Below are 169,948 nucleotides of genomic sequence, written 5' to 3' on the forward strand. Positions count from 1 at the left end.
AAACAGGGCACGATCAGAGTAAACGGTTTCACCTTTGGCCGTGAAATGGTTAAAGGCCAACACCGCTGGAATAGCTGCGAACAGGCCAATGGCAGTTGCAATCAGGGCTTCAGCAATACCAGGTGCAACCGTCGCCAGCGTCACCTGATCGACATCTGCCAGGCCAATAAAAGCGTTCATGATGCCCCAGACGGTACCGAACAGACCAACATAAGGTGCAACCGAACCAATACTGGCCAAAGCACCGAGTCCTTGCTCCAGATGACCTTGATCACGGCTCAGGCCGACACGCAGAATACGCTCTGTTCCTTCAATGGACTGGGCAGTCGGTGCATGGCGTTTTTTCAGTTTCAGGAACTCACCCAGACCCTGATAGAAAATATCTTCAAGGCCAGTGCGTTTAGAATTGAGCTGGGCATTGTTATACAGGGTATTCAGTTCAGCGCCAGACCAGAAGATTTTCTGGAAATGTTCATCATCGGCCTGGGCTTTTTTATAACTCATATAGAGTCTGGCAATCAGATACCAGCTATATATTGAGGCTAACAGAAGAGAAAGCATCACCAGTTGTACGACAGGGCTTGCTTGTAAAATAAGATCTGAAACTTGAAGAGATGATTCTAACTGAGTCGCCATAGTTGTTACGTGTGCCAATAAATTTTTTAGTCTTGTTCCAATTCTTTTTGAATTAGTTCGCGTATTTCATCCGGGAGTCGACGTGGTCGCATCTCTGCACTGATACATGCCAACTCAACCTCACCCGATGCAAGCATGATTTCACCACGATAAATATTTTGTTGCAATACAAATGATGAAGCTTTACATGAAATCACACGTGCAGTAACAGTAATTAAATCATCCATCAGGATGGGGCGCATATATTTGACATTAATTTTGTGTACCACAAAATTATATTCTGCCTGTTGCCAGTAATGACTGACTCCGGCAGCACGCAGCCATTCGGTACGGGTACGTTCCATATAGCGAATGTGGTTAGCATGGTAGACAATACCACCTAGATCAGTATCTTCAATATATACGCGGATATTGAATTCAAAATGATTCGCCATAGTTTTGTTCCATGCAGATGTTCGAAATTTTTGCTTGTTTTTTGGAGAGAGGAAAATCCTTGAATTTGCCGGATTCCTGTCCAAAGTCAAGCAATTTAGCGGGACAAAGTTTAGCATTTTGAGTTTTGAGACCAATGGCACAAGATGTCAAATCTGGCTAGAAATAGTCAAGAGGAAGCGCAGAGCACCTGATAGCTCATTTATAAAACAGCAGAAGATGATGAAATGCGCGAGCTCATCAACTCGCGCATTTTTATAGCAGGCAATTAACCTTTATTGTTCTGTTTCCAGTTGGCCTGAACCTGTTCAGCCACTTTTGGATAATCCAGAATAAAGCGCACATGACTTTCGACACCGGTTTTTAAGGTCACATCATCGACAATAAAGTTCGGATTATGGTTTGGCGCGGCTTTAGCCGGATCTTGATCGGCCGGCGTGGCACCGACAAAGACAAACAGGGATGGCATGAGCTGGCCATAGTAAGCAAAGTCTTCACTCGCACTGGCATTATTATCCAAGACATGCAATTTATCTTCACCATGGACTTTGGCCAGGGTCGGTTGCATCAGCTTGGTCAAAGTTTTGTCATTGGTGGTGACCGGGGCATAAGGCGCAATTTCGACTTTCACCTTGACATCGTTGGCTGCTGCATTGTGTTCTAGCATCTTCGGTAAGTCTTTTAAAATGCCTTGACGAACGTCTTCACTATTGGAGCGAATAGTCCCGACCATATTGACCTGATCTGGAATCACGTTACCGGTGGTACCACCCTGAATGCTACCAATACTGACCACGCCCATTCCTTTGGTCAGATCCGCTTTACGGCTGATCAAACTTTGCAGATTGGTGACCATCTGGGCAGAGGCATAAATTGGATCTTTTCCTGCCCAAGGCATCGAACCATGAACCTGACTTCCATTGACCTGGATGCGTAAATGATCGGCACTGTTTAAAATGGCACCATCTTTGTAGAAGATATTGCCACTTGGCATACCGGCCATGACATGCATACCGAAAATGACTTCAGGTTTTGGATTTTTCAGGGCGCCGTCCGCAATCATTTTACGCGAACCAATCTGATCGCCTTGGGTAAAGTTATCAATATCTGCACCACCTTCTTCGGCTGGCTGGAACACAAATACCACCGTTCCTGCAATTTTATCTTTGTTGGCGGCCAGAACTTTGGCTGCACCCAGTAACATGGCGGTATGCGCATCATGACCACAGGCATGCATCACATAAGATTCTTTGCCCTGATAAATGGCTTTTTGTTTGCTGGCGAATGATACCGGTGCAGTTTCCTTAATTGGTAATGCATCCATATCTGCACGCAATGCCATGACCGGGCCGGGTTTACCACCTTTTAGTACACCGATCACACCCGTTTTGGCATAACCTTTTCGTACTTCAATCCCATAGGATTTTAATTCTTTTTGAACCAGTTCCGAGGTTTTAAATTCCATATTCCCCAGCTCAGGATATTGATGAATATGCTGGCGTAATTTTATGGTGTGCGCTTCAGCCGTTTGTACAGAATCATCAATCCAGTCGGCCAGACTGAGTTGGCTACAGAAAAGAAGAGGAAGACAAAGGGAAATCTGCTTATACATATTCATACTTGGGGAGAACCTTAAGAAATTGAAATGGTTAAAGTGATTCTCTAGGATTGCATATTGATTTAAATTTGACCAAAACTCTCTAAGTATTATGATAATACCTTTAAAGTATATTGCTTGTTAGACCTTGTTCTAAAAGAGCTTTATGAGTGCTTTTACATTGTAAAATTATGTACCCTTATTTATTTTCTATATGCTAAAGGTATCAAAATTATCAATAAGGCAAAATAAAAACAAATATCGAAAATAGATCAGGATAAGATCCCAGGACAATCATTAACGCAGCCTTTGGGCGAAAATGATGAGTTCTGGATTACTCTAGGTTTAGATGAAGACTTAGACGAAGCCATGCGTAAATCGACACGCGAAGCAATCCGTTTTTTGGTCAATGAATACGGAATTTCAGAAGAAATTGCTTATGCATATTTAAGTGCTGCAACGGATTTTGAAGTATCGCAAGTGGTAGATAAAACCAAAGGTATTCACGCGATGATTCGTAAAGCGGACTTTTAGGAGTTTAAGAAAAAAGAGAAGTAATTTTTTTATTTAGTTTTTTGTTTTGTGCTTTTGCCAACTGATTTAGACATGTCAGTTGGCTTTTTCTTTTGTAATGGTTTGAAAATTTTTAGAATATCAATAATAAAAATTTATTGAAATGAAATGGGGAAATTGTGGCAGAGCAGAATAATAATGCAGTGATGATTCAATTGCCATGGACAGTGCCACAGCAACCTTTTGATCAAACGGCAAGTGTTGTAGAGAATCCAAATAGAAAAATGGAGCTTGATCTCAATCATTCGACAGATACGACAGCAATTTCACCATTTACTTTATCTGTCATTATTGCGCTTATTTTAGGTAGTTTCGCAACTTGGCTTGCTTATTGGTATGGATGTAAGAGTTTTCAACTCACAGAACTATCTTTTAAAGTAGTAAGTGAAGATATTAAAGAAGCAGCAGAATCTCATAGAAATATGACTAAACAACTTATAGAAAGTCAAGAAAAGTTAAAAAGAGTTGAATTACAAGAAGAATTTTATAGAGGTTGGAAACTTAAGTTAATAGACGATCTTGCTGTATTGAAACCATTAGTGCATAAATACATTACATTGTTAGGCTCTGTAGCTTTAGTACTAAATGATGTGAAAGACTGGTTCAAAAATAATGAATACGAAGATATGCGTTCAGAATTAAAGAGTTTAGAAGATGATATATTCCCTTGGCTTTGTTGCATAAAGCCTTTGACGGCAGAGTTTTCCTAAGTTGCTAAAATTTAGGTTACAACTTGGGTATGAGGTCTGCCTAATTCTGTAAATTTATTTAATACGGCTACGCGTGCATGGATCTCATTCACTTGGCTTTGAAAGTTTCTCGCACGGAGTTTATCGCCTAATAACTTGATGCAATGCATCTTAGTTTCAACCAAACTTCGCCGATGATAGCCTGACCAATTTTTCCATATTGTTCTTCCTAAACGTTTAACTGTTCGAAGTAATTCATTTCGCTCTAGCGAGCTGGTCTTTGTATCTTTACAAGGTTTCGCATTTTTTCTTGGCGGAATCACCGCATGTGCTTGTCGGTCTGCAATTACTTGACGGCATTGCTTGGTGTCATAAGCCCCATCAGTATAGACAGAGTCAATCTGCTCATCTTGTGGAATCTGATCGAGTAAATCACCAAGCACTTGTGAATCACTCACATTATTTGTAGTGAGTTGAATAGCGCGTATTTGAAGGGTTTCAGCATCTATACCAATATGAAGTTTACGCCATTGGCGACGATATTCAGGTTGGTGTTTCTTACGCTTCCATTCACCTTCGCCTAGAAACTTTAAGCCAGTAGAATCGACGAGTAGCTGGAGACCATTACTGCTTTTTTGATAGTTAATTGCAATATCAATATGCTTTTGTCTTCTGCAGATGGTGGAATAGTCTGGTGCTGTCCAATCTAATCTACAAAGATGAATGAGACTTTGCACAAAGCCAGTGACCATGCGTAAAGAAAGACGAAATAAGGATTTGATCATTAAACAGCATTGGATGGCTGTATCTGAATAAGTTTGATTTCGACCATGTTTACCTTTGGGTTGAGCGTACCATTGAGTCTTGGGATCAAACCAAATTGAGAGATTTCCTCGATTTATTAATGCACTGTTATAAGAAGACCAATTGGTTGTACGATAGATTTTAGGTGTGGGCTTATTCATTTGAGAATTATATTGTGGAATAAGCCTTTATAGATAGGTTTGTGCAACAAAGCCTATTCCCTTTAATAGCTCGTATTAGTACTCATTTAAAAATGTTAGTAGAGGAAGATCATGAATTAGTATCTGAATGGGACGAATTTGAGCGTTATCTCACTCAGCTACAAATCATGTGTATTACCGCGGTAATTGATAAAGAAGGTATTGCTGATAGTTTCAAAGCTCTAAACATTGTAGTAGATTCTCTTATTCAAAATTTGAAATCTATATTCAATAAAAAAGCAGCCTAAGCTGCTTTTTGAATCACTTTTCTTTTGGCTCAGGTGGTGTCAACCCAAACTGTAAATACGCCATATTGGTGGCAATACGGCCACGTGCAGTACGCATGACATAACCTTGCTGAATCAAATATGGTTCAATCACATCTTCCAGCGTACCAGAATCTTCTGCCATGGCAGCAGCCAACGCTTCAACACCAGCAGGGCCACCATCAAAACGTTCTAATAACATCGATAGATAACGGCGGTCTAAAGTATCTAAACCATCTTTATCGACTTTGAGCATGTCCAAAGCACGTTGTGCCATATCCTGATTAATTTCACCAGTGCCTTTGACCTGAGCATAGTCACGTACACGACGCAATAAGCGGTTGGCAATACGTGGTGTGCCTCGTGAACGACGGGCAATTTCTTTTGCGCCATCACCAGTCATGGGTACATCCATCAAATTGGCTGAACGTTTGACAATGTGGGTCAAATCTTCAACTGAATAAAATTCTAAACGCTGTACGATGCCGAAACGGTCACGCAAAGGAGAGGTAAGCAGACCTGCACGTGTGGTTGCTGCAACCAGGGTAAAGGGTGGCAAATCCAGTTTGATTGATCGTGCAGCAGGCCCTTCGCCAATCATGATGTCGAGCTGGTAGTCTTCCATCGCTGGATAGAGAATTTCTTCAATCACGGGTGAAAGACGATGGATCTCATCAATGAACAGGACATCACCTTCTTCCAGATTGGTCAGCATGGCGGCCAAATCACCGGCACGTTCTAGCACCGGACCTGAAGTCGACTTAAGATTACCGCCCATTTCGCGGGCAATAATATTCGCCAGCGTGGTTTTACCCAGGCCGGGCGGGCCAAAAATCAATGTATGATCCAGCGCTTCTTCACGGCCACGGGCGGCACCAATAAAGATTTCCATTTGCTCTCGAACCACCGGCTGACCAATATAGTCATCGAGTGAGGTTGGACGGATGGCACGATCAAAATGATCTTCTGGTTTTTCAGAACCACTGATGAGACGGTCTTGCATATCTTTTGAGTTAATCTCTATGGTTTATTTGAGGTGAATAAAGTCATAGCCTCAAAATGCTTTAACAATTCGTATGCCATTGTGCAGGCATGCTCTTACTTTTGACAGGGCAAAAGTAACAAAACCCTTTGCAAAAATAATGGCACATCCTATGCCATATTTCTGCGGCAGCATCCATGCTGCCTTCTCATCTTCATTTTGCAGCGAATATTTAAATCAGTATTAACGATTCATCGACTTTAATGCAGCGCGGATAATGTCGCTGGCTTCAGTGTAATCTGCTTTAACCGCATTAATCAGTTTTTGTGCTTCAGCAGGTTTATAACCCAAAGACTGTAATGCAGCTTCTGCTTCAGCCACGGCTGAATTGCCCATAAACTGAATCTGTGGTGTAGTTGAATTGCTTGGCGCAGCACCTGAAGCCATGGCTTTAAAGCGGTCACGTAATTCAATCATTAAACGTTCAGCGGTTTTTTTACCGACACCGGGAACTTTGACCAAGGTATTCACATCTTCATTTTCAACGGTATGAATCAGCATTTCCACACTTAAAGTTGAAAGAATACCCAAGGCCATTTTGGGGCCAACGCCGTTGACTTTTAACAGGGTGCGGAAAATGGTTTTTTCCTGAGCATTGATAAAGCCATACAGCAACTGTGCATCTTCACGCACGGCCAGATGGGTCCAGAGTGTGACTTGTTGTCCTTTTTGCAGCTGGCAGAAAGTCGTCAGCGGCGTATCAATTTCATAACCGACGCCATTTACATTTAACAGTACGGTGGGTGCTTCTAAAGCCAGTACTTCACCAATCAGACATCCAATCATCTTTTATCATCACTAAATTCAGTTTTGCTGCATAGTAGTCAGCATTTTCCGGAAAGGCAAAATCTGCCGCTGTAAAATAGATGATTTTATTACAATCATCCTCCCATACAGCAGAATATTTTATAACAATCCGGCTTTATTGCCTTGTAATTCCTGCGACAGGTTATAAGCCTGATGATCAGAAAATTTCGAAACAATATCCAGCACCTGCATGATATTGTCATAATGGCTGGCACTAAAATTCGCCCCTGAACGTTGCAGAATCGACATCAAGCGCTGTTCTTTAAAACTCAGGTTTTTATGCGGCGTTGTTAAGGGAATAAAGGCATCCAGAATATTTTGCAAACATTGATGCGCGATAATTTCCAGTCCTGCTTTTTGCGGATGCTCAAAAATTTTATCCCGTGCCAGTTCTTTGGCGCGATTAATCCCGATTTCAATGTCCGCAGTACAATATTGCAATAAAGTACCTTGTAACTGACCCGATAAAATCTGGTCATGATGACGGGCAAAAGCCGTTGTCACTTCATCGACCAGACGTTTCATGACCCGACCACGCAAGGCGGCAATTTTTTGCTGCCAGGTGGTATTGCTCATGGCGATTTCAGAAGGAATACCATAATCACCGAGCAGATTTAAAAAGACCGGCTCAACTTCGTCATAACTGAGCATATTCAGGCTAATACCATCTTCAAGGTCAATCAGGGCATAACAGATATCATCAGCCGCTTCGAGCAGATAGGTCAGTGGATGACGGCAGTAATGATATTCAGCTAACTGAATCAGTCCGAGTTGTTCTGCAATCTGCTTTAAAATCTCTTTCTCGGCCTGATAGCAGCCAAACTTGGCCCGATTGCTGGCAGGTAAATCGACTTGAGATGCCATGGTTTTTGACAGCCACGGATATTTTAAATAAGCCCCTAACGTGGCATAAGTCAAACGCATGCCGCCATCATTGGGATGGTAATCGATTTTGGTCAACAGGCGTAGACCTTGGGCATTGCCTTCAAACTGACGTACATCGGCTTCTTGTTCAGGACTGAGATCTTTTAAAAAATCGGTATGCGATGCATCGTCGAACCATTCTCGAATGGCATATTCACCGGCATGGCCAAAAGGGGGATTACCAATATCATGTGCCAGACAGGCAGCCTGAATAATGGCACCGACATCGGCCGGGGAAATCCAGGGCGGTAACTGATCTTTTATTTTCTCTGCGGCCAGCATCCCGAGTGAACGCCCAATACAGGACACTTCGAGTGAATGTGTGAGTCGTGTATGAATACCATCGTGCTGGGTTAAAGGGTGAACCTGAGTTTTACGGTTCAGCTGGCGGAAACTTTGTGAAAAAATAATACGGTCATAATCTTTGTGGAACGGGCTACGTGCCAGTTCAGTACTTTGCTTTTTACTACCAATCCGAACTGTCGAAAGCAGCTCTAACCAACGCATTTGAGTCATTTATCATTATTCAATTCTTTGCTAAGTGCATCATGCCAAAAAAGTAGCAACAGCACTAGAGTGCTGCGACATGAATTGTCGGAACAAACAAAACTCTGTGGAAATTTCAGCTGAACAATCGCTATAAAAAAACAGGTCATATTGACCTGTTTTTATCTCATGATAGAAGTGGACTAAAGCAAATCTTCACCACTGATCTTGGCTTCCTGGATGTCTTTATAGACCCCCATGCAAATGACGAACAAAATCATCGTCGCCACCAATGGCCAAAAAAGTACATATAGGGTCATAAATTGACTACTCATCTGAAATCTCCTTATTTACTTTTCTCAGATACCTGGTGAAATTCAATCACCATCTTATTGATTTGTTTAAAATCAAATCGTTCTTTGCTATTCATTAAAGTCAGTACGGTACAGACAATGGCGCTGCTGCCATAGGCGGTCAGGGAACTCAATAGCGTGCCATAATCACGCAGGAAGCCGATGGTCCATGGAAGGAAGCCGATACTGGCCAGAATACCGACCACCAGGCCGACTTTCTTGCCAAAGAAGCCAAAGCTCATCAGACCCAGTACCACACCAATACCGATGGTGGCCATAAGCTCAAAACTGAGTGCGATCAGACCCTGAATTGGCAGCCATTCAAATCGAACCACCAGAAAGCTTAAAAATGCGATACCGACAGACCAGTTAAAGGCACGGGCATTGACCTTGTCCCAGTACAGGCTGGCAATCACCGGGAATACGATGGCACCCCAGAGTGCACCGACGAAAATCAGCATCGCTAGAATGTCGAATTTAAGCGTGGCAATTAAAATACCGAGCATGGTGGCTACAATCATGGTCATCCGGCCAATAAACAGCATTTTCTTCGGATCAGGACGATTTTTAGCAATCTGTTTGCCATAAATATCGGTCATTACGATGGCAGACAGGGCAGATAAATCCGAATCCGCCGTTGACGAAAGCGCGCCAATCACCATGACAAAGAGTAAGGCCACCATAAATGGAGACAGATACGTTGCTGCCATTTGTGGAATCAGGTTGTTCAGGTTGCCATCAATCGGCTGAATCCCGGCAAATAGTGCCAATAATCCGAGCATTCCCAAACCGACGACAATCGCGGCATAACCGATGGTTGCAGTAATGAAGCTGGGTTTGATCAAGTCTTTACGCACTGCAAACAGGCGTTGGGCGATGGTCTGGTTACCAATTGCATAAGCCAGTACTGCCACAAAAAATGGCGCACCCTGTTCTAAAAATGCGGTTTTCGAAAAGAAATCCAGTTGTTCCGGTTGCAGATTATGCATGCCGGTCTGGAACAGTGAAGGGCCGCCCAGGGTGAAAAATAGCGTCGGAATAATGATCACTGCCGCCACAATCATGGCGACCAGCTGACCAAAATCGGTAAATACCGAGGAGCGGAAACCTGACCATAAAGTATAGGACAGGACGCCAATTCCGGTAATCAAGACCCCATGGATAAAGCTGAGGGGAGACAGAATTTCAACCAGCGCACCTGCTGCGGTAAAGTTTACCATCAGACTGATCACGCTCCCGACAATGTTGGAGCCTGCCAGAATCATCTGGCTCTGGTTACCATGCCGTGCATGCATGATTTCTGCCAAAGTGTGTGCATTGGGTGCCAGGTCGCGGAAACGTTTGCCGAATGGGTAGATAAATAAAATCATCAGTGCACCCCACAAACCATAGTGTAAGGCACCGGAAACACCGTATTTATATCCGGACGAAGCTGCTGCATAAAATGAAGCGGCCCAGATCCAGGTGGCGGTCATACTGGCCGCAGACATTCCAAATCCGATGGAGCCATTCGAGACCATATATCCATCGACATTTTCATTTTTTTGCTTAATGCGTAACGACAATAGAAAGGTGATGCCATAGAAAAGCACCATCAATAGTACAGTTGCTGTACTAGTGAATTGAAACATACATACTCCTTAAGCGGGTCACCTTTTGTTTTTGAAAATTAAATCATTGGCAACAGATTAAGGCTCTAGATTAGACAGAGCAGTGAAGCTACAGAAAATAAAAAAACCAGCGTCTGAATATCAATTGGATATTCATATCTGCAGCAGAAAAGAGGATGATTCATGCGTCCTGAATGTGGACATTTCCTCAGCAATTGGCGTAGAGGTTAACATAAAATCATCAAATTTACTGATGAAGTCATTAATTATGTAGATTCTTTGCTGATATAAGGCTATTTTTGATTTCAACATCTTATAAAATGTAGATCTGTTGGTTATATATTTTTATAGGAATTACAGGTATTTATTGCATGGTTTTTTATTAGAATAAAGATGGATGTCAGTCAGAAAATGAAAAAGTAACAAAATTTTAATATTTCTTATTTTCTTCATTATGAGTAGTGATTTTTTTCATAATAGCCTAAAAAACTTTCATTAATTCATGTCTGATGATGCTTATATATTCTGAATTTTTGCATAAGAATAGAGGCCGAGAATCAGTTTGAATTTAAGCTTTATATTTTCAATTGATTAGCATGTAATTTCGCTCTTTTTAGCGAAGAATTTAAGAAATATTTGAATCAATATTTTTGGTTAATATATCGGTGAAAACAGACTTAATATCCTGGAAATCCATTTGCTAAAGTAGATCTATTGGTTTTAATTCTCACTCTTTATTAGAAACTATGGTGGGGTCTTATATGTGAGATTTAGGTATCTTTGAATAGAGTTCATATATTAAGATGAGTGATCGGAATAATCTGGGCTACCGGATATTACTGGAAGTCGATTGAAGCAGGCGATATAGTTTGCTCATACAGACAGGCTCGAAAAGGGAGAACAGCGGGGCAGAGTCTTAAATCCTGCAATGGAGCCCGGAATGGGGATAGCTGGATACAAAATTATTTCAGTAGTGCAACTCGCCGACAGAGAGATGAGCTAAAAAATGAACTCGACTGTTTCAGTCTATCCCGAGAAGCTTTAGTCTATCCTTAATAAGTTTTTTATAACGGCTCAAGAATAAGTTCTGTACGCATTTTAAGTGGTCTTGCTGTTGAAAAATAATACAATTTTCTTAAGTGAAATTATTGTTAATCGGTTTTGATTTTTCTTTAACAAATTGTGTTAATCTACGCGACTACATTCAATTTTCCTGCCTGAAAATAAACACAATATTTTAAAAATACAGAATATTTCAGCCGTAGTTTTCGTATTTGCCATCTAGCCGATTTCCTTATTTCACAGTAGAATATGCGCTCTCTCAAGTCACATTGTGGCATGGTTGTTCAGACCATCCCGTGGAGCCAAAATCAGCATGTTTATCGTTGCCGGTGCACCCGCACATTCTTCTTTTAAGAAAACTCAACTATTATCGCGTTTGACGTCAATTAGTTCTGTTCAATCAATTGAAAGTCAATGGGTCTACCTCTTTGACCAAGCGCTCAGCGAGCAACAACAGCAATCAGCTTTACAGCTTCTCAACGATGGGCAATCTTTTGAATTGCACCAGGCTGCAAGTGATGAAATCCAAATTTTAGTGACACCGCGTGTCGGCACCATCTCGCCTTGGTCTTCTAAAGCTACAGACATTTTCAAAAACTGTAATACGCCGGTTCATCGTCTTGAGCGCGGCGTTTTATTTACGTTGAAGGGTCTAAAAGACGTATCAAATGAAGTTCAACAGATTTTGCATGACCGTATGACTGAAAGCGTATTCAATGCGATTGAAGAGGCTGCGGTACTGTTTGTTGAAACAGCACCAAAACCACTGAACTCGATTGATATTCTGGGTGAAGGTAAAGAAGCACTGGTTAAGGCCAATAATGAATTTGGTTTTGCATTGTCGATGGAAGAAATTGATTACCTGACTGAAGCGTTTATCAAGCTGGGTCGTAATCCAAATGACATCGAACTGATGATGTTTGCACAGGCAAACTCTGAGCATTGCCGTCATAAAATCTTCGGTTCTGAATGGACCATTGATGGTGAAGTTCAGCCATTGTCATTGTTCCAGATGATCAAGAATACTTATAAAGAATCACCTACAGATGTATTGTCGGCTTATAAAGACAATGCTTCGGTGATTGTCGGTTCGGATACCCAGCGTTTTTATCCAACCAAAGAAGACAATGGCCAGCAGGTTTATAAATATAAGAGTCAAGCCGCGCATATCTTGATGAAAGTGGAAACTCACAACCATCCGACAGCGATTGCACCATTTGCCGGTGCTGCGACAGGTTCGGGCGGTGAAATCCGTGATGAAGGTGCGACCGGTCGTGGTGGTAAGCCTAAAGCAGGTTTAACCGGCTTTACAGTATCTAACCTGAACATTCCGGGCTTTGAACAGCCTTGGGAAGAAAACTATGGCAAGCCATCGCGTATGGCATCGCCGCTACAAATCATGATTGAAGGTCCATTGGGTGGCGCTGCGTTTAACAACGAATTTGGTCGTCCTGCCTTAAATGGTTACTTCCGTACCTTTGAACAAAACATCAATGGCGATGTTAAAGGTTTCCATAAGCCAATCATGATTGCCGGTGGTTATGGCAACATCCGTCCAGATCACGTTGAAAAAGATCCAATCTTGCCGGGCGATTTATTGATCGTGCTCGGTGGCCCTGCCATGCTGATCGGTCTCGGCGGTGGTGCAGCATCTTCTGTAGACAGCGGTAAACTCGGCGAAAACCTGGATTTCGCTTCGGTACAACGTGAAAACCCGGAAATGGAACGCCGTTGTCAGGAAGTGATTGATACTTGCTGGCGCATGGAAGACCAGAACCCGATCGTGTCTGTACATGATGTGGGTGCAGGTGGTGTATCGAATGCCATGCCTGAACTGGTGAATGACCATGAACTCGGTGCGGTGCTGGATCTGCGTAAGATTCCATCGCTTGAGCCGGGCATGTCGCCTATGGAGATCTGGTCAAATGAAGCGCAAGAGCGTTATGTACTGGCGATTCGTCCATCTTCTTTAGAATTATTTGAATCGATCTGTGCGCGTGAACGTTGTCCGTTTGCGGTACTCGGTGAAGCAACTGAAGCGCGTCACTTAACCGTTGAAGATCCGTTATTTGGCAACAAGCCAGTGGATATGCCAATGCAGGTAATGCTTGGTGGTACACCGCGTATGAGCCGTTCATATGAAACCATTGAACGCAAAGGCGATGATTTCGACGCGGCTAAAGTCACAGATCTGAAAGATGCGATTTATCGTGTTTTGAAAAACCCGACAGTGGCTTCTAAATCATTCTTGATCAGTATTGGTGACCGTTCGATTACTGGTATGGTGGCACGTGATCAAATGGTCGGTCGCTGGCAGGTTCCGGTGGCGGATGCTGCGGTAACAACGACAAGCCTAGTAGGCTACACCGGTGAAGCGATGGCGATGGGTGAACGTCCACCAGTCGCATTGCTCAATCCTGCTGCATCGGCACGTTTATCAGTGGCTGAATCAATCTCGAACATCATGTCTGCAAAGATTGAAAAAATCAGCGACATTAAATTGTCTGCAAACTGGATGGCTGCTGCAGGTCAACCGGGCGAAGATCAAGCGCTATTCGAAGGTGTAAAAGCCATCGGTATGGAAATGTGTCCAGCACTGGGTATCGCAATTCCAGTCGGTAAAGACTCATTGTCAATGCGTACCACCTGGAATGACGAAGGCGAAGACAAATCAGTGACTTCTCCAATGTCAGGCGTGATTACTGCATTTGCACCAGTCACTGATGTTCGTAAAACGTTAACACCTGAGCTTAAAAACCTTGAGTCTGTACTGGTTCGTATTGACTTGTCGAAAGGTCAGTTCCGTCTAGGTGGTTCGATTCTGGCGCAGGTGTATAAAGCAATCGGTTCTGTGACGCCTGATGTCGACAGCTTCGATGACTTCAAAGCATTTTTCGCATTGGTTCAAGACTGGAACAACCGTGGTCTGATCAAGGCGTATCATGACATCGGTGATGGTGGTTTATTGGCGACTGTTGCAGAAATGATGTTCGCATCACGTTTGGGTGTAGCACTAGAAGATCAATCAATTGCAAGCTTATTCGCTGAAGAAATTGGTGCAGTGCTTCAAATTAGCAAAGCAGATTGGGCAGCATTAGAAGCTGAAGTTGCAGCATCTACCCTGAAAGATGCAATTGCAGTGGTTGGTACTGTAAATACTACTGACCAATTGTCTGTAAATGGTCTGGTACTTGAACGGGCTGACCTGCAAGTGGCATGGACTGAAGTATCCCACCAAATCCAGCGTCTGCGTGACAACGTAGAAACTGCGGATCAGGAATTTGCTCTTATCACTGACAAATCTCATGCAGGTATCATTGCGAAACCGACATTTGATTTGAATGAAGCGATTGAAGCACCGTATATTAATTTACGTCGTCCGAACATGGCGATTCTGCGTGAGCAGGGTGTCAATGGTCATATCGAAATGGCAGCAGCATTTGATAAAGTCGGCTTCAATACCGTTGACGTACATATGAGTGACTTGCTGGCAGGTCGTATCAGCCTGGATGATTTTGAAGGCTTAGTGACTTGTGGGGGCTTCTCTTACGGTGACGTGATGGGCGCTGGCGGCGGCTGGGCAAAATCAGTATTGTTCAATACTAAACTGCGTGACCAGTTTGAGAAATTCTTTAACCGTCAGGAAACCTTCTCGCTGGGTATCTGTAACGGCTGTCAAATGTTGTCTCAGTTGGCTCCGCTGATTCCGGGTGCTGATGCTTGGCCACGTTTCCACCGCAATACTTCTGAAGTGTTTGAAGCACGTGCGGTGAATGTTCGTGTGGAAAAATCAAACTCTGTATTGCTTCAGGGCATGGAAGGTTCGATTCTGCCGATCGCTGTAGCACATGGTGAAGGTCGTGCGGTTGCAACTGCGGAAAACTTTGCTGCGCTCAACGCATCGAATCAGGTGGTTCTGCGTTATGTAGATAGCTTGGGGAATGCAACACAACATTATCCATTGAACCCGAACGGCTCACCGGAAGGTATTACCGGTGTAACCTCTCAAGACGGTCGTGCAACAATTATGATGCCGCACCCTGAACGTAACTTCCGTGCGATTCAGCATTCTTGGAAACCAGAAGACTGGGATCAAGATGGTGCTTGGTTACGTATGTTCCGTAATGCACGTAAGTTCATTGGTTAATCGGTTTTAGATTAAAAAAGGGTTGCGTCAGCAGCCCTTTTTTTATGTATGTTTCGGAGTTAACATCGTTTAAATAATTCAAATAAGTAACCAGTTTAAATCATGAAAATATTTACATATTTTATCTTTGCATTATTGTGTTTTAGTGCAGATTATAACTTTGCAGATGGTGCATATTTAAAAATAGAAATAACGGCAATAACCATTTTAGGACTCGTTTCCTATAGTCTGGTTTATTTGACTCTCTTCGAAAAAATGTCGGATGAGCTGTATAGTCCACATTTAAAAATCATCTTGTGTTTAGCTTTGCATTTGATCGCTGTTGCGATCTTTTATATGAAATATCGTAAACACTACAGATCTACTAAATCATGAAAATATATTGAGATTCAGGATAGATGTTGAGCTTTTTGACAATGATGATGCATATAAAATAAAGAGGTACCTCATGCCAAGAATATTTATCAGATTCTCAAGGTGCATTTTACTTATTTCACTATTCACATTGGCGGGGTGTGATACATACATGTGGCGAGCTAATATCAAGCATTTAGATGAAATAAAACAAAGTGGTTATTTGCCGAAACTCAATCGTGATCGCGATATCGAAGGCCCTGATGTGAATCAAAACGGAATTCGTGATGATATTGATCTCTATATTGAAAAGAATTTTATAAATATGGAACAAAGACAGGCGGTAAAACAATTGGCTATGGTTCTGCAAGAGAGCTTATTACTCGATACTTCTCAGCAATACCCGCTACGAAAAATTGCATTTGAAAAATCGCGCGCGATAGGCTGCATTTACGAGCGTTTTTCTCAAGATACTTTGTACAAACCATCCAATGTCGTTCAGCATGTCATTGCAGTCACCACAAACACAAAACAGCGCTTTAAGGCGTATTTAGCTTTTAGTAAAGCGATGGATGGTAAAAGTATCACACTTCCAAATGAGAACTTATGTAATGAATAATTCATGCTTACAGCAAAGTCACTTCTCATGTGGAAATATCAGAAAATTACTAATCATTAATTTTCTTAATTTTTAATAAATAACATTTAAAAATACTAACTTAATTATACTTTATGGAAAAATAATTTAAAAATATCTATAATTACTTAATTCGTATCCACCTTGGGGTGGATTTTTGCTTTTTAAGCATTCTGATTTTTTAATTTAACTTCTCCCACTGAACTTGGTTTAGATTTTGCTTTCATATTGTATATAAAGTGCTATGGTATGTTTTATGCACAACTTTATTGCAATATAAAAGAAAGATGGAATAGATCAGTTCAGTATCAATTCTCAAGTATGAGGTGATGACATGGCTAAAACACTTAGAATAATGGATAAGGCAGCAATGCGTCAGAAAGGCTGGATGTTGTTTGCTATTGTCGTAGGACTACAAATATTGTTTGTTGTGGGCAGTTATTTGATGCAGGGTTCTTGATATTTGGCTTTAAAAAAGCCACCGAGAGGTGGTTTTTTAGTTTTGTTTCTATATTTGCTTTTGTTCGGGCATGAGGAACATTGCTCCGAAAGACAAAACCCCTTCGTCAGACTGATAGAATGACTATATCCCACAGGCTGACAGGTGACATCCATGTCGATGGTCAATTAAATATGATTGATGGAATAGTTAGATTATGAGTTGAACTTGCTTCAATACCGCCTTTAACGTATTTTCATAATCAAAAGATGCATTGGTACTGTCCTGATAACGCCAAGCCACATAACCATCTGGACGAACCAGCACCGCACCTGATTCATGAACTTCAGACTTGGCATTCCAAGTACCATAGACATCACGATACTCACGTGAACCAATCTGAATTACATCTAAATAAGGTAAATCTAGAGCCTCGGCAGCCAATCTCCAGCCTTTGCCTGATAAACCTGTCAGTAAGGTAAAACGGCCTTTACCGCTAATATCCAAAGTGGATTGCTTTTGGCCTTTGCTATTGATTAGCCAGGTATGTGGAACTTTGGCACCCGGACGAGTCGTGGCTTGCAGATAAAGCTGTTCATCTTTGTCAAAGATCTCGGGCTCAGCTTCATTCATTACCGCATTTGAGCTATAGCGCTGATTCAGTTCAACACCTTGGGCATTAAATTCAAAATGCTTAATTTCAAGTGCTTCAAATAACTTTTTACGAATTTTGGCACCTTGCTCATCTTCAGCAAAAATACGTTCCAGCATTTGTTTTTGCGTAGTGATGCCTTGGTCAAAACCAAAGACTTCTTTTAAATGCTTATAGTCAAAACGGGACTGGTTGGCACGTGCGACAATCTGCTTGCCTACAGGCGCACGTTCAGACGTATATGAATCGAGGAGGGAAGGTGCGGCCCAACCTTTGATTGCATAGGTGAGTTTCCAGCCAAGGTTAAACGCATCCTGCATACAGGTATTTGAACCTAAACCGCTTGAAGGCGGGTGACGGTGTACAGCATCACCACCACAGAACACGCGGCCTTTAGAGTATTCAGTTGCCCAAGTCTGGTTTACATACCAGTAGGACAGTTTTTGGATTTCGACATCTTCCACTTCAGCGCCAACAAATGTATTCAGACGCGATCGAACCTGTTCTTCAGTCACTTGTGGCTCGCCTTTGGAAATGTCAAAGCCCCAGCCCATAATCCATTCATTCCAAGGCGTAATGGCACGTAGCAAGCCCATACCGAGATCACCAAAGCTGGCTTCAGGATTGACGATCCATTGCAGAATCGCAGGGCGGTGCTGAACATATTTGCTTAGATCGGCTTTAAAAGTCACATAGACTGTACCCGCACGCGCCATCACACCTTCGAGTGGTAGCTCAAGTTGCTCAACCACTTTTGAGCGTGCGCCATCCATACCAATCAGATATTTGGCTCTTAAACTAAATTCTGTGTTGGTAATCCGGTTCAGGAAAGTAGCGGTGACACCATTTTCATCCTGAACATGCGATAAATATTCAGTATTGAAGTTATAGATTGCACCGCGCTCACCGGCATTCTTGACCAGTAAGGCTTCCATTTTCGGCTGAATCAAATCCACCAATGGACATGGACTGCCTTTGATATAGTCGCCATGACGTTCATCACCTGTGCCCCAAGCGCTTAAACGGGCAATTTCTTCACCGACCAGACTGGTGGTAATCAGGCTTTCGCCCATGTGTTCCCACGGTGTCGCAATTTCTTTGACTTGTTCTTCAATGCCTAAATCACGTAATACTTCCATAGCACGCTGATTGGTAATATGTGCACGTGGACTATTGGCCAGCCAGTTAAACTGTGTGAAGAGTTGAACTTTAATTCCATAGTTTGCCAGTGCTAAACCTAAGGTCGATCCTGCAGGTCCTGTGCCAATTACCAATACGTCAGTATCGTAATGCTGTGTCATACATGACTCCATGTGTCTGTCTGAAGAACAAGATTTGAATATATTTACAATCCAGTGTAGTGAAATTCAGGCAATACAATAGGAGTATTCATATAAACTATAGGTCTATTGAGATTCTTACTACTTTCTCGTTTGGCAGCTTAAAATGCCTGAGAATATGCGGCTGAGTTTATGGAACTTCGACATTTACGTGCTTTTTTAACAGTAGCTCAGGAACAGAGTTTTACCAAAGCAGCAGATAAGCTGTTCACGGCGCAGCCTTCTTTAAGTCAGCAGATTAAGGATCTGGAGCAGGAAGTCGGTGTAATGCTGTTTGATCGTTCATCCCGGCAAATCAAACTGACCGATGAGGGGCAAGCTTTTCTGATTCATGCTGAACAGGCGCTTGAAAGTGCCAAACTGGCAGTTGCCGCGGCGCGTCAGGTGGCGCAGCAGAAAAATAACCAGATCCATATTGGCTTTTTAAATGTTGCAGAACTGAAAGTGATGCCAAATATTCTGGCCAAACTGAAGCAGAATATTCCTGATTTAAAAATTCATCTGCATAGTCTGACCTGTATGGAGCAGATTCAACGCCTGAAAAATGCCGAGTTGGATTTGAGCTTTACCCGCTATTGTCTGCAACATCCCGATTTTAACAATATTCATTTAATGAATGAACAGATTTATCTGGTGGCAGCCGAGCATTTACATCCCACAGATCGGCCATTGAAGTTACAAGAACTGAAAAATCATCAGTTGATTATGTGTGAGCAAAATGCCTCGCCAGTCTTTTATGCGCAGTTGAATCACCTGATGTCTTTTGAACAATTGCAGCATGATCAAATGCTGTGGGTTACCAATGTGTTGCAACATATTAACCTGATCAATATGGGCATGGGTTTTAGCTTCGTCCCGGAATATCTGCTGCGTTTTTTAAATGAGCATGTGAAAATCGTGCAAACAGATCAAGTCCTGCCACAATTAGGACTTTATGCAACATTTAACAAGAATTCTGATAATTCTGCATTGAATATTATTACCCAGGCACTGGACAATAGATCTTAAATAAGCCATTGAAAAGGTTGAAGGGAAACATGCTAAAACTCATTTATTATGTACCAGATGAACATCTTGAAGTGACTAAGGAAGCCTTATTTAAAGCGGGTGCAGGCGGCATCGGAGATTATACCCACTGTGCCTGGCAGGTATTGGGAACAGGGCAGTTTAAAGCGCAGCAAGGTGCAGATCCTTATATTGGTGAAGTCGGGGAATTAGAGCAGGTTGAAGAGTGGCGAGTAGAAATGCTGGTTGCTGATGAAAAGGCGGTCGAGGTCGCCAAAGCTCTGAAAGCAAGCCATCCTTATGAAGAGCCTGCTTTTGAGTTTATTCAGCTCCTGAATATTAAAGTCTAAACGTGCAACCTTATTGCTGCTAGAGGTAATGGTGCGCATCGTGTTTTAGCGTACCATCAGCTTATCTGTTTAAAATGATTAACCTCCTTTTATGAGTATAAAATCAGTCATCATCATAAAAATAAAACAGGAAAATAATAATGCAGTGGTCAAAACAGCTCGGCAATATCCTCAAGAATACGCTCAGTAAAACTATCAAACATGGTGCGGGAATCCTGCATAGCCGCATTCCCTATTCTCATGACAATCCCTATCTGGATGGCATATTTGCACCCCAGAGACAGGAGCATTTTGCTACTCAATTGATGGTAGATGGGCAAATTCCTGTAGAACTAGAAGGTGCGCTGATGCGGATTGGCCCGAATCCGATCACGGTAAAGAACCCACGAAATTATCACTGGTTCACCGGTGACGGCATGATTCACGCGCTGAAACTCAAAGCTGGTGAAGCACATTGCTATAAAAGTGCTTATGTCGGATCGGCCAGTGTGCAGAAAAAATTGCATAGACCCCAGATTTTAGGGAAAACGCGTGGAATCGCGGATGCGGTCAATACCAATATCATCCACTTTGCCGGGAAAATCTGGGCACTGGTCGAAGCGGGGGCTTATCCGATCGAAGTAAATCGTGAACTGGAATCAAAACGGCATCAACTTTTTGAAAATGATCAGGATTTACCGTTTACGGCTCATCCGCATATCGACCCGGAAACAGGAGATATTCATGCGGTTTGTTATGATGCCTTGAATCATCATCAGGTTTTTTATTTACATATTGATGCTCAAGGCAAACTGCAACATCATGTCGAAATTCCAGTCAAACATGGCCCGATGGTGCATGACTGTGCCATTACTCAATCTCAGGTGCTGATTCTGGATTTGAATGTCAACTTTTCTATGCGTAGTGCCTTAAAAGGCTCACTATTACCCTATCAATGGAATCCTAAACATCAGGCTCGTATAGGTATGCTGCCTTTTGGTGGCAGTGCGGCAGACATCCGCTGGTATGAGATTGATCCCTGTTTTATTTTTCATACGGTCAATGCTTATGACCTGAACACAGGTGATGTAGTGATGGATGCAGTGGTACATTCCAAGGCACTGGTCAGTTCCATTCAGGGACCAATAGAAGATCAGGAGATTCGGCTGGAAAGATTGATCTTCGAGCAGCAAACAGGAAAAGTCACTCGAACTGTATTATCCAATATCAAGCAGGAATTTCCGCGGATCAATGAAGCCTATACAGGGCGACCTTATCGCTATGCCTATAGTGTTTCCTTTGCCGGCTTTGATGATCCTTATCATGTTAGCAGTAATACACTCTTGTACCATGATCTGGAAACCGGCAGTACAGCAAGCTATTCCTTTGGAGCAAACTGGGTTACAGGTGAGGCAGTTTTTGTCGCCCGAGAAGGTGCTCAAACAGAAAATGATGGCTGGCTGATGTCTTATCTACACGCCTTGGATGGCAGTCCATCGAAAGTGGTGATTTTAGATGCGCAATATATTCAGAAGGGGCCTATTGCCACGATTCATTTACCGGTTCGTGTACCCGTCGGATTTCATTGTAACTGGATGGATGACCGGAAATTGAGAACTTATTATTCTTAGATTTTGATGATGCATAAGCACTTTGGGTGCTGGCACAGTCTCATATCGCGTGAAGATTTAAATCTTTATTTAATAGGTTGATGTTACTTTGAAGGATGAGAAGGGTAGGTCTAAATTAACCGAGATCCCCGGTTAGGCAGAAAATTCATTTCTGAATCTCTGCCTAAGAGTGGTATTCATATCGCCAAGAATATCAAATCAAGGATTTATTCTTTTATTGCTGCTGTTAAACTTTCTGGATAAACAACTCACGATCAAAACGGTATTGCGGGAAGAACACGCCGTCTTTGGCGCGTTCACCTGCACCAATCACCATGACTGGATATTGCTGATCATTTAAGCCCAAGAGATCGCGTACCATCGGTTCATCAAAGCCTTCCATCATGCAGCTGTCAAAACCATAAGCACGTAAGGCCAAGACCAGATTTTCGCAAGCCAGTGCCGTTGTTTTGGTTGCCCAAAGTTTGGCATCACTTGGACTAAAGGCAGAAACAGGCATCTGTTTATCTAAAGTGCGGGCAACTTTGAAAGCCACTTTCTTAAAGTTACCAAAGACATTTAAATAACCGGTTTTATAGTTATATGGAATGTATTTATAGTATTTTTTGATGGCAGCTGGTGCTTCCGGATATGGAAATTCATTGACATTCCGTTTGGCCATTTCATCAATACGGTCGGTACGTGCCACACAGATAATCAGCTCAGAAGCCGTTTTTGCTGCCAGTTGGCTCATGCAGGCTTTGACCAGTCGCTTTTTCTTCGCCGGGTTTTGTACCACATAAAATGTCCAGGGCTGCAAGTTTGACGAATTGGGAGCCAGCAACGCCAGATCCAGACAAGCATCAAGTACATCTTCTGGAATTGGTGTTTTGGTAAATTTACGCACTGAACGACGACTTTCGATCACTTTACGGAAATTATCAACATCAATATCCTGCGGAGCAGGTTCATAATGACGTTTTTTATCAGGATTGGCGCTATCAATGGTTTCAGTAGACTGGGCAATAATGGATGAATTTTCAGTAGACATATTCTTTATTCTTACAGGTAAAGGAATCAATGAGGCAGTCTAAACCAGCTCATTGAGATCCTAAGTTTGAAAATTAGTTGAATTGTGTGAAATCAGGTTTACGTTTTTGCATAAAAGCTTGTACGGCTTCCAGCATTTCCGGAGAGCCAACGCGCTGCATGAAAATTTCTGCTTCATGGTCGATGCAGGCCACAATTTCATCCAGATTATGTTTCATCAAGGCTTTGGTTTGCTTCAAAGACGCCAAAGGTAATGCTGCTAAAGTCTGCGCCTGTTTTTGTGCAGCCGCATAGGCATCTTCTTCAATACTATTCACCAGACCGGCACCGAGTGCTTTTTCGCTATTGAATTTTTGTGCAGTCAGCAATAATTCAGCCGCTTTATGATAGCCCGCCTGCTGAATCAGCAATTTGCTTGAAGCGCCTTCAGGCGATAGGCCCAGACTGACAAATGGAATCTGGAACAGGGCAGTATTGTCACTATAGACCAAGTCACAATGCAATAAGATGGTTACCCCAATCCCGATTGCAACGCCACGTACCGCTGCAATTAAAGGCTTGGAAAACTTGGCAGCCGCTTTGAGTAAAATAAAGGGCGGGCCTTCAGCCGCAGGGGCCTGACCTTTTTTCGCAGCAGATTTCATGAAATCCTGCATATCATTGCCCGCGCTAAAGTCCGTGTCCTGACCGCGTAACACCACCACACGCACCTGATTGTCCTGATCTGCTTCATCGAGCGCTTGAGCAATCCATAAATACAGCTCGCTGTATAAGGCATTTTTCGCTTCCGGGCGATTGATGGCTAAAGTGAGTACGCCATGTTCTAAATTCGCATGCAAATGCTCATGAGGTTGTTGAATACAGCTCAGTGTCATCGTACTATCCTTGCTTTAAAACTTAATTTGATTTTATGAGATTGATTATGTCGCATATTTATTGGGGCGGCACAACTCATGAGTCATAAAAATGATCTGTTATGAACTATACATTTGATTATCTGGTTTTCATTGGCCGTTTTCAGCCTTTTCATCTGGCGCATATGCAAACCATTCAGATTGCTTTGGAACACAGTCAAAATGTGATTTTGGCCCTTGGTTCTGCGCAGAATGAACGCAATATCAAAAATCCATTTCTGGCTTCGGAACGTGAAGCCATGATCCTTGCAAATTTTAGTCCGGAAGATCAGGCGCGGATTCAATTTGTAGAAGTCATTGATGTTTATAATGATGAAAAATGGCAAAAACTGGTGAAATCGCTGATAAATCAGGCCATAGAACCGAATGCCAAAGTCGGACTGATTGGACATTTTAAAGATGATTCTTCATATTATTTAAAATTTTTCCCGGAATGGGAAATGGTCGAACTGGAAAGCCTAGAAGGTGCTTTATCCGCTACGCCGATGCGTGAAGCTTATTATCGCGGTGAAATTCAACGGGATAAATTTCCACAAGGCACGATTGAGTTTCTAGAGCAATTCCAGCATACCGAAACCTATCAGCAACTCAGTCAAAAATTTGTCCAGAAGGATAAAAGCAATCTGGCCTGACTCGATCAGATGGCTAGAGGCTGATTCATGGTGGTCTGAGCATGCTGTTTTAAACATTCACCCAGAATCGCCAGAGCAGGAGACTGCTGTTTCCAGTGATGCCAATACAAGGGGACTTCAATTCGCATTTCACCGGAAAGTTCAATCAATTGTCCTGATTCCAGCAAATGCCGGGTTTGATAATCCGGCAACCAGCCATAACCCAAGCCCATGACAATGGCATCAAAAAATGCATGCGTCGATGGAATAAAAAAGTGAGGATATTGTGCCGGACTCAGGCCAAATTCTTGCTGGATATACTGGGTATGCAACTGGTCTTTTTCATTAAACAGAATCGCCGGTGCGTGGCGTAAGGCATCACGATGTATTCCTTGTTGAAACCAGTTCCGGGCAAATTCAGGCGTGGCAACCAGACGGTAGTGCATTTGTCCAATCCGCTCGGCCAGACAGCCTTTCATGGCTTTGGCTTCAGTGCTCAAACAGGCATTGACCAGTCCGGCTTCCAGTAAATGATGGGTTTGTGATTGGTCATCCAGTTGAAAATGCAGCACAATTTTATGCTGGATCAGTTGGGCTTGTAAGGTCGGCAATAACCAGGTCGCAAGTGAATCGGCATTGGTGGCAATATTCAGACAGTAAAAACCTTCCTGTTGTACCTGTCCGCCCAAATCCTGCATCAAATTCTGTTCTAGCAAACGCTGATGCTGTAAATAATGCAATAAAGTTTGTCCAGATTGAGTCACGCGACAAGGCCGGTCTCTCACCAGCAGCAAGTGTCCCAATTGTTTTTCCAGACTCTGAACACGAAGGGTCACTGCTGAGGCAGTAATATTGAGTTGTTCTGCCGCCAGATCAAAACTTCCAGTTTTTGCAACCGCGTAAAAAGCATCACATTGTTTCGCATTCAGCATCGCTACAATCTAAGAAAAATTTAGTTAAATTGATATTAACTTAGTTTTAATGAATAGCTTCCTTTTTGTTGAATAATTCATGTATTCAAAAAAGGGGAATGTGATGTTCAGTTATATGGTCAGTGGCTTTGCTGTAGGTATGAGCCTGATTGTCAGTATCGGGGCGCAGAATGCCTTTGTACTAAAACAGGGTTTAAAACAGCAGCATATCTTCCTGGTCTGTTTGACGTGTGCCTTGTCTGATACTATTTTGATATTATTAGGTGTTTTTGGTTTTGCTCACATCATTGAACATTATCCAAATGCGGTTATGTTTTCTAAATATATTGGCGCAGGATTCCTGTTTTATTATGGTCTGCAACATGCAATCAATGCATTTAAATCAACAGAAGTTTTGGCTCCAAGTGATCAAGTTACAGCACATTTTTTACAAGTGTTGATGATCTGTCTGGCATTTACTTGGTTAAACCCGCATGTTTATTTAGAAACCGTCATCCTGATTGGTTCAATTTCAACGCAATATAGCCTAGGAAAATGGTGGTTTGCGCTTGGTGCTGTGTGTGCATCCTGGTTTTTCTTTTTTAGCTTGGGCTATGGGGCAAAGATATTGACACCCTGGTTTCAGCATCGCCATGCCTGGAAGGTTCTGGATGCTCTCATTGCTTGTACCATGTGGATCGTCGCAGGGTCATTAATTCTAAGCATTTAATTCAACTGGTAATATAAAAATCCTCAATTGAGGATTTTTATATTTTGAACAAGAGAATGCGAGTAAGGTCTGTAATTGATATTTGTCTAAACATTCTGTTTAAACATTTTTCAAAGAGAATCACAATAGAAAATGGAGTTTGCAGTGCTCGCTGTGTAAGCAAATTTTACTTCAGATTTTGTTGGAATATATGATCATATTTAGGAGATGAATTTTAAAATCAAACTATTAACAGTCTCCATTCGATGAGTATACTTCGATTAAGCCATTTCTTAAAAATAAATACTAACGATTATTTTTTCCATTAGTCACTAAGGGTTTTACAAAAACTTCAGTTAACTGGTATAAAAATAACGAAAACAAAAATTCTAAAACTGAAAAGAAAATTTAATTTCAGCTTGAAGCGTGTATCTAAATCCGATCAATAAGAAATTAAACAAGGTGGATTTAAAATTGAAAACAACAATAAAAACTGGACTGATTGGCCTGGCAATCTGTTTATTTTTCAGCAGTCAGACTTTTGCAAAATCATGGACGCTCACTCCTAAAAGTGATGTCGGCTTTGAGATCAAGTCAATGGGACTGACTGTGGTCAAAGCCAAGTTTAATCAGGTGCAATCCAGCATGCAGTTTGATGCCAAAGCACCGCAAAATGCTTCAACGCATCTGGTCATGGATGTCGAGAGTTTGAGTTTTAATAAACCGTTATTGAAACATATGATTTTGGGTGAAGACCTTTTTTATGTTGAAAAATACAAAACGGTAAGTTTTAAAAGTATCCAGTTTAAAGACCTGGGCAATGGTAAATACAATGTTTTAGGCAATTTGACTTTGCGTGGTGTGACCAAACCGGTGATTTTTGAAACAACCTTTAAGTCGAGTCTGTCTAATGACAACTTGCTCGAAGTCCAGGCATTTGCAGTGATTAACCGCAGTGATTTCGGCATGAGAAAGGGGATCGCAGGCGTAGGGGAGAAAGTGAATCTGCATCTCTCGGGTCATTGTGAAGTTAATTAAGGGTGTTTAAATACAGTCTTTTTTCAGATTAATAGACTGCTGCATGTCTATTGCTTAGCTTTAAAAATTGAAGCATAGAAGACATATAAAATGCTTGTATTACATCAAAGTAATCACAAAAAAAGCCCGATTTTTTCGAGCTTTTATCCTTGCAGGAAATAGTCAATTAAGCACTTTGCAGAGCTTTTAAATCTTCCAGGACTTGTTCGGCATGACCTGCGGCTTTGACTTTACGATATTCTTTGACCAGTTCGCCGTTATGGAAAATAAAAGTCGAACGCTCGATCCCCATGACTTGTTTGCCATACATGTTTTTTTCTTTAATCACATCAAAGTGATTACACAGGATTTCTTCTTTATCACTGATCAGATTAATACTCAGATTCTGCTTTTCAGTAAAGTTTTGATGGGCTTTGACCGAATCACGAGATACGCCAATAATTGTGGTATTTAAAGCATCAAACTGGTCTTTTAAACAAGAAAATCCGACGGCTTGAGTGGTACAACCCGGAGTAGAATCTTTAGGATAAAAATAAATCACTAGCCATTCTGTATCCAGCTGGGTTAAATTGATTTCAGCTGTCGTTGCAGGGAAACTCTGGTCAAGCAAACTGATGGCAGTCATATTAACTCCTGTTTTATTTAAATTTTTCAAAAAAATAAGCCACATTATAGTGGCTTATTTCATCAAAGAATAATGAGATATTATTTCTTCGGCGCAGCTTGAGCTGATTTCATTGCTTCTTCAGTCAAAGTTTTCAGTTTGCCTGTTAACTGTGGACCAAAACATGCTTGCAGGTCTTTATTCTGCTTCTGTACAAAAGCTAAAGTTCCAGGACTTTTCTTCTGATTAATGGTGCTTTGGATTTCCCATTTTTGTGCATTGGTTAGTTTACCATCTGCTTCAACAGCGCAAGTACAATATTTACTGACTTCAGCAGCGGTCAGTTTTTTACCTTTGCCAGTTTCATCTTTACAAACATTGATCAATGCAGATTTTACATTGGTGCTTTTATAAGCTTGTTGTAATTTGTCATCAGCTGCCTGAGCCGTTGTTGCGAACATAGCAGCAGCTGAAACAATTGCTGAAAGCACGATGCTTGATTTTAAATTCTTCATAAACTCTACCTTGTTATTACGGTATATAACGTGTCGGGTCTTCAACACCTGCGTCCGCAAAACCCTGTTTACGTAAACGGCAACTGTCACATTTGCCACAGGCACGTCCTTGGTCATCTGCTTGATAGCATGACACCGTTTGACTGTAGTCTACGCCATGTTCAATACCTAAGCGAATAATATTTGCTTTGGATAAATGTAACAAAGGTGTTTCAAATTTGAGCGCCTGACCCTCTACGCCAACCTTGGTCGCAAGGCGTGCCATGTTGGCAAATGCGTCAATAAATTCCGGTCGGCAATCCGGATAGCCCGAGTAATCAACCGCATTAATTCCGATCACAATTGCTTCGGCTTTAAATACTTCCGCAGCGGCTAAAGCATAAGACAGGAAGATGGTATTACGTGCCGGAACATAGGTAATCGGGATACCGGCTTGTTCATGATCAGGCACCTCAATGCTATGATCGGTAAGGGCTGAGCCACCCAGATTGCCCAGATCAATATTAATCACACGATGTTCCACACCGGCAGCTTGAGTCAGTGCTTTGGCTGCATCTAGCTCTGTGGTTGAACGCTGACCATACTTAAAACTGATCGCGATACATTCGTAGCGTGCCTGTGCCCAAGCCAGACATGTAGTTGAGTCTAATCCGCCAGATAACAGAACAATGGCACGAGGGCGCATAAGCTGATTCTCCAAAAAAGTAACTTTACAAAAAATTAACGACCAGTTTCATCATTCCATAACAACTTGTGCAGCTGTAACTGGAAACGAACAGGGAGATGGTCTTCTAAAATCCACTGAGCCAAATCACGCGCCAGTTGCGGTAAACGAACCGCGCCTTTTTCAACCGCAAATGCAGGCGAGAACCAGACTGTACTGACTTTCTCTTGAAGCTGATACTGTTCAAGCTGCTGCTTTGACCATTCATAGTCTTCACGGTTGCAGATCACAAACTTGATTTGATCATGTGGCGTTAAATGATCCAGATTGGATAACAAATTTCGTGCAACTTCACCTGAAGTTGGGGTTTTTAAATCTAGAACTTTGGAAACGCGCGAGTCTACTTTAGCAACATCTAAAGCGCCACTGGTCTCTAAAGAAACCTCACAACCTAAATCAGCAAGGCGCTGCATTAAAGGCAGGGCATTCGGTTGAGCCAGTGGTTCACCACCGGTCACACAGACATAGGGTGTTTTAAAATCGAGCGTGGTCTGAATAATTTCATCCAGAGACTGACGCTGACCACCTTCAAATGAATAGGTGGTGTCACAGTATGTACAGCGTAACGGGCAGCCGGTTAAGCGGATAAAAACCGTTGGCAAGCCCGCAGCATTGGCTTCACCTTGTAATGAATAGAAGATCTCCGTAATGCGTAAACCCGCAGACGGATCAGAAACTGGAATTGCGGAAGAACGAAGCGTATTCATAACAAAACTAACCACTGAGAAATAAATAACCGGGTATAAAAATAAAAATCCCTACGATCATGACTGATCGTAGAGACGGGGAGCGCTTGAAGCTCCGAGGAACACCAATGTGCCCTCTAAGTTAAGACATATTAGTCTTCGCGTAATAGATCGTTCAGGCTGGTTTTAGAACGAGTTTGCGCATCTACTTTTTTCACGATAATCGCAGCATAAAGGCTGTAAGTACCACATTTAGAAGGCAGACTACCTGCAACAACGACTGAACCTGCTGGTACGCGACCATAGTGAATTTCACCAGTGGCACGGTCATAAATCTTGGTCGATTGACCAATGAATACGCCCATTGAAATTACAGAACCTTCTTCAACGATCACGCCTTCAACGATTTCAGAACGTGCACCGATAAAGCAGTTATCTTCAATAATAGTCGGGTTGGCCTGAAGTGGTTCAAGTACACCACCAATACCAACACCACCAGACAAGTGAACATTTTTACCAATCTGTGCACATGAACCCACAGTTGCCCATGTGTCCACCATCGTACCTTCATCTACATAGGCACCGATGTTGACATAAGAAGGCATCAAGATCACGCCTTTGGCCTGGAATGAACCTTTACGCGCCACCGCGGGAGGGACTACACGTACGCCAGCCGCTTTGAATTGTTCTTCAGTCCAGTCTGAGAATTTAGTATCTACTTTGTCATAGAAACGAAGATCACAAGCTTGCATTGGTTTGTTGTCGTTTAATTTAAATGATAACAATACCGCTTTCTTAATCCATTGATGAACAATCCATTCACCATCGATTTTTTCAGCAACACGTAAAGTACCATTGTCTAGACCAGCAATTACGTCCTCAACTGCTTGACGGATTTCAGCAGGGCAATCTGCAGCTGTGAAATTCGCACGATCTTCAAACGCTTTTTCAATGATTGTTGAAAGCTGCGACATGATCTTCCTTCCAGAAAAAAATTTTCTAGATTTTACACTATATTGCAGGAAAAATAGTTGAGCAGACTGAAAATAGATGAAAAATAGCCAAAAGTGTGGGAGGTTTGAAATAATGAATGTGATAAGTGTTATTTTTCATTATTTTAAAATGTAGTAGAAGTGTTAGAAAAAGCCAGGTTATCAACAAGAAAAACTAATTTGTATCAAAAAATAACAAAAGATCAGCAAAACATGAATAAAAAATATTTTTTAAGTCCTTTATATTGAACCCATCACGAATAACTAATGATCAAAATAAGTTCTTTTGAGGAGAGAAATAATGAAGTCTTTACATAAAATTTTAGCAGTTTCCATTTTGGCTGCAGTAGCTGGCTCTGCTATGGCTGCTGATGAAACAATCGTAACAGATGAAGGTGTGGCATCTTTTTCTTTCTTTAAACCCGCAGCTGTTCGTGCTGAAGTCGGTACTACCGGTTATGGTGGTGCACTTTCATGGAACGTGAACCCATATGTCGGCGTGACTTTAGGCTATAACGGCGGTGATATTTCCTGGTCTGATGACTTGTCAATCAATGGTTCGAAATACGATCTAGATATGGACAATAACCTGACCTATTTAAATGCTGAGATTCGTCCTTGGGCGAACTGGTTCTATATGGCAGCCGGTGTTGCATATATTGATAATGATTATGAAATTGATCGTCGAATCGGTGCTGGCGAAAGCTTTAGTGTTAATGGAACTAATTTCTTAGCAAATAGCCCAGAAGGAGCTCGTATTAATGGCGACCTATCTTACAAAAATAATCTCGCGCCTTATGTAGGGATTGGTTTCTCACCAGCAATTACTAATCGTTGGGGCGTATTTGGTGAAATTGGTGCCTATTATAATGGCAACCCAACAGTTAACTTAACTCCAACAGGATCCGCTACAACTACAATTCCTGGTAGAGATTTTGTGACCGAAGTTGGACGTGAAGAAGAAAATATTCGTAATGACAATGAATACGAATGGCTACCAGTAGCGAAACTGGGTGTCAGCTTCCGCTTCTAAGCTTGAGCTGCATAAAAAACGAGCTTCGGCTCGTTTTTTTTATGCTTTGAACTGAGCAATTTAAAAGTGATAACCCAGTTTTAAGCCCATGATCCAGGCACTATTATCAGAAACAGCGGATAAGCCTGCAATCTGAGGCATAAGTGACTCAGATGTTGAGACCTCAGGTTTTTGAAATTTTAAATAATAGAATCCTGTGGCAATATCCCAAGTATCTTGAATCTTGTAAAGATGACCTAGTCCAATACCCCAATATCCATCACTCGGATTTAATGTCGAAGCTGGATTTCCTGTACCGGAATCCCATAAGAGTTCGATAGAATTTATGCCAAAGGAGGGCCATTGATGCGCCAGACCGATTTTGGCAGACCATTGATCCTCACGATAATCAATCATCCTGAATGATTCTAATTCTGGGAATTCTAAGGCAGCATAGTCAATCACTACACTGAATTTAGGCGGCTGAATGACAAAATTTTGCCAGTTTAACCAGCATAATGTGCCATAAAAGGCATTTTGATAAGGCAATCCTGTTTGAAAATCCAGATGGATGGATTGAGGGGTTTGAATCTGGGTATAGGGGGAGGGATTGGTGCCTACGACAATCGATTCAGCAGTTTTATGATGGTGAGCAATGGCTGAACGGTAAGTCAGTGCAGTTCTAAAAAAATATTCGGGTAGTTGATAACTGAATCCTGCAAGCCAGCCCCAAGCGGGATCTTGCTCAAATGTAGCCCGATAACCATTAAATATATAAAAGGTTTGCCCGGATAAATATAAGCTTCCTTCCAGACTTTGATAACTTAGCCCTGTATAAAAATTCCAGTGATTATCCGGTTGGAAGCCGATTAATGATGTGAGATTGTGGCTATCAAACTGGATAGTCGCGGCTTCAACAGAAAGCGCTTCACCTGCAAAAACAGGATTATAACTATAAGCCACATCTACATGATAAGGCTGATCATAAATCAGTCCCCATGACAGTTGAGGGTGAAGCTGTAATTTTAAGGCAACATTAGAGATAAATTGTGTACTGGCAAGTTGGCCCGTAGAAAAGTCAGTAATACCCAGTTGTTGCAGCTGCTCGGTATGCTGTACCTGACCGCTAATATCAGGGCGAACCCAAGCCAATGAAATTTCAGCATAATGATTTTTTTCAAAAAAAGACTGAATACTTTGATTGGACTGTTCAAAAGCAGCGCTATAACCTGACCCAGAAAAAGCGCAGCCCATACAGAAAAGAGCAAATTTGCTGTCGATCATATTGGTATAATTCAATTTATTATTAATGTGATTATGCTTGATATTTATACAGAGTATCCACTTAAAAATAATAAAGAGGCTCGCTGGCCTCTTTGATTGAAAACTTATATATTTTTATTCGTCTGGATAGGCGACTTTTTTAAGCGCTTTAATATCGGCATCCGGCGAGCACAGGGAAATAAACTCGTAGCCATAACCACGTAGTAAATGTCCTTTACGTACCGCAATCCAGGTGGTATTCATGCCAAAAATATCCGTTTTAATCTGCTTTAAACGGTAATCACGCTCCGGGTCATAAGCGACATCGTTGACAATGCCGACGCCCATATTCATTTCCACATAGGTTTTAATCACATCGGCATCGAGTGCGGACATGACGATATCGACATCAAAGCCGGCTTCTTCAAAGGCGGTATCAATCTTGGAGCGACCGGTAAAACCACCATGATAGGTAATAATCGGGTAATGGGCCAGATCTTCGATCCGGATCTGATCTTTAGTTGCAAGTGGATGATTTTGCGGCGTAATAATACTATGTTGCCAGTTATAATAAGGTACGCTGGCCAGATTGTCTTCAGTCGTCAGTGCTTCGGTTGCAATACCGATATCGGCTTGACCTTGCAGCAGCATTTCCGTGATTTCTACCGGGCTGGCCTGTTGCAGAATCAAATGTACTTTAGGAAATTCTTTTTTAAATTGGCTGACAATCGGCGGTAGCACATAGCGCGCCTGGGTATGCGTGGTGGCAATGGTCAAGGTACCTTCATCAACTTTATTAAAATCATCAGCCAGACGCTTAATATTATCGGCATCGACCAGCATGCGTTCTACAATTCCTAATAGTGCCTGACCCGGCTCGGTTAAACCCAGTAGACGCTTACCCTTACGGATAAACAGCTGTACGCCAAGCTCATCTTCCAGATCTTTAATATGTTTACTTACTCCAGACTGCGAAGTATAAAGTGCAGCTGAGGCTTCAGTTAAATTAAAGTTCTGTCTAACCGTTTCTCGTATAATTCTTAATTGTTGGAAATTCATAATTCTCTTTACCCTAGAAGAGGATGGGGCATTTCGAAGCCCCATCTTTTGGTCTTAAGCGACCTGATTTTCAAATAAATGCAAGTTCACTGCACTTAACCACACGGTTTGATTGGGGCGGAATTGGTGTGCTCTTGCTTCATCAGGTGTCAGTAAGATTTCAATCAAGTTACCTTGACGGTCATTCAGTTCTGCAACGACTTTACCTGCAATCCATAATTCACGTATGAAGGTGGCCTGAATGGCATTGTCTTGTGGCTGTGCATGAATGCGCAGCTCATCAGGACGTGCGAATAAAATCACTTCACCTTGAGCAGCATTTTTTGCGCCATCAAAGTGAATGCGATCTTGCCCGAGCTGAATAATGCCGCCGTTGTTCTGGCCTTCAAAACGATTGGCTTGACCCAAGAAATCAAACACAAATGGGGTTGCCGGCGTTTCATAGACCTCACGTGGCGAACCGATCTGTTCGACATTACCTTTGTTCATCACCACAATCTGATCGGCCACTTCCAGTGCTTCTTCCTGATCGTGGGTCACAAAGATCGAGGTGATGTGCAACTCATCATGCAAGGTACGTAACCAGCGACGTAATTCCTTACGGACTTTGGCATCCAGTGCACCGAAAGGTTCATCTAGCAACAGCACACGCGGTTCAACGGCTAAGGCACGTGCCAATGCAATACGCTGACGCTGGCCACCTGAAAGCTGAGCAGGGTAACGGTCAGCCAGAAAACCCAGCTGAACCAAATCAAGTAAACGCGTAACACGTTTTTTAATTTCCGCTTCAGATGGACGGGTTTTACGTGGGCGAACACGCAGACCAAAAGCAATATTGTCAAATACCGTCATATGACGAAACAGGGCATAATGTTGAAACACGAAGCCGACTTCACGTTCACGTACATGAACATTGGTCGCATCCTGACCTTCCAGAATGACCTGACCGCCATCTGCAGATTCTAGACCTGCAATAATCCGTAGCAGCGTGGTTTTGCCGCAACCTGATGGGCCGAGCAGGGCCACCAGTTGACCATCTGGAAAATCCAGCGAGATATTTTTAAGTGCATGGAATGCACCAAAGTGTTTTTCAATATTTTGTACTTGAATACTCATGTTGGCATTCCTTAAGAAACTGTAGAATCTTGATTACGTTTGTCCTGTTTTTCCTGGCGCAGTTCCACCCATGTTTTTAAAATCAGGGTGACAATTGCGAGGAGAGCCAGAAGCGAAGACACGGCAAACGCAGCACTAAAGGTATATTCGTTATAAAGAATTTCGACGTGTAGCGGTAAAGTATTGGTTTCACCGCGGATATGACCGGATACAACCGATACTGCACCAAACTCACCCATGGCCCGTGCATTACACAGAATCACGCCGTAAATCAGACCCCATTTGATATTTGGCAGGGTCACTTTCCAGAAAGTTTGCCAGCCAGATGCACCGAGCACAATCGCAGCTTCTTCTTCTTCCGTGCCTTGTGCTTCCATTAATGGAATTAACTCACGAGCCACGAAGGGTACAGTAATAAAGATGGTCGCCAGGACAATGGCAGGCACTGCATAAAGGATCTTGATGTCATTGTCCATTAACCAGGACCCCATCCAGCCTTGCGTACCGAAAATCAGTACCAGCATTAAACCGGCAATCACGGGAGAGACCGAAAATGGCATATCAATCAAGGTGGTCAGGAAGGATTTACCCCGAAAGTTAAACTTCGCCACTGACCATGCTGCAGCTACACCAAATACCACGTTCAGCGGTACGGCGATTGCAGCAGTCAAAAGTGTAAGTTTGACCGCAGATAAAGTATCCGGATGCACCAATGCCTGTGTATAGACACCAATTCCCTGTTTAAAGGCTTCCACAAAAACCAGAATCAAAGGCAGGATCAGGCAGCTCAAGAAAAAAATCAGTGCAATAGTGATCAGGGTATAACGTACCCAGGTTGGCTCACGGGTTGCATCACGGGATTGCAGTTTTTCAGCCAGTGCATTGCTGTTGGTATTCAAACTCATCGTGCAGTTCTCCCGGTACGGCGGCTGGCCCAAGCTTGCAGTAAGTTAATCAGGAACAGCAGGACAAATGAAATCAGCAACATCACCACCGCAATTGTGGTTGCACCGGCATAATCATATTCTTCTAAACGGGAAATAATCATCAGTGGGGCAATTTCTGTTTCAAAAGGCTGATTCCCGGCAATGAAGATCACCGAACCATATTCACCAACACCGCGAGCGAAAGCTAACGCAAAGCCAGTGATAAGCGCAGGAAGTAAAATCGGGAAAATGACCTTGGTCACAATTTGCAAGCGATTTGCCCCGAGTGCAGATGCAGCTTCTTCCAGTTCGGTTTCCAGATCACTGAGTACCGGCTGTACGGTACGAACCACAAAAGGCAGGCCAATAAAGATTAGAGCCAGCGTAATACCAATCGGGGTATAAGCAACCTGAATACCAATCGGTTCAAGATACTGACCAATCCAGCCAGTCGGCGCATATAAAGAGGTCAAGGCAATACCGGCCACCGCTGTTGGCAGGGCAAAAGGCAAATCGACCAAGGCATCGACAATACGTTTGCCCGGGAAGCTATAACGTACCAGACACCAGGCCAATAACAGGCCAAACACCACATTCACCAGCGCAGCAATAATGGCTGCACTGAAACTGAGTTGTAGTGATTTTTGAATACGTTCAGAGCTCAGGATTTCCCACAAGCCTTCCCAGCCAATGCCCAGTGATTTAATAAAAACAGCAGACAGCGGGATTAAAACGATTAATGATAAATACGCTAGGGTAAAGCCTAGAGAAAGACCAAATCCTGGCAGCACTCGGGATCGCTGCGACATGATGACTCCTCAAAAGAGAGAAAGCTGGTTAAAACTAACCAGCGAAAATTAAAAAAAGAAATTGGACACAAGCATAATTTGCAACGACTAAAATGCAAATTTGAAATAATACTTGCTGTCATCAGTATTGCTGATATGTTGCATAGTCTTTTCTGAAATCAAATACTGGGCAAGTTCAGGAAAAGGGCCAAATCCTGAAGCGACATTGACATGCCCCACCTGTCCGAGATTAATCGGTTTGAGTTTCCAGGCTTTGGCCAGAAACTGGGCGTCTGCATAGCTTAACCAGGGATCATTTTCACTGATTAATAACGTGGCCGGAACCTGAATCTGCACTTGCTGAAAATAATGGCTGTAATCGGTCTGGCTGTTACGAACAAAACCATTTTCCCCAAAACGTGCCGGATTGGCCGGCGCGACCAGAATCAGCTTTTTAACTTTAGCAGTCAATTCTGGATGTTGTGCCAGTGCTGCGACCGAGGTTAAACAGCCAAAGCTGTGCGCTACAATCTGTACATCATCTTGAATATCTTGCAGGGCTTTGACAAATTCAGTGATCCATTCCTGCAAAACGGGATGATTCCAATCTTTTTGTTGCACACGAGAGCATCGACTGAGCTGATGTTGTAAGCATGTTTGCCAGTGATTGTATTCGCTACCACCTACACCTGGAACAATAAGCGTATGTATCATGTCGATGCTCCTGTCAGATCAGCTGCGAATTACTTCGCGCTGTTTGCCTTCACAATCTGGTCGAAAATACCGCCATTCTCAAAATGCGCTTTTTGCACTTTTGCCCAGCCGCCAAACTCCTGATCAATCGTTACCAGTTTGAGTGGTTTGAACACATGATTATATTTCTTTAAAGCTACTTCACTGCGTGGGCGATAATAATGTTTGCCTGCCAGATCTTGCCCCAGTGGTGAGTACAGGAAGTTTAAATAACCTTGAGCCAGATGCTTATTGCCTTTTCTCGCTGCATTTTTTTCTACAATCGCCACTGGCGGTTCAGCCAGAATAGACAGACTTGGCGTGATAATTTCAAACTTACCTGGTTGCTCACGAATCGCTAAGTACGCTTCATTTTCCCAGGCCAGCAAGACATCACCGATCCCGCGCTCGGCAAAGGTGGTAGTTGCACCACGCGCACCTGAATCCAGGACTTTGGTGTTTTTATAAATTTGGCGAACAAATTCTTGTGCAGTCGTGTCATTGCCACCGGCCTGATGTTTGGCCCATGCCCATGCCGCCAGATAGTTCCAGCGCGCGCCACCTGATGTTTTCGGATTCGGGGTAATAATGCCGACACCCGGTTTCACCAGATCGCCCCAGTCTTTAATCCCTTTGGGGTTGCCTTTACGCACCAAAAATACGATTGTTGAGGTATACGGTGTCGAGTTTTGTGGCAGTTTCTTTTGCCAGTCTGCTGGCAGTAATTTGGCTTTTTCTGCAAGCACATAAATATCGGCTGCGAGGGCCAAAGTCACCACATCTGCATTCAAGCCATCAATAACAGAGCGGGCCTGTTTACCAGAACCACCATGGGATTGCTTGAAGTTAATTTTTTGACCCGTACGGCTTTCCCAATATTTGCCAAAACTCTTGTTGACATCTTCATACAATTCACGTGTCGGATCGTAGGAAACATTCAAAAAATCACGTGCTGAAGCACCCAATGAGGTTGCCGAAATCACAGCAGCCAGAACCCCAAGTTTTATTGTTTTTGAAATACTCATTAGAAACCTCAATTTCTTACACGTTTTGTAACATAGCTGCAGAATAAACCTATTCTTTATGCGTAAAAAATAAATAAAAACGAATTTTATATGAAAAAAAAAGATAAGACAGAGCTGAAGTTATTGAAATGAGAATGGCCTTATCAATAAAGGCCATTGTTTCTGCTGGACTGCCTCATTATTTCGTATGATTTGCCTTTACAATTTGATCAAAGATCCCGCTATTATCGAAATGTGCTTTTTGTACCTTGGTCCAGCCACCAAATTCTTTGTCGATGGTGACTAACTTTAAAGGTTTAAATACGCTGCTATATTTCTTTAATACTTCGCTATTACGTGGACGATAGAAATTCTTCGCAGCCACAGTTTGCCCCGCAGGAGAATACAGATAATTCAAATAAGCTTTGGCCAGGTTTTCATTGCCATCTTTCTTGGCGTTTTTCTCTACAATTGCCACCGGTGGCTCGGCCAAAATTGACAGACTTGGCGTGATGATTTCAAATTTACCCGGCTGTTCACGAGTAGCGAGATGGGCTTCATTTTCCCAAGCCAGTAATACATCACCGATCCCGCGCTCAGCAAAAGTGGTGGTGGCTCCACGTGCGCCTGAGTCCAGCACTTTGGTCTGTTTATAAATTTGACGCACAAAATCTTGTGCTTTGCTGTCATTGCCACCAGGTTGATGTTTGGCCCATGCCCATGCCGCCAGATAGTTCCAGCGTGCACCGCCAGAAGTTTTCGGGTTTGGCGTAATAATTTCTACCCCAGGCTTCACCAGATCGCCCCAATCTTTAATCCCTTTTGGATTGCCTTTTTTGACCAGAAAGACGATGGTGGAGGTATAGGGGGTCGAGTTTTGCGGGAATTGTTTCTGCCAGTCTTTAGGCAGCAGACCTCTCGCTGCAATTTCATCAATGTCGGCCGCTAGCGCGAGGGTCACGACGTCTGCATCCAGACCATCAATCACAGCACGGGCCTGTTTACCTGAACCGCCATGCGACTGTTTATAGTTCACGTCCTGACCCGTGGTTTTTTTCCAGTATGCGCTGAATTCCTTATTAAAATTGTCATATAATTCGCGGGTTGGGTCATAAGACACGTTCAGGAAATCTTTTGCAGACACACTGAAAGCAGTGGCCGAAACCAGTGCAGCCAATACCCCAATTTTTAATTTACCAATATTCATTTTTGCCTCAATTTTTTTAGCTTTTGTTGGATAAGGCAAGAATAGCTGGAGATATTTTGCATAAAAAATAATTAAAAATGCATTTGATGTGAGTAAAAGAGATAAATCGATGGAGCTTATCTCTCAGTACTCAATTGTTGATTTGAGAGGCAATAAAATATGCTCTGTTTGAAAAATGCGAAACATGTCAGTGAGATAGAAGTACTCGATCGGGCCTTTCATTATGGTGATGGCTGTTTTAGCACGGCCCGGATTCGACAGGACCGGGTGGAATTATATGATCGTCATCTGGCACGTTTGCAGCTCAGTAATCAAAAATTAAGTTTGCATGCTGATTTAGCTCTGATTGCAGAAAGTTTGGAACTTTTACGTGAATCAGAAAGTCAGCTGAATGGAACATTAAAGATCGTGCTGAGTCGTGGAGTCGGCGAGCGGGGCTATAGTTTGCCAGAGCATCCGGCGGATCTGTGGGTATTTTATTATCCTCAAGCCCTACATGATTTAAAGTATGAACAGATCCAAAGTGGGGTATTACAGCAGGCACTGGGATTGACCATGCCGGGTCTGGTCGGACTAAAAACCTTGAATCGCCTGGAGCAGGTTTTGCTCAAGCAGGAGGCGGATCAGCGCGGTTGGTCTGAGGCACTGGTGACAGATGTACAGGGCGGGGTTGTCGAAGGGGTGAGCAGTAATTGTTTCATTTGTATAAACAATACATGGATTACGCCGGAACTTCGTTATAATGGCGTCTTTGGGGTGATGCGTGCAGAAATTCTACAACGGATGCAAGATCAGGGAATTGCCTGTCAGCAACGTTACATCGATATGGAGGAAATAGCCCATATTCAGAGTCTGTTTTTTTGTAATGCGCTAAACCCGATGAAAATTGTCACTCAATTTGAGCAGCGATCCCTGGATGGCGATGCTTGTATTGAACTTTTTAACCGTCTTCGATTAAATCAGATGTCTTAATATGTCAGCTTCCAAGTCTAAAGCCAAAAAGAACAATACAGCCAAATTTTCGTCACTTTTCAAAGGAATTGCCTTCGTCCTGATTGGACTTGCCTTGATTTTGGTACTGGTCTTAAAAAGTAGTTTGTGGAAAGACTATCCTGTAGACGGACAAAAACAGCTGCTGGCGATTGGGTCAGGGGAAACCTATTCTGGTTTTATTGACCGTCTGGCCAAAGGAAAACAGGTCAGTTTCCCGATTATTCTCAAGCTTTATCAGCGCATCCTGATTCATGACACCATGAAAGCTGGCGTATATGAAGTGCGCCAGGGCATGAGTATTCGTCAGGTTCTGGATATGATCTCCAATGCTGAAAATGCCCAGATGAACCGGATTTTGGTGATTGAAGGAACCACATTCAAACAGCTGATTGATGCTTTGAAGAAAGATGATCTGGTGACCAAAGAAGTGTCACATTTGCCAACGGCACAACTCCTTAAAGAGCTCAATATTCCATTTTCACATCCTGAAGGTCTGTTTGCACCGGATACATACTTCTTTGCTAAAGGTGAAACTGACCGTAAAATTTTAACCAATCTGTATCAGCGCCAGATGAAGGCACTGGATCAGGCCTGGGAAAAACGCGTGACTGATCTGCCCTATCAGAATAAATATGAAGCGCTGATCATGGCGTCGATCATTGAAAAAGAAACCAGTGTGGATAGTGAGCTAGAACAGGTTTCTGGAGTGTTCGTGCGCCGTTTAAAAATTGGCATGCGTTTACAGACCGATCCTACCGTGATTTATGGAATGGGCGATGCCTATAATGGCAATATTACCCGCAAGGATTTACGTACGCCGACGCCGTATAACACCTATACCATGTCTGGTTTGCCGCCAACGCCAATTGCACTGCCAAGTAAGAAAGCCATTGAAGCAGCCATGCATCCGGATAATTCTGACAACCTTTATTTTGTCGCCACGGGCAATGGCGGACATACGTTTACGACCAATCTGAATGATCACAATAAAGCAGTGCAGGAGTATCTGACCATTTTACGCTCGAAGAATAAGGAATGAGTATGTTTATTAGCTTTGAAGGCACAGAAGGTGTAGGTAAAACCACACTCATTCGTTCGATCTATGACGATTTTATGGCCCAAGGCAAAGATGTGATGCTTACGCGCGAGCCGGGTGGTACGCCGATGGCCGAGCAGATCCGTGCACTACTTCTGGCTGTGAATCATGAAGAAGCGATGGCGCATGATACCGAATTACTATTGATGTATGCGGCGCGTGCCCAGCATTTGGCACAAGTCATTCTGCCAGCCTTAGCAGCCGGAAAAATTGTACTCTGTGACCGTTTTACTGATGCCAGCTTTGCCTATCAATGTGCAGGTCGTGGACTCAGTGAAACAAAGCTGCAGTTATTAAATGATCACTTTGTGGCACGTATGCCGGACATCACCTTCTGGTTAGAAGCACCGATTGAACTGGGAATGAACCGGGCACGCGCGCGTGGCGCACTGGATCGCTTTGAACAAGAGAAAGTCACTTTCTTTGAGAAAGTAAGAGCCGGCTATGAAACGTTGTGGCAGCGTCATCCGGAACGGATCAAACGTCTGGATGCAACCCGTACACCGGAGCAGGTATTCGAGCAGGCTTTAAGTTATTTGAAGTCTGGTTTAAATTGAAATCCTGTTTATTTTAATTTTCACTAGGTGAATGTGTGAAAAATCTTCTATATTGAAGGCAATATAGAAGATTTTTTTAATAAGATGAAAACGACCAAAACCGAAATCCAACAATTTTTACAACAAGAATTTCCACAAAGCCTAGAAAAATGTAGGATCGAAGCCGTTGTTCCACGCGGCGCAACTTTGCTGTATCAGGTTAGCGCACAAGAGTTGCGTCCGGGTGGTACTGTTTCTGGCCCAACCATGATGACCTTGGCCGATCTTGCCTTATATGTCGCTATTCTGGGCGAAATTGGCCTGGTGGGTTTGGCTGTCACCACCAATCTGAATATCAATTTTCTCCGTAAACCTTCAGGTGGCACGGATTTGCGAGGAGAGTGCAAGCTTATTAAAGTCGGTAAAGTTCTGATTGTCGGGGAAGTCTGGATTTATTCAGTAGACCTTGATGAGCCAGTGGCGCATGTTACTGCGACTTATGCCATTCCACCTCAACACTAAACACCTGAAGAATAGAAGTTCAGTGATATAAATAGCCTAAGCTTAATTAAGTAAGTGAGCGCTAAAAGACAGGGAGATATGATTTAAAAATCATATCTCCCCAATAATCTAAATATTGACCAAGGGTGTTTCTACTTCAAAATTCACCGGATTTAGAATGGTCTTGCGTAATTCAGGCAATAATTCCGGATAGTCCAGCGTGAAATGCAGGCCACGAGATTCTTTACGCTGCATGGCACAGCGCACAATCATTTCTGAGACCAGCACCAGATTGCGAAGCTCGATCAGGTTTTTGCTGACCTGATAATCTTGGTAATACTCGGTGATTTCTTTTTTCAGCATTTCAATACGATGCAAGGCGCGTTCCAGACGTTTGGTGCTGCGCACAATACCGACATAGTTCCACATGGTCTGACGTAGCTCATCCCAGTTTTGAAGAATCACCACATCTTCATCCGGATTGGTTACCTGTGAGTCATCCCAGATGGGTACGGGCGGAAAGGCATAGTCAGCATTGAAATGAGATTCGATATGCTTGGCTGCACTCATGCCATACACAAAGCATTCTAAAAGTGAGTTACTGGCCATTCGGTTAGCACCGTGCAGACCAGTATAAGAGGTTTCCCCAATTGCATATAGACCTGCGATATCAGTCTGGCTATGTTCATCGACCACAACGCCACCACAGGTGTAATGGGCTGCAGGTACCACTGGAATCATATCTTTGGTGATATCAATACCCAGTTCCAGCAGGCGGGCATAAAGCGTAGGAAAATGTTCTCTAACAAAGCTTTCATCCTTATGGGTAATATCCAGCCAGACATGCCGAATACCCAAGCGCTTAATTTCATAGTCGATTGCGCGTGCGACAATATCGCGTGGTGCAAGTTCGGCGCGCTCGTCAAAACGCAGCATAAAGCGTTCGCCATCGGGCAGACGCAGATAAGCCCCTTCGCCGCGCATTGCTTCAGTGATGAGGAAGGAGCGCGCTTGTGGATGATAGAGACAGGTCGGATGGAACTGGTTAAATTCCATGTTAGCCACCCGGCAGCCGGCACGATAGGCCATGGCAATGCCGTCACCTGTGGCAATATCCGGATTTGATGTATAAAGATAGGCTTTCATGGCACCGCCACAGGCAAGGGCGGTAAAGGGCGCTAAAAAAGTATGTACTTTTTCATTTTTTTCATCCAGCACATATAAACCTAGCGCGCGGTTTTCACCGTCTAGGCCAAGTTTATGTGAACAGATCAGATCAATCGCAATATAATTTTCAAAAATAGTGATATTTGATTTTTCTTGGGCGCGTTGTACCAAAGTAGTCGAAATTGCACGACCTGTGGCATCTGCGGCATGAATAATCCGGCGCTGTGAATGGCCGCCTTCACGGGTGAGATGCAACTGTTCCTGTTCATCCAGGGTAAATTGCACACCGTGTTTTAGCAGAAAATCAACTGATGGTTTGCCCCCTTCTACCGTCTGTTTGACTGCGTCCATTTCACATAGCTGTGCACCTGCAATCATGGTGTCATCAATATGCTGTTCAATCGAATCCATTTCATCGAGTACTGCAGCAACACCGCCTTGCGCATAAAAGGTGCTGGCATCTGTCAGGGTGGATTTCGCTAAAACTGCAATATTAAAATGGTCCGGGAGCGATAAGGCTAAACTTAAACCGGCACCGCCACTGCCCACAATAATGACGTCAAATTGATGGGTAAGGGATGAATTAGACATGTCCATCAGCTAATTTAAAAAAAAGTTTGGTAATAACAGCGCTTTTTTGTGCAAAAGGCAAGCGTTGAAACGCTCATTTATTAATGAAAAAAATTAATCAAAGCCTTAACTTAGTGTTTTAATGATGAGATATTGTCCAGCGTGAAGCATTGAAACATATTGTTACTTAAACTTTACAATGTTTGTGATAAAACCTATTTACATAAATTTATCAACAATTTGAGTGAATAATTTATATGAAAATTCTAGACTTAAAAAAAGGATTATTTGCAGCGACCCTGACCATGAGTGCTGCACAGTTGCAGGCTGTCACACCGGTTGATTTTTCAAATCTGGTCGAGCAGGTCAGTCCTGCCGTGGTCAGTGTCAATGTCGTTAAAAAAATGAGCGAAGAAGAACTCTTACAACAACAAGTTCCGGAAATTCTGCGTCGCTTCTTTGGCAATCAGGTGATTATCCCGCAGCAGCGCATGCCACAGGAAAAAACCGGCTATGGCAGTGCATTTTTTATCAGTAAAGATGGCTATCTGCTGACCAACCATCATGTGGTTGAGGATGCATCTAAAGTCACCATTACCCTGAATGATCGCCGTGAAATTGATGCCACTGTGGTGGGAAGTGATGCACGTACCGACGTAGCTTTACTTAAGGTCACAGGTTCGAATTTTCCAGAATTGCGTACCGGGGATGTAGGCCGCTTACGTGTCGGTGAGCCTGTGCTCGCGATTGGTTCGCCATTTGGTTTTGATTATTCGGCCTCTGCCGGAATCGTCAGTGCCAAAATGCGCAACATGATGGGTGAAACAGCAGTGCCTTTTATCCAGACAGACGTGGCCCTCAACCCGGGTAACTCTGGTGGGCCTTTATTTAACCAGCATGGTGAAGTAGTCGGGGTGAACTCGCGGATCTTCAGTGGAACCGGCGGTTATATGGGGCTCTCCTTCTCGATTCCGATTGATGTGGCCATGGAAGTGGCAGAGCAGCTGAAAAAGAATGGTAAAGTGACCCGTTCCTATCTGGGGGTCAGCTTGCAGGATATCGACCGTAATCTGGCAGAGTCTTACAACCTTTCTAAGCCTGAAGGCTCCTTAATTACTCAGGTTGCACCAAATTCACCCGCCGCACGTGCCGGTCTACGTGTCAGTGACGTGATTTTAAAATATAACGGCACTGCGATTTCACGCACCAGTGAATTATTAAACTATCTCAACCGTACTGCACCTCAGCAACAGGTACAGCTGGAGGTTTTACGTGATGATAAGCGCCGTAATATTTCAGCAACCTTAAGTACCGCACCGGATGATACCCCTGCAAAAACCGGAGCACAGGCGCAGCCGAGCAAAGGACCTGTAATTGGTGTGGCTATTCGTGATTTAAGTTCGCTAGAAAAGGATCGACTGGAGATCAAAGGCGGGGTCATGATTCAGGATGTTCGTTCAGGTGGCATTGCCGCACAGGCGCGTATCATGCCAAACGATGTGGTGACGCATATTAATAACAAGGCAGTATTGAACGCAGAGCAATTTGTACAAGAAGTTTCTGAGTTGAAGAAGGGCAATGTGGCACGCGTTACGCTCATGCGCCAAGGGCAGCGTGCGATTGTCGGAATGCGTATCTAATTCTATTCAGATTTTTAAATATAAAAAACCGCTTTTGATGGGCGGTTTTTTATTATTTGCAATTTACCCAGCCTATAAATTCAGTAGACTCTATTCAGTTGAAAATAATGGAAAGGATAAGAGAAAAGTGACAGCTATTTTTGATCTTGCGTTAAAGGTGCAAGCTGAACATATCGATGGCTTGGGCCATGTCAATAATGTGGTCTATGTACAGTGGATGCAGGAGGTCGCCACAGCCCATATTGAAAAATTGGGATTGGGGTTAAAGGAATATGTGGAACTGAAACATGCCATGGTGGCAGTTGAGCATCAGGTGCAATATCGTAAGGCTGCTTTCGAGGGCGATGAAATTATTTTGCGAACCTGGTTGAACGATATCAATGCACTGTATTCATTTCGCCAATATGCATTTTATCGACCACAGGATCAAAACCTGTTATTTACAGGTAGTACGCAGTGGGCCTGTATTGAAATGGCCACTGGGCGTCCTAAACGCATGTCGCCTACCTTTACCCAAGCCTATCAACCTCTTTCTGATCAGATCAATCCTTATGATTTTTCAATAGTGTATCTAGATCAATAAGCGCTCACTTCTTTGGCACAGAGTTAGATATTTCAATCAGGTTTAGCAAAAACATGGTGTGATTTTCAAATTTTCATTGCAGTGATTGAGCTTGAGATCGCTGGACAGGTATTTTGGCAGAGTGGACAAAGCTAAAAATATAATTCTTTTTCTAGATCACCATTCTGCTATAATCCTTCGCAATTTCTATTCGGCTTTTGTTATGTAATATTTTTAAATTACATAGCGCGTTTTTTCTCAAGGTAACCCATGGCGCAAGCTAAAAAATCTGTTGATATTAAAAACATTCGTAACTTCTCGATTATTGCGCATATTGACCACGGTAAATCGACCCTCGCAGATCGCTTTATTCAGACCTGTGGCGGTTTGCAAGATCGTGAAATGCAGGCTCAAGTCCTCGATTCTATGGAGCTTGAGCGCGAACGTGGGATTACCATTAAAGCCACTTCGGTGACGCTAAACTATACCCATCCAAATGGTGAAGTTTATCAGCTGAACTTTATTGATACGCCGGGACACGTTGACTTCTCGTATGAAGTGTCGCGCTCGCTCGCAGCCTGTGAAGGTGCTTTATTAGTCGTTGATGCGGCGCAAGGTGTGGAAGCACAGTCTGTCGCCAACTGCTATACCGCGATTGAGCAAGGTCTGGAAGTACTGCCCGTACTGAACAAGATCGATTTGCCGCAAGCTGAACCTGAGCGTGTGATTCACGAGATTGAAGAAATTATCGGCATTGAAGCGACAGAAGCACCGACATGTTCAGCCAAAACCGGTCTGGGCATTGAAAATGTTTTAGAAACCCTGGTGAATGTGATTCCGGCACCGGTCGGTGATCGCGAAGCGCCGTTGCAAGCCCTGATTGTAGATTCATGGTTTGACAACTACCTTGGGGTAGTTTCTCTGGTACGTGTAAAGCAGGGTCGTGTGCGTAAAGGCGACAAGATGTTGATGAAATCAACAGGTCAAACGCACATCATTACTTCTGTGGGGATCTTTAACCCGAAACATACTGAAACAGGTATGTTGGAAGCAGGCGAAGTCGGCTTTGTGATTGCCGGTATTAAAGATATTTTCGGTGCGCCGGTGGGTGATACCATTACCTTGGCAACCACACCTGAAGTTGCAACCCTACCGGGCTTTAAAAAAGTAAAACCGCAGGTTTATGCCGGTTTATTCCCGATTGATGCCAGTGACTTTGAACCGTTTCGTGAAGCTTTACATAAACTGCAAATTAATGACTCGGCCTTGTTCTTTGAACCGGAAAGTTCGGATGCACTCGGTTTTGGTTTCCGCTGTGGCTTCTTGGGCATGCTACACATGGAGATTGTACAAGAGCGTTTAGAGCGCGAGTATGATCTTGATCTGATTTCTTCTGCGCCCACCGTAATTTATGAAGCGGTGATGAAAAATGGCCAGACGATTTATATCGACAGCCCGTCTAAAATGCCGGATGGTTCAACCGTAGAAGATTTACGTGAACCGATTGCCGAATGTCATATTTTAGTACCGCAAGAATATCTGGGTAATGTCATGACCTTGTGTATCGAGCGCCGTGGCATACAAAAAGACATGAAATTCCTCGGCAATCAGGTGTCGATTACTTTTGAAATTCCAATGGCAGAAGTGGTCATGGATTTCTTCGATAAATTGAAGTCTTGTTCACGTGGTTTTGCATCCCTCGACTATAACTTTGTCCGTTTCGAAAGCTCTTCATTGGTAAAAGTGGATGTGCTGATCAATGGGGAAAAAGTCGATGCTCTGGCAATGATCTGTCACCGTAATGACGCGCGTCATCGTGGTATTGCGCTGGTGGAAAAAATGAAAGACCTGATTCCGCGTCAAATGTTTGATGTGGCAATTCAGGCGGCAATTGGTGCGCAAATCATTGCACGTTCCACTGTAAAAGCCATGCGTAAAAACGTATTGGCTAAATGTTATGGTGGTGACGTGTCACGTAAGAAAAAACTTCTGTCTAAACAGAAAGAAGGTAAGAAACGCATGAAGCAGGTGGGTAGTGTCGAAATCCCGCAAGAAGCGTTCCTCGCTGTGTTAAAAGTCGAACGCTAGAAGAATAAGGATATAAGCCCATGGATTTTGATTTTAATTTGATTCTTGTTCCTGCGACGCTGTTTTTTGTCGCACTGTGGTTGCTTGACAAGTTTGTCCTGAAACAAAGACAAACTCGCGGCAAGGGCAATGAAAATTTTATCATTACCTGGGCTTATGACTTTTGGCCAGTACTGACGATTGTACTGGTGCTGCGTTCGTTCTTGTTTGAACCGTTTAATATTCCATCGGATTCAATGGTGCCAACCCTGGAAACTGGGGATTTTATTCTGGTGAATAAATTTGACTATGGCGTGAAACTGCCTATGGTCAACACTAAAATTATTGATACTGGCAGTCCAGAGCGTGGCGATGTGGCAGTATTCCGTTATCCACCACAACCGACCATTAGTTATATCAAGCGTATTATTGGTTTACCCGGTGATCATATTGTCTATGATCATGGTCAGTTGAGCATCAATGGTGAACAAGTAGCGAAAGTTCCAGTGGAATTTAGCCGTGAAAAAGATCGTCTGGATACACCCAATGCCATTTATCATAAAGAAACTTTAGGTCAGCATAGCTTTACCATGCGTGAGCTGGAAGGGGTTAATGTCGCACGTCAGGCGCCTTATATTAACTTTGTGGAAAATGGTAAATATTCAAGTGAAAATGGTTTATATTGGGAAGTAAAGGTGCCAGAAGGTCATTACTTTGCGATGGGGGATAATCGCGATCAGAGTGCTGACAGCCGTTTCTGGGGGCTTGTTCCGGAAGAAAACTTAACAGGTCGTGCATTCTATATCTGGATGCATAAAGAACCTGGCTTTAAATTGCCATCGTTTGGTCGCAACGGGACAATCGATTAATTGTTTCAATCAGGAAAATAAAAAATGAGACATCAACAAGGTGCTTCGTATATTGGGATTTTATTTGCAATCGTGGGGTTTGCATTTCTAGCCAAAGTAGCGATTGCAGTGTGGGGACCCTACTTTGATGATCGTATGGTCGATGGTGAGATTGAGGCGCTGTTAAAAAGTGCGCCAGCCAATATAACACCAGAAAAATTCCGTCAGCAGATGAATCAGCGTTTATCAATGAATAATATTCGCGATCTGAAGTTTGATGAAATTGCCAAAGTTACCCATACCGATGGTTTGCAGGTACACAAGAATTATGAAATTCGTAAAAATTTCATAATGAATATCGATTTAGTGATGAAGTTTGAGAAAAATTTTGATCAAAGCGCAGTCAAAACTCAATGATGAACGTCTTGCCAGACGGATCGGTTATCAGTTTAAACAAGCTGAACTGCTCAAGCTGGCACTGACCCATCGTTCAGTCAGTCATAAACAAAACTATGAACGCCTAGAATTTCTAGGCGATTCTCTTTTAGGGATGATCATTGCGAATTATCTCTTCACTGCCTACCCAAGCGAAAACGAAGGCCGGCTGACGCGTATGCGTGCCACCTTGGTTCGACAGGAAGCATTGGGGAAAATCGCCAATGATTTAAAACTCAGTCAGAATTTAATTCTCAGTACCGGTGAATTGAAATCTGGCGGTCATCATCGCGAGTCTATACTGGCAGATACTGTAGAAGCCATTATTGGCGCAATCTATGTGGATTGCGCTGATCTCACTGTGTTAGAACCGATTGTGTTAAAATGGTATGAACCGTATTTGGATCATATTGAGCCGACCGATCAGCTTAAAGACCCTAAATCACGTTTACAAGAGTATCTACAAGCACGTAAGAAACCTCTCCCAGTTTACGAGGTTGTAGATATTCAAGGTGATGCCCCTAATCAGCATTTTAAAGTGGAATGTGAGATTGAGGGATTACCGACCATGCAAGGTGAAGGCGCCAGCCGACGTTTTGCTGAACAAGCCGTTGCGGCAGATATTTTAAAACTTTTGGAGCATAAGTCTTAATGACTACTCATTCCGATCACATTGATGCTGATCACGAGTCGCAAAGCGACAGTCACGACCTGGTAAATCAATTTTTTAGCGCACAAGGCACCGAAATTCCGTCGGATTATCGCAGTGGTTTTGTCGCTATTGTAGGTCGCCCGAATGTGGGTAAATCTACCTTAATGAACCATATTTTGGGTCAGAAACTCTCAATTACCTCACGTAAACCGCAAACTACACGGCATAAAATTGTCGGGATTGATTCGCGTGAAAAGTCTCAGGCGGTATTCGTGGATACGCCGGGGATGCATAAAAAGGAAGTACGTGCCATCAATAAAATGATGAACCGTGCTGCCCATTCGGCTTTACGTGATGTGAATCTGGTTTTGTTTGTGGTGGATGCACAGAAGTGGACGCCGAATGATGATCTGGTACTGGAAAAGCTGAAAAACGCTGAAATGCCGGTGATTCTGGTGATCAACAAATTAGATACTTTTGAGAACAAGAACGAAGCTTTACCACTGATTCGTGAGCGCGAAAAGCTGATGAACTTTGCGGAAATCGTACCTGTTTCTGCACTTCGTGGTGCCAATCTTGAGCATTTACGTGACACGATTGCCAAGTATCTGCCGTTCCAGCCGCCATTGTACTCCCTGGATCAACTAACTGACCGTTCAGAGCGTTTCCTGGCTTCTGAAATTATTCGTGAAAAGATTATGCGTCAGCTGGGTGAAGAACTGCCATATGATTTAACCGTGCAGATTGAATCATTCAAAACTGAACAGCCAGTGATGAATGAAAAGACTGGTCGTATGAAGCCGGCCTGTACCTATATTGATGCTACGATTTTTGTCGATCGTCCAAGCCAAAAAGCCATTGTGATTGGTGAGAAAGGCGTTAAGCTGAAAAAAATCGGTATGGATGCACGTCTCGACATGGAAAAAATGTTCGAACAGAAAATCATGCTGACCCTTTGGGTGAAAGTCAAAGGCGGCTGGTCTGATGATGAACGTGCATTGAAAAGCTTAGGTTATAGCGATATCTAAGTTATAAAATTAATAAGCCCCTTTAAGGAATTTCGTGATGATGAAAGTGTTGGCAGTGCTTGCATGTGTTTTATTCTTGCAAGGCTGTATCCATAAAGTGGTCACGGTTCCTGTCAAGGTGGCTTATAAAACCACAAAAGTCGCAGTCAAAGGCACTGCGGCTGTTGTGGGCGCAGTCATCCCGGATGGAGATGACGACGATGATAAAAAATCAAAAAAAGATAAGGATTAAAGTGTCCGCTTATGCGTAACGAAGTACTGCATGGTTATTTGATTCATCATCGTAAGTACCGTGAGCGCAGCCATATTGTGCATTTATTTACTCAGGAATACGGTCGTATGGATGGCATTCTCCGGCAAACACCGCCGCCGCAATATCAGCCCATCAGTTTGCAAGCCACCGGAAAATCAGAACTCAAAAACTTTACCAAGCTGGAAATTGTCAATCAGCCGATTTTCTTTTTTGGCGATGCCTTTTTTTCAGGCTTTTACCTGAATGAAGTTCTGTTACGTTTGTGCCCTCTAGAAGTGGAAATGCCGCAAACCTTTGCCAAATATGCAGAGACATTAACTGCATTGCAGCAATTATCAGAACAATCTAATCCTAATTTATACTTAAAACAGATTTTGCGGCAATTTGAACATATCTTGCTGGAAGAACTCGGTTATGGTCTGGATTTTTCCCTAGATGCCAATCAGGCGCAGATTGATCCGTTACAACACTATTATTTTCAGCTCAATGCCGGTTTTATGCCATCGGCCAAAGCATTACGCTCTACCATGTCAGGTCAGCAGATTTTAAGTATGCTAGATCATGAAAATGGTGGGGATTTTAATCCGGAACAGTTACAATTGTTGACGAAACTGTATCGACAGGTGATCACGGCCTTATTGGGTGATCGACCATTAAAAAGTCGGCAACTCTGGATTCAAAACTCTCAATCTCAAACGTAGTTAGGAAAAGATTATGGCTGCATTACTTGGTGTCAATATTGACCATGTCGCAACATTAAGACAAGCACGTGGTACAACGTACCCAGACCCAGTCAATGCTGCATTGATCTGTGAGCAGGCCGGGGCAGAGGGCATTACCTTGCACTTGCGTGAAGACCGTCGTCACATTCAGGATGAAGATGTGCGTCGTATGCGTCCTGCACTGAAAACCCGTATGAACCTCGAGCTGGCGGTGACAGATGAGATGGTCGCTTTTGCCAAGGAAATTAAACCGCATCATGTCTGTTTTGTCCCTGAAAAACGTCAGGAAGTCACCACTGAAGGTGGTCTGGATGTGGTGACTCATTTCGAATCAGTCAAAGCAGCTACGCAAGAACTGGCAGCGATTGGTTGTGATGTGTCTTTGTTTATTGATGCTGATTTTGCCCAAATTGATGCAGCAGTTGCTTGTGGTGCACCGACCATCGAGATTCATACCGGTGCTTATGCCGATGCAGAAACGCCTGAAGCCCAGCAGGCTGAGCTTGAGCGCATTATTAAAGGCGCTGAATATGCCGCATCGAAAGGTCTGGTAGTGAATGCAGGCCATGGTTTGAACCTGGATAATGTAACGCCAATTGCGGCGATTCCACAAATTCATGAACTTAATATTGGTCACTCATTAATTGCAGATGCTGTATTTGTAGGTCTGGCACAAGCCGTTCAGCAAATGAAAGCTGTGATTAAGTCAGCACGTTAAGATCAGAATCGTTATGTCGAATATTAATTATGATGAACTGATGCAGCCGGTGATTGCTTTCTTGGGGTGTGAAACGCCCAAGGCATGGCTGGATGTGGCGGTCGAAAATCTTGAAATCTTGATGCAAGATCATGCCAACTGTGAAAAAAAAGCAGCCAGCACGGCCATGAATCTGATGTTTCGCTATAGTTACTTTGTTGATTTACAGGTGAAGCTTGCGCAGTTAGTGCGTGAAGAAATGCTGCATTATGAACAAGTGCTTGAACTGATGAACAAACGTGGACAGGCCTGGCAGAACTTAAGTGCGGGACGTTATGCCGGTGGCTTGCGCAAAGAAATCCGGACTTTTGAACCTGAAGCCTTGATTGATGTCTTGGTGATTGGTGCTTTTGTGGAAGCACGCTCTTGTGAGCGTTTCTACGCGCTGGCTTCGCGTGTGGATGATGAGTTGGCACGTTATTACCGTTACTTGCTTAAGTCTGAATCTCGTCACTTTGAGGACTATCTGGCTTTGGCGATGGATGTGGCGACCACGGCAAAATTGAAAAATCCGCAAGAGGATATTCAAAGCCGGATTGATCATATTCGTAACGTTGAAAAGCAGCTGATTCTGACACCAGATGACACTTTCCGTTTCCATAGCGGTGTTCCGGCTCAAGCGGCTTAATTGCAGTGAACATTTAAAAATCCTCCGTTCATGGGGGATTTTTTATATCCAGAGCAAATATATAAATGAGAATTATTTACATCTACAGACTTAATCCATAAAATACAGCAGATTTCTTAATAACGATGATGAAATAATGAATAAGCTGGTAAAAGTCATGCCTTTTTTGATCTTTGGAGTGATCAGCAGTACAGCCTTTGCACACTATCCTTATGTTGCCCCACTAAGTTATCAAACTTTTAACAATCACACTGCGATTGTATCTGGCTTTTATGACAATCCATTTGCCTCGGAAGTGGCGATTAAAAACTTTAAGTTTCATTATCATACGCCTACAGGCCAAAAGATTTATCTTGCAGATGATGCATGGACCAAAACACAAACCCTAAGTAGTTATAGTCTGGAAAATAAACAAGAGGGTACCTATCGGATTCGTGGCGAGAAACAGGGGAATAGCCTAAAGTATGCACAGGTTGCTCAAAAATGGAAAATGGTTCTAAGTGCTGTTCCAAAAGCCAATCAAGCCGCCAATCAAAATGTGATTTATCAGCAAGCGCTGAAGAAAAACATGCCACAGAAAACTGTGCAGACTATCGATATTATTGAAACCTTTGTCTCACGGCGTGTGACGTCGAATCAGGTCATTCAGCATATCCATGCTGGCTTTGATGTTCAATTTATCACGCATCCAAATGCATTTAAAAAATCTCAAGCGATTCAATTAAAAGTACTGGATGATAAAAAAGGAGTTGCGAATTTAAACGTTGAGATTTTGGCACAAACGACAGATTTTAGTCGTGATAAAAAAATCTATAAAGCGCTCACAACAGATGCGCAAGGGTTACTCAACTTTAATATGCAGGAAAAAGGCCTGTACTTAATGAAAATTGATTATCAGCAGCCTTTCGAAATAAAAAAGAATGATTTAAAGCGTTATAAATATACCTTGGCTTTTAATGTAATGGATTAAGCCAAAACGAGCCTGAAATCATTCAGGCTTGTTTTATAAAATATTAAACGAAAAAAAGCCCACTTCGTTATGAGTGGGCTTTTTAGTATTTGGCTCTCCAACCTGGGCTCGAACCAGGGACCTGCGGATTAACAGTCCGTCGCTCTACCGACTGAGCTATTGGAGAATCTGAAAGCGATTATAGAGGGATTTTGACAGGGGTCAAGCAAAAACTGTCATATTTATAACAAATTCAGCCTGTCTGTTTTTAATTTAGACAATTGCATAAATTTTACGAAAAATACTTGTCAGAATAAATTTCACTTGCTAGATTAAAACCATAAAGTCGTTTGACCAAATGGTCAAACAGTGTGGATTTAAACCTACTTGCCAGCACAAAAATGGCTAAACCGGAGACAGCGAATGAATACGCTCAGCATCCCTCAAATTTTCTCTCAACTCACTTATTATCAAGAAAACTATCTGCAGATTATTGCAGATCCAGCACAGTATTATATTCCTGTTACAGATGCTCATATCAAGCTATGGCCCTTGGCGCAAAAATCCTTGTATCTAGGTGATTTGCTGCAATTGTGGTTTGCAGAAAAATGGTTGGTAGAAACTGAACGTCAATTTAGCTTTGAAGTGTTTTTGAATGCCGATTATCTGAAAGAGCAAAGCAAAGAATTATATATCTATGCCATTTCAGGTAATCTTTTGACCGGTACCAATCAATCCAAAGCTTGGCAGGCATCGACAGCGCAAATACAAGATGTAGAGCTGGCCAATGTGTCCAAGCATTATTTTGAGTTTCAGGGCTTAAGCCGACCACAGATCGCCTGTGTTCAAGCCGGACAGACGAAGGGCAATATTGCTTAGGTCATCGATTGAATGCTGGCCATAGGTTCTCTTGGTTATTCAGGGCGAATAATCATACAGGTCGCAGTGGCATGGGCATATAAACGGCCTTCTTCATCCAGAATCCGACCTTCAGCAATACCCAGATTTTTACTGAGGTTAATTGATTGTCCGGTCGCTTTAAGCTGCTGATCTCGAGGAATTGGTCGGCACATTTTAACATTCAGATCAATCGTGCCATAACCGACCTCTGCTTCGAGTAAAGTATGAATCGCACAGCCTGTCACCGTGTCTAAAACAGTTGCTGCAAAACCACCATGCACGCCACCAAGCGGATTTAAATGCCGGTGATCGGCTTTGACTTTAAATTCTACGTATCCGCTTTGGATAACGGCAGGTTGCATCGACATGGTTTCGCTAATGCTTGGAGCGGGAATTTTCCCATCTCGCATCGCTTGTAATAAGGCCAAACCGTTCATTTCTTTTGGATTCATTCTGCTTTTCCTGTGATTATTCTTTAGCTGTTTCGATTTTATTTAAAAGTGAAACATCAATAATAGCAAGTGACATATTTTTTAATGAGATGTTGCCGAAGGTAATTGTTATCTTGGAGGGTTAAAAGTTATTTTGTTTAAAATAATTACTTTTAATACGATATGTAGGATAAGAATTTGGCTGCGATCATTTGTTTGATCTGCTTAAAATACGTTATCAAAAGCATCTTGGAATGGTATAAAAAAACCCGCGATCAACGCGGGTTTTTAAATCAAGCGAATTGATTATTGTGCAGCTTTTTCAGCTTCGATTGAAGCAATTGCGGCGTCAACGCCTTCGATTGAATCAGCAGCTTTCTTGATGCGCGCAAGTGCATCAACCAACACTTCATCCGCAGTTGCATAAGAAATACGCATGAAACCGCCTAGACCGAATGCATCGCCAGGAACAACGGCAACGCCAGTTTCTTCCAGTAACCAAGCAGAGAATTCTGTGCAAGATTTCAAACCTTTGGCACGAATCAACGGCTTGATGTTTGCGTATGCATAGAATGCACCATCCGCAGGTAAGCAAGAAATACCATTGATGTCATTCAAGCCTTTCACAACCAGGTCATGACGACGTTTGAATGCTTCAATCATTGGCTCAAGAACATCTTGAGGACCATTCAATGCAGCTTCGGCAGCAACTTGTGAAATAGAAGTTGGGTTAGAAGTAGATTGTGACTGGATTTTTTTCATCGCACCGATCAGTTTGGCAGGGCCCGCTGCATAGCCAATACGCCAGCCAGTCATTGCATAGGCTTTAGATACACCGTTTAACACGATCGTGCGGTCATACAGGTCTGGTGCAACAGTGGCGATGTTATAGAACTCATCTTCCCAACGAATCGGTTCATACATGTCATCAGACGCGATGAATACTTCAGGGTATTTACGCAGTACCTCAGCCAAAGCAAGAAGTTCTTCTTTGGTGTAGATCATGCCAGTCGGGTTAGATGGACTGTTCAATACCACTAAACGCGTTTTGTCGGTGATGGCAGCTTCTAGTTGTTCAGGTGTGATTTTGAAACGCTGTTCTTCACCACATTTCACAATCACAGGTACGCCTTCAGCGATGATCACCATATCCGGGTAGCTAACCCAGAAAGGTGCAGGAATGATGACTTCATCACCTTTGTTCAACAAAGCCAAAGACAGGTTAAAGAATGATTGTTTACCACCACAAGAAACCAGAATCTGGTTTGCTGCGTAGTCTAGGTGATTGTCACGTTTCAATTTAGCAATAATGGCTTTTTTAAGACCTGGCGTACCGTCAACAGCGGTGTATTTGGTGAAACCGTTGTTAATCGCTGCAATTGCTGCATCTTTGATGTGTTGCGGTGTATCAAAATCTGGCTCACCTGCGCCCAAACCAATAACATTATGACCTGCAGCTTTTAATTCAGCAGCTTTGTTGGTCACAGCAAGCGTTGGGGACGGTTTGATGGCATTTACACGATCAGAGAGACGTACGTCCACGGCAGTATTCCTTCTTATAGGGATTAAAAAATAAAAAGCACATTATCTTAGCTTAAAATGCGAGGCATGGGGCAAAAGAATTTGGAAAACTTTGAGGAAAAAATGGTGTACTTGCAGAGCTTTATCTTGAACTCCGATGCCAAGGGACAACAGTTAAAAGGCTTGAGTTATCCAGTAAACCTCCATAAGCCAGTCAATATAAACTAAAAATGGCCACTTTATAGTGACCATTTTGTGGTGTTGTCTTGGTACTTATTTATTAAAGCGTGACAGATCTTCATCCGGACGCGCGGTTAAGATTTCAACCCCTGTTTTAGTGACGAGCAGGGTATGTTCATACTGTGCTGACAATGAATGGTCTTTGGTGACCACCGTCCATTTATCACCCAGTAATTTGGTTTTCCAGTCGCCACCATTCACCATAGGCTCAATGGTAAAAGTCATGCCTTCTTCTAAAATCATCCCGGTATCTGGCTGGCCGTAATGCAATACTTGCGGTTCGTCATGGAAAGTCGTGCCAATTCCATGACCACAATATTCACGTACCACACCAAAACGTTCAGATTCGACATATTTTTGAATCACGTGGCCAATATCACCAATGGTTGACCCTGGTTTTACAGTTTCAATACCCCGGTACATGGCTTCTTGCGCTACTTTACATAGACGGTTAGCAAGAATAGACGTTTCACCACCGACGATGTACATCATGTTGGTATCGCCATGATAGCCATCTTTAATCACAGTGACATCGATATTCAGAATGTCACCTTTTTTCAATTTTTTGCTATCCGATGGAATGCCGTGACACACCACATGATTCACAGAAGTGCAAATCACATGCTGGAAAGCAGGCCGACCTGGTGCTGCACCATAACCTAAGCAGGCTGGAATGGCTTGTTGTTGGTTAACAATATAGTCATGACAAATCGTATCAAGTTCTAGCGTAGTAACACCTGGAACAATATGCGGTTTGATCATATCCAATACTTCTGCCGCCAGTCGCCCTGCCACACGCATTTTTTCAATTTCGTCAGGGGTTTTGATAAGTCGACGTGGCGCTTGGTAAGTGTTGTTCATGATCTCTAAAAACTTTTGGAAATTTGTGTGTGACTATGGTATAAATAGCCGCCCATTTTATCAAATGCTTTTTCGTGAATAAATTTCACGGGCTTTGTGCGATGGGACAAAAAATCCGCACATATATCGACACATTACTCTGGGTGCTTCTAGGGATTGTTGTCACTTTATATGTGAGTTGCGTTGTCAGCTAAAATTTCGTCATGCGAGGCATGAAACGATGGTAATGGTATTCCCTTATCGAGTTTCATAACGAAGTATGAGGGGATTTTAGCTACAACCCTTAGGGACAGGGACGTTTTTTGACGCTACTGCGTTATGAATAGTTTATTTAGAATGTTAAATCTCACTATTCATGCCTTGTATCGCTAAAAAATGTCCTCTGTCGCAACCACTGATAAAATGACAGCAATCCCTTGGGTGGAGAATGCGGGTATATGGAGGCCTAACCCAAACTTTAAGGTAAAGAAAATGGCAGATTACAACGTAGGCATGCGCGACCTTCTACAAGCAGGCGCACACTTTGGTCACCAAACACGTTTTTGGAACCCAAAAATGCGCGATTACATCTTTGGTGCGCGTAACAAAATTCACATCATCAACCTTGAGCACACTGTTCCTGCGTTAAATGATGCTTTGAACTTTGCTAACAACTTGGCGAGCAAAAAGAACAAAGTTTTGTTTGTTGGTACTAAGCGCGCAGCTTCTGCAATCATCCGTGAACAAGCGCAACGTGCTGGTCAACCATATGTTGATCACCGCTGGTTAGGTGGTATGTTGACGAACTGGAAAACACTTCGCCAATCTATCAACCGTCTAAAAGACCTTCAAACTCAATCTCAAGACGGTACTTTCCTTAAGCTAACTAAACGTGAAGCTTTAGAACGTACTCGTGAGATGGAAAAACTTGAACGCGGTCTTGGCGGCGTGAAAAACATGGGTGGTTTACCTGACGCATTATTCGTAATCGACGTTGATCACGAAGCAATTGCAATCAAAGAAGCAAAGAACCTTGGTATTCCTGTAATCGGTATCGTTGATACAAACTCTAACCCAGACAACGTAGATTACGTTATTCCGGGTAACGATGATGCGATCCGTGCAGTAACACTGTATGCTTCTGCTATGGCTGATGCGATTCTTGCTGGTAAAGAATATGCTCAATCACAAGCGAATGCACAAGCTAAAGCAGAAGAAGCTCCAGCTTCTGAGGCTTAATGCGTTTGACGCAAGCTTGTCATTTTTGCGACATGTGATGGTGGCAAAGTAAGCGTTATGTATGCAGGCGGCCCATGAGAACTCCTCTGGGCCGTTTCTGTTCTAAAAAGAATTCATTTTCTACCGAATTTAGGAGATAAACATGACTGCAGTTACAGCAAGCATGGTTAAAGAATTGCGCGATCGTACTGGTCTTGCAATGATGGAATGTAAAAAAGCTTTGACAGAGGCGGGCGGCGACGTTGAATTAGCGATCGATAACCTACGTAAATCTGGTCAAGCGAAAGCTGCTAAAAAAGCGGGTAACATCGCTGCTGATGGCGCGATCACGATTGCTCAAGAAGGCAACAAAGCACTTCTTTTAGAAGTAAACTGCCAGACTGACTTCGTTGCAAAAGATGAAAACTTTGCTGGTTTCTCTGCGAAAGTTGCGGCTGCTGCACTTGCTGCAAACGTAACTGATCCTGCTCAAATCGCTGAATTGAAACTAGAAGATGGTGCAACTGTAGAAGAAGCGCGTATCGCTCTTGTTCAAAAAATCGGTGAAAACATCCAAGTACGTCGTGCGAAAATTGTTGAAGGTGCTAACCTTGCAGTTTACAAACACGGTCTTCGTATCGGTGTTGTTGTTTCTTATACTGGTGATGAAGCAACTGGTAAAGGCTTGGCAATGCACGTTGCTGCGTTCAACCCAGTCGCTGTAAATGCTGAAGGCGTTTCTGCTGAGCTTATCGCGAAAGAGAAAGAAATTGCTGAAGCGAAAGCACTTGAATCTGGCAAGCCAGCAAACATCGTTGAGAAGATGGTTGTGGGTTCTGTTGAGAAATACTTGAACGAAGTTGTTCTTGAGCGTCAAATGTACGTAATCGACAACGACAAGAAAGTTGCTGACGTTCTTAAAGCAACAGGTACTACTGTAGCTGAATTCGTTCGTTTCGAAGTTGGTGAAGGTATCGAGAAGAAAGCTGAAATGAGTTTCGCAGAAGAAGTTGCTGCTGCTCAGGCTGCTGCTCAATAATTCGGTAACGAATTATAAAGAAGCTCCACTTTGTGGGGCTTTTTTTATATCTGCATAAAAATACAATAAGTCGAAAGCGGTAGTTTTTCTTGGAAAATGCGAGTTTGCTTAGAAAGTACGCGTGATAAAATCAACGAAATTTAAAGAATTGAAAATCATTAATAGCGCATATAAAACCGACATGGGTATTGGGGTGATGATTGCTTATTGATTGCTGTATATCTGTGTTGATACCTAGCAAAACCAGTTTGAGTGGAGCTCCTTAACACAAAGTCAGCCAAGTCGCCACACCGACACTCATTTTGAAGCTATGTCTCAAGATGATCTCAATAAAATTTAGACTGCTTTTCAACATCATCAGGGTGCTATTGGGGTTCGATCTTATCGAACAATGATTGCAACGTTAGGTGATGATCATAAAGGATCACGCTATTAAGAGTTCATGCTTGAATGATCAAATTGTATTGGTGACATATAATATCGATTCCGCACCCGGCATTGGTTCGATTCAAAAAGATGATATTGTCGAATTTTATAGTGAATATAAATAGCGAGAAGGGGGATGTGGCGCACTGGATGCATCATGATTGTGCCCGAAAACATGTGTATGGCCGGTTAAAACATCAAGGAAGAACCTATCAAGAAGGTTCTTCTCATTAGAAAAAATGAAGAATGCTGCTAAATGCTCTTCATGTCTCGTATCTGGCGACTTTTCCAGGAAGGTGCTACTTTAGCTAAATAAGCATCCATGCACCAAATCGGGCCAATAAGAAGGAATTGAAGGTCTTTAAAGAAAGATGGCTTTTTGCCTTCCACTTTGTGGCCATAAAACTGACCAATCCAGGCAAAAACAAATAGGCCAATATAAAAACCGGCACCGACTGGCAGAATCCAGATTAGCCAGGCCATGATCAATGTTAAAGCAGCCATTGCAACTGCCAAAACAATATCTAGTCGGGCATAGAAAATAAAAGCCAGAGCCAGCAGAAGGGCGGTCAGTAAAGCACTAAAGTGCGCAATAATGCCAATAATCGAAAAATAGATAGTCGGTACGCAGACCCAGTGAATCAGCTTATTGGTTTTGTTTTGATGACTGTCACTATATTCATCCAGCCATTCAGATATTGTTTTCATTATTCGCTCCATTCCATGAATACGTTGTGCTTGCCTGAAAATATAAAGCAGAATCTAGGTTTGGTCAAAAGTTAATCGTGCCAAAACGTGAATTTTATTTGGCGAATTTGCAACATTCAAGCTGTAATGGACAGGTAGCTGGAGATAAGAGGAACTATAGATTGATTGTCATTTTTCTATAACTTGAAGTTAATAAAAAAGCCACATTACTGTGGCTTTTGGTTAAATGTATTGCAAGCTAAATCTTAAGAATTTGGACCAGCGACACGCTCAATACTGACATTGCCAACACCGGCATTGGTAATGCCGAGTTTCTTCGCTGCGCCATAAGATAAATCGACGACACGGTTACCATGGAATGGGCCGCGGTCATTGACTTTAACCACTACGCTTTTACCATTATTTCTATTGGTCACACGAATATAACAGTTCAATGGTAGGCTACGATGAGCAGCAGTCATTGCATTCATGTCAAAGGTTTCACCGCTTGCAGTTTTACGGCCGTGGAACTGGCGACCATACCAAGAGGCTGTACCTGTCTGACTGAACTTGCGTACAGTATTAGAAGCCACGGTATTCAGTTTTTCAATCACTGAAGGCTCTTCTGCAGGAATTTCAATTTTCGCTGCAATGGTTTCACGGCGAACTTTATCGCCAGAACGCTCAGTGATTGAAAGGCTGTTCAAATTGGTGAAATTTGAATTGAAGCTTTGAGCTTCTTTATTTAATACACGCGTTGCAAGGCGCGAATTGTCATTTTCGTGATTAAACGAAGATGACGGAACCATATCTGCCTGCGATTGCGTCAGTGTGACTATCGTGGCAATGGCCATAAAATACTTCAAAATTGAAGAATGCATCGAATCAACTCCTAACAGCATATCGCATGGATTTGTTCATAAGTAACTGAAAAACCATGTAAACACGCCTGATATTTAACTTATGCAACTACATTTAACGAAATGGATAATATTCATGCCTGCAATATCCTGTCTAGTGTTTAATTAAAATAGTTTAAAAAAGAACTTAAAATAAACAATGAGTGATTAAAATATGATCAATATTGTAACATGATATTAAAATTGATCAATATTTGCTCATAATCACTCATAAAAATGTTGACTTTAATAATTTGTATTAAATTCTCATGTTAACGGCTGGTAATTTCTGTACCTAATAACCACAATGCAGTGGCATACATTCGGCTGCGATTATAAGTAGTAATCACTTGAAAATTTGGATAAGTAATATAGTAAATATGCCCATAATTTTCTTGTAATTGAATTACATTGACCAAGTCTAGATCGTCAATTTGAACAATAGGATTCATTGGGCTAATCCCTTGTGTTTTTAACACACCATATGGGCTAGGTTGAGTCAGATCTTTGGCAATTACCGCATCCGGGTTCGAGCCACTATAACGGGCCGGAAAAGCAATCGGTTGATTACGCTGCCAGCCATGCTGGGCTAAATAGTTGGCAATCGAGCCAATCGCATCTACTGCTGAATTACGCAGGTCAATATGTCCGTTACCATCGTAGTCCACGCCGAATTTTGGAATATTACTTGGCATGAATTGTGGATAACCGACCGCACCTGCATAAGAGCCGACGATAGAAGAAGCTGAAACGCCATCTTTATAAGACCAGGCAATTAATGCCGCCAGTTCATCTTGAAAATACTGGGCACGACGCTCATAACCAAAACCTAAGGTGGCCAGCGCATCACGGGTGACAAAAGAACCCTTATTGGTTCCAAAGCCGGTTTCTACCCCTAAAATTCCGAGAATGATTGACTGTGGTACACCAAACTGCTGTTCAGCGCGATTCAGCGTTTCCGCATATTGCTGTTTAAAGCGCACACCGCGTTGAATGGTCGACTCAGCCAGAAAGTTGGTTTTATAAGAATACCAAGGCTTGCTTTCACCTGGACGATTCATAATATTGATGATATTGGGCAGGTTGCGCGCCCCGTTCATGGCTGAATCGACTTGCTGGGCACTCAGCCCATAATTTTGCATGGCAGTCTGTTTAAAACTGGCATAAGAGGGATAAGATTGGAAATCGTTGGCCAGACTGAAACTGCTGAGACCGAATGCGGTCAATGCGATTGAAAGCTGTTTAAATTTTTTATAAAAATTCGATTTCAACATCTTGGTACGATTTCCAATTTTTGATAAGTTGCGGGCAATGTTATTTGAATCATGCCATGAAAAAGATTGAGAAATTTTTTCAATCATGAGGCTGTAAAAACCAGATTAAAGATAACATTCGGATGATTAAGAGACCTAGATGCATATACAAAAATAGTGAAAGACTGGCTATTTTTACGTCAGTTTGCCTTGTGGAGCTGCTTATCTGTAACAAGCTATTTCATTGAACATAAAAAAGCCTGACCGAAGTCAGGCTAATTTTAAAAAATCACTCTTAGATGATTCTATGCAAACCTATTCTGTATAGAACAAGGTGTCATGATATTCAGCCATGGCGCGAAGCTCATCCTTGTTCAGATTGAGAATGATTTTATCTGCAGCCATATTGATGGCCTTAATCACAGCAGAAGCACCAATATCTGCTGCCTTGCGTTTGATCATGCCAAGATCCAAGGTCTTATTAAAATCGACCATAAAGTGACGTACCGTCGCTTCACCAAACTGCTTATATAGATTGCTAAACGTTTGTTTGTCGATACTCTGACCGGCTTTTAGTTCCGCATAATGATGTTTTAAATTGGTCACCAGATTGGCATCCAGCGACTCACCAATACGGATCTGTCCTTCAGGGTCTTTAAACAGACTGCGTTCAGAGAAAGCAATAGATTGCTTCACCACATCATTCGGCGCTTTGCTCAATAACTGTTTCAGCAATACCGCCACAGTTGACTTGATATAGCCCGCCAGTTTTTCCGCAGTATCGCGCTTATCACTTGCAGGAAAACGACGCACCAGTTCCGTGAGAATCGCATCAATAATTTCATCATTAATCATCAATGCGGTTTTATCACGAAGTGGGTAAAGCGGCTCATTTGAATTTTTATTTTGTTGTGCAGTCTGAATTGTATTTAAAAGCTCTGCAGAAGGAATAAAACCAAAAAATGGCATTGTTAAACCTCAATGTTTTTATTGTCGCGCTAATCGAATAGGGCGAGGCATCCATGTTAAATCCGATACACGGCAAGGGTTGATATCCAATCCACCGCGGCGTGTATAGGTTGCGTAGACCATCAGCTTTTCCGGTTTCAGTTGTTGCCAGAGATCGGCAAACATCTGCTCCACGCATTGTTCGTGAAAACCGTTATGCTGACGATAAGAAATAATATAAGCCAAAATACTCTTATAACAAGGTTTTTTGCCCTGATAGCGTATAAATACTGTACCCCAATCCGGTTGTCCAGTGACTGGGCAGTTACTTCTTAATAAATGTGAATACAGCTGGATTTCAACTTCTTCGGTATGGTTCGCATCCAGAGCCAAAAGACTCGCATCAGGATGATTTTCCAGACGTTCCGGAATTAGTTCATCAATGCAGATGCCTTCAGGTTTGGCAACTTCCAAGTCATCAACCTGAAATAAATCTAACGTAATCTCTGCGCCAGCCGCAGCAGATAAATCTTTTTCCACCGTGGTGATAAAGTCAGCTTGAGATTCAAATTTGGCAAAATTCAAACTATTAAAGTAGAGCTTGAGTGATTTGGATTCAATCAGATTCGGCGAAGAAGCAGGCAGGCTGATCCGTCCAATTGCGACTTGCGGCACACCGGCTGAATTTAACCAGGAAATTTCAAAAACATGCCACCAGTCGGTGCCTTGCTGAATCGCGTCGACATGCGCGTATTGTTCACGAGCAGGTGCGCGCGAAATCGGAAACAGAACATCCGGCTGATATTCTGTCGGGTAATTGGTGTCTTTACCAAGAAGAGATTGTTCTACACTCATTATTCACGCATTCCTGAACCACGGGAGAGTAAATGATAGGCCAATGCATAGAGCAGGCCGCAACATAAGGTGACCACTGCAAGTGAAACAGTTACATTGACATCGCTATGTCCTAAAATGCCATAGCGGAAGGCATTGACCATATACACCACAGGGTTGATCAAAGATAAATTTTGCCAGAATGGACTTAAGGCAGAAATTGCATAAAACACACCGCCTAAATAAGTCAGTGGCGTTAAAACAAAGGTCGGGATAATCGAAATATCATCAAAAGATTTGGCATAGACGGCATTGATAAAACCACCCAAAGAAAACAGCAGGGAGGTAATCAATACGGTATAAATCGTCACAAACCAGTTGGTAATGTATAGATCTGCAAAAAACAAACTCACGGCACTAACAATAATCGCCACCAGTACTCCACGAATCACACCGCCCAGCACATGTCCCCAAAGAATGGCATGCATCGGTACCGGACTCATGACCAGCTCTTCAATACTCTTTTGAAATTTTGAACTGAAAAAACTGGAAGAGACGTTGGCATAGCTGTTGGTAATCACGGCCATCATGATCAGACCGGGCACAATGAACTCCATATAGCTATAGCCGCCCATGTCTCCAATCCGCGAACCGATCAGATTGCCGAAAATCACGAAATACAAGCTCATGGTGATGGCAGGTGGTAACAAGGTTTGCGGCCAGATCCGCATAAAACGGCGGACTTCTTTATATACAATGGTATATAAAGCTACGCTGAGTTGATTAATGTTCATTGCGCAGCTCCATCCAGATTTTTTTCGACCATTTTGACAAAAAGCTCTTCCAGACGATTGGATTTGTTACGCATACTGCGTACCTGAATATTCTGTGATTCCAATAGCTGGAACAGATCATTCATGCTATGTGCCTTGTCCATGGTAATTTCTAAGGTCATCGGGTCGATTAAATTAAAACGTACCCCGATAATCTCCAGATGCAAAGGTTCAATCGGTGCTGCAAGATCAAAAATAAAGGATTCTTCATTCAGCTGACTTAGGAAGCTCTTCATGCTGGTGTCTTCTTTAATCACACCACGATCGATAATCGCAATGCGGCGACACAGCATTTCGGCTTCTTCTAAATAGTGGGTGGTGAGAATGATGGATGTCCCTTGCTCATTCATCTCGTTCAAAAACTCCCACATTGAACGACGTAATTCGATGTCGACACCCGCAGTTGGCTCATCCAGAATCAAAAGTTTCGGTTCATGCATCATGGCACGTGCAATCATCAAGCGACGTTTCATACCGCCCGACAGCATACGCGCCTGCGTTGCACGTTTTTCCCATAGGCCCAGCTTGGTCAGATAGAGTTCAGCCCGTTGCTGTGCAATTTTTTTAGGAATACCGTAATAGCCGGCTTGCGTCACCAGAATGTCGAAAGTTTTTTCAAACTGGGCGAAGTTAAATTCCTGAGGAACCACACCTAAACACTGTTTGGCTTGGGAGGGGTGGGTATCCAGGTTGTGACCGAAAATTTCGACTATGCCGGCGGTTTTTTTTGTTAATGAACTGATAATACCGATGGTGGTGGATTTTCCGGCGCCATTTGGCCCCAGAAGTGCATAAAACTCACCTTCTGGTACATTTAAGTTGATTCCTTTTAATGCCTGAAAGCCATTGCGATAGGTCTTTGACACATCTCTTAAGATCAGTGCATCAGTCATGAATATCTCAAATGGTGAAAAGTTGAGATATTGTGAGTGATCTTGGAAAATAAGCCAAGTGATTCACATGGAATTCTGTGTTGCTGTTTTGGAACATTGTATAAAGTCTAAGCATAAAATGACGAAGTTATAGATAGTTGCTTTACCTTATGATTTTTTTTGTTATGATGTGCATCGCGCGCTCATAGCTCAACTGGATAGAGTACAGGTCTCCGAAGCCTGTGGCGTGGGTTCGAGTCCCGCTGAGCGCACCATTTTCTTATTTCTTACAACATAAAAATCTCTTTAAATTAAATCTTTATACCAGATCGCTTTTCATAAAACTTTTTATTCAGTGCCACCATATAGATTGCATTGCTTAAATCGAATCTCAAACTCTGTCTTTTCACTTTATTCGATACTGCTCAAAAATAATCTTAAAAGTTTTCAGACAAACAAATGACATGCTCATTTTCTTTTACTTATTCTGATTCTATATTTTGAGTTGATACGCTAATTCACAACAGCTTTAGGTGTTTTAAATACGAGAACTGATTGCAATGCAGAGTACGATTCTTGAATATCTTGAGGATGAAATAACTCAAATGTTTTTAATAAACCGATTTTTGAACAGATTATTTGTTGAGTAAAATTCATTAAAATAATTTAAAAGTGAAAATATTGAAGTGAGCATCCTGAAATAGATTATGCTATTCACCAAGCTTGAGTAGCTGATTTCTGTATTTTTTTGGGTAAGCCATATGATAGAACTACGACATTTAAAAACACTGACAGCGCTAAGAGAACATGGATCACTGGTTGCAGCGGCAGGAGATCTCTGTTTAACACCTTCAGCTTTGTCTCACCAATTGCGCGAACTCGATCAATGGTTCGGGGTTGAAGTGGTCAATCGCCGTAGTCGCCCTGTGAGTTTTTCTAATGTAGGTTTACGTTTGTTGAAACTGGCTGATGATGTGCTACCACAAGTACAGATAGCGCAAAGTGATATCACACGTATTGTGCATGGACAGACAGGCCGTATTATATTCTCGTCAGAGTGTCATAGTTGTTTTGACTGGCTAATGCCACTTTTGAATCAGTATCGTATCCAATATCCAGATGTTGATTTGGATTTTGCTTCGGGCTTTGAAGCCAATCCGCATGAATTGTTACAAACGGGCGAGTTTGACTTACTGATTACTGCCGATCCGATTGCACTCAAAGGTGTGGAATATTTCCCGGTATTTGAATATGAATCACGTTTGGTGTTGTCTAATACACATCCTTTAGTACGTGCCCAAGAGATTACGGTGCAGGAACTGGCAGAAGAAACATTAGTAACTTATCCGGTAGATAAGCATCGTCTGGATATCATGTCACGCTTGTTTATTCCTGCGAATATTTTGCCAAAACAGATTCGGACGACCGATCTGACTCAAATGCTGATTCAGCTTGTTGCCAGTGGTCGTGGGATTGCGGCATTGCCAGATTGGGTGGTAAATGAATATGAACAGAAGGGCTGGGTGACTTCGCGCCGTCTGGATTGTGTAGCCCCTGAAGGCTTACGCCGTACTTTATATGCAGGTTATCGAACTGAAGAAAAACAGAAAGATTACTTTGAGGGATTCTTAAAGCAGCTTGACCGATTCTCTAAAAAGCGGGCACAGTATTACACTTGATCCTAATCTCAAAGGAGCAGGCTCAATAATATGAATATTAAGGATTCTGTTCCTCTTCATCCTGATGTTGTTGACGGATTTGGTCTCTTTTTACCTGAGGGTCTTTATCTACGCCCAGCTGGCCGCGCTGCATCTCTCGATCCTGTTTTTCTTGTGGGTCCAATTCCTCTTCTGGAAATTCTTCATTAATTTTTTCATCTGGATGAGTCATCGCAATATACCTTTTCTAGAAATATAAATTTGTTTTGATCGATTTAATATCGGGTTTGAGTACATTTGTTTATTGTATATGAGCGACTTTATTACACTGTTGTTTTATAACTGATTTGATTTTACAAATTGTGATGCTTATAAGTGTGTTTATACAGTACATTTTAAATAAAAATTAGTGCTTTATGTTCAAAATAACAATGGATTATATCTATAAGAAAATTACTTTTAATTCGGCTAATTACAGCGGTTCCTGTAGAGGTTCGCTAATTTCTGAGTAGCGCTTATTATTCTCAATAATTTAAAAAAATAAATTTTAAAAAACTGAATAAATTAATAAAGGATGATGTGAACACATATTGAGCTAAATTAACTTAAATTAAAATTTTATAGAAATCATATATTTATTCTAAAAATATTTTCTTCTAAAAAGAATAATATTTGGAAATTAATAAGCCTGAAATATCATAATTTAGTTTTGAAAAATGACAATTTAAATCTTGTATGAGTCTTCTTTTAGAAGTGTAAAGAGGGCTTGTAGGTCTGAAAAATGTTGCTATATTGAATTCATGGTAGGTCGTAAAACCAATAAGACGCTACCGATAAGTTGGACGGATCAATGACAGTTAGTTGAGTTTGATGTTGATCACCAAACAATAAATCTAGCACTAGCCATCCAACACAGAGCTCGCAGCAATGCGAGCTTTTTTAATGTCTGTTATAAAGCTTTGTTTAATGATTCCAGATAATTTCTTTTCTAATTGATTCATATAAAAAAGTTTACATTGCCAAATTCGCTAACATCTTGACGTTAAATAAGCGATTTAAGTGTGATATAAAAAATGGAAACTTAGAAAATAGAAAGGAGAGGAAAATGTCAAAGATTATTGATATAAAGGTGAAAGACCAATTTAGCAAGGTCATTGAGGCGAAAGCTTTATTACGTTCATTTGTAGAGCAACATCAGCATGATGCAATTGATCTGGTAAAAAAAATTGAACATATTGTAGTAGATGGCGAAACTATTTTACCGAGTATTGAACTGTTATTTGAAAGTCAAAAGTCTTCAAATATTTATAAAGTCGTAGAATAACTGGATCAATACGTTATACAAAGGTGAAAAAATTGAGTCCATCTATCCGATATTACAGGTTTAGCCATTAAAAACTCACCTTCCTGGTGAGTTTTTAATGAATGCAGAAAAGCAAAATTTAACCCCTATTAATAAAAAAGCCCACCGAGGTGAGCCAGAAATCAGATGTACTTAAGTTGTACATTCACATCATATTTTTCAAATTCTTGCAGAATCTGTTTTAAGGTTTGCTGAGCGGTGATATGTTCGGGGCTTAAAGAAATTTCCTGACGAGTATTACTGTCAAAACATTCAATGGCTTGAATCAGCCAATAGTATTCGATAGGGCTTTTTTGAATCACTACACGTCGCGGTTGTAAACTGTCACTGAGCTGGCGGGGCAGTACATAGGTAATTGCCAGTTGCACAAGTTCCAGTTCTTCAGCCGGACTTAAAAAGGTAATGACCCAATTGCCCACCTTGCTCAGTTGCATGGGGTTATCAAACGCATCGAATTCTAAATAATGTGGCATATAGCAACCAAGCGGATTTTAATGATCACTATATGGCGAGATTTTCAGGTTTTTTCTATCCCGCTTAAGTCTGACATTTCAGGATTTAAATTTAGAGATAATATAAATATAGTGTAAAATCAATTGTCTATATTTGAAATCTAAATCTGCTTGATTGCTAAAGTCACTCATTTAAGAGTTTAAAAGACTAAGACATGCTTATTCATGAGCTTGATTTTGCTGTAATTGTGCCAAAGAAAAATTGATCTGTTTTAGAATGTAATTCAATTCTTGCGGAGGAAGTCGGCTTTCCTGCAGTGAGGTGATCCACTGTATTTGGCACATTTTTAAACTGCGCACATCCTGTACCTGTAAAATATGCTGAATTTGCTGTTTGGCCATCAAGCCACAATATTTTTGTAAGCTTTCCATCATCATATATTTGAGGTCTTCAAAAGATAAAGCTTGCGGTTCGGGTAGATGGGGTTGATTGTCTGGATTTGTTTCAATAGATGAGTTTTCTTGCAGCTCTTCGATAGGAACTAGGAGGTTTTTGCGGTTCTCGGTTACAGAAGGGACGGGCAGAGGTGAATTTAAGGGACGGTAAATCTCGGAATGCGCCAAATTGATTTTGGTATCGACTTCTGTGCCGGTCTGATGTGGACTGTTTGATATTATGCTGGTGTGAGCCGGAACAATTAAATCCATTTCACAAAGTTGCTCTAAAAGCTCGGCGGGAGCTAGTTGCTGCTTTAATCTCTCATGTAACAGATCAAAATCTTTGCTGCCGATTAGCACCAATAAGCGGCGTTGGCGTGCGGTCAAGGGGATAGAGCGATTCTGTAGCACCTCGACCCCACGTGGAGTTTTATAAAAATGCATCATAGCTGAATGAGTTGTTCACTAAATTCAGCTAGAGCATAGTCTGGGATAATTACAATAATATGAAGAATATATTAAAAAACAGATACTTGTTTTAAGGGGTTTAAAGCGTACTAATCGCGGTATTTTCGAGAGCCTTGCGCAAATAAGGATCCAGTTCATCTTGGCGCAATAGCCATTGCACATAGTCGGCAGGAAGCTCTGCAATTGCGCTACCGCGATGTTTACCAAAGTTAATTGTGCGTGGAATTCGGGCATCTTCAGAAGCATCGAACAGTTCCTGCATACTGTTGATTTTCAGGTGGTGTACGATATGCATCAGGATGTTGGCAGTTAAAATAATATCCATATCGGCACGATGCGCTTTACGGATCATTTCGCGCGCTCGTTCACTGCCTTTGGTAATCATATAAATCAGTGCAGAAATATTATGTGCTTCTGCATCGGGCCAGACCCGACGTGCTAAAGCCAGTGTACAAATCGCTTTAATTTTCGAGGTATCTACCCCACATTTTTCGACAGCACGAACGTCATAATCAATATTATGACCAATCATATAAATCGTTTCATCTGGCAGGCGAAAGGTACTGTAATGTGGCTGACCTTCCAGGTCAGACTCCAGAATATGATGCACCGCCATGGCGGCAAAAGAAATGGGTTCGTCACATGAATAGAGCTGATCAAACAGGCGGCTTTTATCCATACTGATTTTATGGTCTACAATTGCGACAGGCGCATAGGCAATTTCAATGGGTTGACCATTTAAAGTATGCGTTTCGGTATCAAGAATAATGGCCTGCATGCGTTGAGCACCATAAAAGAAGAGACAGACTCATATTAACGATAAATTGGGAAAAAGATTAGGCTGAATATTAAAAAATATACTTTTTAGCGCAAAGAATGCTGTTAATAAATCCAATCTTGCTGCAGGTTAAGGCTCAGAACTCTCATGCAGGAAAAGATTTAGCGGTACACCTGAAATGTTCTAAGGGTTAACACGCAGTTGCTGTTCTAGATTTATAGAGGATAAAAAGGTAAGCGGAACTTAGCTTGAATCTCATTTTAAAATGCTTGCAGAGCGCTCGAGAAAACCAGTCTTTTCACATTTCAAGCAAGACTAGATAGTGAAGGAATAAAAAATGCTCAAAATTTTAAAAGTTAAAAACTTTAACGCCAATTCAATAATTTGATTTTACTTAAATTGGTCATGATTTCTAAAGGCTGGAGCAATATTTATAAAAAACTGCAGAAAGTTCATGATCGAAAATGCAAAACTTCATGCTACAATACGCGCCAATCTTAGCACGGCTTAAAAGCCCTAAATCAATAGGACCTCGCTAATGTTTGCCAATATCTCTATTGCTGAATTTGATCCAGAATTAGCTCAAGCAATCTCGAATGAAGATGCTCGTCAAGAAGCTCATATTGAGCTAATCGCTTCTGAAAACTACTGCTCACCAGCAGTCATGGAAGCTCAAGGTTCAAAACTCACTAACAAATATGCGGAAGGCTACCCAGGTAAACGCTACTATGGCGGTTGCGAATACGTAGACGTGATCGAACAATTGGCGATTGACCGTGCTAAAGAACTCTTTGGTGCTGATTATGCTAACGTTCAGCCACATGCTGGTTCACAAGCAAACTCAGCGGTTTACTTAGCGCTTCTTAACCCTGGCGATACAGTTTTGGGTATGAGCCTTGCTCACGGTGGTCACTTGACTCACGGTGCAAAAGTAAGCTTCTCTGGTAAAACATATAACGCGATTCAATATGGTTTAAACCCAGAAACTGGCGAAATCGACTATGAAGAAGTTGAACGTTTAGCGGTGGAACACAAGCCACGTATGATCGTTGCAGGTTTCTCTGCATACAGCCAAATCGTAGACTGGCAGCGTTTCCGTGACATCGCGGACAAAGTGGGTGCTTACCTGTTTGTTGATATGGCGCACGTTGCAGGTCTGGTTGCTGCTGGCGTTTACCCAAGCCCAGTGCAAATTGCTGACGTAACAACGACCACGACTCACAAAACACTTCGTGGTCCACGTTCTGGTTTAATCCTTGCGAAAGCAAACGAAGAAATCGAGAAAAAATTACAGTCTGCTGTATTCCCGGGTAACCAAGGTGGTCCTTTGGTTCACGCGATTGCAGCGAAAGCGATCTGCTTTAAAGAAGCGATGGCGCCTGAATACAAAGAATATCAAAAGCAAGTTGTGGTGAATGCAAAAGCCATGGCTGAAGTGCTAATCGCTCGTGGTTATGATATTGTGTCTGGCGGTACTGAGAACCACTTGTTCTTGTTGTCGTTAATCAAACAAGATATCACAGGTAAAGAAGCGGATGCCTGGTTAGGTGCTGCGCACATTACTGTGAACAAAAACTCTGTACCAAACGATCCACGTTCTCCGTTCGTGACTTCAGGTATCCGTATCGGCACACCTGCAGTAACAACCCGTGGTTTCGGTGAAGCTGAAGTACGTGACCTTGCAGGCTGGATTGCTGACATTCTGGATGCGAAAGGTGATGAAACGGTCATTAACGCGGTGAAAGCGAAGGTTGAAACTGTATGTGCTAAATTCCCAGTTTATGCATAATCGGTTTTAATCGGAAAGGAGCTCCCAACCGGGAGCTTTTTTTATAGCTGTTAAAATGACGAGACAAAAATCAGGATTTGGTTTAGCGCAATTCGAGTTGAACTATATCTATATCGCACCATGATTCAGGCTTAATATTTAATAGCTGATGTTGATAGGGCAAGAAAATGAGTCATCAACAAAATCATATTGCGTTTTTCTGAATCTGGCTTAAAGTCTTTTATACACCAATCTCATTTTTAAATATTTAAAAGAACAGATTTATTCATTGCCAGCTTTTTAGATCCACCCTGTACATTCTGCTTAGTACCTGAAAATTTTTATGCAAATTTCAGACGAGCTCAGGTGTTGGTGCAATAAGCGCTGTGAGTGAGATCATTTTCTTTAAATCTGAACATTGTATTTATAGGAATCATTCAAATATGGGCACAACCTGTATTTGGTGTTCCTGTTGGCTGTTGATTCATTAATTTTTTATTTAGGTATCTAACAAAGGTAATCAGGATGAATAAAACCACTATTATTTTATCTCAGCAGGATTTAGATCGTCTGGAAACCATGCTTGAGCATCAGACCAAGCTGAGCGAAACCATGATTCGTCTGGAAGATGAACTGGCACGTGCTGAAATAGTTGGCCCCGCGGAGATCGCAAGTAATATTGTCACCATGCATTCGCGTGTGTTACTGACTATTGCACCGTCTCCAGAGCCTGTGGAAGTCACACTGGTTTACCCACATGAGTTTAAAGGTGATAAAGGTCAGGTAAATGTGATTGCACCGATAGGCGCAGCCATTCTGGGCTTAGCCGAAGGTCAAACCATTGAATGGCCACAACCAGATGGCCACACCATGAAAGTGACCATTGAAAAAGTGCTTTATCAGCCAGAGAGTACCGGGGATTATCTCTGATATTGTCTTGAACGCATGCTCAAAAGCCATAGTAATATGGCTTTTTTCATCTATGATTTATGATTGATGTTCAAGAGTTTCATCAGACTAAGCTAGCAGTACAGCAAAATTTATCAAACACATTTGCTTTCATTGCAAAAAATATAATTAAAATAAAGATAAAACATGGATTTAGTTAAAGTGATGTAACGAATTTCTGGATAAATATACACAACGTGGTCTGTTTTTTTGCTACATTCGAGGATATTCAAGATTTTTATTTAATCTCTCTAAAAGGATACAGTCTTCGTCATGTCGCGATTTGAAGCTTTACCCGCCTTGACTGACATGTCTTTTGATCGTGAAGAAATACTGGCGATCAAACGTAATGAACTTGTGCCTGTACTGAGCCATCAATATGGACTGAATCATTATGCGGATTCTCTGATTCAGGCACAATCGGTGTTATTAAATGGGGTCGATCCGCATTTGACCCAACAGCTGAGCCAGACCATTGAGCAATTGATTCAGGCTTTGGCAGAATCTAAAAAATATCTGAAAAAACGTAAATTTAATGCACTACAAAAATGGCTTGGGATCGATCTGGATTATGGTTCGAGTCAGGTTGAATATTATCAGCGACTGGACCGTTTACTCGATCAAGCAGATCACCTAAGTCGTAAGTTACAGATTGAAATCCAGAAATCTCAGGCCCGTTTTCAGCAGCTTTTGGGTCTACGTGAGCAGATGGCCAAGCATATTGTCGCGGCAGACGAGTTTTTATCAGAATATCCGCTGTTCATCAAAAACCAGCATCCACTGGATAATTTTTCTGAGCGGCTTTCCAAGAAAATCAATACACTGCGTACCTTGCAAAGCAGTAATGACATTGCCATTACCCAGATGCAGCTTTCACAGCAGCTGTCCTTTAGCTTATTAGACCGCTTTAAAGAAGCGCAACAGGTCTTGATTCCGGCTTGGCAATATCATGTCCAACAAAGCCAGAGCAAGCACTCGACAAGTGATCTGGAAAAACTTGATAATAGCCGTGAAAGTCTGATTAAAACGTTAAAAAAATCCCTCGAGAAACCCTCGAAAACATAACAATATAAGGTGAACCATGACCAAGTCTGATTTAGTAAATTTACCTGTTGAAAGCTCGAATGAACTGGTCGAACAAAAATTTCAGCAAATGGATCTGAAAGAACTGGGCTTGCAACCTGCTGACTTTCAGGAAGTACTGGCAGCACGTAAAGAATTGCAGGATATGAGTCATAACAGCGTGGCTGAGTATGGTAAAAATATTGCGACCAAAACCTCGACCTATACTGATGAATTACTGAATCTGGTCCAAAATAGAGATCTGGATGCGACAGGGCAGAAACTGAATCAGGTGGTGCAGGTGGCCCAGCAACTGAATACCAGCAGCATTTTAAGTCAAAAGAAAAGTTCAGGTTTTTTTGGCAATCTCCTTAGCAAGTTCAAAGGTGCAAAAGGTAACTTTGATGCACATTTCAATACCACCAAAGAGCAGCTCGATGTGCTGGTCAAAGAAATTGAAACCTCGCAGTCCGGTTTGAAAGCGCGTGTAGATACCCTGGATAAAATGTTTGACGGGGTACAGGATGAATATAAACAGTTAGGCGTACATATTGCAGCCGGCCGTTTACGTGAGCAGGAGCTACAGCAGGAAATCTCCGCTTTAACCGCTTTGCCGCAAGATCAAACCACAACACAGAAAATTTATGATCTGAACCATCTGGCCAATAATCTGGAAAAACGGGTCAGCGATTTGCAGGTTTTGCAGCAATCTGCCATGCAAACCTTGCCGATGATCCGGATTATCCAGTCCAACAACCTGATGCTGGTCGACAAGTTTTATGCCATTAAAAATATTACTTTACCGGCATGGAAAAACCAGATCAGTCTGGCCATTTCTCTGAGCGAACAAAAAAACAGTGTCCAGCTGGCCAATACCATTGATGATGCCACCAATGAACTGCTGCGCCGTAATGCAGATCTATTGCATCAGAACTCTGTCGATACCGCAAAAGCCAATCAGCGCTCCGTAATTGATATCGAAACGCTTGAACATGTGCAAAACACCCTCATTAAAACAGTCAATGATGTGATACAGATTCAGAAAGAAGGTGTACAAAAACGCACAGAAGCAACCGTGCGTTTAAAGGCTTTACAGGATAATCTGAATCACTTGGTGATTGAGTCAAGTACGAGCGGATCAAAGCCCAACTAAATATTGTGGTTGAAGATCTAAAAGGAGTAAAGATTGCCTCCCTTAGATGAATATGCGGTGTCTCCTGGTGAGATCAAGCAAGGCGTGGTTGCGCTCAAGAAGCGTCAACGCAATTTGATGTTATTGGGTATCACCAGTTCTACGGTATTTATTGCCTCCATCATTGGTCTGTTTTTTCAGCAGGAACTGGTCTATGGCTTTTTTGGCCTGAGTACCGAAGTGCAGCAGTTACATTTACCGGTCAGTGTAGATGCCACGCTGGCCAGCATTGGTGATAGTCCGGATTATTTTTTTAGTTTGCTGAGCTGGTTTGGCTGGCTGATTATTAAAATTTTTGCTTCTTTTATCGGTGCATTTTTTATCATTGGCCTATTAAAGAAACTGCGTTTCTTTTATGTGCGCTTTCAGTCTTTTGTGCTGAAATTTGTCGCCTGGCTAATTGCCTTTATCGTGATCTGGTCGGGATTAACTTACTGGCAGCATGATTTACGGAATGACCGGGATGATGCTTATCAGCAGGTGGTGTATTACGATAGCAATATCAATGACAGTGAAATTGCACGATACCTCGCCGATTCAGAGATTGCCGCACCGGTAAAATCTTATTTACTGGCACAAACAGCACTTTTGCATAAACCGCAAGATTTATCGGCTGCAAAACCTTATGTATTCAATCTGGTAGAAGCAGAAAAGCAGGATGCAAAATTTGAGCAATATGGCTTTAAGCCAGAACAACTCTGGACCATGCAGCAACAGATCTATGGTCAAGCCATGACACCGGTTGCCAAGAGTGTAAATACGCAAGTACAACAGGCAAACCAGTTGAGTCAGATCACCTATCTGGTGATTATTGGAGTGGCCATTTTATCGGCATTTCTGAGTTTGGTTCTGTTCTTCTTGGCCAATTCAATCAAAGGCCGTTCCTTGCGTATCGAGCAACGGATAAATTAATATTTTAGAAATGCTCCTGTTTAGGAGCATTTTTTATCTGCTGATGAAACAGTATAAAAATTAAAAGTTGAAATACCAAAAATAATTATTAAACTAGTGATCTAAAAAAACGATTTATAATATAAAAACAAACTGTTTTACCTATTTTGATTTATGCACTAATATCGCTTTATCAAATAAATATTTATTCCTTTGGAGACGTTAGCCATGTTAGACCAAAATACTTCAGCTCAATTAAAAACACTACTCGAACGTCTAGAAAGCCCGATTGAACTGGTGGCGACTTTAAATGATTCCGACAAATCTGCAAAAATCAAAGAACTTGTAGAAGAAGTGGCTGCATTATCTGATTTAGTCACTGCACGCTTTGACGGTACAAACCAACGTGCACCAAGTTTCGGTATTGCCAAAGCAGGTGAAGAACCACGGGTCTACTTCGCAGGTCTGCCAATGGGGCATGAATTCACCTCACTGATTCTGGCTTTACTGCAAAGCTCTGGTTATGCACCGAAAGTATCTGCTGAAGTTTTAGAGTCGATTAAAGGCTTAGGGATCAAATCTGATTTCGATGTATTCGTATCACTCAGCTGCCATAACTGTCCGGATGTGGTTCAAGCCTTAAACCTGATTGCAATTTACAACCCGGGTACAACAGCCACCATGATTGATGGGGCCTTCTTTCAGGATGAAGTGGAAGAACGCAAAATCATGGCGGTGCCGATGGTGTTCCAGGACAACCAGCATATCGGTCAGGGTCGTATGACTTTGGAAGAAATCGTGGCAAAACTGGACACCAACTCTGCAGCAAAAGAGGCTGAAAAGCTCAATGCCAAAGATGCTTTTGATGTACTGGTGATTGGTGGTGGCCCCGCCGGGAATACCTCTGCAATCTACGCAGCGCGTAAAGGCATTAAAACCGGGATCGTGGCTGAACGCATGGGTGGTCAGGTCATGGACACCATGGACATCGAAAACTATACCTCGATTCAAAAAACCCAAGGACCTAAGTTTGCTGCTGAAATGGAAGCACATGTACGTGAATACGGCGTAGACATCATGAACCTGCAACGTGTATCCAACATCAAAGGTGCTTCTGAGACTGCAAATGGCTTGGTTGAAGTCACTTTAGAGAATGGTGCCAAACTTGAATCAAAAACCGTGATTCTGTCTACAGGTGCGCGCTGGAGAGAAATGAACGTTCCGGGTGAACAGGAATACAAAACCCGTGGTGTGGCCTACTGCCCACACTGTGATGGTCCTCTGTTTAAAGGCAAACGTGTTGCGGTAATCGGTGGGGGTAACTCAGGTGTAGAAGCTGCAATTGATCTTGCAGGGATTGTAGAGCATGTGACTTTGGTTGAGTTTGATAGCAAGCTTCGTGCGGATCAGGTATTGCAAGACAAATTAACAAGCTTGCCAAACACCACGGTGATTAAAAATGCCTTGTCGACTGAAGTGGTGGGTGACGGTTCACAAGTGACTGCACTGAAATACAAAGACCGTGTAACAGATGAAGAGCACACTGTTGAATTGGCTGGTATCTTCGTACAGATTGGTTTGTTGCCGAATACCGATTTCTTAAAAGCAACAGCGGTTGAATTGTCAAATCGTGGTGAGATCCTGATTAACGAACGCAACGAAACCAATGTGAAAGGTGTATTTGCTGCGGGTGACTGTACTACTGTTCCGTATAAGCAGATCATCATTGCCACAGGTGAAGGCGCGAAAGCATCACTGTCTGCATTTGATTACATCATCCGTTCAGGTCAGTAAAAAATAACACCAAGGTTCCCCAAAACCTTGGTGTTCGATCTCGATTATCTTTGTTATACCTTTTTATAGGAACTCCGGACGCTAACACCAGAGTTCCTTTTTTTATTGTTATATTTGCTTCCTTTTTTAGATCAGCCAGAAGCATCCCCAATTGCTTCTGGCTGTCTCTTTCCTCTGTACTGTTTTTGTTCTGACTCTTATTATTCAGCCTTCCCCAAGGTTGTCTTTATTCAATGCAATATTTATTCCAATGTTTGATCAGTACTTAAGACTGGAACAAATTCAAGACTTTAAATTTTTCTAACAGTTGTTCTTGCGTCTCTACATGCTCAGGATGTGGCACAATGCACTCAATTGGGCATACATCTACACAGGTTTGGCGCTCATAAAAGCCGACACATTCCGTACAACGGTTCACATCAATCTCATAGACTTTCGCACCCTCATAAATCGCATCATTTGGACATTCTGCTAAACACATATCGCAATTGATGCATTTGTCGGTAATCAGCAGCGCCATGTTTAACTCCCCTGATAAGCCAGTGACGATGCCGAAATATCTATAGTCGATGTCGGCAGATTGCGGATGAGCAGTGCATATCGCATATCTACATCTGCTGGAACCGGAATCTCGACGATATGACCTGAGCCTTTAGCCTCAGAAATCAGATTGCCTTTTTTGTCTTTCATTTCGGTTAAAACAAAGCTGATATTGCCTTGAGTCGTCATCAGCTCTAAGGAATCACCCACGACAAAACGGTTTTTTACATCAATTTTGATGGAGTTACCGTTACGTTCTAAGACTTCACCGCAGAACTGTTGATGGTCAAAACTTGAAGAGCCATTTTCATAATTGTGATATTCACTGTGCACATGACGGCGCAGGAAACCTTCGGTATACCCACGATTGGCCAGACCTTCTAATTGCGTCATCAATGCTGGGTCAAATGGTTGGCCCGCAAGCGCATCATCAATGGCCTTACGATAGATTTGTGCGGTACGGGCACAGTAAAAATAGGATTTGGTCCGGCCTTCAATCTTCAAGGAATGTACCCCGACCTTGATCAGACGATCGACATGTTGTACCGCACGTAAGTCTTTAGAGTTCATGAAATAAGTGCCGTGTTCATCTTCTTCGGCAGCAAACATGTCTTCATCATTACGTTGTAATAATACCGGTTCATCAAATTGATGCTGTGCTTGCATATGTGCTTCGTCGGCATCTTGAGAGCAGCAGCCTGAATCCAGATTTTTCACTGGAATCACATCACCAGTTTCATCTTCTTTCGCATCCAGAACTTTGTATTCCCAGCGGCAGGCATTGGTACACGCACCCTGATTGGCATCACGTTTATTCATATAACCAGACAGCATGCAACGGCCGGAATAAGCCATGCACAGCGCACCATGTACGAAAACCTCAATCTCCATATCCGGTACTTGCTGTTTAATCTCAGCAATTTCTTCAATCGATAATTCACGTGACAGAATCACGCGCGTGAGTCCCATATTTTTCCAGAATTTTACCGTTGCCCAATTCACTGCATTGGCTTGCACAGACAGATGAATATCCATTTCTGGAAAATGTTCACGCACCATCATGATCAGGCCCGGATCAGACATGATCAGCGCATCCGGCTGCATCGCCACCACAGGTTCCAGATCACGAATAAAATTTTTCAGTTTGGAATTATGCGGCTGGATATTGACGACCACATAGAACTTTTTACCTAGCTCATGGGCTTCTTGAATGCCAATCGCCAGATTGTCATGATCAAATTCATTATTACGAACGCGCAAACTATAACGCGGCTGACCTGCATAGACTGCATCTGCACCATAGGCAAAGGCATAGCGCATATTTTTCAGTGAACCGGCAGGTGAGAGGAGTTCAGTAACGGTCGTCAGGCTCATGATGGAATCGAAAGACATATAAAAAGTACGGTTTTATTCTAACCATCTAAAATTTGGATTCAACCCAGTAAATTACTCGGAAATAAGCAATTTAGAATAAAAAGAATGTTTTATTTTGAGTGAAATGAAGCACTAAAATTATTCAATATTCAATTATTTTCAGTCTGTTCGAGCATTTTTAAAATCTGGCAATGATCAATGGTGGTCGGGATATTACAACTTTTTCGAAGTGCAATCAGTTGTTGTTCGAATAGCTGTAATTCCCTAATTTTTCTGGAGATATCTTCTAAATGCTGGTCAATGAGCTGATTCACTGCACTGCATTCCTGCTGCGGATTCTGTTCGAGTTTAATCAGGGCTTCAATCTCTTTTAAGGACATGTCCAAAGCACGACAGCGTTTGATAAAAAGCAGCCTTTTCAGGGCTTCTTCACCATAATAACGATAGCGATTACTTGCTCGAAAATTCGGCTGTATCAAGCCTTTCTTCTCATAAAAGCGAATGCTATCTGTGCTTAAAGCAGTCTTTTTGGCTATTTCTGAAATTAAATAGACTGACATTGCTCGCTCCTGCTTGACCTTGGAGTTAGTCCATAGTTTCTAATTATTTTAACTCATTTTTTGCACGAAAGTATGGAAGATCAACATGGCCTGTAGCTGTAGTCATGAACCTGCTCCACCCAAACCTGACAGTAAGTTTAGAACAGCGTTATGGATTGCCTTGGTGGTGAACCTGACTTTATTTGTGGTAGAACTGATTGGTGGGGCCTATGCACATTCATCGGCTTTGTGGGCAGATGCCTTGGACTTCTTTGGTGATGCCGTCAATTATGGCGTCTCTTTGGCGGTCATCGGTGCAAGTCTGTACTGGCGCGCAACAGTCGCCTTGCTCAAGGGAATGACCATGGCCTTATTTGGCTTGGTGATCATCGGTAAAGTCATTTATGCCTATCTGCAAGGCATTCCGCCAGAGGCACTGACCATGGGCTTGATTGGTGTGCTGGCATTGCTGGCAAATGTATTTACGGCAGTCATTCTCTATGCCTTTCGTGAAGGTGATTCCAATATGCGGTCAGTCTGGCTGTGTAGCCGAAATGATGCAATTGGCAATGCCGCCGTGATTCTGGCAGCAGTCGGGGTTTTTGGTACAGGCAGTCTGTGGCCAGATATAATAGTGGCGATGATTATGGCGAGTCTTGGTTTAACTGCGGGTTATCAGATTGTGAAGCAGGCACTGGCAGAACGGGCATTAGGACATGAGTCAGCCTGATTCTGAATATTTAAGTTTAATCCTAAAAAAGCTGCTTAACGGGCAGCTTTTTTATGGCCTGTATATTTTAAATAGATGAAAAATAAAGCTTTACAAATCCACTAATTTTAGAAAGAATCATCCGCGAAATTTATAGAATAGCAATATAACTTAACCATTTAATTTTTATTGTTTTTGAGGGGGGATAATGAACTTCATAAAACTACTTTCACTTGCGGCCATGGTGCTGATGACGGGCTGTAGCTCTATGGTCATCACTTATGATGCCACCGGTCAGGTGATTGGATCATGTAAAGCAACCCGCGGTCTGCTTTCAACTGCAAGTGCCCATTGTGGTGGTTCAGGTAATGCGATGGGTGTGAATTACAATAGCGTGGATGCCAAGACGGGTTTGTTGCCAGCACTGCCAAGTCAAAACCAGATTAATTTAAAGCCATAAAGAATACAGGGGAATATCATGAAATTATCAGCACTTATTGCACTGGCACTGGTATTAACAGGCTGTGCATCGACAGTGACTACATTTGACTCGCATGGCCGTATGATCGGTTCATGTAAGGCAGAAAGCGGTTTTATCATTGGTGGTGGCGCAGGCTGTTCAGGTTCTGCCAATCAGGAAGGTCGTGATCGTTAATTTTTTAACGCCGATTCAAATAAAAAACCGAAGCTTGAAGCTTCGGTTTTTTTAATTCTGATCATCTAAAATCAGATTTTATTTTTCCACGAATGCACGTTCAATCACGTAATCGCCTAGAACACCCATTTTAGGTGACTCTTTTAGACCGTGTTGGTCTAGAAGTGCAGCCACATCGTCGAGGAAGGCCGGGCTACCACACAGCATAGCGCGATCCGTTTCCGGGTTAAAACGTGGCAGACCAATTTTTTCAAACAGTTCGCCGGTTTCAATTGCAGTCGTAACGCGACCTTGGTTCGGATATTCTTCACGCGTCACAGTCGGGTAGTACACTAATTTTTCTTTCGCGCCGAGTTCAGAGAAGAATTCGTGATTTGGTACTTCATTCAAAATTAAATCTTGATAAGCCAGTTCAGAAATGAAACGGGTACCATGCACGATAATGATTTTTTCAAAACGTTCATAAGTTTCAGGATCACGGATGGTCGCTAAGAATGGTGCAAGGCCAGTGCCTGAAGACAGAAGATACAAGTTTTTGCCTGGGTTCAGGTCATCTAGCACCAAAGTACCTGTCGGTTTTTTAGAAATCAGGATGTCATCGCCGACTTTTACTTTTTGTAGAATGGAAGTCAGTGGGCCATCCGGCACTTTAATTGAGAAAAACTCTAACTCTTCTTCGTAGTTGGCACTTGCAATTGAATATGCACGCATTAAGGGCTTGCCATTGACTTCAAGGCCGATCATTACAAACTGACCGTTTTTAAAACGTAAAGCAGTGTCACGAGTCGTTTTAAAAGAGAATAAAGTATCATTCCAGTGGTGGACGTGAGTAATCTTTTCGACGTTAAAAGCAGCCATTAAAGGTCTCAATAAGTTATCAAATTAGAACAACTTGCTATTCTAAACTAAATCCATTCTCTATAAACTGAATATATTTAATTGAGCTTATCAAAAAAAGTGATGATGACTGAAATTAAGTTGCCGATTATTGGTTATATGCAATCACCCTACAAAGAAAAATTTGGTATTCCACGGCAGCCCAATCTGGTGCAGGTCGAAAGTTATATCGAAATGGTCGGCCCCTATAATGATTTGCTGGCATTTGAAGGAATTGAGGCTTTTAGTCATCTTTGGCTGATCTGGCAATTTCATGACAATAAAAACCAGGACAATAGCCAGTTTCGTCCACAAGTGCGTCCGCCACGTTTGGGCGGTAACAAGAAAATAGGCGTGTTTGCTACACGCAGCATGTATCGTCCATCACCGATTGGTTTATCTGTGGTCAAACTCAAAGAAGTGAGAAAGGTTGGCAAGCATGTTCAGGTGTATGTCACGGGGAGTGATTTGCTGGATGGCACGCCAATTATGGATATCAAACCTTATATTCAATATTCGGATGCTATCATCGAAGCACAAAGCGGTTATGCACAGGATGAACCATCACGTAAAACCGTCATCTGGTGTGATGAAGCGGAGCAGCAAAAGCAACAATTACTAGGAAATGGAAAAATTTCTGTGCAGACGATTCAGGAACTAGAAGCTGTCTTATCTTTAGATCCAAGACCAGCGTATCAGGAAGATGAAGAACGGGTATATGGGATGAGGTTTGCAAACGTTGATATTCATTTCAAAATTTATGCTCAGCAAGTGGTAATTGTTGCTATCCAGCATATTCCTTTCTAGATTATAGGTTCCACCACAATAAGCCGATCAACGCCGCCATATGCAAAATCTGCACAGGCGCAAAATAAAGGACAAACTTCCAGCCACCGGTCAAAGCGGCATTGGCTGACTTGGCCAGGGCATGAGCACCTAGACCTAAAAGCAGGGCGTAAATCAAACGGAGATTGGAGGGATCACCTTGAACGACGACACTGGCCATTGCGGCATGAATCTCGAACAGAGAGGCGAGTAAGGTCCCGACCAGTAGGCCGGCATCCCCGAGCCAGACCTCCAGTCCGTAAACTCCAGCCTGAATCAATGTTAATGTGACTGCAATAATCACAGCTTCTTTTAAGCTGAACATCTGGCTGTCTGATGATTCCATGCTCGGCGCAGGTTTTGCCTTGCGCAATAATAAAAATGCACAGGCTGCCAGAAGGATTACGGCAACTAAAGAGGGCAAAAGCAGGATTTTCAGCCAGTTCCATGATACCCCTCCAACCACAATCAATAGCAGTACAATGGTCGAGATACAGGACATCAGCGCGGCACCGGCATTCGATCGTGCATCCATTTCACCTTTACGGACCTGTAAACCTAACTGAGCGATGGTCGCCGTACTGGAAACAAAACCGGAAGCAATGGAGGACAGCATCAGGGCATTTTTAGTCGAAAAAAAGCGTTTCGCAATATGCGCCAGAGCTTGTACCACTAAAATTAAGGTCAGTAATTTTAAGATAATATAAGGGTTAAGCACTTCTCCCCAAAAAGGGCGATCAGGGGTCAGCGGCAGACCAATCAAAATCAAGGCCAGTAATAATAGTCCATCCCTGAATTCGGCTTCTTTAATCCATTTTCCGGCAATATTGTGCATGGTATGTTTGGCCATCAAAATACCGGTTAAGAGCACAGAAAGACCGGCTGCCAGAGGAATATTCCATAAACACATGGCGCCAATAAAATAGGTCATCACAAATGCAAGCTCTGTGGTAATGCCCGGATCATCTGGTTGATTTTTGATAGATAAAATGACCATGCCACCCACGATCAAAGCACCTATTACAGCAATCACGATTCCAAACAGGAAACACAGTGCACCCAATAAAGCACAGATTGCAAAGGAACGTAAGCCGGCAAAACTCGGTTGCTGTTCGCGTTGCTTATGCCGTTCCCGCTCCAGACCAATCAATAGGCCGCAGCCTAATGCCGAGGTGAGTATCGTGAGCAGTTCATGAAAAGAATGCGCATGCAGGGGAACCGCAGTCAAATCCATCTGTGACCTCAGCAAGCTAAGAGTTGATTATTTAAAAATATATGCGACGAGATAGAGTTTGCATAGATCAAAAATGTTGCGGTAGTAATTAAATCCATTATTTACTTTCTTTTTGAGATTGAAATAGAAACGTACATTCAACAGGTGGGGAGCATGCGAAAAACTGCAAAAACTTGTTATAGTGGAGGCAAGTTTGGGGACTGATAATAATGAAATTTGACTTTGAAATTGATACGGCATGGTGTCTAGACCAACTCTTTAAAGACGGTAAAATCAGTGAACGCGACCGAATGCTGGTACAAACCACTCATCGGCAACGTGAACAATTAAAATGGCACCCTTTACAGTGGATTGCCAATTTTAATCTGGTCGATCAATCTCATCCTCAAACAACGCTGACCCTGAACCGTTTATGTCAATGGCTGGCAGAAAAAACCGGATTAATGTTCTATATCATCGATCCTTTAAAAGCGGACGTACAGGCATTGACCCATGTCATGTCACAGGAATATGCACTACGCAACCATATTCTGGCCGTTGAGATTCAGGCCGATAAAGTCCTGATCGCGACCGATCAGCCGTATAAGACTGAATGGGTCTCTAATCTTGAACAGAATATTTCCCCGAAAAAAATCCAACGGGTGCTGCTGAATCCGGAACAGTTACAACGATATATTGTCGAATATTATCAGGTTAGCCGTGCCGTCAGTGGCTCACAAAAATCCTCGGCCTATGACCGGGAAAATAAAGGCGTCGAAGCCTTGCTACAACTGGGCGATTCGCAAAATCCGGATGCCAATGACCAGCATATTGTCAAACTGGTGGACTGGGTGCTGCAATTTGCCTTTGAACAGGGTGCAAGTGATATTCATATGGAACCGCGCAAAGGTACGGGCAAGATTCGCTTTCGAATCGATGGGGTGTTGCATACCATTTATAACATGCCGGCCAATACGCTGACAGCGGTGATTTCCCGGATCAAGATTCTGGGCCGGATGAATGTGGCAGAAAAGCGTAAACCACAAGATGGCCGTCTGAAAACCCGAACGCCGAAAGGACAGGAAACCGAATTGCGTCTGTCGACCTTGCCGACCGCATTTGGCGAAAAACTGGTGATGCGTATTTTTGATCCGGAAGTTCTGGTCAGAAGTTTTCAGCAACTCGGTTTTGAAGGGCATTTACTCAATGACTGGAATAATCTGACCAGTCACAGTCACGGCATCATTCTGGTCACCGGGCCAACTGGTTCTGGTAAAACCACAACGCTGTATTCGACCTTGAAGCAGCTGGCGACGGAACAGGTCAATGTCTGTACCATTGAAGATCCGATCGAGATGCTGGAACCGAGTTTCAACCAGATGCAGGTCAATAACGGTATTGAACTGGGCTTCGCCGATGGCGTGCGCGCGCTGATGCGTCAGGATCCGGACATTATCATGGTCGGTGAGATTCGTGATCAGGATACGGCCAATATGGCGATCCAGGCGGCACTCACCGGGCATCTGGTCTTATCTACCCTACATACCAATGATGCGCCGTCGAGTCTGACCCGTTTGCATGATCTGGGCGTGCAACCTTTTCTGACCGCAGCCACCATTCTCGGGGTATTGGCGCAGCGTCTGGTGCGTAAACTCTGCCCACACTGCAAGCAGGAAAGCTTCCTGAATGAACAGGAATGGCAGCATCTGGCGGCAGACTATCCTTTACCGCGTCCGGAATTTGTTTTTAAAGCCGTAGGTTGTGAGGAATGCCGTCATACCGGTTATAAAGGCCGGATTGGTATTTACGAATTTATGCCCCTGAGTCTGGAAACCAAGCAGATGATTGGGGCCGACGCTAACTTAAACCAGCTACGCCAGCAGGCAAAAAAAGAAGGGGTAGAACCGCTGCGTATCGCGGGTGCGCGTAAGGTCGTAGAAGGAATGACCACACTGGAAGAAGTATTGAGAGTGGTTCCTTTAAATTAATTTTTAAAGATGAAGCAATCTTAAGTTTCAATTCATCTTCGGCTGTTTTAATAGCATTATCGAAACAAAGCACAGATACACAAAGAGGTATACGCCATGAAAATGATGATGAATACAGTTTTAGCAGCCGCACTGATGGGTTCAATTGCGACAGCCGCAGTTGCAAGTAATGAAGCCGTGAATCAACCCGTGGTAAATCAGGCTGCTTTTGCGAAAACGATGACAGTGCAACAGGCCTTGGGCATGAAAGATGATAGCAAGGTTCAGCTTAAAGGCTATGTGGTTAAAGCGGTTGGTGATGAAAAATATCAGTTCCGTGACAGCACAGGCAGCATTACCGTAGAAATTGATGATGAACTGTGGCAAGGCAAACCGATTTCAGCCAAAACGCCAGTGACCATTATCGGTGAAGTGGATATTGACTATAAACCGGCAAAACGAGTTGAAATTGATGTCGAGCAGCTTCGTTTCTAATTCTAATATGAACAGTTGAATTGAATCTGAAGCTTGCTCCGGATTCAAGGATTATAAAAAACCACATGCAAATCATACAAAAAAGCATGTGGTTTTTTTGAGTCTGGACATTTTTCAGGGCAAGATAGAGAGATTGGCAAAGCGGAGCACAGCATGCGTATTCTTTTGGCAGAAGATGATCAGTCTCAGGCAGAAAGTATTCAGACCTGGCTGGAAATGGACGGCTATGTGATTGACTGGGTCGAGCGTGGCGATCATGCCATTTTGGCCATCGAACAGCATCAATATGACTGCGTATTACTGGATCGCGGACTACCACATGCGACTGGAGATGACATTCTAAAAAGCTTACGCAGCACACAGAAAGATACACCGGTGATTTTTATTACTGCCCGGGACAGTATTGATGACCGGGTTGAAGGTCTGGATTTGGGTGCCAATGATTATCTGGTCAAACCTTTTAGTCTGGAAGAGCTTTCTGCCAGGGTGCGCGCGCAGTTAAGACTGAAACAGCAAACGCCAAATCATATTCTGAAATGGCAGGATTTAAGTCTAGATACCCAGGCCAAGGCCCTGAACAAGGCTGGACAGCCGATTGATCTGACTGCGAAAGAATTTCAGATTTTATATAAACTGATGCAGCAGCCGGAACATGTCATTACCCGCGAGCAACTGGAGGAATCGCTATATGCCTGGGGGGATGAAATTGAAAGTAATGCCATTGAAGTGTTTATTTACCAGTTACGTAAAAAAATTGGCAGCCAGATGATTAAAACCATCCGTGGTTTGGGTTATCGCATGCATAAACCCGAGGCATAAATATGTCTGCACCAGTCTCCCTGCAAACTCGCCTGATCAAGAATGCCATGCTGAGCTCCATGCTGGCAGGATTGTTGGCGTGGTTGCTGTTACTCGGGGTTTCAAGTTATCAGGCTAGTCAGCTGCATGATGAATTAATGGAGCAGATTTCTGAGTTGCTGCTTGGCGATGTCACCCAGACCAAAGATGCCCAGGTGGATGAACTCAGTGAACAGTTTGATATCCAGTATGCCTTGTTGCTGGGTCAGCAGGTACTGACTACTTCGATTGATGATGAATTAATTAATACCATTCCAAAAGCACAGAACAACGGCTTCCAGTTTGCTTATGAGAATGGCCATTTTATCCGTATTCTGACTGCGGAAGATGACGACCTTCAGGTCAAAATCGTACAGCCACTTTCAGTACGCTTCGATGAGCTCTGGCAAACCACATTGGGCTTTGCCGGGATCTTATTCATTTTATGGCTAGTGCAATGGCTGATTTTGCGTGTTGCGATCAGACGCCAGTTACAGCCATTAAACAAGATTTCCCGGGAAATCGGTTCTAAAACTGCTCAGGATCTAAGTCCTATTAAAACACCTGACCCTGAAATCACTGAACTGCAACCGATTGTACGTCAACTGAATGCCATGCTCGGCCGGCTGGAAAAGTCACTGGCTGCCGAACAGCGTTTTACTGCAGATGCTTCACATGAGCTGCGTTCGCCACTGTCTGCGATTCAAATGCGTCTACAGGTTCTAAAACGCAAATATCAAGATGATGCACAGCTCCCTCAGGCATTGCAGTTGATCCAGAATGATGTCAACCGCGGTACGCAGGTGCTGGAAAATTTACTCTTGCTGGCACGACTCGATCCGGAGCGCACAGAGCAATTACCAACGCAAACGATTAATCTTAAAAATCTGGTTCAGGAGGCTTTGCAGGCATTGCAGCCTTTTGCAGAAGAAAAAGATATTCATTGGAACCTAAACCTTGAGGGTGCTGTGATTGAAGCGAATCCAGAACTGATTTTTAGTTGTATTCGCAATCTGGTCGACAATGCTATTCGTTATACGCCGCCGCAGGGACAGGTCGAGATCCGAACGGTTGTTGAGCAGCATCAGATACAGTTACTGATTGAAAACTCAGGAGAGGGGATTGCTAATGATGTACTGGAACGTTTAGGTGAACGTTTTTATCGGGCTTTGGGTACGCGAACTCAGGGTTCAGGTTTAGGCTTGTCCATTTGCCAGAAAATTATGGCACTGCATGCAGCTAAAATTGATTATGCGCCGTCAGATTTGGGGGGGCTTAAAGTATCATTGAGTTTTAAACATGAATCCTAATCAGAGATTAAAAAACTAAAAAGCAGTATGCGCTGATTCATACTGCTGCTTCCCACGTTTGTTATTATTAGAACTGATTTAATTATTTGGTCAGAATGAGACGGTTGTTGCGGGTCAGGCGCAAGCGGTATTCTTCACCGGCATGCATGATCCGGATTTCACGACCCAGTGCAAACAGATTGTTGGAGTGCAGCATTGGCAAGGCATGGTGAGTATCATTGTTACGAGTAAATAGGCTAAATGGGGCGTTCATTCCGTCGACTCCGTGGTGTGTTTTGGATTGATTTAAATGATAATCATTATCGAATAGGTCTGTCAACGAAATATTGAGCAATTTATAAAAAACTCTAATTTGCTTACAATCTGTAAAACTTTAACGGTTCTGTACATCATGACTAAAGCTACGATTCATGTCGCAATTGCGCTTTTATTTTATCAAAATCAGGTTCTAGTCGGCTGGCGTGAAGCCAAGCAGCATCAGGGCAATAAATATGAATTTCCAGGCGGAAAAGTTGAACAGGGCGAATTACCAGTCGAAGCCTGCCGCCGTGAAGTAATTGAAGAGGTCGGTGTGGATATTGAACGCTGGCATGCTTCTGATTTTATCTCCCATGAATATGAAGATCTCATCGTCAATTTGCATATTTTCCATGCTTCAATACAGCCTGCTCAATTGGCTGAAATTAAACAGCCTTGGCGCTGGTACAGCCGGGAAGAACTTAGTCAGCTGAATTTTCCGAAAGCCAATCAGTCAATGATTCAAAAGCTACAATGGCCGCAGCGCATCAAGATTGCTGAAGATCTGGATATCTTATCAAGTCTGGATACAGATCAAATGTTGTATTGGCGCGTGGAAGCGACGCCTGAGCGGATCATGCAATTACAGCAATATCCGGTAGATCTGCTCTCCAAGTTAATCATTAATCAGCAGCTTTGGTCCCAACTGAATGAATTGCAGCAGCAGACGATTCGCACGATTCATCTAAAACAGAATCAACTGATGAACCTGAAACAAGGTGAATTGAAATCTGGTTATCGCTATCTGGCAGCTTGCCATGACCTGAGCGCTTTAATGCATGCAGAACAAATCGGTTGTGAAGCCGCTTTACTGAGTCCGGTACTGACGACTACAACGCATCCGGACACACCTGCGCTAGGCTGGGAGCAATTCAAGCAAATGGCAGAGCAGGTACAGATTCCGGTTTTTGCTTTGGGCGGAATGAAAGCTGAAGAACTCGATTATGCAAAAAGCCAGCATGCTTATGGCATTGCCGGCATTCGCTATATCTAAACGCTATATCTAGAAAATAAGCTTTCTATTAGTAAGTGTGTTTCTGTAGGGAATGACTTTAAAGCTTTTTCAGTGCCTGTTGAGCTTGCTGAATCGCTTTAGCATTTTTCCGCAACTGAGCAGATTTAAGGCGCACTTGCCAAAGCTGTTTTTTCATGGCATTGGATTGGGCATAGCTCAGGCCGCGTAAGGCAAAAGCATCGGCGCTTGCTGGCTGATTTTTACGGTTGGCAATCATGCCCAGGTATAAATAGGTTTCCGGTGCCTGAGGTGCCAGTCGCTGTGCCTGAGTTGCAGAAGCTTCAGCTTGAGCAAACTGCTGCTTGGTATAGGCCTGCTGGGTTTGCTGCATCAGACTCTTGAAAGCCGGCAGATTACGTCCATCATCAAACTTTTGGCTTTTCGGCTTCTGTTCAGGAATGACAATTTTCTGACGTTTGATGTCAGGACGGTCATAAGGCGTAATCACGACGCCGTCTGGGGTCTGTGGTTTAGGCTTTTCTGTTGCAGGTTTGGCTGGAGCAGCTGGCTCTGGCTCAGGAAAGCTTTGGCAGCCCACCAAACTGAGGATGAGCAGGCCAGGGATGATTTTTTGTAACATACACATAGACTCAATTAATGGCTATAACTTCCACTGGCGATAATACGGGTTTCGCTCTCAAGATCGCGTTCTATTTCTGTTTCACTTTCTTGTATGTAGCGACTCATATCATCCAGTTCCTCGTCAGAGGGTGCAGGTTCTGAGTTAATATCATAAGGTTCAGTCTGATAATGCGAGATCCCGCAAGCAGTCGCCTGATTTGGCAGGGAGTGACGCGAAATCGGGATATACATGGCACCTTCACAGCCTTGTGCAGACAATAATCCCGTATGACGATCTAACCAATGCCATTGAATTTCATTGGGCTGTGGCAGATTCACCGGTTTCTGGCGTAGCTGTTTCATGACATTGGTCCAAACCGGAAGGGCACCTGAAGAACCGGTTAAGCCAGTAACCTTGTTGTCATCCAGACCGAGCCAGACCACGGTCATATAATTACCCGAATACCCGGCAAACCATGAGTCACGGCTATCGTTTGTGGTACCCGATTTACCGGCAAGATTCAGGCTGCGTGGCAAACTGTTATAGGCTGCACGACCTGTACCACTCGACATCACTTGTTGTAAGCCATAATTCAGGGCATAAGCCGAAGCCGGGTCAATGGTCGGTTGTACACTCAGGCTATAACGATCCAGGGATCGGCCATTGGCATCCACCACAGAGCGGATGGCCTTGGTTGGGTATTTAAAGCCGCCTGTCGCGAAGTTACCATAAATATTCATCACCTCCATTGGCGACATATCCACCGCACCTAAATAAATAGACGGATAGGATGGAATATCGGAAGTGACGCCAAATTTTTTCAGATGATTAATAAAGGTAGACAGACCAAATTCTTGTCCTAAACGTACAGTAGACAGGTTATAGGATTGTGACAGCGCTTGTGACATCGGTACGACACCATGTCCACGGCCACTGTAGTTTTTCGGCGTCCAGGTCTTACCATCACTTTGTACACTAATTTCACTGTCTTCAATCGGACTGGCCCAATGGTAACGATTTGATTCCAGTGCACTCAGGTAAATCACAGGCTTTAATAATGAACCCACCTGACGTTTGGCATCTACTGTACGGTTAAAACCGGTAAAGTCTTGAGTCGAGCCGACTGCTGCAACCAGTTCACCATTTTCCGGATGCGATACCAAAACTGCACCCTGCAAGTCTTTTAAACGGCCCGGATTAGATTTGGTTAAACGTGCGACTGTCTGCTTAAAACTGTCCTGAATTCGGGTTTGAGCCAAAGGATCCAGCGTGGTGAAAATACGCAGACCCTGATTGGTCAGGTCAGTTTCCTGATAGTCAGTGCGTAATTGACGACGCACAATATCCAGGAAGTCCGGGAAACGTGCAGGGCCCAAGGTTGGTTTTGAAATCACGTTCAATGGACGTGTGGTTTCTTTTTCATATTGTTCTTGGCTTAGATAGCCCATCACCAGCATATTATTCAGGACGATATCACGGCGTTTTTTCGCACTTTCAGGATTACGCCATGGGTTATATAGACTCGGGCCTTGTACCAGACCGACTAAAAAAGCCTGCTGGGAAATATTCAGTTCACGCAGTGGCAGACCAAAATAAAACTGAGAAGCCAAGCCATAACCATTAATTGAATAGTTACCATTTTGGCCGAGATTCACTTCATTTAGATAAGCTTCCAGAATTTCATTCTTGTCATAATGTAATTCAACCAGCATGGCCATAAAGGCTTCATTGACTTTACGCTTTAAGGTACGCTCAGGCGTTAAATAGAAATTTTTCACCAGTTGCTGGGTTAAAGTCGAGCCACCCTGACGTTTGCCACCGGTAATATTACTGACAACAGCACGTGCAATACCGCGTGGAGATACGCCATGGTGTTCATAGAATTTACGGTCTTCAGTTGCGATGAGCGCTTCGATCAATGGTTTAGGCACTTTATTCAGTTTGATCAGTACCCGGTCTTCGTTATGCTGTGGATAAATTCCACCAATCAATAAGGGTTCCAGTCGGGCAATACCGCTAGAAGATGGCTTGGTGGCGCTAACCTCAGTCACTTGATTAGCACTAAAACTCACTTTCAGAACTTGTTCCGGTTCAACCCGATCACCAAAATCAAAGCCACGGGTATGTACATATAAAGTATTTCCCGTAGTGACAAAATTGCCCGACTTGGCATAACTATCCGAGTTTTTATAACCGAGTAATTTTAATTCTTGTTGGAAATCCTGCTGACTGACTGGGGCATTGACGTACACTTCCATTGGACGTGCGAAAACTTTCGCCGGAATATCCCAGCGTTGACCTTCAAATTTTTCGCGTACAATATTATCTAATTTAATCAGGTAAATACTAAATACGACAAAGATGGAAATGACTAAAATCGAGAAAATTAAGGCAAAAAACCCCATGCCACGTTCAGATTTCATAAATACTTATAAGATCCTGTGAAATTGTGCTAATCATGCGAAGCTTTTAATCATTTTGCAATATTTAATCAATAAATGCGCTTAAAATTAAAATCAAAGCCCACAATTTCTCCTTAATTCAAATATATTTCAAATAATTTGCGACGAGCTAGCATCCTGTTATAAATTATCATCCAGGTATAGCTTAATGCTATGATATGCAAGATCCGTAGCGGAGCGACGACACTGGTGCAAATTTCCCATAAAACCTTTCGAAATATCGGGTTAATAGGACGTCCTGATAAATCATCGGTGGTTGAAACCTTATGTCTTATTCATGATCATCTTCTGAATTTAGGCTTACATCCTGTTTTTGATGCAGCGACAGCTGAACTCGTTCCATATAACAATACCCAAACTGTCAGTCGTGCTTTACTTGGTGAAGTCGTTGATCTGGTCATTGTGGTAGGAGGGGATGGTTCGCTTTTGCATGCAGCACGCGCACTGGTCAAGTACAATACTCCTGTGATCGGCGTTAACCGGGGGCGTCTGGGATTCTTAACCGACATTAAGCCAACCGAAGTCATCTTTAAGTTGGATCAGGTGTTAAAAGGTGATTTTCAGACTGAGCGACGTTTTTTACTCGAAGTCGAAATTCGCTCCAAAGGCGAAGTGATTTACGATGCGATTGCACTGAACGATGTGGTACTGCATTCAGGAAAATCGGTGCATATGATCGATTTTGAACTGAATATTGACGGACAGTATGTCTATCGTCAGCACAGTGATGGCCTGATTGTATCGACGCCGACCGGCTCTACGGCTTATGCACTTTCTGGGGGCGGGCCAATTGTCCATCCGAGTATGGATGCGATTGCGCTGGTGCCGATGCATCCGCATACCTTGTCTTCACGCCCGATTGTGGTCGGTGGACACAGCGAAATTAAATTACTGATTCGTGAAAATCGCGTACTGCCGATGGTCAGTGCGGATGGACAACACAGTGTGTCTTTGAATGTTGGCGATAGCGTCCATATTCGCAAGCATCCCTTTAAACTGAATCTTCTGCATCCACCGGGCTATGACTTTTATAATGCCTGTCGAACCAAACTGGGGTGGAATCAGGACTTTGATTATTTTAAGCAGGATTAAATCATGAATATTGAACAAATGCTTGCCGTACTCAATCCTGAGATTGTTGAACGCCTAAGAACAGCAATTGAAATTGGAAAGTGGCCAAATGGTGTAGCCCTAACTCAGGAACAACGCCAGACTTGTATGCAGGCAGTCTATGCCTGGGAAATGAAAAACTTGCCTGAAAATGAGCGCAGCGGTTTTATCGATCGCGGTACTAAAGAAGAAGGCGAGGAATGTGATGATGATCATCACAAGAATGAACCGGAATTCAAGCCAATTCGTTTTGTCTAAGCACTGAGGTCGAGTCAGTCGAAAGATATTTAAAAAAGCATTGTTCAATGAAGGAACAATGCTTTTTTTCTACACATTTCAAAGTTTAAACGGTGTGACGATTCACCCATAATTCTTTGGCTTTTTGCATCGCAACTTCATAGCTTTTACATGCACCCATGCTATACAACGCAATGCCCATGGTTTCCGTAACCGCAATCTCGCCATATTCATGGCTTTGCTGACCATCCCATACTGCTTTAAATAAGGCCAGATCCAGTTCTTCCTCAACCGGACTGCGGTTATCCGTCAGTTTTGGCAGTTCATGCTCATACAGCTCGCCATCTTTAATGCCACAAATTAAGGTTTTGGCATCCGGATTACGTTCAAATTCGCCACCTTCACCTTTAATCACAGCGCTATTTTTATAGCCTAAACGAAAAGCGGCTTGCTGGTGCGAACCACGATACGCTGGATGGAAAATTGCTTGCAGGGTCGCTTTGGCATTAAAGGGATTGATCAGACGCGCCAGGGTATGAATCGGTGAGCGTAGACCCATGACATTTCGCAGCGCAATCAGGTCCGCCAGAATTGGAGAAATCACGTCGAGCGGGATATAAGCAAAATGCTGTTGCTGCAGTTGCTGTTCCACCTCGGCATCATTCTGACAGATTGGATAGCCTAAGTAAGTGAGCACCTGTTCGGTATAAATCCGGTTCATGGTATGACCAGCGGCACCATGCATCACAATAGTATAACCATGCTTGGCCAACGTCAGTGCTGCCAGAATAAACCATGGATAATGCTTGCGCTTGCCTGCATAAGAGGACCAGTCCAGATCGACATCCAGCTGCTTAAAGTCAAGCTGGTCGCGTGTGGCCTGAACAAAACCGGCTAACTCATCTACAGACTCTTCTTTGACCCGCAATAACATCAAGAACGCCCCTAGCTGCACATCGAGCACTTCATCTTTCAGAATCATGCTAAAGGCTTGATAGGCTTCATCATAGCTGAGGGAGCGGGCGCCATTTTTTCCTTTCCCCACGATGCGTACATATTGGGCAAAGGGATGTTCGAAATCTTTATAAATATTTCTTTTGGTATTCATAACTTATACAGCTTGCAGCAAATATTGGGGTCAATGAGGAGGGTCTAAAATTAACAAAGCTTTCAGTATACGGAAAACAGGCATTTAAATCTGATTATCGACTAATGTCTAATTCAATGCGAGCAAAAAGCAGGCAATTGCATAAGACTTTATGCACATTTAATGGGATTTTTCAGTAAAATTCAGACAATTTTTAGAGTTTGTTTAAGTTTTCTTAATCTCTTTCTCCCATTTAATACTTTGGTCTGATGCTGCGCGTCAGATTGAATGCGTGGCTGATTTTCATTTTGAACATTCTCTTGAGCCTATTGAGATTTGATCCAGTTCATCTTCAGAGCAGATGAACAGATCAGTGCATTTCTCAAAATGGTCTTTTTATTTTCAGATATCGTTCAAGTAGATTTATTATGGCGAAAAAACCGATTTATAAGTCACTGTATTTTCAGGTGATTGTGGCTATTATTGCAGGTATTCTGGTCGGGCATTTCTCGCCGAGTGGTACGCAAATTATCAATGGTGTAGAACAGTATGTTCCTGGCTTGGGTGAACAGCTTAAACCGCTGGGTGATGCATTTATCCGCCTGATCAAAATGATCATCGCACCGGTGATTTTCTGTACCGTGGTCAGCGGTATTGCGGGTATGGAAAGCATGAAATCAGTGGGTAAAACTGGTGGTGTTGCTTTACTTTACTTCGAAATCGTCTCCACGATTGCGTTAGTCATCGGTCTGGTGGTGATTAACATCGTCAAGCCAGGTGTAGGCATGAACGTTGATCCTGCATCACTGGATACCACGGGCATCAGCAAATATGTCGCTACAGGTGAGTCACAGTCGACGATCGACTTCCTGATGAATATCATTCCAAATACGGTGGTAGGCGCATTTGCGGAAGGCGAAATTCTACAGGTTCTGTTGTTCGCGATCATTTTTGGTTTCGCGCTGCATAAGCTGGGTGATCAAGGCAAGCCAGTCCTGAAACTCATCGACCAGATTTCACATGTATTCTTCAATATTGTGAACATGATAATGAAACTGGCGCCAATCGGTGCATTTGGTGCGATGGCCTTTACCATTGGTAAATATGGTATTGGTTCGCTTGCTCAGCTGGCACAGTTGATCATTTGTTTCTATATCACCTGCGTACTGTTTATTTTCATCGTACTGGGTTCAATTGCGCGTTTTGCGGGTTTCAGTATCATGAAGATGATTCGCCTGATCCGTGAAGAACTGCTGATTGTACTGGGTACTTCTTCTTCAGAATCAGTATTGCCACGTATGTTGAAAAAACTGGAACTTGCTGGTGCTGAAAAATCAGTGGTAGGTCTGGTGATTCCAACCGGTTATTCATTTAACCTAGATGGAACTTCAATCTATTTGACCATGGCTGCGATCTTTATTGCGCAGGCGACCAATACACAACTTGATTTGTCTCATCAGATTACCCTTCTTCTGGTACTGTTGATTTCATCTAAAGGTGCGGCAGGTGTCACGGGTTCTGGCTTTATTGTGATGGCAGCAACCTTGGCTGCTGTGGGTAATATTCCTGTTGCAGGTCTGGCCTTGATTCTCGGTATTGACCGTTTCATGTCTGAAGCGCGTGCCTTGACCAATCTGGTGGGTAACTCTTTGGCGACTTTGGTTGTTGCAAAATGGGTAGGCCAGCTCGATATGGACAAGCTGAACTATGCATTGGCAAATCCATCAGAAATTGATGAAAAAATGGCGCAAGAAGGCAATAACGCCCATTAATTCTAATGTTTGAAAGAAAAAGGAAGCTTCGGCTTCCTTTTTTATTGACTGCAAAGTTAGTAAAAGATAGATGCCAGTACATGACAGTAAAGCTGAAAGTAGATAGTCTGTAAAACAGGAAATAAAACGATAAACAGTATAAGGACAACCGAATGCTTGCCTACGATGCCGATCTAGAATTATTCCGCGACAATTTTAAACGCTTTATGAATGAACATGTCGCACCGTATTATCAACAATGGGAACGCGAAGGCCTGATGCCACGTTCAGTCTGGAATGCACTTGGTGAAAATGGTTTTCTGTGTGTCGATGTTCCGGAGGAATATGGCGGCTACGGAGTACCAACCGATTATTCATTGATGCTGATCGAAGAGTCTGCACGTGCCGGATACAGTGCCATTTCTACAGGGTTGTCCTGTCATTCGGATATTGCTGCACCCTATATCTTGCATATTGGAACTGAAGAGCAGAAGAAACAGTGGTTGCCGAAAATGGTGAGCGGTGAAGTGGTCGGTGCGATTGGTATGACCGAGCCAGGTGCCGGCTCAGACTTACAAGCCATGCGTACCAGTGCCATCTTGCAGGATGATTACTATGTATTAAATGGCTCAAAAACCTTTATTTCCAATGGTCAGCATGCCGACCTGGTGGTACTGGCAGTCAAAACTGATCCGCAAGCGCGTGCCAAAGGCGTTTCTTTGTTACTGGCCGACACGCATCTGGAAGGCTTTAAAAAAGGCACTAATCTGGACAAGATTGGCCTGCATGCGCAAGATACTTCGGAACTGTTCTTTGACAATGTCAAGGTGCCGAAAGACCAGTTACTCGGTCAACCGGGGCAGGGTTTTGCTTATTTGATGCAGGAATTACCGCGTGAGCGTACCGCCATCGCAGCAACAGCCTTGGGTGCAATTCGTGGTTCTATTGATGTGACCACGCAATATGTGAAAGAGCGTCAGGCTTTTGGTCAGGCCATCGGTCAATTCCAGAATACTCGTTTTGTTTTGGCACAAGCGAAAATTGATGAATTGGCGACCGCAGCTTTTTATAACCAGAATCTTGAGCTTTATATGCAAGGGAAACTGGATGTCGAAACTGCAGCGGCATTGAAAAGTTTTTCTACCGATATGCAGATGAAGATTGCTGACAATCTGCTTCAGCTCTTTGGTGGTTATGGCTACATGACTGAATATCCAATTTCACGCTTCTTTGTCGATGCCCGTATTCAACGGATTTATGGCGGTACCAATGAAATCATGAAAGAAATTGTAGCGCGTGGTCTGTTAGGACGTTAATTTATGAATGAAAAAAAGAGTCCTTTTTAAGGACTCTTTTTTTACAGGCAAGCTATAGCAAAGAGCCGTGACTCTGTTTTAAATTTTATGATTTCAAGACATTCAAACATTCATGAATAAAAATGGGCAGATCATTGGGCAGGCGCGATGAGATCAACTGGTTATTATCATTCACCAGTTCTACATCATAATAGGTTCCACCCGCATGCTGTACGCGACTCGCATGCGCCCGGATACTGGTAATAATCCGATTTTTCAGCACATCTGCTTCACACAGTAATAAGGATGCATCACATAAACTGAAAATAGCTTTTTTGGCCTGATTGAAGGCATGGATGAACTGTAGCACCCGAACATCGGTAGAGAGAGAAACCGCAGATTCGCCCCCTGGAATCAGCAAGGCATCAAAGTCATCAATACTGATTTGTTCGATGCCACGGTCGATGGTCACGGCAGAACAGCCATGCAGCCCATAGACCACTTTGCCTGCGTTAAGTTCGATATTGCAGACGCTATGATGGGCAGCCAGCAAGGCAGCCACTGGCTCTAGGTATTCTTGGTCTTCAAAATTATTTGTTATAAGTACTGCTATTCTTTTTGGCATGATTGATCCCCCCAACTCATGATTTAAATTAGACTAGCTGTTAAAGGTTGAAAAAACGTCTCTACTTTGTAACAGAGTAGTAATTTCATGTAAAAAATCTAGGAAAATCAATATTAAATAAGAGAAATGAGCTTGAGGAGCGTGCATTTTATTGTGAAAGATATCTCAGATTTTAATAGGTCAAAAAAGACATGTACAAAGCTATTATTTTAATTTTCTTATGCTTAAAACCGCTATATAGATTAAGAAATAGTGATATTTCATATTCATTAAAATCAGTTAAGATGGAGAGGCTAAGTTTACAATTTGATAATGTAAATCAAGCCAAAATGCTGAACTAAATGTTACCAGATATGACTAAAAGCGATGAGTGGTTAAAACCAACTGTCTGTTTTTAAGACTTAATCTAGCAATGTCATATTGCGTAACATTTTAAAGCTCACTATTGTTATACTGAACAGATAAGGTTTATGAAGGGCGACATAACAATGATCAACGACGATCAAAACACCACGACTTCTCTTGATTTGGCAAAAATTCGTGAGGATATCGATTCTGTTGATCAGCAAATCCAGCAATTGATTAACCGCCGGGCACGTTTGGCTGAAGCAGTTGCAAAAGCAAAGTTTGCTTCAGAAGAAAGTCCGCTGTTTTACCGCCCAGAACGTGAAGCACAGGTGTTGCGCAATGTCATGGAGCGTAATGAAGGGCCATTGTCGGATACCACCATGGCGCGTCTGTTCCGTGAAATTATGTCCGCTTGTCTTGCGCTTGAAGCTCCGCAAAGTATTGCGTTTCTAGGGCCAGTCGGAACCTATACCCATTCTGCGGTACTCAAGCACTTTGGTCATGATGCGGTGGTTCGACCTTTACCGACAATTGATGAAGTCTTCCGTGAAGTCGAGGCGGGCAGTGCCCATTATGGTTTGGTGCCGGTGGAAAATTCCTCTGAAGGTGTAGTCAATCATACCCTAGACTGTTTTAAAACTTCGAACCTGAATGTGATTGGCGAAGTTGAATTGCCGATTCATCATCAATTTCTGATTTCTGAAAATACCCGTAAAGACAGTATTAAACAGATTTATGCACATCAGCAGACTTTGGCGCAATGTCGTAAATGGCTAGACGCGCATTATCCGGGTGTAGAACGTGTGGCTTTAAGTTCTAATGCTGAGGCTGCGCGCCGTATTCAAAATGAATGGCATTCTGCTGCGATTGCTTCTGAAATTGCATCGAGTATTTATAATCTTGAAATTATGCATGGCAATATTGAGGACAATCCGGAAAATACCACACGTTTCTTGGTAATTGGCCGTGAAAAAGTGCCTCAAAGTGGCAATGATAAAACCTCATTACTGATTTCTGCACATGACCGTGCTGGTGCATTGCTGGAAATTCTGGCGCCATTTGCCAAGCACAATATCAGCTTGACCAGTATTGAAACGCGTCCAGCACTTCCGGAAAAATGGGCTTATGTGTTCTTCATTGATCTTGAAGGTCATATTGAGCAGGAACATGTCAAAGCTGCAATTGCAGAAATTCGTCCTTTGGTGAAAGAAGTTCGCGTGCTCGGTTCATATCCTGCAGCTGTACTTTAAGTCAGCTATCCGTGGTCAGGGCGAGGGTGCTGACCACTGTTTTATACCTAAAATTGGAAGTCTAAAATGTCGTTTGTTCCAGCCAATTCAGGCATCTCAAAATTAAAGCCATATCAGCCAGGTAAACCGATCAGTGAACTTGAGCGTGAGTTGGGTCTTACCGATATCGTCAAGCTGGCATCCAATGAAAATCCACTGGGTTGTTCAGATAAAGTCAAAGAAGCAGTCGCTGCGGAAATTGCTGAAATTGGCCGTTATCCAGATGGAGGTGGCTTTATCCTGAAAGATCAGATTAAAACTCAGTTTGGTTTTAATCATGATCAGATTACGCTGGGCAATGGTTCAAACGACTTGCTAGAAATGTTTGCCCGTGCCTTCGTTTCTTCAAGCGATTCTGTGGTATATAGCCAGCACGCATTTGCGGTTTATGCACTGGTCACTCAAGCCATTAATGCACAAGCGATTGAAGTACCTGCCCAAGGTTTTTCACATGACCTTGAAGCGATGGCAGCAGCAATTCAGGACAATACCAAACTCGTCTTCATTGCCAATCCGAACAATCCGACCGGAACCTGGTTCGAAGAAGCTGAATTTGAAGCTTTCATGCAAAAAGTCCCTGCAAATGTAATTGTGGTGCTAGACGAAGCGTATGTGGAATATTTCCCGGAAAACTTCAATAGCCTGAAATTCTTGCAACAATATCCAAACTTAATTGTTAGCCGTACTTTATCGAAGTGCTATGGTCTGGCTGCACTGCGTGTCGGTTTTGCCTTGGCATCGGTTGAAGTGACCGATTATTTAAACCGTATTCGTCAGCCATTTAACGTCAATCATTTGGCCATGGTCGCTGCGGTGGCTGCACTGAAAGATGAAGACTTTATCGCGCGTTCTCGCGAAGTAAATAAAGCCGGTATGGCGCAACTTGAAGCAGGTTTTAAGGCTTTGGGTCTGGACTATGTGCCTTCTCGTGCTAACTTTATTCTGGTTGATGTACAGGCAGACCCCGCAGCAACCTTCAACGGTTTGCTGAAACAAGGGGTGATTGTACGTCCGGTCGGTATTTCCAGCCACATTCGTGTATCGATTGGTACTGAAGCAGAAAACGCGAAATTCTTAAGCGCGCTTGCTACAGTATTGGGTTTAGAGGCAAAAGCTTAATTCATGTCGCAGCCATTGTTTGAAAAAGTTGCATTTATCGGGCTTGGACTGATTGGTTCAAGTCTGGCGCGTGTCATTCAAGCCGAGCACTTGGCCAATGACATTGTGGCATCGACACGTTCGTCCAAGACTTTGGAAGATGCCAAGGCACTTGGTCTGATTTCTGAAGGCTATGCCGATCCTGTAGATGCAGTCAAAGGTGCAGATCTGATTGTTCTGGCTTTGCCGGTACGTGCCACACAAAAAGTACTTGAGCTGATTCAGCCGTATTTGACGGAAAATGTCATTATTACTGATGTGGGAAGTACCAAAGGTAATGTGGTCGATGCGGCTAAAGCGGTCTTTGGTGACCAGCTTCCAGCAGGTTTTGTGCCGGGTCATCCGATTGCAGGTGCAGAGCATACCGGTGTACATGCAGGAAAAGTCGATCTATTTGCCAATCACAAGGTAATTTTGACGCCACTGCCAAGCAGTAGCGATTGGGCCGTGGAGAAGCTGATTCAACTGTGGCAAGCGGCCAAAGCCGAAGTGATTTGCATGGATGTGGACAAGCACGATGAAGTGCTGGCACATACCAGTCATCTTCCGCATTTAATGGCGTTTAATCTGGTCGAACAACTGGCCAAACGTGAAGACAACTTAGACATATTTCGTTATGCTGCCGGTGGCTTCCGTGATTTCTCGCGGATTGCCGCCAGTGATCCACAAATGTGGCATGATATCTTTTTTGCCAACAAAAAAGCAGTTCTGAATGCCGTAGATGGCTTTGAACAGCAGCTCGCGATGATTCGCAAATTGATCGAAGATGAAGATTCCCAAGCATTGATGGGCTTATTGGGTCATGCGCAGGCAGCTCGCCAGCATTTCAACCATATGCTCGCCAAGAAACCTTTCATGGAGAAAAATAAAGTGACACAACAATTTACCATTCAGCCGGGTGCCAAGACATTTCAAGGTAAATTTACCGTGCCAGGTGACAAATCTGTGTCACATCGCTCGATCATGTTTGGTGCCATCGCTGAAGGTACAACACATGTGACTGGTTTCCTTGAAGGTGAAGATGCACTGGCAACTTTGCAGGCTTTTCGTGACATGGGCGTCAGCATCGAAGGCCCTAAAAATGGTGAAGTCACCATTCATGGCGTCGGTATGCATGGTCTTAAAGCGCCACAGTCTGCCATTTATATGGGCAACTCAGGTACTTCAATGCGTTTACTGTCCGGTATGCTGGCAGCGCAGAAATTTGATTCAGTGATGACCGGTGATGCATCCCTATCTAAACGCCCAATGGAACGTATTGCCAAGCCTTTACGTGAAATGGGTGCACTGATTCAGACCACGGGTGAACGTGGAACTCCGCCTGTCTCGATTACAGGTAACCAGCAACTACAAGGCATTCAGTACGATTTGCCAATGGCATCAGCGCAGGTAAAATCAGGTATTTTGCTGGCGGGCCTATGGGCAAATGGCGAAACCGCAGTGACTGAACCTGAACCAACCCGCGACCATACTGAGCGTATGTTGCGTGCATTTGGTTATGAGGTGAAAACCGAAGGCAATCGTATTTCATTACAAGGTGGTGGAAAGCTGGTCGGAACCAATATCCAGGTGCCATCTGATATTTCTTCTGCGGCCTTCTTTATGGTCGGCGCTGCGATTACTGAAAATTCGGATGTGACCTTAGAGGCTGTTGGTATCAACCCGACCCGTACTGGCGTGATCGAAATCCTGAAACAGATGGGTGCGGACATTACCGTTGAAAATGAACGCATTGCTGGCGGTGAACCGATTGCAGACATCCGTATTCGTGGTACGCGTACGCTTAAAGGCATTCATATGCCTGAAGATCAGGTGCCATTGGCGATTGATGAATTCCCGGCGCTGTTTATTGCTGCTGCGTGTGCCGAAGGTCAGACGATTTTGACCGGTGCTGCCGAGCTTCGCGTAAAAGAATCGGACCGTATTCAGGTGATGGCAGATGGCCTGCAAACCATGGGCATTGACTGTACCCCAACTGAAGATGGCATTATTATCGAAGGGAAGGGCAAATCAGGTGACTGGTCGCCAATCTTTACCGGTGGTGAAATTGAATCGCATCATGATCACCGTATCGCGATGAGTTTTTCGATTGCCGGTTTACGTAATTCGGAGCAGATCAAGATTGTCGGTACGGAAACGGTAGCCACCAGTTTCCCGACCTTTACAGAACTGACCTCAATTGCAGGTTTGCCTATTCAAGTTTCAGAATAATTTTTAAAATTATGTGAAACAGCCAAGCTTTTGCTTGGCTGTTTTGTTTATATTGCTTATGCTAAACCCATACAAGAAAAAAGCCATTAGGATGTAGCGATGCGAAAATTAAAATTCATGGCCAATACACAAAGCCAGCAACCCCGGGATGGTCAGGAAACCCAGGAATATGTAGCGCATTTTCTTGCCGAAACATTAGGTAAACATGGCTTTCAGACCTTAAGTCAAAGTGGTGCTCAGGTTGCGGTGAGCGTGGATGAACATGCATTGCCCTTATCTGTGAGTTGTGAAACCAGAGATGAGCAGGGGCATCTGGTCTGTGAAATTGCCTCATATCCTGAAGAAGAACAAGATTGGCTCGATCGTATTACCGAACGAAGTCTGCTCAATCAGCTTGCACAAGCAGTAGAAAGCTCGCTCAAAGAGCAGGAAAGCTTTAGCGAGTTTGAATGGAAGAACTAATTCATAACTCCACTATAATTTGATCTCAACGCCAAAGTGAGTGTCTAATACTCAGCTAGTTTCGTGCATCAGATGCATGAGAAGCTTATGCCGCGATTATCCCAAGTCTGATGCATTTTATGACATGGGGTCTGCCAGAATCTGAACAAGCATTTGCAACAGGATGGCAAAAATGGCTAGAGAATATGGCAGCTCATGAAGAATATGTGTTTTTGACAGCCATACGGAAAGTCTGGAATTTATGGGGCTTTGTGGTTTAGATCGTTTAATGGGTGAAGTGCCACAGCTTGGAATTTGGATCAAGGAAAGCCCGCATGGTCATAAATATGGTTGTGAAACGGTTGATGCTCTGGTTGGTTATGCCCTTGATGACTTAAATCGTCAGCGATTGATTTATCCTGTAGTCGAAGAAAATTGAGCGAGCCGAAAAGTCATTGAACGTTTGGGTGGAAAGATTGTTGATATAGTACAACAAGCTAAATGTCGGGCAGTGATTTATCACTTAGCTGAAAAACTGCTGTGAGAAGCATAAAAAACCCATCATCTGATGGGTTGTATTATCTAGCCAAGCGCTAAGTAGCGGGTCATTGCAATCCGCAATTGCTTTAAATAGCCAGTAAAGAAATGATTGGCACCAGGCAATACGGTCACTAAATGACGCTGTGGTTTTGCCCATTCAATCATATCCGACAGCAGGGTTACTTCATCACCCTCACCATGAATGAACAGAATATCACCTTTAATTGCTGGCGTAACATAATGGCGAATACCGGCAACGGTTGCAGTTGGCAGGCCACATAAAATAGTTTGTTTGGGTTGCAGTTCTACAGGTAAGGCTGCATAGCTCTTTGCCATGACATGCGCACCAAAACTAAAACCGCCCGCATAAAAAGACAGCCCAATATGCTGACTGCGAGCAAACCGAATGATTTCTAATACATCATCCGTCTCACCGAAGCCCTCGTCGTGTATACCTTCACTTTGACCAGAACCGCGAAAACTCGGACGATACACAACACAGCCACGTTCCATATACATTTGTGCCAATAGAACGGGAACCTTGTGTTGGGGCGTACCACCTTGCAAGGGATGGGGGTGACAAACTACCGCGAATCCTTTCACTTCACCCTGAGGATAATCCACAAAAACTTCAATCTGACCCGCAGGTCCTTGAAGGAAAATTTGCTCGGACATATAAATACCGATGATTAACAGGAGAATCGCGCATTTTAACGATTATGGTGAATAAAAACATGAATTGGAATTAAAATAAGCAGACTGATATAGTTTGATTAATCATTTTTTGACCAGGTTGCCATGCTCGCTTTAATTTCTCCAGCCAAAACGCTCGATTACGATACCCCATTACCCACTGACCAATTTACTCAAGCCAGATTATTAGAACATTCGCAGGATTTGATCAAAGCTTGTCGCACACTTTCTGCAACAGAAATTTCCAGTTTGATGAGTGTCAGTGAAAAAATTGCCAATTTAAATACAGCACGTTTCCAGGACTGGCAACCAGATTTTAATTTAGCCAATGCACGTCAGGCTATTTTTGCCTTTAAAGGAGATGTCTATACCGGTCTGGATGCTTATAGCTTAAAGCAGGAAGATCTGCACTTTGCACAACAGCATTTGCGTATGTTGTCTGGTTTATATGGGCTTTTGCGTCCCTTGGATCTGATGATGCCCTATCGTCTGGAAATGGGAACCAAATTGGCCAATTCTCGCGGGCATAACTTATACGACTTCTGGGCACATCACATCACTGATCTGATCAATCAAGATTTAGCAGCAGCCCAGTCTGAGATCTTGGTGAATATTGCTTCTGATGAATATTATAAATCGGTGAACGAGCGCAAAATTCAGGCAGAGATTATTAAGCCAGTATTTCTGGATCAGAAAAATGGCAAATATAAAGTGATTAGTTTCTATGCTAAAAAAGCACGTGGTTTGATGGCACGTTTTATTGTTGAAAATAGAATTGAACATGCCGAAGAACTCAAAGCATTCAATACCGATGGCTATTATTTTGATGCCGATAGTTCACTTAAAGGTGAATTGGTATTTAAACGTGATGAACAAATCAGTGCATAAATAACGTTATTCCGCTACCGCATAGAATAATTGGTTTCTAGGCGGTATTGGGAGCTATGAGTATTGAAATTTTATTTATCCAGCTTTAATCGTTTTTTAAATATTGAGTGCCAGAGGAGTTGATTGGCTGCACTTCGGTACAAATATGGTTTTTAGCGTCTTTCCCAAATTTTAAGTTAGATAAAAAATTAGAATTATCGCTGAACTCATTGAAATAATGCGTAAAATCTCATCTATTGAATTGTTTTTTACAGAAAATTGAAACTGATATTTCTGGGAAAAGCTGAATAAAATAGCTCAAGTTAATATATTTCAAATCAGGGAATTTTCATTAATTTTTATATTTTTCTTTCCGATAGAAATTTTTATTTAAATAAATAAGTATTTAATATTCAAATATTTAATTTATTAACTTTGGGGAGTATTTAGCGCAAGAGATTTTTTGAGAAAGAATGAAAAATTAATTAAGTAATAATAAATAAAACGATAGAAAAATATCGCTAAACGGTTTAAGAAGTGCATTCTATCGGGTTAAATGTAAAGTAAGTCACAAGTTTATTAGGTTTTTTGTTAGCATAATTGCACAGTGTTACAAAGCAGAATAATAAAAATGAAAATACATGCTATTCCTGTTTTTGTGTTAATGGTCAGTGTATTAGGATTCTGCGTGCATAAACAGGCAGAAATCAGAAAATACGAAAAAATCCGTCATGTCTTGAATGAAGCGCGTGACTCCAGCAAATTGTTAGACTCTAATCGGCATCGACATTAACACATGCATCAATTTTCTTTTTTTTCAATTTAGCGTAATTAATAAAATTAACTCAATAATAAATATAATAAAATATTAAAAATATTCGAATTAAATAGATTGATTTTAAATAAAGTATAAAATCAAAGAAGCAATCAGAAATCAATGTGTTATAATTTGCCACCTATAAAGATGAAGCAAACTTCATCTTTCTAAGCATTTGATTTATATCATTAAATAGAGCTGCATAAAAGTTATGCAGCTTTTTTGTTTAGATTTTTTGGGGTTTTTATAGCATAGCCCTGGGGCTGTAAGCTGTTCAAACATTTGAACCCGTCAAATGGCTATACTGGCATATTCGTTGCTAACACATCCTCAAAATAAATGAATTTTTTGTGAAATTTCATTTATTTGACGGCGTGCTTGAAGCATAAAGTTTACTCAATAGGGGCTAGGTCATGACGACTCCTAATCCATCTTCAGAAAATATGCTTGAACGTCTGTTTAAACTGAGTGAAAACAAAACCAGTTTCCGTACAGAAGTTCTGGCTGGTGTAACTACATTCTTAACCATGTGTTACATCATTATTGTCAATCCAATGATCTTGTCCGAAACAGGGATGGATCATGGGGCTGTCTTTGTAGCAACCTGTCTTGCAGCTGCGATTGGCTGTTTAGTCATGGGCCTGATTGCGAATTATCCAATTGCGCTGGCACCAGGCATGGGCTTAAATGCCTTCTTTACCTATTCTGTATGTCTGGGAATGGGGGTGCCTTGGCAAACCGCCTTGGGTGCAGTTTTTGTTTCAGGTCTGGTCTTTATTGCCATTAGCCTGTTTAAAATACGTGAAGCCATTGTCAATGCAATTCCAATGTCGCTCAAGCTCGCGATTGGTGGTGGTATTGGCTTGTTCCTGGCATTGGTTGCACTGAAAAATGCCGGAATTATTGTGGATAATCCAGCCACACTGGTGGGCTTGGGTGATCTGAAACAACCTTCTGTATTATTAGCACTTTTTGGCTTTTTGTTGGTTGTGGTAATGCACCAGTTTAAAGTCCGTGGTGCGATTATCATCAGTATTCTGGTGGTGACTGCCATTGCAACGGCACTAGGTTATAACGAATTCCAGGGTGTAGTGGGTCATATTCCATCGCTGGCTCCAACATTCATGCAAATGGATTTTGAAGGCCTCTTTACTGCCAGTTTAATTGGAGTGATTTTTGTTTTCTTCCTGGTCGATCTGTTTGACTCTACCGGGACGTTGGTCGGTGTTTCGCATCGTGCAGGTCTGTTAAAAGACGGGAAATTACCACGTTTGAAGAAAGCCTTATTTGCTGACTCATCAGCGATTGTTGCTGGTGCGGCACTGGGTACTTCTTCAACTACGCCTTATATTGAATCTTCTGCGGGTGTGGCAGCAGGTGGTCGTACCGGTCTAACCGCCGTGGTGGTTGGATTGCTGTTTATTGCCTGTTTATTCCTGGCACCGCTTGCACAATCAGTTCCGAGTTTTGCCACTGCGCCAGCATTGTTATTTGTTGGTGTGTTGATGATTCAGGGTATCGTCCATATTGACTGGGAAGATATTACTGAGGCAGTACCGGCATTTTTAACCATCGTATTTATGCCATTTACCTATTCGATTGCGGATGGTATTGCGATGGGCTTTATCAGCTATGCACTGATCAAGTTGTTGACTGGTAAGGCTGCGACTGTACCGTATATGGTCTGGATTATTGCTGTTCTATGGACGCTTAAATTCGCACTGTTTGGTGGCTAATTTTTCTACATTCAGAAAGGGTGTAAACTGAGTTTGCGCCCTTTTTTATTATTTAAAGGTTTCACGAGGAGAAGTGATGAACCGTCTTGAGTTGATTCGCGCTTTGCCAAAAGCCGAGCTTCATGTTCATATTGAAGGCACTTTTGAGCCTGAGCTAATGTTTGCAATCGCTCAGCGTAATCAGATTGCCATCCCGTATAAATCTGTCGAGGAAGTTAAGCAGGCTTATAATTTCCATAATCTTCAGTCCTTCCTGGATATTTATTATGCCGGGGCCAATGTACTGATCCATGAACAGGACTTTTATGACCTGGCTTGGGCCTATTTTGAAAAATGTGCCGAAGACAATGTGGTGCATACAGAAATGTTCTTCGATCCGCAAACGCATACCGACCGTGGAATTGCTTTTGCGACCGTCATCAATGGCCTGCAAAAAGCCTGCGATGATGCCAAGGCCAAGCTTGGAATTAGCTCACATTTGATCATGTGTTTCCTGCGTCATTTAAGTGAAGAGGCGGCCTTTGAAACGCTGGAGCAGGCATTGCCCTATAAAGACCAGATTATTGCGATTGGTCTGGATTCAAGTGAAGTCGGGCATCCACCTTCTAAATTTGAACGTGTCTTTGCCAAAGCGCGTGAAGCAGGGTTTTTGGTCGTAGCACATGCGGGCGAAGAAGGCCCGGCAGAATATGTCTGGGAAGCTCTGGATTTACTGAAAGTTAATCGTATTGATCATGGGGTGCGTTCAGAAGAAGATTCTGAGTTAATGCAACGGTTGATTCGCGAAAAAATGCCCTTAACGGTGTGCCCGCTGTCAAATCTGAAGCTTTGTGTGGTCGAGGATATGCAGCAGCATAATATCCGTCGTCTCTTGCAGCAGGGTGTCCATGTTACAGTCAACTCAGATGATCCATCCTATTTTGGTGGCTATATGAATGACAACTTTATTGCCATTGCTGAAGCGCTAGACTTGAGTAACGAGGAATTAAAGCAGTTGGCAACGCACTCCTTTGAAGCGTCGTTTATTCCAGAGGCTGAAAAAGAGAAATGGATCAACCAGATCCGTGCCTTGGTTTAAGTTTTTACAAAAGGCAGAGTTCGCTCTGCCTTTATCATTTTTATAGGCCAATATGAAATTGAAAAGTTTACTTCTGATCCTCAGCATATTGTTGATTTCTGCCTGTTCTAGTGCGGATATGACATTGACACAGCGTACTTTAAAACCTTTGATTGAATATCAATGCAGTAAAGAGCTGCAAAATTCCAAAGTTTGGAAAGTTTCGACCTACTTAATGCAGGACACCAGTAAAGTTGAACTTGAGAAAAATGTGTGTTCATGTGTAGGTGAGCATGCGTTAAAAGATGTGCCTGCCAAAACTTTGTTAAAAGCCACAGTTGATGAAGCAGCCAAAAAAGAACTGACGCAAAAAGCGATTGCAAACAGTCTCAGAAGTTGTCTCAAGGAATTTATTTAATGAAACAGCCTGCAAGCACAGACTGGGAACATTATTTAGCCCATATTAATGGTCTAACTATTTATCCTGTTGGGTCATACTTTTTAATACATGATCTTTATCGATAAAATGATGTTTAAAGGCTGCGGCAATATGGCCAACCAGTAGAATGCCGACTGCCCAGGAAAGCCAGATATGCAAGGGCTTAACAATAGCGGTCACAGCCGAGTTTTCGGCAATGAGGGGTGGCAGGTTAAATAAATACAGCACCGGTGCTGGATAACCCAAACTCCAACTATACAAACAACCTGTAAGGGGTAGGGCAATCAGCATGAAATACAGCGCCAGATGACCAGCATGTGCCAACGTTTTCATCCGCGGTGACATACTCTCAGGCAGTGACGGCGCCGGATGGGTATAGCGCCAGAAAATTCGAACAACGAGCAGGAAAATAATGGTGGTTGCAATATTTTTATGCAGTGAAATCACATCACCCTTAAAGCTGCCATCAACCTCATAACTTAAAAAATTACCACTATAAAAACCGATGAGCCAGGCCGCAATAAAAATAACCGCCATGATCCAATGCAGCCATTGCGCTGTTCGTGTGTAATACAGTGATTTATTCATCTAGATATTCCGTTGCTCTTCAATAAGGCCGAACCTTAGCAAAGGGTGAATCAATTCAGCAATTCCAAATCTGCAACGCTATGGTGGCTTTCATGCAACATCTATTAAATTGGTTGGCTGTAGATTAAACATGCTTAGTGATTTTTAGATTTCTTATTCAGGTGAATTTCGGCACAATAGCGACAGTCTTCATCTATGAATGAATAAGGAATATATCTGTGAAAAAATTATTGGCTGTACTTGCACCACTGACTCTGGTTTTATCAGCGTGTACAGCGACAGGCACTTCTGAGGCGCCAAGTACCACTCAACAACTGGGCGGCACTGCGCTTAAAATCGCGATCAATGCAAAATGCACCACTGAACTGAATAATATTCTAGCGTGGCAAACGGCAACACGTTTAATGACCACAACACAAAAGCAAAATATCCAGTCTGAAATTTGTGGCTGTGTCAGCGAAAAAGCACCGCAAAATGTGACAGCGGTTGATTTGGCGACTGCTGCGATTGATCCGGTGGCACGTACCACAATCGTGGGCAATGTGGTTGCAAAAACCATTAACGCTTGTGTGGCTGAAGCTGTAAACTAAGCCAAGATTAAATTGAAATAGGCTGACAGGTTCAGCCTATTTTTTTATGGGAAATGACATGAAAATTGCTGGTGTAGATGAAGCAGGGCGTGGACCGCTGGTCGGTTCAGTGGTGGCGGCCGCGGTAATTTTAGATCCAAATAACCCGATTGAAGGTTTAAATGACTCTAAAAAACTGACTGAAAAGAAACGTGAAAAACTTTTTATCGAAATTCAGGAAAAAGCGCTGGCTTGGGCAATTGCTGAGGCGTCAGCAGCAGAAATTGATGAGCATAATATTCTGCAGGCATCCTTACTGGCAATGCGCCGTGCTGTAGAAGCTTTAGCGATTCAACCTGAGCATGTGCTGGTCGATGGCAATAAAGTCCCTCAGGGGCTAACGATGAGCTGTGACGCGATCATTGGTGGCGATGCTTTGCATGCAGAAATTTCTGCTGCTAGTATTCTGGCCAAAGTTACCCGTGATCATCAAATGATTGAGATGGATCTAAAGCATCCACAATTTGGTTTTGCCAAGCACAAGGGCTATCCAACCAAAGCACATTTTGAAGCGATTGCCTTGCATGGGGTGATTGATGAGCACCGTCGTAGTTTTGGGCCGGTAAAAAAGGTAGTTGCAGCATTGCTGGAACAGCAGGGCGCAGAACTTTAATTCTTATTTAATTTAAAGGTTCTGAATATTGAAATGTGTATTCATTAAAGTATAGATCAATTAAAAGCGGCTTCAAAGCCGCTTTATGATTTACACAAAAATTAACGGTTAAAGTTATTTTGTGTTTGGTTTTCATCTTCATACGAAGGTTGGAAATCCTGATCGATATGCTGAAGATGTTCATGCATTGCACGTTCATGCTGGATACGCTGGTAAATCTCTTCACGGTGCACAGAGACTTCTTTCGGAGCATTGACCCCAATACGAACCTGATTACCTTTTACACCAAGCACAGTCACGCTGACTTGGTCTCCAATCATTAAAGTTTCCCCGACACGTCGAGTCAAAATCAGCATGTTTCTCTCCTTGCAAAATGCAAAACCTGCAATCTATTGAATATAAAACAAAAACACAACCAAAAATTAAAAAATAAAATCTGGATAGAAATTCTGTCATCTGGGTGAAAGATTTTAATCTATCTCAGTTTTTTAAAAATCCTCAGGCTTAATATAACAGAGCCACTATAAAAAAAACTATAGTGGCTCTGAATTTTTGTAGAGATTTATAGAATACTGTCAAACAATGACAATATTTTGTCATTCCTCTTAAGCGCGTACGCTTGATTCACCTTGTTCGCGGTCTAGACCGAAGGCGGTATGCAGTGAACGAACTGCAAGTTCCAGATAGTTTTCTTCAATAATCACTGAAATTTTGATTTCAGAAGTAGAGATCATCAGGATGTTAATACCTTCAGCTGCCAGTGCGGTAAACATTTTGCTTGCAACACCTGCATGTGAACGCATGCCTACACCGACGATAGAAACTTTGACGATATCTGAACGGGTAGCGACTTCACGTGCACCAATTTCCTGAGCGGTTGCTTCGAGAATGGCTTTGGCCTTGTTCAATTCGCTGCGGTTGACTGTAAAAGTAAAATCAGTCGTACCATCTTCTTCAACGTTCTGGATAATCATATCCACTTCAACATTGGCATCACCAATCGGGCACAAAATTTTAGAGGCGATGCCCGGTTCATCAGGTACACCTAAAATCGTTAATTTTGCTTCGTCACGGTTAAATGCGATACCGGAGATAATTGGCTGTTCCATATTGTCTTCCAATTCAGTCGTAATAAGTGTACCCACGTTTTGCTTAAATTCTTCGTCGAATGCGCCATCATTGTCATTGTCGAAGCTGGATAATACGCGTAAAGGTACTTGATATTTACCGGCAAATTCAACTGCACGAATTTGCAGGACTTTTGAACCCAGTGACGCCATTTCAAGCATTTCTTCAAAGGAAATACGGTCAACTTTCTTGGCTTTGGGTGCAACACGTGGATCAGTGGTATATACGCCATCAACGTCTGTATAAATCTGGCATTCATCGGCTTTTAGTGCAGCAGCAATCGCGACACCTGAAGTATCAGAACCGCCGCGGCCTAAAGTGGTGGTATTGCCATGCTCGTCAAAACCCTGGAAACCTGCAACTACAAGTACACGGCCAGCATCCAGATTCGAGTTCAGGACTTCAGTATCAATTGATTCGATACGTGCCTTATTGAATGAGCTGTCGGTTTTCATGCCAACCTGGCGACCTGTCAGTGATTTTGCTTCAACGCCAATAGAGTTGAGCGCCATCGCTAACATAGAAATCGTAACCTGCTCACCCGTAGAGACCATCTGGTCTAGTTCACGTGGGTCAGGGGTTTCGGTAATGGCTTTCGCGAGAGCAAGCAGACGATTGGTTTCGCCACTCATCGCTGATACAACCACAACCACCTTGTGGCCATGGTCATGCCAGCGTTTCACACGACGAGCAACATTTAAAATGCGCTCGGGAGTACCCATAGAGGTACCGCCATATTTTTGAACGATTAGTGCCATAGTTGTTCCATATAAGCCATGACCCTGATAGTCCTATCAGGGTCAGTTACACAAAATTGAAGTTTTATTTTGCTGCCAGCCAGGCAGTTAAATCTGCCATCACCGGAGCAAACTTCTCGTTAAGTGGCGCGCCACCTTGTGCCAAGTCAGGTTTACCACCACCTTTACCACCCAGCTCGGTTGCCAGATGTTTGATGATGTCACCCGCTTTTATAGATGCAGTAAAGTCTTTTGCTACAGATGCGATCAAGCTCACCTTGTCACCCTCTACACCTGCAAGCACAATGACTGCATTTTCTAATTTTGATTTCACACCGTCATGCAGGTTGCGTAGTGCTTTCGCATCCATATTTTCAACGGTTGTAATCAAGGTTGCACGACCTGCAATGGTTTGAACTTGGCTTAGAAGTTCACCGGCTTGCAGGCTAGCAAGTTTCTGATTCAGTTGTTCGATCTGTTTTTGCAAGCCAGAGGCAGTATCAACTAACGCTTCAACTTTTTCTAAAGTCTGGTCTTTTTGCGCTTTGAGCAAACCGTTAATCGTATTGATGTCACGATCGGCTTTTTGTGCAACTTCAACTGCTTTGGTGCCTGTCACTGCTTCAATACGACGTATACCTGCTGCAACACCACCTTCAGAAGTGATCTTGAACAGACCGATGTCACCGGTACGTTTTACGTGAATACCACCGCAAAGCTCGATGGAGAAATTTTTCTCTTCAATCACTGAACCCATCGACAATACACGGACTTCGTCACCGTATTTTTCGCCGAACAGCATCATCGCGCCTTTGGCTTTGGCAGATTCAATATCCAGCAGTTCAGTAGACACCGCAGTATTGGCAATTACTTCAGCATTGACCAGACGTTCAATTTCTTGCAGCTGTTCAAAGCTAACCGGTTGATCATTGGCAAAGTCAAAACGTAACACATCAGATGCGACCAATGAACCCTTTTGTTGTACATGTGAGCCCAGAATTTGACGCAGCGCAGCATGTAGTAGGTGAGTTGCAGAGTGGTTGCGTGCAGTTGCTGCACGAATCTCGGCTTGCACTGTTGCTTCTACATTTTGAGTAACTTTCAAGTTACCCATGGTCACGATGCCTTGATGTACAAATGCACCACCAGATTTTTTCGTGTCCTGAACTTCGAAAATCCCGGTATAGTTTTTGAAAATACCTGTATCACCGATTTGACCACCGCTTTCTGCATAGAAAGGAGTCTGGTTGAGTACGATTAAAGCTTCGTCGCCTTCAACGACTTCATCTACTTGCTCGCCATCTTTATAGATTGCGATGATTTGGCCTTCGCCTGCAGTTGCATCATAACCATCAAATTGAGTTTCGCCTTCAACTTTGACAACACTGTTGTAATCGATCGCGAATTTACCTGCATCACGCGCACGTTGACGCTGTGCTGCCATTTCAACTTCAAAGCCAGCTTCGTCAATGCTTAAGTCACGTTCACGTGCGATATCCGCAGTTAAGTCCGTCGGGAAACCGTAAGTGTCGTAAAGTTTGAAAACCACTTCACCCGGAATCACAGAACCTTTTAATTGTGCCAATTCGCCTTCAAGCAATTTCAAACCTTGCTCAAGTGTTTTGGCAAATTGTTCTTCTTCTTTGAGCAGTTGAGCTTCGATACGTGCTTGTTGTGCTGCAAGTTCTGGATATGCTTCGCCCATCACTTCAATAAGCGGCTGCAACATTTTATGGAAGAATGAACCGGTCGCACCCAGTTTGTTACCGTGACGCACTGCACGGCGGATGATACGACGCAGTACATAACCACGACCTTCATTTGATGGATTTACGCCATCAGCAATCAGGAATGAACATGAACGTGCATGGTCAGCAACCACTTTAAGTGAAGCAGGGTATTGTACAGGTGTGCCTTTTTCAGCCGCTTCAGCTTCAAGTGCAGTAGTATCCAGACCAATGATCTCAGCCGCAGATTTGAGTAAGTGCTGGAACAAATCGATTTCGTAGTTTGAGTTGACATGCTGTAAAACTGCAGAAATACGCTCAAGACCCATACCAGTATCTACAGAAGGCGCTGGAAGCGGATGAAGTACGCCATCACTCGTGCGGTTAAACTGCATGAAAACGTTGTTCCAGATTTCAATGAAACGGTCGCCATCTTCTTCAGGTGTGCCCGGCAGGCCACCCCAGATGTGATCGCCATGGTCAAAGAAAATTTCAGAACATGGGCCGCAAGGACCTGTGTCGCCCATCGCCCAGAAGTTATCTGATGCGTATTGACCACCTTTGTTGTCACCAATACGGATAATGCGAGATGCATCTAGGCCGATTTCTTTGTTCCAGATGTCGAATGCTTCGTCATCGGTATGATAAACAGTGGCATAAAGCTTATCTTTAGGTAGCGCTAACCAGTCATCGCCCGTCAAAAAATCCCAGGCAAATTTGATCGCATCACGTTTGAAGTAATCACCAAATGAAAAGTTACCTAACATTTCAAAGAAGGTATGGTGACGCGCGGTATAACCGACATTATCCAAGTCGTTGTGTTTACCACCTGCACGTACGCATTTTTGTGATGATACGGCACGGACATAATCGCGTTTTTCTAGACCTAAGAAGCAATCTTTAAACTGGTTCATACCCGCATTGGTGAACAGTAAAGTTGGATCATTGGCGGGTACTAGTGAACTCGACGCGACACGTGTATGCCCTTGCGATTCAAAGTAACGCAAAAATGCTTCACGAATTTCAGCTGATGTCATAAAACGAGTACTCACAACCAAGTCACTCCATAATTTCCGATTTGGCTAAAACACCACAGTCTGACAAGCACATGAGAGCTCTGCTGCAATGCGGGGCTTAAAAATTTAAAACGCCAAATTATAACGGAAAAAGCGGTATGCACCAATCATTTTAAAACCAATTGCCAAGGAATTATTGACTCGGGTTTAGTGCTGAATTCATAAAATGAATTTTCTATTCAGAACAATTCGGTTATATCCATCTATTTACACAGCATCAGAATTTTAAAAGATCTGAATACTGGGCGATGTATCAGAAATAAAATAATCGAAAATCAATATTTTCACTGAAGTTTTTCATGTACTGCGCAAGAAATCCTTTAACATAGAGGAGTTTTAAAATAGGCATATAAAAGGTTGAGTCATGCAACGAGTGGCAATCAATGGATTTGGGCGTATTGGACGTAATGTATTGCGTGCCTGGTTTGAAAATCCGAAAGATTTTAAATTTGAAATCGTTGCCATTAACGATATTGCTGATGTTGAAACCTTAATTCATCTGTTTAAATATGACTCAACCCATGGCCGTTTTCCGGGACAGGTAGACGTCAGCTATGATGCCGAACATATTTATCTGCATCTCAGCTATCAGGATGCCAGCTTAAAAGTTCAGGTTTTGTGTGAAGCCAACCCGGCGCAGCTTCCCTGGCAAAAACTTGAAGTAGATGTAGTGCTGGAATGTACCGGGCTGTTCCGTTCCCGTGCAGCTGCGACCCAGCATATTGAGGCAGGGGCGAAACGGGTGATTATTGGAGCAGCACCCTTTGATACTGTCGATGCTGCGATTGTGTATGGTATCAATCATCACGAAGTTAAAGCCACCGACCAGATCATTTCCAGTGTGTCCTGTACCACTCAGGCCCTAGTACCGCTGGTCAAAATCCTCGATGATGCTTTTGGCATCAGCAGTGCGTTAATGACCGAAATCCATGCGGTGACCGCAGATCAATCTGTGCTGGATCAGGCGCATCGCGATCTGCGTCGTGCACGGGCAGCAGGACACAATATTATTCCCACCACATCTAGTGCGCTGGGTGCATTAAAGCGGGTTATGCCAAAAATGGAAGATCGGATTGACGGTTATTCAATTCGGGTGCCGACCATTAATGTCGCAGCAATTGATCTGACCTTTGTTTCCCAGTCACCGATTACCGATCACAAACTGAATGAAGTGTTAATTAAGGCGGCGCGACAGGATTTTGCCGAAATCATGTCAGTGACGGATGAACCTTTGGTGTCGAGTGATTTTAATCATTCTCCTTATTCCTTGATCGTTGACCTGACCCAAACCCTAGTGGTGGGACAACAGGCCAAGGTCTTTGCCTGGTATGACAATGAATGGGGTTATGCCAACCGCTTGCTGGATTTATGTGAATCTTTTCATTAAGTTTGACTTTGCTAAGCCTGAAAAGTGCCGATATACGGTGCTTTTTTTGCTTTAAACATTCTTGATATGCGTTGTTTTAATAGAATTTGCGCGTAATTGATCGAAAAGCAGCGTGAGTGCTTGAATTATTTGCATCATCTGCATGATTTTTCGTTAAGATAAAGCCAATAAAATGAAATAAGAGCAAGCATATGATGTTGGTTTGGGGATTTATTATACTGCTCACATTGGCAGTGATTTTTCTAATCTGGCTGCAGTTCAATCAGAATGATGGTTCAGGTGTCGTGGAGGGCGTGCCGGTAGAAGAGAAAGTCGCGCATCTGGAAGAAAATTTAAAAAAGACCCTGGAAATTATGCAGGACTTGGCTAAAAAAATGCATGTACAGCAGGAAGTGCTGGATCAGACCACAATCAAACTGCAGCAGGTCGAGTTGCAAAATGCAGAGCTGGTCAGCCTGCTCACCAAGGTCGTAGACCCACAGAAATAAACAGAATCCCTTTAGAAATCATATAAAGAATTCTGTTTGAGGGCTAGACGAGAAGAGTTCTTAAGACGGCTGCAGACACCATGCTGATGGCAACTGTGGGGAGCAAGCCAAAACGCGTAGCGGCAAACAGGGTTAAAGCCAAAGCGATCAGATCTGCAGGGTTGTCGCGTACAAAATACGGTGCGATGACTGAAATCAGGACACAGCCGGGCACAACGTCCATGATTTTACGCTGACGTTGTGTCAGCGTTTTATTTTTTAATAAGACATAGCCCAGAATCCGGGTCAGATAGGTGGTTGCCGCAATCAGCAGGATGGCCAGTAATGTACTCATCTCAATCATGCTTCCTCCTCACCAATCAAGAAAAAAGCAGACACAATGCCGGCTAGGGCACCTATCGGCACATACCAGCCAGCAGGCAAATATAAATAAGCCAGGGCAGCACAGATCAGGCTTACTAGCCATGGCCGGGCTGCACTCAAGCCTTTCCACATGCTTCGCATCAACACCAGAAATACAGCAGGAAAGGCCATATCAAAGCCCCAGCGGTTGATATCGCCTAAAACAGGTCCAAGCATCGCGCCCAGTGTGGTAAAACCGACCCACATCAGATAAAGACAGAAACATAAACCGGCATAGTAGGGCATGCTAAAAGCAGCCCGATAACCCCACTGCGCCTGTTTTCTTTGCGCATCCGCCAGACTTAAGGCCCAGCTTTCATCAACCATAAAAAACAGGGCCGGCAATACTTTGCGATTCGGGAGATGTTTTAAATACGGGACTAGGCTTGCACCCATCAGCAAATGCCGGCTATTCACCAAAAAGGTAATAAACAGCAGCATGAATAAATTGGGTGGACTGGTCCAGACTTCCAGAATGGCAAATTCAGAACCGCCGGCAAAATTGAGTCCAGTCAGCAAAGGCACTTCCAGCACACTGAAATTTTTCTGAATCGCAGTCGCACCTAGCACCAAAGCAAAGGGAATAATTCCTAAAAGCATAGGAATAGAATCTTTCATGCCGCGCTGAAATTCGCTGAAATCTGTATGCGCGAGCGCGGGCGTGCTGCTTTGTCTGAGCAAAAGCATGTCAGTGACCTGAGGACTTCAATATTGAACCGTATTTTATAGCGATAATCGGGCTATTTGCTGTTGTAGTGCATGCAATTTAAATTTGATTTGGAATTAAATTGCGCTAAATTGGCTTAAAGGGGTTTTAAATACTAAAGTAACAAGATGGATCAAATTGATAAACGCATTTTGCATGAACTGCAAAAGAACGGAAAATTGCAAAATAATGAACTGGCTCAATTAATTGGCTTGTCGCCGTCCCCCTGTTTAAGAAGAGTCAAGCAACTAGAAGATGATGGGGTCATTGAGCAGTATGTCGCCTTACTCAATCCGCAAAAAGTCAATCTGGCAATGAGTGTATTTGCACGGGTTTGGCTTAAATCTCAAGAAGCCGCCGTGGTCGATCAATTTGTTGAAGCCATCAAGGAGATGCCGGAAGTGGTGGAATGCCAGTTAATGGCGGGAGATTGTGATTTCTTTTTAAGAATTGTGGTGGCCGATCTGGATGCCTATCGTAAATTTCAGATTCATCATTTGACTCAAATTCCCTGCATCCAAAGTGTAAAAACCGAAATTCCATTGCAAACGGTAAAAAGTACCACCGCATTGCCATTGGTCTAAAATGATTTTTTGTTTATAGCGCGTGTTGGTCATACACGATAAAACGCTGATAGTTGACGCAATTGTGGCTCATTGCATAAGAGAGTAAAAATTATAAAATTTTGCGATGCACAGCCAAAACTATCGTGCTAGACTAGGAGAAATCGGGTGTGCTCCCGATTTTTTTATGCGGATTCGTTCCGCGCTGACAAGAATTTAGGTTTACAACATGCCCATTTCAGAGACATGGTTATTACCTGATGGTGTAGCTGATGTATTACCAGAACAAGCGCAAGTCATTGAAAGTTTGCGCCGTAAATCACTGGATTTCCTTGCATCTCGAGGTTATCAGTTGGTGTACACGCCATTCATTGAGTACATCGAATCTCTCTCTTCTCTCTCAGAATCGAATCAAGATTTAGACTTAGCCACTTTTAAAGTCATCGATCAGCTTTCTGGTCGTTTGCTTGGTGTGCGTGCCGATATGACACCACAAGTGGCGCGTATTGATGCACATGTACATCCAGTGGAAGGTGTGGCGCGTTACTGCTATGCAGGTACCGTTCTGCATACCAAACCACGCGGTTTTAATACCTCGCGTGCGCCTTTGCAGTTAGGCGCCGAACTGTTTGGTTCAGACAGCATCGATGCCGATGTAGAAATGGTCGATTTAATGATCAGTCTGATTCAGGAAACAGGTCTGGCAGACGGAATCCATCTGGACTTGGGTCATGTCGGCTTATTCCGCAGTCTGGTGGCTCAAGCAGGTTTGAACAAAGTTGCTGAACGTAAACTGTCTGATTTATACCAACGTAAGGCCTTGCCAGAGTTGGAAGAATTTACGGCAGAACTGAAATTTGGTCAGGACTTTTATGCACTGGGCCGCTATGCCAGCGATCTGGACGCATTACAGGCAAATTTAAGTGCTGAAGTGTTGGCGAATCCAGCCTTCAAGCAAGCTTTTGATGCCTTACAAATTACCAAAGATCAGGTTCAAGCCCGTTGGCCAAACTTGAGTATTGGGATTGATGTGGTTGAATTGCGTTCATACCATTATCATACTGGTCTGATGTATGCAGTCTATGCACCGAATCGTGCAGCAGCACTGGCACAAGGCGGTCGTTATGATGGCATTGGTGAACATTTCGGTCGTGCGCGTCCTGCCACAGGTTTCTCTTGTGACTTATATGCGTTAAGCGCAGGTCAGTTTGACGCTGTACACGTGGTAGTTGCACCTAAAGGTGTCGATGCAGAACTTCTGAATGCGATTCAGAGTATTCGAGCACAAGGCTTAAGTGTAATTCAGTTACTCGGTAATGATGATTTAAACTCAATTCCATATGCGACGCACCAGCTGGTGAACGTAGATGGTGAGTGGACAGTCAAAACGATTTAAATTGCTTGGCTCAGTGTTCATGTCACTGAGCGGGGCTTTCAACTTTAACAGCATGATGCAATGAGGCTATTATGGGCAAGAATGTTGTGGTACTTGGTACCCAATGGGGCGACGAAGGTAAAGGTAAAATCGTCGACCTGCTCACAGATCAAGCGGCAGCGGTCGTTCGTTATCAAGGCGGACATAACGCAGGTCACACTCTGGTGGTGGGTGGTAAGAAAACTGTCTTACACCTCATTCCATCTGGTATTTTACGTGAAAACGTATTGTGCTTAATTGGTAACGGTGTTGTTCTTTCTCCTGAAGCGCTCATCAAAGAGATGGACATTCTTGAAAAAGAAGGCGTTCCTGTTAAAGAGCGTTTACGTATTTCTCCAAACTGTCCACTGATCCTTCCAAACCACATCGCACTGGACCAAGCACGTGAGAAAAAACGTGGTAATGCGAAGATTGGTACAACAGGTCGTGGTATCGGTCCTGCATACGAAGACAAAGTGGCGCGTCGTGCAGTTCGTGTTGCTGATCTGGTACGTGGCGGTGAACATCTTACTGCCCAGTTAACTGAACTTCTGGATTACCATAACTTCCAGCTTACTCAATACTATGGTGTTGAAGCAGTTAAGCTAGAAGACGTACTGGCACTTTGCGACGAATGGCGTAAGGTTGTTGCGCCGTTGGTTGTAGACGTAACAACTGAACTGCATAACTACCGTAAAAACGGTGACAACATCATGTTTGAAGGCGCGCAAGGTTCACTTCTTGACGTTGACCATGGTACATACCCGTATGTGACATCTTCAAACACCACTGCTGGTGGCGTAAGCTCAGGTTCAGGTCTGGGTCCTTTGCACCTTGATTATGTACTGGGTATCACCAAAGCCTATACCACTCGTGTCGGTGCAGGCCCATTCCCAACGGAATTGGTTTATGACGCTGCAAACGATGTGGGTGATGCGGTTGGTAAACACCTTGGTACCATTGGTAATGAATTTGGTGCGTCTACTGGCCGTCAACGTCGTTGTGGGTGGTTCGATGCTGAAATTCTACGTCGTTCAGTAGATGTAAACTCACTGTCTGGTATTTGCCTGACTAAACTTGATGTTCTTGATGGTTTAGAAGAAGTGAAAATCTGTGTCGGTTATGAAGCTGCAGATTCTGGTTGTGTCGGTTCTTCTGATGCGCTTGCATTCGAAACTTTAAAACCAATTTACGAAACAATGCCAGGCTGGTCTGAGTCAACTTTCGGTGCAAAATCGCTGGATCAGTTGCCACAAGCTGCATTGAACTATGTAAAACGTCTTGAGCAACTGATTGAATGTCCAATCGACATCATTTCAACCGGTCCAGACCGTGAAGAAACTATCGTTCTTCGCCACCCGTTCGATGCTTGATCTTCATTTGGTTAAAGCTTGAATGATAAAACCCATCTCCGGATGGGTTTTTTTATATCCAAAAACTATAAATTTGGCTCAAGACTAAAGTTGCATCGGTGCTGTGACAAAATGTGCTTTAACATAGCCATATATAAAGAAAGAAAAAATGAGCGAAAGGATGCAAAAAAATATATCGGCGACCATGTTTTATTCATTGTTGTTCGCCATGGGCGGGGCACCCACCATCGCTATGATGATTATTCGCGCGCAAACTCAAAATCCTGAGATTATTTATAATGCACTGGTCGGCCTGAGTGTCATTATTGCCTGTGTGCTGGTGCCTGTTATTTTATTGCAAAACGCCTATTTATTTTTTAAACGTAAAGATGAAATTCTGGAACAAAAAATAAAACCCTTAAGCCAGGTTTATCTGGGCTTGAACATTATCTGTCTGATTTATTGGTTGGCGATACAGTACTTGGCTTAAAAATTACAGAATTTATAAGAAGATGGAGTAATTAAGCGTTTAGCTCCTGTATGCTTTCACTTATAATTTTTACAATGTAAATTAAGCTTGGGCTAAGGTAGAGTTGATTATAATGAAGAATAAATTTTTATTGGGTATGGTGGCTGCCGCAGTCGTGACATTGTCGGGTTGTACCACTATTGCGGATATTGCCGGGGCTGATTCTGCGACCTTAAATGCATCTGCGACACAAAGCTATAATGCTATGGTGACTGATGCCAGAAATAAAGGTCAACTGGACACCAGTTCAGCGACCTATAAACGTATTAATACCGTATTTAACCGTTTAAAGCCGATTGCGAACCAAATGAACCAGACTGGTACAGCATTCCAGTGGCAATTGGCTGTGCTCAAGTCCGATCAGGTTAATGCCTTTGTTGCACCGGGTGGTAAAGTGGTATTTTATACCGGTATTGTGAATAAGCTGAATCTGACCGATGCTGAAATTGCAGCAATTATGGGTCATGAAATGGTACATGCCTTAGAAGAGCATTCTAAGCAGAAAATTGGTGCTCAGGCGCTCACCGACCTGGCTTTAGGCATTGGTCTGAATGCAGCTGGTGTGGGCCAGGGTGGCGCAGCAGCAGCGCAATTAGGAAGTCAGATCGGGATTGGCCTGCCATACTCGCGTAATCTGGAAAGCCGTGCTGACCAGGGTGGCTTGATGCTGATGGCACGTGCAGGTTATAACCCGAATGCAGCGATTACCTTGTGGGAAAAAATGAACAAACTCGGTGGCAGCAATGGCGCAACCTTCCTGTCTACGCATCCATCGAACAGCCAGCGTATTGGACAAATGCGTCAACAGTTACCAGCAGCCATGCAGATTTATAATCAACGCAAATAATCCAGCGATTATTCTCTAAAGGGATCTCTTGATCGGATTGAAACAGCAGGGCCATGGTCCTGCTTTTTTATTCTCCATTTTAAAATGAATATTTTGGCGGCAATAAAAAAAGGCAAAGTTTTCACTTTGCCTTTTTTACACTCGATCAGAAGATCTTAGTGCTGGTGACCACCTGCACCGTGTACATGACCGTGATCTAATTCTTCTTGAGAAGCTTCACGAATCGATACAATTTCAACTTCGAAAGTCAGGTCTTGACCAGCAAGCGGGAAGTTCGCATCTACAACAACATTGTCGCCTTCAACTGCTTTAACAGTTACGATTTGCACGCCGTCATCAGTTTGAGCTTGGAACTGCATACCTGCTTGAATGTTGTCTACGCCTTGGAACATTTGCGCAGGAACTTCTTGTACGAGGTCAGGGTTATATTCGCCATAACCTTCAGCAGCAGGAACATTAACAGTGAATTTTTCACCCACAGTTTTGCCTTCTAACGCGTTTTCTAAACCTGGGATGATGTTACCTGCACCGTGCAAATAGGCAAGTGGTTCACCTTGAGATTGGTCGAGAGTTTCACCCTCTGCGTTAGTCAATGTGTAGTGGAAAGAAACCACGAGGTTATTTGCAATAGCAGTCATGTGAATTGATCCATTCAATTTTTTAAGGGTACATCATAAAGTGAAATTGCATTTTTGTAGACTAAAATTAGCAAAAAAACGCAATTTGACAATTTTATTGACGATTTTTTCATTGATTGGGCCAAATTCTGGAATTTCAATGCAATTTCAGCTTTGGAGAGATTTTTCGTGTAACTAAATCTTTTGCAGTCAAAATACCGGCATGGGCATAACCATGAATGGTCACCTGATGAATCCGGTATAAAGAGACATACATTGTTTTGGCGACAAAGCCTTGCACATTGACCTGACCCAGCAATTCCCCCACAGCTTTATTCTGACTTAAGGAAATCAGGGAGCCCTTGTCAGAAAATTTAAACATCGGCAAATAGCTATCTCCATTGACATGGGCTTTTAAAGCATTGGCCAGAAAGCTGGCTTGCTGGCTGGCCACTTGAGCACGCGGCCCTAATACCGGTTGATCTGCCGCAGGCTGGCAATGCGCACAATCACCAAATGCAAAAATACTTGGATCAGATTTGGTTTGCAGCGTGGCATAAACTTTGAGCCGATGAATATGGTCTTTTTCTATATCGTCGAGTTGTGCCAAGACTTCCGGTGCTTTGATCCCTGCAGCCCAGACTTTGATTTCAGCATCCAGACTGGAACCATCGGCAAAATAAATCTTGTCTTCATCGACCTTGGCCACTCGATGACTGGTCAGGACTTCAATACCGAACTGTTCTAACTGTTTCATGGTATTTGCAGCAACTTTAGGCGAGAGTGCAGTCAGAATACGATCCGCGGCTTCAATCAAGGTGATTTTGACTTTGTTGGGATCGACCTTGTTTAAGCCATATTGAAAGAAATTCTGTTTGGCTTCTACCAGCTCCGCTGCCAGTTCTACCCCAGTCGCACCGGCACCAATAATAGCAATATTCAGCTCACGACTTGAAGTCTCATGTTGAGCATTTAAATACAGGTGCAGCAGATCCTGCTGAAAGATATCTGCCTGCTGACGGCTGTCGAGAAAATGACAGAACTGTTTGACCCCTTCGGTATTAAAGTCATTTGAGGTTGAACCTAAAGCCAGTACCAGTGTGTCATAGCCAATACGCTGATTTTTCTTGGGCTCACTTTTTTTAGAGAAATATTCTGTTTCGACGATGATCTGTTTCGCTTCGCGATCCAGACCTGTGAATGTCCCCAAAACAAACTCATAATGATGCGCGGCAGAATGGGCAAAATAATTGGTTTCTTGCTGATGTGGATTTAAGGTACCTGCGGCGACTTCATGTAGCAGCGGTTTCCAGAGATGTGTCAGTTTTTGATCAATCAAAATAATTTGGGCTTTGCCGTTTTTACCCAGGCTATCACCCAGTTGTGTCGCCAGTTCCAGACCACCAGCGCCACCACCCACAATCACGATTTTATGTACTGTCATGCGTTCTTAACCTGTTTATTTTTTTAATAAAAATAAGAGAAATAGAGAGAAAATATACTATGGCATGTGCTAAATCGCGTCTTGATTAAAATTGTTATACACATTACAAAACGTAGCAATTCTGTGAGAGCGGGTAATAATTGCTGCGTTCCGGGCAGGGTGCCTCATTTGGGATAGATCATGAATCAGCTAGAAGGTTATATCAACGCTTCTAGCTTAAAGAATTACTTGATATTGAGAGGATTATTGATCTAGAGGATACAGTTTTACGCCGGGTGTTGAGTCTGAAAAGAAACTGAATAAACCTTGCAGCCAGCTAAAGAACTTCTGCAACGGGTTGGCTTCTTCAATTTCGACATGATCTTCAATTTGAATGGTGCGAATTAACTGATTATTTTGATAAATCTGAATCGTGGCCAAAGGCATCATGCTGGCTAAAGGCGCAATGAGTTCAGATGCCTTCATTTCAACATTGATATGGGTCTGGGTTTCTTGAAGTGGCTCGATACTTTTTAAAGCGCCATCACCTGTATTTAGCATGACACGCTGATGCGCCTGATCAAACTGATTCAGGTCAATGCTATAGCTCTGATCATAAAGCGAGGTAGTAATAATCTGCGGCTGCTTGGTTTGCACTTTAAACATTTTTAAAGTGGATTTAATCACAGGCAACTCAGCCAACAGTTGCTGATCTTTGATCGCGACTTCATTGCGGGTATAGGTATAAGCCAGATTCATCAGTTTATGCGATATCTCAGCGCGCTTTGTGGCGCTTTTAGTGCCTAGCACTACCACAATCAGACGGCGCTTCGGCATTTCAAAGTCTGCTGTAACACGATTGGCTGTCAGCGCCAGGTTATAACCGGCCGCACGGGTAAAACCGGTTTTTAAACCATCTACGCTTGGGTCGACCTGAAGTACACGGTTGGTGGCACGATGAAAATGCTGGTTATAAGTGAAACTTGGCTGTTTGGAATAATACAGATAATCCGGGGTTTCATTCACCACCGCCATAGAGAGTCGGGCCAAATCGGCAGCAGTCGAATAATGCTCGGGCATGGTAATGCCGGCCGGATTCTGGAAATTGCTATGCTGCATGCCCAGTGCTTTGGCTTCCTGATTCATCCGTTCAACAAACTGGGGAACACTCCCCGAGATTTTCTCAGCCAGCGTCAACGCTGCATCATTGGCAGACATGATAATCAAACCCGCCAGAAGCTGATCGACTGTAATCAGATCACCTTCTTTCAGATACATCTGTGACTCATCCCACATGACATTTTTAACCACAGATGTGGCAGTTAAAACTTCATTTTTATCTAATTTTCCGGCCTCAATTTCCTTTAAGGCAATATAAGCCACCATCATTTTGGTCAGCGAAGCCGGCGCACGTTGCACATCGGCATTGTGTTCTGCAATGACTTGACCAGACTGTGAATCCAGAATAGTCCAGGCTTCAGCTTCAACGCTTTCAGGCAGAATATTGAGTAAGGCAGCATGTGAAAATGCAGAAATAAATAAGCTGAATACCGCAATCAGTGAGATGATGTATTTCAAGGATGTTCCTTAATAACCCGTCGGGCGTTGAACGATTAAATTTTCAGGCATGCTATGCCTTTTTTATACAGATAGCTAGTCGTAAATGTAGACAAATAAGACAGCTAAACCATCTTGGCTTAAAAAATGCTAAGCTAAGCTATACCTCATTTATTTTCATTTTATATCGCCCATTATGTTGCATTATCAAATCGAATTTGACGATTATCGTCAGCACCTTATTCACGTGACTGTTCGCTTTCTGGCAGACCCGACGCAGATCTTATCATTACCGACCTGGATTCCGGGAAGTTATTTGATTCGAGAGTTTTCCAAACACATTGAGGCGGTCAAAGCTTATGATGAAGATGGACGTCAACTGCAAATCCAGAAATTTGAAAAGAACAAATGGCGTTTATTCAATACCGATCATGAGCTGATTACGGTTGAATATGATGTCTATGCCTACGACCTGTCTGTTCGTGGTGCATATGTGGATCAAAACCGTCTCTATGTCAACCCGGCCTGTGCATGCTTGGGGCTAGAAGGTCAGGAAAATAAAGAGATTGAATTAGAAATCTTCCTGCCAGATGAATTAAAGCATTTCCAACTGGCAACCGGCATGCAATCCAAAAGTCTGGTCAAGGGCCGTTTCACCCTGAAAGCCAAAAACTATGCTGAATTGATTGATGCACCGTTTGAACTGGCAGAGCAAACCCGTTTCAGTTTTGAAGCGAATGGTATTCCGCATGAGTTTGTGGTGTCCGGCAAGCATGCGATGAATGCAGCACGTATGCAGCAGGACATTGAGAAAATCTGTAGCACAGAAATCTCCATGTTCGGTTCAGCGCCATTTGCTGACTATACTTTTATGACCATGGCAACCGGAAATAGTTATGGTGGTCTGGAACATCCAAACTCGACCAGCCTGATTTCACCGCGCGATGACTTGCCGAAGGCCAATGAGCCTGAAGAACCTTCCAAAGATTATCAGCGTTTCCTCGGCCTATGTAGCCATGAATATTTCCATTCTTGGTTGGTGAAATTTATTCGCCCTGAAAATTTTGTCAATTATGATTTGAACCGTGAAGGCTATACGTCTTTGCTGTGGATCTTTGAAGGCTTCACTTCTTATTATGATGATTTGATTTTGCTACGCAGTGGCGTGATTAACCAGGAATCATATATTGCTTTATTAAAAGCGCAGATTGATCGTTACTTGCAGAATCCGGGTCGTGCGATTCAGTCGGTGTCTGAATCCAGTTTTGATGCCTGGGTGAAATTCTACCGTCAGGATGAAAACTCGAATAATGCCGGCACCAGCTATTACAACAAAGGTTGTTTGGTTGCATTGTGCCTAGACTTAGGTTTGCGTTTACGCGGTTCAAGTCTGGATGCCTTGATGCGCCGTTTGTATGAAAATGCACAAAAGGGTGTTCAGGTACATGAGCGGACGATCTTTGAATTATGCAAAGAGCTGACCGGTGATGATTGGTCAGAGCAGATTAATCACTTGATTAATACCACAGATGAATTGCCACTGGATCAGTTATTGCCTGAGTTTGGTATCGGTTATAACCTGAAAAATGACAAGTCATTGCCTTTCGGTTTAAAACTGGTAGATAAGCCGGAAGGTGTACTGGTTCAGTCGGCGCGTCGTGATAGTACTGCTGTAGTAGCTGGCCTTTCTGCCAATGATGTGATTATTGCCGTTGATGGTTTAAAAGCAACGATGAAGTTAATGGAAAGTTATGCAAAACAGGAAGGTGTTTATACCATGCATGCTTTTCGTCGTGACGAGCTGATGAGCTTTGAAGTTCAGGCAGCTGGTTCTGAACTGACCGAAGTTGAACTGAAAATTGAAGATCAGACTAAAGCTGAAAAGTGGTTGAAAGCTTAATTAAATTTCAAACTTTAAAAACCGATGCTTAGGCATCGGTTTTTTATTGCATCAAGTTTTGAAAATTATCTGATGATCAGTCGAGACGTACCGCGGAACTCTGCCACAATTTGATCATGCTGATTTATCACCTGAATATCGTAAATTCCGCTACGGCCACTGCTGGCCCTATGTTCTGCTACAGCAGTCAATGTATCGCCAAGAACTCCTGATTTTAAATAATGAATTCCACAATGCTGACCAACAGCCGGATGTTCACCTGTATTACAGGCAATGGCAAATGCCGCATCTGCAAGCGCGAAAATCACTGCGCCGTTACAGGTCTTGTGACCCTGTAAATGTTGTTCAGTGACTTTCAGCGAAATTTTTGCGTGATTGTGACTATAAGCAACAAGGTGTGCACCAAGATGCTGGATTAATCGATCCTGATTAAACATCTGGTTGACTTGCTGATCCATTGCAAAGCTCCTTGTTTGAGATACGTTTTATTTTTAAATTCATTTAATATGAGTCATGAATAGCATTCCAGCACAAGAATAACAAGTAAAAGAATAAGGCCCAATAAGATGGGCCTTAAGTGAAAGAGCTTAGTTACCGCGATAAGTCGAATAACCATAAGAGCTCAATAACAGTGGAATATGATAATGCTCTAAAGCACCATCAATCATAAAGACCACCGGTACTTCAGGGAAGAATGTCCGCTGATTATTGGCCTTAAACCAGTCACCCGTTTTAAAGGTCACTTTATAAATACCCTTTTGCAGATTGGTATCTTTTGGATATAGCTCTTTAATACGGCCATTTTGATCTGTTTCAGCTTCATTGAGCTTGACCCATTTCTCACCTTGCTGTGCTTCCAAAGTAACTGCAATATTTGCGGAAGGTAAACCTGTTTCCTGATTCAGAACATGCACACTAAGTGGATTCTGTGCAAAGGAAAGCGTGGCTGCGGTGCTCGCAAGGGTTGCTAGCAGGATTTTTTTCATGTTGTATTCCTCAGTAGATGGATGAAGTAATATTGAATAAAAGAAACCAATAAGACTTATTTAAATAGATTAAAGCTGTTTTAAAGTGCTTTGAATGCCGCTATTGGCACATTGATGATCCTGTTCCGAACCGCCTGCACCCGCAACACCTACAGCACCTAAAATATGATTCTGGTACATAACAGGTACACCGCCGCCCAGTAACAGCAGTTCAGGCAAACTATTCAGGTTCTGTGCGTCCGGATTGTTCTGGGCATTGCGCATAAAATCCAGCGTACTGGTTTTCGTTGAATACGCGGTAAAGGCCTTGCGTTCTGCTGCGATCAGGTTGTGAATGCCGACAGATTCATGGCGTTGACTAGCCAGCAGATTACCACCCTGATCCAGAACCACGACTGCTGCGGGCTTGGCCTGTTTCTGGCAGGCCAACATGACATTGCTGGCCATAAGCTTTGCTGCTTCTAGCGACATGACTGGTGCTGTTTTTAATTCTGCATGTGCCAGTGAGCTGAGTAGTAATGAGCTGCTGAACAAGGCTAGGGTTGTTTTGGCGATTGAATTTTTCATACTTGTCATTCATGCAATTGAATACTGTTGCTATTGTAGAAAGAAATACGCCAGTGCAGCATGACAATCAGATTACCAATTTGTAATCTAGGCATAGCTAAAAACAGCTAAACTACTGACATGCATATTTTAATTGTAGAAGATGAAGTCAAGATTGCTGAATATCTGGCAAAAGGACTGAGTGAGTCAGGTTATAGCACGGCCATTGCTGAAAATGGCGTGTTGGCATTGGCCTGTTTGCAGCAACAGTCATTTGATCTGGTACTGCTGGATGTAATGCTGCCAGATCTGGACGGCTGGCAGGTGCTGAAAACCTTGCGAACTTTTAGCCAGATTCCGGTATTGATGCTCACTGCACGCGATCATGTGCTGGATCGGGTGAAAGGCCTGGAGCTTGGCGCCGATGATTATCTGACCAAACCTTTTTCCTATATTGAGTTACTGGCCCGGATCAAAAGTCTGTTGCGCCGTGTGCCGCGACTGGAGCAGGAGGCCTATCAGGTTGCAGGTCTGGTATTGAACCGCCTAAAGCATGAAGTATATCGTAATGAACAAAAGATCGAATTAAGCCAGAAAGAATTTGCGCTGTTGCAACTGTTGATGGAGCATCAGGGGCAGGTGATGACCCGGAGCCAGATTGCCTCCATGGTCTGGAATATCAATTTTAATACCGATACCAATGTGGTGGATGTGGCCATTCGCAGGCTGCGGAGCAAAATTGATGATCATTACACGCCAAAACTGATTCATACCGTACGCGGTATGGGTTATAAACTTGATGAATACCCATGAACAATCCTATCTTATTACCGCTGGCAACACGCTTGAGTATTGCGTTTGCATTGGTGTCCTGCGTGGTTTTTTTGAGTGTGGCGTTACTGTCTTATCAAAATATGCAACAGATGATTCAGGCTCAGCAGGATCAGGCACTGGCTGCACGTATTTCCCGAATTGAAATATTTCTTGAAGATGCCCAGAGTTTCGAGCTTTTGGTTCAGCATCCCAAATTATATGAAAACATGCTGGGGCAAGAAGATAATCTACTGCTGCTGCAACATCAGAATAATCGCTTGATTGAAATCAATCCTTTGCAGATTCATATTCCGGCATTGCACTATACCTCTGCCTTACAGTTTCAGAATAATCAGGCTGAACAGCCTTCGACACGACTGGCTTTTAAACAGGTGCAGTTTGATGGTCGCAGTTATCAGCTGGTGGCTGGCAAGCAGCTGGCAGAGGGACAAAGGATACTGGCAAACTATTTATCAAAACTGGTGCTCTATAGTCTGCTTGGCATACTGCTCTCGACCTTGATGGCCTGGCTGGCAGGACGCTATATTCTCAAGTCCATGCGCCAGTTGATGCTGGCTACAGCACAGGTCAATATTCAGCAGCCCAATCAGCACATCGATGTTCAGAGTAATACGCTTGAGGTTCAAGAGCTGCGTCAGGCCATGAACGATATGCTCGCTAATATTCAGGCTGCGTATCAGCAGCTGGCACGTTTTTCTGAGGATATTTCACACGAACTTCGCACCCCATTAAACAATTTAATCGGGCAGACACAGATTCTGTTATCGCGGTCGCGCGAACCTGCTGAACTGGAAAATCTGCTCTATTCCAACTTGGAAGAATACGAACGCCTGAGCCAGATGATTGAAAGTATGCTGTTTATCGCCCGGGTAGAACATGGCGGATATGCGATTGAAAAACAGCATTTCAATCTAAATGACATGCTGCAAGAATTGCTTGAGTACTTCAGCTTTCTGGCCGAAGAGAAGCAGATGCATTTAAAAGTGGATGTTCCGCCAGATTTAAGTCTGACAGCCAGCACCGTATTGTTACAGCGCGCAGTCGCCAATCTGATCAGCAATGCCATTACTTATGGTCAGCCTGGGAGTGAGATTATTGTGTCTGCACAGCGACTCAACCACAGGATTAAAATATCAGTGTTGACGCCAGAAGTCTGGATTGCAGAGCAGCACCATCCGCATTTATTTGAGCGTTTTTATCAGATCGATGACAGCCGGCACGAAAAAGCCCAGACGGGTGGTCTGGGCCTTGCCATTGTACAGTCGATCATGCAGCTCCATCAGGGGCAGACAACTGTAGAAAATACACCGTCTGGCGTGATCTTTAGCCTGTCCCTACCTGATGAGCAGACTGGGTTTTAACCACGACCGCGTCCGCGACCACGAGGTGCTTTGGTATTTGGACGAGTTGTACCATTGGTACGACGTTTCGGCTTTTCGCTTTCGTCCATTTGCCAGATACGTTTGGTACCTGACTTTTTCACTGAACCATCTTTGTTCTTGCGAACCATTGGCTTACCACCCGTACCACCCGGTTTTTTCACATAAGAACGTGAACGGTATGGCTCTTCAGCAGGAACATTCTGGAAATCTGGATAAAGTAAAGGTTCAATTTCTTTGGTTTCACCCGGTTTAATATCCATACGTACAAGGTCAATATCACCAATTTTAGTACGGATTAAACGCAGTGTAGGGAAGCCCACTGCAGAGGTCATACGACGAACCTGACGGTTACGGCCTTCACAAATTGAAATCTCAACCCAAGACGTTGGGACAGATGCACGGAAACGTACAGGAGGATTACGCTCCCACAACCATTCCGGTTCAGATACTTTTTCAGCTTTGGCTGGAAGGGTCATGCCATCTTTAAGTTCCACACCTTTACGAAGCTGCTCAAGTGCTTCTTCGGTGACATCACCATCAACCTGCACCATATAGGTTTTAAACTTTTTATTGGCAGGATTGGTGATGTACTGGTTTAGACCACCGTGATCTGTTAAAAAAACCAGACCTTCTGAGTCCATGTCCAGACGACCAGCAAGACGTAAATCTTTATCGTCGATGAAATCAGCCATGGTTGGGTGTTTTTCATCTGGGCGGAATTGGGAGAGGACGTCATAGGGTTTGTTTAAAATGACGATTTTCATAGTAAATAACTTCTATAATTACATAAACTTAAAAAATGTAGAGGCTTATTTTAAAGGGAAATTTGGTTATTTCCCGTATAAATCTCAAAAACAACGAATCTGGATTAGAATATTATGCGTTAAGAACAGTTGAAAGTATTGCCTAATTGGCAATTATTTTTAGGTTTGTCAGTAGCATTCGGAAAAATATGAAGAATAGAATATCAAAAGATCGTAGTACCTACAGATGGTGCCAAATTACCGTTAATGCAAACCTGTCCCTCAACCTAGCAAATAATCCAATTGTCCCATGTATCAAAGGGAATGAAATTGGTGCTGATATTACACCAACAATGCAGGCTGTGGTAGATGTTGCAGTTTAAAAGCATAGAGTAGTAAGCCCTCAAATGCTTGGATCAGATAGATATCGAATCTGTCAGAAGTAAAAAAGGTTATCAAGTTAATCAAAGAGAAAAAATGGACATGATTAGAATCGCCTTGAACTAAATTGTGCGTTAAAAATAAACTATTAGAAAGAAGTCCTGACCTGATCATAAAGAAGCTTTTAGCTATAAAAATAGCCAAAGAGCGAATATTCACGCAGTCTTGCGCTGGAGGTCAAGCGCAAGACTGCGAGCTTTTTTTGAATTTGATCATCCTACTATTGCAGATATACTTAACTCATTAAAGCCTGATTATCCTAATTAAAACCTATATTAATCGCAGGTTTCTCAGGGGGATTAAATTTTCTTAAATTCTGATTGATAAACGCCCAAAAGTTAAAATGAGTATCAAGCTGCAACTTTGCGTAAAGATTGTAGTGAGCCAGAACAGGATTTGTTCTGAGTTGAATCACTTAGCCAACCTATTATTACATTGACGCATTTGGATACAGCTCGATGATTGGCATATTTTCCAAAAACGTTAGAGTGATCAATGGAACTTCCAGTGATAGAGACGTTTCTCCGAAGGAGTACATAATATGGCCAAATCTAAAGCGAAACATAAGCAGGTCCAACAAAAGGACAAGCAGGACAGCGCTCAGACTGAAGAGCAACAACAGCAACAGCAACAACCAGCGAAACCCTCCCGTGCAAAAAAACGTAAGTAATTCCTAGCTACCTTCCATAACAACGCCCTTAAATAAGGGCGTTGTTATATCATTGATTTTATAAAAATATCATTCAAAAAATTACAAGATTACGACTTTAAATTGTGCTGTTCTGCTTAAGATAAAAACCATCTTTCTAAAATAAATGCGAATAATATTGGTGAAATTTTTTCGGATTTTAAGCTTAATTTTATCTGTATGCTTTGTCTTGACCGCCTGTCAGCCACCACCTTCAGGTGAAGCAGCAGGATGGAAAAGTCCTTATCTTTATTGGCAACTGAAAAAGACTCAATTAGAAGCACCGTTACAGATTCCGGTCGAAGGTATTACAGTCCGTCAAATTAATGATACGTGGGGAGCCGCGCGCAGTGCAGGCCGTAAACATGAAGGGACAGATATTTTTGCTCGACGTGGCACACCTGTCTTAAGTGCCACCCAAGGGATTGTACGTAAAATTGGCACCAATAATCTGGGTGGGAAAGTTATCTGGGTGACAGGGCCTGATATGAGTCAGCATTACTATGCGCATCTGAATGATTATGCTGAGCATATTCAGGAAGGCGACTGGGTGGAAGCGGGCGAAGTGATTGCCTATGTCGGCAATACTGGAAATGCCAAAAATACTCCGCCACATCTACATTACGGGATTTATCTGAGCGGGCAAGGGGCGACCAATCCATATCCTTATTTCGTGCCTTCTCCTTGAGCAGAAACTGGATGGGGTTGTGTTTCAGGAGTGAATCTGGCAGGACGGGTACACCAGAATAATTGTAATGTTCCTAATAAAAGAACAAATGCAGCTAATATGAACTGTTGATGATAGCTCAAGCCAAAATATTGCAGCGCACTAAAACTGAGTCCGCCAATCAGCTGAACAGAGGCGAAACACAAGGTGGCAATGCTCCAGAGTTTTTTATACGCCAGCCCATACAGTTGCAAAATGGTATAAGAGGTCAGGAAGACCACAGCAGGGTTTAGCATGCCGGTCAAAAAGGAAGAGCTCAACGTGAGCAATGCTTGGCCCTCTAGAGTCGCAATAAAAATAGCCACAATATAAAGACTATAAAGAATTTTCAGGGCAGCAAAGTTACCGAATTTTCTGGCCAGTGCATAAGCACTGAAGGCACCTAAAGCACTACCAAATCCATAAAGAATCCAGTTGAAGTTAATCCAGAACAAGCTCAATTCCAACTGCTGGCTTAAATAATCAATCCAGAAGAGCGAATGCGGTATATAGGCAAAGGCGCTACACGCGTAGACAGCCAGTAAGCTATAAAAGACGCTATTCAAAGATATCTTGGAGGTAGTCGAAGGTGCTTGTACGGACAAATAAGGCTTAAATTTTTGGATAAGTCCACTTAAACATAGACAAATGAGCAGGGCAAAGCCACATAAGATCAGCCAGGCAGTCTGTATGGAAATCTGATCCAGATAAGGCAGAAACAGGGTTGCAATTAATACACCTAATCCGATTCCGCTAAAACCGATAAAGTTGATTTTAAGACGATCCTGAAGCTCACAGCACTGCGCGACTACACTCGGCGATAAGATCATCATCAGCCCGCCGCTGATTCCTGAAATCACGCGCCAGACGATATACCAAACTTCAGAGAAACCAGAAAATGCACAGCACATCAGACTGAACATACCGGCAAAAGCTGAAATTTGAATATACCTGCTCATACTGCGGTCTTGAGGCAGACGCATGGCGGTATAGGCACCGATTAAATAGCCCAGTAAATTGGCACTGCCCAAAAGCCCGGCAAAATCTGTACTCCAGCCAAAGGCTTCTCGTGTGCCGGGTAACAGCGCAGTATAAGAGAAACGAAGAATGCCAATCCCCAAGCACATACTAAGGCAGAGAAACAGGCTGAGTTTAATTGTGTGTGAGGACATCCGTGTGCTCATAAAGTTTTATATTTGGTTAAAAAATAACATGAATCTTCGTGATTAAGGAGAAATCACTTGATAAGAAACCGTTGAGTGCAGGAATTTGTGCTTCAGGAAGTCTTTGTACTTTTTAAAATGTTATAAGTCGAAACTTTGAATATGGAGAGAAATAAAAAAACCGCATTCAGAAATGCGGTTTTTTTTATGTTGTCTATTTCAGGAGTTAACGCATCTTGGCCAGGAAACGGCCAACACGGGTAAGGGCTTCACGCAGTTCATTTTCAGCCGGCAGGAACACCACACGAAAATGATCCGGTGTCGGCCAGTTAAAGCCTGTACCTTGAACCAGAAGTACTTTCTCGGCACGTAACAAGTCCAGCATCAGCTTTTCATCGTCCTGAATTGGATAAACGTTCGGATCCAGTTTCGGGAAGCAGTACATCGCACCCTCAGGCTTGACACAGGACACCCCAGGAATCTCGTTCAGCATTTCCCAGGCAATATTACGCTGTTCATACAAACGGCCACCCGGACGAATCAGGTCATTAATGGACTGATAGCCGCCCAGTGCAGTCTGAATTGCATATTGCGCCTGATGGTTGGCACACAGGCGCATAGATGCCAGCATGTCCAGACCTTCGATATAGTCTGCTGCACGTGTTTTATTGCCGGTAATGGCCATCCAGCCAGAACGGAAGCCAGCAATACGATAAGCCTTTGATAAACCGTTAAATGATACACAAATCTGATCACCTGCCAAGGCAGCTACAGCGACATGCTCGATACCGTCATAGATGATTTTGTCATAGATTTCGTCAGCAAATAAAATCAGGTCATACTTCTTGGCCAAGTCCACGATCTGTTGCAAGACATGACGCGGATAAACCGAACCGGTCGGGTTGTTTGGATTAATAATCACAATACCACGGGTATTTGGCGTGATTTTACTTTCCATATCGACAATGTCGGGATACCAGTGATTTTCTTCATCACATTTATAATGAATCGCCGTACCGCCAGACAGATTGACTGCCGCAGTCCAAAGCGGATAATCCGGCATTGGAATCAGCATTTCATCGCCATCATCCAATAGGCCCTGCATGGCCATGACAATCAGTTCAGACACACCATTACCGATATAAACGTCATTGACGTGCATATCCAGAATGCCTTTTTGCTGATAATACTGACAGATCGCCTTACGCGCCGGGAAAATCCCTTTGGAATCCGTGTAGCCAATCGCATTCGGCAGGTTTAAAGCCACATCGTTGATAATTTCTTGCGGCGCTTCAAAACCGAATGGAGCAGGATTACCAATATTTAATTTGATAATTTTGTGACCGGCTTCTTCCATCTCGATGGCCGCTCGTAACACAGGTCCGCGAATGTCGTAGCACACATGCTCGAGCTTAGATGATTTCTTGATCTCGCGAGGGGTTTGGAAAGTGTTCGGCATTTTGATGTTCTCGGAAGGAGTGGAGGTCACTTTTGCATAACGATATAAATAACTTTTAAATGTCTCAGTTGTGACTAGATCGAGATCATGTTCATCTCGAAGTAGTGCAACAATTTTTTCATGCGTAAATCCAAGCTGCTGATATTGTTTGATCACAGGCAGCAGATTTTTAAAAATTACGCTCTTTTTTTGCGACATTTTTTAATCCTGAGCAAATTTAGAGCTAAGAATACCATTAAATTTGCTCACTAAAAAACATTTAATGTAAAAATTGCTTACTTTTATTTTTATATTTGCTTTCTTTTTGCTTTTTTAGGCATTATATGTCTTTTGTAAAATGTTGAATAAAGACTAGAATTTTTAAAATGAATCACGTAAATATAGGATTATCCTATTTTAAATAGCAAGATAAAAAGGTATGTGATCATGGGAAAACTCAATAAATCAGACCGGGAATGGCAAAGAGAGTTATCACCTGAGGAGTTTCGCATTACGCGCGAGAAGGGAACCGAGCCGGCATTTACTGGAAAATACTGGAATACCAAGCAAGATGGCACCTATGTATGCCGTTGCTGCGGCACGCCACTGTTCTCGTCTGAGACCAAGTATGACAGCGGCTGTGGCTGGCCAAGTTTCTACCGTCCCGTCAGCAGTTCGGTGGTAGAAGAATTACCTGATACTTCACACGGAATGGTCAGAACTGAGATTGTTTGTCATCATTGTGACGCACATTTAGGGCATGTTTTCCCGGATGGTCCAGAGCCGACGGGCTTACGTTATTGTGTCAACTCGGCTTCTTTGGACTTAGAAACACAAGAAAAAAATGATGAGGAAACCTATCCATGACCAGCATTTATCAGTTTGAAGCTGAATTGTTAGATGGTAAAAGCAAGCCACTTGCAGATTACGAAGGCAAGGTACTTTTGATCGTCAATACAGCGAGTAAGTGTGGTTTTACCCCACAGTTTTCAGGATTAGAAAAACTTTACGAAAAATATAAAGATCAAGGTCTGGAAATTTTGGGATTTCCATGCAATCAGTTTGGTGGTCAAGATCCGGGTTCCAATGAACAGATTGGTGAATTTTGCCAGAAGAATTACGGGGTATCTTTCCCGATGTTTTCCAAGGTGGATGTCAAAGGCCCTGAAGCGCACGCCATTTTTCGCTATTTAACCAATAATTCCAAAGGTATTTTAGGCAATGGAATTAAATGGAATTTTACCAAATTCCTGATCGGCCGTGATGGCAAGGTATTGAACCGTTTTGCTCCGACCACCAAGCCTGAAGAGCTTGAAGATGAAATTGCAAAAGTGTTGTAAGACTCTGTGTTATTTTCTCAGTATGAGATAAAAATAGAACTCATCTGATTTCAAGTAAAAAACCCACTTTAAACCAGTGGGTTTTTTAGTTTTGATTAAAACTTAGAGAATGGCTTTCAGGCGTTGAATGACTTCTTCACATTGCGCCAGATCGGCCACAAGTGCTAGACGTACATGATTTTCACCCGGATTACCCTGTTCAGTATCGCGGGATAAATAACGACCCGGAAGTACTTTAATATGTGCTTCTTCCATCAGGCGTTTAGCAAAGGCTTCATCATTGTCAACTTTTAACCAGTAATAGAAACCTGCATCCGGTTTTTTGAGTGGCAATAAATGTCCGAGTTCCTGTTGAAATAAATCAAACTTGGCACGGTATTGCACCCGGTTTTCTTCCACATGCGCTTCATCATCCCAGGCAGCGATTGAAGCCAGTTGATGTTGTACCGGCATCGCTGCGCCGTGGTAAGTACGATATTGCAAATAAGGTTTTAACAGGCTGGCATCACCGGCAACAAAACCTGAACGCATACCCGGAAGGTTAGAGCGTTTAGACAGTGAATGGAACACCACGCAGTTTTTATAGTCATCCCGGCCGATTTCAGCACAAACTTCCAGTAAACCTACAGGTGCCTGATCAAACCACAATTCCGAATAGCATTCATCTGAAGCAATGACAAAGTTGTATTGATCTGACAGCGCAATCAGCTTTTTAAACTGTTCTTTAGACAGCACCGCACCCGTTGGATTGCCCGGCGTGCAGACAAATAATAATGCGGTTTTTTCCCAGACTTCTGCCGGAACGGCATCAAAGTCACCGAGGTAATTATTTTCCTCAGTACAGTTGATGAAATAAGGTTTGGCACCTGCGAGCAGCGTCGCACCTTCATAAATCTGGTAGAACGGGTTCGGCATCACCACATAAGGTGCCTCTTCTCGGTTCACCAAGGCTTGTACAAAAGAGAAAATTGCTTCACGTGTACCGGAAACGGGCAGGATATTGCTGTCTGCACTGATGCTATTCAGCTTAAAGCGGCGGCTTAACCAGTTGGCAATACTTTCACGTAGTTCGGGCAGACCTTTACTGTTGGGATAAGTCGATAAATGTTTAAAGTTATCAATAATCGCCTGTTTCACAAACTCCGGTGCAGGATGCTTTGGTTCGCCAATCGACAGGGGAATTAATGGCATATTTGCAGGCTGGATATCCGTAAAAAGCCGATTTAACTTTTCAAAGGGATAAGGGTGCAATAAAGACAAGCTAGAGTTCATGAAATATGTTACCGAGCAGAGTGTTAGTGTTGACCGCTGACCTGATGTGAAGCCTCATCCAGGGCAGCTTTGAGTGCAGCTGCAAATTCTTGAGACTCAGTCGGGCTCATCGGGATGCCATTTTTTTTGGTGACAAAGAAAATATCTTCAGCACGTTCGCCAAGTGTGGCAATTTTGGCAGAGTGGATATCCAGCCCTTGCATCATAAATAAACCGCCAATTTTGGCAAGTAAACCAGGATGATCCAGAGTCGCAATTTCGACCATATTCTGATCCAGAGCCGCATTCATCGTAATATCGACTGTATTTTCAATATCGAAATGACGGAGTTGACGCGGAATGCGGCGTTGCATCAGACCCGGATATTCATCTGAATGGCTCAAAGCGTCTTTCAGGGCTTCAATGACGGTGGCTTCCCGTTCAGGGTCGGTGAGTAAGGTACCAAAGCGATCCAGCACCACATAGGTATCCAGACTAAAAGCTTTGGTCGCGGTAATAATCCGCGCATCTTGAACATCCAGATTCATACGATCCAGAATGGCAACTGTGGTCGCAAACAGGTTCGGTTTATCCTGAGTATAAATAAAGATCTGTACCGCATCCTGAGCATATTTTCGATGCGCCCGCATCAGCACCAAAGGCGCAGGATTATCGCCATGTTGTAAAATGGCGCGGGTATGCCAGGCAATTTCATCCGCGGTTTCTTTCAGGAAATAATCATCACCCAGTTCCTGCCAGACTTTTTCAACATCATAGAGCGAGAAATGCTCGACCAGACGTTCACTGGCTTCAAACTTGGTGTCTTCAATCAGCATCTGATAATCGACCGGACGGCCGAGACCAGAACGGATCACATCACGCGCCTGCGTATAGAGCTGACGCATCAAGGATGCGCGCCAGGTATTCCAGAGCTTGGGATTGGTGGCATTGATATCCGCAACTGTCAGGGTATACAGATAGTCCAGATGCTCCATATCGCCCATTTTTTCTGCGAATTCTTTGACCACATCCGGGTCGGAAATATCTTTTTTCTGCGCAGTCACAGACATCACCAGATGATTCTGGATCAGCCAGGCCACCAGATTACTTTCGCGTTCGGTAAAGCCATGGCTACGGCAGAATTTAATGGCATCGGCTGCTCCAAGCTCACTATGATCACCGCCACGACCTTTGGCAATATCATGAAAAAGAGCTGCCAGATATACAATGTCACGACGGGTCAGGCGCTGGAACACTGAACTGACCACAGGAAATTCCTTGGCAAATTCAGGTGCTTTAAAGCGATTTAAATTGCGTAGCAACAATAAGGTATGTGCATCGACCGTATAGATATGGAACAGGTCATATTGCATCAGGCCCAGAATTTGCCCAAAGGCCGGGATGTAATTACCCAGTACGCCATAACGCTTCATCGTCACCAGGGTGTCGTAGAGTCGATGCGGTGAGCGGATAATCGCCATAAACAGCGCCTGATGCACCGGATTATCACGAAAATCCTGATCAATGCGTTTTCCTGCCAAGGTCAGCAGGCGTAAGGTACGCGCACGAATGCCCTGAATTTCAGGACGATTGGCCAACAGGTAGAAAATTTCCAGAATCGCGCTTGGATTTTCCGAGAAAATCTTGTGATGCTGAACTGCTAACTTGCCATCGACCAGTTTGAAATTTTCATTAATTTCCTCAATCTGGCGTTCATATTGCGGTAAACGTGGGGTAATCACAGATTCATTGAAGTAGGCCAGCAGCATTTCATTGAGTGTAGAGACTTGCTGTGCGCTGCGATAATAGCGCTTCATAAACTGTTCAATTGGATAGTTCGGATGATGCGCCTCATCACGCACATAGCCGAATTTAGCCGCAATATCACGCTGATAATCAAACAATAAGCGGTTTTCATCGCGCTTGGTCAGGCGGTGCAGATGATGGCGAATTTCCCAGAGAAAACTTTCAGCTTCTTCGAGCACGCCCAGTTCAAATTCAGAAATAAAACCCAGATGTACCAGATCATAAATCCGGTTGACGCGGAAATGTCGTTTGGCAATCCAGCCGATCTGGTTGATGTCGCGGATACCGCCCGGTGCATTTTTAATATCCGGTTCCAGATTGCTTTCGGTATTGTTGTGCTGAGCATAGCGTTTATGCTGCTCATCCATTTTGGCATCAAAGAAGGTTTTATCGGTCCAGGTGCGTGACACGATGCGCCGTGGCCATTTGCACAGGTTCTCATTGCCAATAATCAGGCGTGCTTCGATTAGCGTAGTGGCAACGGTGAGATCACTACTGGCCTGACTGACACAATCATTGATGGTACGCACGCTGATCCCCGGTTTGAAATTACCGACATCCCAGAGTAATGAAATGAAGGTAGAAATCAGCTGTTCCTGCTCTGGACTAATCTCGTCTTCTGACAGGATCATGAGGTCGACATCAGAATAAGGCAGCATTTCACGGCGACCATAACCTCCGACAGCAAACAGGGCCAAATCGGTTTGATCCAGTTCGGCATATTTCCAGAGAAATTGCAGTGCTTCATCAATCAGATTGGAACGTGCCAGAATAATATCCCGAATCGACTGTCCATTTTCAAAACTCTCCTGTAGCTGATTTTCGACATCACTACGCCATTGATTGATGGCTTTAATGTCATGGTTACTTTTAATGTAATTCAGCAGAGGTAAGGTATTGATCATGAACAGTGGTCCGTTGGTATTTCAGCTTAGTTTTGATTAATGCTAACTTGATTTGCGACCTGAAGTGCCAGTTCGCGTGCCTGTTCAATGCTTTCAGCACGTGCAGTCGCAACGCCCATGCGACGCCGTTCGAAGCCTTCAGGTTTGCCAAACAGGCGCAAATCAGTATTGCCGTCTGCTAAAGCAAGATTCAGGCCAGAAAATGAAAGATTACGATCATCTACCCCGGCATAAATCACCGCGCTGGCAGCCACACTATGCCGTGTGGTATTGACCGGCAGGCCTAAAATCGCACGTGCATGCAATTCAAATTCGCTTTGGAATTGAGAGGCAAGTGTTACCAGTCCGGTATCGTGTGGACGAGGAGAAACCTCACTAAACCATACTTGGTCGCCTTTGATAAAGAGTTCTACACCAAAGATTCCGCAACCCCCCAGTGCTGTGGTGACTTTGTGGGCAATGCGTTTAGATTCCTCTAGCGCTGCTGGAGTCATCGGCTGAGGTTGCCAGCTTTCGACATAATCGCCCGAGTCCTGACGATGTCCGATCGGATCGCAATAAGAGGTTTCGATCTCGCCGGTTGCCGGATTTTTTGCACGAACAGTCAATAAGGTAATTTCAAAATCAAAGTCAATTTGCGATTCGACAATCACCGTACCCTGATTGACGCGTCCACCAGTTTGCGCATATTCCCAAGCCGCGTCTACCTCTGCAAAGCTTTTTACCCGAGACTGGCCTTTGCCAGAAGAGGACATGACCGGCTTGACAAAGTTTGGATAGCCGACATCATCACAGGCAGCACGGAAGGACTCTAAACTGTCAGCAAATCGGTACGCTGAAGTTGGCAGCCCCAGTTCTTCTGCGGCCAGACGGCGAATGCCTTCGCGGTTCATGGTCAGATTGACCGCTTTAGCCGAAGGAATGACGGTCGCAATATTTTGTTCTTCAACGTCAACCAGTACTTGTGTGGCAATGGCTTCAATTTCAGGAACGATTAAATGTGGCTGGATTTGATGGATCAATTGTTTTAATTCTTCAGCATCGGCCATATTCAAGGTATAGGAATAATGCGCGACTTGCATGGCAGGTGCATGCTCATAACGGTCAGCAGCATGAACTTCGACCCCAAGACGTTGTAGTGAAATCACCACTTCCTTGCCCAGTTCACCAGAACCCAATAATAGAACTTTATAGGCAGAAGCTTGCAGGGGAGTACCAATAGTCACGCTCATGTGTGTCATCCATGCTTGATTTTATGGACTTTTAGCATAGCAGAACTGAGCCGGCAGTTAAGCCAAGATTCATACAAAATTGTGATATTGTCCAACAGTTTTATTTATAAAGTTTTTCTGGATGTAAGTAAGGCGTAATTGTCATGTCACTGATCTGTCAGACTGATTTGAAGACGGTATATCCTGTTTTGGCAATAGCTTTTTTCTATCTACAACTGGTCGAGTATTAAAAAAGTATAAAAGAATACGGAAATGATTTTATTTGAGCTTTTTCTTTCAGGAAAAATGATAGGGATCAGCTAATTATTTTTATATAATAAAGACCTATACTATTCCATAAGCATAAGTCTTTATCTTGATTGATCAGTCAGTTCAAGCTTAAAACGTCATCGGCACATAGGTATAAACCAGACCATAGGTCAGTGCTGCGGTCAGGGTCGCCATCACGATGCGTTTGAATTTAAAGTACAACGCAGTGAGTACGATAAATCCGACCAGCATCGCAATACTTTTATTCGGTGTTTCTAATAATGGCGGTAAGGTAGCAACTACCAGCATGGAGCTGATTGCCGCAATGCCGATTGAACCCAAGGCAATTTTTAGCCACAATGCTCCGCGTTTTTGTGAGCCTTGCTGAAATTTCTGAATCACAAAAAAAGGCCCGAAGCGTGAGACGAAATTGGCGATCCCGACGACAATGCCGACCAGAATAATCTCTAGATTCATGCTTGATCTCCTGCATGTTCAGGATCTGGCTGTTTTAAGATATAGTGCTTGAACAGGCCGGCAAAAATACCGGAACTGATACCAATGAAAATCGCTGCAGACAGATCAATAAAGTAACAGGCCACAGCAGAAACCAGAATGGTGACAGTCACAACAAAAGTATGTTTCTTATCAAAAGCAGCCAATAGGAAACTCAGGAACAGCGCAGGTAACAGGAAGTCTAGAGCCGCTTGCAAGAATTGCGGCAGATTGCTGACCTGATCGGCAAATAAACCACCGAGAAAAGATCCCAATGCCCAGGACATCCAGCTAAACAGGCTTAAACCCAGCATCCAGGATTCAGACCATTCCTGACGCCGTTGCGAGAGCTTGATCATGCCGGAAGCAAAAACCTCATCGGTCAGACCCCAAGACCAGATCGCAGTTTTCTTTAAATTCAGCCGGTCTTGAATCAGGTTTTGCAGCGCAGGGCCATAGAGCAAATGCCGAATGTCTAGGGCAATCACCGTTAATGCCGTCATCCAGATAGATGTGCCACTGCCTAAAAGTGCGACCACAAGGAACTGGCTGGCACCTGCATACATCGAGCAGGAAAGAAACAGCGCTTCCCAAGCCGTAAAGCCAAACTGAGTGGCTGAAACGCCAAAAGCAAACGACACTGGTAAATAAGTGAAGATGATCGCTTGGCTATCTTTTGCACCTTGCCAGAAGCCAGCAGGTTGCGTAGCGAGTTGATTCTGTTCAGACACGACACACCTTGAAGGAGAGTTGAACGATGGGTCAAATGAAGATTGTGTATTCTACGTGAATTTAATAGCATAGTGCCGAAATGTTTAAATTGGCGAGCCTGATATGTGGATGTTCAAGACACGTACGATGCTGACAGCTGCTTTAATGAGCACTGCATTGTTGTTACAAGCGTGTGGGAATGACAGTCAATCGACTGATAAGCCAGAAATTAAACCGGCACCTAAACTGACTAATGATGCGACCACCTATGCCAATGCGGCATGGCAACTGATCAATAAAGTCGATCCACTGGTTTATAATAAAGAAGTGGATCAGCTGGAAACCCAGGTGCGTCAACCGGCACGTAAGCTGAGCACAGACTGGCGTATTAATGTCAAAATGACCGATTCGGTGACTGAAGGTAAATATGCTCTGTGTCGTAAAGCCTTAACCAGTCTGGAAATCTGGGCGCGTACCGTGATCGACAATGGCAGCAGTCTGGAACAAAAGCAGGCGGATTATGAGCGGGATAAACTGCAATGTCAGAATGCGATTGATAATCCTGAATTGGGAAATACTGATCCCAAACAAAAAGGCACCGCGATTGCTAATATGCAATAAACCTTTAGCCATTTAGTTATAAGCATAAAAGCCAGTCATTCAGACTGGCTTTTTTAGGATGAGACAACAGCAAGACTCTAAAAAGAGGGTATCCACACATGTTCTAATAAAATCACAAATACACCACAGATCAGGAGTGTGCTGCCAATTATGCGCTTAATCAGAATAGGTGTAGACATGGTCGATCTCCTTAAATATTTAAAGCTAAAGCGTGTTCAATGCTTCCAGATAACGACGATTCACTTCTTGCCAGTTCACGACATTGAAAAAAGCCGAGATATATTCCGGACGACGGTTTTGATAGTGCAAATAATAGGCATGTTCCCAGACATCCAGACCTAAAATGGGAATATTGCCATACATCAGTGGAGAGTCCTGATTGGCGCTGCTTTCTACAATAAGTGTTTGATCTGGCGCAACACTCAGCCAGGCCCAACCGCTACCAAAACGGCTCAGTGCTGCCTGGGTAAAGGTGTCTTTAAATGCCTCGAATCCGCCTAATTCATGTTCAATGGCCTTTGCAATTTCAGCTTCTGGATGGCCGCCACCGTCTGGACTCATAACTGTCCAGAACAGGGAGTGATTGGCATGTCCACCGGCATTATTGATCACGTTCTGTTTTAATTGCTGCGGTACTTCATTGAATTTGCTAATTAAGGCTTCGACCGATAAATCTTCCCATTCGGTTCCTGCGATCCCTGCATTGATATTATTAATATAGGTTTGATGATGCTTACTATGATGAATTTCCATGGTCTTGCTATCGATATGAGGCTCTAGGGCATCATAGGGATATGGCAGTACAGGCAGGGTATAGCTCATGGTCAGGATTCCTTTGCTAGAATGAAGTCATGTTATTTTTCATTAAATTTAACATACGCCTGAATTTAATATTTTTATATGAGAATAATTATCATTATTGTTAATATGTGTGAATTATGCGTTGCCTGTAAGTTTTCTACGCTCGGTCATCTTATTTCCTAGGCCATAAAAAAGCCCCAGATGGAGCTTTTTCATACAGTAAATACTTAGACGTTAAAACGGAAATGTAAAACGTCGCCATCCTGAACGATATAGGTTTTACCTTCTAGACGCCATTTACCGGCTTCTTTTGCACCCGCTTCGCCGTTGTACTGCACGAAATCATCATAAGCAATACATTCTGCACGGATAAAGCCTTTTTCAAAGTCGGTATGAATTACACCAGCGGCTTGCGGTGCAGTTGCACCAATTTTCACAGTCCAGGCACGAACTTCCTGTACACCTGCGGTGAAGTAAGTTTGTAAGCCAAGTAGTGAATAACCTGCACGAATCACCACGTTTAAACCAGGTTCTTCCATGCCCATCGCTTCCAGGAATTCAGCACGGTCTTCATCTTCAAGCAATGAAATTTCCGCTTCAATCTGGTTGCAAAGAGGTACGACAATTGCATTCTCTTCAGCAGCCAATTTTCTCACTGCATCCAAATGCGGGTTATTTTCAAAACCATCTTCAGCAACGTTGGCAATATACATGGTTGGTTTAAGCGTCATTAAGCCAAAGCCACGTACCAGTTTACGTTCGTCATCATCCAGATCCGCTGCGCGAGCCGGTTTGCCTTCATCGAGTAAAGGCTGGATTTTTTCCAATACTGCTTTAGTAGCAATTGCTTCTTTGTCACCACCTTTGGCAGATTTAGTCAAACGGGTAATCGCTTTCGCCACCGCGTCGAGATCTGCAAGCGCGAGTTCTGTATTAATCGTGGCGATATCATCCAGTGGATCAATACGACCATTCACATGAATGACGTTTTCATCTTCAAAACAACGTACCACGTGAGCGATTGCATCAGTTTCGCGGATGTTGGCCAGGAACTGGTTACCTAAGCCTTCACCTTTAGAAGCACCAGCGACCAGACCTGCGATGTCCACAAATTCCATAGACGTTGGAATCACGCGCTGCGGTTTAACAATTGCTGTCAATTTGTCTAAACGTGGGTCAGGAACAGGCACGATGCCGGTATTTGGTTCAATGGTACAGAACGGGAAGTTTTCTGCAGCAATAGCAGCTTTGGTTAAAGCATTGAAAAGTGTAGATTTGCCAACGTTCGGCAAGCCGACAATACCGCAATTAAAACCCATGAAATAACTCACAAAAGCGTTATATAAAAATTGCCCCCGATTTTACATGAAAGCACGGCTAAAGTCAGGTCATGCACTTGTGGTTTATTGCAATCAAATGCTTCTTATAACTTAAAAGCTCCGCTGAGCTTTCCCGGATTTATTATGAGTCCGCCGAATATAGAGGAATAATCAGCCAGTATTGTACTTTTGGATAAAAATCACATTGTTTTTCTAAAATTGAGTGACTAAAGTATCTGAATAAAACAGCGGCCTATACGCCCTGATCCAATAACGATAAACATGGAGCATGCATGCGAACTTTATACCAGTTTCCTTTATCTCACTTTTGCGAAAAAGCACGTTGGATGCTGGACCATAAAGAGCTGTACTATGTTGCTCACAACCTGATTCCCGGCGTACATCGGGCTTTTGCCCGACTGAAAACAGGACAGAATCGTCTGCCTATTTTGCGCGATCAGGACAAATGGATTGCAGATTCAACCCAGATTGCGCTTTATCTGGATGATACTTATCCAGAACATCGTTTATTGTATGCTGAAGGACATTTTCGAAATAAAGCCTTAGAAATTAATGAAATTACTCTGGAGCTGGGTCGTCATGTCCGCCGCTGGATGTTATCTCAAGCGCTGACTTCCGATCATGAATCTCTCGATATTTTAATTGGTGAGCAGGGCTATTTGCGCCAGTTTGAAAAATTTTCTAAACCTTTATTAAAAGCGATGGTCGCCAAAGGTTATGCATTGAATGAGGAAACTGTGGCGGAATCCAAACAGCATATTGATGTCACTGTACAGCAACTCAATCAGATGCTGGTTAGTCAAGGTGGACATTATTTTGTCGGAAATCGTTTAGGTCTGGCGGATATTGCTGTCTGTTCTATGCTTGCTCCATTATTGGCGATTCCGGGGACGCCATGGGAAAAAGAAAATTTTGAAACCTTGTCCGAAGAATATCGTGATTATCAGCAGCATTTAAATGCGTTGCCTCTGGGTGAATATATTTGTCGTATTTACCGAACCGAACGCAATGCGCGAGTAGACTGGCGTGGTGTATAAGCTTCAAGGCAAATCCTAAAATTAAAAACGCGCATTTGCGCGTTTTTAATGAGATGATGATTAACCCCAAGGATTATTTGGGTCGATATCAATATTTTTACTAAAGTGATTGAACAGTGAACCAAAATCAAAGCTGGATGAACCACCACCACTGCTGATATTTTGAATCGTATCTTGAATGTCAGGCAGAATAGCAGACAAGTCAATATTGGAATCTGTGGCACCCACATCTTGGACCAGATCACCTGGATCGGGTAATTCAATCGAAGAGCTATTATCAATCAATTGCCCAATGCCTCCGGCAATGCTCCCTGGATCAAACCCGTTTGAAGCAGAGGAAATTCCTTCGATCAGAGTACCCAGATCCAGATCACTATCTAGATTGAGATGACCCAATAATCCTCCTAAATCTATGCCATTTGAGCCATTCGCGATCAGGCCGCTGAGTAAATCGGTAAAGCCATCGAGATCAAAATCCCCCGCTGCATTCTCACCGACAAAACCGCTAATTAAATCTGTGATAGCACCGATATCAAAATCATTGCCTGTATTGCCGCCGATTAAACCGCCGATCAGATCTGCAATCGCGCCGATGTCGATATCACCTAGTGCACCAGACCCACCAATCAGACCACCAACCAGCTGAACGATTTGTGCAATATCAATCTCGCCATTACTGCCGATGAGGTTGCTGACCAGATCTGCAATCGCAGCAATGTCGATGTTGCTTGAACCACCGATGAGACCACTCACCAGTTGGGCAATTTGTGCAATATCAATCTCGCCATTACCGCCGATGAGGTTACTGACCAGATCTGCAATTGCAGCAATGTCGATGTTGCTTGAACCACCAGAACCGCAGATTATACCACCAACCAACTGAACGATTTGTGCAATATCAATCTCGCCATTACCGCCGATGAGACCGCCGACGAGTTTGGAAAGAGCACCAATATCCAGATTGCTGCTATTGTTCGCCATTAGGCCATTCAACAAGTTGGTGATCTGGCCAATATTAAAACTGCCTCCATTGGATTGGGTTAAGCTGCTGATCAGACTCTGAATATCTAACTTCGAAGCATTTGAACCAGACAACTGAATTAATAAATTGCTCAGATTTGCGCTGTTCAGACTATGTCCAGAGAGAAGGCTGTTTAATAATGAGCTCACGGAAGGTTGTGAATTAGAGCCGTTTAGACTGCCAATGAGATTGCTAAGCGTACCTGAGGCTGTTCCAGCGAATAAGCCACCTAACAGGCTTTTAGTTTGTGTTTCAGCCGTTAAGACAGGACTCACCTTGGTTTTAATCAAACTTAAAATTTTAGAAGCCATGAGCATTCCTTATTTAATATTTTTGAAAAATGCTATTTTTACTTTTAGTGCGGCTTTGTTTTAATCTATTTCTATACACTTGTAAAAGATAAGTGGCTGAACTGTGCGGGTACTTGAAGGTCTGGCTTATATTTTACTGGACTAATTAAACTTAAACTATTAAAAAATAAATAATTAATAGAAATTACCATTGGTCATTTTTTAGAATTATATGATTAACGGTTATCTGGTTCAGGATTGAAAGTTACTTTATAAAATGGCAGAAGATTTGGAAAATATTTTCAGAATATGAAAACTTTGTGAAAAATAAATAAATATTGTATAACAGGGAGAGTGCAATATTTTGCTATTTTTATTGATTATTAAGAAAGAGTATAAAAATGGAACTGGATCGTTTCGATAAACATATTCTAGAAATATTGACCCATGAGGATGTCAATCTGAATGAACTGTCAGAGCGGGTAAATTTATCTGTGAGTTCAGTCCATCGCCGGATCAAACACTTGATCGATCACAATATTATCAGTGGCTTAAAGCGTGAAATTAATTATCAGAAATTAGGTTTCACGCTGCATGTACTGTTACAGGTGTCGCTAAGTAAACATGATAGTGATACTTTTGCTAAATTTCTGGAAGAACTGGAAAGTATTCCCGAAGTGATTAATGCCTTTTTGGTCACCGGCCAGTCTGCGGATTTTATTGTCGAAGTAGTGGCGCGAGATATGGAAAATTATAGTGAAATTTTACTCAAGCGTATTGGGAAAATTGAGCATGTGGTTGCACTGCATTCGAGCTTTGTCATTAAAGAATATAATGTCTTTAACTGTAGCGGACTACTCAATAAAGTTTGATCCTATGCGAGAGTAGCAGACAGCCATAAAAAAACGCACCCAAGGGTGCGTTTTTAGTTTTGATCAAGCTTAAGCATCTAATTGCGCCATCACTTCATCAGTAAACTCTACGTTGGTATATACGTTTTGAACATCATCTAAATCTTCAAACATATCGATCATTTTCAAAATCATTTTGGCTTGATCAACATCTGTAATTTCAGCTTTGGTTGAAGGGCTCATCACCACTTCAGCATTGTCAGACTTCAGACCTGCTGCAGTGAGCGCATCCTGTACATCACCAAAGCTTTCAGGCGTGGTAATTACCAGAATTTCATCTTCAGCAATTTCAATATCTTCCGCGCCTGCTTCCAAAGCTACTTCCATGATTTGATCTTCTAAAGAAACATCTTCAAAAGTGATCTCGCCACGTTTGGTAAACAGATAAGCCACTGAACCGGCAGTACCTAAGTTACCATTGGTTTTTGAGAAGCAATGGCGAACATCAGGAACAGTACGATTCAGGTTGTCTGTCATGGTCTCTACCAGAACAGCAACACCACCTACACCATAACCTTCATAGGTCACTTCTTTCAGGTCGTCGTTATCTTCGCCACCCGCACCACGTTGAATGGCACGGTTGATCACATCACGTGTCATATTTACAGATAATGCTTTTTCAACCACCGCACGCAGACGAGGGTTGCTACCTGCATCTGGACCACCGAGTTTTGCCGCAGTGGTTAATTCACGAATATATTTGGTAAAAAGCTTACCACGACTCGCATCTTGTTTTGCTTTACGATGCTTAATATTGGCCCACTTGGAATGACCCGCCATGCGAACTTTGCTCCTTGTAGATTGGCTGTATGCCTATCAGAATGCCGAAATTCTACCATAAGCTTTTTTTTAAAAAAAAGTGTCTGGATTTGAGATTTCAGGATAAAACAAAAAAATTGTATTAAATTGATAGAAAAGGGGAATGCTATAGTGCAGTTTTTGATTTTATTTTTCAAATTTATACAAATGCTTTAGGAGGACATGAACAGCAAAGGATCTGTTCATGTCGAGCACTGTTACTGAGCTTATTCCGGAATGACAATATCCAGATCCACTTTATCTTTATAGAGCTGTTTGATTAAGGCCAGATCTTGAGCCAGATCTGTTGGATAAATCTTGCCTAAAATGCCACCTTGTTTGGTTCTGGAATTGGCATATAGCAACACAATCGGCACATTGGCAGCTTTGGCAATATGCCAGAAGCCGGTACGGATCGGTTTACGTGCTTCACCTTGCTTGGCACGTGTCGCTTCTGGTGCAATCACCAGATTAAACTTTTCATTATTCTGAAAATGCTCCACCATCTGGGTCACGATATCTTTATTGGCCTTGCGGTCAACAGGAATACCGCCGACAGCTTTTAATAGCGGTTTGAAAGGTCCTTTAAATAGTTCTTTTTTGATCAAGGTATGAACTTTAAGATCATAAATCTGGAAGAGGGCAATCGACAGCACCGCATCCATCATTGAAGTATGTTCAAAGCCAATAATGACCTGTTTGTCTTCGAGTACATCTGGTTCGACATGATATTGCCAACCCGCAAGTTTAAATGCAGATTCGCCAATGAATTTATTTAGCATAAGCACAGATTAAGTAAAAGCCATATGTGGAGAATCGCATAATTTCTTCTTGTTCGGCCATTCAGTCAATAGGCTGGCAAATAAAACGTGTAAATAATGTAGAAATCTATAATTTCTTGATCTTTTTAAACTGAAATATTAAGAGCTAAAATGTATAAATAAAAAATTTTGATATTAAAAAAGTATTATTAGATATAAAAAAAGTCTTAAAATGGTGAAAAAATGACTATCCAGAGCAAGATTTAGTTATTAGACTTTTGTCGAAGAAGAGAAGGGGTATTAATCCTTTCTATTTTGTTGTTCTTTCTACTCTGAGATTGAAAACTATGACATACATTACAGCCTTTGTAGTCTCTTTATTGATTTTAGTGCTTATAATTGTATGGTCTTTCATCGAAATTAAGCAGGATTTGCGTAAAGAAAAAGAAATGAAGTCTCAATTCTAATTTTTCTTTATTCTGCAGCTCATATACTTTTCCATCATTTTTAATATTTTATCAAATATTTTTTGATACTTTATAAATATACTGAGACGTCAAATCTATCAAATGTATGCTTTATTCTATGAGGTTGACGTCAATATTTCAGGCTAGGCTGCCTTAAATTGATCTGTATATACCCATTTTTCTGCATGTCTTTAGACTGAAGTATTAAAGAACTAGAATTTCTTTCGAATCAAGTCATGATGATTGCTGCCTAAGTGTTCAAGTGGTTATAAAAGTACTTGTCTTTCAAAAAAATCTTAGCTAGTATTCATGACGCTTGAACTTATTGATAAATAAAGTTTTCAGCATGTAGGGCCTATAGCTCAGTTGGTTAGAGCAGCGGACTCATAATCCGTTGGTCGACAGTTCAAGTCTGTCTGGGCCCACCAAATTTTATAATCATATGCACTCATATGATACTTAAACCCTTAATTCTAAAAGAGTTAAGGGTTTTTTATTGCTTTGTTTAAACTTATATAACTTCGTATGGGAACACGCTCTGTGTATCCTTGTTTGTATCCTAAATTTAAAATATAACTCAGGGATACACCAAGGAAAAAATCACTGGAGATTCCATAAGTTATGAATGTTTTTGATGTTAATACTCACGATGATATTCGTCTAAGATCTGTATCGCAGAATACAAAGGTTCGCCGAAAAAAAAGTGTTGAAGAAATTTATAAAACACTTAAACCCAAAGCGAAAGAATATCGTGAGCCTACTGATATTCCAGGTTTGTATTGTAGGGTTAAACCGAATGGCAAAAAACATTGGCAATATCGATATAAGAATGATCAAGGAAAATGGGCATGGATAGGATTAGGTAGTTATCCATCTGTAAGTTATGCGCAAGCACGTGAAAAAGCAGAGGCCATGACGCTAGGTGAAATACTAATTCAAACACAGGTTGAGATTAAGAAAATTCAGCTTGAGGAGGAAAAGGCTTTATTCTCGCATCTTATTTATGAGTGGTTAGAGCGAAAAAAGCAGACTTGGGCTGCTGATACTTATAAAAAGGAAAAACAATCGGTTGAACGACATTTAATTCCTGTCTTTGGACATCGACCATATAAATCAATTACACCAGCAGAATGGTTGGAGTTTTTTACTAACAAGCAAATGAATGAAGGAATTTATAACAGAATTGAAAAGCTTATTTCATGTTGCTCAGGTGCTTATGGTTTAGCAAAATTTAAAAAAGGTATTTTATATAATCCATTGGAAGGGATTGGTGATTATTTAGCGAAAGGGGAATCTCAAAGTATGAAGCATGTAGCTATTCAACAGCTTCCAGAAATGATTTCATTAATTCGAAATTCCTCATCCAGACCGATTGCAATAGGCTTAGAACTTTTAATACATATGTTTCCTCGTCCAGGGGAATTGCGACAGGCGAAATGGGAGCAATTTGATTTTGATGAGGCGGTGTGGATACGTCCCTCAAATATAATGAAAAAAGGTATCGAACATGGGATTCCTTTGTCCAAGCATGTCATTAAATTATTGATGGAGCTAAAGAAAATTTCACCTGAAAGTGAATACTTATTCCCAAGTCGCGATAGCATTAATAAGCCAATTTCGAATTTAACATTTAATGCGGCATTGAATCGATTAGGTTATCGAGGAAAACAAAATCCACATGGATTTAGACATATTGCATCCTCCAATTTGAATAAACGCTATAGTGACAAATGGCAGGTGATCGAATCAGCATTGGCTCATTTAAAAACTGGGGTCAAGGGAGCATATGATAAAGAGGCACACTTAGAAGAACGATATGAAATCATGGAGTGGTGGAGTGGTTATATTGAGTCTTTACTTAAGCATTAACACAAAAACGTGATCACTTTTTTTGTGTTTTAGGACGGATGGGATTTGAATTATTTTTTTTTGATAGCATGGTTTCTCTATTATTAAACGAGGATCCTCAATTGGATCATTTTAGAGCACATACATCACATACTCGTCGTAGTATTGTACGTACTGTTAAAAATTTTGATGATTTAGATATACCAGTGGTTTGTCACAATATGAAGCCATTTCGCTTAAAATACAACCAAGTTTGTGAGTTGCTTAATGTAACACGAGATTGCTTACGTAAAATCATCGAAAATGATCTTTCATTTCCAAGACCATTGAAAGAATGTAGTACTCGTCAAGCAGCAGTATATTTTGATACAGCTGAAATTGAAGAGTGGTATAAAACTTACAAAGCTAAATGTAGGAGTGAATAATCACTATTTAAACAACCATCTAGGCAATACTAGATCATCAATTCCACATAGCAAACACACAATGTGTTTATATCCATTTCGGGGCTATGCAAAAAAACCACTTTAAGTGGTTTTTTAATTTTCTAGTCTTCAGATTCTATATGCAGGGTCGACTCTAGCTATGATCTAAAGAAACAATAAATTTCTCAATCATTCTTCGCTCAACCTCAGGTAATTTTTGCAGAGTGCTCACAAGGGGATCAACACCTAATGCACTCATATCTTTACTTCGTCCTAGGATGTAGTCTGCTGATATATTAAGTACGACAATGAGCTTATAAAAATTTTCTAAAGAAGGTTTACGTGAGCCCGACTCAAAATGCGCAATAGAGGTTACTGGTATTCCCGTTTTTTCAGCAAGTTCTTGCTGTGTCAGCTTTCGTATCTTTCTAACTTCTTTCAATCGAATCTTAAATTCATTCGAGTCTAATTCAAGTGTCATTATTACCGCCAAATAGACAATAAAAACTTGACGTTTTAGTCATGTTTTTATATAAATATAGACATAGTTTAGATGCTTACTTGTAAAACGAGAAGCAACTAAATCATTACTTGATAAAAATCTAAATCAATTGAAGGCCAAACGCTCATGATGAATTATTCTTCGAGTCGAATTGTGACATCGATGCATCCTAGTATTCGCCATCTCAATATTCGCAATGTAGCTAAAATTGTAGCCTCAAAAATTATTTGTAATACGCAATTACAGTTGCAATATAATCCTGACTTTTGTCGGCAACTGGGCGTATCAACCTATCTCAACACGCACATAGGATTAGCTTATTTCATTGATGATCGCTATTTTGACCATTATGGTTTACAACCAGAAAACTTAATAAATTTTTCAGATGTCTATGCTCAATTGTTGCATGACTTTTATGAGTTTTCAGGTTATCAGCCAGATCAGCTATGATCTAGGTTGCGACGGCGTACACAGGATCAGTAAAACCAACATGCAATAGCGTAAGACGGTTAGTGCTTTTCCATTGTTTTGGGATACTAGCTCAAACTTAAAAGAATTATTTAGACTGCTGTTCATGCTGCAAGATAGAAATTTAAACTGCAGTCGTTCCATGAGCTTTTCCTCAGAGATTTCAGAAGATATAGCAATCTGCCAATATTTTTCTGGAAATAAAGAATAAATTCCTGTCAAAAATCGATTTGCTAGCCTTATATCAGCACTATTAAAGATTAATCCAGCATGTGAAATGTTGGCTTTCATTTCAAAAATATGTAGTGCATTTAAGATGTTTGCATCATCACTTTTCAATTTATTAAGCCGTTTAAAAAAATACTCTAAGACTATTTTTTCTTCCTTGGTTTCAATATGTGGAAGTATGCGTTGTGATTTATCAGCATCAATAATGAAGCGAGGTCGGTTCTTGCGATTTTTGAGTTGTTTGAGCTTAAGTATATTTTGTTGCCACAGCATGAGTGTCTTAATTGGAAAGTCATACTTTTGAGACAGAAGCTCAGGTGTATAAGATTGATCTAATGCTTTGAGTATTTTTATGATCAGTGCAGACGGATATTCTGATCGAGCAGTACCATAGATGCAATCATCAGTAGGTTTTTGCTGAATTTCTTTTTTATTGATTGGCATACTTGATTGTTTATCTATGCCTAATGGTATTACATGAGTCGCTTGAAGCATTTGAGTGTCAAAACTGCTGAGGTGGATCTCTTGAGCATGTTTCAACGGCGTTATCAAAGTTGGACAGATTTTTTGAATAATTTGGGTGGAAAGCATCAGATCAAATTGACGTAATTGAAAACCTGCCATCACATAGCTGAGATGGATATAGCTTCGGAAAGTCTCGTTTGGTTGAATATGACCGAGCAGGTGCGCAATTAAATACCAGTTGTCTTGTGGTGCTTTAGAGCGTAATAGATGACTTCTGATGAGGTTGTAATGATCGTTTGAATAGTCCGTGAAGGTAGCAACAAACGTGTAGTCCATATTCAGGATTAACGCGAGATTATTTGCTGCTGTATGTCTGAGACTATGAAAAGTATAACGATGTTCTGGCAATAATGTACCGAGTATTCGTTGAAATGGAATAGTCACCATATTAGGTTTAAGGCGTTCAGTACTGTTCCACATCGTGAACAAGTATTGACTGGGCCTATAAGCACGGCGCCGTACTTGGCAGTAATGTTGAAATTTAAGATGCTCCTCTTGAGTTAGTAGAATTTGAACGTTGAGATTGCGTTCAGCACTATCTGTTTTAAGTAAATGTTGTTGATGCTTTGCACGATATGGACGTATCCAAATTGAAGTGGCTTGAATACCTTCAACATCCTTGATTCGCATGCCGAGTATTTCATTAATCCGCATGCCCGTACGAAACGCTATCGTATATACGATACTGAGCATTTCTAAATCATGGGCTGTATAGCTTGGGCTTTTATAGTATTCAAGTCGCGCAAGTATCTGTTGGAATATTTTTGCAGAGATGATTTCGGCTTTCGGTGAGCTTAAATGAAACCTTTCATTCTGCATTGGGAACACATCAGCATCAAATATGACACGCTGAAAGTGATGAAAACGTTTTAAGAGATCAAATTTTTGTGATTTAGATTTACCGACGCCGTTTAACATACGCTTGTAGATCACTTCTAGGTGATCATTGAGATTGCATTCTTCTATAAAATCGGTGCTATGTAATAACCATGACTCGGCAAGTTTGGTGTAATAACTATAGATTGAAGAATGACGAATCTTCTGCTGTTGATTGATATAGCGTAAGTACTTGTTTTGATCGAGCTGATAAAGCTCTGTGATTTGCTTAATATCTTCTGTAGTCGGATGAAATAAGCTAAATAGCCAAAGCCCAAGCCGTTTCGCATTTTCTGGAAGATAGGCATGTTGGCTGTGCAGCAGGTTACATAGATCCGAGGTAGTCTTATGCCTATTTTTAAAGAACGTCAAAATTTGTTTATGCAAAGCAGTAAGTGCCTCAAGAGGATCTTCAGTGTGTAATTTTTCCTCTTTTACTCTGTTGTTGATATTTTGGGGCTGTGGTTCTTCAGTTTGATCGGAGTGGTCAAGTATTAGCTGAGGTGAGAGATAGCGTTTAAAAGCACTTGGACTTAAGCCACAGCTTTCTATTTCTTCAGTTAAACACTGTGCAAGCGCAGGGCTTAATTTGACCTTGTCTAGTTGCATAAATGAATGACTGGAGGTTTGTAAAAGCTGATTAAATTTCTTCTGGTTAAAAGAAAGCTCTAAGGCATTAAAAACGTAACGGATATAAGTGTAACAATCGTGTTGGATATCTATTAATTGTGTCTTAAATCGAGTAATCCAGAGCTGTGTTAGCCGGTCTGGTACAAAATTTCGAGATTTCCTTAAGGTTTGTTTAGGATCATATAAATCACCATATTGCGGCGATTGAGGTTCTAAGAATAGAAGCGGAAGTTGTAAGGTCTGAAGATGGTAGATTGCTTCATCAGATTTGAGATGTTCAAGTAAAGCATTCAAGCTTGAATGATGTGAAAGTCCGCCGTACAGGATTGCACTTATAAGAAGATTGCCAACAATTTCATCATCCGAAAAATATTCTACAGTATGCCAATAACGCCAGAGTCGCTCTTTTAAATATGTGAGATATTTCGAATTCTCTAACCAAGATTCATTAAAGAGTAAAGAGGCTCGTTGAATAGAAGCGAGGTGCTGCGTAGGCAGTGGTAAGTCTGCATCATTGGTGCGATTGTATTGAATGATGTGTTTGCGGAAGTGCTGATAAAAGCTCTTTTTTAAAGAAAAGCTTACTTTTTGTTGCTCTAAGTGCTGAATCACTTGGTTATAGAGATCTGGGAAATTTTGTGATTGTTGTGCCTGTTGTAATTTTTCTTGGGAGAGAAACTCCTCAATAATCAATTGAATATGTAAGCGCTCTTTCATTTGTTTTTTATTTCTATCTTTAGCACGGCGCTCATGTGCATAATGTTTTTGTTTAAGCATGTTCATACATCCCATCAATTTGGTAAGCGTGCTGCATATCGTTGAGGCAGTTGGCGAGTTCTTTATATTGTTGAAGCGAAAGACTTGAGAATTTTTGCCCCATTTCTTGTTGGTTTTGCTCATGCCCAAACAAAGCCAGAATGAAGTTTTCATCTGCTTTTTCGGTGAGATATGCACGAGCTGTGTGCCTAAGCCAATTGGCATGATCAAGTTGCATAATACGAGTGAAACTGTTGACTAAATGAGGGCTGAGGGCTTGCCATTGACCATGTTGATAGACACTGAGAAGGGGTCTTTTACTGCTTAAAATTTCTTGAATATACGGTTGATGCTCTGGGTGTAGTTGTTTAAATTCATTTAAGTAGGTAATGAATAAGCGGATTTCCTTCACAACAAAATCACATAATGGGATTAAACGCCCATCATCCGTTCTTGAGTGAATTTCTTTATCAGAAATCCAAAGCCACTGTTGTTTTAAATCGAAATTTTTTAAGAAACCCGGGAACTCGCTGACAGGTCGAGCAGCACTGAACAATAATAAAATATGCCACAGCCAGACATTGTAATGATTGAACATCTCAAGCATTTGCCCATGGTGTTTAGCTTGAATAATCTGATGTTGTAAATATGCAAATATCGCCGTCACTGTTGCAGGTTTCGGCGCTTTACAGCTACCAAATCTTTCTCGATCATCATCAATGACATGGATTTCTTTTGCTAAATCATTTGATAGTTGTTGTACTGTACCCTGATAGCTTTGCTGCAAACGGTAGATTGGATACGAACAATATGAAATAGAAACTGATCGATTTGCATCGATGCCTGTAAGAATGTCGGCTAGTTGTTCATTTTGAGTGTAATGGTAAATACAGTGATGTAATAAAACACTTATTTTTTTAGTTGATAACGACGGAATGAAGAGTTCTTCACGGCATTTTTTTAATGCATGTGCGACCTGTTCTTGCTTCACTGTTGGCGGTTGTCTTAAACCCTCTACCAGCTCTTTTACTAAAGGCAAATCGAAATGGGTCACCTGATTAAGCAATTGGTCTTTGTATTCAAAAGCAGAGTCCTCAAACAGTGTGAATTTGGAACGTAGAAAATATTGATCGTTTTCAAAAATGACCTTCTGTCGTTTATTGAGTGCATAGCGTTGTCTGGATTGTAGATATAGCCATTGCTCAATAGGAACACCACTCAAGAAACTGAGTAAGATAAAAAGATATGCTTTGTTTTTTTCTGGATGATTTAAATAGAGTTGATGACAATGTTGTACAAGTAAGCTCAGGCTATTGAAGTCTGGATAATGCTTGCTACACATAAAATCATGCTGCTGTCTAATAATGTGTTGTTGTGTGAGCTGGCTAATTTTATGTTGTAAAAAACTAGATTGGCTTGTTAATGGCGATACCTGTGCTGTATTGATTGAGTATTGCTGATTTGGCTGTTCATCCTGTAATTTCTCGTAATATAGAGCAGGATCTTCCTTTTGTAGTATGTCTTGTGGGCAGCATAAAATTGCGCCGTACTCATCTAGATAATGTGGTTCATCTATGTGTTTGGGCGGTGCTGAATAATTTTTTTTAGGTTTCAGTGCCAACACATAATCATAAAAACGCCGTAGATCAAGAATCAATAAATATTGAAAACGGTTCAGATTAGAATTGGTTTCTAAGCTGCGTAAGCTCTTTACAAACTCAGCTAATGGTGTTTTATCGCTAGGAAGTTGTTGCCATAGCCATAAATATTTTTGTTGAGACTTACTGAGCTGTGTTGCTTGCTGCGATGCAGCATAAGCTTCATTTGCTAACCTAAATCGATCAAGTACTTTAATAATCGTTGTTTGATGGTCTTTTTTACCTGAATTTGGAATAGATTTAAGAATGCAGACAGCATGTAAATTGTGGACTGACCATCGCTGTATAACAGAATGCTGGGAGTGCTGTTGTACTGAATAAATATAGGCACAAATAGGATGTGCTGAAACAGAAGGTGGAGCAGGTAGAAACAGTGATTGGTGATTCTGCTCTATCTCATTATCGAGCTTTAATAACTGCTTCAGTTCAGGAATATCAACTGTGCGATTTAGGTATTGCTCAAGTACTTCAGCATAATGATCGTGTATGAACTCTTGCTCTAAAAGGCGCTGAATTAATTGCTTAGCCTGCATGTTGCGCTCTCCAAAAAAGGTTTGGGCTCGGTTCAGAATGTTTGAGTGCTTCGCATTTTTCAGTGAGTTGCTGGATTTTTTCGGTGTAACTAGAATGGATTTTTTTTTGTTGATACAAGAGCTGATTACGACTACAGTCGATAAGTTTTGCGAGCAAATCGAGCGATAACTCACACCGTGGTTTTTCATGATGAAGAGCGTTTAAATCGTAAATTGCTTGTTTTGAGAGTGATGTATTGAGTGCACTTAATAAGCTATTTGGTTGGATAAGGTTAATCTTAATTTTAAGCTCAGTGATTAATTTGAATAAGTGCCAGCTCAATTGATATTCAAGCTTGGGTAAATCAATGTCGGTGAGCACAACGTAGCTTGCGTCTATACGCAGATTTTGCTTTTTGGAGGCGTATACAAGCAGAAAGTTATCTAATACACAGAATTCACTCCCTGAAATTGTTGAGAGACAAAGTAACTTGATATCTGGCTGAATAATTGAAGGCAGCCGTGCCGCCCTAAATATTTGTGCATAGCAATTGTAAATTCCACTTAAAGGTGGATATGGAGCAAGGATGACCTGATGTGAGTCAAACTTTGCTTTAGCGTTTTTCTTCTGACCTGATTGTTTAGATGCCATATTCATGCTCCTTATTTTTTTAATGTATATAGAGACATGCTTAAAAAGTTAATTTCAAAAAAAAGATCAAGAAAATGGTTATAAATGTGGGTGGTTTTTGATGAATTTGAATTCTTTTTAAACTAGGCTAAGGGTTTGCTTAGATAGATTTTTTTATTTAAGTTATTGATTCTTTGTTTTTGAATGTGGCTGGTTTAACTGTGTTTTGTATTTTTCTTATTTTATTTATACGGAAGAACGGCCAAGATTGAGTCCATCGGAAACTGATGATGGGACGTTCATTATGTTCAGTTTTAGCTAGGGTAAATGCGCATTTAGTTAGGCATAGATATTAACAAAGAACTGGCAACTAACATGAGAGCTGTGCCATATTTGGATCTAAAGATTTTGGTATTTTGACTAGATTTTTATATGACGGCGGCACAACACATAGCTAGATGAGGATAATAAATAATGAATTATTCTGAAAATGATAGTCCGATATATATTGCGTCAGTAATAGGTGAGCGCTTAAAACGCATCCGATTGAATCAAGATATGACACAAGCGGAGATTGCTAATAAAGCTTGGATTAGTCGGAGAGCTGTCCTTAATGCGGAGAAAGGCGACGTTCGACTAGTAGAGCTGATCGCTATTTTAGGTGCGCTCAATATGTTGGGTAATCTAGATCAATTGATACCTGAAGTATCATTTTCACCGATACAGTTGCTTAAGCTCAAAGGTAAAGTTCGCAAAAAAGCCTCAGGTAATAATAAGCGAACTCAAAAACTGGTAATACAGACTGCAAAGCCAGAATTAGATTGGTGATATACCTTCACGATAAAGAGCTTGATAGGTTTGAGTGAGTACCAAAATGGTATGGACAGACGTGAAGGGCTTACTAGAACAAACTTTTAATGATCGGTTGTATTTTATATCAACCTTCAATCTGTCCCATTGCTCATTATTGAGCATAAAGCTAAAAATTTCTTTATTTTCAATAATACTTAAAAAACTCATAGGCATACTAATTAATATTCTTTTGTACAGTCTATCTCTAGCAAAACATGTTGTAAATCAGGCACAATGAAACTATAAATTTCAAGTTTTTATAGCCTGAGTGCTAGCGGTATTTTTTAATGACAAATAATAATTTTTCACAAGTAGCAGCTTTTATCTGGTCGGTTGCCGATCTCCTGCGTGGTGACTTCAAACAATCGCAATATGGTCGTGTGATTCTACCCTTTACACTGCTTCGCCGTCTGGAGTGTGTATTAGCGCCTACCAAATCGGATGTGTTGGTTGCTAATGAAAAAGAAAAACAAAAAGAAAAGCAACTTCCTGAAGATGCTAAAGAAAAGATATTGCTCAGAGCCACAGGTGGTTTGTCATTTTTCAATACCTCAGAACTGGATTTAGGCAGCCTGGGTCAAAAGGACATCCGTTCAAACCTCAATACTTATATTCAAAACTTCTCCAAAGACGCACGTGAAATCTTTGAACACTTCAAGTTCGACGAATTTATTGGTCTTCTGGATGATGCCAACTTGCTTTATAAAGTCGTTCAATATTTTTCAGACCCTAAAATTGATCTCAGTCCAAAAAATATATCTAACCATGAAATGGGCTTGGTGTTTGAAGAACTGATCCGCCGTTTTGCCGAAGGTTCAAATGAAACCGCAGGGGAACATTTTACCCCGCGTGACATCGTTCGTTTAACCACAGGCCTAGGGTGTGTCCTCATTTGAAGAATTGGTTTTAAATACTTAAAATCCTCCTTTGAGTTATTTTTATTTCTACACTTTCAATGGCACGCACACTTCTTACCGATGATATCTGGCAGAAAATTCAAGA

Annotated in this window: 167 protein-coding genes, 3 tRNA genes and 3 pseudogenes (1 of these 173 running past the window's edge); 91 read left to right on the plus strand and 82 right to left on the minus strand. The window is 42.5% G+C overall.

Annotated features, from left to right (window positions below; translation table 11 throughout):
- From tolQ to FTU95_RS04570, 3 genes are all read right to left on the minus strand, one after another.
- A protein-coding gene (gene tolQ, locus FTU95_RS04560) for a protein TolQ (RefSeq protein ID WP_004279111.1) crosses the window boundary here: on the minus strand, nucleotides 1-636 show its 5' portion. 63 nt of this gene lie to the left of the window's left edge; only the first 636 of its 699 coding nucleotides appear in the window; it begins with the start codon at nucleotides 634-636; the stop codon falls past the left edge of the window.
- A gap of 26 nt (nucleotides 637-662) precedes the next feature.
- Nucleotides 663-1,070: a tol-pal system-associated acyl-CoA thioesterase gene (gene ybgC / locus FTU95_RS04565; RefSeq protein ID WP_004731733.1), complete on the minus strand. Its 408-nt coding sequence runs from the start codon at nucleotides 1,068-1,070 to the stop codon at nucleotides 663-665.
- Nucleotides 1,071-1,336: 266 nt separating this feature from the next.
- Nucleotides 1,337-2,680: an amidohydrolase gene (locus FTU95_RS04570; protein ID WP_180077783.1), complete on the minus strand. Its 1,344-nt coding sequence runs from the start codon at nucleotides 2,678-2,680 to the stop codon at nucleotides 1,337-1,339.
- A gap of 249 nt (nucleotides 2,681-2,929) precedes the next feature.
- Here FTU95_RS04570 and FTU95_RS04575 point away from each other — a divergent pair.
- Nucleotides 2,930-3,199 (plus strand): annotated as a pseudogene (locus FTU95_RS04575) (acetamidase); the annotation flags it as partial.
- Between the two features lie 158 nt (nucleotides 3,200-3,357).
- Nucleotides 3,358-3,948 carry a hypothetical protein gene (locus FTU95_RS04580; protein WP_257220103.1) on the plus strand — a complete coding sequence of 197 codons (591 nt, stop codon included), beginning with the start codon at nucleotides 3,358-3,360 and terminating at the stop codon, nucleotides 3,946-3,948.
- An 11-nt stretch (nucleotides 3,949-3,959) separates the two neighbouring features.
- On the opposite strand, the gene FTU95_RS04585 is transcribed toward FTU95_RS04580, so the two are convergent.
- A complete protein-coding gene (locus FTU95_RS04585; protein WP_180077720.1) occupies nucleotides 3,960-4,892 on the minus strand; it encodes an IS5-like element ISAha1 family transposase in 933 nt (310 codons plus the stop codon).
- A gap of 41 nt (nucleotides 4,893-4,933) precedes the next feature.
- On the opposite strand from FTU95_RS04585, the gene FTU95_RS04590 reads away from it, so the two are divergent.
- A complete protein-coding gene (locus FTU95_RS04590) occupies nucleotides 4,934-5,179 on the plus strand; it encodes a hypothetical protein (protein ID WP_257220104.1) in 246 nt (81 codons plus the stop codon).
- Nucleotides 5,180-5,192: 13 nt separating this feature from the next.
- On the opposite strand, the gene ruvB is transcribed toward FTU95_RS04590, so the two are convergent.
- The 5 genes from ruvB to FTU95_RS04610 form a co-directional block, all read right to left on the minus strand.
- Nucleotides 5,193-6,200 (minus strand): Holliday junction branch migration DNA helicase RuvB, encoded by a 1,008-nt coding sequence (gene ruvB, locus FTU95_RS04595; RefSeq protein ID WP_005097600.1) that lies wholly within the window; start codon nucleotides 6,198-6,200, stop codon nucleotides 5,193-5,195.
- A 222-nt stretch (nucleotides 6,201-6,422) separates the two neighbouring features.
- The gene (gene ruvA / locus FTU95_RS04600; protein WP_159138210.1) at nucleotides 6,423-7,025 is read right to left on the minus strand and encodes a Holliday junction branch migration protein RuvA; all 603 of its coding nucleotides are present in this window, start codon (nucleotides 7,023-7,025) and stop codon (nucleotides 6,423-6,425) included.
- A gap of 120 nt (nucleotides 7,026-7,145) precedes the next feature.
- Complete coding sequence (locus FTU95_RS04605; RefSeq protein WP_005097598.1) at nucleotides 7,146-8,486, minus strand: deoxyguanosinetriphosphate triphosphohydrolase; 1,341 nt, start codon at nucleotides 8,484-8,486, stop codon at nucleotides 7,146-7,148.
- Nucleotides 8,487-8,659: 173 nt separating this feature from the next.
- Entirely contained in the window at nucleotides 8,660-8,791 is a 132-nt protein-coding gene (locus FTU95_RS14925; RefSeq protein WP_005097597.1) for a putative transporter small subunit, read from the minus strand.
- An 11-nt stretch (nucleotides 8,792-8,802) separates the two neighbouring features.
- Nucleotides 8,803-10,440, minus strand: coding sequence for a hypothetical protein (locus tag FTU95_RS04610; RefSeq protein ID WP_005170049.1), 1,638 nt, complete (start codon nucleotides 10,438-10,440; stop codon nucleotides 8,803-8,805).
- Nucleotides 10,441-11,794: 1,354 nt separating this feature from the next.
- Between FTU95_RS04610 and purL the strand changes: the two genes are divergently transcribed.
- From purL to FTU95_RS14995, 3 genes are all read left to right on the plus strand, one after another.
- The gene (gene purL / locus FTU95_RS04615; RefSeq protein ID WP_180077722.1) at nucleotides 11,795-15,628 is read left to right on the plus strand and encodes a phosphoribosylformylglycinamidine synthase; all 3,834 of its coding nucleotides are present in this window, start codon (nucleotides 11,795-11,797) and stop codon (nucleotides 15,626-15,628) included.
- A gap of 526 nt (nucleotides 15,629-16,154) precedes the next feature.
- On the plus strand, nucleotides 16,155-16,601 hold the full coding sequence (locus FTU95_RS04620) for a hypothetical protein (RefSeq protein WP_051064989.1): 447 nt from the start codon (nucleotides 16,155-16,157) through the stop codon (nucleotides 16,599-16,601).
- 352 nt (nucleotides 16,602-16,953) lie between these two features.
- Entirely contained in the window at nucleotides 16,954-17,079 is a 126-nt protein-coding gene (locus tag FTU95_RS14995; RefSeq protein ID WP_005170067.1) for a KGW motif small protein, read from the plus strand.
- A 189-nt stretch (nucleotides 17,080-17,268) separates the two neighbouring features.
- On the opposite strand, the gene FTU95_RS04625 is transcribed toward FTU95_RS14995, so the two are convergent.
- Entirely contained in the window at nucleotides 17,269-19,011 is a 1,743-nt protein-coding gene (locus FTU95_RS04625; RefSeq protein ID WP_159516072.1) for an FAD-dependent monooxygenase, read from the minus strand.
- Between the two features lie 171 nt (nucleotides 19,012-19,182).
- On the opposite strand from FTU95_RS04625, the gene FTU95_RS04630 reads away from it, so the two are divergent.
- The 3 genes from FTU95_RS04630 (at nucleotide 19,183) to FTU95_RS04640 (ending at nucleotide 22,015) form a co-directional block, all read left to right on the plus strand.
- Nucleotides 19,183-20,058, plus strand: coding sequence for a LysR substrate-binding domain-containing protein (locus FTU95_RS04630; RefSeq protein WP_074383351.1), 876 nt, complete (start codon nucleotides 19,183-19,185; stop codon nucleotides 20,056-20,058).
- A 29-nt stretch (nucleotides 20,059-20,087) separates the two neighbouring features.
- Nucleotides 20,088-20,405, plus strand: a complete 318-nt coding sequence (locus tag FTU95_RS04635) for an NGG1p interacting factor NIF3 (protein WP_074383350.1) — start codon at nucleotides 20,088-20,090, stop codon at nucleotides 20,403-20,405.
- 140 nt (nucleotides 20,406-20,545) lie between these two features.
- Nucleotides 20,546-22,015 carry a carotenoid oxygenase family protein gene (locus FTU95_RS04640; RefSeq protein ID WP_180077724.1) on the plus strand — a complete coding sequence of 490 codons (1,470 nt, stop codon included), beginning with the start codon at nucleotides 20,546-20,548 and terminating at the stop codon, nucleotides 22,013-22,015.
- Nucleotides 22,016-22,241: 226 nt separating this feature from the next.
- Here the strand turns inward: FTU95_RS04640 and FTU95_RS04645 are convergent, their stop codons facing one another.
- Both FTU95_RS04645 and FTU95_RS04650 read right to left on the minus strand, forming a co-directional pair.
- The gene (locus FTU95_RS04645) at nucleotides 22,242-23,045 is read right to left on the minus strand and encodes a nitroreductase family protein (protein ID WP_180077727.1); all 804 of its coding nucleotides are present in this window, start codon (nucleotides 23,043-23,045) and stop codon (nucleotides 22,242-22,244) included.
- 73 nt (nucleotides 23,046-23,118) lie between these two features.
- Nucleotides 23,119-23,919 (minus strand): enoyl-CoA hydratase-related protein, encoded by an 801-nt coding sequence (locus FTU95_RS04650; RefSeq protein ID WP_005097587.1) that lies wholly within the window; start codon nucleotides 23,917-23,919, stop codon nucleotides 23,119-23,121.
- A 101-nt stretch (nucleotides 23,920-24,020) separates the two neighbouring features.
- Here FTU95_RS04650 and FTU95_RS04655 point away from each other — a divergent pair, with 101 nt between their 5' ends.
- Entirely contained in the window at nucleotides 24,021-24,590 is a 570-nt protein-coding gene (locus FTU95_RS04655; protein WP_005097586.1) for a nicotinate-nicotinamide nucleotide adenylyltransferase, read from the plus strand.
- A gap of 5 nt (nucleotides 24,591-24,595) precedes the next feature.
- Here FTU95_RS04655 and FTU95_RS04660 read toward each other — a convergent pair whose 3' ends face one another.
- Entirely contained in the window at nucleotides 24,596-25,501 is a 906-nt protein-coding gene (locus tag FTU95_RS04660) for a LysR family transcriptional regulator ArgP (RefSeq protein WP_100329049.1), read from the minus strand.
- 103 nt (nucleotides 25,502-25,604) lie between these two features.
- Here FTU95_RS04660 and FTU95_RS04665 point away from each other — a divergent pair, with 103 nt between their 5' ends.
- The gene (locus FTU95_RS04665; RefSeq protein WP_005097584.1) at nucleotides 25,605-26,210 is read left to right on the plus strand and encodes a LysE/ArgO family amino acid transporter; all 606 of its coding nucleotides are present in this window, start codon (nucleotides 25,605-25,607) and stop codon (nucleotides 26,208-26,210) included.
- A 453-nt stretch (nucleotides 26,211-26,663) separates the two neighbouring features.
- Nucleotides 26,664-27,227 (plus strand): YceI family protein, encoded by a 564-nt coding sequence (locus tag FTU95_RS04670; RefSeq protein WP_051064995.1) that lies wholly within the window; start codon nucleotides 26,664-26,666, stop codon nucleotides 27,225-27,227.
- Between the two features lie 166 nt (nucleotides 27,228-27,393).
- On the opposite strand, the gene FTU95_RS04675 is transcribed toward FTU95_RS04670, so the two are convergent.
- From FTU95_RS04675 to dapD, 5 genes are all read right to left on the minus strand, one after another.
- Entirely contained in the window at nucleotides 27,394-27,852 is a 459-nt protein-coding gene (locus FTU95_RS04675) for a peroxiredoxin (protein ID WP_005170083.1), read from the minus strand.
- A gap of 80 nt (nucleotides 27,853-27,932) precedes the next feature.
- Nucleotides 27,933-28,346, minus strand: a complete 414-nt coding sequence (locus FTU95_RS04680) for a hypothetical protein (protein ID WP_005170085.1) — start codon at nucleotides 28,344-28,346, stop codon at nucleotides 27,933-27,935.
- Between the two features lie 16 nt (nucleotides 28,347-28,362).
- On the minus strand, nucleotides 28,363-29,031 hold the full coding sequence (gene queC / locus FTU95_RS04685) for a 7-cyano-7-deazaguanine synthase QueC (protein WP_005170088.1): 669 nt from the start codon (nucleotides 29,029-29,031) through the stop codon (nucleotides 28,363-28,365).
- Nucleotides 29,032-29,066: 35 nt separating this feature from the next.
- Nucleotides 29,067-29,777, minus strand: coding sequence for a 7-carboxy-7-deazaguanine synthase QueE (gene queE / locus FTU95_RS04690; protein ID WP_100355703.1), 711 nt, complete (start codon nucleotides 29,775-29,777; stop codon nucleotides 29,067-29,069).
- 131 nt (nucleotides 29,778-29,908) lie between these two features.
- On the minus strand, nucleotides 29,909-30,730 hold the full coding sequence (gene dapD, locus FTU95_RS04695) for a 2,3,4,5-tetrahydropyridine-2,6-dicarboxylate N-succinyltransferase (RefSeq protein WP_005097576.1): 822 nt from the start codon (nucleotides 30,728-30,730) through the stop codon (nucleotides 29,909-29,911).
- 319 nt (nucleotides 30,731-31,049) lie between these two features.
- Between dapD and carO the strand changes: the two genes are divergently transcribed.
- Nucleotides 31,050-31,781 carry an ornithine uptake porin CarO gene (gene carO, locus FTU95_RS04700; RefSeq protein WP_180077729.1) on the plus strand — a complete coding sequence of 244 codons (732 nt, stop codon included), beginning with the start codon at nucleotides 31,050-31,052 and terminating at the stop codon, nucleotides 31,779-31,781.
- Nucleotides 31,782-31,841: 60 nt separating this feature from the next.
- Here the strand turns inward: carO and FTU95_RS04705 are convergent, their stop codons facing one another.
- The 8 genes from FTU95_RS04705 to FTU95_RS04740 all read right to left on the minus strand — a co-directional run bounded on the left by FTU95_RS04705 (nucleotide 31,842) and on the right by FTU95_RS04740 (nucleotide 39,855).
- Nucleotides 31,842-33,044 (minus strand): outer membrane protein transport protein, encoded by a 1,203-nt coding sequence (locus FTU95_RS04705; protein WP_180077731.1) that lies wholly within the window; start codon nucleotides 33,042-33,044, stop codon nucleotides 31,842-31,844.
- A gap of 114 nt (nucleotides 33,045-33,158) precedes the next feature.
- Nucleotides 33,159-34,082, minus strand: a complete 924-nt coding sequence (locus FTU95_RS04710) for a CysB family HTH-type transcriptional regulator (RefSeq protein WP_005097573.1) — start codon at nucleotides 34,080-34,082, stop codon at nucleotides 33,159-33,161.
- A 54-nt stretch (nucleotides 34,083-34,136) separates the two neighbouring features.
- Nucleotides 34,137-35,198 carry a sulfate/molybdate ABC transporter ATP-binding protein gene (locus tag FTU95_RS04715; protein ID WP_005097572.1) on the minus strand — a complete coding sequence of 354 codons (1,062 nt, stop codon included), beginning with the start codon at nucleotides 35,196-35,198 and terminating at the stop codon, nucleotides 34,137-34,139.
- An 11-nt stretch (nucleotides 35,199-35,209) separates the two neighbouring features.
- On the minus strand, nucleotides 35,210-36,103 hold the full coding sequence (gene cysW / locus FTU95_RS04720; RefSeq protein ID WP_005097571.1) for a sulfate ABC transporter permease subunit CysW: 894 nt from the start codon (nucleotides 36,101-36,103) through the stop codon (nucleotides 35,210-35,212).
- Nucleotides 36,100-36,933, minus strand: coding sequence for a sulfate ABC transporter permease subunit CysT (gene cysT, locus FTU95_RS04725; RefSeq protein WP_005097570.1), 834 nt, complete (start codon nucleotides 36,931-36,933; stop codon nucleotides 36,100-36,102). Before cysT ends, cysW begins: the two co-directional genes overlap by 4 nt.
- A gap of 87 nt (nucleotides 36,934-37,020) precedes the next feature.
- Nucleotides 37,021-37,626 (minus strand): alpha/beta hydrolase, encoded by a 606-nt coding sequence (locus FTU95_RS04730; protein ID WP_005097569.1) that lies wholly within the window; start codon nucleotides 37,624-37,626, stop codon nucleotides 37,021-37,023.
- Between the two features lie 29 nt (nucleotides 37,627-37,655).
- Nucleotides 37,656-38,669 (minus strand): sulfate ABC transporter substrate-binding protein, encoded by a 1,014-nt coding sequence (locus FTU95_RS04735; RefSeq protein ID WP_180077734.1) that lies wholly within the window; start codon nucleotides 38,667-38,669, stop codon nucleotides 37,656-37,658.
- A gap of 178 nt (nucleotides 38,670-38,847) precedes the next feature.
- On the minus strand, nucleotides 38,848-39,855 hold the full coding sequence (locus tag FTU95_RS04740) for a sulfate ABC transporter substrate-binding protein (RefSeq protein ID WP_180077736.1): 1,008 nt from the start codon (nucleotides 39,853-39,855) through the stop codon (nucleotides 38,848-38,850).
- Nucleotides 39,856-40,014: 159 nt separating this feature from the next.
- Between FTU95_RS04740 and pabC the strand changes: the two genes are divergently transcribed.
- The 4 genes from pabC (at nucleotide 40,015) to FTU95_RS04760 (ending at nucleotide 43,002) form a co-directional block, all read left to right on the plus strand.
- Nucleotides 40,015-40,827 (plus strand): aminodeoxychorismate lyase, encoded by an 813-nt coding sequence (gene pabC / locus FTU95_RS04745; protein WP_005097565.1) that lies wholly within the window; start codon nucleotides 40,015-40,017, stop codon nucleotides 40,825-40,827.
- Nucleotide 40,828: 1 nt separating this feature from the next.
- Entirely contained in the window at nucleotides 40,829-41,887 is a 1,059-nt protein-coding gene (mltG, locus tag FTU95_RS04750) for an endolytic transglycosylase MltG (RefSeq protein ID WP_100329040.1), read from the plus strand.
- A 2-nt stretch (nucleotides 41,888-41,889) separates the two neighbouring features.
- Nucleotides 41,890-42,501, plus strand: a complete 612-nt coding sequence (gene tmk / locus FTU95_RS04755) for a dTMP kinase (RefSeq protein ID WP_074383333.1) — start codon at nucleotides 41,890-41,892, stop codon at nucleotides 42,499-42,501.
- Between the two features lie 84 nt (nucleotides 42,502-42,585).
- Nucleotides 42,586-43,002, plus strand: coding sequence for a PaaI family thioesterase (locus tag FTU95_RS04760; protein ID WP_005097561.1), 417 nt, complete (start codon nucleotides 42,586-42,588; stop codon nucleotides 43,000-43,002).
- 108 nt (nucleotides 43,003-43,110) lie between these two features.
- Here FTU95_RS04760 and nadB read toward each other — a convergent pair whose 3' ends face one another.
- On the minus strand, nucleotides 43,111-44,739 hold the full coding sequence (gene nadB / locus FTU95_RS04765) for an L-aspartate oxidase (RefSeq protein WP_005097560.1): 1,629 nt from the start codon (nucleotides 44,737-44,739) through the stop codon (nucleotides 43,111-43,113).
- 236 nt (nucleotides 44,740-44,975) lie between these two features.
- Between nadB and FTU95_RS04770 the strand changes: the two genes are divergently transcribed.
- The 12 genes from FTU95_RS04770 to FTU95_RS04825 all read left to right on the plus strand — a co-directional run bounded on the left by FTU95_RS04770 (nucleotide 44,976) and on the right by FTU95_RS04825 (nucleotide 55,280).
- Nucleotides 44,976-46,358 (plus strand): Do family serine endopeptidase, encoded by a 1,383-nt coding sequence (locus FTU95_RS04770; protein ID WP_180077738.1) that lies wholly within the window; start codon nucleotides 44,976-44,978, stop codon nucleotides 46,356-46,358.
- A gap of 127 nt (nucleotides 46,359-46,485) precedes the next feature.
- A complete protein-coding gene (locus tag FTU95_RS04775; RefSeq protein ID WP_100355707.1) occupies nucleotides 46,486-46,941 on the plus strand; it encodes a thioesterase family protein in 456 nt (151 codons plus the stop codon).
- 249 nt (nucleotides 46,942-47,190) lie between these two features.
- Nucleotides 47,191-49,008 (plus strand): translation elongation factor 4, encoded by a 1,818-nt coding sequence (gene lepA / locus FTU95_RS04780; protein WP_005097556.1) that lies wholly within the window; start codon nucleotides 47,191-47,193, stop codon nucleotides 49,006-49,008.
- A gap of 20 nt (nucleotides 49,009-49,028) precedes the next feature.
- Entirely contained in the window at nucleotides 49,029-49,856 is an 828-nt protein-coding gene (gene lepB, locus FTU95_RS04785; RefSeq protein ID WP_005097555.1) for a signal peptidase I, read from the plus strand.
- A gap of 24 nt (nucleotides 49,857-49,880) precedes the next feature.
- Nucleotides 49,881-50,252 (plus strand): DUF4845 domain-containing protein, encoded by a 372-nt coding sequence (locus FTU95_RS04790; protein ID WP_100329039.1) that lies wholly within the window; start codon nucleotides 49,881-49,883, stop codon nucleotides 50,250-50,252.
- Nucleotides 50,224-50,922: a ribonuclease III gene (gene rnc, locus FTU95_RS04795; RefSeq protein ID WP_159138197.1), complete on the plus strand. Its 699-nt coding sequence runs from the start codon at nucleotides 50,224-50,226 to the stop codon at nucleotides 50,920-50,922. The genes FTU95_RS04790 and rnc overlap by 29 nt, the downstream gene beginning before the upstream one ends.
- A complete protein-coding gene (gene era / locus FTU95_RS04800) occupies nucleotides 50,922-51,950 on the plus strand; it encodes a GTPase Era (RefSeq protein WP_005097549.1) in 1,029 nt (342 codons plus the stop codon). Before rnc ends, era begins: the two co-directional genes overlap by 1 nt.
- A 37-nt stretch (nucleotides 51,951-51,987) precedes the next feature.
- A complete protein-coding gene (locus FTU95_RS04805; protein ID WP_005097547.1) occupies nucleotides 51,988-52,182 on the plus strand; it encodes an NF038104 family lipoprotein in 195 nt (64 codons plus the stop codon).
- A gap of 11 nt (nucleotides 52,183-52,193) precedes the next feature.
- Nucleotides 52,194-52,904, plus strand: a complete 711-nt coding sequence (locus FTU95_RS04810; protein WP_180076428.1) for a DNA repair protein RecO — start codon at nucleotides 52,194-52,196, stop codon at nucleotides 52,902-52,904.
- Between the two features lie 13 nt (nucleotides 52,905-52,917).
- Entirely contained in the window at nucleotides 52,918-53,643 is a 726-nt protein-coding gene (gene pdxJ / locus FTU95_RS04815) for a pyridoxine 5'-phosphate synthase (protein WP_005170127.1), read from the plus strand.
- A gap of 13 nt (nucleotides 53,644-53,656) precedes the next feature.
- Nucleotides 53,657-54,310: a tRNA-(ms[2]io[6]A)-hydroxylase gene (locus tag FTU95_RS04820; RefSeq protein WP_005097541.1), complete on the plus strand. Its 654-nt coding sequence runs from the start codon at nucleotides 53,657-53,659 to the stop codon at nucleotides 54,308-54,310.
- A 136-nt stretch (nucleotides 54,311-54,446) separates the two neighbouring features.
- Nucleotides 54,447-55,280 carry a DUF4198 domain-containing protein gene (locus FTU95_RS04825; RefSeq protein WP_180077740.1) on the plus strand — a complete coding sequence of 278 codons (834 nt, stop codon included), beginning with the start codon at nucleotides 54,447-54,449 and terminating at the stop codon, nucleotides 55,278-55,280.
- 90 nt (nucleotides 55,281-55,370) lie between these two features.
- On the opposite strand, the gene FTU95_RS04830 is transcribed toward FTU95_RS04825, so the two are convergent.
- Nucleotides 55,371-55,446, minus strand: a tRNA-Asn gene (locus FTU95_RS04830).
- Between the two features lie 236 nt (nucleotides 55,447-55,682).
- On the opposite strand from FTU95_RS04830, the gene FTU95_RS04835 reads away from it, so the two are divergent.
- On the plus strand, nucleotides 55,683-56,138 hold the full coding sequence (locus FTU95_RS04835; RefSeq protein ID WP_100329035.1) for a hypothetical protein: 456 nt from the start codon (nucleotides 55,683-55,685) through the stop codon (nucleotides 56,136-56,138).
- Nucleotides 56,139-56,173: 35 nt separating this feature from the next.
- Here the strand turns inward: FTU95_RS04835 and FTU95_RS04840 are convergent, their stop codons facing one another.
- The 3 genes from FTU95_RS04840 to map form a co-directional block, all read right to left on the minus strand.
- Nucleotides 56,174-56,611 carry a PaaI family thioesterase gene (locus FTU95_RS04840; protein ID WP_005097538.1) on the minus strand — a complete coding sequence of 146 codons (438 nt, stop codon included), beginning with the start codon at nucleotides 56,609-56,611 and terminating at the stop codon, nucleotides 56,174-56,176.
- 285 nt (nucleotides 56,612-56,896) lie between these two features.
- On the minus strand, nucleotides 56,897-58,132 hold the full coding sequence (locus FTU95_RS04845) for a pyridoxal phosphate-dependent aminotransferase (RefSeq protein ID WP_005097537.1): 1,236 nt from the start codon (nucleotides 58,130-58,132) through the stop codon (nucleotides 56,897-56,899).
- A 252-nt stretch (nucleotides 58,133-58,384) separates the two neighbouring features.
- Complete coding sequence (gene map, locus FTU95_RS04850) at nucleotides 58,385-59,212, minus strand: type I methionyl aminopeptidase (RefSeq protein WP_005097535.1); 828 nt, start codon at nucleotides 59,210-59,212, stop codon at nucleotides 58,385-58,387.
- Nucleotides 59,213-59,683: 471 nt separating this feature from the next.
- On the opposite strand from map, the gene rpsB reads away from it, so the two are divergent.
- The 4 genes from rpsB (at nucleotide 59,684) to FTU95_RS15150 (ending at nucleotide 62,108) form a co-directional block, all read left to right on the plus strand.
- Nucleotides 59,684-60,430 carry a 30S ribosomal protein S2 gene (rpsB, locus tag FTU95_RS04855; protein ID WP_005097534.1) on the plus strand — a complete coding sequence of 249 codons (747 nt, stop codon included), beginning with the start codon at nucleotides 59,684-59,686 and terminating at the stop codon, nucleotides 60,428-60,430.
- Nucleotides 60,431-60,572: 142 nt separating this feature from the next.
- On the plus strand, nucleotides 60,573-61,448 hold the full coding sequence (gene tsf, locus FTU95_RS04860; protein WP_005097533.1) for a translation elongation factor Ts: 876 nt from the start codon (nucleotides 60,573-60,575) through the stop codon (nucleotides 61,446-61,448).
- A 410-nt stretch (nucleotides 61,449-61,858) separates the two neighbouring features.
- Entirely contained in the window at nucleotides 61,859-61,999 is a 141-nt protein-coding gene (locus FTU95_RS15145) for a DUF3465 domain-containing protein (protein ID WP_347929327.1), read from the plus strand.
- A complete protein-coding gene (locus tag FTU95_RS15150) occupies nucleotides 61,965-62,108 on the plus strand; it encodes a DUF3465 domain-containing protein (protein ID WP_347929744.1) in 144 nt (47 codons plus the stop codon). Before FTU95_RS15145 ends, FTU95_RS15150 begins: the two co-directional genes overlap by 35 nt.
- Nucleotides 62,109-62,126: 18 nt before the next feature.
- Here the strand turns inward: FTU95_RS15150 and FTU95_RS04870 are convergent, their stop codons facing one another.
- The 7 genes from FTU95_RS04870 to FTU95_RS04900 form a co-directional block, all read right to left on the minus strand.
- Nucleotides 62,127-62,582, minus strand: a complete 456-nt coding sequence (locus FTU95_RS04870) for a DUF962 domain-containing protein (RefSeq protein WP_005170152.1) — start codon at nucleotides 62,580-62,582, stop codon at nucleotides 62,127-62,129.
- 245 nt (nucleotides 62,583-62,827) lie between these two features.
- Nucleotides 62,828-63,442, minus strand: a complete 615-nt coding sequence (locus FTU95_RS04875) for a septal ring lytic transglycosylase RlpA family protein (RefSeq protein WP_005097531.1) — start codon at nucleotides 63,440-63,442, stop codon at nucleotides 62,828-62,830.
- Nucleotides 63,443-63,732: 290 nt separating this feature from the next.
- Entirely contained in the window at nucleotides 63,733-64,734 is a 1,002-nt protein-coding gene (gene mltB / locus FTU95_RS04880) for a lytic murein transglycosylase B (RefSeq protein ID WP_180077742.1), read from the minus strand.
- Nucleotides 64,735-65,028: 294 nt separating this feature from the next.
- Nucleotides 65,029-65,682, minus strand: coding sequence for a hypothetical protein (locus FTU95_RS04885; protein ID WP_005170158.1), 654 nt, complete (start codon nucleotides 65,680-65,682; stop codon nucleotides 65,029-65,031).
- Nucleotides 65,683-65,700: 18 nt separating this feature from the next.
- Nucleotides 65,701-66,516, minus strand: a complete 816-nt coding sequence (gene queF, locus FTU95_RS04890; RefSeq protein ID WP_005097527.1) for an NADPH-dependent 7-cyano-7-deazaguanine reductase QueF — start codon at nucleotides 66,514-66,516, stop codon at nucleotides 65,701-65,703.
- A complete protein-coding gene (locus tag FTU95_RS04895; protein WP_005097525.1) occupies nucleotides 66,516-67,289 on the minus strand; it encodes an ABC transporter permease in 774 nt (257 codons plus the stop codon). Before FTU95_RS04895 ends, queF begins: the two co-directional genes overlap by 1 nt.
- Nucleotides 67,286-68,221: an ABC transporter ATP-binding protein gene (locus FTU95_RS04900; protein ID WP_100357432.1), complete on the minus strand. Its 936-nt coding sequence runs from the start codon at nucleotides 68,219-68,221 to the stop codon at nucleotides 67,286-67,288. Before FTU95_RS04900 ends, FTU95_RS04895 begins: the two co-directional genes overlap by 4 nt.
- Before the next feature lie 178 nt (nucleotides 68,222-68,399).
- On the opposite strand from FTU95_RS04900, the gene FTU95_RS04905 reads away from it, so the two are divergent.
- Together FTU95_RS04905 and FTU95_RS04910 are read left to right on the plus strand one after the other, a co-directional pair.
- Nucleotides 68,400-68,475: transfer RNA gene (locus FTU95_RS04905), tRNA-Arg, on the plus strand.
- Nucleotides 68,476-68,961: 486 nt separating this feature from the next.
- The gene (locus FTU95_RS04910; RefSeq protein WP_005097509.1) at nucleotides 68,962-69,879 is read left to right on the plus strand and encodes a LysR family transcriptional regulator; all 918 of its coding nucleotides are present in this window, start codon (nucleotides 68,962-68,964) and stop codon (nucleotides 69,877-69,879) included.
- A gap of 37 nt (nucleotides 69,880-69,916) precedes the next feature.
- Here the strand turns inward: FTU95_RS04910 and FTU95_RS04915 are convergent, their stop codons facing one another.
- Nucleotides 69,917-70,090, minus strand: coding sequence for a hypothetical protein (locus tag FTU95_RS04915; RefSeq protein WP_005097508.1), 174 nt, complete (start codon nucleotides 70,088-70,090; stop codon nucleotides 69,917-69,919).
- A gap of 873 nt (nucleotides 70,091-70,963) precedes the next feature.
- Here FTU95_RS04915 and FTU95_RS04920 point away from each other — a divergent pair.
- The gene (locus FTU95_RS04920) at nucleotides 70,964-71,182 is read left to right on the plus strand and encodes a hypothetical protein (protein WP_005170167.1); all 219 of its coding nucleotides are present in this window, start codon (nucleotides 70,964-70,966) and stop codon (nucleotides 71,180-71,182) included.
- Between the two features lie 161 nt (nucleotides 71,183-71,343).
- Here the strand turns inward: FTU95_RS04920 and FTU95_RS04925 are convergent, their stop codons facing one another.
- The 3 genes from FTU95_RS04925 to FTU95_RS04935 form a co-directional block, all read right to left on the minus strand.
- On the minus strand, nucleotides 71,344-71,694 hold the full coding sequence (locus tag FTU95_RS04925; protein ID WP_005097506.1) for a hypothetical protein: 351 nt from the start codon (nucleotides 71,692-71,694) through the stop codon (nucleotides 71,344-71,346).
- 198 nt (nucleotides 71,695-71,892) lie between these two features.
- Nucleotides 71,893-72,558 (minus strand): hypothetical protein, encoded by a 666-nt coding sequence (locus FTU95_RS04930; RefSeq protein ID WP_005097504.1) that lies wholly within the window; start codon nucleotides 72,556-72,558, stop codon nucleotides 71,893-71,895.
- 100 nt (nucleotides 72,559-72,658) lie between these two features.
- Entirely contained in the window at nucleotides 72,659-73,357 is a 699-nt protein-coding gene (locus FTU95_RS04935) for a DNA polymerase III subunit epsilon (protein ID WP_005097503.1), read from the minus strand.
- 538 nt (nucleotides 73,358-73,895) lie between these two features.
- Here FTU95_RS04935 and glyA point away from each other — a divergent pair.
- From glyA to ahpF, 6 genes are all read left to right on the plus strand, one after another.
- Entirely contained in the window at nucleotides 73,896-75,146 is a 1,251-nt protein-coding gene (gene glyA / locus FTU95_RS04940) for a serine hydroxymethyltransferase (RefSeq protein ID WP_005097502.1), read from the plus strand.
- Between the two features lie 504 nt (nucleotides 75,147-75,650).
- Complete coding sequence (gene rnk / locus FTU95_RS04945; RefSeq protein WP_005097501.1) at nucleotides 75,651-76,055, plus strand: nucleoside diphosphate kinase regulator; 405 nt, start codon at nucleotides 75,651-75,653, stop codon at nucleotides 76,053-76,055.
- A gap of 291 nt (nucleotides 76,056-76,346) precedes the next feature.
- Nucleotides 76,347-77,138: a hypothetical protein gene (locus FTU95_RS04950; protein WP_005097500.1), complete on the plus strand. Its 792-nt coding sequence runs from the start codon at nucleotides 76,347-76,349 to the stop codon at nucleotides 77,136-77,138.
- A 16-nt stretch (nucleotides 77,139-77,154) separates the two neighbouring features.
- Nucleotides 77,155-78,288, plus strand: a complete 1,134-nt coding sequence (locus FTU95_RS04955) for a toxic anion resistance protein (RefSeq protein WP_074383320.1) — start codon at nucleotides 77,155-77,157, stop codon at nucleotides 78,286-78,288.
- A 33-nt stretch (nucleotides 78,289-78,321) separates the two neighbouring features.
- Nucleotides 78,322-79,239: a hypothetical protein gene (locus FTU95_RS04960; protein WP_074383319.1), complete on the plus strand. Its 918-nt coding sequence runs from the start codon at nucleotides 78,322-78,324 to the stop codon at nucleotides 79,237-79,239.
- 207 nt (nucleotides 79,240-79,446) lie between these two features.
- Complete coding sequence (ahpF, locus tag FTU95_RS04965) at nucleotides 79,447-81,012, plus strand: alkyl hydroperoxide reductase subunit F (protein ID WP_100357747.1); 1,566 nt, start codon at nucleotides 79,447-79,449, stop codon at nucleotides 81,010-81,012.
- 265 nt (nucleotides 81,013-81,277) lie between these two features.
- On the opposite strand, the gene FTU95_RS04970 is transcribed toward ahpF, so the two are convergent.
- The 3 genes from FTU95_RS04970 to FTU95_RS04980 form a co-directional block, all read right to left on the minus strand.
- On the minus strand, nucleotides 81,278-81,532 hold the full coding sequence (locus tag FTU95_RS04970; protein ID WP_005097495.1) for a YfhL family 4Fe-4S dicluster ferredoxin: 255 nt from the start codon (nucleotides 81,530-81,532) through the stop codon (nucleotides 81,278-81,280).
- 2 nt (nucleotides 81,533-81,534) lie between these two features.
- Entirely contained in the window at nucleotides 81,535-82,944 is a 1,410-nt protein-coding gene (gene yegQ, locus FTU95_RS04975; protein ID WP_180077744.1) for a tRNA 5-hydroxyuridine modification protein YegQ, read from the minus strand.
- 131 nt (nucleotides 82,945-83,075) lie between these two features.
- Complete coding sequence (locus FTU95_RS04980; RefSeq protein WP_180077746.1) at nucleotides 83,076-83,486, minus strand: Cd(II)/Pb(II)-responsive transcriptional regulator; 411 nt, start codon at nucleotides 83,484-83,486, stop codon at nucleotides 83,076-83,078.
- Nucleotides 83,487-83,571: 85 nt separating this feature from the next.
- On the opposite strand from FTU95_RS04980, the gene FTU95_RS04985 reads away from it, so the two are divergent.
- The 3 genes from FTU95_RS04985 to FTU95_RS04995 all read left to right on the plus strand — a co-directional run bounded on the left by FTU95_RS04985 (nucleotide 83,572) and on the right by FTU95_RS04995 (nucleotide 84,829).
- Nucleotides 83,572-84,195 carry a cation transporter gene (locus tag FTU95_RS04985; protein ID WP_180077748.1) on the plus strand — a complete coding sequence of 208 codons (624 nt, stop codon included), beginning with the start codon at nucleotides 83,572-83,574 and terminating at the stop codon, nucleotides 84,193-84,195.
- A gap of 187 nt (nucleotides 84,196-84,382) precedes the next feature.
- Nucleotides 84,383-84,634, plus strand: a complete 252-nt coding sequence (locus FTU95_RS04990; protein WP_005097487.1) for a hypothetical protein — start codon at nucleotides 84,383-84,385, stop codon at nucleotides 84,632-84,634.
- Nucleotides 84,635-84,652: 18 nt separating this feature from the next.
- Nucleotides 84,653-84,829, plus strand: a complete 177-nt coding sequence (locus FTU95_RS04995) for a hypothetical protein (protein ID WP_005097486.1) — start codon at nucleotides 84,653-84,655, stop codon at nucleotides 84,827-84,829.
- Between the two features lie 78 nt (nucleotides 84,830-84,907).
- Here FTU95_RS04995 and FTU95_RS05000 read toward each other — a convergent pair whose 3' ends face one another.
- Nucleotides 84,908-85,687 (minus strand): ferredoxin--NADP reductase, encoded by a 780-nt coding sequence (locus FTU95_RS05000; protein WP_005097483.1) that lies wholly within the window; start codon nucleotides 85,685-85,687, stop codon nucleotides 84,908-84,910.
- Between the two features lie 105 nt (nucleotides 85,688-85,792).
- Here FTU95_RS05000 and tsaA point away from each other — a divergent pair, with 105 nt between their 5' ends.
- Nucleotides 85,793-86,512 (plus strand): tRNA (N6-threonylcarbamoyladenosine(37)-N6)-methyltransferase TrmO, encoded by a 720-nt coding sequence (gene tsaA / locus FTU95_RS05005; protein ID WP_180001325.1) that lies wholly within the window; start codon nucleotides 85,793-85,795, stop codon nucleotides 86,510-86,512.
- Nucleotide 86,513: 1 nt separating this feature from the next.
- On the opposite strand, the gene FTU95_RS05010 is transcribed toward tsaA, so the two are convergent.
- Entirely contained in the window at nucleotides 86,514-87,764 is a 1,251-nt protein-coding gene (locus FTU95_RS05010) for an MgtC/SapB family protein (RefSeq protein ID WP_180077750.1), read from the minus strand.
- 209 nt (nucleotides 87,765-87,973) lie between these two features.
- On the opposite strand from FTU95_RS05010, the gene FTU95_RS05015 reads away from it, so the two are divergent.
- The 4 genes from FTU95_RS05015 to FTU95_RS05030 all read left to right on the plus strand — a co-directional run bounded on the left by FTU95_RS05015 (nucleotide 87,974) and on the right by FTU95_RS05030 (nucleotide 92,352).
- Nucleotides 87,974-89,731, plus strand: a complete 1,758-nt coding sequence (locus tag FTU95_RS05015) for a GspE/PulE family protein (RefSeq protein WP_180077752.1) — start codon at nucleotides 87,974-87,976, stop codon at nucleotides 89,729-89,731.
- Nucleotides 89,732-89,827: 96 nt separating this feature from the next.
- Nucleotides 89,828-90,205: a NirD/YgiW/YdeI family stress tolerance protein gene (locus tag FTU95_RS05020; protein WP_005170210.1), complete on the plus strand. Its 378-nt coding sequence runs from the start codon at nucleotides 89,828-89,830 to the stop codon at nucleotides 90,203-90,205.
- 153 nt (nucleotides 90,206-90,358) lie between these two features.
- On the plus strand, nucleotides 90,359-91,024 hold the full coding sequence (locus tag FTU95_RS05025) for a response regulator transcription factor (protein WP_100534809.1): 666 nt from the start codon (nucleotides 90,359-90,361) through the stop codon (nucleotides 91,022-91,024).
- Between the two features lie 2 nt (nucleotides 91,025-91,026).
- Nucleotides 91,027-92,352 carry a HAMP domain-containing sensor histidine kinase gene (locus tag FTU95_RS05030; protein WP_180077754.1) on the plus strand — a complete coding sequence of 442 codons (1,326 nt, stop codon included), beginning with the start codon at nucleotides 91,027-91,029 and terminating at the stop codon, nucleotides 92,350-92,352.
- Nucleotides 92,353-92,434: 82 nt separating this feature from the next.
- On the opposite strand, the gene hemP is transcribed toward FTU95_RS05030, so the two are convergent.
- Nucleotides 92,435-92,605 (minus strand): hemin uptake protein HemP, encoded by a 171-nt coding sequence (gene hemP / locus FTU95_RS05035; RefSeq protein WP_004645578.1) that lies wholly within the window; start codon nucleotides 92,603-92,605, stop codon nucleotides 92,435-92,437.
- Between the two features lie 138 nt (nucleotides 92,606-92,743).
- On the opposite strand from hemP, the gene FTU95_RS05040 reads away from it, so the two are divergent.
- Nucleotides 92,744-93,643, plus strand: a complete 900-nt coding sequence (locus FTU95_RS05040; protein WP_180077756.1) for an NUDIX domain-containing protein — start codon at nucleotides 92,744-92,746, stop codon at nucleotides 93,641-93,643.
- 58 nt (nucleotides 93,644-93,701) lie between these two features.
- Here FTU95_RS05040 and FTU95_RS05045 read toward each other — a convergent pair whose 3' ends face one another.
- Complete coding sequence (locus FTU95_RS05045) at nucleotides 93,702-94,244, minus strand: tetratricopeptide repeat protein (protein WP_180077758.1); 543 nt, start codon at nucleotides 94,242-94,244, stop codon at nucleotides 93,702-93,704.
- A 14-nt stretch (nucleotides 94,245-94,258) separates the two neighbouring features.
- Entirely contained in the window at nucleotides 94,259-96,649 is a 2,391-nt protein-coding gene (gene mrcB / locus FTU95_RS05050) for a penicillin-binding protein 1B (protein ID WP_180077760.1), read from the minus strand.
- Between the two features lie 192 nt (nucleotides 96,650-96,841).
- Between mrcB and FTU95_RS05055 the strand changes: the two genes are divergently transcribed.
- A complete protein-coding gene (locus FTU95_RS05055; protein ID WP_005097467.1) occupies nucleotides 96,842-97,780 on the plus strand; it encodes an NAD(+) kinase in 939 nt (312 codons plus the stop codon).
- Between the two features lie 3 nt (nucleotides 97,781-97,783).
- Entirely contained in the window at nucleotides 97,784-98,056 is a 273-nt protein-coding gene (locus FTU95_RS05060; RefSeq protein ID WP_005097466.1) for a YeaC family protein, read from the plus strand.
- An 85-nt stretch (nucleotides 98,057-98,141) separates the two neighbouring features.
- Here the strand turns inward: FTU95_RS05060 and FTU95_RS05065 are convergent, their stop codons facing one another.
- Nucleotides 98,142-99,143, minus strand: a complete 1,002-nt coding sequence (locus FTU95_RS05065) for a glycosyl transferase family protein (protein WP_180077761.1) — start codon at nucleotides 99,141-99,143, stop codon at nucleotides 98,142-98,144.
- A gap of 407 nt (nucleotides 99,144-99,550) precedes the next feature.
- Between FTU95_RS05065 and FTU95_RS05070 the strand changes: the two genes are divergently transcribed.
- Together FTU95_RS05070 and FTU95_RS05075 are read left to right on the plus strand one after the other, a co-directional pair.
- The gene (locus tag FTU95_RS05070; protein ID WP_005097464.1) at nucleotides 99,551-100,894 is read left to right on the plus strand and encodes a dicarboxylate/amino acid:cation symporter; all 1,344 of its coding nucleotides are present in this window, start codon (nucleotides 99,551-99,553) and stop codon (nucleotides 100,892-100,894) included.
- Between the two features lie 152 nt (nucleotides 100,895-101,046).
- Nucleotides 101,047-102,189: an acyl-CoA dehydrogenase family protein gene (locus FTU95_RS05075; RefSeq protein WP_180049244.1), complete on the plus strand. Its 1,143-nt coding sequence runs from the start codon at nucleotides 101,047-101,049 to the stop codon at nucleotides 102,187-102,189.
- An 85-nt stretch (nucleotides 102,190-102,274) separates the two neighbouring features.
- Here FTU95_RS05075 and FTU95_RS05080 read toward each other — a convergent pair whose 3' ends face one another.
- A complete protein-coding gene (locus FTU95_RS05080; RefSeq protein WP_005097462.1) occupies nucleotides 102,275-102,793 on the minus strand; it encodes a DJ-1/PfpI family protein in 519 nt (172 codons plus the stop codon).
- A 488-nt stretch (nucleotides 102,794-103,281) separates the two neighbouring features.
- Here FTU95_RS05080 and pheA point away from each other — a divergent pair, with 488 nt between their 5' ends.
- The 5 genes from pheA to FTU95_RS15005 all read left to right on the plus strand — a co-directional run bounded on the left by pheA (nucleotide 103,282) and on the right by FTU95_RS15005 (nucleotide 108,679).
- A complete protein-coding gene (gene pheA, locus FTU95_RS05085) occupies nucleotides 103,282-104,391 on the plus strand; it encodes a prephenate dehydratase (RefSeq protein ID WP_005097461.1) in 1,110 nt (369 codons plus the stop codon).
- Nucleotides 104,392-104,457: 66 nt separating this feature from the next.
- Nucleotides 104,458-105,549, plus strand: a complete 1,092-nt coding sequence (gene hisC, locus FTU95_RS05090; protein ID WP_180077763.1) for a histidinol-phosphate transaminase — start codon at nucleotides 104,458-104,460, stop codon at nucleotides 105,547-105,549.
- 3 nt (nucleotides 105,550-105,552) lie between these two features.
- On the plus strand, nucleotides 105,553-107,799 hold the full coding sequence (locus FTU95_RS05095; protein WP_159516053.1) for a bifunctional prephenate dehydrogenase/3-phosphoshikimate 1-carboxyvinyltransferase: 2,247 nt from the start codon (nucleotides 105,553-105,555) through the stop codon (nucleotides 107,797-107,799).
- A gap of 99 nt (nucleotides 107,800-107,898) precedes the next feature.
- The gene (locus FTU95_RS05100; RefSeq protein WP_159516052.1) at nucleotides 107,899-108,261 is read left to right on the plus strand and encodes a hypothetical protein; all 363 of its coding nucleotides are present in this window, start codon (nucleotides 107,899-107,901) and stop codon (nucleotides 108,259-108,261) included.
- A gap of 232 nt (nucleotides 108,262-108,493) precedes the next feature.
- Nucleotides 108,494-108,679 carry a GNAT family N-acetyltransferase gene (locus FTU95_RS15005; RefSeq protein WP_373687591.1) on the plus strand — a complete coding sequence of 62 codons (186 nt, stop codon included), beginning with the start codon at nucleotides 108,494-108,496 and terminating at the stop codon, nucleotides 108,677-108,679.
- A gap of 143 nt (nucleotides 108,680-108,822) precedes the next feature.
- Here the strand turns inward: FTU95_RS15005 and FTU95_RS05110 are convergent, their stop codons facing one another.
- Nucleotides 108,823-109,455 (minus strand): alpha/beta hydrolase, encoded by a 633-nt coding sequence (locus FTU95_RS05110; protein ID WP_005097454.1) that lies wholly within the window; start codon nucleotides 109,453-109,455, stop codon nucleotides 108,823-108,825.
- Nucleotides 109,456-109,578: 123 nt separating this feature from the next.
- Here FTU95_RS05110 and yaaA point away from each other — a divergent pair, with 123 nt between their 5' ends.
- The 4 genes from yaaA (at nucleotide 109,579) to FTU95_RS05135 (ending at nucleotide 114,368) form a co-directional block, all read left to right on the plus strand.
- Nucleotides 109,579-110,361 (plus strand): peroxide stress protein YaaA, encoded by a 783-nt coding sequence (gene yaaA / locus FTU95_RS05115; protein WP_159516051.1) that lies wholly within the window; start codon nucleotides 109,579-109,581, stop codon nucleotides 110,359-110,361.
- 1,209 nt (nucleotides 110,362-111,570) lie between these two features.
- Complete coding sequence (locus FTU95_RS05125) at nucleotides 111,571-112,893, plus strand: NCS2 family permease (protein ID WP_005097450.1); 1,323 nt, start codon at nucleotides 111,571-111,573, stop codon at nucleotides 112,891-112,893.
- A 76-nt stretch (nucleotides 112,894-112,969) separates the two neighbouring features.
- Nucleotides 112,970-113,971, plus strand: coding sequence for an adenosine deaminase (locus FTU95_RS05130; RefSeq protein ID WP_005097449.1), 1,002 nt, complete (start codon nucleotides 112,970-112,972; stop codon nucleotides 113,969-113,971).
- A gap of 52 nt (nucleotides 113,972-114,023) precedes the next feature.
- On the plus strand, nucleotides 114,024-114,368 hold the full coding sequence (locus FTU95_RS05135) for a hypothetical protein (protein WP_005097448.1): 345 nt from the start codon (nucleotides 114,024-114,026) through the stop codon (nucleotides 114,366-114,368).
- A gap of 57 nt (nucleotides 114,369-114,425) precedes the next feature.
- Here FTU95_RS05135 and FTU95_RS05140 read toward each other — a convergent pair whose 3' ends face one another.
- A complete protein-coding gene (locus FTU95_RS05140; RefSeq protein ID WP_074383302.1) occupies nucleotides 114,426-114,977 on the minus strand; it encodes a cytochrome b in 552 nt (183 codons plus the stop codon).
- 218 nt (nucleotides 114,978-115,195) lie between these two features.
- Here FTU95_RS05140 and FTU95_RS05145 point away from each other — a divergent pair, with 218 nt between their 5' ends.
- Both FTU95_RS05145 and rnhB read left to right on the plus strand, forming a co-directional pair.
- A complete protein-coding gene (locus tag FTU95_RS05145) occupies nucleotides 115,196-115,567 on the plus strand; it encodes a hypothetical protein (protein WP_100329010.1) in 372 nt (123 codons plus the stop codon).
- 58 nt (nucleotides 115,568-115,625) lie between these two features.
- Nucleotides 115,626-116,219: a ribonuclease HII gene (rnhB, locus tag FTU95_RS05150; RefSeq protein ID WP_005170243.1), complete on the plus strand. Its 594-nt coding sequence runs from the start codon at nucleotides 115,626-115,628 to the stop codon at nucleotides 116,217-116,219.
- A gap of 101 nt (nucleotides 116,220-116,320) precedes the next feature.
- Here the strand turns inward: rnhB and csrA are convergent, their stop codons facing one another.
- The 3 genes from csrA to alaS all read right to left on the minus strand — a co-directional run bounded on the left by csrA (nucleotide 116,321) and on the right by alaS (nucleotide 120,863).
- Complete coding sequence (gene csrA, locus FTU95_RS05155; RefSeq protein WP_005097444.1) at nucleotides 116,321-116,575, minus strand: carbon storage regulator CsrA; 255 nt, start codon at nucleotides 116,573-116,575, stop codon at nucleotides 116,321-116,323.
- A 249-nt stretch (nucleotides 116,576-116,824) separates the two neighbouring features.
- A complete protein-coding gene (locus FTU95_RS05160) occupies nucleotides 116,825-118,105 on the minus strand; it encodes an aspartate kinase (protein ID WP_005097443.1) in 1,281 nt (426 codons plus the stop codon).
- Between the two features lie 64 nt (nucleotides 118,106-118,169).
- Nucleotides 118,170-120,863 carry an alanine--tRNA ligase gene (gene alaS, locus FTU95_RS05165; RefSeq protein ID WP_171304331.1) on the minus strand — a complete coding sequence of 898 codons (2,694 nt, stop codon included), beginning with the start codon at nucleotides 120,861-120,863 and terminating at the stop codon, nucleotides 118,170-118,172.
- A gap of 388 nt (nucleotides 120,864-121,251) precedes the next feature.
- Here alaS and gap point away from each other — a divergent pair, with 388 nt between their 5' ends.
- Nucleotides 121,252-122,274, plus strand: coding sequence for a type I glyceraldehyde-3-phosphate dehydrogenase (gene gap / locus FTU95_RS05170; RefSeq protein ID WP_005097441.1), 1,023 nt, complete (start codon nucleotides 121,252-121,254; stop codon nucleotides 122,272-122,274).
- 191 nt (nucleotides 122,275-122,465) lie between these two features.
- Nucleotides 122,466-122,762: a hypothetical protein gene (locus FTU95_RS05175; protein ID WP_005097440.1), complete on the plus strand. Its 297-nt coding sequence runs from the start codon at nucleotides 122,466-122,468 to the stop codon at nucleotides 122,760-122,762.
- A gap of 43 nt (nucleotides 122,763-122,805) precedes the next feature.
- Here the strand turns inward: FTU95_RS05175 and FTU95_RS05180 are convergent, their stop codons facing one another.
- Complete coding sequence (locus tag FTU95_RS05180) at nucleotides 122,806-123,105, minus strand: AzlD family protein (protein WP_005097439.1); 300 nt, start codon at nucleotides 123,103-123,105, stop codon at nucleotides 122,806-122,808.
- Nucleotides 123,102-123,851, minus strand: coding sequence for an AzlC family ABC transporter permease (locus tag FTU95_RS05185; protein WP_074383298.1), 750 nt, complete (start codon nucleotides 123,849-123,851; stop codon nucleotides 123,102-123,104). The genes FTU95_RS05180 and FTU95_RS05185 overlap by 4 nt, the downstream gene beginning before the upstream one ends.
- Nucleotides 123,852-123,998: 147 nt before the next feature.
- Here FTU95_RS05185 and FTU95_RS05190 point away from each other — a divergent pair, with 147 nt between their 5' ends.
- The 5 genes from FTU95_RS05190 (at nucleotide 123,999) to FTU95_RS05210 (ending at nucleotide 128,575) form a co-directional block, all read left to right on the plus strand.
- Complete coding sequence (locus FTU95_RS05190) at nucleotides 123,999-124,454, plus strand: Lrp/AsnC family transcriptional regulator (RefSeq protein WP_004645552.1); 456 nt, start codon at nucleotides 123,999-124,001, stop codon at nucleotides 124,452-124,454.
- A 208-nt stretch (nucleotides 124,455-124,662) separates the two neighbouring features.
- Nucleotides 124,663-125,829: an ATP phosphoribosyltransferase regulatory subunit gene (locus tag FTU95_RS05195; protein WP_005170256.1), complete on the plus strand. Its 1,167-nt coding sequence runs from the start codon at nucleotides 124,663-124,665 to the stop codon at nucleotides 125,827-125,829.
- Nucleotides 125,830-125,900: 71 nt separating this feature from the next.
- Complete coding sequence (locus tag FTU95_RS05200; protein ID WP_005170258.1) at nucleotides 125,901-127,220, plus strand: adenylosuccinate synthase; 1,320 nt, start codon at nucleotides 125,901-125,903, stop codon at nucleotides 127,218-127,220.
- A 160-nt stretch (nucleotides 127,221-127,380) separates the two neighbouring features.
- A complete protein-coding gene (locus FTU95_RS05205; RefSeq protein ID WP_074383295.1) occupies nucleotides 127,381-127,689 on the plus strand; it encodes a hypothetical protein in 309 nt (102 codons plus the stop codon).
- 112 nt (nucleotides 127,690-127,801) lie between these two features.
- Nucleotides 127,802-128,575: a M48 family metallopeptidase gene (locus tag FTU95_RS05210; protein WP_100357723.1), complete on the plus strand. Its 774-nt coding sequence runs from the start codon at nucleotides 127,802-127,804 to the stop codon at nucleotides 128,573-128,575.
- 155 nt (nucleotides 128,576-128,730) lie between these two features.
- On the opposite strand, the gene slyD is transcribed toward FTU95_RS05210, so the two are convergent.
- The 3 genes from slyD to FTU95_RS05225 form a co-directional block, all read right to left on the minus strand.
- Nucleotides 128,731-129,213, minus strand: a complete 483-nt coding sequence (gene slyD / locus FTU95_RS05215; RefSeq protein WP_005097432.1) for a peptidylprolyl isomerase — start codon at nucleotides 129,211-129,213, stop codon at nucleotides 128,731-128,733.
- A gap of 136 nt (nucleotides 129,214-129,349) precedes the next feature.
- Entirely contained in the window at nucleotides 129,350-130,636 is a 1,287-nt protein-coding gene (locus FTU95_RS05220) for an NAD(P)/FAD-dependent oxidoreductase (protein ID WP_180077765.1), read from the minus strand.
- 243 nt (nucleotides 130,637-130,879) lie between these two features.
- The gene (locus tag FTU95_RS05225; RefSeq protein WP_005170266.1) at nucleotides 130,880-132,193 is read right to left on the minus strand and encodes a D-alanyl-D-alanine carboxypeptidase PBP6B; all 1,314 of its coding nucleotides are present in this window, start codon (nucleotides 132,191-132,193) and stop codon (nucleotides 130,880-130,882) included.
- A gap of 175 nt (nucleotides 132,194-132,368) precedes the next feature.
- Here FTU95_RS05225 and FTU95_RS05230 point away from each other — a divergent pair, with 175 nt between their 5' ends.
- On the plus strand, nucleotides 132,369-134,072 hold the full coding sequence (locus FTU95_RS05230; protein WP_180077767.1) for a M61 family metallopeptidase: 1,704 nt from the start codon (nucleotides 132,369-132,371) through the stop codon (nucleotides 134,070-134,072).
- 65 nt (nucleotides 134,073-134,137) lie between these two features.
- Here FTU95_RS05230 and paaI read toward each other — a convergent pair whose 3' ends face one another.
- From paaI to FTU95_RS05245, 3 genes are all read right to left on the minus strand, one after another.
- Nucleotides 134,138-134,530, minus strand: coding sequence for a hydroxyphenylacetyl-CoA thioesterase PaaI (gene paaI, locus FTU95_RS05235; protein WP_074383292.1), 393 nt, complete (start codon nucleotides 134,528-134,530; stop codon nucleotides 134,138-134,140).
- A gap of 129 nt (nucleotides 134,531-134,659) precedes the next feature.
- Nucleotides 134,660-135,058: a hydroxyisourate hydrolase gene (gene uraH, locus FTU95_RS05240; RefSeq protein ID WP_100355846.1), complete on the minus strand. Its 399-nt coding sequence runs from the start codon at nucleotides 135,056-135,058 to the stop codon at nucleotides 134,660-134,662.
- A 69-nt stretch (nucleotides 135,059-135,127) separates the two neighbouring features.
- Nucleotides 135,128-135,625, minus strand: coding sequence for a heme-binding protein (locus tag FTU95_RS05245; RefSeq protein ID WP_100355845.1), 498 nt, complete (start codon nucleotides 135,623-135,625; stop codon nucleotides 135,128-135,130).
- Between the two features lie 120 nt (nucleotides 135,626-135,745).
- Between FTU95_RS05245 and FTU95_RS05250 the strand changes: the two genes are divergently transcribed.
- On the plus strand, nucleotides 135,746-136,417 hold the full coding sequence (locus FTU95_RS05250) for a heavy metal response regulator transcription factor (protein WP_005097421.1): 672 nt from the start codon (nucleotides 135,746-135,748) through the stop codon (nucleotides 136,415-136,417).
- Complete coding sequence (locus FTU95_RS05255; RefSeq protein ID WP_180001306.1) at nucleotides 136,414-137,799, plus strand: heavy metal sensor histidine kinase; 1,386 nt, start codon at nucleotides 136,414-136,416, stop codon at nucleotides 137,797-137,799. The genes FTU95_RS05250 and FTU95_RS05255 overlap by 4 nt, the downstream gene beginning before the upstream one ends.
- On the opposite strand, the gene FTU95_RS05260 is transcribed toward FTU95_RS05255, so the two are convergent.
- On the minus strand, nucleotides 137,796-138,584 hold the full coding sequence (locus tag FTU95_RS05260) for an rRNA large subunit pseudouridine synthase E (RefSeq protein ID WP_180038733.1): 789 nt from the start codon (nucleotides 138,582-138,584) through the stop codon (nucleotides 137,796-137,798). The two genes, FTU95_RS05255 and FTU95_RS05260, sit on opposite strands and share 4 nt — an antisense overlap.
- A gap of 195 nt (nucleotides 138,585-138,779) precedes the next feature.
- On the opposite strand from FTU95_RS05260, the pseudogene FTU95_RS15010 reads away from it, so the two are divergent.
- From FTU95_RS15010 to FTU95_RS05265, 3 genes and pseudogenes are all read left to right on the plus strand, one after another.
- Nucleotides 138,780-138,943, plus strand: a pseudogene (locus FTU95_RS15010) (NADP-dependent isocitrate dehydrogenase); the annotation flags it as partial.
- Nucleotides 138,944-139,545: 602 nt separating this feature from the next.
- Entirely contained in the window at nucleotides 139,546-139,674 is a 129-nt protein-coding gene (locus FTU95_RS15015; RefSeq protein WP_005097413.1) for a hypothetical protein, read from the plus strand.
- Between the two features lie 145 nt (nucleotides 139,675-139,819).
- On the plus strand, nucleotides 139,820-140,380 hold the full coding sequence (locus FTU95_RS05265) for a M23 family metallopeptidase (RefSeq protein ID WP_074383288.1): 561 nt from the start codon (nucleotides 139,820-139,822) through the stop codon (nucleotides 140,378-140,380).
- On the opposite strand, the gene FTU95_RS05270 is transcribed toward FTU95_RS05265, so the two are convergent.
- Both FTU95_RS05270 and FTU95_RS05275 read right to left on the minus strand, forming a co-directional pair.
- A complete protein-coding gene (locus FTU95_RS05270) occupies nucleotides 140,359-141,570 on the minus strand; it encodes a YbfB/YjiJ family MFS transporter (RefSeq protein ID WP_180040829.1) in 1,212 nt (403 codons plus the stop codon). The genes FTU95_RS05265 and FTU95_RS05270 overlap by 22 nt on opposite strands.
- A gap of 217 nt (nucleotides 141,571-141,787) precedes the next feature.
- Nucleotides 141,788-143,218 (minus strand): pyridoxal phosphate-dependent aminotransferase, encoded by a 1,431-nt coding sequence (locus FTU95_RS05275; RefSeq protein ID WP_100328998.1) that lies wholly within the window; start codon nucleotides 143,216-143,218, stop codon nucleotides 141,788-141,790.
- Nucleotides 143,219-143,446: 228 nt separating this feature from the next.
- On the opposite strand from FTU95_RS05275, the gene msrB reads away from it, so the two are divergent.
- Nucleotides 143,447-143,866, plus strand: coding sequence for a peptide-methionine (R)-S-oxide reductase MsrB (msrB, locus tag FTU95_RS05280; RefSeq protein ID WP_004645533.1), 420 nt, complete (start codon nucleotides 143,447-143,449; stop codon nucleotides 143,864-143,866).
- Nucleotides 143,863-144,339 carry a glutathione peroxidase gene (locus FTU95_RS05285; protein WP_100328997.1) on the plus strand — a complete coding sequence of 159 codons (477 nt, stop codon included), beginning with the start codon at nucleotides 143,863-143,865 and terminating at the stop codon, nucleotides 144,337-144,339. The genes msrB and FTU95_RS05285 overlap by 4 nt, the downstream gene beginning before the upstream one ends.
- A 102-nt stretch (nucleotides 144,340-144,441) precedes the next feature.
- On the opposite strand, the gene dapC is transcribed toward FTU95_RS05285, so the two are convergent.
- The 5 genes from dapC to FTU95_RS05310 all read right to left on the minus strand — a co-directional run bounded on the left by dapC (nucleotide 144,442) and on the right by FTU95_RS05310 (nucleotide 151,008).
- Nucleotides 144,442-145,611 (minus strand): succinyldiaminopimelate transaminase, encoded by a 1,170-nt coding sequence (gene dapC / locus FTU95_RS05290; protein ID WP_180077769.1) that lies wholly within the window; start codon nucleotides 145,609-145,611, stop codon nucleotides 144,442-144,444.
- A gap of 23 nt (nucleotides 145,612-145,634) precedes the next feature.
- Nucleotides 145,635-148,301: a [protein-PII] uridylyltransferase gene (glnD, locus tag FTU95_RS05295; protein WP_005097404.1), complete on the minus strand. Its 2,667-nt coding sequence runs from the start codon at nucleotides 148,299-148,301 to the stop codon at nucleotides 145,635-145,637.
- Between the two features lie 26 nt (nucleotides 148,302-148,327).
- Nucleotides 148,328-149,542: a formate-dependent phosphoribosylglycinamide formyltransferase gene (gene purT, locus FTU95_RS05300; protein ID WP_171063324.1), complete on the minus strand. Its 1,215-nt coding sequence runs from the start codon at nucleotides 149,540-149,542 to the stop codon at nucleotides 148,328-148,330.
- Nucleotides 149,543-149,911: 369 nt separating this feature from the next.
- Nucleotides 149,912-150,259 carry an L-valine transporter subunit YgaH gene (ygaH, locus tag FTU95_RS05305; protein ID WP_005097402.1) on the minus strand — a complete coding sequence of 116 codons (348 nt, stop codon included), beginning with the start codon at nucleotides 150,257-150,259 and terminating at the stop codon, nucleotides 149,912-149,914.
- Entirely contained in the window at nucleotides 150,256-151,008 is a 753-nt protein-coding gene (locus FTU95_RS05310; RefSeq protein ID WP_180077771.1) for an AzlC family ABC transporter permease, read from the minus strand. Before FTU95_RS05310 ends, ygaH begins: the two co-directional genes overlap by 4 nt.
- A 103-nt stretch (nucleotides 151,009-151,111) precedes the next feature.
- Here FTU95_RS05310 and FTU95_RS05315 point away from each other — a divergent pair, with 103 nt between their 5' ends.
- Nucleotides 151,112-151,609, plus strand: a complete 498-nt coding sequence (locus FTU95_RS05315; protein ID WP_005170291.1) for a hypothetical protein — start codon at nucleotides 151,112-151,114, stop codon at nucleotides 151,607-151,609.
- 204 nt (nucleotides 151,610-151,813) lie between these two features.
- On the opposite strand, the gene FTU95_RS05320 is transcribed toward FTU95_RS05315, so the two are convergent.
- On the minus strand, nucleotides 151,814-152,431 hold the full coding sequence (locus FTU95_RS05320; RefSeq protein WP_100328992.1) for a superoxide dismutase: 618 nt from the start codon (nucleotides 152,429-152,431) through the stop codon (nucleotides 151,814-151,816).
- Nucleotides 152,432-152,637: 206 nt separating this feature from the next.
- Entirely contained in the window at nucleotides 152,638-153,729 is a 1,092-nt protein-coding gene (gene ychF, locus FTU95_RS05325; RefSeq protein ID WP_005170292.1) for a redox-regulated ATPase YchF, read from the minus strand.
- Between the two features lie 293 nt (nucleotides 153,730-154,022).
- Here ychF and FTU95_RS05330 point away from each other — a divergent pair, with 293 nt between their 5' ends.
- Complete coding sequence (locus tag FTU95_RS05330; protein WP_005170293.1) at nucleotides 154,023-154,787, plus strand: glutathione S-transferase family protein; 765 nt, start codon at nucleotides 154,023-154,025, stop codon at nucleotides 154,785-154,787.
- A gap of 60 nt (nucleotides 154,788-154,847) precedes the next feature.
- Here FTU95_RS05330 and FTU95_RS05335 read toward each other — a convergent pair whose 3' ends face one another.
- On the minus strand, nucleotides 154,848-156,119 hold the full coding sequence (locus FTU95_RS05335) for a hypothetical protein (protein WP_180077773.1): 1,272 nt from the start codon (nucleotides 156,117-156,119) through the stop codon (nucleotides 154,848-154,850).
- Nucleotides 156,120-156,499: 380 nt separating this feature from the next.
- On the opposite strand from FTU95_RS05335, the gene FTU95_RS05340 reads away from it, so the two are divergent.
- Nucleotides 156,500-156,970, plus strand: a complete 471-nt coding sequence (locus FTU95_RS05340; RefSeq protein ID WP_005097392.1) for an Lrp/AsnC family transcriptional regulator — start codon at nucleotides 156,500-156,502, stop codon at nucleotides 156,968-156,970.
- A gap of 69 nt (nucleotides 156,971-157,039) precedes the next feature.
- On the opposite strand, the gene FTU95_RS05345 is transcribed toward FTU95_RS05340, so the two are convergent.
- Both FTU95_RS05345 and FTU95_RS05350 read right to left on the minus strand, forming a co-directional pair.
- Complete coding sequence (locus FTU95_RS05345) at nucleotides 157,040-157,789, minus strand: YebC/PmpR family DNA-binding transcriptional regulator (RefSeq protein WP_005097391.1); 750 nt, start codon at nucleotides 157,787-157,789, stop codon at nucleotides 157,040-157,042.
- Nucleotides 157,790-158,034: 245 nt separating this feature from the next.
- Entirely contained in the window at nucleotides 158,035-158,589 is a 555-nt protein-coding gene (locus FTU95_RS05350) for a 1-acyl-sn-glycerol-3-phosphate acyltransferase (RefSeq protein WP_005097390.1), read from the minus strand.
- A gap of 797 nt (nucleotides 158,590-159,386) precedes the next feature.
- On the opposite strand from FTU95_RS05350, the gene FTU95_RS05355 reads away from it, so the two are divergent.
- The 3 genes from FTU95_RS05355 to FTU95_RS05365 all read left to right on the plus strand — a co-directional run bounded on the left by FTU95_RS05355 (nucleotide 159,387) and on the right by FTU95_RS05365 (nucleotide 161,308).
- Nucleotides 159,387-159,463, plus strand: a tRNA-Ile gene (locus FTU95_RS05355).
- Nucleotides 159,464-159,656: 193 nt separating this feature from the next.
- Entirely contained in the window at nucleotides 159,657-160,904 is a 1,248-nt protein-coding gene (locus FTU95_RS05360) for a tyrosine-type recombinase/integrase (RefSeq protein WP_004637174.1), read from the plus strand.
- A 38-nt stretch (nucleotides 160,905-160,942) separates the two neighbouring features.
- Entirely contained in the window at nucleotides 160,943-161,308 is a 366-nt protein-coding gene (locus FTU95_RS05365; protein ID WP_005265731.1) for an AlpA family transcriptional regulator, read from the plus strand.
- Nucleotides 161,309-161,462: 154 nt separating this feature from the next.
- Here the strand turns inward: FTU95_RS05365 and FTU95_RS05370 are convergent, their stop codons facing one another.
- A complete protein-coding gene (locus FTU95_RS05370; protein WP_180077775.1) occupies nucleotides 161,463-161,789 on the minus strand; it encodes a helix-turn-helix domain-containing protein in 327 nt (108 codons plus the stop codon).
- A gap of 147 nt (nucleotides 161,790-161,936) precedes the next feature.
- On the opposite strand from FTU95_RS05370, the gene FTU95_RS05375 reads away from it, so the two are divergent.
- The gene (locus FTU95_RS05375) at nucleotides 161,937-162,260 is read left to right on the plus strand and encodes a hypothetical protein (protein ID WP_180077777.1); all 324 of its coding nucleotides are present in this window, start codon (nucleotides 161,937-161,939) and stop codon (nucleotides 162,258-162,260) included.
- Here FTU95_RS05375 and FTU95_RS05380 read toward each other — a convergent pair.
- From FTU95_RS05380 to FTU95_RS05390, 3 genes are read right to left on the minus strand one after another with little or no spacing between them, the layout of a single operon-like run.
- Entirely contained in the window at nucleotides 162,255-165,314 is a 3,060-nt protein-coding gene (locus FTU95_RS05380; protein WP_180077785.1) for a tyrosine-type recombinase/integrase, read from the minus strand. The two genes, FTU95_RS05375 and FTU95_RS05380, sit on opposite strands and share 6 nt — an antisense overlap.
- On the minus strand, nucleotides 165,307-167,484 hold the full coding sequence (locus FTU95_RS05385; RefSeq protein ID WP_153566647.1) for a hypothetical protein: 2,178 nt from the start codon (nucleotides 167,482-167,484) through the stop codon (nucleotides 165,307-165,309). Before FTU95_RS05385 ends, FTU95_RS05380 begins: the two co-directional genes overlap by 8 nt.
- On the minus strand, nucleotides 167,474-168,115 hold the full coding sequence (locus tag FTU95_RS05390; protein ID WP_153566648.1) for a hypothetical protein: 642 nt from the start codon (nucleotides 168,113-168,115) through the stop codon (nucleotides 167,474-167,476). The genes FTU95_RS05385 and FTU95_RS05390 overlap by 11 nt, the downstream gene beginning before the upstream one ends.
- A 453-nt stretch (nucleotides 168,116-168,568) precedes the next feature.
- On the opposite strand from FTU95_RS05390, the gene FTU95_RS05395 reads away from it, so the two are divergent.
- Together FTU95_RS05395 and FTU95_RS05400 are read left to right on the plus strand one after the other, a co-directional pair.
- Complete coding sequence (locus tag FTU95_RS05395) at nucleotides 168,569-168,922, plus strand: helix-turn-helix domain-containing protein (RefSeq protein ID WP_180077779.1); 354 nt, start codon at nucleotides 168,569-168,571, stop codon at nucleotides 168,920-168,922.
- A 311-nt stretch (nucleotides 168,923-169,233) separates the two neighbouring features.
- Nucleotides 169,234-169,824: pseudogene (locus FTU95_RS05400) on the plus strand (type I restriction-modification system subunit M N-terminal domain-containing protein); the annotation flags it as partial.
- Between the last annotated feature and the right edge of the window lie 124 nt (nucleotides 169,825-169,948).

Origin of the sequence: Acinetobacter sp. YH12208, assembly GCF_013418055.1 — a bacterium.
Taxonomy (GTDB): Bacteria; Pseudomonadota; Gammaproteobacteria; order Pseudomonadales; family Moraxellaceae; genus Acinetobacter; species Acinetobacter pseudolwoffii.

Coding starts and splice junctions, on each gene's coding strand:
- FTU95_RS05370 (WP_180077775.1), bottom strand. CDS start 161,789: ATGACACTTGAATTAGACTCGAATGAATTTAAGATTCGATTGAAAGAA.
- FTU95_RS05360 (WP_004637174.1), top strand. CDS start 159,657: ATGAATGTTTTTGATGTTAATACTCACGATGATATTCGTCTAAGATCT.
- FTU95_RS04730 (WP_005097569.1), bottom strand. CDS start 37,626: ATGATACATACGCTTATTGTTCCAGGTGTAGGTGGTAGCGAATACAAT.
- FTU95_RS05210 (WP_100357723.1), top strand. CDS start 127,802: ATGAAGAATAAATTTTTATTGGGTATGGTGGCTGCCGCAGTCGTGACA.
- FTU95_RS04925 (WP_005097506.1), bottom strand. CDS start 71,694: ATGCCACATTATTTAGAATTCGATGCGTTTGATAACCCCATGCAACTG.
- FTU95_RS04910 (WP_005097509.1), top strand. CDS start 68,962: ATGATAGAACTACGACATTTAAAAACACTGACAGCGCTAAGAGAACAT.
- cysW (WP_005097571.1), bottom strand. CDS start 36,103: ATGAGTTTGAATACCAACAGCAATGCACTGGCTGAAAAACTGCAATCC.
- FTU95_RS05175 (WP_005097440.1), top strand. CDS start 122,466: ATGATGTTGGTTTGGGGATTTATTATACTGCTCACATTGGCAGTGATT.
- FTU95_RS04760 (WP_005097561.1), top strand. CDS start 42,586: ATGAAAACGACCAAAACCGAAATCCAACAATTTTTACAACAAGAATTT.
- FTU95_RS04790 (WP_100329039.1), top strand. CDS start 49,881: ATGAGACATCAACAAGGTGCTTCGTATATTGGGATTTTATTTGCAATC.
- FTU95_RS05110 (WP_005097454.1), bottom strand. CDS start 109,455: ATGTCCGAGCAAATTTTCCTTCAAGGACCTGCGGGTCAGATTGAAGTT.
- FTU95_RS05130 (WP_005097449.1), top strand. CDS start 112,970: ATGAACCGTCTTGAGTTGATTCGCGCTTTGCCAAAAGCCGAGCTTCAT.
- hemP (WP_004645578.1), bottom strand. CDS start 92,605: ATGAACGCCCCATTTAGCCTATTTACTCGTAACAATGATACTCACCAT.
- FTU95_RS15150 (WP_347929744.1), top strand. CDS start 61,965: ATGATATTGTCGAATTTTATAGTGAATATAAATAGCGAGAAGGGGGAT.
- tsaA (WP_180001325.1), top strand. CDS start 85,793: ATGACTGAAATTAAGTTGCCGATTATTGGTTATATGCAATCACCCTAC.
- FTU95_RS04570 (WP_180077783.1), bottom strand. CDS start 2,680: ATGTATAAGCAGATTTCCCTTTGTCTTCCTCTTCTTTTCTGTAGCCAA.
- FTU95_RS05080 (WP_005097462.1), bottom strand. CDS start 102,793: ATGCCAAAAAGAATAGCAGTACTTATAACAAATAATTTTGAAGACCAA.
- FTU95_RS04995 (WP_005097486.1), top strand. CDS start 84,653: ATGAAATTATCAGCACTTATTGCACTGGCACTGGTATTAACAGGCTGT.
- queE (WP_100355703.1), bottom strand. CDS start 29,777: ATGAATACGCTTCGTTCTTCCGCAATTCCAGTTTCTGATCCGTCTGCG.
- FTU95_RS05180 (WP_005097439.1), bottom strand. CDS start 123,105: ATGATTGAGATGAGTACATTACTGGCCATCCTGCTGATTGCGGCAACC.
- ychF (WP_005170292.1), bottom strand. CDS start 153,729: ATGGGTTTTAATTGCGGTATTGTCGGCTTGCCGAACGTTGGCAAATCT.
- hisC (WP_180077763.1), top strand. CDS start 104,458: ATGTCGTTTGTTCCAGCCAATTCAGGCATCTCAAAATTAAAGCCATAT.
- ruvA (WP_159138210.1), bottom strand. CDS start 7,025: ATGATTGGATGTCTGATTGGTGAAGTACTGGCTTTAGAAGCACCCACC.
- FTU95_RS05230 (WP_180077767.1), top strand. CDS start 132,369: ATGTTGCATTATCAAATCGAATTTGACGATTATCGTCAGCACCTTATT.
- dapD (WP_005097576.1), bottom strand. CDS start 30,730: ATGTCGCAGCTTTCAACAATCATTGAAAAAGCGTTTGAAGATCGTGCG.
- FTU95_RS04820 (WP_005097541.1), top strand. CDS start 53,657: ATGTCGAATATTAATTATGATGAACTGATGCAGCCGGTGATTGCTTTC.
- tmk (WP_074383333.1), top strand. CDS start 41,890: ATGTTTATTAGCTTTGAAGGCACAGAAGGTGTAGGTAAAACCACACTC.
- FTU95_RS05270 (WP_180040829.1), bottom strand. CDS start 141,570: ATGTCCTCACACACAATTAAACTCAGCCTGTTTCTCTGCCTTAGTATG.
- FTU95_RS04630 (WP_074383351.1), top strand. CDS start 19,183: ATGGAACTTCGACATTTACGTGCTTTTTTAACAGTAGCTCAGGAACAG.
- FTU95_RS05390 (WP_153566648.1), bottom strand. CDS start 168,115: ATGGCATCTAAACAATCAGGTCAGAAGAAAAACGCTAAAGCAAAGTTT.
- FTU95_RS05140 (WP_074383302.1), bottom strand. CDS start 114,977: ATGAATAAATCACTGTATTACACACGAACAGCGCAATGGCTGCATTGG.
- FTU95_RS05135 (WP_005097448.1), top strand. CDS start 114,024: ATGAAATTGAAAAGTTTACTTCTGATCCTCAGCATATTGTTGATTTCT.
- dapC (WP_180077769.1), bottom strand. CDS start 145,611: ATGAACTCTAGCTTGTCTTTATTGCACCCTTATCCCTTTGAAAAGTTA.
- mltG (WP_100329040.1), top strand. CDS start 40,829: ATGTCAGCTTCCAAGTCTAAAGCCAAAAAGAACAATACAGCCAAATTT.
- era (WP_005097549.1), top strand. CDS start 50,922: ATGACTACTCATTCCGATCACATTGATGCTGATCACGAGTCGCAAAGC.
- FTU95_RS04875 (WP_005097531.1), bottom strand. CDS start 63,442: ATGCATTCTTCAATTTTGAAGTATTTTATGGCCATTGCCACGATAGTC.
- FTU95_RS04585 (WP_180077720.1), bottom strand. CDS start 4,892: ATGAATAAGCCCACACCTAAAATCTATCGTACAACCAATTGGTCTTCT.
- FTU95_RS05250 (WP_005097421.1), top strand. CDS start 135,746: ATGCATATTTTAATTGTAGAAGATGAAGTCAAGATTGCTGAATATCTG.
- FTU95_RS05010 (WP_180077750.1), bottom strand. CDS start 87,764: ATGGATTTGACTGCGGTTCCCCTGCATGCGCATTCTTTTCATGAACTG.
- FTU95_RS05385 (WP_153566647.1), bottom strand. CDS start 167,484: ATGCAGGCTAAGCAATTAATTCAGCGCCTTTTAGAGCAAGAGTTCATA.
- FTU95_RS04990 (WP_005097487.1), top strand. CDS start 84,383: ATGAACTTCATAAAACTACTTTCACTTGCGGCCATGGTGCTGATGACG.
- FTU95_RS05395 (WP_180077779.1), top strand. CDS start 168,569: ATGAATTATTCTGAAAATGATAGTCCGATATATATTGCGTCAGTAATA.
- purT (WP_171063324.1), bottom strand. CDS start 149,542: ATGACACACATGAGCGTGACTATTGGTACTCCCCTGCAAGCTTCTGCC.
- FTU95_RS05040 (WP_180077756.1), top strand. CDS start 92,744: ATGACTAAAGCTACGATTCATGTCGCAATTGCGCTTTTATTTTATCAA.
- FTU95_RS05200 (WP_005170258.1), top strand. CDS start 125,901: ATGGGCAAGAATGTTGTGGTACTTGGTACCCAATGGGGCGACGAAGGT.
- FTU95_RS05365 (WP_005265731.1), top strand. CDS start 160,943: ATGGGATTTGAATTATTTTTTTTTGATAGCATGGTTTCTCTATTATTA.
- lepB (WP_005097555.1), top strand. CDS start 49,029: ATGGATTTTGATTTTAATTTGATTCTTGTTCCTGCGACGCTGTTTTTT.
- FTU95_RS05205 (WP_074383295.1), top strand. CDS start 127,381: ATGCAAAAAAATATATCGGCGACCATGTTTTATTCATTGTTGTTCGCC.
- FTU95_RS04625 (WP_159516072.1), bottom strand. CDS start 19,011: ATGACACAGCATTACGATACTGACGTATTGGTAATTGGCACAGGACCT.
- FTU95_RS04735 (WP_180077734.1), bottom strand. CDS start 38,669: ATGAGTATTTCAAAAACAATAAAACTTGGGGTTCTGGCTGCTGTGATT.
- FTU95_RS05015 (WP_180077752.1), top strand. CDS start 87,974: ATGAAATTTGACTTTGAAATTGATACGGCATGGTGTCTAGACCAACTC.
- paaI (WP_074383292.1), bottom strand. CDS start 134,530: ATGGATCAGCAAGTCAACCAGATGTTTAATCAGGATCGATTAATCCAG.
- FTU95_RS05160 (WP_005097443.1), bottom strand. CDS start 118,105: ATGGCACTAATCGTTCAAAAATATGGCGGTACCTCTATGGGTACTCCC.
- ahpF (WP_100357747.1), top strand. CDS start 79,447: ATGTTAGACCAAAATACTTCAGCTCAATTAAAAACACTACTCGAACGT.
- FTU95_RS04985 (WP_180077748.1), top strand. CDS start 83,572: ATGGCCTGTAGCTGTAGTCATGAACCTGCTCCACCCAAACCTGACAGT.
- FTU95_RS05320 (WP_100328992.1), bottom strand. CDS start 152,431: ATGAGCTATACCCTGCCTGTACTGCCATATCCCTATGATGCCCTAGAG.
- FTU95_RS04900 (WP_100357432.1), bottom strand. CDS start 68,221: ATGACTGATGCACTGATCTTAAGAGATGTGTCAAAGACCTATCGCAAT.
- FTU95_RS04920 (WP_005170167.1), top strand. CDS start 70,964: ATGTCAAAGATTATTGATATAAAGGTGAAAGACCAATTTAGCAAGGTC.
- FTU95_RS04810 (WP_180076428.1), top strand. CDS start 52,194: ATGCGTAACGAAGTACTGCATGGTTATTTGATTCATCATCGTAAGTAC.
- FTU95_RS04740 (WP_180077736.1), bottom strand. CDS start 39,855: ATGAATATTGGTAAATTAAAAATTGGGGTATTGGCTGCACTGGTTTCG.
- FTU95_RS05125 (WP_005097450.1), top strand. CDS start 111,571: ATGACGACTCCTAATCCATCTTCAGAAAATATGCTTGAACGTCTGTTT.
- lepA (WP_005097556.1), top strand. CDS start 47,191: ATGGCGCAAGCTAAAAAATCTGTTGATATTAAAAACATTCGTAACTTC.
- FTU95_RS05315 (WP_005170291.1), top strand. CDS start 151,112: ATGTGGATGTTCAAGACACGTACGATGCTGACAGCTGCTTTAATGAGC.
- FTU95_RS04655 (WP_005097586.1), top strand. CDS start 24,021: ATGAACTATACATTTGATTATCTGGTTTTCATTGGCCGTTTTCAGCCT.
- FTU95_RS05100 (WP_159516052.1), top strand. CDS start 107,899: ATGCGAAAATTAAAATTCATGGCCAATACACAAAGCCAGCAACCCCGG.
- FTU95_RS04840 (WP_005097538.1), bottom strand. CDS start 56,611: ATGAATCCAAAAGAAATGAACGGTTTGGCCTTATTACAAGCGATGCGA.
- FTU95_RS15015 (WP_005097413.1), top strand. CDS start 139,546: ATGGCCAAATCTAAAGCGAAACATAAGCAGGTCCAACAAAAGGACAAG.
- FTU95_RS05070 (WP_005097464.1), top strand. CDS start 99,551: ATGGCGAAAAAACCGATTTATAAGTCACTGTATTTTCAGGTGATTGTG.
- csrA (WP_005097444.1), bottom strand. CDS start 116,575: ATGCTGATTTTGACTCGACGTGTCGGGGAAACTTTAATGATTGGAGAC.
- FTU95_RS04935 (WP_005097503.1), bottom strand. CDS start 73,357: ATGCAGGCCATTATTCTTGATACCGAAACGCATACTTTAAATGGTCAA.
- FTU95_RS05095 (WP_159516053.1), top strand. CDS start 105,553: ATGTCGCAGCCATTGTTTGAAAAAGTTGCATTTATCGGGCTTGGACTG.
- FTU95_RS05335 (WP_180077773.1), bottom strand. CDS start 156,119: ATGGCTTCTAAAATTTTAAGTTTGATTAAAACCAAGGTGAGTCCTGTC.
- FTU95_RS04665 (WP_005097584.1), top strand. CDS start 25,605: ATGTTCAGTTATATGGTCAGTGGCTTTGCTGTAGGTATGAGCCTGATT.
- FTU95_RS14995 (WP_005170067.1), top strand. CDS start 16,954: ATGGCTAAAACACTTAGAATAATGGATAAGGCAGCAATGCGTCAGAAA.
- FTU95_RS05345 (WP_005097391.1), bottom strand. CDS start 157,789: ATGGCGGGTCATTCCAAGTGGGCCAATATTAAGCATCGTAAAGCAAAA.
- rpsB (WP_005097534.1), top strand. CDS start 59,684: ATGGCAGATTACAACGTAGGCATGCGCGACCTTCTACAAGCAGGCGCA.
- FTU95_RS04980 (WP_180077746.1), bottom strand. CDS start 83,486: ATGTCAGTCTATTTAATTTCAGAAATAGCCAAAAAGACTGCTTTAAGC.
- FTU95_RS05195 (WP_005170256.1), top strand. CDS start 124,663: ATGCCCATTTCAGAGACATGGTTATTACCTGATGGTGTAGCTGATGTA.
- glnD (WP_005097404.1), bottom strand. CDS start 148,301: ATGATCAATACCTTACCTCTGCTGAATTACATTAAAAGTAACCATGAC.
- FTU95_RS05255 (WP_180001306.1), top strand. CDS start 136,414: ATGAACAATCCTATCTTATTACCGCTGGCAACACGCTTGAGTATTGCG.
- FTU95_RS05265 (WP_074383288.1), top strand. CDS start 139,820: ATGCGAATAATATTGGTGAAATTTTTTCGGATTTTAAGCTTAATTTTA.
- FTU95_RS05245 (WP_100355845.1), bottom strand. CDS start 135,625: ATGAAAAATTCAATCGCCAAAACAACCCTAGCCTTGTTCAGCAGCTCA.
- FTU95_RS04895 (WP_005097525.1), bottom strand. CDS start 67,289: ATGAACATTAATCAACTCAGCGTAGCTTTATATACCATTGTATATAAA.
- FTU95_RS04620 (WP_051064989.1), top strand. CDS start 16,155: ATGTGGCGAGCTAATATCAAGCATTTAGATGAAATAAAACAAAGTGGT.
- mltB (WP_180077742.1), bottom strand. CDS start 64,734: ATGTTGAAATCGAATTTTTATAAAAAATTTAAACAGCTTTCAATCGCA.
- FTU95_RS04835 (WP_100329035.1), top strand. CDS start 55,683: ATGAATACGCTCAGCATCCCTCAAATTTTCTCTCAACTCACTTATTAT.
- FTU95_RS05065 (WP_180077761.1), bottom strand. CDS start 99,143: ATGAATACCAAAAGAAATATTTATAAAGATTTCGAACATCCCTTTGCC.
- FTU95_RS05375 (WP_180077777.1), top strand. CDS start 161,937: ATGATGAATTATTCTTCGAGTCGAATTGTGACATCGATGCATCCTAGT.
- msrB (WP_004645533.1), top strand. CDS start 143,447: ATGGGAAAACTCAATAAATCAGACCGGGAATGGCAAAGAGAGTTATCA.
- yegQ (WP_180077744.1), bottom strand. CDS start 82,944: ATGTCTTTCGATTCCATCATGAGCCTGACGACCGTTACTGAACTCCTC.
- FTU95_RS04825 (WP_180077740.1), top strand. CDS start 54,447: ATGAATAAGCTGGTAAAAGTCATGCCTTTTTTGATCTTTGGAGTGATC.
- pdxJ (WP_005170127.1), top strand. CDS start 52,918: ATGGCTGCATTACTTGGTGTCAATATTGACCATGTCGCAACATTAAGA.
- FTU95_RS05350 (WP_005097390.1), bottom strand. CDS start 158,589: ATGCTAAATAAATTCATTGGCGAATCTGCATTTAAACTTGCGGGTTGG.
- pheA (WP_005097461.1), top strand. CDS start 103,282: ATGATCAACGACGATCAAAACACCACGACTTCTCTTGATTTGGCAAAA.
- FTU95_RS05020 (WP_005170210.1), top strand. CDS start 89,828: ATGAAAATGATGATGAATACAGTTTTAGCAGCCGCACTGATGGGTTCA.
- FTU95_RS05285 (WP_100328997.1), top strand. CDS start 143,863: ATGACCAGCATTTATCAGTTTGAAGCTGAATTGTTAGATGGTAAAAGC.
- yaaA (WP_159516051.1), top strand. CDS start 109,579: ATGCTCGCTTTAATTTCTCCAGCCAAAACGCTCGATTACGATACCCCA.
- ruvB (WP_005097600.1), bottom strand. CDS start 6,200: ATGCAAGACCGTCTCATCAGTGGTTCTGAAAAACCAGAAGATCATTTT.
- FTU95_RS04970 (WP_005097495.1), bottom strand. CDS start 81,532: ATGGCGCTGCTGATTACCGACAAATGCATCAATTGCGATATGTGTTTA.
- FTU95_RS04675 (WP_005170083.1), bottom strand. CDS start 27,852: ATGACTGCCATCAGTTTGCTTGACCAGAGTTTCCCTGCAACGACAGCT.
- FTU95_RS05075 (WP_180049244.1), top strand. CDS start 101,047: ATGCTTGCCTACGATGCCGATCTAGAATTATTCCGCGACAATTTTAAA.
- FTU95_RS15145 (WP_347929327.1), top strand. CDS start 61,859: ATGATCATAAAGGATCACGCTATTAAGAGTTCATGCTTGAATGATCAA.
- gap (WP_005097441.1), top strand. CDS start 121,252: ATGCAACGAGTGGCAATCAATGGATTTGGGCGTATTGGACGTAATGTA.
- slyD (WP_005097432.1), bottom strand. CDS start 129,213: ATGACTGCTATTGCAAATAACCTCGTGGTTTCTTTCCACTACACATTG.
- FTU95_RS05030 (WP_180077754.1), top strand. CDS start 91,027: ATGTCTGCACCAGTCTCCCTGCAAACTCGCCTGATCAAGAATGCCATG.
- uraH (WP_100355846.1), bottom strand. CDS start 135,058: ATGAAAAAAATCCTGCTAGCAACCCTTGCGAGCACCGCAGCCACGCTT.
- FTU95_RS04930 (WP_005097504.1), bottom strand. CDS start 72,558: ATGATGCATTTTTATAAAACTCCACGTGGGGTCGAGGTGCTACAGAAT.
- cysT (WP_005097570.1), bottom strand. CDS start 36,933: ATGTCGCAGCGATCCCGAGTGCTGCCAGGATTTGGTCTTTCTCTAGGC.
- mrcB (WP_180077760.1), bottom strand. CDS start 96,649: ATGAAATCTGAACGTGGCATGGGGTTTTTTGCCTTAATTTTCTCGATT.
- glyA (WP_005097502.1), top strand. CDS start 73,896: ATGTTTGCCAATATCTCTATTGCTGAATTTGATCCAGAATTAGCTCAA.
- FTU95_RS04650 (WP_005097587.1), bottom strand. CDS start 23,919: ATGACACTGAGCTGTATTCAACAACCTCATGAGCATTTGCATGCGAAT.
- FTU95_RS04770 (WP_180077738.1), top strand. CDS start 44,976: ATGAAAATTCTAGACTTAAAAAAAGGATTATTTGCAGCGACCCTGACC.
- queC (WP_005170088.1), bottom strand. CDS start 29,031: ATGCGCCCTCGTGCCATTGTTCTGTTATCTGGCGGATTAGACTCAACT.
- FTU95_RS04915 (WP_005097508.1), bottom strand. CDS start 70,090: ATGACTCATCCAGATGAAAAAATTAATGAAGAATTTCCAGAAGAGGAA.
- FTU95_RS05190 (WP_004645552.1), top strand. CDS start 123,999: ATGGATCAAATTGATAAACGCATTTTGCATGAACTGCAAAAGAACGGA.
- map (WP_005097535.1), bottom strand. CDS start 59,212: ATGAACAACACTTACCAAGCGCCACGTCGACTTATCAAAACCCCTGAC.
- FTU95_RS04885 (WP_005170158.1), bottom strand. CDS start 65,682: ATGCCATTTTTTGGTTTTATTCCTTCTGCAGAGCTTTTAAATACAATT.
- tsf (WP_005097533.1), top strand. CDS start 60,573: ATGACTGCAGTTACAGCAAGCATGGTTAAAGAATTGCGCGATCGTACT.
- FTU95_RS05045 (WP_180077758.1), bottom strand. CDS start 94,244: ATGTTACAAAAAATCATCCCTGGCCTGCTCATCCTCAGTTTGGTGGGC.
- FTU95_RS04870 (WP_005170152.1), bottom strand. CDS start 62,582: ATGAAAACAATATCTGAATGGCTGGATGAATATAGTGACAGTCATCAA.
- FTU95_RS04705 (WP_180077731.1), bottom strand. CDS start 33,044: ATGATCGACAGCAAATTTGCTCTTTTCTGTATGGGCTGCGCTTTTTCT.
- FTU95_RS04645 (WP_180077727.1), bottom strand. CDS start 23,045: ATGTCTACTGAAAATTCATCCATTATTGCCCAGTCTACTGAAACCATT.
- FTU95_RS05380 (WP_180077785.1), bottom strand. CDS start 165,314: ATGCTTAAACAAAAACATTATGCACATGAGCGCCGTGCTAAAGATAGA.
- carO (WP_180077729.1), top strand. CDS start 31,050: ATGAAGTCTTTACATAAAATTTTAGCAGTTTCCATTTTGGCTGCAGTA.
- ygaH (WP_005097402.1), bottom strand. CDS start 150,259: ATGAATCTAGAGATTATTCTGGTCGGCATTGTCGTCGGGATCGCCAAT.
- FTU95_RS05220 (WP_180077765.1), bottom strand. CDS start 130,636: ATGACAGTACATAAAATCGTGATTGTGGGTGGTGGCGCTGGTGGTCTG.
- FTU95_RS04640 (WP_180077724.1), top strand. CDS start 20,546: ATGCAGTGGTCAAAACAGCTCGGCAATATCCTCAAGAATACGCTCAGT.
- FTU95_RS05330 (WP_005170293.1), top strand. CDS start 154,023: ATGCGAACTTTATACCAGTTTCCTTTATCTCACTTTTGCGAAAAAGCA.
- FTU95_RS04635 (WP_074383350.1), top strand. CDS start 20,088: ATGCTAAAACTCATTTATTATGTACCAGATGAACATCTTGAAGTGACT.
- FTU95_RS04715 (WP_005097572.1), bottom strand. CDS start 35,198: ATGAGTATTCAAGTACAAAATATTGAAAAACACTTTGGTGCATTCCAT.
- FTU95_RS05340 (WP_005097392.1), top strand. CDS start 156,500: ATGGAACTGGATCGTTTCGATAAACATATTCTAGAAATATTGACCCAT.
- nadB (WP_005097560.1), bottom strand. CDS start 44,739: ATGTCTAATTCATCCCTTACCCATCAATTTGACGTCATTATTGTGGGC.
- FTU95_RS05000 (WP_005097483.1), bottom strand. CDS start 85,687: ATGGCTGCTTTTAACGTCGAAAAGATTACTCACGTCCACCACTGGAAT.
- FTU95_RS05275 (WP_100328998.1), bottom strand. CDS start 143,218: ATGTCGCAAAAAAAGAGCGTAATTTTTAAAAATCTGCTGCCTGTGATC.
- FTU95_RS04955 (WP_074383320.1), top strand. CDS start 77,155: ATGACCAAGTCTGATTTAGTAAATTTACCTGTTGAAAGCTCGAATGAA.
- FTU95_RS04660 (WP_100329049.1), bottom strand. CDS start 25,501: ATGCTGAATGCGAAACAATGTGATGCTTTTTACGCGGTTGCAAAAACT.
- FTU95_RS04710 (WP_005097573.1), bottom strand. CDS start 34,082: ATGAATTTCCAACAATTAAGAATTATACGAGAAACGGTTAGACAGAAC.
- pabC (WP_005097565.1), top strand. CDS start 40,015: ATGCTCTGTTTGAAAAATGCGAAACATGTCAGTGAGATAGAAGTACTC.
- FTU95_RS14925 (WP_005097597.1), bottom strand. CDS start 8,791: ATGAGTAGTCAATTTATGACCCTATATGTACTTTTTTGGCCATTGGTG.
- FTU95_RS04680 (WP_005170085.1), bottom strand. CDS start 28,346: ATGAAGAATTTAAAATCAAGCATCGTGCTTTCAGCAATTGTTTCAGCT.
- FTU95_RS04605 (WP_005097598.1), bottom strand. CDS start 8,486: ATGACTCAAATGCGTTGGTTAGAGCTGCTTTCGACAGTTCGGATTGGT.
- FTU95_RS05260 (WP_180038733.1), bottom strand. CDS start 138,584: ATGAAAATCGTCATTTTAAACAAACCCTATGACGTCCTCTCCCAATTC.
- queF (WP_005097527.1), bottom strand. CDS start 66,516: ATGAGTGTAGAACAATCTCTTCTTGGTAAAGACACCAATTACCCGACA.
- FTU95_RS05055 (WP_005097467.1), top strand. CDS start 96,842: ATGATATGCAAGATCCGTAGCGGAGCGACGACACTGGTGCAAATTTCC.
- ybgC (WP_004731733.1), bottom strand. CDS start 1,070: ATGGCGAATCATTTTGAATTCAATATCCGCGTATATATTGAAGATACT.
- rnk (WP_005097501.1), top strand. CDS start 75,651: ATGAATAAAACCACTATTATTTTATCTCAGCAGGATTTAGATCGTCTG.
- FTU95_RS04805 (WP_005097547.1), top strand. CDS start 51,988: ATGATGAAAGTGTTGGCAGTGCTTGCATGTGTTTTATTCTTGCAAGGC.
- FTU95_RS04610 (WP_005170049.1), bottom strand. CDS start 10,440: ATGTTTCAATTCACTAGTACAGCAACTGTACTATTGATGGTGCTTTTC.
- FTU95_RS05060 (WP_005097466.1), top strand. CDS start 97,784: ATGAATATTGAACAAATGCTTGCCGTACTCAATCCTGAGATTGTTGAA.
- FTU95_RS05025 (WP_100534809.1), top strand. CDS start 90,359: ATGCGTATTCTTTTGGCAGAAGATGATCAGTCTCAGGCAGAAAGTATT.
- FTU95_RS05185 (WP_074383298.1), bottom strand. CDS start 123,851: ATGCTTTTGCTCAGACAAAGCAGCACGCCCGCGCTCGCGCATACAGAT.
- rnhB (WP_005170243.1), top strand. CDS start 115,626: ATGAAAATTGCTGGTGTAGATGAAGCAGGGCGTGGACCGCTGGTCGGT.
- FTU95_RS04950 (WP_005097500.1), top strand. CDS start 76,347: ATGTCGCGATTTGAAGCTTTACCCGCCTTGACTGACATGTCTTTTGAT.
- purL (WP_180077722.1), top strand. CDS start 11,795: ATGTTTATCGTTGCCGGTGCACCCGCACATTCTTCTTTTAAGAAAACT.